Genomic DNA, 229,860 nt, shown 5'->3' with positions numbered 1-229,860 from the left:
CACGAAGGTGATCTGAGTAAAGCTTCACAGATTTGGTTTGCCAACTATTGGAAGCCCATTACCCCCGAAGGCTATCGTGATTTCCCTAAAACCAATACTGAAAAGAAAAGAAAAGTATTGGTTCTGGGCGATTCATTTGCCGCCGGGCATGGTCTGAACAATACAGAAGATCGCTTTTCGGATCAATTGGAAAAGAAGCTTGGTGCCGATAAGTATGCAGTATATAATTTGGGGGTTTCAGGTTCCGACACACGCGACGAATTTCAACGACTACAGAAATTTCCCGTAAAACCCGATGTACTTGTTTTGGAATATTTTCCCAACGACATTGAAAAATCCGCCCGCGACGCCAAGCTGACCTTGGCCGAATTTAAGCCTTACGACGACATTAAACTGCCGGGTGTTGGGTCGTTGGTGATGCGTTTTTATTTGCCCAATTACATTTATTGGCAGTTTCCGCACATGCCTCCCGCCTCAATCACTGATTTTGTGCAGAAATCGTATACTGATACCACTATTCTGAATCCTCATTTGCGCGATCTGCAAAAGATCGTCGATTACGCTCGCGCCAACAACGCGCCGATGTACGTGGTGATGGTGCCTTTCTTACAAAATGTGGAAAAAAGCAACGGGTATACAAAACCCATCGAAGACTTTTTTATCAATCAGAAGATCCCGGTCGTTCGACTGAGTGAGTATCTTGCTCCTATTCCACCCAAAGAGCGGATTGTGGGCAAAAATGATGGACACGCGAGTGCTAAAGTAAATACCGTAATTGCCGATCAACTGTATGAAAGAATGAAGGTTCCATTAAATAAATCCAATTAATGTTCCCTTTGTCTTACTATGAAAATGTGTAGATTTGTGTTTAATTACATTCTTTAACCGTTATTAACCATCCGTTTTGACTGATTTATAACCAAAAACGTATCTAAATAACAACAAACTTACTAAAGATGGATTTTCTAAAAGATTTATTTGCTTTCATGAGCGAGCGGAAGAAGTGGTGGTTGGCTCCTATGATTATTCTATTGCTACTTATTGGCGTCATTATCGTCATTGGCGGTGGCTCTGCCGTTGCACCGTTTATTTATACATTATTTTAAGTATTCAGGAGTCAGCAGTGAGCGCGTTTTTGTTCTTCACTACTGACTCCTCACTTCTCATTCCTCGAAAAAAATGTCTGAAGCTGAAAAAAGTAAAGCCCAGTTGGTAATCGTTACCGGGCTGGTTGTTCTGTCTTTTGTTTTCAAATCCGCCACTACTTATTTATTATACGCCGCCGGGATTGTGGGCTTATTAAGTATTTTCATTCCCGTAGTAGGCGATTTCATTGTCAAAATCTGGTTTAAAATTGCCGAAGGATTGGGTTGGTTCAACTCTCGCGTTATCCTTACCGTATTATTTTACGTGTTTTTGTGGCCAATTGCCATGCTCTACCGCCTTTCCGCAAAGAATCCTATGGGCATCAAACGGCCTACGGGCAAGAGTGTATACGTTGAGCGCAATCACACCTACATCAAGAAAGACCTGGATAATATTTGGTAAAAGGGAGAAACGAAATTATCCTTTTTCAAAAAGCCACCAAATAGGCCGACGACGTTTTTGGATGTGGAAATTGGTCGTCAGATACAGGCGTATGTGTTCGATGGCTTCGTCCATGTCGTCGGTAAATTTAAGCAAGTCCATGTCTTGCGGTGAGATGGTTCCCTGATCTGCCATTTTTTGCAGCATTGAGATCATCGGTGTATAATATTCCTTTCCAATGACCACCATCGGGAAGTTTTGGATAGTGCCTGTTTGAATGAGCGTCAGTGTTTCAAACAGTTCGTCCAGTGTTCCCACTCCTCCCGGCATAATTACAAATGCGTATGAGTACTTGATCAACAGTACTTTGCGCACAAAGAAATATTTAATTTTTACCCATTTCTGCATGTACGGGTTTTCTTTTTGTTCGTGCGGCAATCTGATATTACAGCCTACCGAGCGCCCTCCGTTTTCAAAAGCGCCACGGTTGGCGGCCTCCATAATACCCGGTCCCCCGCCGGTCATGATCGTAAGGCCCAGCTCCTGCGAGATACGTTTCCCCAATTCACGTGCCTGTTCGTAGTAAATACTTCCTTCTTTAAATCGGGCCGAGCCAAACACCGTAATGCATGGCCCCACAAAATGCAATGCCCGAATCCCTTTCAAGAACTCCCACATCACATCGAGCAAAAACAAAAACTCAAAGCGGCGGCTTTTGGGGCCTTCCAAATAAAAATCACCGACACTCTGGTCAATAAAAAGGCTTTTGGGTTGCTTATCGGTCATCGCTGATAGTGTTTACAGAATAGTTTAGTAATTTTACGCTTGAATATGACTAAAGAAGTATGATTCAAATCCAATCTTTTGTTTTTTCCCCTTTTGACGAAAATACCTACGTACTTTACGACGAAACCAACGAAGCGGTCATCATCGACCCGGGTTGTCTGATGCAATCGGAAAAAGAAACGTTATCTCAGTTTATTGATCAAAAAGGGTTAAAAGTAACAATGCTTCTTCAAACGCACGCACACTTAGACCACGTATTTGGCAGTGCTTACGTAAAGCGCAAATATGGCGTAAAAATGTACATGCACAAAAATGAACTTCCAATTTTAGCTGCCGTAGAAAGTCGTTGTAAATTGTGGGGGATCAGAGGCTATGAGCCGGTAGAAGCCGATGCTTTTTTGGAAGAAGGCGATGTAATAAAATTTGGTCGTTCCACGCTTGAGGTTTTGTTCGTGCCGGGCCACGCGCCGGGGCATTTGGCGTTTGTCAACCACGATCAACGATTTATTATCGGGGGCGATGTGTTGTTTAAAGGGAGTGTCGGCCGTACTGATTTTCCACTTTGCGACCATGCGGCACTGATGAGAAGTATCAAGACGAAATTCATGACGTTGGAAGATGATTATCAGGTATTTGCAGGTCATATGGATTCTACAACCATTGGGCGTGAACGGCGGATGAATCCTTTTCTTAACTGATTGATTTCCGATTAGCTTTCAGAATATCCATTTTACAACTATTTACGGACAGGCTGTCCGTACCACAGATATGCGTCTTTTTACCATTCCTAACCTAATGACCTGCGGCAATCTGCTTTGCGGCTGCCTCGGAATTGTTTTTAGCTTTCGGGGGGATCTGTTACTTTCCGGGTCTTTGATCTTAGTGGCCGGCGTACTTGATTTTTTGGATGGTTTTGCAGCCCGGTTACTGAATCAATCCTCTCCCATCGGTAAAGAACTTGACTCATTGGCCGATATGGTTACGTTTGGCGTGTTGCCTTCCATGATCATTTTTCAGTTGCTCGAACGCACTACTACTTCGATTGACATTCAAGCTATGCTGATCTCATTCAGTGCCTTCATATTGTCGGTCTTTTCAGGGTTGCGGCTGGCCAAATTCAACATCGATACCCGCCAAACAGATTCGTTTATCGGCGTTCCCACGCCTGCCAATGCGCTTTTGGTATCATCTTTACCGTTTATTTTACGTAACAATCCCGAATACGAATCCTGGATCGTTAATCAATACGTTCTGGTAAGTTATACGCTGCTGATGTCTTATTTATTGATATGCGAACTTCCGCTTTTAGCGTTTAAATTCAAGACATTTGGGTGGAAAGAAAATCAGATCAAATATATTTTTATCCTTTTGTCGGTGCTTTTGCTGTTTTTGCTGAAATTTGCAGCCATTCCACTGATCGTAGCACTCTATATACTACTGTCAGTATTTCAACGAATTTTTAGATTTCAATAACGAGGATTCTGCTTTTGACTCATTTATTCCAATGATTTAACCTCAAAACAGTTTCCTCACAATCCATTTAAAATCACTCATTTCCTCATGAAATTCATCGCCGAAATTAACGTCATGCCGCAAAAAGAAATTTTGGATCCGCAGGGCAAAGCCGTCAAATTGGGTCTTCAAAATTTAGGCATTGACGCCGTGTCAGATGTACGCATTGGCAAACACATCACAATGGCCTTAGACGCTGATTCAGAAGCAGATGCCCAACAACGGGTCGAAACTGCCTGCAGCAAATTATTGGCCAATATGATCATGGAAGATTATACCTATTCATTGAAAGAAGGATAGAAAAAGTCAGGAGTTAAGGGGTTAAGCACTCCTATTCATTCTAACTCTTACCTTTATACCCTTTAACTTCATAAAAAAATGCCTTATTCCAAAATCACAGGCTTGGGTTATTACGTTCCTGAAAAAGTAGTCACCAACGATGATTTGACCCAATTGATGGAAACCTCCGACCAATGGATCCGGGAACGGACCGGAATCAGGGAGCGTCGCTATTTTACCTACGGCAAAGAGACCAATTCCAGCATGGCCACGGCAGCGTCACGCCAAGCACTCGAACGGGCAGGTTTACAACCCACTGACGTTGAAATGATCGTCTACGCCACCATCACGCCCGATTATTTCTTTCCCGGTTCGGCTTTTTTGATGCAGCGAGAGTTAGACCTCATTGGCATTCCGGTAGTTGATATTCGGGAGCAATGTTCAGGCTTCGTTTATGCCCTTTCCATTGCCGACCAATTTATTAAGACCGGCATGTACAAAACCATCTTGGTGGTAGGGGCTGAAATCCAATCTACCTGGACCGATAAAAGTACCAAAGGTCGTAACGTAGCGGTTATTTTCGGTGACGGTGCCGGCGCGGCTGTTTTGCAGGCCACCGAAGACCCTACGCATCGTGTACTCTCTACGCATCTTCATGCCGACGGTCGTTTTGCCGAAGACTTATACGTCAAAGACCCGGGCAGCAGTCGTCCCGTACGATCAGCGACGAAAGAAATGATCGACGAAGGCGGTTTCGAAGTAATTATGAACGGCAATGCTGTTTTTAAACACGCCGTGGTTCGTTTTGCCGAAGCCATTCGGGAAGCGCTCGAAGCCAATGGCTACCAACCGGAAGACATTTCGCTGTTGGTGCCGCACCAAGCCAACATTCGCATCAGTGAATACGTACGCGATCAAATGAAGTTGCGCGAAGACCAAGTCATCAGTAATATTCACAAATACGGCAACACCACCGCCGCTTCTATTCCGATCGCTTTGACAGAAGCTTGGGAAGAAGGCCGCGTCAAAGAAGGCGATCTTATTTGCCTCGCCGCTTTTGGCAGCGGCTTTACGTGGGCATCTGCTTTAATAAAGTGGTAATAAATGGTAAAACAAGGCGTTAAGCCCTTGCCGGTTTAAACGATTTTTCACAACTTGTCACGACTTAACGCCTTATTCCATGAAATCATACCATATCCGCCTTTTGCAATATGAACATTGGGCCAATTCACGCATCATCGAAGCGCTCGAAAAACTCGAAACTCCTCCCGAACGAGCGGTTCTTCTCACAAGTCATATTCTAAATGCCCAAATGGTTTGGTTTACCAGAATCGTCAACGACCATTTGGTTGTGGGTATTTGGGATTTGCTGCCCGTTTCGTGGCTCAAAGAAACCTCTGATCTCAGTTATCAGAAGTGGGACAGTTACCTCAAGGATTTGGGAGAAACCGATTTTGATAAAATCATTAAGTACCAAACCAGCAAAGGAGATCATTATGAAACATCCATCAGCGACATTCTGACGCATTTGAGTCATCATGCCGCCTATCATCGCGGACAGATCATTACTGCACTCAAACCCGTTTTGCCTTCTCCTCCTTCGACGGATTATGTGCTGTGGTTGAGAGAGTAAGAAATTGATTTTCATTTTACATCAATTCTATTGGTCGCAGAAATATCGTGTGAACGTGCAAGGGCAACAGGTCACAGCCTATTCAAACGCTTTCAAGGTGCAAAGTTGCGTTAACCATTTATTCTATTCTCTCCTATTTAAAACTTCTGTGGTAAATTCACGGTTTGATATGAATTACAAATAGGTGGAGGAAATTACTGAGTAATGGAGCAATCGGTCAACGAGTCCCAACTTTGGGAGGCTTTTCAGGCGGGTGATGAAGAAGCTTATACACGTTTGTATCGGCTGCACGTCAGAGCCATGTATCGCTATGGTCTGAGCCTCGTGCCCGTCTCGGAAGCCTTTGTGTTGGATTGTATCCACGATGTTTTTACCGAAATATGGGCCAAGCGTCAACGGTTGACGGTTCCCGATAATGTTCGGTATTATCTTCTCAAATCGCTCAAGACCCGAATTTTACATCTGCTCAAACGACAGGAACGACCTCATCAATTTGTATCCCAAAATGATTTCGACGACCTGTGGGCCGAACCTTCTGCCGAAGAGCTACAGGCTCAGGAAGAAGAATCTACACATCGACAGGCATTGGTCAAACGACTCATTGATCAGCTCCCCCCTCGTCAGCAGGAAGCCATACGATTGCGGTTTGTCGAAAATTTAGAATATACTCAGATTGCCGAAATGCTTTCCATGAATCGACAATCTGCTCAGAATCTGGTCTTTAGAGCCATCGAAAAACTCCGCAACTGGCTTACCCCTTCTTTTTTATTCTTTTTTCACGATTTTTTTTAACGTTAGTGAGTATATAATCAGGCCCAATGTCATCTACGGACAAATTACGGCTACCTGTGCAAAACCTTTACCTAACTTTTACCGCATCTGACTTTGTTGTTGACGATGCATTTCTGCGACACCAATTACATCCCAATCAGGAATCATCGCGTTTCTGGAACGATTGGCTTGCACAGCATCCTGAAAAACAGGAAAGCTGGCAACAGGCCGTTCAACTCTTGGAAGCGGTCCAAATGGGTTTGGACGAATATATTCGTACCTATTTAAGCCCCGAGGCTGAAGCTAACCTATTGTCGCGTATTCAAGCTACTAATGCTGCATTTGAAGAAACTCCGGAAGTAGTGCCGCTATGGAATCGTCCATGGAGCCGTTATGCTGCTATTGCTTGTTTTATTGTTTTGGCAGGCGCACTGTTCCGGTTATACCAACACCAAAGTTCTTCTGTTTCTCCTTACCAACGTTATGTGGCGACACTCAGTGAATCAAGGATTGAAAAAATCAATGAGAACGCGCAACCTATTCTTGTTCGTTTGCCCGACGGTTCTCAGGTTACGTTATTTCCTAAAAGCCGACTGAGCTATGACGACCGTTTCGGCCAAGAGAACCGAAGTGTTTACCTCTCCGGGAAGGCGTTTTTTGACGTGGTCAAACAACCTCAAAAACCTTTTTTTGTATACGCCAATGAACTGGTTACGAAGGTATTGGGAACAAGTTTTACGGTACAGGCGTATCCCGAAGACAAACGGGTGGAAGTGCAGGTAAGAACGGGTAAAGTATCGGTGTTTACCCAAAACGACCCACAAAAACAGAAGATGTTGGACAACAGCACCTTAGAAGGTATAGTACTGACTCCCAACCAACAAATTACGCTTCATCGCCAAGAGCTTCGGTTTTCAAAAGCCCTTGTTCCAAAACCCGAACTTCTGATCCCATCAACCCAAGCTCCTTTGTTTGAATTTGACGAAACTTCGGTTCCGGAGGTTTTCGCACTTATCGAAAAAGCCTACGGCGTCAATATTGTGTACGATGAGGAGCTGTTGTCTTCCTGCACCATCACCGCCTCATTGACCGAAGAGTCCCTTGCCGAAAAGATACAATTGATTTGTCAGGGCATCGGCGCAAAATCAGAAATCATTGATGCACAAATAATTATCTACTCAAAAGGTTGTAAATAACCCTTATTCTATATCCAATCACATCAACCAAATAAACCAATTTAACTTCATGAGAAACCATGTACGTATTCGCAGGTTGGCTTTTCACACGGTCTGCCTCACTTGCACCCAATTATTGCTTTCGGTCATGCTTATCGGTGTCACGTACGCCTACGAAGGCAATGCCCAGGAATTGCTCAAACAACGGATCAGTTTGCGCGCCGACGAACAATCCGTCAAATCGGTTTTGTCAAAAATCGAAAAATTGACTTCTGTGAAGTTTCTGTACAGCCCCAAGCTTATCAAATCTGACCGAAAAGTAAGCATCAATGTTGTTAATGAATCATTGGAGACCGTTCTGGAAACATTGCTTAAGCCCCTTCAGGTCACGTATGAGATAACAGGGCGTCAAGTGGTACTGAGTCAGCAGTCTTCTTCGGGTTTACTCGAAAAAAAGGAGAGCGTCCCAAACGTACTCGTGCCCATTGAGCAAGTCGTTACGGGAACAGTTACCGATGCCAAAGGAGAAGTACTGGCGGGCGTAAGTGTATTGGTCAAAGGCACCAATCGCGGTACAGCTACCAACGGTGAAGGTAAATACAGCATCACAGCTGAGGCTTCGGAAACGTTGGTCTTTTCTTTCGTCGGTTACCTCAAAAAAGAAATTCAGGTAGGAAATCAAACGGAAATCAGTCTGGCGCTCAGCGAAGATACCCAAATCCTCGGAGAGGTTGTGGTAACAGCATTAGGAATTAAGCGTGACAAAAGAGCACTCGGGTACTCCATTCAGGAATTGAGCGGCGAAAACTTGGTACAGGCCAAAGAAGCCAACGTGGCTACTACCTTGGCCGGAAAGATAGCCGGTGTTCAGGTCACTCGGTCTGCCAATGGAGCAGGCGGCTCGTCGCGAGTGGTAATCCGTGGTGCTAACTCATTGGTTGGAAACAGTCAGCCTTTGTACGTAATTGACGGAATCCCGATGGACAACGGAAATCCGAATGCGCCCAGCCGCACGGGAGGAATTGACTACGGCGACGGAATTTCGAACATCAATCCCGAAGACATTGAAAGCATGTCGGTACTGAAAGGCCCTAACGCCGCTGCTTTGTACGGACAACGCGGGAGCAACGGGGTAATCCTGATCACGACAAAATCCGGCAAATCCCGCAAAGGCATCGGCGTCAAATACGGCATTGATTATTCCGTCGGCGATGCGCTTGTGCTACCCGATTTTCAGGATGAATACGCCCAAGGTTTGGACGGTACATTTACCCATTTCAGAGGAAATGATGGGAAAATATACACTTGGGCTGCCGCTCAGGCTGCCAATATTCAAGGTTTGCCTAAAATGAGCGGAGGTCGCGACCGCTTTACCCGTTCCAGCTGGGGGCCAAAAATGGAAGGTCAGCAATACGAAGACCAATGGGGAAATGTGCTGAGCCTTACGCCGCAGCCCAACACGTTTCAAACGTTTTTTAATCAGGAAAAACAGATGGTTAACAACATTAGTCTGGAGGGCGGTAATGACAATATTAATTACCGTTTGTCGTATGGCAAGACCAAAATTGACGGTTATACGCCGGGAAATACCCTTGATCGGAATAACGTCAACCTGCGCACGGTAGCTAAACTTACCTCTAAATTGGAATTGGACGCTAAAGCCAACTACATTGGTCAAAAAGGCAAAAATCGCCCAACGGTTTCTGATGCAGCCGACAACCCTGCCTATTTGTGGATAAGCCAACCCCGTTCCATGCCGATGAATATTTTGGAGCAATCGGCCTGGACAGATGCCGACGTTAGTAAGCAATTAGGCTATGGTACAACGGTTTATACAGGTTTGGAAAAAACCTACGCCACCAACTCTTCTACCGCCAACCCTTACTGGACCCGCGATCATACGCGCAATTCTGACGACCGTCAGCGGTTGATCGGTCTGATCAAATTGAGCTATCAATTCAATAATTGGATACGTCTCACGGCGAAGACCGGTACCGATTTTTACACTGACCAACGCCTGCGTTACCGTGAAAAAGGAACGTACCAAAGCCAAAACCGCAATGGTGACATCGTCGAAGAAGTAACCCGCGTGCGGGAAGACAACAGCGATGTGTTGCTCTCACTAACGCCTCAGCTTTCCAAAGATTTTTCGCTGGCGTTAAACCTCGGTGCCAATCATCAGAAATTTTCTTCGCGTACAACCGGAAATACCGGGACGGAATTTATTGCGCCTAATTTATATTCTATCAACAATACGTTAATCAATTCTTACATTTTCGGCTTAACGGAATCTTCTATCAATTCAGTATACGCGGCCGGTTCGGTTGGATTCAGGGATTATTTGTTTGTTGACTTCTCGGCGCGTAACGACTGGTCTTCCACACTTTCTCCTGCTAATAATTCGTTTTTCTACCCTGCCGTCAGCGGTAGTTTAGTACTTACCGATGCGCTCAATTTGCAAAACAATACGTTGAGCTTTCTTAAAGTACGGGCCTCATGGGCGCAGGCGGGAAGTTCGGGAAGTCCTTATCAGTTGACAGGCAATTACTCCTTAGATCAAAATCCGCACGGCGGCCAACCTTTGGGTTCGTTTACGTCGGTCATTCCTGACCCTAACCTCAAGAACGAATTAACCACTTCATTGGAATTGGGATTGGAAGCACGTTTCTTCAAAAATCGCCTCGGACTTACCTTTGCCTATTACGATGCCAGCACCAAGAATCAGATTTTGAACGTTCCGTTGCCTCCCTCAAGTACGTTCAGCTCTCGTCGCATCAATGCCGGTGAAATTCGTAACCACGGTATTGAATTATCGCTTACCGGAACTCCGGTTCGTACTGAGTCAGGCTTTTCGTGGGATGCCACCTTTAACTTTTCCCGCAACCGCAATCAAGTGGTCGCGTTGGCCGAAGGTGTCTCAACTTTCCTTTTGGGTGACGACCGCAACGTACAGGTCATTGCTACGCCCGGTAAGCCTTTTGGAACCATCATCGGAAACGGTTTTCAATGGTTACGGGACGCCAACGGTAATCGCCTGATCGATCCTGCAACGGGCTTACCGCTCAAATCAAACGCCAAGTTATTGTACGAGATCGGCAATGCATTGCCCAACTGGATCGGCGGTTTCAATAACACTTTCCGTTACAAAGGTTTTGCCTTGTCCGGGTTGATCGATATCAGTCAGGGCGGCAAAATATTCTCTCAAAGCCTGCGCGAAGAATTGGTGTACGGAACCATCAAAAAGACGCTTCCCGGCCGTGACGGCACCTATGTTGCGGAAGGTATGGTGGCGCAGAAAAATGCCGACGGTACTTGGACAAGTACGGGCCAAGCCAATACCAAACAGGTAAGAGCGCAGGATTACTGGAACGTTATCGCCCCCGACAAAGACAACGTCGTCTCGGAGGAAATGCTCAACGATGCCAGCTACGTGATGTTTCGTGAGTTGACGTTCAACTACCAACTTCCCACCAAACTCATCAGCAAGACGCCATTCCGCACTATCAAAGCAGGTGTTTATGGCCGTAACCTGTTTTATTTTCAACGTAAAACCGAAGGGTTTGCTCCCGAGGCATCGTCTTTTAACGTCAACAACTCCTCGTTGGGGCTTGAATCGACGGCGTTACCTATGTTGCGTTACTTCGGCGTAAGCTTGAATTTGGAGTTATAATGACCCTTTTTGACCACTATTTAGACATTCTGACAATGAAAAATATAAAGATTAAGTCGTTGTTGCTCGTGGGCACGTTGCTTGCCTCACAAGCCTGTACCGATGATTTTGAAAAAATAAACACTCCGCCCACTACGCTTTCCACCATCGACCCGGGGCTTATTTTGTCAAAAGCTCAAAAAGATGCTGCTTTTGCCGAAGGCTACGAATACCCCAACAACCAATTTGGTTCTTGGATTCAACATTGGGGCGGCGGCGTATTGATCTCAAGTTCGAGGTACGTTCAACAAAGCGACGATAACCTTTGGAACGATCATTACAGCTTAATTCGAAACCTGTCACAAATTCGGAATCAATTGTTAAAAGGGCGTGAATCAGACCCAAAAGCCCGTACCAAGTTGGCCATTGCCCGTATCGTAGAGATTTCCGTTTGGCAACGACTTACGGATCTGTTTGGTGATGTTCCTTTCTCAGAAACGGCGCTGGGCGTAGAAGCGGTCAACAATCAACCTAAATTTGACACGCAGGAGTCCATTTATAAAACGCTTATCAAAGATTTGGATGCGGCCATAACGCAATTAACCCCTACCGACGAAAGCTACGGCGCGGCTGATTTTTATTACAAAGGCAACGTTACGCAATGGAAAAAATACGGCAATTCACTCAAACTTCGCCTCGGAATGCGTATCCGCTACGCTGATGCCACCTTGGCACAGAAAACCGTCACGGAAGCAATGGGGCAACCGTTATTGGAAAGCAATACCGATAACGCCGCTATCCCAACCTTCAACGATGCCACCAACAGCAATGTCCATCCCGTGTTGAATCATTGGCTGGCGGGAAGTCCTGACCTAAAGTATTTGGCAGATGCTTTTGTAACTCAATTGGTTACCACCAACGACCCGCGCTTGCCGCGTTTGGTACAACCAACCGTCAACTCCGTAAAAGCCGGTAAGCCCGCTTACAAAGGCATCGGCGTGGCGCTTACTGACGCGCTTTTGAAAACCATTATTAAAGATGATTATTCAACGGCTTCGCAAACTACGTTTTTCAACAAAGCCTACAGTCCGGCGATTGCCTGTTTGGCAATGTCGTTTTCGGATGTAAGTTTTTACAAAGCCGAGGCGGCCCTCGAAGGATGGGGTTCGACAACCGACCAAGCAGAGAAGTTTTATCAGGATGGAGTCAAAGCAGCTTTGGCCCAAAACCCGTACAATGTCACAACCGTTCCGGCTGATTTCCAAAAAGAATTATCGTTTACGGGATTGAGCAAAGAGCAAAAATTGGAAAAGATCGGCACCCAGAAGTGGATTCAGTTGTTCGGCCGCTCGTACGAGGCTTTTATTGAATGGCGACGGATGGGGTATCCGGTGTTGAAAGCAGGCCCGAATCTTGGCTCAACCAACGGTACTATTCCCCGCCGTACGATCTACTCTTCGCGTGAAGCATTGCTCAACAAACCAAATTACGATGTAGTGGTGGGTCGTATGACCAACGGAGATTCTTATACAACCAAAATCTGGTGGGATAAGCATTGATTTGTTGAGAAGTAATTGAAAAATAGGCGTCTGACAGTTACAACCGTCGGACGCCTAATTTATTTATAAGCTCAACATATCTTTAAAACGAATGGCCTGGCGGCGCGAGATTTCGATCTTTTCGCCGCTTCCTCTCAGCGTCACCAATAATCCGCCCGAAAACCAAGGCTCGATCTTGTCGATCCACTGCAAATTGATAATGTGCTTGCGGTTGGCCCGAAAAAATGAAATGGGGTCGAGGCGTTCTTCCAACGCATTCAATGATTTGAGTACCAATGGTTTTTGGTCGTCAAAATGCAGACGAACATAGTTACCCATCGATTCGAAAAGACGTACTTTTCCGAGTTTGACAAACCAGCATTTTTCACCGTCCTTGATGAATACCTGGTCATTTTCGCCCAACATTTTGCGCTCGCCAATCGAATCATGCTCGTGTTTACGGTCAAATTCTTCAAACACCCGATGTACCGCTTCACTCAACCTGGGCAAATCAATGGGCTTCAGGATATAATCCAAGGCATTGTATTCAAAGGCTTTAAGCGCGTATTCGTCGTAAGCGGTTGTAAAAATCACTTCCGGGATAGTATCGTCTTCCAACGCTTCCAGTAGTTCAAAGCCGTTCTTACCGGGCATTTGAATATCCAAAAATAAAAGATCCGGGCGGAGGTCTTCCACCATTTTTATGGCTTCGTCGGCATTGGCTGCTTCGCCGACGATTTCAATTTTGGGGAAATTTTCAAGCAAACGGCGCAGCTCATTGCGAGCAAGCCTTTCATCGTCAATAATAAGGGCTTTCATTAGCGAATGTTTTTGTGATTAAGATGGTAGGTGATATTTTCACCGCTGATAAAACTATTGGCTTTTAATGGTTGATTGCGTATTATTTCTAAAAACACCTTCGGTTTGAATAGGCACTATGATTTCAGCCCGTACAACATCTTCTGACTCCTGAAATATCCTGAATTTTGCCGAATCTTCGCCATAGATCAATTGCAGGCGGCGCTCGGTATTTTCCAATCCAAAACCGCTCGCTTCCTTGTGTTTCTCCAGGTCGTTCTCTTTTTTGACCAACGTTCCCGTGTTGCGTATATGAATATGAACGTAATTATTCTCCAAAAAGGAGGTCACTTGCACAAACCCACCGGCAACTGCTTTTTGCACACCGTGTTTGATGGCATTTTCGACCAACGTCTGAAGCATCATAGGAGGGATTTGCAGGTAGAGCGTTTTGGGATCAATGTGAAAATCTGCCATCAGGCGATCTTCGTAGCGGACTTTTTCAAGGGCTAAATAATCTTCTACGGTCTTTAGTTCTTCGCGCAATTCAACCGTTTTGCGGCGGTCGGCCAGTAAAGAATTGCGTAAAATATTGGAAAGTTGGGTTACGCTCTGTTGCGCTTTAGAAGGATCTTCCGACACCAACGCCCGAATAGAATTCAGCGCATTGAACACAAAATGGGGATTCAATTGCGAGCGAAGTATTTTGGCTTCTGTTTCTTTTACCGACGTTTTGAGCAGTATCTTCTCAATCTCAGTATCATGCATACTTTCTACATAATGGTAAATTGTATAACTTAGCACCCACATGAACATGCTTTTACTCCATGACAGCCAATAGGAAAAGAAAAGAAACGGTTTGCTGTATACCACTTCTTTTAAGGTATGCATATCAATTGGAAAATTCATGAGCGTCATAAGCAAGCCCAAAAGCAGCCCTGACAATATCACTCGCGGAACCAACCGATAAAGGGGCTGCGAAACCCAGCTACGTTCGCGTACGACCAGACGATAAAAATGCGTGAGTAAAATACATACCATAATATTGGCAATGGCAAAGTAGAACATCTCCCACTCAAAACCATCCTCAAGGCTATAAACCAACAGTTCATAGAACATGAGTGCGGTCCAACCGCCTACCTGACAGGCCCAGTATATTCTTTTTTTCGACATTCGGCCAAATTAGCTAAATTTGCAACAGATATTCAACAAATACTCACCTATGCAAGTTATTAAAAAAACCATCGAAGGGTTGCTGGAAATTGTACCAACGGTTTATAAAGATGAAAGAGGGTCTTTTTTAGAGAGTTATAATCAGCAACTTTTTGAGGCTAATAACCTGCCTACGCATTTTGTGCAAGACAATCAGTCATTTTCTATCAAGGGAGTAGTTCGTGGCCTGCATTTTCAACGTTCTCCACACGCGCAGGGAAAACTGGTACGGGTCATTTCGGGTAGAGTGTTGGATATTGCCGTTGATATTCGTCCGGATTCTCCTACATTCGGGCAGTACGAAGCCGTAGAACTGGATAGCAAACGAAATAATATGTTCTATATTCCGGAAGGGTTCGCGCATGGCTTTGCGGCGCTGGAAGATTCCATCTTTAGCTATAAATGTACTAATCTATATCATAAAGCGTCGGAAGGTGGTATCATTTGGAATGATCCTGAACTCAACATTGATTGGCAGGTCTCCAATCCTATTGTATCCGAAAAAGATGTCTTGTTGCCTACGTTCAAGACTTATTTTTCAACCATTCTTCCTTAGCAATTTATGTACCAATCAATATATTTTGCGGTGACGTATATACCAATATAATATACTAAAAGGATAAAGAATGGTATAATTAGCCCATAGCCAACGTATTATGATTTATTTTTTTTGCCTTCCTACTTTGGCACAATTCGTGACAATATACTCTTCAAATGCAAGTTCTATCTTGTCACGAATTGTAAAATCCCATGCCTTTTTCTTTCCTAAAACGAAATCGAACCGTCGCAGGATTTACCCGCTCATCGCCTTTTGCGGTAGACATGCACGCTCATATCTTACCGGCACTGGACAATGGTCCGGAGTCCGTTGAAGAGAGTATCTTACTCTTGCAGGAGATGGCGGCCAACGGCGTTCGCAAAATAATTGCCACCCCACACATTATGGGGGATTATTATCGAAATACCATTGAGGCTATTCAATTCAGCCTTCAACGGATACGCTCCGAACTCAAGCGAAGATGTATTCCTTTGGAGCTTGAAGCTGCCGCCGAATACTACCTGGATGTGTCCCTGATCTCAATGCTCGAAAATAATCAACCCTTACTCACTATCGCAGAAACATATCTACTTATTGAAACCAATATTGTCGGAATGCCGTCTTTCTTACCGGAAGCCATCAAATTGGCGCGCCAACGAAATCTCGTTCTTGTGTTGGCACACCCCGAACGGTACCATTACTTACAGCAAAATTTTAATTTGGTCGTTGATCTTCACAAGCAGGGAGTTCTGTTTCAGGTAAATCTGGGCTCTTGGACAAGCAACCACCAAGGTACTCGCGCGCTTGCGGAGCGTCTGGCTTCCGAAGGATTCGTTTCTTTTGTGGGAAGTAATGTGCATAATCTCCGCGATTGGAATCAGGTAAACGAAGCCCTGCGCGGCAAAACTTTCGCCAAATTGATTGAAAAAGGCTTCCTTAATCAACATTTGCTTTAGCACTTTTTCGCTCTTTCTATTGAACGATTGTTGTACCTTTGGCAAAATCTCGGGAAGTCATGCTAAAAGGAACCAAAGTTTACAGTATTCTCAACAATAAATGTCCTCGTTGTCATCAAGGTTCATTTTTCGTATATAACAATCCGTTCAATCTAAAGAAATTTGACAAGATGCATTCCGAATGTGAAGTGTGCGGCGAGTCGTTCGAACGGGAGCCCGGATTTTATTTTGGCGGAATGTACGGGAGTTATGCCCTTTACACGCTGCTGATAGCCTCTGTATTTGTGAGTTGTGTCGTGATCTTGGAAATCAATATTTTCTACGTACTGGCTTTTCTGATCCCTGTTCTTATTATCTCGCAGCCTGTTTTTTTCCGTTTGGGAAGATTGTTATGGATCAATATTTTTGTCAGTTACGACCCGGGAGCTGCCAAAGGAGAAAAGAAAATTACGCCGAAATGGTAAGTTCCGACAATTTGTAAGGCAGAAATTCATCTACGTTATGCCCATACTTATGAAGTTCCCGAATGATCGTTGAGCTAATGGGTGCCAAATGCGGCGAAGTAATCAGAAAGACCGTTTCTACATCACTGTATACGTGGCGGTTTACCTGCGAAATACTGTTCTCGTATTCAAAATCGGTGGTATTTCGTAAACCTCTCAACAAAAATCGCGCTCCCAACTGGCGCGCCATATTGGCCGTCAGGTCGTCGTATGTTACCGTATGAATCTGTGGATATTTCTCAAATGTTTCCTCGATCAGTCGTTGCATCACTTCCACCGGAAAATAGCGCTTTTTAGCTGTGTTATGCCCAATTCCGACGATAATTTCATCAAAAAGGTGTAGACCTCTCAGAACGATATCTTCGTGGCCTTTGGTAAAAGGGTCAAATGATCCGGGAAAAAGAGCGATACGTTTCATAAAGTGAGTAGGTGGGTTAACAATTTCAGGAGGCAAAAGTTATAGTATACAGGCTATAATAACGGTGCTCAGGAACATCTTCAAAGGCTTCACCAACAACCAACGTTTCGGGGGCTTTACCAAAAGAAAGATAAGGCAGAAATTTTTGAAGAAGCTGATAATCTTCCGAATACGGCGTGGTCTCACCATAAAAACGACACTTCACATCGCCGGGTTTGAGTTGAAGTGAATCCAACACAAACATGATGAAATAAGCCATATCCTGAGCGGTTTTGTAGGCAAATTTGTTGCACATCAGCAACGAATCATTTTTCACAATGACCAGTGTTACGAAGTCATCTTCAAAGTGCAAATCCATCAAAACCGACTCTTTGTCTTTTACCGAAAGGGCCAATGCCCCTTCGATCAAGGCATTGGTTTGGTGAATAAAAGAAGGTTGTTGTAAGGTATAGGTGTTCAAAACCCACTCCCACAATTCTTTATTGACCGTAAACACGTTTCGTGCGTCGATGCGCTTTACTTCATGGTGCAGGATCTGGTCTGTCTCAAAAAGATCTCCCTGTACCAGATTCAAATAACTGTTGACGTATTCTTTTCTAAAATAGGCTTCAGGAATCAGGGTGAAATAGGGTGTATTGAAGGAAACTGTTACACTTTTCCAGAGATTACTGCCCCAAAAAGGATGCTGTTCCGACAGCTTTGCCAGCCAATTCGACCATTTTTTCTCGCTTGGCAAACCGCCGATCAAATAGTCTTCCAGATACAAAATTCGTTTTTTTCTACTATCCAACACCAAAAAGCGCAGTCGTTCAGCGCCCAACTCCATCAACAACTCATACTCAGCGCATCTCTTTGGATCGAAGCGTTCATCCTTTATCTCCAACAAAGGAGCAATCACGGTTTGTGTATCAACCATTCGTTTTTCTAATCCGGGTTAATGATTATTCGCCAATTGTTTCAACATCCAACAATTGTGCCGACTCGTTCAGATAGCCGTGTAATTGGTATATATCTGACAAGCTTTCGCAGTGCTTAAACAACGTATGAACTTCATGGGCAGGATATGCTTTGATCTCTTCAAAACTCATCCAACGTACTTCCTGAATGATCTGATTATCTGTTTCCATCTCAGGATCGAAGCCAAGCAGCACATCACCGCTTTTTCGTTTTACCTCAAAAAACAATTCCAATGCATGTAGAGGAGGTTGCATGAATTCATTGACAAACAACAGATCACCAATATCTATCGTAAGACCCGTCTCTTCTTTAAATTCTCGTTTAAGGGCATCGTGCGTTGCCTCTCCAAACTGAATACCTCCCCCCGGAGGGCACCAAAAAATGTCGGTATGACCAATGCCACGGTGACTCAGCATCAAAATTTTATTATCTTCGATACAAATCCCGCACACCCTGAGCCGCAAGCGATTGCCATACAATCGCGCTACTTCCTGTCTTGCCTTTTCCAATTGCCGTTATTGGTTAATGTTTCCGGTAAAACGTTGGCAACAGTCAGTGCATTGAAAATCAAGCTACTGTCTTTTTTGCAAATAACGTTTTACTTTATCAAGACTGCAAAGATAGTGATTATGCGTAAGGATTGCCCGAAATGTAGCTTTCCAGCGATTCGATCCGTGCTTTTTGGTCTTTGATGATACTGGTTACCACGTCATTGATGGAGATAATTCCGATCAGTTCGCCCTCATCGACCACGGGCAAGTGGCGAATGTGCTTCTCTGACATGATGACCATGGCTTCCTCCAGTTTTTGTTCGGAAGTAACGGTAATGAGCTTCGCGGTCATTACTTCTTTGATGAGCGTTTGGTTGGACGCACGTCCTTGCAGAATCCCTTTGCGGGCATAATCACGTTCGGAAAAAATCCCTGCCAATTGTCCATTTTCCAGGACCAACACCGCTCCGATGTTCTTTTCCGCCATTTGTTTCAGGGCTTCCAGCACCGTGGTTTCAGGCGTGACTGAAAAGATAGCATTGCGGGTCTTATCGCGTAATACGTTCTTAATTTTCATGTTTCAGTAGTTAATTATTGAGAGTTAGGTGAAAAAGGTGATGAAAATACAATTTAATCCTAAAAAAGGGAAACTTTATCAAAGGAATAATTTTTTGGGGTTGCGAAATTTGCGTTCCTGCCGTAGTTTTGGATACATGAAAGAGACACAGCCCCCTACCGCATCGGAGTTATTGCAGAAAAGTTTTCCGCACGAGCCCACCGCAGGTCAGCAGCATTTTTTTATAAAAATAGCCGAATTTCTGGAAGATGATAATCTGCGCGACTGTTTTTTGTTAAAAGGCTATGCCGGAACGGGCAAAACCACTCTGATCAGTACCGTTATTAAGGTGGTAGGTAAGTTTGGCTTCAAAACCGTGCTGCTCGCACCTACGGGCCGGGCTGCCAAGGTGATGAGCAATTATTCCAAAAAGAAGTCATTTACTATTCACAAAAAAATATACCGTCAGGTAGCCGATGCTTATACGGGTTCGCTGCATTTTGAACGACAATCCAACAAACACCGCGATACGCTTTTTATCGTAGATGAAGCCTCCATGATCTCAGACGAAGCCGAATTCGGCTCTCGCGGTTTACTATACGATTTGATCGAATACGTTTTTGAGGGCATTGGCAACAAACTCCTCATCGTGGGCGATGTAGCGCAATTGCCTCCCATCAACAAAGAACTCAGCCCTGCGCTTGACAAAGGTATTTTGGAAAGCACATATTATATGAGTGTTTACGAACAGGAATTGACCGAAGTAACGCGTCAGGGGCAAAACTCAGGTATTCTCCAAAATGCCACGCGCCTGCGCGACGCCCTGCCCCTCGAAAAACTTTCGATTCAACTCCGCACACGCGGCCTGCGCGATTTTTATAAAATGCCCGGCGACCGCCTCGAAGACGGCCTCCGCTACGCCTACGAAAAGCACGGGCGCGAAAACGTCACCATTATTACGCGCTCCAACCGCGAAGCTGTGCAGCTCAATCAATTTGTACGCCGCCAGATCAACGGCTCAGAAGAGGAAATTGAAGCGGGTGATCTGTTGATGATCGTTCGCAATAACTATACAGTACTGGACGAAGAATCGCCGGCGGGATTTTTGGCCAACGGCGATTTTGTGGAAGTAAAGCGCATTCGAAAAGAAGAAGAAATTCACGGGTTTCGCTTCGCCACTGTTGAACTCCAACTACTTGATTATGAAGAGCAACCGCCCTTTGAGGCCAAGATCTTTTTGGACACGTTGCACTCCCCTGCTCCATCGTTGAGTCAGGATGAAAATAAACGCCTGTACGAGGCGGTGTTGCAGGATTACATCTATCTGAAATCCAAAAAAGCCCGCAATGAGGCCATCCGACAGGATGTATACCTGAATGCCCTCCAAGTTAAATTTGCCTACGCCCTTACCTGCCACAAATCACAGGGCGGACAATGGAAATCCGTATTTGTCAATCAAGGTTATTTGCCCGAAGAGCAGGTCAATCGGGAGTTTGTGCGGTGGCTGTACACCGCCATGACCCGCGCCACCGATGAGGTTTTTATGATGAACTTTCATGCGCAGTTTTTTGAGTGAGAAATCCTTTATCAGATACTATTTTCCAAAACTTCCTTAGAAATGAACATTTTGTTTTTTATATAACTCAACGAAGAGTATTTATCCGCTTGATCATAAAACATTGCTATTAACAATTCTATGGCAAATACAGCACAACTTTTAGAAGACAGCTTACTGGTCATTTGGAACGACCGAAATGCTGACAGACGTTTGGAAGCGATGAAAACACTATATACCCCGGACATTCATTTTTATGAAAGTAACACGGGAGAAGCCATCATTGGATACCAAGCAATAAATGAACTTATCTCAAAATTACAGGCAGAATGGCCGATTGAATTTCAATTTGAATTGAATAAGCCGTCACAGGTAAATCATCAGGTACAGATCATTTCCTGGAACCTTGGCCCCCATGGCATTCCGCCGGTTGCAACAGGTATGGATGTAGCTGTTATTGAAAATGATTTGATCAAATCATTATATTTATTTTTAGACACTGCTGAATGAGGTAATTAAAAATGCAGACAAAAGCATTGTTGCCAACAACATTGTGTGTTATCTTGCCGAGCAACAATTGTATCACGCCGGACGAAGCATTTCGTCCGGCGCTTTTTGTATCTTTAAATCGGTGTAAAAAATCTTAAAAAACAGCGGATGCTTAAAAAATATACAGTGCTCGCGGGTATTCTTACTTCTCTGTTCCTGATGCTGGTCGCAACGATGGTTTACCCGGGCGGCTCACTGTCAGATAAAAATTCCGTTGGCTTCGACTGGTCGAAAAATTTTATAAGCAATCTGTTCGCCGCAAAGGCGGTGAACGGTTCCGACAATCCATCCGTCCTTTGGGCAGATGCCGGAATGATTTTTCTTTCAGTGAGTTTTGCCCTGTTCTTCATTGAATTTTCAAAGAAAATACCGGTGAAGAGTGCCGCCAACGTCATCAAATATTTGGGAGTTGCAGGCATGGTGTGTACTTTTTTAATAGTGACTCCTTTGCATGACCTGATGGTCACCATAGCAAGCACCCTGTTTCTTGTAAGCATATTTTACATTACCGTTTTTGTATTAAAGTCAAGGCTGCACGTGTTCAAATTCCTGTGCATTATCTGCCTTCTTATTTTTTACTTCACCCTATATCTATACGGTTCAGGCAGTTATGATTTCCTGCCGATCATGCAAAAAGTTACCTTTTTCACTACCATCATTTTAATCGTTGCATTGGAATATTTTACCAAAAAAGAAGATTTTCAGCCCATCAAAGCGGGAAAATAAACTAATCTCTCCCCTTTCTTTAGCAAACCTGTTTTCGTCAATTTACAGGAAAGTCAAAAAAATTTGCGTAGTCAAATAACTACACATATATTTGTAGTCAAATGACTACACAATGAACCTGAGAAGAGACGTTTTTCAAGCAATAGCAGATCCGACACGAAGGGCTATACTTCTGTTGGTAGCCTCACAATCAATGACCGCCGGAGCAATTGCGGCAAACTTTGACACGGCAAGACCGACGGTTTCAAAACACCTGCAAATACTTACCGAGTGTGAATTGCTCGCACAAAATCAGACCGGCAGGGAGATTTACTATCACATCAACGCAAAAAAAATGAAAGAAGTAGCCGATTTTATCGAGCCTTTCCGCCAAATGTGGGATGACCGATTTAATAAATTGGAATCCATTATGAAAAACTACAAATCGGAAAAATAGCCCTTCGGCCGCTGTACTCAGGGCGAAAAAATAAGATAGAATGGAACGAAAAACAAAGATCAATGCCGAAGACGGCAAACAGGAATTACTGATCACCCGGGAATTTGATCTACCGGTGGAATTACTTTTCAAGGCCTATGTAGAGCCCGAAATTGTTGAGCAATGGATGGGGACAAAAGTGCTGAAACTCGAAAGTAAAAAGCACGGCAGTTGGCAATTTGAAACATCGGATGCGAAAGGGAATGTGGTATTTCAGTCAAGTGGAGTGATCCATGAATTTGTTCCGAACCGGAAAATAACCCGGACGTTTGAAATGGAAAATCCCTCCGCTTCGGCGTTCCGATTTGCTGCCCAACTTGAGTTTCTGGAATTTGAAAAGCTTACTGATGACACCAGCAAACTCACCATGCAGATCGTATACAAATCGGTCGCACTCAGAGACCAAATGCTGCAATTACCTTTTGCTCAAGGCATTAATATGGCACATAATCGATTGCAGGACGTCGTAAATAAATTAAAATAACATAATGACAAAGAGAAATAAGATCATCTATTGGATTGCTACCGGCTGGCTTTCATTAGGAATGGTATCGACCGGAATAGTGCAGCTGTTAAAAGTGAAAGAAGAAGCAGATATGATGACTCATTTGGGTTACCCTCTTTATTTTCTCACTATACTGGGAATTTGGAAAATGTTGGGCGTGGCAGCAGTGCTTATTCCTAAATTTTCTTTACTGAAGGAATGGGCTTACGCCGGCTTTTTCTTCGCGATGTCGGGTGCGGTGTTTTCCCACTTAGTGGTTGGAGATGATGCCAAAGCGCTTTTTGGCCCCTTATTATTACTGACCTTGACAGTGATATCGTGGTATTTCAGGCCTGCGGACAGAAAAGCCGTTTCCGTTAATCAACAGTTAGTCAACAGCTTAATTTAAACACTATGAACAGCACTAAAAAGGAGTTATCATCGCAACAACGCGAAGAACTACTAAGCGTATTGAAAGCGCGCTTTGAGAAAAACAAAAACCGCCATAAAGAACTGGAATGGGCCAACGTACAGGCAAAGTTGGAAACAAATCCTGAAAAACTATGGTCGCTCGATGACATGGAAATCACCGGGGGTGAACCGGATGTGGTGGGTTACGATAAAAATACAGGCGAATATATTTTTTACGATTGCTCCGCAGAAAGTCCTAAAGGCCGCAGAAGTGTTTGTTACGACCACGAAGCACTGGAATCACGAAAAGAGCATAAGCCCGAAAACAGCGCTATTGGTATGGCGGCTGATATGGGCATTGAGCTATTGACCGAAGAACAATACCGGGAGTTACAGCAGTTGGGAAATTTCGATCTGAAAACCTCAAGCTGGGTAAAAACCCCCTCTGATATCAGAAAGCGTGGCGGTGCGCTCTTCTGTGACCGTCGCTATGACACTGTCTTTTTGTACCACAATGGCGCAGAATCATATTATGCTGCCAGAGGTTTCCGTGGCTCGCTAAGGGTTTAAATTTTAACCCCTTAGCAAAATTGAATCTGAAAGGAATTACCTGAAAAAAGAACCTATGAACCCTACCGTTGATTTTTATTTTAACAAATCCGAAAAGTGGCAGGAAGAACTGGAGCAATTGAGAATGATCGTTCTTGACTGTGGGCTGACCGAAGAATTGAAGTGGGGTGTTCCCTGTTACACGTTTCAGACAAGCAACGTCGTTTTGATACATGTATTCAAAGAGTACTGTGCGCTTTTGTTTTTTAAAGGTGCCCTGTTACATGATTCCAACGGTATTCTGGTCCAACAAACCGAGAATGTGCAGGCAGGGCGCCAGATCCGATTCACCAATGCGCGGGAAATTGTGGAGATGAAGCCCATTTTGAAAGCCTATATTTACGAAGCCATCGAAGTAGAAAGGGCGGGTTTGAAAGTAGAATTAAAAAAGACGACTGAATTCACAATTCCTGAAGAATTTCAAAAGAAATTAGATGAAACCCCTGCTTTGAAAACCGCATTTGAAGCATTGACGCCCGGGCGTCAAAGAGCCTATATACTGCACTTTTCTCAACCCAAACAATCCAAAACCCGGGAAGCAAGGATTGACAAATATATACCGCAAATCCTTCATGGAAAGGGATTAAATGATTAAAAGAAGGGGTTTATAACGGTGCTATGTCGGGAAGCCCATGCTACCAAAAGTACTTGGCATAGTATTATTAACCATAAGCTGTTTTACGTTAAATAAATTAGGGGGGCGTGTGTATCAAATTTTCGAATTACGATACTAACTGATTTTCAATTTGTTGTATTTTTGATGCTGCAACTGTACAGTATGGCTAGTACACCAATGACGGAAAAGCGTTGAACAACAACTATTACATACCAAAAGAATCAATTGTCAGGAATGTGATCCATTCTATTTGGCAGGTTGACCATTTTACGTCTTTTGGTACCGAGTATATTCTCCCGAAAGGCATCGTAGAGATCATTTTCAATTTCAGTGACTGTCCTCCAATAAATGCTCAGTTAAACGGCAACAAGTATTCCCTTCCGAATTGTTTTATTAACGGTTATAATACAAATCCAATCCAACTCCAGCTTCCTCAAAAACAGATTTTCTTTGGTGTACTGTTTCAGCCAATGGCCATAAAAAAGGTTTTTGGAAGCCCCGCTTATGAGTTTTCAGATAAAACCGTTGATCTAACACTTCTTGATCCGATGTTTCGGTCACTTTGGCACCAACTTGCCGAACAGGATAGTTTTGAGGCAAGAGTATCGCTTTTTCTCGACCGATTTAAACAAAACTTCATTGAATGGCAACCACAGGAAAAAGTGATCAATCATTTTTTATACGCCATTGACCGGCATGATGTATCCGTAAAAAAACTTGCAGACACGGTATGCTATTCTCCCCGGCATTTATCAAGGAAGATCTTTGAAGCTACAGGAATGAATACCGAAGAAATTTTACTGTACAAAAAATACCTTCATGCAGTCCACCTGATTCATCATACAGACCTGCCCCTTACCTCAATTGCTTACCAAAGTCAATTTGCCGACCAATCGCATTTCATCAAATCGTTTAAGGCTTTTACGAAAATGACACCGGGAGAATACCGCCGGAATAAAAGTTACGTAAAGGGACATCTGTATAAAGATGTCCGTTAAATACAATTCTGCCGGCTTACCCACCGCTAGTTTTGCAGAAAAAAAAGCTATGAAAACAATCATTTTATTTGCATCGATCACCGTTGCCGGTGGGTTATTACTCGTAAATACGTACACGTCATTGGTTGACGCGAGATCATGGGGAAGCAACTTTCCCAACTCCATTGCTACCGCAAGAGACTATTTTAAAACAGTAAACCCGGGGGATTTTTTCAGGATATTCTCACCGGTAAATCAAGTACTGGGGCTTTTGGCACTGATTTTCTTTTGGAAAACGTCACCTTCCATCCGACTGTATTTAGGAATAACTCTCTTCATGTACCTTTCGGCAGAGGCTTTAACGTTCATGTATTTTTATCCCCGAAATGCGATCATGTTTAAGACAGCGCAGCTTACCGACATTGACTTGCTTAGAAAAACATGGTCAGAATGGAGTTCTATGAATTGGATAAGGACTTTCCTTCTTCTGGTGGGATTAATTTTTTCTTTTTTGGCATTACACAAATTTTATTCCCCTGCTTTAAAATAGCAAAAATCTCTTCCCCTGTTTCTTTCACCACGGCCTGTGTCTCCACAGGCCGTGGTGAAAGAAACTACGCTATTTCGGCTGTTCTGTTACTCCTTTTGAAGTATTATTGCAGTATAATAATCGACTTTGGGTTGTTGAAGACCTTGTCGGTCAAATTGTGGGTTGGGTAAGCTTTCAATCTTTTTATGGCAGACCCGCCTATGACGCAACTGTTGAAATAGGTATATACCTGAACCCGGAACAACGAGGAAAAGGGTTGGGCAAAGTAATTTTACAGTACTGCATTGAAAATGCGACAAAATTCAACATAAAAACATTACTCGGTTTTATTTTTGCACATAACGAACCCCAACCTAAACCTTTTCAGGCACTTTGGTTTTGAAGATTGGGCAACCCTTCCAAACGTCGCCATGCTTGACGGACAGGAAAGAGGATTAAAAATACTGGGTAAACGAATTGCATAAAACAACCACTCCACGGCACTGACAAGCCAACAATCCATCTATAAAAATGCAGACCGACGATCTACTAAAACAGGTAAATTTCATCAAGGAGATTGATAAACTTAAATACATTCAGCGCAAAACGAAATTATTCAACAGCGACCGACCCGAAAACGACGCAGAACACAGTTGGCATTTAGCGATGATGACAATCGTATTGGCAGAACATTCGGATACTCCTATTGACGTTCTTAAAGTCCTGAAAATGGTGTTGATCCATGACATTGTTGAAATTGATGCCGGCGATACCTTTATTTATGATGCTTTGAAAAACCATACCAATACAGATGAAGAACTCATGGCCGCAAAACGCATCTTCGGGCTTTTGCCGGCAGAACAGGCTGAGGAGTTTATTGCGGTTTGGGAAGAGTTTGAGGAAGGCGTGACCAATGAAGCAAAATTTGCAAGAGCAATGGATCGATTTGAGCCTCTTTTGCAAAATACGTCTAATAACGGCGGCACTTGGAAGGAATTTAACGTAGATTACCAAAAAGTGTATGACAAGAAAAAGGCCATCAAAAATGGCTCTGCCTCTATTTGGCAATATGCCGAAAACCTGATCAACGAAAGCGTAGAAAAAGGAATTCTTGCAAAAAAAGCAGAATGAGCGAAAAACAGCCAATGAAAATTTTTATAGAAACCGAGAGGCTTATTCTAAGGGAAATTATACCTGCTGACGAAGCAGGTTTTTTTGAATTGGACAGCAATCCGAACGTGCATACCTATTTGGGAAACAATCCTGTAAAAACGATTGAACAGGTCCGGGAAGCCATTCAATACATACGACAGCAGTACATTGACCATGGAATCGGGCGTTGGGCGATCATTGACAAAGTAACCAATGATTTCATTGGCTGGACAGGACTGAAACTTGTCAAAGAAACCCGAAACAATCATACCGATTACTACGATCTGGGTTATCGACTTATTGAAAGATATTGGGACAAAGGAATTGCCACAGAAACCGCAAAAGCGACGTTAACATATGCTTTTGAGGTTCTGAATTTGACGGAAGTATACGGCATTTGCGACGTTGCGAACAAAGGCTCCAAAAATGTATTGGAAAAAACAGGTTTAAAATTTATCGAAACCTTCGACCTTGACGGCGTTGAACATAATTGGTTTAAAATCACCAAAGAAGAGTGGCTGAATACATAAAACTAAGCGCAGACAAGTCTATGTTACAGACCTTTGACTATGAAATATATAAACCGGACCCTTCTCTTTCCGATTTTGTGGAGAGTTTCTGGATGCTTGCCAATCATTCAGACACCGACAAAGAAATTGTGATTTTACCCGACGGGCGCATTGATCTTTTCTTCTCTTACTCAGCCGCAGAGTCTTTTCATATAGTCCTTTTAGGATTGGAAAGCACACCGACTCAGACTTCTTTCCCGCCGGGAACGGTCATTTTTGCAATAAGTCTTAAGTTGCTTGCTATTGAGTACCTGCTTGATAGAGATATTTCCGATCTAGTGAATGAAGGGCAGCTTTTACCCTCCGGATTTTGGGGGATAACGCTCGAAGACCTGAATGATTTCGACCATTTTTGCCGTAAAGCTTCCGACAAGATAAGAACACTTATCAAACAGAACGTAGACGACAGAAAACAAAAACTCTTTCAGCTCATTTACTCATCCAATGGTGCTTTGACGGTTCAGGAACTGTCGGAAAGAGTGCATTGGAGCAGTCGACAAATAAATCGTTATTTCAATCAGCAGTTTGGTCTGCCCTTAAAAGCTTATTGTACTATTTTACGGTTCAGGGCTTCTTTTCAGCACATTAAAGAGGGCAAATTGTTCCCGGAACTGAATTTTACCGATCAGGCGCATTTCATCAAAGAAATAAAGCGGCTTTCGGGCGTTGTGCCAAAAGAGTTATCTAAGAACAAAAACGACCGATTTATACAATTTTCAACCTTGCCGAAGAAGTAGTTTTGCCCCATTAATAAACTACATTTTCAGCTATGTTAATTCAAAACAAAAAAATTGCCATCATCGGCGGCGGCCCGGGCGGCCTGACACTCGCAAGACTCCTGCAACATAAAGGAGCCGAAGTAAAAGTATACGAAAGAGACGTAAACAGAGACGTACGAGTACAGGGAGCAACCCTCGATCTCCACGAAGAATCAGGCCTTGAAGCACTCAGACAGGCAGGATTGATGGACGCTTTTAAAGCAAATTATCGACCCGGTGCCGATAAAATCCGCATCACCGATCAAAAAGCAGCCATCGTTTACGATCAACATGAAGAAGAAAGTGCCCAAGATTTTGGGGGTGAACATTTTCGACCTGAGATCGACCGAGGGCCATTGCGAAATATCCTACTGGATTCTCTCAAGCCCGACACCGTTGTCTGGGACAGCCATATCTCATCGCTTGAGCGCATTGGTGATTCTTGGAAACTTTACTTCAATAACGGCTCATCGGCAATGGCTGATATTGTCATTGGAGCAGACGGTGCCAACTCAAAAATTCGTCCTTTCGTTACGCCCATCAAAGCCTTTTATTCAGGCATTACCGTAGTAGAAGGTACGGTGTATGATTCAGAAAAAAATGCGCCCATCATTCACGAACTGCTCAAAGGCGGAAAAATCTTCGCGATGGGCGACGAAAAAACATTGATCGTCAGCTCAAAAGGCGATGGCAGCTTGGCTTTTTACACCGGTTGCAAGACCGATGAATTTTGGGTCCGAGAAAGCGGAATTGATTTCAAAGACAGATCAAGCGTATTGGCTTGGTTCAACCGAGAGTTTTCAGATTGGAGCAATGTTTGGCAGGAATTGTTTGAAAATGATCAAACGTATTTTATTCCACGACCGCAATATTGTATGCCGTTGGATCAAACATGGGAAGCTCAGCCTAACATCACACTTTTGGGCGATGCGGCCCATTTGATGCCTCCCTACGCCGGCGAAGGCGTAAATATGGCCATGCTGGATGCATTGGAGTTGAGCGAATGCCTAACAAACGACGCATTTCCTGATTTGAAATCCGCAATAGGCCATTACGAAGCACAAATGCGAAAAAGAGCTTCGGAAACGGCCGAAACGACGTTGGAACAGACCGAATCACTGCACTCAACGAATGCCATTCAAAACTTACTTGAGTTGTTTGCGCAATAATTGAATCAACGGAAGGTACGTTAAAATGTATCACATCTTCCCACTTTTGTATAACTCCCGGGCGGTGCCTGTGCTCTACTTTTGCATCATTATTAACAACAACAAATAATGAAAAAGACAATCTTAATTACAGGCGCTTCTCGCGGGTTCGGGAAAATTTGGGCAGAAGCATTTCTTAAACGCGGCGATAACGTCATTGCTACCGCACGCACTATTGACACCCTGAAGGATTTGGTAAACGAATACGGTAACGCCGTTCTTCCGCTTCAATTGGACGTAACAAACAGAGAGCAATGTTTTGCGGTGGTAAACAAAGCCCACGAACATTTCGGAAAACTGGATGTTGTGATCAACAATGCAGGCTATGGGTTGTTTGGCACCATCGAAGAAACCAGCGAACAGGAAGCTCGCGACCAGATCGAAACCAACGTTTTCGGAACTTTATGGGTCACTCAAGCTGTAATACCCATCATGAGGAATCAGGGAAAAGGTCATATCATTCAGGTATCAAGCCTTTTGGGAGTGGTGGCTTTGCCGGTATTGGGACTTTACAATGCCTCAAAATGGGCCGTTGAAGCGATCAGTGAGTCGATGGCACCCGAAATAAAAAGTTTCGGAATTGCTACTACGATCATAGAACCTAACGGATTTTCGACCGATTGGGGCGGCGTTTCGGCGATTCACAGCAAATCCATTCCTTTATACGATGATGTTAAATCGGCTTTATTTTCACAATTTACCGAAGACACCATTGGCAAACCGGAGGCAACAACCGACGCCATTCTGAAGGTAGTGGATGCCGAGAACCCACCGCTTCGACTGTTTCTCGGGAAAGTAGGTTTCCCAACGGTAAGCCAAGTATATGCCGACCGTTTGGCCAATTGGGAAGCATGGAAGGACGTGGCAGAAGCCGCTCACGGATAAACAAATTAACTGTCAGGCAAAAATCTACGTTTCAAAAACGTAGATTTTTGCCGTTTTCTAACTTTCAAAGGTATGAAACATTTCAAAAGCCTAAGCGATTTACACCAAACAAACGGGTATCCGCCACCGGAAAACCCTTTGCTCAGTTTGCTGACCTGCACCGAATTAAAAGCCTGTTCCATAGGCCATTCCAAATTTACGAGCGACTTTTACATGATCGCTCTCAAGAAAATAAAGTCGGGCACATTTTTATATGGCAAAACCAAATACGATCACGACAACGGTTCCATGTCGTTTATAAAACCCCGTCAGATCATTGAATTCAGCAATTTGGAATTGACGGAAAAAGGGTTCATTATTTTCATTCATGAGGATTTTTTCATTAAACACAATCTTCATTCGGAAATTAAGAACTACGGTTATTTTGACTACGAAGTCAATGAAGCCCTGCACTTGTCGGCCAAAGAAGAAGAGATCATTTGGGAACTCTACCACAAGATCGGGCTGGAATATCATAATAATCAGGATGAATTCAGTAAAGATATTATGATCACCCACATTGATTCCATTTTGAAATATTCCCAACGATTTTATAAACGCCAATTTTTAAACCGAACCGTGTTTTCAGGAACCATCATTTCAAAATTTACGGATACGTTGAAAGCTTATTTTGAAAACGGAAAACTGCAAAAAGACGGCCTGCCGACGGTAAAATACATGGCCTCCCAACTAACTGTATCGGCACGGTACCTAAGCGATCTACTCAAACAGGAAACCGGCAAAACGGCTTTAGAGCACATTCATATCTTTCTGATAGATGAGGCTAAAAATCTGTTGATGAGCACCGATAATACCATTGCCGAAACAGCCTATCAACTTGGTTTTGAGAATCCTCCTTATTTTTCGCGACTGTTTAAAAAAGAAGTGGGCCTAACGCCCAACGAATACAAAGACCGATTCCTGAATTTGAATTAAAGGCACTCTTGTGCAATAGTTGAAAACTAAATAATAGAGTCGCATGTCAATGCAATCTCTGCGTTGGCATGAAAAAATGTTTTAAGAAAATGTGATTTTCGAAACCCTCGTGCGAATAATTAGGAAAAGAAGGTTTTACTTTTACTAATTATTCAAATGGGACACACAAACACACATTCAACAATTCTTGCTTTGGGAGTCACAAAAGGCTTCCATAACTTCTTCGACGGTAAAGATGAACGCATATTTACTGTCCTCTCATGAATCGGGAAGATAATTCAGAGGCTTTTCTTTCGGTGCTTGAAACGCACAAAGGCATTCTCTACAAAATTGCCAATTCCTACTGCAAAGACAGCGAAGACCGGAAAGACCTTATTCAGGAAATAAGTATTCGATTGTGGAATTCCTTTGAGCGCTACAACGATCAATACCACTACTCCACCTGGATATATCGGATCGCCCTGAATACGGCTATTTCATTTTACCGAAAAGAAAATCGCCGGAAAGACATCGCGCACCCGATCACCGATGGTATCCTCAATTTTGCCGAAGCCGACACCGTCAGCGATACTGAGAAAAACCTCAGCCTTTTACAGCAATTCATCGCGGCGCTTAAAGAACTGGATAAAGCGTTGATGCTGCTCTATCTTGAAGAAAAAAGTTATGGTGAAATAGCCGAGATCATGGGAATGACCGAAACCAACGTCGCCACCAAAATCGGCAGAATCAAAACAAGTTTAAAACAAAAATTCACAACCTTAAAAACATAACACAATGGAAGACATTGAAATGATAAACCTTTGGAAATCATACGATAAGAAATTGGAAGAAAGCTTGAATCTGAACCGAAAAAATGCCGAAGATATTACTAAAATGAAAGTCAGTTCGCTTTTGGGTTCTATGAAACCGTTGAAAATCTTTACCCTTCTGACAGGCATACTTTGGGTTGGTTTTGGCAGTGTGATCATTGCCAATTTATTCCTGTTTGCCTTTGATAAAGTCAGTTTGTTTTTTCTGATCTCAGCGGCGATGCAATTGGTATTGACTGCCATCGCCATTGGTATTTATATTTATCAATTAGTTCTGATTCACCAAGTTGACATCAACAAACCTGTTGTAACAACACAGCACACATTAGCCGGTTTGAAATCATCAACGCTGTGGGTGGCACGTATTCTTTTTCTTCAGCTACCCTTATGGACCACTTTTTATTTATCGGAAAGTATGTTCAAAAATGGCAACATTTTGTTTTATTTCATTCAGGGCGGCGTTACGCTTTCATTTATTTTTCTTGCATTTTGGCTTTATTTCAACATAAAAATGGAGAACAAACATAAAAAATGGTTTCGCCTGCTGTTTGAGGGAAAAGAATGGAACCCGGTAATGAAGGCAATGGATCTTTTGAGTCAGGCAGAAGAATATAAAACGGCGTTATAATCACCGTCAAATGAACAATTATTGCCAAAAACAAGGGCTGGTGCTGTTCTGCGTCAGCCCCTAATTTTGTATATTTGTAATAATGGTAAAGTCGGGGTATTTCATTTTCACATCTTGGAAATACCCAATTATTTTAAACAAAATCGTGCTTTTGAAACTATACAGACAGGGAGCCGTTGGGGCATTGCTTGACATTTACGAACAGGCCATTGAGGATTTCATCAACCTCATTGAAGAGATTCCCGATGAAGCATTGCCACTTATCATTGACCCCGATACAACAGACGAAAATTGTAGCTCCATTCAATCTATCTTAACGCACGTAGTTCATGCGGGTTATGGTTATGCCACTAATGTGTATCATCAAAAAGGCTATGCACTTGAACGCCTTGACAAAACAGATCATTTGAGCATAACGGAATATGTCGAAGATCTAACAAAGGTTTTCGCGTACACTGAAACCATCTTGAAAGAACTCAATGACAGCGAACTGGCTCAATATAACGAAGCATTAAAGATCAAAACAGGTTGGGGAAAATTGTATGATATTGAGCAAATGATGGAACACGCCATCGTCCACATTCTGAGGCACAAACGCCAAATTGAAAAGATCAAACGTACCAAATTGACGTAAAAATCTCCAATTGATGATCAATCGACTGTTTTTTGTCTTCACTTTTCTGCTTGGTCTTGACCAAACTTTCAACCTGTGCGCTCAACAATCGGTAGAGATGCGCCTCAATCATGCGCCGGACGTTGTGATGATTTCCGGGAAACCGACCGTTTATTATGAACTTCACCTCACCAACACCTCCCGCGATACCATTGCCTTACTAAAGCTGGATGTACTAACTACCGCTGACTCTGCTGTGTTGATCTCTATACGCAAAGATGATCTGAAGAAAAGATACAGCAGTTTTGGAATCCCGCAGAAAATTCGGGAAATGGTACTTTCCCCCGGCAGCTCAGGTGTAGTTTATATAGAGTTTACTTTGTCAAATGATAAAGCAGCACAAATAGCGCATCGTATTGATTTTGAGGCGATTCATAAGAACACATTTTCCATTCAGGGAGCATTTACGGATTTGTCAAAAAAGCCGCCTTTGGTTTTGGGGCCGCCTTTGGGCGACGGAATTTGGGCTGCCATTTATGAACCCTCTTGGGAAAGAGGCCACCGCAGGGTATTCTATACGGTAGATAAAAAAGCCCGCATTCCCGGACGTTTTGCGATTGATTTCATCAAGTTGGATGCGCAGGGACGGTATGCCGCCGGCGACAACGACAGTATAAAAAATTGGTATGGCTACGGCGTGGATGTTGTGGCAGTAGCAGATGGGGTAATAGCTTCAGTCAGAGATGATTTCCCGGAAAGCCCAACAGTTTCCGAGCATCCCAAATACCCCGCTGACAAAGCCACCGGAAATTACATTTCCATTGAGATCGCGCCGAATCGCTTTGCATTTTACGAACATCTTAAACCCGGAAGCTGTAGAGTAAAGCCCGGGCAGCGTGTCAGGAAAGGCGATGTCATTGCGTCGGTTGGTTTTACCGGCCAAACCACCGGCCCTCATCTTCACTTCCACGTTGCTGATGCCAACTCACCGTTAGGGGCAGAAGGCATTCCTTTTGCTTTTGAGCAATTTACGCTCTTGGGTGCCTATGCTGACCTTGAAAATTTTGGGAAAGCTGCTTGGATACCTGTAACACAATCAACCATTATTAAAGAACGGCCTGTGCCGAATTCGGTTATCAATTTTCAATAGTAATGCATTGAACCATATAAGGCAGATAAGTACATATACGTTTTTTCAGTTATTTTTAATAACAAAACCGCAATAACTATGTCATTCCAAGCTTACATTGATAACATCAAAACCAAGACCGGTAAAACAGTTGAAGATTTTAAGGCACTTGCCGAACAAAAAGGGTTTCTGAAAAACGGCGAACTTACGCCGACAACAAAAGCCGGCGACGTTGTGAAATGGCTTAAAGAAGATTTTGATCCGGGCCACGGTCACTCAATGGCCATTTATGCTAATTTTAAGGGAAAAGAGCAGTAATGATCATCAAAGAACTAACTTTATTGACCGACGATCTCATAGAGACCGAACGTTTCTACACAGAAGTGTTGGGGTTAACAATGGTTGATAAAACGGAATCCGGCGTATCTTTTTCGGCGGGAGCTACCCTCTTGCGTTTTGAAAAATCAACCGGCCAAAAACCACGGTACCACTTTGCCTTTAATATTCCGACCAATACCGTTGATGATGCGTTTAGACAGATGAGTGCTAAGCTTGAGCTTCTTCCCATCTCGGATATTTCAAAAATCGCCGATTTTGTCAACTGGAATGCAAAATCCTTTTATTTTTACGATAACAATTCCAATATTCTCGAATTCATCGGTCGGTTTGACCTCGGGAAGCAAGAAACCTCTTCGTTTACAGCGGCATCTGTGTTATGCGTGAGTGAGATCGGGCTGCCCGTTAAAAACGTAAAAAAAGAATGCGAAGCGTTAATTTCCCGGTACGGTTTTGCGTATTTTGCCAAACAACCTCCGAGTGATACGTTCAGCGTAATTGGTGAAGACACAGGTTTGTTAATTGTCGTACCTATCGGGCGAAATTGGTACCCAACCAATGATATGGCCTCTGAGGCTCATTATGTAAGACTAATTATCATGCATTCAGGAAAAGAAATGACACTTTCCTACCATGAATCAACTATACCGAAAACAACTGAAAAACAACCCAAATGATACCGGTAATTCACGAATTAACTTCCCCTTTTTCAATCCGTATTGAATCAGCAAATCAAAGACTTCGCTTGGTTGTGCTGAAAGACGACTGCGAATTTGTATGTCGCAAAGAAAGCCTGAAAAATCTGAAGGGTTTTCTATCCGGAGATACTGACAGTCTTTTCAAAGGAAGACTTCAGTTGCATAGATCCGCTGACGAGATTCTCGTAGAAGCAAAAAAAGAAGTTATCGGCAAAATCAATACAGAATACTTTCAACGTCTGTTGTTGGTAAATCCGGAATGATCGTTCAAGACTCAAATTAGTAGAAGAAACAGCGACTTTGCCCCTCTAAAAGATGTACAAAATAATCTTTTCATAACGTTGAGCAAGTGAAAATCAACTTAGGTGAAGTTGATAACCGCCGCTAATTTAAGCATAACATTGTTCGTTAACAAAAAATATACTAAAAAAGCTATCAAATGGTAGCTTATAGTCTTAATGTAGTTGTTTAACCGGAGAAAGTACTGCCTGCAAACTATCTTTTCCTAATTTCCCGGAGAGAGAAACAGTGTTCTGTTTACCCATCAAAGAAAGTTTTACCAACAGTGTATCTTTTTTGTTTGAAGGGTATCGCCGGAGTGCTTTCATTGTTCCGCCCTTATCTAATTCATAACTTCCTATCATTCTTGTTTCTTGGGTGTTAAATTCGAGTACGATATCGTTGCCTTGGTCAAAATAAATAATAGTTAACAGACGGCAGCGTATTGCCCCCATGAGGCGCGGAAAACGTAATGCTCCTAAGTAAGCCATAATAATTAGTATGCATTATTTTGTTTGACCCCATCCGGGGTCAGATGTTTGTAGAAATCAGCTATTATCTACAAACATGTGACCCCGGATGGGGTCAAACAACCCGCCAATAATTTAAACTAATTTTGAATAGGTACTTATTTTGAATAATTAAACGCATCAAAAGACAAGTTAACTTGTCTTTTAAATAAATAAACTTTACATTTAGGGGCTAAATACATTTAACATGTTCACCTCAATCCTTACCTCGCATTTTATAAAATACCTCGGTATTTTCCTTACAATCATAGGTACACCTATCTTATTTCTTGACAGGTCTCATGGTTCCGAACTACCGCTTTTGTTAGGCTTATTTTTTATTTTTATATCCCGGGAAAAAGTGGAAGATGAACGATCATATACTATTCGGGTCAGTTCACTGACAATTGCTTTTTTAGTAGGCTATGTCATTGAGCAGCTAACTTCTTATTTTTTTGACAAAGGTTTTATCAGTTGGCATCTTACTGAAATTAAACATTTCATCATTATCGTTTTTGGCTTGGCGATCATTCTATTTTATGCACGATTGTACGCTGATAAAGAGTAAGGCTAATCTATGAAAAATACATTAAAGGTAGAACGAGCCAAAAATAACCTGACTCAAGCTGAATTGGCAGAAAAGGTAAACGTGTCCAGACAAACCATCAATTCCATTGAAATTAATAAGTTTGTCCCCTCTACACTGTTAGCCTTAAAAATAGCTTTTGTATTTAATACTACTTTAGACAGTATTTTCAGTCTGGAAGAAAAAGATTGGGAACAGAAATTTTAAACCGATTCTTCATTAACAATCACAAGGAACGAGTGTCGGATCGGACGGAAATTGTACTTCCATCAATCTCCGTCGGTTAAGGGTTATCGAATCTTCTACTGCCGCTTTTTCTTTATGCATAGACTTGCCTTTATTTTCAATTCTTGATCAACTACTTAGGAACGCGTTTATATAATTGGGTTGGACCAGTGTGGAAACGGGTCAGACTATGATCAGACCGCACGTTGTTACGATTCGCCGCACAGTGATACATTTTCAGTTTATCATTTCTCGGTTCCTTCACCCCTTCTTATCAGAACTTATAAATCACCGCATTGGCAATAATTCTGGTATAGATCGGATTGGCAAAATCCGTTGAGGAGTGCCCGGGTTGGCTGTAAAAGACCCATCCTTTTTCTACCGGCATACACCACGCCGAGCGGTCCTGCATCCATACTTTTCCTGTGGCATCTTTCATTTTAAAACCGAGCAAGATCGTCCGTGATTTTTGCAGGTCATGGTTTAGAAATGCTTCCGTGTTTGGCAAAACAAAACCGGGCAGGTTCTTTTCCTCGCTTTGCCCCTCACGGGTATACGCAATGGAGGCATCATAAGTGATTTTATTTGAGGTAATAAAATGATCGGGAGCCAGATTGACCACTTCCATAGTTATATCTCCCACATATTTGTACCCCCCTTCGCTCACATCTTTTTTTGATAAATCTATTCCCAGAAAAGGAAACCATTCGGCATTTTTTCGCTTGGCCGAACTGATGGAGTGGTGCAAAACAAGGAGTTTCCCGCCATTTTTTGCATATTGAATAAACGCTTTTTCAGACCCGGAATCAATATCTTTATGAATGTAGACAATGACTGCGCGATACCCGGTCAATGAATTCGGTAAATCATTCTGAAAAACGACTCTTGTACTGATTCCCTCCTGCGCTTTCAGAGCTTGGGTAAGTACCTGCATGGCCGGAATCTCGTCAGCAACGATCAGCACATCCTGCGCAATTGCCTCTGCCGTTACAACAAAACACCACAAAAGTATCGTAATTAATTGTCTCATAGTGTTTTAAAGTTTACGATTTGACAAACTTACTTTATCATGGTTTCATCAGCCATGCGTTGTAACGTTTCTGCCTGTGCTTCCGAAAGTCCTGCGCGGGGTTGACCGTCTTTGCGTAATTGGCGAGGCAATTCCAAGGCACTTTTTCCCGTGAGGGTCTGATACATAACGCAACCGGCCAAGTAGCTTCCGAGTAAATTGGGGTGCCTTCCGTCAGAGACGTACAGATCCATTCCAACCAAAACGGCTTGTTTCCAAGCTTCGCCAACGGGTGCTACCAAGCTGCCCGTTTCTTTGGCAATAGCGCGATACGCTTCCGCCAATTTAGGCTGTTCTTCGGGGGTTGCTTTGGCGGCCCATGTCATGTAGAACAGCGGCTTGGCTTTGGTCGTTTTAATTTCGTCCGAGAATACTTTGGCGTATTTAAAAAAGGCCTCACGATCCATAAACGGCCGAGTACTTTGCTCCTGAAGCACCACATAATCCCACGGCTGTTTATGGATCGCCTCTTTGGCTTTACCGTCCAACCAATGTTTTTCCAGCGTAGCACCGCCAACTGTTACGGATTCGTACTGCACTTTCATTCCCTTTCCGGTCAGAAGTTGGGCCAGCAATTCGGGCAGGTCGTTGCCATAGGTGTAGCTATTACCAATGAAGAGAATCTTCAGTTCAGGGGGTAAAGGCTGAGAACGGGTTGCCGTTGCAATAAAAACAAAATAAAGTAGGCCAATATAAAAGACACTTTTCTTTGCGGAGTTCATGGGAATCATGCATTTATGATTATTACTTATCTACGAATTTACGTTGGCTTATCGAAGATTCCGTCGGAAAATCGGCAGGAATTGGAATATCTACTTTGCCCGTAGCGGCCCATTGTGCTCCTCTTTGCAAACAGGTAATAAACCCAACGCATTCGACCGAATAATCTACGTGCCCCAAAGGGGTGTGAAAAACTCTACCCTTCCCGTACTTAATGGTCATCAGCATGGGTTCGTGGCGGTCAGTGCCTCTATTATCTTTGGGTGAAAAAGCCGTGGCCAACACTTCCATTTTTTCGGCAGGCCCGCGCAGACGGTCGTACATTTCATCTTTGGTGTGCATCCATTTGAGCGGCATTCCTTTGGTGATAGGATGCTTGGAATCTCTTACCGTGATCAAAAATTCTTTCTGTGCTCCATGAGAACCTGCTTTTCCCGGCTGCATATCTTTTACCAGTTTTCCGGTTTCGTCATAATAGACAAAAGGGCCGTCTTTTTCGGTACGGTCGCCCCAACCTCCCAAACCGATCATTTTGTTATACGCCGGCCACATCGGGAATGAATTATCAGCCGCATGAACAACGACCAATCCGCCGCCGTTATTCATAAATTTCTCAAAATCAGCCTGTGTTGCGTCAGACCAAGGAGCGGCATTCCACCCAAAATTACAGACCACCAAGTCGTATTTTGAAAAATCGGGGTGAAAGCTTGAATCCATTCTGGCTTTGGGCAATGCTTTGGTTTCGGGAACGCCCTCAATCTTATATTGAGCAATGAGGTCTGCCCCTTCCCACGTATAATAGGTGCGTTTTACATCTACCTTAAATTTACCTGTTTCTTCCAGGTATTGCTTCATCATGTACGTGATCTTGGGCCATTGAACGTGGTTGTTTTGCCCATCTACGATCAGTGTTTTGATGATCTTGGCGTTTGATTGTGCCGTAACTTCCCCCCCAACAAGGGCAGTAAGCAGTACGATTAACCGGAATGTTGATTTCACGAGAATTGAGGTTTTGCTGAAAAGATTATATAAAATAAGTACCAACATGCTATAAAATACTATATACCTAATTAATACATCCACCAATTTCAGCTTTAAAGCTTGTGCCTTTGGTCTCGAATCCCGGCTTTAGTTCGATCTTCTGTCCGGCCTTGAAAAACAGGCTTTTATTCTCCGGTGTTTTGGAATTTGCCTCAATGAAGTATAATGCCTTCTTTAAGATCGGATTATCCGGCTCCAATTCCAACCCCTGAACAATTTTGTATTCATCACAGGGATAAACATTCGAGTAGAACCGTGCATTTTCCGCCAAATCCGCCGTTTGTACCTCAATGATAAAAATACCGCTTGGTTTGGTGGGTATATCGGCAATGTTGATTCGGAACACATTGGAATTGTTGATCCGTTGGATCGGCATGATTTTCCCGTTGGCAATAAACTGTGTTTTTTTCCAATCAATGCCTGACTGCAAATCTGTTAAGTTTACTTCAATATAATTGGGTGATACAAAAGAACCGGGATTGGTCACCTGAATGGTGGGAGCAACCCGATCATTTGAAATTTTAACCCCGATGCCATAATCCCCCAATTGATTGAAATTGATGGTCGAATTAACCGCTCCGATGGATTGCCATACCGACCCTCCCCGGGGTAAAAACAACACTACCGGAGTTAAATTTATAGGCAATGACGCGAAGGTCAGGTCATACGTACTGAAATCGGTTTGGAGAGTGAAGTTGCCGTTGGGGGCTTGGGTTAAAAACTGCTCATTCAACGAAGCCGTAAGGGTAAACACATCCGATACGATGCGAAAAGTATCCGCACTTGTGATGGCACTTACTTCATTGGAGGGATAAAAATACTTGAAATCAATGGCGGTATTTTGAGCAAAAGCAGTCCCGGGAATGGTGAAGGTAAAAACACTCGGAGTATTGACCGCACTTACACTCTTATTTTTGGGATCATACAGCTTTTCTCCTGCTGTGTTAATTCTGGGTTGATTCAAATTTGATAACACCAGCATAAGGGACTGATTGATAATATAATGCCGTACGGATGTAATGACCTGATTGGCATAATCAATAACTGCCTGACTTACGCTTTCTAAGGCATTTCCAATGGAGATTAACAGGTCTTCTACCACATTGGTAGCCGGAATTTCCAGGTTATTGAAAATGTCCGGGTAATCTGTCGTCAGTAACACCCTGTCCAGTGACTTTACATATTTACTCTGTGTTTTGTTATGGCTATAGGTCTTCCATGAGTTCAGGTTGACTTGAAAGCTCACGGTTTTAAACTTGGGAATTTGAATCGTTATCCCCGCTCGGTTGATGAGCGAAACATCTTGGGTCGTGGTTAATTCGATCTCATTCTGCGGCAGGTTGTATTGCTTTACAGTCTTGGTCATGAATTCATTCAGGTCATGCGACTGCCTCATAAGACTTCTTGCCAATCCTTCGTCGGTAAACAGATTGCCGATCAGGCTATTGCTTTTCCCGGTGATGATCGACGCAATGGTGTTATTCTGCAACAGACTGTTATCATTTGCACTGTAAGCGGCAGAAAAGAGATTCTTTGCTACATTCGGCCCGTATTTATGACTGTTTTGGTAATCTACGGTATAGGTTTTAATGGAATTCGGGTCTAATTGCATTGATGCCGACTTGGTAGAGATGGTGGCCGAGCCGGCAATAAGATTGCCGGCAAAGTCCATTTCTCTTTTGACCGTAAAACCGGTCTCCTGCGACTCAGGGAAAATACTGAACGGTTGGGATTTGATCGTGGGGATATTCTTTGCATTTCCTTTGGTCAGCGCGGCAATGGCCTGAACGGTCACATTGTAATCTTTGCTCATCGTTATGGTATTGGCAAAGCTGACTCCCTGACCCTTAATGCTTTCGACGATGTTGTTATCATTAAACCTGTACCCTCCGGAAATTTCGGAATTAAAGGACAGTTCGGGAATATTTCCGTAGCCCGGCAGATTTAGTTGATAGATTTTCCCTCTGCCCGTCAAACTGCCGGCGGCATTTACCCCTATTCCATAGGCCATTTCGGTCTTGGCACTCAGGTCGGTAATGACGGAACTGACTTGTGAGGCCAGTCGATCAAAAATAGCCGCCAATTCCTGAGAAGAAGGCAGTTGCTTATTCATTGAGAACATCAATGACGCCAGTTTGAAAACATCAAATTTTTTGGACAGATCAAACACAAAACCTCTTTCCCAACGAACGGCGTCATCAAACTGCCCTCCGAGCGCAAAGTTGCCCCCAAATCCGAGCGCTTTGTTTCCGATGGAAATTCCGCCCCCCAATTCCAATCCCACAAATGGGTTGAGGCCATTGTTAAAATACACATTCCAGACCGAATTTGAGACGGGTTTTATTTTGATGTAACTGTCTAAGGTTATGCCCAGTTTCAGGCCGGCTGACATCCCCAGTTTGATTTTAAAGCCTCCTCCGACATCTACCTTTTTTTTATCATTGCCATTATCATTGAATGTATTATCCCCAAATTGAAAGCCCGCTCCGACCCCCATTTCTTTGTCAATGGGTGGGGCTTTATTGATCACAGTAATAGTAAAAGGAGCATCGGCAAAGGCATTGGTACCTGAAACGGTTCCATTCTGTACGCTGTGGAAGGTAACGGTATTGTTCCCCAAACCAACCCAGTCATCACTGCTTAAATTGGGGTTGTTTCCGCCCACAGTAATATTCAGATCAATTAAGCCGGTGGAATCACTTGGCAAGGATTGATGTTTTGTTGTGCCTACTGTATAATAGAGTATAACATCTTTTAAAGGAAGATTCGTAATATTATCCTTCACCAGAAAATAGTGATGTACCGTTGCTTCACGAGGAACAGTATATTCGGTTTGATTGATAGATTCTTCAAGATTTGAAATTTTAACATTTTCGATCGGAGGAACGAATGCTCCTATTTTCCATAATTCAATACCATGAATACCATCATCTGCGCTGAAAAACACCTCTCCATTCACATTAGGAAAATTGGGTGCAACTCTTATTGAACTTGCCATTCCGGGATTAATATCCTGTACCATTTTTGTACCTGAACGAGTCCCGTTACTTGTCCAAAGCTCAGCGCCAAAATCCTGATTGCTTCTAACGAAGAACAACGTATTATCAATTTTGAATAAAAAGTTTACTGAACCATAGAAATATCCGATTCCGATCTTGTCATCATGGACAAAATCAGCAAAAAGTGCTACCCCTGTGCCGTTACTTTTCCATATTTCATTTCTGCTGTTATTGGTAGCTCTTACAAAATATAAACTCCCGTTACAATCATAAAATGTAATACTACGAGTGTCTTCTATTGTTTGAATTAGTGTTGGATTAGTCATTGAGAGATCACTTTTCCAAACTTGCATACTATAAATGCCATCAACATAAGAAGAATAAGTAGACCAATATAAATTAGTACCTACTTTTATAAGATCGACAAGGTTATTGAAGACAAAATTTGTACCTGCCGGTGTTCCGTCACTTTTCCAATAACCACTTGTAATACCGTCATAGGCCTGAAAATAGATTAGATTTCCGGCATTAATGATACAACAGAGACCGCCGGATTGCGAACCCGGATAGATATCTTTTACTAAAGTTGTCCCTGCCGAGGTTCCGTCACTTATCCAAAGTTCTGTGCCGTGGGTAGGTTCATAGGCAGTAAATACAAGCTTATTATTAAACTTAATTAAATTCTGTGGAGTAGCACTGTTAAGTCCCGGGTTAATGTCCTTAACCAGCTCAGTAGTTGCTTCTGTTCCATTGGTTTTCCAAAGTTCTGTTCCATACGTTAAGTTTGTTGCATTAAAGTATACCGTGCCGTTAACTTCCGTAATATTTGGCGGATAAGACCCATTAGCCCCGGGCCAAATATCTTTTATCATCATTGTTCCGGCTTGAGTACCATCACTTTTCCAAAGTTCTCTTCCATAAACACCATCATCAGCGGTGAAATATAAAGTGCCGTTACAATTTGTGAGTGTTTCAGGAGCTGACCCAATTGATCCCGCGCGAATGTCTTTAACGAGAGCCGTACCTTCAGAAGTGCCATCACTGCGCCATAATTCTACTCCATTTACGGGGTCATTTGCCACAAAGAATAGTACACCATTGACATTAATAAGACTTCGAGGGTATGATTCATTGATGCCGCTCCAGATATCTTTAACTAATTCAGGAGTTTGGGCATTAGAAAAGGAGGTCCAAAAAAGGAATACTATTTTGAGATACCATGTTGAGTATTTTTTTTTCATCTTAAATTTTAACTGAATTTTTGAAAAATTACTTTAAAGTGAAGCGTAGCAGGCAATCGATAACGCCTGATTCAACCCGAGCGAATGATTAAGAGAGTATTAGAAGTAGCGTTTTGCATTTACCGTATCGCAGTGCTGTTTGAAGCTCTCTTACGTTGAGATGCCGGCACAAAAGCTTACTGAAGATTAAGTGTGGATAGTCAAAAACAAAACTATTTGTTTTTTCCGGCAATAACGAGACATTTCCAACAAAAAGACCCTCATTCGTGAACTACCGTGTGGACACAAGTTGAACTATAATTCACCTTTGCATTGTGGCGGAAAATCTTTGTAAACTGATGCAAAACATCTTGAATTTCAGCTTACCCCGGTTTAAACAACTTCAATCAATGAAATTGACCGTAAAACAAAAGGAGAATCTAATTAGGTCCTTCTTTTGTTTTACGGTACAGCATGAGCATGTGAATTGTCTCACCAAATCCGCATTGATTTCTCATAAACGATTGATATATAAGCGTTTATAAATTAATACTTATAATACTAATTGCAACCACCTGTTTGAGCTTTGAAAATCGTCCCCTGTGTTGTTTCAAAACCGGGATTCAACATGATTTTTTGCCCTTCATACACTACATTTGAGGTACCCGTGATTTTGTTGGTGGCGCTCAAACTACCGGTGGATGCTTTTGCCTTTAATGTAGTCGGAGCATTATTGTAATCATCATTGGGACTTGTCAGCGTATAAGCAGTAGGACATGGATCAACGGTAATAATAAGAGTTGAACTGTTACCGCTGGTACATCCATATAGGCAGGTTGCAGTATAATTTGTATTTACTGTCGGTTTTACAACTATGTGATTGCCTGTTTGTCCGTTGCTCCAAGTAACGGTACCCGAACAATTTGTTGCTGATAGAAAAGCTTTCTGACCGATGTTGACCGTGGTTGAGGCAGAAGTTTGACAATCATTAAATTTTACAACCCAAAAGTCAGTCAGCCCTTTGGATACATCTCCATTGGCTTTATCACCCGACGCATTGGAATCAGTAAAACCACCTATTAAATAATTCCCATCTGAAGTACGAGCCAGTGTCATTCCAAAATCATCACCACCGCCGCCAAAACGTTTGTTCCATTTATGCTCAAGGTTCCCATCTACTTTCATGATCCAATAATCGTAGGTATCAAACCAAGACAGTTCTGATTTATTTCCCGTTATGTTGGAATTCGAGCCGCCGGCCAAAAGAAAACCACCATCGGGAGTGGGTAATAAAGCATTATTACCGTCTTCGCCTCCCCCGCCAAAGCGGTGTTGTTTGATAATATTTCTGTTCTGACTGTTTATTTTCAGTACCCAAAAATCCGGTGTATTGAACCAGGAAGGTTCATTTTTGTCTCCGGTTACATTCGAGTCAGATCTGCCTGCAATGACATAATTACCATCGGATGCCACAGCAATTCCATTGGATGCCATCAAGTCCTCTCCACCACCGCCGTACCTTTTGTCCCATAGTTGATTAAAGTTGGCATCTACTTTAACAATCCAGAAATCATTATTTCCGCGAGATGATTCTGAACGTTCACCTTCCGATCCGGATTTTGAATGACCTCCTAAAAGGTAGCCTCCGTCAGAAGTTTGAATAAAGCCGGTCAAAGTTTCATCATCATTTCCTCCAAAAACCCAATCAGTTACGGTTGCTCCGTCAGAGGATATCTTAATAACCCAGTAATCATATGATCCATTATGATTAGGTTTAGTTTTATTGCCATTCGCAATTGAATTGGAACGACCCGCTAATAAAAACCCTCCATCTGCCGTTTGAATAATTTTACTTAATTCATCGTTGAGTGAGCCCCCAAATCTTTTATCCCAGATTTTGTAACCGTTAGAACTGATTTTTACGACCCAAAAATCACTTTCTCCAACATGATCCTGACTTTTATCGCCGTCGGCAGGAGAATAAGAGTTTCCGCCAATCAGGTATCCACCATCTAACGTGGGAATAATGGCAGTGCCTCTGTCTGAATCCGTTCCACCGTAAGCTCTGTCCCACATTTTATTTTTATTAGCATCGATCTTAACCAACCAATAATCATAATTACCTCTATTGGCATCGCTTTTGTCGGTGGAAGGATTGCCCTCTGATTTGGATGAGCCGAAAAGCAACATACCTTCATCATTTGCCGGAATAATTTGCCGGAGTTCATCTTCTTTATTACCCCCATAAGCCTTTTCCCAGATTTTTGAAATCTCTGTATAGGATTCCGGACACGCAGTGACTGCCTGAACTATGGGTGCCTCTGTACCAATTTCCACATCATAAGCACTGTTTTTAGTGATTTCCGGGGAAGTCATCACAATTCTCATTCGGTATTTTGTGCCCAATGGCGTATCAGCCGGAATAGTAACACTGATATCTCCGCCGCTATAACCAAAATTTACAGTTCCGATAATAACCGGAGAATCGAAACTGCCCGAAGTATTCGATAATTGAACCGTAGTAAAATTATAGTAAGAGATGTATTCTCCCCCCTCAATCGGTAAACTGATAGAAGTGGTTTGACCCGGGCAAAACAAAAATTTAGGAAAGGATATATCGCCTAATGTGGGGTACGTTTTAAAGGTGGAAATACCGGAAAAGCCGGAACATCTGGTTTTTACTCTCCATTCATAATTTGTATTCATGGATAAGGAATATATCCAGGTCGCATTTTCTTCTGTGATCGTTGACTGCCATGTAGATTCCCCTGCTTTTCGATATTCAATGGTATAAGGAGTTATATATCCCCCTGTCCATTCAAGTCGCACATAAGTACCGGCGATCAATGAAGATTGCAAACCTGTCACAGCGATATTTGGACATTCGTTGCCTGCCATAAGGCCAACACCGGAGGTTATAGGGTCGATATGGTCTTTTAAACGTGTAGTAGATGTTCCGCCGCCATTCCATGAATGTGCCAAACGACCATAAACTTGTGTGATATTGAAAATATCACATGCATTGAAAGGATCACCGGGATACTCCACCCCTAACAGTTGACCAATTATTAATTGATTAGCTTCGCTTATCAATGCCGAACCACTTGAACCCGGCTCAGTACTTGCTCCATAATTAAGTACAGACCTCCATGCTGTAGTTACTCCGTCAAATCCGGCTCCTTTTTCGGCTTGGTCATAATCTTTGGAAAATTTTTTAACACCTCCCCTGGGGTGATGAATTACAACTGTTGAACCTTCGAAGGTATCACGCCTATCCCATCCGGCAAAAAACGGCTCTGCAGCTGCAGGTATATTGCGATTGAATTCTAAAAGAGCAAAATCGCTATTTGCCCATCTGGAAAGAAGTGTTGCTCCCCCGCTCAGGGTAACAATGTTGCCTGTATTAACTTCATTTGTTTGACAAACTGTACCATTGGCTTCATATTTAAAATAGCCTGTAATGGACGAAAAGATTAGATTGGGATCTTCAACACAGTGATTTGCACTTAAAAATAAAGGTCTACCATCCTGTTTGGTATTGTTTATTAGAGTACCTGTACAAATATTGTATAAATTGTTTCCAGAACCCTGGTATTTACCTGCATATTTGAATACTGCATTTTTAAGTATGCTGAAATTTCCATTCTGTGGACAACTGATATTAAGTTGGCAGGAAGCAGGGTCTACACTAATGGTTTTCACCAATGCATTGTTTGTAAAATCATACCCGATATTATTAATGTGAAAATCGGGCAATTTTGTATTTCCAATATGATAATATTCAATGATTATGCTTTCCCCATAAATGAAAGGTGAAACAAAGGTATTTGTCACATTATTATATGTATGGTTAATTTCTTCACTTATATTTCGTTTTTTTAAATCATAAATGAATAATTTCCCTCCCGGAGGCAGTTTGAATTTATCAAAGCTGACATTTAATTGCATTGCCCCTTTGGAGTTGATTTGAATCCTCCAGATTTTATTACCATCACTAAGTGTATCCCATTTTCCGTTTTGCAAACCTATATTGACATTTAAATCAATAGCAAATGTGTTAGGGCGTAATAGAGCAGAGGAATCGTTTAAGACCTTAGCTTTTGAGAAAGCCACATTTGTTTCAGGTATGTTATCGCTCAAATTTTGTGAGAATGAAACGGGCTTTACACGCATATCAATTTGGCCTAATAACTTATAAGGAAACCAAAGCGTTACTGCCAAAACCGGCAGGATAAGTCTTTTTAAGTAAATCATGTACATGTCAGTTAAATTAACTTTTCAAAATAGGTTATACAAAGCGTAAGAATTGGCAAACATGCACATACAACATTGTGCCCTTTAGAGATACGACCCACTTGTATTTGATGCCATTATTACCGACAGCAGTAGTTCCGTCTGCCGTATTTTTATAAAGAGCCCTGAAACCAAGACCGGTCATAGTAGGATAGGTAATTTTTTTTTCATAGAGGTTAATTTCAGTGAGTTACGACATGAGTCTGATATAATGGGAGGGATTACGAAGATATAAAAAACCAAATGGATAACTATAAAAAGTTATCGGATGGTAGTTAAGAGCCATAAGTATCACCTTTGCCGGGACTTAGAGGATTTATCCGACAAATAAGCTAAACGATTCTCTTTGGTTGACGTGGTCATTTTGCAAAAAACGATACATCGCCTTTGCTTCCGAAGCGCTGTCAGATAATTACCTGACAGTTTGGATACTGTTAGTGAACAGGCGATTAAGAACAGCATTTTCTCTATTCAATAATCGCCTGTCCGATAGGCTTGTTAAATGGCGAGTTTGCCATTTTTAGCCCAAAGGTATGATGTAATTATTTGTGTTCACACGGTAGTTCATTTGTGAAGGGTCTTTTTGTTGGCGGTCAAACTGAATACGGGCGGTGGTGGGCAACTTTTTGCACTACTCCTTTCCATCAGTACGAAGGGGCACATCGGCTTTTACCTTTAGTCGACTGACTTCCACGATTTGTTGTTATCTCCCGCCTGAAATCCATTCGCGGTATTGTTATAAACGGTGGTGTTGTAATACAGAGACACATTTCCGGTAGCAGTATTTTGAAAACCCGTCGTATTAAAACGAAGAGATAACCCTCCGCCGGCAGTATTTCCAAAACCGGTGCTGTTATCACGCAGAGCCTGATACCCAATAGCAGCATTAACGCCCCCTGTGGTATTTGCATACAGCGAACCTGACCCAAAAGCCGTGTTTTCTAAGCCTGTTGTGTTGGAAAAAAGTGTTTCATATCCACGCCATCCACTGAGCTTTGAGCAGATATCTGGCCATGAGCTGTGACGCCGCTCAGAAGCAATAGGAAAAGCATTGAATTTTTCATGTGCGTTCCCTTCTTTCGCAGAAGGATTGGTTTTAGAGGTGATAGATTGTGAAGAAACAGTCACTATGATCAGGACGGTCTGGACCTGTACAATGAAATGACCGCGATTAAAATGGATGATGCGGTAATTCTTCATTTTGCTGACTTTACAAAACTCAAATACCTGGAGTTTGAGTTGCTCAAAAAAATCGCGAAACCGGAAACCTCCAATCAAAATCTTGAGGCTTTCGCTCACGCCGCATCACATGATCTTAAAGAGCCTGTTCGAAAGATCCGGATCTTTACAGATCGCCTCCAAATGCAACTCCTTGATCGGTTAACTGAACAGGATCTGACCGTTTTCAACAAGATCACCAATGCTTCACACCGGATGAGTGGCTTGATTGAAGATCTGCTTTTATATTCAAAATTCAGTTTAGTTCCGCTTGATAAAGAGCCGGTTGATCTTAATGAGAATATTAATCAGGTAATAGAGGATTTGGAAGTAACTATTCAGGAAACGAATGCAACGATAACAGTAGGTGATCTGCCTGTAGTAAGTGGCTATAAACGACAACTCCACCAGATGTTTCAGAACCTGATCAGTAATTCCTTAAAATATTATAATCCTGAGGTGCCTCTTCGGATTCATATTTCATCCCGACCAAGTAATGAGAATGGGAAAAAATATCATCTCATTGAAGTTCGTGATAACGGAATGGGATTTGAACAACAGTTTGCCGAAAAAATATTTCAACTTTTCACCCGCCTTCATGGAAGCAGTACGCACACAGGAAGCGGCGTAGGCCTATCCACGGTTAAGAAAGTAATAGACAACCATAAAGGCAGTATAAAAGCCGAAAGCAAGCCCGGAAACGGGGCATCCTTTAAGGTATTTTTACCCTTTGAGTAAAACGATTCCTATCATAAGTTAGAGTATCCACCGATCGGTCAATTGCTTTTAATCTATTAGAAGGACCTGTTCAAAATCAGTTTATATTATTTGTCGGCTGTTTGACCCCGGATGGGGTCAGACGTTTGTAGAGAAATCTTCATTTCTACAAATATGTGACGGCAGCGGCCGTCCGCCCCATCCGGGGTCAAACAGCCGACAAACCAATTCTTATTAGCTATAAAGCATTTTATAACCGAATGTTCCTAACGATTACGCTGATTGGTATTTTGGCGCTGATTGCGCTCATCTCCATCGTTCGATTGAACACCTTTCTATCATTTCTGGCTGTTTCGGCAGGCGTTGGCTTGGCACTTGGACTTACCCCTTTGGCACTTGTTGACTCTATTCAAAAAGGGATCGGCGGAACGTTAGCTTCCATTACAGCCATTATTGCGTTGGGCTCTATGTTGGGCAAATTGGTGGCCCAAAGCGGTGCTGCCGAACGCATTGCGATCAATTTAATAGGACTGGTAGGAACACCGTATGCAAGGTGGGCATTCATGCTGACCGGCTTTATTGTGGGTTTGCCGCTATTCTATTCCGTCGGATTTATGCTGCTGGCTCCATTGGTCATCACGGTAGCGTATCGTTATAAATTACCGGCCCTGTACATTGGCTTACCGATGCTGGCATCGTTGTCTGTTACCCAGGGCTATTTACCACCTCATCCGGCTCCTTTAGCCATTTTGAAACAGTTCAATGCCAATATGGGCTTAACGCTGTTTTACGGAATCATTATTTCCATTCCTGCCATATTGGTGTCGGGGGCTTTATTTGGGTCTACCCTAAAAAAATACACCAACTTAGCCAACCCGGCGTTTATTGCCCCGGACCTGAAATTGGACCAAACACCCTCTGCTTTTATAAGTTTCTTTACTGTTTTATTCCCTATTTTATTGATTGGAATAAGTACGCTGCTCAGTCCTTTTTTGCCCGCCGGCTCTTGGGCGCAACACACCTTACTTTTTGTAGGAGAACCGATCATAAGTATGTTTCTTGCGGTCATGCTGGCCTCTTTTACCTTAGGGTTACAGCGTGGCAAGTCCATGCAGGAAGTGACCGCGCTATTGACGGATGCCGTTAAGGATGTCGCCATGCTTTTTCTGATCTTTGGAGGAGCAGGCGCTTTCAAGCAGGTGCTGACGGATGGCGGAGTCAATCAATCCATTGCCGATATGATGAAACACTCCACCCTGCATCCTTATGTGTTGGGTTGGGGCATGGCGGCGCTTATTCGTGTATGTGTGGGGTCTTCTACTGTATCGGGTATAACAACCGCAGGGTTTATGGCTCCGTTACTTTTAACGACGGGTGTTGACCCCAATCTGATGGTACTCAGTATTGGGGCCGGCAGTATGATGTTCTCGCACGTAAACGATACCGGTTTTTGGCTCTTTCGGGAGTATTTTCAATTATCCATGACGGAGACCCTAAAAACATGGTCAATCATGGAAACATTGGTTTCGATAACAGGATTGGCAGGTGTAATGGCACTGCACTGGTTTTTGAATATACTTTGACCTTCCCTAATGTAGGTTTGTGCAATATCACTTGCAGCAACCTGTTTTCCATTCTTCAGATGTAGGTTCTCCCTACTTTCCTGTGTACGTCTGTGGTTATATTCCCAAAATGCATCTATACCCGCTTCTGCCGGTAAATGAGTTGTTTTGTAAAGCTTGGTAAAGTGAAGATCCGAAGAATGGAGTTATTCCATTTACAATAAATGGTTAAATTGCATTAAACTAAACGGCTAAATCATGAAAACAATCCTCTTATCTTTCATCTGCTTACTTGGAATAAGTATTCCAATGTTTAGCCAAAACAGATCGACAAAGATTTACCTCTTTTCCCTGCCCTCCAGCCGGCTAACAACTATGTCCAATCCGGATACCCCCATTAAAATTAACAAATGCACATTACTTGAGACAAATTTAGACAGCTTAGGGCTTGACTTACTGCAAGACAAGAAGGTATATCTCCACTTTGAAGCCGGCCGTACTTACTATTATACAAAAATAATAACGAATGGTTCGGCCAACGGTGGCTCACCAATCTTAAGTGAATGCACAGAACAGGAATTTTGGTTGAATGTATACTTTGTAGGAATGGGTACTTATCGGCATTACTTTCTTGACAAAGAATCAGGGTTGAAGCTTTTGGAAGAAAAGCATAAATAAGGGGCAATCTTGCGGTGAAGGAGTTGATAGATAAGAATCTAAAATAACCGGCAATTAGTCGTCTCTCCGATACTGATAGGCCCACTTCTCCCGGCTGGTGGTTTCCCGACATATTTTCTTAATCATATCCTTACTTATTTTATGTCGATTCCTTTTTAAAAGAGCAGAAGGGACCGATACAACAGTCAACAGAAAAATCACAGATGCCAGATACCACATTTTATTAGTTTGTTATAGTGATACAAAAACGCAAAAAAGTCATAAAATATTATGACAAAATCTGTATAATTTCCTGTTATCTTATTTAGCTCATTATCAATAAGTTATAGACTTATCAGTCAACTTTTGTCCTTCGTCTGATTTGTAAGTGTCCCAACTTTTCAAGCGTTTCTCCAAAGGTCTTCCCCAACTGTCTCAAAATAAAAGAAAAACCCCTTAACTGTGAGATAGTTAAGGGGTTAATTTGATTAATTGTGGAGCCGGTGGGATTTGGCAAAAACTAATAATAAATGATTGATAATCAATATATATAATGTGATTATCGTTTTGCTGACATGAATTACTGACAAAATCACTGACATTATTTAGCTGCTTTCATCATTTCAATGATCTGCTTTAGGTATTCTATTTCTTTGTTGGCGCTTTCCAATTGAACTTTCAGAAGCGCAACCTCTATTCCTTCGCTTTCGGTCGTAGTTGTTCGATATGTCACCTTATTTTCTCCTATTGAGTTCACGTTGCCATTCTGATTAATTGTAGGGTAACTGCCTGATTCAAAGAAATACGCAGCCGTGATACCCGTCTTAGCCATAACTTTTTTAATTATATCGGTTGTGGTGTCTTCTCGACGGTATACACTAAATAGGTTGTTTTCCGTCATGCCTAATAGACGTGCAAATTCCGCATTGGTCATACCCCTTGCTTCCCTAATTTTTTTGATCTGTTCCCCTATGTGCATAGATATTGGAAATTATTTTATAATAAACTTGACAATTATTAAAGTATTAATTTACATTTGCAGTATCAATATACGATACTCTTGTATTTAATACTAATACAGTTGTACTAAATATTGAGAATTGTCAATAAGTTTTATTAAACGGTATAAACCAAAACCAATAACTATGACACTAAGACAGTACTACGATGACCTTTCCAAGGTCAAACAGGCCGATTTTAAAGCCAAATGGCAGGAAGCAACGAAAAAAAGCAGAAACACATTTTACCAGATGCTTAAAAACGCAACGGAGTATGATATACGCCTATTTGCCAAAGCAACAGGTATCGAGCCTACGGAAATCCACAAAGGCGCACCCGCACAGCTTGATATATTTTCAAGTACTAAATCCAAATATCGTAAAGCTATATGACAACTTACTTGATCATTGAAGAAGAGCAAAAAAAAGCGCCGGAATGGGCAAATCTTAGCTTTGCTCATGTAGCCGAAAAAATCAAAGAGGGCTTGATAAGTTGCCCGGAACTGGAAAAACATTATGCCAAACAGTTCGATGAAGCGGCGAAAGCCTACGAAATCCAATGCTTTACCAGTCACTAAACATTAACTCTATGAAAAATCATTGGACAAAAAAATTACAGGATGGGCGGCACTTTTTCAGGCATGAAGCCTCCCAACAGGAACTTTTATTTTTAAGCATCAAGGAAATGGAATTAAAACTTAAACGGCTTAAAAAAGAGTACCAAATCAACGAAGAATCCATTTTAACCACTTGTGCAAAACATTGGACTCAGGAAGAAATAGCCAACGCTCTAAACAAAAAATGATATGTCTACTACAAAAATTTTCGACACTCAGTTATTAAAAAAGTCCGTTGCCATTGCTGATTATTTGGCGACAAAAGGCATTAACCCGTCTAAAACATTGGGCAACCAATTAGTATATCTTTCACCGATCACCGAAGAAAGAACCCAGTCGTTTTTTGTTGATCCGCGCCAAAATGTGTTTACCTGTTTTGCTTCCAACGAAAAAGGAGACATTATAAAACTCGTGAGAGTGCTTGAAAACAAATCATTTCAGGATGCTTGTAAAGTACTCGAAAACTTTCAGGGCATTGACATTAAGCCCATAACTATCACCCCTGAAGCAATACAAAAAACAACTGTCAGACGTGTTTGTGAATTGAATACCCCCGCTTTGATCCGATACGTTGAGAGCCGACACATTCCTATTGCCTTAGCTAGAAAGTACCTGAGTGAAGTACATTACACCGTCAAAAGCGAGTTGAAAGAAAACCACTTTTACGCGTTGGGCTTTAGAAACAATTCCAACGGCTATGAACTCCGAACCGCAAAATTCAAGGGTTGTACCGGTTGCAAAGATATACGTTTTATAGAGGGCAAAGAGTCACTTTCCAACGGTTGCACCGTACTCATTCTTTTTGAAGGCTTCTTTGATTTCTTATCCTTCCTGACGCATAAACGGCTCATTCATACCCCGTATGATACGATCATATTAAACAGCACCGGCCAATTAAACAGAGCCTTACCGATCATTGAAAACTACTCTTCTATCGTAGCCTACCTTGACAATGATCTTGCCGGTGAACGGGCGTTGGTTACGCTGATCGAATTGACCCGTATACCCGTGCTTAACGCCTCTAAAAAATACCTTCCAAACTCGAAAGATTACAATGACTACTTATGCCAATCAAAAGCGTAAAGACCTCAGAAGCCACCAAAGAGGCTGTCAAAGAACCCGAAAAGACAAAAGAGTTCAAAGCACGGACGGATCGACAACGACTGATGTACGAACTAAAGCAGCGTTACCACTTCCACCTTAACGAGATCAAAGGACGCCCTGAATACTGCTTAAAAGGCGAAGACGATCCATTTAACATTACCGGTTACAAGCCCGTTGACGAATACGCGGTAAACTCCATTATCAATGAATTAGACGCTGAAACGGATTTAAGAAAAGTATCAGCCGACGTCATTTTCAGCATTTTAAACTCTGATTTTGTTAAAATGTACCATCCCGTCAAAGCCTATTTCAACTCCTTTGAGAGGTCCGATTTTTGGGAGAAAACCGAAGGCACTACCCACATTGAAAAATTGGCAAACACGCTCAAAACGCCCAACCCGAAAACCTTTGCTTTAGCCCTGCAACGGTGGATGTCTTCGAGCATTGCGCAGGTGTTTGAAGGTGATTCCGTACTTGGTAAAAACCAAACGGCCATTGTGCTTTGCAGCGATGCCCACGGCGTAGGGAAAACGAGTTGGATCAGTATGTTGTGCCCTACCTGCTTTAAAGTGGATTATTACTTTCAGGGAAAGATCAGGGATTTGGATTCAAATGAGGTGCCGATTCTGTTGGCCGAAAAATTCATTTTGAACATCGACGATCAATTCCACAATCTGGTCAGGAAGGATAATAATACGATGAAGACGTATATATCACACGGTAAGATCACAACGCGGCGCACTTACGGCCGCTATAACGTTGAATTGCCACGGCTCGGAAACTTCATTGGCTCCATCAACGGCAATGCTTTCTTAGACGACGAAGCCAACCGCCGTTATTATCCGTTTGTGGCTTTATCGGTGGATTGGCCTACGCTGAACCTGATTGACGTTGATTTTGCGTGGATGGAAGCCTACAAAATCTACAAGCTGTACAAGCAAACCCGCCACGAACAATACCGCTACTGGTGGACACCCGAAGACATTGAAAAGCACTTTGGTGATCTGTCCGACTTTAAGCAAAATTCACAGGAATTTGAGTTGTTCTTGCAATATTTTGAGCCGTGCAAATTTGAGTCAGACAACGGCCTTTATATGACTAACTCTTCTATCTTGACGGAATTAAAGTATTTGTCAAAAGCCTCAAATCTAAGCGATAAGAAACTTGGTTCAGCCCTTAAACGTCTAAACTGCTTTCAAACCCGGAAGAAAATTTCAGGGGTAAGTACGCAGGTTTACAAAGTTCAGAAGCGGGATATAGAAGATTTTGAAAACCGCATTAATGGAGTAGGAAAATACGCCCCAAAACAAGGAGATATTTTTAATTAAAATCAATTTCAAACTATGCAACAAATTACGATCATCGGTCATTTAGGTAAAGATGCCATTATTAAGAAAAACAATGGAAGTGAATTTTTGGTCTTTAATGTTTGTGTCACGGAAATTTACAAAAAAGAGAGCGGGGAAAAAGTCGAGTCTTCGACGTGGTATAGCTGTATCAATAAAAAGACAAACTTAGCCCAACATCTAAATAAAGGAGATAAAGTCTTAGTGCAAGGTGAACTACGCGCCAAAACCTACCAAAACGACCGTCGCGAAACGCAGATAGATTTATCTGTTCAAATCTCACGTATTCAACTACTTAGCAGCAAATCAAATTCAGGAAACGAATGAAAATAATGAGCCATACGGAAGAATTAGTCCTGCAAGAATTGCTTGATGGTTCTTTAGATGCAATATCAGGAACCAATTCAAAAAAGGGATACACAACAAATCTAAAATGGTTTAGCCCAAGATTCAAATCTCCCGAACCAAGTCTAATTCTGCTGATTTTGTATTGGAAAAAGGGAGTGAATCAAGTTTGTATTGGTACTTATGACGATGAACACAACCTGTATTTTGAAGATTCTGCAACAAAGCAGAAAAGTTTTAAACCAAAGCGTGTAAAGGCTTGGGCTTATATGGAACGACATTTAAATTTAATCTGTGACCCTGAATATTTTGAAACGTACTAAACAAAAAGCCCTGTTACAGGGCTTTTTTGTTTACTCACTTAACTGTAAACTTCTGCAAGCGCCATTTACTATCTGGAACGCTCCTGACCAATTATAAGGAATTAACCCTTATGATTGGGCGGTATAGCTGTAAGCTCCTTCCGGTAATGCAACCGTTACAAAACCTTTAGTACCACAATCAGGTGCAGTTGATGCAATTTGAGAAACGGTAATCTTCCCTACTTCGGAACCAACCACCGACACAGTAATATTTCCTTTATTACTGATACGCGACCAAAATATCAACCGTCCCGTAGTTGGTATACCTGTTACTTTTACAGTCTGATTAAAATAGTCCTTACCTCCTTCACCTTTGGCCTCTAAAGTGACGTTATACATTCCGTTCTTTCTGAAAACATAAATAGGGTGTTGTTCGCTACTACTGCCGCCGTCGCCAAATGCCCAATTATAGGTTTGAGCGTTGGTAGTTAGATTAACGAAAGCATATACCGCACCATTTCGGTCAGAGGAGTTTTCCTGTACATTGAAACGAGCCGTCGGTGCGGGTGCAACGTCTTTTGGTAACTGAAGAAGAGTGCCGAAACAGCTAAAAAGCGTAGAATCTGGTTCATAGTAAAGTCATTTTAAATGTCATATTCTAAACGACTTAGAAAGTGCCCCAAAGTAACTTAATCAGAACATGAACCATTTGATAACTTTTTTATGACAAATGCGTAGAATGGTACAAAATTAACTTATAGTATCGTGCTATGTTGTGCAATAAATAATTACTGCATGATTCGAATCAGTGGCAAGTAGTGATTGGCAAGAAATTTCCATATTTTAGTGTTAGCTGCGTAATAAGACAATTTATAAAATGATACCACAAAACGAACAAAAGACTTACCCCGGAATAAATCCGTCAGTTAAATTGGCGCATTTCTCAGCAGAGGAACAGACAATAATTAAAAAAATATCCAATGATTGGTACATAACAAATGGAGGTGGGCAGTTTAACATAGGAGCGACTTCACAGTATAAGTATTTTTTAATCAAACCAACAGATAACTACAAGGAACTTTTCAATATTGAAATTGAAATTATAGTAATTTTCAGTAATTATACAACATTTGAACCAAGGTCATTAGATGCTGTAGGTTATATTGAAAAAAAATATCAAACACTTAGAATTGAAAAGCTTTGTTGTGTACTTATTAGTAAAGACAATAATATCGTTCAAAGGATAAATGACTTAGTTAAAAGTGACCAAGAATCGCAGTTAGTTGTTCCATTTTCTTATAATGAATTATTAGAAAATTATGACTCTTACTTTTTGCGAAATAGATTTAAATCTCATTTTTACACTAGAGATTTATTTGCTTTTGAATCTCCACTTAAAAAAGATTTATATTTTTTTGGAAGAAATGATTTGGTACTAAAACTAGTAAATAGACATAGATCTAACGAAAATACCGCTCTGTTTGGCCTTAGAAAAACAGGAAAAACATCTGTAATATTTGGCATTAAAAGAATTTTAGAGTCATTAGGTGAATATATTGTTTTTATTGACTGCCAAAACCCTTCATTACATAAAAGACACTGGAATGGTGTTTTATGGTACATTGTTGAAGAAATAATAATTCAAATTTGTCCAGACTTAACAAATGAACAAGAAAATGAGTATACCGAGTTAAATGCAACAATTTTATTTGAAAAAAACCTAAAACTACTTCAGAGAAAAATAAACAACAAAAGTGTTTTGTTGGTTTTCGACGAAATAGAGAACATTACCTTTAATACTTCACCTAGCCTACACTGGACTGCCGATTTAGATTTTGTATTATTATGGCAATCCATAAGAACAGTATTTCAAAAAAATACAAACTTGTTTTCTTTTTTTATAGTGGGGACAAACCCAAACGCTATTGAAACTGCGCAGATTCGGGGGAAAGACAATCCAATATTTAATCAAATTTACTTTGAATATATACCAAATTTCGATGTTCCACAAATAAGAGAAATGGTTAGAAAATTAGGAAGAATAATGGGTCTTAAATTCGAAGAAACAATTTATTCAAAACTTACAGAAGATTTTGGAGGGCATCCTTTTTTGGTGAGACATGTTTGTAGCATCATTAATAAAATTTCTGACTCCGAAAGACCAATTAGAGTAGATAAGTATTTATATGAAAAAGCAAAAGCTAAATTTTATGAGGAATATAGTAGCTATGTTGAAATGATACTTGGAGTTTTAAAGCACTTCTACCCTTCAGAATTTGATATGTTAAAATATATTGCCCTTGATGATATGAAGACATTTAGGGAATTGGCATCAATGTCACCAGAATTTACAAATCACTTACTTGGCTATAGAATTATTGATAAAAATAACAATCATTACTCGTTTAAAATAGATGCAATTAAAGATTACTTACTTACTAAACATCAATATGAAAAATCTCTGGAAACGCCAAAAGAAAGGTACAGAGAAATTTCCGAAAGGCGGAATACAATTGAGCCTAAACTAAGAAAGATTGTCAGAAATCAGCTTTTAGGACAGTATGGAAAAGCCGATGCAACCAGTAAATATCTTGGAATCTTAGGAGAGCCCAGAAAATCGAAATATTCTGGTCTAAGCTATAGTCAACTTTTTGACGCAAAAGAAAGCGAAATATACTTTGAAGACATTCGTAAAACTATAATTAAATATTATGAAGTTTTTAAGTATATTTTTGGAAGCAATAAAGATGATTTTGATTATAAAATGCAAATTATAAACAAGTATCGTTCAGACGCTCACGCAAAGGATGTAACAAAAGAAGAAATGGATGTCTTCAGACTCTCGATCTCTTATATTGAGAGCAAGATTGAAGAGTTCAATGAATAATTCAAATTGGGCTATTGGTTTCTTGTAAAAATTTTACAATTTCAGTTTTTTCAAAATACTTTCAGAATCATTCAGTACAAATCTTCCAAATTATACTAATCTTTAAAATATTAGTATAATTTGGAAGATTTTTTAGGCAAGATAGATGCAGTTAGCAATCAGGAAAATTAATTTAAATTTCAAATTAGCAGTAATGAAAAAAAGAGACAAAAATACCCTTTTTAACTTGATAAGTGAATTAGGATTTAATCAAAGAGATTTTGAGTTAGTAGATGAATATGTGGACAATTTGCCTGCAACTATTATAAAGTATAAAAATACGCAGTTTATCTTTGTAATAAGAAACTCTAAAGAAAGTTTTGACGATTTCGACTTTAAATTTATACAGTTTGGCCCAAGCTATGAATTTACTGAATATTACCCTGATGTTGAATTTGTAAATTTTGAAAGTGTGTATAAGAGTTTTAGGAGTTGGATATTAAATCATATTGTACCTTATATAGAAGAAATCACTGAACAAGACTTATGGGAGTTGTATAAAAGTAGTGACAAATCATTGAATTTATCATTAATAGATTTTAATGATAAATCTTATTTTTTGCCAGATGAGATAAGGCAAATTTCTACATCTATAAATGAATTAAAATTTTTAATTCATAAAAATTTATCCACTAATATAACAGAGCAAAATTTAGTCATTGAAAGACTTGATTATCTAATAGAATCTTCTCAACGATTGAACAAATTCGATTGGAAAAGTTTAGTTTTGTCAACCTTAATTGGAATTTCTACCACTTTGACACTAGATACCCAAACTGGAAAAATTTTGTTTGATTTGTTTAAAAAAGCATTTAGTACATTGCCGACGCTTTTTATTAGCCATTAAACTTTACTGTAAATAAAAGCACAACAGAATTAACCTAAAAAAACTCCACAAGTGTTCAGTAAAAAAATTACAATATTAATTTTCTCAACTGATAATTAAAGATTTAGATAAGGTTGAAGAATTACAAAAAAGAGAGCGCTACCTTTTGTCTTCTTATACAATAATCCTTGTATCGCATTGGCAAACTTTTATCTATGATTTTTTAGAGTTTGCGTGTAGTGGAATAATAAAAAACAATAAGAATCCGCTCATAGAGGTTGAACTCAGAAGTTATTTTGATAAAAAATACATAGGTTCAATCTGATTTTTTTTCTTATTATATTACTAAGTTACATTAAAAAAATGAAGGTGACAGGGAAGCGCTCAAATTTACCTGTCACTTTTATTATACATAGTCCGCTAAAGAAAAAGGACAGATTTTCAGATACTTACGCTCAATATCCATTTTTCGCTTCTATTTTTCCCTTTTTACTTATCACTTCTTATCACCTAAAAAAAACAAAGAATAGAATAGCGTCAGGGCTGTTTTTGGGTGACAGGTAAGGTGACAAGTAGTTGTAGCTAGTGATAAGTAAAAAAAGCATGGTGGCAGGTTGCAGGTAAAAAAAACAACTTTCATTGTATTCTCAATGGATTTTCATTGTATTCTCAGTGTATTTTCATAAAAAAAGGCACCGTATGAGTGCCTGTATAGAGTAATTATCCTTCAAAACCTGTCCTTTTTCTTTAGCGGACTACCCACTTTTTACCACTTCATGCACTGATCTTGGCTTTCCAAGCACTTCTATGATACTGTCCACTTCTTTAGGGCTGTACTTCTGCTTTGCACTCTTCAAGGCAATACCCCTCTTTATACACTCTTTTCTAAAATCGGGAGCTTTTAGGCCGTATAAACCTGCGATGTCGGTCAGTATCCAAAAGTGCGAATAAGATGCAGTAAGAGCCATTAGATCAGGATAGGTTTGGTTTGGTTCGTAAAGATATAACGCACTTGACTACTGTACAAGTATTGTAGTACGTTTGAGGCATGGCAAGCGTTTTAAACATCCTCACGTCACAGATCACAACCCTTACAAACGGCAAACCGTTTGATCAATGGGACTTGTCTTCCTTTGATCCTGTCAAGGAGACATTATATGATTATTTGGCGGCGTTATCCACCACAGGAGGCACTCAGGAGGTCAGAGGCATAGGTTATGCAATCAAAAAGATACCCGCCAACAAGTACACCACGGAAGAGATTTGTTTGATCCTGCTACTGATTAATAACCCCGCCCACTTTGGGATCAATGAAGCACAGGCCGAATACATCATCACGTCGATACGCCTTGCTATACTTGACAATGTTTCCATTACCCAACGCGAAACACAGATTACGAATCTGATCGGTCAGGAAGTGATCATAAAAAAACAGATCGAAGCAGGAACCTACAATGTACCCGAAACACCCTTAAAGGAAAACGAAGGCGCAGCCACCCCGCAAGGCAGCAAATTTGACCTTTGGGCAAGCATTCAAGCGGCCTTGAAGAGTCCCGTTGTTTGGCTGTTGCTTGCCTTCGTGCTGTTTAAACTCTACAAAAACAGAAAATCAAAATGAACAAAAAAATTCTTTACGGCCTGTTGGTCTTTATCATCTTTTGGGTAATCAGGCTTTGGATCAAAATAGGAGCAGTCAAACGCTTTAGTTTTCGCTCACTCCTACCGCGCAACATTCGCTTTGAAAAAGGCGCATTAAAGTTTGAATTGGAAATGGTGATCGTAAACCCCACCGTAGAGCGCGTTACCATTGACGGCCTTGATTTAGACGTGTACGTGGGTAAAAACCTCTTAGGGAAGGCCATCATTTTTCAACCCGTTGTCATTGAACCCTATACCGAAACGACTTTGCAAACATCGGTCATTATGGGTATTGACACCCTACTTGCCGCCGTGCCTGATCTCCGCGCTACGGCTAAAAGTGTCACCGTGGCGTTCGACGGCGTAATCCGCGCCTATGGCCTAACCGCCCCCGTCAATATCAGTTATACGCTTTCTATCCCTAAATTCCTATGATCAACTATCAGGTAAAATACAACGCCCAAAACGAAGCGATAGGAATTACTATTGACGGCGTATACTACAAAATCGTAGGCGTTAATAAAACGGCCAACGGGCAAACCACTACGGTAAGCACGCCAAACGCTAAAGTGTCAACTACTGATCCTGACATTTATACGTGGGAGTGGTATCTGGAGAATGAGTACGATATGTACACGCTGAAAAATGCTCCCGCAACCGAAACCGTCAAGACACAGGAAAAATCAAGTTTTTGGACGGGCTTAACGGCCGACAAGCTGTTTACAGGGGTACTGAATGCCGTCACGTCCATCTTTGGTAACAAAACCAATACCGCCACCGTAGCCCCTGCTACCTATGGCACGAACCCCTATTTAGTGCCGCAAACCTCCAACAATAACAATACCCTTATTCTGATCGGATTGGCGGTCGTTGCTTTTTTCCTATTCTCCCGAAGCGACAAAAAGAAATCGTAGTCCTAAAAATTTTCACTTCATCAATAAACTCAATTTTTCAAAATGGCAAAGTTAATTAGAAACGTAGGTAAGTATCCGGGCCTCAACGGCGTGGCGGTTATCTACTTAGCCGAAGACGACGCATACCGCAAGTTTTTGGTCAATTTTGAGTCTTCCAGTTCTGACCCTACCGTATTGGGATCAGCTAAATTCATGCCGCGTTCGGGCATGGAATCGGCTATCGTGTCGGGCAACGGAGCATTTATATCCAAGTCGGTAGCCTACACCGATCTGTTGGAAACCGCCTCCACAGGTTTGATCAACTCAGACGGAACGGTGACGATCTCCAATGCCCGTCAGGGTGGCGGCGCGTTCAAACGCGTTTGGGATTCTTCCATTGCGCTCTTCTCCATTAAGGGGGAAGGGTACGACACTGTACCCACCGATACCTCCGTTGTAGCGAGTGCTGCTGACGTAACGGCATGGAAAAACGCCGCCGCGAAAACAGGCACCGAAACAGGCAACGGCACGGGTACAGGAAGCGGCACCGGCAGCAGTCTGTTATCAGGTGCCAAAGATGCTTGGACAGCCATTACGGATTATGTCAATGCCAACCCCATCATCGGCGGTTTGCTGATCGCCATCGTGGTGTACCTGATCGCCAAGTTTGTCTTTGGGATAGACCTCTTGGAAGAACTTGGATTGAAGAAAAAAAGCAAAAAACGCAAACGCTAAACGCGCTTTTCTCCTACGGCATCAATTAAACAATTCATCAACGGGCTAAAGTTACGAACGTGCTTTAGCCCACTTTAACCAACTATCAATCATGGCAAAAATGAAGAAATTTCCCAAACAGCCAAAAATGACTGCAAGTCAAAAGACATGGGATAATTATGAAAAAAAATGTGCTGATGTCACCAAGCACAATGACGGAGTAAAAGCCGTAAAAAAGAAAAAAGAGGCGACAAAAGCCAAAGTCCAAAAAATGAAGGACAAGAAAAAATAGTCCGCTTTTATACTTCATCAATGCGTAGGGGTAAGGTCAACTTTACCCCTACCCTTTCCCCTTAAAAAAGGCAATGGAAGAATTAATCACTTTTCTGACCCGCAACAAATCAACGCACTTTAACATAAAGGACTCCGGTAAGCGGCGGGTTGCCTACCACGAAGGAAACAGCGTAGAAGAAACATTGGAAGCCCTACGCACCGAATACCCCGAATTGCCCGAAGGTGCCTACACGCTTCACGCTTGGAAAGGGAGCAAAAGCGCCGTGATCGACCGCCCGTTCAAGATCGGCCAATTTGAAAATTTTAACGCCTCAAAACCTACTTCTATGTCTCAAACGTCAGGAAACAGTTTGCAAGTACTATTAGCCGAAGAACGCGAAAAAGGCCGTCAGGAGGCATTGAAAGAAATGCGCATCCAACGTGTAGAGGACTTTATAACCGAAGAAATAAAGCCGATCCTTTCCGCCCTTAAAGAGTTGGCAACGCTTGACATTAAGACACTCAGAGAAGGAATTGAAGCACTTAAAAACGACGATCCCGACGACGATGAAGATGCCATTGACAAACTCGAAAAGTTTCAGCGCGGCACGCAGATTGTCAAGTCCCTAATGTCAAAAACCGCTTAATTATTTCCTGATCACTCATTTAAATTACTGCTTATCATGGCACTTTTTGGAACCAAAAAAACCGCAAAGAAGACATCAAAATTGACCGTTGTAAAAGACGAGACACCCATAGTATACGACCTGAACGAAGAAGTCGAAGGTTGCCGCCAAGCCCTGACCCAATTGGTAGGAGAGCAAGCCACCGCCGAAGGATTCAACTTCATCAAAAAACAATGTGAAACCGATCCGCAGTTTGTGCAAATGATCTTTGACCGTCAGCGCCGCGAGCAGCTTTTAGGCTTAATGTCAGGGTTCAACCCCGCGCAATTGCTGGGCGGCATTGCGGAAAAGTTTGTCGGGATTCTTTAAACTCCAACCACCATGTCACTATTCCAAACCATTTCCGATGGAGCCGTCAAAGCCTCAAAAAGCCGTAAAGTCATTACGATTCTTTTGATTTTGCTCATTGTTTGGCTTATCCGTAAAGAAATCAGAAAGGTCGTACAAAAGAGTGAATATGACGCTTTAGGGACAAGTGCCAACGCGCAGATCGCCTACAAAATTCGTCAGGCCTGTAACCCCTACGGAAGTGTTTTGGGCGTAAGTGTCATTGACGGAGACGGCACCGACGAAACCACCTTGTTTGCCCTTGCTCCGTTGATCTATGATTGGAAGGGAGTACAGGATTCATATTTCAGGCTGTACAATGAGCAATTGGTGGCACGGCTCGAAAATGAATTAGGGACTGACCTTTCACGCTTTTTGGAGTTAATGCCCAAAGCGGGAACCGTACCCACTACGCCCACCGATCCCATTTATTACTTAGGTTACAATGTCAGAAGCAAAGTTGCTTTGAGTACCTACAAACTCGACAATCCCGCGCAGGTTTCTAAAACAGTATCGGCCAACGTCAGCTTGGGGCAATGGGCGGGCGAAAAAACAATCAATAACATCGTGTACGTGATCATTCGCCGCGACGTGTTTTGGTGGACGGATTTTGAATTGGTCAAAAAGACTGACGTAACCATCACAAAACCCTAGATGTAAAATGAAAAAGATCATCGCCGCCAAGTCCACTAAAATTTATGATTCTCTTACAAATAAGGTCGTACTAACCGTAAAACAGGGTGATCCGTTGGGCTATCCTGCCGAAGCTCAGTTAAAGCGAAAAGTGGGAGCTGTCACGCGTACCGTGACCGAAGTATGGGAATGGGAGTTGGTGAAAGGCCAACATCAACAACATTTTTATTGGTTCATTCCAAACGACAAGTAACCATGACGGGTAAAACGTATACCAACACCACGTTAGAACTGATCAAAGATTTTGAAGGACGCAGTTTAACGGCTTATGAAGACCCCAAAGGCAGCGGCAAATACTCCATTGGGTACGGGTGTCAATTTTACGAAAATTGGCAACGTGTAAAGCAAAACGACGAAATCAGCGCCGCCCGCGCCAACACGTTGTTGGAGTTTCATGTCAAGGCCAATGCCGATTATGTGAACCGTTACGTAACCGTAATCCTGAATCAAAATCAATTTGACGCCTTAACATCGCTGATGTACAACGTAGGACCGGGCAACTTTACCGACACCTACGACCAAGTATTAAAGGCGGTCAATGAAGACCCCAACGACATTGACGCCGTAACGAAGGCGTTTACGTCGATCAATTTCAATAAGAACCGACGTTTGCAGGAAGCCACCATTTACGCACAGGGAACGTTTGCCAAAACCGTCTATAACCTATTGTATCTCGTATTGTTTTTCCTTCTGATCTACCTTTTAAGACGCAAACAATGAGAAATTTTGAAGACCTCAGCCCAAGTACCCAACGGGCATTATTAACGGATTTTGTCAACGGCAAAGTGACATTTTCCCAACTTGAAGAAGTCAACAACGTACAGGCCGAAAGTTTCAAATTTGCCTTGACTGATTACATTTTCGAGAAGTGGGAAGAGTTTAAACCCGCTGCGCCTCAACCCGTAAAAATCACGCCAACGCTCAAAGATCAGGCATTAAAAGTATGGCAACATTTCCGTGCATCCTTTGCGTATGATCTGATCAAAACGGTGGCTTTGTGCGGTCTTTTGATGTTCTTCTTTGTCAATATTCCGCGTTGGATCAGTCAATATTTGGGGATTGATCCCCTATCCAATATTTATATCTCAAACGGTTTTACGGCCTTGTATTATGTAGTATTTGCCCTGCTTGGAATCAGTCTGATCCTGTTGTTTTTAGATCGAAAATCCTACCTCTATCTAAACCCCTCAGAACGAACGACGCCCGATTATTTGAGTGAATTGTTTCAAGCTAAACCCCTGTTACGATGCGTCTTAATTCCACTAAAATACTATTTCTATTTGTTGCTGTTTGTGCTTTTACTCATGTATACGGGCAAGGGACTCGTACCCGAATAGACAGCGTTTTCAGCGTTGCCGAGCGCTACGTCAACACCTACGAAACCACCAACCGCAACGACGGCGCATTGTTCGACTATTGGCGCGCCTATGCCGGTGACTACGCCAATAAAATGAAAGTAGGCGGCAAACAGTTAGCCCATTGCGGTTTTGCCGTGTACGCGATCTTCTACGAAGCGGGTTATAAAATTCCCATCAAAGAATGGGGCAGAGCGTACAATTATACGCAATGTGTACCCGTCACCAACATTGGCAAACAGGCCTACGCCCTTGCGATAGGGAAAGTAAAGCCCACTAACGTAATTATTTACGCGCCTTTGAAGGGTTGGTTTTCGGGCTACCATGTGGGCATTTTACGCGAAAAATTTCCCACCTACGCCACCGTTTACGAATCCAATACAAGCACCAAAGGCAGCGTATACCCGGTCGTCAAAAAGTACGATGGCTATTACCTCAAAATACGCCCTTACTGGATCATGTGGAAGGCCGTAGACTGCCTTTGCAATTCCGTACCGTCCGACCTTACCAAAGTCAAAAATCTAAAAACCAATTATTTACAAAATTTTAAACCTGCAAAGCGATGAAAAACAGTACCGAACTTTTACGATTTATCGCACGGTTGGCAAGTGCGATCATAAAGAGTCTGGAAGACCGCAAATTGACTTTTCGTGATCTGCCCAACTTCTTACACCTGTTGCCGTTGATCCGTCCCGCGTTTGAAGACATTCCCGACGCATGGGATGAGTTCAGGCGAATGAGTGATCAGGAACGCGAAGACCTGCAATATGTGATGGCTGACGAAACGGGGTTAGACATGGCAGACCCACGCGCAAAAGCCCTTTTGGACAATGCCATTGACGCGGCGTTGAGCCTGATCAAATTTGTTGTTTCCCTGCGGCGGGTAGTCGTTTAATGTGTGATCAATCCCGAAAAGGTTTACCCATCGGTAAGCCTTTTTTTAAATCTTCCATTTTTATGAAACTGAAAAAATTCATCAAAGGCCTTTCCAAAAAGCAGAAAATAATCTGGCTTGGTGTGATCGCTTTTTTGATCATTGTTTTGTTGAGACGTTCTGCCGGCAGTAATTCCAACGCCCGAAAAGCGGCCTTTGGGTATCAGGTAAGAACCTTTGACCCTGCCAAAGTTTACAAAATGATCATGCTGACCGATGTAACCAATTGGGAAGTACGATGTCGCGCCATTGCGGCGGCGGGATTTGATACGGTGCAATTGGTAGTACCCATGTCCAATACATTTGTAGGTGGTCTTAACTATTATACAGACTTAGCCGATTACGCCGTCAGTCAGGGATTGAATATTGTGCTGAAACCGTGGATTCGCGTTTCTCCTGAAATGCTCGGCACATTCCCGCTAAACGACTTAATGAAAGGACCGGGCGGCGAAATGATCTTAGATCTGAATTATATTCTATCCTTTGGCTCAACCCGTTGGAACTTTGTTTATAACTGGTTTGGTCAGGTCAAAGAAGCCTTTCAGCCCTTACAGGATGCCGGCTATATTGTTGCCAATTTTCCCGCGATCAGTGAGACGCAGGAATGGGTCTATCCGCTTCCGTTTCAGGGAGATTGGTCAAACGCTGAAACCACGGCCTCAAACGGGCTGAATCAAACTCGCGATTTCAGTTACAGCGTTTATCAGGCCAATCAATTAAAAGAAAAATTACACGCCATCGCGGCTATTTTCAACGGTTGGAATAACGGTTTAGACGTAGGCAGCTTTTACTATGATTTTCATAAATGGGGCGGTACGTATCATCTTGAATTGATCGCTGATCATCCGCAAATCAGGTTTATTAAAAACAACCCGATGAACGATGACACCTTCCAATTCAATGCGGCATTGTGCTACGACTGGAAGCGACGGACAGGTAAATACTTTGCGGCTGAATACACCAACAGCCCAAGCAATACCGCCAAAGAAACATTAGCAGAGCGTCACGGCGCAATGATTCAAAACGGTTGTAATCTTTTATCGTTTGCCTTCCATTCTCCCGATGGAACGGGCGCGGGTGAAAGCTTCCAAAAGGCCAAAGACACCAAAGCACTTTTGGAAGCAAACGGACTTTGGAACAGCCCCGTCATTACGCCAAACCGTCAGGGAGATTTTACATACACCGTACTGAACCTGTTTCAAAACGGGCATAGTGGAATCATTGGCTCATTTAACTCCAACCCTGCACGAAATGTGCGCATAACCGCTTAACGAAATGGCAAGGGCAAGCGATTACTATAACAGTATCGGGCGATCTGACGGCATAGCTTACAACCCCAACGCGGTAAATATCCTTTACCGTTCGGAAGAATTGGAAGCGATTCAATACGATCAGGCCGTTTTCGGCACAAAGGAAAATTACCTTCTTTGGCTCAAAGCCCAAGCCGAAAACAACATTTTGGAGTTGGCAAAAACCTTGCAGCAACTCAACGAACAGGCAGGAAGAAGCGACGGCAATATTGGTGCGTTGATCGTGGCGGGAAGTGCCGCTTTGAGTTCGTCAGGGATTGGCGTTTTTGCGACCGCCATTACTGCCGGGGCAGGTGCTTTGATTTCTTTTCTGGAAGGAAAAGTAAAATCGGATGAACAGGAAAGAATCAAGGCACAGGCTAATCAGGTCTTAACCGAATTGGCAAAGCAAAAAACAATCTATGATCAGGCCGTTGCCGAATTGGCGAGCATTCGCAATCAACGCATTTTGTTTGGTCTGTTGATCGCTTTGGGATTGTATCTGTTTACCAAAAACCGTTCCTGATATGGCCTATATAGCAGACCCGCGCGGCGGCGCAACACGCGATTATAAAAGCGTTCCGAAAACGTCCGTTGATGATCCTACCACGTTTGATCCGCTAAACTCGGAACTGACCAACGATACCACCGTCAACGAAAATAAAGCCTATACTGACACGCTGCTTTATGCCGTGCTTTTTTTCGTGGGCTATAAATTCTTAACTAAAATTTCAAACACTATCAACAAATGAGTGCAACCACCAAAATACACCACGGAGCCGAAACACCCACCAATGAAGAATCCATGCAGGTAGATTTCGGCAGTTATTGGATTGATCGCAGCAACGGGATCATGTGGCAAAAGACTTTCTTAACTGATCCACCCGAATACCTGCCCTTTATGATACGTCCGGAAGCTATTTGGGTGAAGGTATTGGATTTTAAAGAATTGCTTTCCCGTATCAAAACCCCTCAAAACTATTACTTTCCTGAACTGTTGGTCGTAGGCGGTGAAGAACCGGCCTTTGGCATGAAATGGATTGATCAGGCCGATCAAATCGAAAAGAGTATCTTTTATATAGATGGCTCATTGCACAACAATATCCCTGAATTGTTCTTTAACGTCATGGTTAACAATGAGCGTAAAAAGATCATTCAGTATTTGGGAGCCAATAAATTACTGAGTTTTGAGGCCAACGCCGTAGGGATGCCCGCAAGAACCACGGCGCAAATCAACGCCGATTTAGCCACATTACCGCCCGGCTCAATGGCCTATTGTTCAACGACGGGCAAGATAGTCTATAAATCGGCCAACGGCTTGGAAGAGTTGACCGCGAAAGATGCCCCTAAATTTCTAAACGGTGCAGGTGATCCAAGCAATGCCTTAACTGCCAGTACGATCATCAATGATTATTATTTAGATACGACAAGCGGAAACCTATGGCAGCGTGAAACCTACACCGGCACAATTACCGCTACGACGATTGTTTTAGCAGGGAATGTACAATGGAAGAAATTGGCTTCTTTAAAAGGCGCGACGGGCGCAAGTGCAGGTAAAACGTACTATATTCAGGGTGTACCGACCAATACCGATAATGTGACACAAGTAGGGGACTATTGGTTAAATACCTTAACGGGAAAGCTATACGTAAAACAAGACCCTAACAGCCCGTTTGATCCCGATGCCGGAGAATTTATTTTCCTGACCAATGCCCGATGGTTTAAGGTTTTACGGTATTCTTTATTGGCAACATAACAGAATAATATTTGGCGTATTTCTCAAAAATTCGTCTGAAGTAAGCCTGATCTGGCGCGAAGTGTGGCCGAACCTGCCTTCCTGAAGCAGAAACTTGAGCACACGCACAAAATATTATTCTGTTTAGCCCTTCACGAGTGAAGGGCTATTTTGTTATTCCATATGCTTATTTTAGCAGATGCCGTTCTCATTCGAAATTTATTTTTCCATTATCCAGATTATTTAGAAAAACTTCCGGGTCTTGCAGGAATCTAAATGCATTTGAAATTTCAACCAGATGTCCAACTTCACTAAAATTTGGTTTTGCTAAATTTCCTTTCCTGTCCATAAGTAGCAAATCGTATTCTTTTGCTAAGTCAATCATATTCCTTAAAAATTTCAGACTATCTTCTCGCAAATCAGCTCTAAATGATAACTCTTTAATATTACCTGAATCATCATTTATCGCCATCCAAGCATCATTATCTATTTCCTCTGTATAAGTTTTCCATTGCTTAGACTTACCACTTCCCCAATCTGAACGATTGACCACCTTGTCAATTTCCTGCATTATTTTTTCAGGGGAGATTTCAGCTAACTGCCAATACTCTTCTGTATTAGATTCGAAATACCCGGTTTCAGTGCTTACATTTATTCTAATAGGCATTTGATTGTGTTTTCTAACCAATCCAATTCTTGGAATCAGAGCTAAATAAAATTGATAAACTGCCATTCATTCTTGTTTTTAGCTTGCCATTAATATTGGGGCATTGCATTCAGGTGGGCTTCTAGGATCATTAACTGTCTGCCAACACCATAGTCTAGTAATTGCTCAAAATATAGGTAGTATATTCACAGTTTACTAAGTTCTCTTACCAAATAGGCAGGTAATTATATTGTTCTTCAATTTGCAAGCCTTTGACTAAATCTTCTTTCGTAATGTCTTGCGATGGAAAAAAAACAGGGCCGTTCCAAAGGGTAGGTTCATTAGGGTTTTCTCCTATCCCAATTTTACAATAGGCAGGAATATTTTGGATCAGGAAAAGTAATATTCTTAATACCATTATATCTTCACCTCCAATACTGAACTGACCTAAAGATTTATTATCATAGCTTACTTCGTAGGTTTCGAATTTTATATCAGTCCTACGATCTCTGGCAAGTCTCGTCATTAAGTGTCCAAATTCGGCATAGAATAATTTCAGAAATGCAATTTTATCATCTGGAGTCATAGGTTCTCCAAATGCCCAAGTCTCAAAGCCAAGCTGTCTATATATATTCATTTAAGGATGTTAAATAATAATTACTAAATTTCTTTCAATTCTTCATTTTGAAGCCGGATACCCTCATTTTGAGTACACGCAGCCTTAGATACCATTTTAAAATTTTGATAGGTCTAGCCCCGCAGCCTCTACATAAATTTCGTCTGAGTCTTCGGAATCTACAACTCCAATCCCACCTTCCGATTTTAATTCGGTGCTATCTTCAAGTAAAATCCTAAATTTAAAGTTGCCAACGTTAGAAACTCCTTGCTTCACAAAATGCTGCCGGATAGACGATTGATACTTTTGATAATTGTCATTAGGAACTAATCTACCGCCAATTCCACCCATACTTTCGTCCATGATTGAAAAAATCACTTCTCCAATTTTTTCATCATCTATATATAAGTAGCCTTGCCTTAGTTTTGACTGCATTAGTTATTATGATAAAATGTTTTCAAATAAGTTTCCTCTCATCAATGAAGGCATTTTACTACCAAGTATTTTCTAAAGGCTGATTATCTATCCTGACTTTTAGCGTTTTAAGATAGATTTGGGTTTCCTTCACGTCTGAATGTCCAAATTGTCTTTGAAGTTCAAATACGCTCAATCCTCCAATAGTAATGGCATTGACCGCGCCCGTATGCCGCCAACTGTAGAGCGTGTAATTATGTTCCATCAATTCAAGTGCTTCCAATGCTTTCCTGTTCTTATTATAGGCTTCGTTGTCGGGCTGTCTAAACTTGGTAGTAAGAAGCTTTTTACCAAACACAAATAAGTCAGGGTTTAACCCTTCAAAATCCATTTCTTTGATTGTCTGCCAAAGGGTAGGGTTTATTCGAATGATCCTGATTTTGCTGTTTTTGGCATCCTGACCAAAGACGGAAATAGTTCTACGCTTTAGATCAACGTGTTTGATCTTGACCTGTCTCAGTTCTGCCGGTCGAATGAAACCATAATACATGAAGCGTGTAAAGTAATACAGTCTCAGATCATTGTCTTTTAAATACGCTTCCATTGCCTGTTGATGCTCGATGGTGTAGGCCGTATTGCTTTCTGTTTCTACCTCCTTCAACGACTTAAAGCCGGCAAAAGGATTCGTTTTTAAATGCCCCCGGTCCACTCCCATTTTAAACAAATGCCCTATCGTAAAGATCGTTTTATTGATGGTAGGGTTGGCGTTTTGAAGCACCTTCATAAGGTAGTCTTTGAAGAGGAAGAAGTGTTTTGGCAGGAAGTCATGACTATTTATGTTCCCTAAATTCTCATAGGCCAAGAAATCTTTGAACTTACCCAAAATGCTTTTATACCCGCTCCTACTTTTCTTTTTGAGTTCAAAGTTTTTTACTAACAGCATTTCATTCAATACCTCCATCAATTTACGATTGGCGGGCGCTTGTTCGGTCACGGTAGTCCCCTCCCCTACTTCATCAATGACGTATCCATCTAAAAGTGCTTTATTAATTTCAGCTATAAATTCTTTAGCCCATTTTTCACGCTCTCGTATCGTTTTCAGTTTTCCCGGTACGCGCTTCTGCTCATAAACGAGTTTGTTTTTTTGGACATCCCAGATTGCCCATTGAACAAGCCAACGAGCTTTTAAATTACGGTTCTTAGGATATAGTTCGGCTAGTATATATGGGTGCATAGAAGTGAAGTTTTACTGACAAAACTACTGACAAAAAGCAAAAACCCCGCTCCTGATAACAGGAACGGGGTTGGGTGGAGCCGGTGGGAGTCGAACCCACGTCCAGAACAAGGAAACCGTACGCCTTCTACACGCTTAGTTTTGATTAGATTTTCGAGTGTGGATAAGGTTCAAAACAGACCTACCTCCACGCCTTAGGTGTTGTGTCTCGCCGAGTATTCACACCAACTACCCGGCCAGCCTTACAGTTCGACACCTCTTGATCCAACCGGCAAGGCGGCAGTTGGAGAGATGATGGCTAAAGTCTAATCACTCCGGATTAGGCAGCCATAGCGTAGCTATATTCGCCAGCTATTGTTTATGCGTGTTTTTAACAGGACTCGCGCACACGTCCCGACGTGCTTATACGTATTGCTTCAACTCGCTGTCAAAACCATGGCGGCCCCGATAAAATTGATGCCTTACGACCTTATAGCTGTTCTTTGCAAAGCGTTTACTCTGAACAGGATTTAAAATCAGGTTCTCGGAGAACATCCACAAGACTCAAAAAAGTTCGCCCTATGTCAAAATTAATGCGATCAGGGTTGGGCACCACTCACTGAGGAACTGTAAATCTCTCCTTTCGAATTGAGAATCACGGGGGAGGAATAAATACTGCCTCCCGTCTGAAATTCCCATTTTTTTGTCCCTTTTTGAATATCTATGGCGTACAACTTTTTATCCAAACTTCCGATATAGACCAAACTGTCAGAAGCGACCGGCGAGGATTGAATGTGGCTGGTGGTCCAAAACTCCCATTTCTTTGCTCCCGTTTTGGCATCTACTGCGTAGAGTTTATAGTCGTTGCTGCCCGTATACACAATTCCGTTGGAAACCACAGGAGATGAAAGTATAGGGCCGTCTGTTTTGAATTCCCATTGTTTTGTGCCCGTTTTGGCGTCCAGCGCATAGAGTTTACGGTCAACGCTTCCCACAAAGACTGTTCCGTTGGCCACTGTAGGCGAGGAACTCACTTCGCCGCCCGTCGAGAATTGCCATTTTTTGGCACCTGTCAACGCATCTACCGCATAGAGATTGTAATCATTGCTTCCAACATACGCCACACCATCCACAACCGTAGGCGAAGAATCAACGCCCGCACCGGTGACAAATTCCCACGCCTTTTCGCCCGATTTGGCATCGAGCGCATAGAGATTCGTAAAGCCCCCTATATACACTTTCCCATTGGCTACCGTGCAGGAAGAAACACTCAGACCATCGGCCGAAAACTCCCATTTTTTGGTTCCATTGACAACATTTAAGGCGAATAATTTGCTTGTGAAATTAGAAGCACTGCCCATACCGGCATATACAGTACCATCGGTGTAAAAGGGGGCCGAAGAAATGCGCGTACCCGACGCAAATTCCCATACTTTAGCTCCGGTCTGAATATCTAAAGTATATACGTTTTCGTCCGAACTCCCCACAATCACCAAGCCGTTACCCAACGTCGGAGAAGAATGAACCGTATTTTTAGCCGCAAACTCCCACATTTTTACGCCTGTTTTGGAGTTGATGGCGTAGAGTTTGTTGTCGCTGCTCCCTACAAAGATCGCATCTATGCCTTTGGGGGTTGGATCTTTTGTTTTGGAACAACCTGCCAATACCAAAAGGCTAAAGAGAGGCAAAATGATTTTTTTCATGAAATGATTCGTCTGTTTTTTAGAATTCAGCAAAACTTCGTTAAAAACGGCAAATGATTGTTAATAGTACTTTTCAATACTTAATGAAAAAGACACGTTTTTGTTGGTATTGTTTGAAAAGTTTGATAGTCTGAATGATTGGCCGTTAATTTGTTTGCAAATACAACTCATTTACTCAAACTTTCCAAGTCCGGTTGCACAAACATGGGAAGTTTTTCAAACCCCTATTTATAGAGAAATGCAGGTACATTTCATTGCCATCGGCGGAAGCGTGATGCACAATTTAGCCATTGCTTTACATCATAAAGGATACAGCGTTAGCGGCTCGGACGACGAAATATACGATCCCGCCTATACCAGACTCCAAAAATTGGGCTTATTGCCCGCCGAAATGGGATGGTTTCCCGAAAAAATCCACGCCGACCTTGATGCCGTCATTGTGGGAATGCACGCCCGCAAAGACAATCCCGAGCTTGCCCGCGCGCAGGAGTTAGGCTTACCGCTTTATTCGTACCCCGAATACATTTATCGACAAAGCCTTAATAAACAGCGTGTTGTAATTGCCGGAAGCCACGGCAAAACCACCATCACGTCGATGATCCTGCACGTCCTTCGTTCTAACAACCGTGTCTTTGATTATCTGGTAGGCGCGCAATTGGAAGGTTTTGATACGATGGTAAAGTTGACCGACAATGCCCCCGTGATCATCATTGAGGGCGACGAATATCCCGCCTCTCCTACCGATACCAATCCTAAATTTTTGCATTATCATCCGCACATGGCGCTCATCAGCGGCATTGCATGGGATCACTATAACGTTTTTCCAACGTGGGAAATTTACGTAAAACAATTTGAAAAACTGGCCGATTCACTCCCGAAATCGGGCGTTTTGATCTTTGACGAAACCGACGATATGCTCGACGTGATCGGCAAAAACGAACGATTGGATGTACGCCCCGTTCCGTATGAAACCCATGCCCACAAAATTGTCAACGGCCAAACATTCCTCATTACAACTGATTACGGCGATGTGCCGTTACTGGTCTTTGGGGAACATAACATGAAAAATATCAGCGGAGCATTGGCGGTCTGCGAAGAGCTTGGCCTTACGCACACACAATTTTACCGGGCCATTCAAACATTCAAAGGCGCGGCGAATCGGATGGAAACGTTGGCCAAAAACGAAAAAACGGCCGCCTTTAAAGACTTTGCCCATGCGCCTTCCAAAGTGGAAGCCACCACTAAAGCCGCCAAATCGCAGTTTCCCAAGCGTACCTTGGTGGCCTGTGTTGAATTGCATACATTCAGTAGCTTAAACAAGGATTTTATTGGTCAATACGCTCATAAACTCGACGCTGCCGACGTAGCAGCGGTCTATTATAATCCGCACACATTGGCTCATAAACGCCTTGATGCCATTGAGCCTTCAGAAGTACAAGCGGCTTTTAAGCGCAAAGACCTACATGTCTTTACAGACAATGGGGACTTAAAACAATTTTTGCTCACTCAAAAATGGGATAAGGCCAATCTATTGATGATGAGTTCGGGCACATTCGGCGGACTGAATTTAAAAGAAATCGCCGGAGAAATTACCTCATAAAGGCTCAGAAATCACAGAAATAAGATCGTAGTTCTTTCTACTGATCAATGCCTTACCAAAACCCCGCAGCGCCGAAACGTTGCGGGGTTTTGCTTTTCAAGGATTCAGAAAAAACTAACGCTATCTTTGCAAAAATTTTTACTATGCGTTTTTTAGATTATCCTTCCATCATCAGATTTGCGTGGGCCGATTTTGATTCCAGTCGCCCAATCGACCACATTGAAGACATTAGTGCCCGCGTTTCTACCAATCACGTATTTAGAGTTACCCTCGAAGGAGGCGACCGCGTGATTGCCAAACTCTCGTATTTTGGTAAGTTTGCTCACTTCAAAGAAGACCATCGTCTGATTCATACGTTGGCAAACAATCTGCTGTATCCGTTTGAAAATGTACTGGCGAAATCGTTGGTTAAAAATAACCAAGTCTACGTGTATCGCCACCAACAGGAAGACATTGACGTGTGGGTCGTTTTCTACAACCCCATTCGGGTGGCGGAAAAACTTCCCCGCCGTTTGGAAGAGCATCACATCCGAAAGATGGGCTCGGAGATCGCACGTTTTCATTTGGCCTGTTCCCGCGTGAGTACCGTCATGCCCAAATCCTCCAAAACCCTGCGGTCTGATATTCAGGACTTGCTTGATCTTTTGGACACTGAAACCGGTCAATACGAGCACCGCATGAACATTGAAGCCCTTCGGGTGCAATGCAATCTTTTTTTGGAAAACCGAAAAACGATTGTTGCCGGCGCTATCGAAACCATTCCCGTATTTTTGGACTGGAACATCGGCAATTTTTCGGTAACCAACGATTTAGAGCTGTTCTCCCGCTGGGATTATGATTGGTTCAGAATCAGTTATCGGGTATTGGATTTTTACTTTTTCAGTCGGGTTTGCTCCGACGCCGGAGACCGGACCGTGTTTTCGTATTTGATCAATCCATTGGCTGAAGAACGTTTTGGCTGGTTTTTGGAAGAATACCATAAGGTATTTCCCCTCACCAGACGCGACATACTGTTTCTGCCCGAAGCCTATCGCTTTTTTATTTTGAACTATGTTATTAAATACGGTCGCTATTTTTTCCACCGTACCTACGCGATCAAATTACAGAGCGAAGCATACAATACATATTTTCCATCAATTGAGCATTTTTCCGTAGAACCTATTTTAGAACGATTAAAGCTTTAATTCCTAACTTACACTTCATCTCTGACCTTTTCTGTACATGTTAAATCTGGATAATTTTAAAGAGATTGCCGACCGTTACCAAGTTTTTTTCTTTGATGCCTTTGGCGTGTTAAAAAACGCCAATGGCCTCATTCCCAACATTGTTGATACGTTTTCTTACTTACGACAACAGCAAAAACAGTTTTATATACTCACCAACGACGCCTCCCGGAGTCCGCAACAATTGGCCGAATCTTATTGGCGATTGGGATTGCATGACATTACGGCAGACAGCATCATTTCTTCGGGTATGTTGGCGCGGGAATATTTGCAATTAAAGGTAAAACAAGGGACGGCGGTGTATTTGGGCACCGAAGATTCAGCACATTACATCGAAACCGCCGATTTAAAAACCCTTTCTATCTCAGACGTTGATCTGGAAAATACCACCGATATTAATGCTTTGGTGCTGCTCGACGATGAAGGTTTTGACTGGAACAATGACCTCAACAAAGCTGTCAATCTGCTGCGTCGACGGACTATTCCCGTCATTGTTGCCAACACCGACAATACGTACCCTACGTCAAAAACGCAGGTAGCCATTGCCATCGGCGGCGTAGCCGATATGCTTGAGACTATTGTTGGCAAGCAGTTTATTCGATTTGGAAAACCTGATGCTCAGCTGTTTATGTTTGCTTACGAACGGGTTGTAGCGCAAAATCCCACCATTGGCAAAAAAGACATTGTCATGGTCGGCGATACGCTTCGTACCGATATTTCGGGAGGGAATAAGTTTGGACTGGATACAGTTTTGGTCTTAACGGGCAATATTCCCGCCGAAGATGCCGAGATTCGCATTCAAAGTACGGGCATTATTCCTACGTATGTATGCGAGTCAGCGGTTGTAATGTAAGAGTTAGTTACTCAAACCATTCTTAATTGCTACACCCTCCCCCTACCACTGCCGTAAACAGACTGTTTTGTTCGGCCAAAAAGCCCGGTTGAAGAATAACTGCATTTTTGGCGTCGTATATAATGGTTGCACCTGCCCGAACAGCATTAAGCCCGGTGATTGAATTGGAGGCTTTTACAGTAACATTTTGGCCCGAAACATACTGTGCCGTTATGGTAATATCCGACTGGCACGTGCTGACCTGTACGGAAGCAGGAACAGAGACACAGCTCCCAATACTGCACGTAGCGGTGTAAGTGGTGGTTTGTGAAGGCGTTTGCGAAACGCTATACCCTCCTTGTCCGGTCGACCATGCAACGCCTCCTGAGCATCCCTGCGCATAGAGCGTAACAGATTGCCCTGCCGTTATATTTGACGGTACGGCTGACAACGAAGGAGGTTGCGGAGTAGTGGCCGGCACCGTAACCGCCTGAGAGAGAATTATGTTGCCTGAGGAATCCTTCAAATACACCCGGTATGTTCCCGAACCGGGGGGTACGGATAAAATCTGACCGGTTGGTGATACTGAAGAAATATCATTATTGCCGTTAACCCAATAATAAGAAGCATACCCGCTTGGTGCCGTAATGGTATAGGTATTTCCTGAACAGCCTAAAGACAATGAAGGGAGATCGGCTGCGGCATACGGCGTGGCATTGACAAAGAAATTATCACTAAGGGATGTATTCCACGCCGTAGCCATTTCAGAAATCCCTTGTATGCCATTTGTTACATTTTCAAGGTGAACTCCATCTACGCGGGGGATTTGAATATTGTCAGTGTTTGGTCCATCAAAAATCTTGTTTCCTGTATTAATGGTTGCATTTTGTCCCGCTATCACTTCCGAATCCATTCCGGAGCCACCGCCGGCATCTAACCAATAAGACACTTTGGCCACCACCCAAGGCAGCAGAATCTTATTGGAATGATTACGGGATTTATTGATCACATAATTCAAACTATCGCGGTATTCGGTTGCAGAAGTATTGTCGTTTGGGTCATTATTTCGATTTTTAACTGTATCAGATTCTCCCTGATGCCAGAGAACCGCCCTAACCCCAAACAAAGAGGCATAGTAATTTAATGCCTTACGTAAATAGTGATAAGGGAAGTTCGGGTTACCTCCATATTGTATTCCAATGTGTGGATGGGCAGAAGGCAGACCATCGGCGCTACGGCTCCAATTGCCTACTGATGAGCCGCTTGCCGCCGCATTAAAAAATAATACAGGAACATTAAAACGAGCTAACAGCTTATCGCCCAACTCTCCCCAAGCCCAGGAAGTATTTCCGTTAGGAGCAATATGCAGCCCCTGATCAGTACTGTTCAACGTAGATATCTGCGGAAATGGCGGATCAATATTCTGACAGGTACCGTCGGGACAAGGCAGCAGCCAGTTGACATATTTTATACGCTCCTGACCATCCGATGAAGCTTTATTTCCATGATTCTCAATTCCCTGTACATTGGATTGCCCCGCTATGATAAAAACTTCCCCTACACCTACCCGACCCAGAGATGTGGTGGAAACCACATTGTTAAATACTATTGAACGAACTTCCAATGTATACCAACCTCCCGTTACACTACTCAGGCTGCCTTTATATATTCCTCCGGCAGGGTGATAATCAATACTTGTCCAGTCAATACTTGTCCCTCCGGCCGCCGCAATCAGGCGCGCTTCAACGCGCTCAACGGCGCCCGTATAACTTCCTGCGATGAAAAGCGTTGCATTATTGAACGCAGTTCGTTGAAAAACCGCGCCATCAAACGGAAATGAGATTGCAAGTTGCGCCTGAGCCAATTGACTCGTAATTATTCCCAAATATAGAATCAGCACACTTATTTTGGGACCGGAAAAACGATTAATAAACATTTATTTCAAAATGGTTTAAGTAGAGTAAAGGATATAAATTTATCGAACAATAAAATTGCTGAAGAGAGACCTAAAATGACTTTACTCAGACCCTCGCGGTAAAAAAATGAAAAGTTAGGAGAAGATTCCGGACATGAATCCCTTTTGTAACAGGAAATATCCCGGAGGAAAAGGCATATTTATCCTTGATAGGTAATATCATAATTTTAAGGCTATATAGGCAATTTATCAAAGGTTAAATATAGGCATTTTACCAAAAAAGGACATTCATTGCCAAAAGATTTCATAATTAGTTATCAAACGGTTTGTCTATTAGCCAGGTCGGTGTTATTTAAAATCATTATTTATTTTCTTCTTAAAATCTATGCGATTATTAATCATAATTATCGTCTTTCTCGGGGCATTAAACGGTTTCGCCCAAGGCCCCAAGGTGCTTATTGTTACTGCCCATCCCGATGACGAGACGATGTTTCCGGTTACTGTTTTTAAGATCACCCGTGAGCTCAAAGGAAGTGCTGACCTTGCGTTAATTACCGATGCCTCAGGGGGCTTTAACGGAATGGTGGCGTCGATGTATTACGGCATGAACATGCTCGACTCAGTTGTGGGACGTAAGAACTTACCCCTTATACGTAAGAAGGAAATGATGGCTGCAGGAGAAATTTTGGGGATAGGTAATTATTTCTTTTTTGATCAGATCGACGATTATTATAACCGCAACGAAAAGCCGTATCTACAGGGTAAGAACTGGGACATCAACTACATCGAACGACGATTGGATGGGATTTTGGCTAAGGGACAATATGATTATATTTTTTGTCTGGTTCCGCACGAAGGCCAACATGCCCACCATAAAGCCGCTTCGTTGTCTGCGTTGCGCGCAGTTCAACGTTATAAAGGTTCTAAGCCGCCAATCGTGTTGGGAGGTCAATCAGCAAACAAAGGGTATACTTTTACCTTTTCATCGCTCGAAGGGTATCCCGAAACCAACGTTAGCCCCAACGCACCCGTTTTTGAATTTGACCGTTCATTTGGATTTGGTGAAGACAACAAACACAGCTATATGATCGTAGCCGACTGGGTTAAGGCCTCCCATAAATCGCAGAGCGGCGATATGAATCAGGCCATGCACCGTGGCGAACTGGAAACATTTTGGTACTTTGCCCTCAACGGCGACAAACGAATCCCCGAAGTAAAACAGCTTTTTGAAACGCTGAAAAAGAGCGGATTTCCGACAAAATAGTCTTCTTTCCAAATTTACTGCCCCAAGATGATTAGAAGTAGGACCATCCGGCGTATTTTTGCGCCTCACCAAACCTACGCTCTTCAGACATGGCCGAGCCAAAAGCATTTTTGTTTGACCTCGACGGGGTCATTGTAGATACTGCCCACTTTCACTATCAGGCATGGCGGCGACTGGCCAACGAAAAATTAGGATTTGACATTTCGGAAGCGTTTAACGAAAGTCTTAAAGGAGTAAGTCGCACCGAATCGCTTGATCGTATTCTTGCCCACGGAAACGTAACGCTCGATGCCGCTACCAAAGATGCCTACGCCACGCTTAAGAATGACTGGTACGTAGAGTTGATCAACAAAATGATTCCCGACGACATCTTACCGGGCGTCACTGAGTTTTTAGAAAAAACACGTTCGGCAGGAATAAAAATAGGGTTGGGATCGGTGAGCAAAAATGCCAAACCGATTCTGGAACGCATCGGTATTCTCAATGCCTTCGACGCCATCATTGACGGTACTAAAATAACCAAAGGCAAACCCGATCCCGAAGTTTTTTTGAAAGGAGCGCAGGAATTAGGCGTTTCTCCCGAGGAATGCGTTGTGTTTGAAGACGCCGTCGCAGGGATCGAAGCCGGTCAAAGGGCAGGCATGAAAACCGTTGGAATCGGTCAACCGGAGATTTTAACAAAAGCAGACATAGTTTTAGCTAATCTAAACAATCTGCAACCCGCTGACTTACAAAAAGCCTTGTTTCAGCCATAAAATCCGGACCGGATACCCTCTAAAAAAACACAGGATTTTTTTTGGAATAAATTGTTTTCTAACTATATTTGCACAACTAATAATGGTGTGGATATAGTCGGAAAGCTGTTCGAGAATTTCGGGCAGCTTTTTTTATTTCTTCTTTTCCCGGTTAAAGTCTTAAAATGACAAAAGCGGGAAAAATCCCCGCTTTTCACTAATCTGTCATTATCTTAAATTCTGAAGTCGTATGAAACTGAATATCAGGATTATTATCGCGGTTCATGCGTAACATCCATTCAGAATCGGCCAGAAAAACAGGATTATCATCTTTATCATACCCGATCTGAGTTCCTTTCAAACGGATAAATTCCTGAAGTTTCTTGGGGTCTTCGCTCGTGATCCAACACGCCCGCGTCGTATTCATCTGCACCCAACGGCATTTGGCACCGTATTCATGTTCCAAACGGTATTGAATGACCTCAAATTGCAGTTCGCCTACCGTTCCCACAACCTTTCTGTTTCCCGGTTGCACCGTAAACAACTGCGCTACACCTTCATCGGTCAACTGCTGTACTCCTTTCTCCAACTGCTTGGATTTCATGGGGTCAAGGTTGATCAACTCTTTGAATATCTCAGGTGAAAAACTCGGAATCCCGGCATATTGCAATTCTTCTCCTTCGGTCAACGTATCACCGATCTTGAACGTACCCGTGTCGTACAGGCCGATCACATCGCCCGGAAAACCTTCGTCAATAACTTCTTTGGCCGAGGCCATAAAACTGTAAGGATTGGAAAAGCGAACATTCTTTTCCAAACGTGTATTAAGGTAGAACTTACCACGTTCAAAGGTGCCCGAACATACCCGTAAAAAAGCGATACGGTCGCGGTGGCGCGGGTCGATGTTAGCGTGTATCTTGAAAATAAATCCCGTAAAGTTTTTCTCCGTTGGTTCCACTACCCGCACATTCGTCTGACGTGCAATGGGAAGCGGTGATATTTGGCAAAACGCCTCCAACAATTCACGCACTCCGAAGTTATTGACCGCACTGCCAAAAAACACAGGAGCTACTTTTCCCGAAAGATAATCTTCACGGTCAAATTGATCGTAAACACCATCAATCAGCTCGACATCTTCCCGCAATTGGTCGGCATCGCGTGTGCCAACTTTTTCATCCAGTTCGTCAGATTCCAACTCCAACAACGCTACATCATCTTCTACTTTGGTTTTGTTCACTTTGAAAAAATACATTTGTTTTTCCAACAAGTGATACACTCCTTTGAACGTTGCACCACCGTTGACGGGCCACGTCAGCGGGCGCACTTTCAGGTTTAATTTTTGTTCCAGCTCATCCAACAGATCAAACGGATTTTGCCCTTCCCGATCCATTTTATTGATAAAAACGATCACCGGAGTATCCCGCATACGGCATACTTCCATGAGGCGTTCGGTCTGCTCTTCTACGCCTTTTACGCAGTCGATCACCAAGATCACTGAGTCAACCGCCGTCAGCGTACGGTAAGTATCTTCCGCAAAGTCTTTGTGACCGGGTGTGTCTAAAATATTGATAAGCAAATGATTATACTCAAACGTCATTACTGACGTAGCCACCGAGATACCGCGTTGTTTCTCTATTTCCATAAAGTCAGACGTAGCGGTCTTTTTGATCTTATTTGATTTTACAGCGCCGGCAGTTTGAATGGCTCCTCCAAAAAGCAGCAGCTTTTCGGTCAATGTTGTTTTTCCCGCATCGGGGTGACTGATAATGGCAAATGTGCGCCGTTTGGCTATTTCCTGTTGGATAGTACTCATTGTAATTTTATTGGATGGCAAACTCCCGAAAAAGTTTGCAAAGTTAGCAGCTTATTTCTGAAAATCCTGAATTATAAGGTGTTGAGGAGTATAAACAACGCGTGGTTTTTCGCCCTCATTAAAAAGGAAGCCTACCTGATAGTCGCCTTCAGGCACATTATCCTGAAAAACCCACGCTTCAAATCCTTCTTTAAAGTAATTTCCTGTGCGCAGAAATGAATTACGCTCTCGATTGGGACGCTGTTTTACAGCCGTTGCATAGACAACTGAATCTTTTTTCAATAACATGAACAAAGCATCACTTTGTTTGGTATGATTTACTCCTAAGCGTTCACTGCTCACTTTGTTGATCAAAATACCTCCATAGGCCGGTAACGTATCTAAATAGACCTTTAATGACACTTTGAGCGGCGCCGATGAGTCGACCGTCACTAAATCGGCTTCGTTCAGAACAGTAGTTGGCAATACATAAATTCCTTTTTTTAGGGCTTCGTCAAAGTATTTTTTGACCACAGAGTTGGTCATCGTCTCCAGTTTGCCCGTCACCCGGCGATGTTGCCCAAGCGAAAAAGCATCGGATATCAACGAATTCCGAAAATTGATAACATCCGGCGACGCAAACATATACGTACTCAACACAAAAAAACCACCGATCGGTATCATGCCGGCGGCTATTATTTTTTGCATTCGTTGAGGAAGCAGCAACAGGAAAGCCACATACAGGGAAACGACGGCCATAACGGAATAAATCATGTACCGGGCCGGTGTTTCCAACGCATTGCCGGCCCGAGCGGTAGCTACTCCCAAACCGGTCACAAGCAGCCAGGCAAGCAACGACAGCAATGATAAATTGACCGAATGTTTTGTAAAAACCGGCAAAATTTTACCTTGCGAACGACTGTTAATTATTTTTTTGATGTATTCTACCGCCAGCCAAAGCGCCAAACCTATCAATAAAAATGTAATCAGCCCTCCCAAAACAGCCACTTCCGGCAAACGCCCTCTAAAATAAGATGCACAGGAACCAAAAAAAGAAACAATGGTCAAGAGAGAATTTTTGAGACTTTTTTCCTGCCCCAGCGACCCAAAACCAAAGGGATAATACCAATAAAAAATAATGGTAGTAATGATACAGGCAATCAACCAAACAGCTACTCTTTTGTAGCGGGTTTGCAGCAACGGAATGATCACTCCAACGTACATCCCAAAAAGTCCGTTTCCGTTGGTATAAGTCAACAAAAATCCGCCTGCAACAGCCATTGCAAAAGCCCAACGATTCTCTTTTGTCAGTACATAATAGGTCCATAATCCAATGGCAAACGAAGCAGTGTATTGCCACAAAGCCGCCGCCCAGAAGATATTCTCGTGGTAAGCCGGTGTAAATAGAAATAAGGCAATGGGCAGGCTATACCAAAAAGGCATTCGGTTTGCTGCCAAAAGGTTCCAAAAATACCAAAACAGCAAAATAACCAAGCCGCTGCCTGCCAGGATCAACGTCCGATAATTCGCTTCGCCCGTTAAAAGATAATCCAGCCAAAACACCGATTTGGCCGTAATGACGCCGTGTCCGTTGTGCTTAAATTCCAATTCCTGCAAAAAATGCAGTACATCAGGCGCATTGATAAATTTAATGATGTATTCTAAATAGGCGTAATCATCAAAAAACGGGACATTTACAGCATTTTGATCAACAAAACGATAAAATAAGAACGCAATAATGAGTACTATAACAGCAGCAAAGACGTTTAAAATTTTCATGCGGGCGACACTTGGCGAGCCGACAAAGATAGCTTATTTTTGCAAAAATGACTTCTATGAAACGTTATCTGTACATAGTCCGCCATGCGAAAGCGGAAGAGAGTTCTTCGTTTTTCGGGGATTTCGACCGCGAACTTACCTCCTCAGGTACCATTGATGCCGCCCGGATGGGAAAGTTTCTGGCTGACAAAGGCTTAAAGCCTGATCTGTTGGTCAGCAGTTCGGCAGCGAGAGCTTTTCAGACGGCACGTATCATAGCCGAGCAGCTCCACTACGAATACGAAGCCATCAAAACCACCCGCGATCTGTACGATAACGGCCCGAAAGCCTACCTCGCCGCTGTCACATCGGCCCCGGACAATTGCCACCATCTGATGATCTTCGGGCATAATCCGGACATCAGCTATTTTGCCGAATACCTCACCAATTACGACATTGGCTCCATGTCAAAAGGGGCAGTGGTCATTGTCGAATTTGACAATATTGACTGGGAAGAGGTTTCCTCCCGAACGGGTAAATTTATCAGCTACGACGCTCCAAAACAACTTAGAAATCAGTAATGCCCCCCACCTGCCTTTCACAACTATCGAATGAATAAAAATCGTAAAATATTTATCATCGCCAGCATCGTTTTTATAGCCATTGTGGTATTTTTTGCCGTCGACATGGCAAGGCGCACAACCGCTCCCTGGAACAAGAAGAAACAGATCGTGCGCGCTTTTGACGTGGCAGCGCCAAGTGATTCCATTGCTATTGATACCACCCGTCGTTAAGATAACACCTCTGTTAATGCTTCTACCAAAGCATTCATGTCGTCCGGAGTGTTGTACAAATGAGGCGACACCCGAATTCCCTGTCCACGAGCCGCCACAATTACGTTTCGCATTGCCAACGCCTGTTGGGTTTTCATCACATCCGTTGTTTCCGGTAGTCTTATACCCACTAAATGATGCGCCCGCTCTGACTCGGGTTCAAATTGTACGCCAAGTTTGGCTAATTTTTGAATAGGTTCCTGCCAAAGCGATTGGCAATGAGCCTGAATCAAATCGCATCCCCATTCCAGTTTTTCACGCAAAGCCACTTCCAGCATCGGCATTTGAATAAAATGCGAGTGTTCGCCTACGTTATAACGGTATGCTTTGGGTCGGTAGATTTTCTGATAGTCCGTCAGTTTATAAAACAAATTGCTTTCTTCCCGCGCCATCCATGATTCTTCCAAAGGAATTCCTCCGTCAAAAAATTCGCCATAGTACGTCAGTCCCATACCATAAGGTCCCATCATCCATTTGTATGCGGCACATACCAACATATCCGGTTTCACTTTTTGGATGTCAAAACTAAGCGCACTCACCGATTGTGTCCCATCAATGGCAACAAGCGCTTCAAACTGTCTTGCACGCGCGGTTATTTTTTCTATGTCAAATTTAATTCCGTATTGCCAATGCACATGCGGCATTACCACCAACGCCGTATCGGTATTGATGGCCTCCAAAATGCGCGCATTCCACTCCTGCCCTATGGTTTCCGTGTTGGGCATTGGCACGGTCACTATTTTCAGCGCCAATTCTTCACAGACCCTCGACCAGGCATATACATCGCTCGGAAATTCATCTCCTAACAGCAGAATATGTTGGCCGGCTCGTAATCCCGGTTTGCGATGAAGATTGCGCGCCATGACTGCCATAGCATACGAAACAGATGGCACGATCGCTATTCGCTCTTTGTCTTGGCTATTGATGAGTTGATCAAACAACTCGCGAACTACCCAGGCTCTTTCAAAAAAATCATCCGGACGTATTTGATGAATGCTTGGACTAAAATGCTGAATGGCTTCAATTCCGGCCTTTTCGACGGCTCTTGAAAAAGGCCCGCGAGTAGCACAATTAATGAAATGTATTCCTTCTGTAAGGTTAAAATGGGTATATTTATCTTTTACGGACATGTCGATTATCTTTTTCCTAAAAACGTCTTTGTATAAAAAATAAAATATTAAATATTGATAATCAATTATTTAGTAACTTTATCAAGCCATTTTATCAAAGTAAATATTTCCGGCACGCAATTTGATAATATGTTTAATATAACTCATTAGTATAATTAAAGCATGAATAGTCTATTAGGCATTGGTTCACGAGTCCGCCATGCTGAATTTGGAGAGGGAGTAGTCATTAATGTCAAGTCCAATGGCTATACGATCACGTTCCTGCAGCATGGTGCCAAAGTTATTAAAATAAATGAGCCGCTGGAAATAATTGAGGCTATTGAATTAGACACCGATTTGGTAAGTCTGTTTGATGTGGAGCAGACATTAAATAAAGTACTCCAAAAATGGATGGATGCCACAGAAATCGTACCTCTCGGCGACAAATGGAAAGGCGGCAAACTCATTTTAAAACCGGGGCGCTACGACTTGGCAGCAAAAGAAATGACAATTGACAGTTTTTTTCATAAGATAGTGATGGTGCGCGATCGGCTCAGGGTAATGGAACAACGCGTGAATGCCAGCAACTTAAGCGATGAAGAAAAAGTAAATATACAGCAATACATCACCAAAATATACGGCTCTCTAACCTCTTTCAATCTGCTCTTTAAGCAACCCGAGCACTATTTTGTAGGGGAGAAAAACGGCGGTGAAAATGCGTAAAAGAAACTGAATCACATTGCTTCAAGTGTGATTTGAATAAGGGGTAAAATAAAGGCAAAGTCGCGGAGGTCATTGACCTCCGCGACTTTTTTTTAGGCACGGGGATGATATTTTGTTACGACTTCCCGCAGGTATTCACGGTCTAAATGGGTATAAATCTCCGTTGTAGTAATGGATTCGTGTCCCAACATTTCCTGAACGGCCCGCAGATCAGCGCCTCCTTCGATCAGGTGAGTGGCAAAAGAATGACGGAACGTGTGCGGACTCACGATTTTATTCAATCCTATCTGTTCAACCAAATTTTTTATGATAATGAAGATCATTACCCGGGTCAGTTGCTTGCCTCTGCGGTTCAGAAATACATAGTCTTCATGCCCTTTTTGCACTTCTATCAAACTTCGGACGTGTTCGATGTATAATATCGTGTATTTAATGGCATCGCTACCGATGGGTACGAGGCGGGTTTTGTTGCCTTTTCCGATAACGCGCATGAAACCGGCGTCAAAATAACAGTTGGTAATTTGCAAATTGACCAACTCTGACACCCGCAATCCTGAACTGTACAAGACCTCAAGCATCGCACGATTGCGAGCGCCTTCTGCCGTAGAAACATCATTGGCCTCTAAAAGTTGTACCATTTCGGGATAGGTGAGTACATCAGGCAAACTTCTCGACAAATGCGGCGATTCGATCAACAGGGTCGGATCTGTGATCAATATATTTTCCAGCACCAAATAATTGAAGAAGGCTTTGATTCCGGATAGCATTCTTGCCTGAGAATAGGCAACCAAACCTAAATCATGGAGGTATCCTAAAAAGCCCAAAATATCCAATTCGGTCATTTCGGTTAACTCTTTTCCCCCCAACAAGTCTATGTACTCAGACAACTTGGTAGCGTCACGAACGTAGGCTTCCACCGAGTTGTCGGCCAAACCCCGTTCCAGCATCAAATAATCTTTAAAGTGTTTGAGGTAAGAATCCCACATGTAGATTACGGAAGAATTCAGTAACTGTTTAGATTGTAGATTGCTATAAAAAACACCCAAATCTAACATCAATTGGGTTCAAATAATGATTTTGTAAAAAAACAAAAAGCTGCCCGAGAGTTCGAACAGCTTTCCGACGTTATCCACACCATTTCTATAAATCCAACTCCGTTTGAGCTAGAATTGAATTCGAATGCAATAATACCTAAATATCTATTAAGTGAATATTAAAATTAAATTAAAATTTAAAAAAAATAAAATCAATTTTAACTCTTCAAAGTAATAGTATGATTATTTTAAGTTGGCCTGATAGAAAGCGAAAAATTATCCGGTTTCGTGCGTATTTTTTCAGTTATTCAAAGATACATTTTGGCATTTCATCTCACTTAAAAGTCAATTCATCGTTTTATATGCAATCATCATATTCCGACTTCGGACATTTATTTTAAAAGCGACGCCTAGTGAATCCTGAAAACATTATTAAAAATACACTTATGTACCCAAAAAGTGCATTTGCTTTTTTCAGTATTTTTTCGTATGGCATTTTCAATCGAAAAATATACTGTCCGGGATGATTGCTTCTATTCCTTTTCCCTGTTGGAGAACTTATAAAGGACAAATGCCAAGACCAATGCTCCTACATAATAACCGGTAAGCAGAGGATTAGAGACCGCTACCGCAACCAATGCCACGCTCGAAAGCGTAAGTGCACAAAGCGGTACAAAAGGATAAGCCGGCGATAGGAAAGGGCGCTTTAAACCGGGCGCTTTCCGACGCAGTTGCAATACACTTATAGAGCCAAAGCAGTACAATGTCAAGGCACCCAAAACTGATAGGATAATAATTTCAGCCGCGGTGTTTGACAACAATATCAGAACTCCCACCAACATATTGCCCACCAAAGCGTTGGTAGGTGTTTTAAATTTAGCGTGAACCTGTCCGAGTATTTTGGGGAAATGCCCGATGCGCCCCATTTCAAAAGTGGCTCTTCCGGCTGCCATCAATAGCCCATGAAAAGAGGCAACCAAACCAAAAAGGCCGAACACAATGACTGCAAAATACAAAGGCGTATCATCTCCAACCAGTCGAGCCAGGGCCAAAGGCAAGGGTGAATCGGAAGTAGTACCGTCGGCTTTATACACCACCGCTTCCCACCCTCCTACTCCAACGGAACAGATAAACGTGAACGCACAAAGCACTACCAAGGTAGTCATGGCAGAGGCAAATCCGCGAATAAGATCCCGTTGGGGATTCTGACTTTCTTCGGCCGCATTGGCCAAGCCCTCAATTCCCAGAAAAAACCAAATAGAGAAAGGAATAGCAGCCCAAACACCCGCCCAACCATTGGGCAATGCATTGGACGTAAGATGACTGATCGAAATTTGGTTGTAAGTAGCGCCCGCAAATATTATTAACCCTGCTACGGCCAAAAAAGTAATCAACAGCTCGAACGTAGCAGCCAACTTCACCCCTATGACATTGAGCATAGTGAAAAGTACATACGCGCTGAAGGCCGCATAGGTAGGCGGCAGTTCCGGAAAGAACAAATTGACGTGTGCCCCAATGCCAACGGCAATGGCAGGAGGTGCCAATACAAATTCAAAGACTTGGGCAATGCCCGCCATAAAGCCCCAATCACGCCCCAAAGCCCTCGTTGCGTAGTCAAAGACACCACCTGCTTTGGGGATAGCGCACGCTAATTCTGCATAACCAAGCGTAAAGCAAACGTACATTACGACCGCCAATCCGGTAGCTACGGCCATCCCTAATGTACCGCCTTTTTCCAAGCCGAAATTCCAGCCGAAATACATTCCGGAAATAACATATCCTACGCCTAATCCCCAAAGCAAGGTAGGGGTAAGCGATTGTTGCAGGTTCTCATTTTGGGACATAAGCGTTTGTTAGAGTAAAAGTGTGTGGGTTAATTATGAATTAAACGTGAGTACTTAAAAACCGGCAAAAAGATACACTTACACCTGGAATGTAGTAACCGTCACCAACACATCCAACGCGATCAACACCAACGCCGCCAACAAAAAGTACCTGTACTTATTACTGACCACTGCCACCTTTCGGCTATCAATCAACCTACTTTCCACCGAATTAATGGCGTTCACCACATCCGGGATCGAGTTGGTGCGATTGTTTATTTCAAAATACTTTCCATTGGTTGCCATAGCCAACTCTCTCAGGTAAGTACTGTTCAATTTGGTCGTAACCACTTGTCCATCTTCATCTTTAATCCAATCTCCCCTTTGGCGAATATGTCCTCCTGCGTTTGTACCGATTCCGACAATGAATAAATTCAGACCAAATTGCCGAATGGAAGCCAACGTTTTACGTTCACAATTCCCAAAATCTTCGCCATCGGTCATCAGTAAAATAATCTTTGATGTATTTGCCGCCGGATTTTGAAGTAACTTTTGAATACACAGATCAAGAGAACCGCAAATATCTGTACCTGTGCTGCTTACCTGCGAAGTACTCAGCGATTGCGCAAACAATTCAAAAGCATTCAGGTCAAACGTCAAAGGAACCTGTAGAAAGGGAGTTGCGGAAAACACGATCAGGCCAAACCGGTTTTCGCCCAAGGAAGAAATAAGTCGCTGTAGTTCAAACTTTACTTTCTCAAGACGGGATGGCTGTATATCGGTGGCATCCATGGATTTGGAAACGTCTACAACTACCATTACGTCTTTTCCTTCCGCAATAATATCTCGTTCGGGTTCGCCGAAAAAGGGTCCTAACAACGCCACGATCAAGAGTGCAAAATAGGTAGTACGCAGAAAAAACTTGATCACTACCGCACGGGCCGTTGCTCCCAATGCCCTCGCAACCAAAAATGTACGGCCAATATATAATATATAAAGTACGAGAAACGCACCCATAAAAATGTATTCAACCGCGGTGAGTTCGTAGTTAAAATTCATACAAAAAGGGGAAATAATGCCCAAATTAGTAAAAACCCTCGACTATCGACGGCGAAAAGTGCACTATGGGCTAATTTTGGGGCATAACAATCTTTCGGGTTGATAATTTATTGGTTGAAAAATACTTCCGTGCCGGAAAAGCGGCAGATATTTCAACGACTAAACACCATATTACCTAACCGGCGATAGGTTTGAAGACAATAGCTAAATTACAAAAAGATTAGGTCTACTGTAAAAGAGGCTTTACTTTTGCGCCATAGTAGTGAAGGTATGCTAAAAAATACCCTTTTGTCCGCTTAATGACAGTGTAAATGAATCAATTCAGCATTATTTCCAAAAACGAAGAAGAAACCGGCACCATAGCCCAACTCATTGCTCCGAATGTTGACTTAGGAGATGTCATCATTCTTGACGGTAATTTAGGAACGGGAAAAACACATTTTGTAAAAGCATTTGCCGGCAAACTGGGATCGCCTAATCCCGTTACCAGTCCCACGTTCACCATTGCTAATTTTTATACCCTTAACCAAGGGAATTTATTGCATATTGATACCTATAGACTATCGGGTATTTCTGAGTTCAGGGACTTGGGGTTAGAGGATTATTTTTCTCAATCCATTATGCTGATCGAATGGGGCACAAAAGTCATAACCGAATTCGACGATTATTTACTCATCTCTTTTGAATTCGTTGATCTGAACACAAGAAAGATCACGCTTTCGTACGTCGGAGAGCAATGGGCGGCAAAATTTAACTCACTGGTTCAAAAATTAATTACGCTTTAAAAATGGATTTAACACTCGGCATTTCAACCTCAAATCTTCAGTTTGAGATAATTTTAGGCGAGAATTCCACCATATTATTCAATTCCAAAAGTGATGCATCCTTAAACGATAACAGAGATATTTACGTATTGGTCACAAGGAGTTTAGAATCTGTTAACAGGAGTGCCAATGAAATAAAAAAAATAATTGTCGACATCGGGCCAGGTGGTACAAGTGTGGTCAGAACAGGAGTTGCCTTTGCCAATGGCTTAGCTTACAGCCTCGAAGTACCGGTATACCCGGTTCCGTCAATGGAACTGATCGGAATTGAGTGTTGGGAAAAGTATCAAAAGCCGGTCATTTGCACAATAAGATCGATCAAAAATACGGCTTATGTGGGTCTCTATAACGATAAATTGGTCACGATAAAATATGGCCCCCTTGAAGAGGTGGTGAAGGAAGTTGCTTCCGGAATAGACGATTTTATTGTTGCAGGTCATCACAGAGACAGAATAATAGAACTGTTTCCGGACAAGATCATTACTGACAGTAAAATCCAATCCTGCGATGCCTCATTATTGATAGAAAAGAGTGATCTGTTTCTTGACAGAGCCGTTTACACGCCCAACTATGTCACACCAATAACTGAGCAAACAATTAATTTATATGAATAAGTCTAACGATGTAAGTACAACCGTAGAATGCCTTTTGGAAGGAGGCGTTGTATTACTCCCGACAGATACTGTATATGGTTTAGCCGCACTGCCAACCAAGCCAAAGGCTGTCGAAGGTATATTCGAACTTAAATCTCGTCCCAAACATCAGACGCTGCCCATCATGGTAGCGTCAGTCAACGATTTAAATCGAATGGGGCTGGATCTGAATACTAATGCAAAAAAACTTTTGGCTTCATCCTATATCCCGGGCGCCGTTACGTTGGTACTTGGATTCGAAAATGGCCCGTTATTACCGTGGCTGCAAGGCAGAGAAGAGGTGGCCATCCGAATTCCGAATGATCAATGGCTTTTGGACGTTTTGGAAAAGACAGGGCCTTTATTGGTAACAAGTGCCAATAAACACGGCCAACCGATTACGCCGGTTACTGTTGATGAAATTTTGGCAGAGTTGAACGGAACACCTGATTTGGTGGTAGATGGCGGTATCCGTAACGATAATTCTTCCACGATCATAAACTGTCGTGTTGATCCTCCATCCGTACAACGGAATGGAAAAATATCTCCTGATGAACTATTTAATATCTTACAATAATGTCTGACCTTATTTTAGGCATAGAGACATCCTGCGACGATACCTCAGTAGCTATCGTTGATTCTAAAGGCAATGTGTTGTCATCTGTAACGGCTTCTCAAACAACGATCCATTCACAGTTTGGAGGGGTATTCCCGGAATTTGCCAGTCGGGCCCACGTTGTAACGATCCTGCCAACGATAAAGGAAACGTTTTTAAAGGCCAATCTAACGCCCAAAGATATCAGAGCCATTGGGGTGACGCGCGGTCCGGGCCTGATCGGATCACTGTTGGTTGGGCTAAATACCGCTGCCGGCTTAGGCATGGGTTGGAATAAACAGGTAATTGGCATAAATCACCTGCGAGGCCATTTACGAAGCGCCGATCTTGAAGAACAACGAGTTAAGTACCCGGCCATTATTCTACTTGTATCAGGAGGACACACTTTTTTGGCTTACATGAAAGATCCGGTCAACATAGAATTATTGGGTTCTACCCGTGATGACTCCGTTGGCGAAGCGTATGACAAAGTGGGAAGAATGTTGGGGCTGAGTTATCCGGCCGGCCCCGCCCTTGATAAAATGGCATTTAAAGGCACTCCTTCCATTCCTTTTCCGAGGCCAATGATAAATGAAGGCTTAGAATTTTCGCTTTCAGGACTTAAATCCGCCGTTACCAGATACTTGGCTTCTGTCGATTCATTTGTAGCAGAAGATGTTGCCGCCTCTTTTGTTGAAGCGGTAATGGACATATTAATTACAAAATGCAAACGTGCTATTGCAAAGCGGGACTGTGCATCATTAGTTGTTGTCGGTGGCGTAGCCGCAAGTCCTCAATTGAGATCAGAAGCATCGAAACTCTGCCAAAACCTTGGAATTGAGCTTTGTCTCCCACCACTTCGTTGGTCAACCGACAATGGCGCAATGATCGCACTGGCCACTTGGGACTACATAAATATGGGAATATTGCCAAGCCCGGCCCCTCAATTGCAACTCCCGATCACTGATTTTTAATGAATAATACCTAAAACGGGCAAAAAGCAGTTAAAAACGCATGGAAGGCATTGATTTTACGCAACCCGACATTTTTGCTCAAACTGCTTTTTACCTGTTTTTAGGGATCTTTGGGCGCTATGTATTTATTGCCGCTTTATTCCATTATCTGTTCAAAGTAAAATACCGGGATTATTTTCAATCCCGTGAGGTAAATCAACGCCCCCGCCGGGAAAAACAACATTGGCGGGAAATCGGTTTTTCGTTCATTACAGCACTTATTTTTGCGCTTATCGGTACAGGAATGGTGGTTGCTTGGCAAAAAGGATACACACAGATCTATACCGATTTTCATGAGCATTCTACGCTATGGTTCGTCATCAGCATCCTGATCATTCTCTTTTGCCACGAAACGTATTACTATTGGCTGCACCGATGGATGCATCGTCCCCGAGTCTATAAATGGGTACACAAAGCCCACCATGACAGCATCACCACATCGGCCTGGACTTCGTTTTCATTTCATCCGGCAGAAAGTATCTTACAGGCAATTGTGCTGCCGATCCTGCTGTTTATTATTCCGCTCCATTATATTGCTATCGGCATTATTTTATTGATCATGACCGCCACAAGTGTCATCAATCACCTCAACACGGAGCTTTATCCCCGCGATTTTCATCGTCATTGGTTTGGCAAATGGTGGATCGGAGCCACGCACCACAGCCTACATCATTCCCAATTCAAATACAACTACGGGCTGTATTTTACTTTTTGGGACAAATGGATCGGTACCGAAAGCCCTGATTTTAAGCAATTATTTGAGAAAAAAACAGGGAAAGAGGAGAAAGCGTAGAGTTGAAAGTGTAAGATGTAAAGTAATAAGTGCGACTTTTAAGTAAACAGTAAGCCTTCTCCGGTAACGGTTGGAGGGCGTGCCGGTCGGGTTGTGAGCAACCCTCTGCACAGGGATATACTTGCCGTGCGGAGGGTTGCTCACAACCCGACCGGCACGCCCTCCCAGCAATACTTTTCCTTTAAACCCCAAACCTTCTGCTTGACTACTTAACTCCCCACTCTCTACTTTACACTTTCAACTCTACGCTTTTTTCAGTCTTCCCAGCCAAAAGAGCGTTCGACGGCTTTATGCCAGCCCTTGTATAATTTATCCCGTTGTGCGCTTTCCATTGTAGGATTCCACGTTTGGGCAATTCCCCAATTTTGGCGCAAATCATCGAAATTTTCCCAATATCCTACGGCCAAACCCGCTGCGTAAGCCGCGCCTAATGCCGTCGTTTCCGTTACGGCAGGGCACACTACCGGCACATCAAGCATATCGGCCTGAAACTGCATAAGTGTCTCATTGGCAACCATTCCACCGTCCACGCGAAGTGATTTAAGCTCAATATCGGCGTCTTTTTCCATCGCATTCATTACGTCCAACGTTTGATACGCCGTTGCTTCCAATACGGCTCGCGCAATATGCGCCTTGGTTACGTAGCGCGTCAAACCGGCGATCACTCCGCGGGCATCGGCTTTCCAATAAGGTGCGTACAAACCCGAAAACGCCGGTACAAAATACGCTCCCCCGTTATCTTCCACCGACTTCGCCAAGGTTTCAACATCGCTGCTTTTTTCGATCATACCTAAATTATCGCGCAACCACTGAACCAACGCTCCCGCAATGGCAACGCTCCCTTCCAGCGCATAATTAACGGGCTGATTTCCAAACTTATAGGCAATCGTTGTAAGCAATCCCTGCGTAGATATTTTTAATTCAGTGCCTGTATTCAAAAGCATAAAACAACCCGTTCCATAGGTGTTTTTAGCCTGCCCCGGCTCAAAGCACGTTTGGCCCACCAATGCGGCGTGTTGATCACCCAGATCGCCCGCAATCGGCACATTCGGCAATACATCCAACACAACATTTCCATATACTTCACTGCTGCTTTTGATTTCCGGCAGCATCACCGATGGAATTTCAAAAGCGGCTAACATATCCGGATCCCAAGCCAACGTTTCAAGGTTCATCAATTGTGTACGGCTTGCATTGGTTACATCCGTTACGTGCTTTCCGCCATGAATCCCGCCGGTCAGGTTCCAGATCAGAAAAGTGTCCATATTGCCGAAAATAGCTTCGCCTTTTTCGGCGTCTTCACGCAAGCCGGGCACATTATCCAACAACCATCTCAATTTTAACCCGCTGAAATACGTGGCCAAGGGCAAACCTGTTTTGGCCCGAAAACGATCCTGACCGCCGTCTTGGGCAAAGTGATTGACCAAGTCACCCGTGCGGGTATCCTGCCACACCAAGGCATTATAGTAAGGTTTTCCGCTACGACGATTCCAAACGGCGGTTGTTTCGCGTTGGTTAGTGATGCCCACGGCCGCAATATCGGTGGCCGCAATCGACGATTTGATACGGGCTTTGGCGATAACTTCCAGGGTGTTTTTCCAAATTTCTTCGGGATTGTGCTCTACCCAACCGGGTTGAGGATAAATCTGTTGGTGTTCTTTCTGACCCACTGAAATGATATTCCCCTGACGGTCAAAAATAATGCAACGGGTACTGGTGGTACCCTGGTCAATGGCGGCTACGTATTTAGACATTATTTGGTGAAAGGTTTATTAGGCAATAAACTTATATAAACATTCAACCCCAAAATAAATACTGTATAAAAATGCCAAACCTATCATACCATACATGCCGACCTTAAACAAAAGCGTACTCCGGGATTGCAGATACGTGAGTCCGAAGTATAACATTGCCAACAAACTGAAGAAGGATTGCAGAAATAAGCGCCCCTGAAAACACGACCATGCATCGTATTTGAAACCCGCAACGAGCATCAACGCTACACTTACCACGAACAGGCCCAGCCAAGTGCTTTTTTCAATGTTTTCTGTAAATTCTGCCGCCGTAAGGGCGCGCATTCGCAGGAAAAATCGAAATGTTTGCTTTATCATTAACCCCAACCCAAGCAATATAAGCAACGTTGGAATCATGGCAACCAAATAGATCAGGCTTCCTATGTATCTGAAACGGGTTTTTACGCCCAAATTAAAATCGTTTTCGAGATCGGCGAATTTATACCAAAAGGTACTGTACAACACGATTGGATAAACATGCAATAATTTGGGGTCGCCGTTATAAATGACGGGAGATTTCATCAGACGCAGCAAATGAAAACCGTAAAAACTTTTCAAACCAATATAGGTCTTTTGGTCGTCCAACGGCAACACATCCATATTATGAACCACAGGACGGCCCTCATAGTAAATGTTTTCGGCAAACTTATACCCTCCCACTGCCGCTGTAATGACTACCGGCAACAGTAGACGTAAAATGATTTGTTTCCAACTGAGTTTAAGATACCACAACGTCAGCGCTACCGCCCCAAAAATGACCGGCACAAAGGCTAAAAAAGTCCCTTTGGTCAAAAGCCCTATCCCGAGCGCCAACGCCAACCAACGTTCTGATTTGGCGGAAGGAGCTTGAAAATAACGCGCTAACAGCCAAAAGCACCACGTTCCTACGAGATACGACAGGCTGTCGTTGGTAACATATAAAGAAAAGGTAATATACGAATGAAGAAAAGTAGCCAACAAAAAACTTACATTGCGGGTCAGCGTATTTTTAAAATAATGTTTTACCAACAAATACACGACGTACAAATTAAGACACGATAAAATGACCGATAACAATTGCGTCACTTTCAGATCATAAAGTGTATCAAACGCATAAAAAGGCTGCGCAAGTAAATAATACAGCGGCGGATGCATGGCACAAAACGTTTCGCGTGTGTGTGGAAGACGGTGGTGAACAGCAATAAAATTGATCACTTCGCCGTGGGCATCTGCCCCAAAAGGAGAGATAAAAAAATAAAGAAAAACCCTGAAAGCGACCCCAAACCAAAGCAGTGAAGTAAGTGCTCGTTCACTTCTAAAAAAAGAAAATAACATCGGAGAAAATATAAATTACACAAACCGGAAACCGCAGCGGCCGTGGTATGTCCCACTTATCCGTCAACAAAAGTAAAGAATAATGGGACGTTTTTTGCACTTTTTTCTTGCAAAACCCGTTATTTTCGCAGAATTTCGCAAGCTTTTTTTGTTTCACCAAACACACTTTTTATGCTTCCAAGGCAAAATGAAAAGTTCCTACACAAATCTAATTGAGCAGACGTTTGAATTCCCCACGCTGGAGTTTAACGTCCAAAACGACGAGCTGTCGTTTAACAATGTACCCCTTATGGACATTATCCGCCAGTATGGTACACCCCTAAAAATCACTTATTTACCCAAGATCGGTGAGCACATTGGCAACGCTAAGCAGTTTTTCAAAAATGCGTTTAAGCGTTTCAATTACAAGGGTTCTTATACCTATTGTTATTGCACCAAATCTTCTCATTTTAGTTTTGTCTTAGAAGAGGCATTAAAGCATAACATCCACATCGAAACCTCGTCTGCGTTTGATATTCCCATCATCAGGAATCTCTACAAGGCAGGAAAAATCAGCAAAAGTACGTACATCATCTGCAACGGTTATAAGTTGCCGCGCTATCAAAAAGCCATTACAGAGCTTATCAATGAAGGATACAATGTAATGCCTGTGTTGGATAACCTGCGCGAAATTGAGTATTACGAACAAAATGTCACGGCTGAATCTGTCAATTTCGCCATTCGGATCGCGACCGACGAAGAACCGAATTTTGCGTTTTATACTTCCCGTTTGGGCGTACGGTACAGCGACATCAATGACCTGTACAAAGATAAGATCCAAAATAACCCGAAGTTTAAGCTTAAAATGCTTCATTTCTTCATCAATACGGGCATGAAAGATACGGCCTACTATTGGAGTGAATTGACGCGTTTTATGTTCAAATACTGCGAACTGAAAAAGATCTGTCCTGATCTTGACTCTATTGACATAGGCGGCGGGCTTCCAATTCAGACATCATTGCAGTTTAACTACGACTATCAGCAAATGATCGATGAGATCGTAGAAAACATTCAGTGGATCTGTAACAAAAATAATGTTCCGGTTCCGCATCTTTTTACGGAATTCGGAAGTTATACCGTTGGCGAGAGCGGCGCTGTTATTTATCAGATCATTGACCAAAAACTCCAAAATGACAAGGAAATGTGGTACATGATCGACGGTTCGTTCATCACTCATTTGCCGGACTCTTGGGGGATGAATCAAAAGTACATCATGCTGGCGGTCAATAACTGGGATAATCCATACCAAAAAGTAAACATCGGTGGCTTAACCTGTGATTCTCAGGATTTTTATAACACAGAAGCGCACAGTGCCGATTTATATTTGCCGGTCTTTGACCTTGACAACGAAGTTCAATACGTAGGGTTTTTCCATACCGGAGCATATCAGGAATCATTGGGTGGCTACGGCGGCATTCAGCATTGCCTGATACCGGCCGCACAACACGTTTTGGTAGACCGCGATGAAGATGGCAATATCGTCACCAAATTGTTTGCGGCTCAACAGGACAGCGACAGTATGATGACTATCTTGGGTTATACCGGCGGCAATCCTTCACCTGAGAGTGAACTCGAAGAGCAAAAGGCTACAGCACTTGATATGGAAGCCCAAACAGAATTAGCGCATAGCTAACAATAAAATCGGCACGGTTTTCGTAATAAATACTTGTATAGACACGCAGGCAGTTTTTAAAAACTGCCTGCGCAAATACTCAAACCATACTATGAAAAAATTACTTTCTCTTGCTCTGCTAATGGTAGTACTGACAGCCACAAGCTGTAACCGTAAAGGATATTGCCCCGCTTATGACAGCTCGGCAAAAACGGTCAAAAAAGCTTAGTAAGACTCAATAACCAGTTGAGTGGCATCTAAGAAATTAGAGGCATAATTGTCTCCCGCTGACTTATCAGGCGTGGAGGTAAGGTGTATTGTGCGTACTCCAACGCGTTTCCCGGCCTGCATATCGCGCGAACGGTCTCCTACCATCCAAGACGACATTACGTCAATATCGTATTTGGCAATCGCTTTTTCCAGCATAAGCGATTCGGGTTTTCGCATCAGCGAGCGGGTATCAAAATCAGGATGATGCGAACAAAAATATAAATCATCCAATAAATGGCCGCATTGGTCCTGAAAATACCGATGGCATTTCCATACCTCTTCTTTTGAATACAACCCTTTGGCAATACCCGCCTGATTGGTAATAACAATCAATAAATATCCCGCTTCTTTCATCTTCCTAAGTCCTTCCACTACTCCATCCGGAATAATCATTTCTTCTGTTTGATACAGATATCCGTCCGTATCTTGATTTAGAACACCGTCACGGTCTAGAAATACACACTTTTTCTTCATTGGTTTAAGCAAATCTGTCAAATTCAAATATAAAAATATTAGATGATTTTCTTGTAATTATTCGTGCCAATTTTAAAATAAATTTTATTTTTGATGTTCCTAATTATTTTTTAAAAGTTATTTTTTCTTTGGTTTTATTGAATAAAATTAGCATTTCATTGTAAAATAATTCCACAAAGTCCTTACATTTGCAGTATAATATTTGTTTACGGCCTTTTTTATAAAAATTAAGCTTTTCACATGAAATTAGACCAAATAGACCGCAAGGTTTTGGACATTTTGCAAGCTAACGCAAAAATTACCAATGCACAACTTTCGAAAGAAATTGGTCTTTCTCCCGCACCTACACTTGAGCGGGTAAAGAAACTTGAGCAACATGGTATTATTCAAAGTTATCACGCACAATTAGATCGCGAAAAAGTAGGGTTAGGCGTGACGACTTTTATCCAAGTCTCTTTGACCGGTCACAAAAAAGATGTTACAGATTCGTTTGTCAGAAGAGTAAACGAAATTCCCGAAATCATAGAATGCCACCATATTACAGGTTCAGGAGATTTTTTACTGAAAGTCATTTCGAAAGATATCGCGTCGTATCAGAAGTTGTTGTTGGAATGTATCAACGAAATCGAAGAAGTAGCTAACACACAAACGATGGTTATACTCTCTACGTTTAAAGAAAGCAAGGTTTTACCTATTCCTTATTAGTTACCCTAAAACCTTTTGCAAAGGCGCGGCTTCATGCTGCGCCTTTTGTATTTATCAACAGCGGCTTTGTGCCGTTTATCACGTTTTGATTGGGATTTTTTAAAAGACCGACTAATTTGTCCGACAAAAAGCGATGACTTTCAAAGACTTCAACGCGCTTCTTATTCGCCTTTTTTTAGGCTACGTATTCACCTCTTCAGGATTATGCAAACTCACGGAAGGCCATTTCGGGCAATTGATCGGTCCACCTTTGCTTATTGAACAATTAACGCCGCATGGGTTGCGGATGTTTGGCTTCTTTATTGCAATTTCACAGGTAATGAGCGGTGCATTGGTCTTATCACAACGCTATTCGGTCATTGGCCTGATCATGCTCATCCCCATGAATTTGGGAATATTGGTGGTGACCATTTCTCAAAATTGGAGAGGAACTCCTTACGTAGATGCCGTTTTTACAGCTTTAAATGTACTGGCACTTTTGTACGAATGGCATACGCTCAAATTCTTACTTCTTCCTGAACAAACGTCAATTCAGTTGCCGCTTAAAGTAAACCAATTGTTTCCTGACACAAAGCTTCCTTTCATTATCATAGCCCTTTTCGGTATTTGCTGTGTGACAAGCAGGTATGAGATCATCACAACGAGTATAATAGCTACTTTAGGTTATGGCCTGGTTTTTTATAACGTTTTCAAAAGCCAACGATTTGCCGTCCTTTATCGCATAGTTGCGCTTATGTCTCTGCTCTCCATTGTAGGAGTTACGTGGGTAGGATTATTGCATAAGTCGATGCCCTTCAACCCAATGCTGCTGATTTCTATTCCTATTTTAGGAACCGCATCGGCCTACCTGATAACTTTAGGATGGGTGTTCTTTTTTAAGAAGAAAACACTTAAAAGCATATAAGATCCTATAACTGATAGGACCTCATATGCCTTATATGTTAGCGAAATTACGCTTCTAAACGAACCAAAGCTTCACGAATCGTTACGATTTTCGCCTCAGCATCCGCAAGCTTCTGCCGTTCTTTCTCAACGACATCCGCTTTGGCATTTTGCACAAATCGCTCGTTCGACAACTTGCTTTCTACCGATTTCTTGAAACCAAGCGTATATTCCAATTCTTTCTGAAGGTTTTCGATCTCAGCAGCAACATCAAGTTCGCCCGCCAAATTCACAAAGAATTCATCGGCCTTCACTAAAAACGACATTCCTTCTGCTTGGTCGGTCGTGTAAATGATCTCTGAAATATTGGCCAGCTTCACCAACAACCCTTCAAAAGGCCGGTACAAACCTTTATTTTCAGTTTTGATCGTCAAAGGCAATGCAGTTTTAGGACTGATATTTTTGGTACTGCGTAGGTTACGAATGTTGGTTACAATATCAAAGAATATGTCAACATCGGCCAAAAGGCTCGTATTTACCGCCCTCGCCGTTGGAAATTCGGCCACACAAAGGCTTTCTTTCTCTCTTCTCGGACGAATATCCTGCCAGATCTCTTCGGTAATAAACGGCATAAAAGGATGTGTAAGCGCCATAATACGTTCAAAGAAATCAATGGTAGCATCAAACGTTGCTTTATCAATGGGTTGACCGTATTCGGGCTTGATCATTTCCAAATACTGCGAGCAGAAATCATCCCAAATCAATTTGTAAGTCACATTCAGCGCATCCGACAGGCGGTATTTTGCAAACAGATCATGCACTTCGGCCACGGTCTGATTGAGTTTTGACTCAAACCATTCAATAGATAGAGTATTGGAGTTCTGCGTCTCTACTACAGTCCAGCCTTTAACCAATCGGAACGCATTCCAAATCTTATTACAGAAATTACGGCCTTGCTCGCAAAGCTTTTCGTCAAACAATAGGTCATTTCCTGCAGGTGAACTGAATAACATTCCGGTCCGAACACCATCCGCGCCGTATTGGTCGATGAGTACCAACGGGTCGGGCGAATTCCCTAAGGATTTCGACATTTTACGGCCTTTGGCATCCCGCACAATTCCCGTCAGGTATACATTGCGGAAAGGCAATTCACCCCTGAATTCATACCCCGCAATGATCATACGCATGACCCAGAAAAACAGGATTTCGGGAGCCGTTACAAGGTCATTGGTAGGATAATAGTAATTGATGTCTTCGTTGTTGGGATCTTTGATTCCGTCAAATACCGAAATGGGCCACAACCAAGAGCTGAACCATGTATCTACCACGTCAGGGTCTTGCGTAAGGTCTGCTTCGGTCAATGCAAAAAGCTGCATTTCGTGTTGCGCTTTGCGAAGGGCTTCCCGCTTGCTTTTGGCTACAATGACGGTTCCGTCCGACAAATAATACGCAGGAATTTGCTGTCCCCACCACAACTGACGACTGATGTTCCAATCACGAATATTTTCGATCCAGATCCGATAGGTATTTTTAAACTTAGGAGGATGCAATTGAATGTTGTCATTCATTACGTTTTCGAGGGCGGGTTTGCAAAGCTCTTTCATGCTTACAAACCACTGCAACGACAGGCGCGGTTCTATTACGGCATTGGTCCGTTCCGAATGCCCGACATTGCTTTTGTAATCCTCTATTTTCTCCAAATTGCCCGATTCTTCAAGCAGTTTGATGATCTTTTTACGGGCTACAAAACGGTCTTCGCCAACCAAAATCTGCGCTTTTTCGTTGAGTTTTCCGTCTTCGGTTAAAATGTCAATGATCTCTAACTTGTGTTTTACGCCCAAATCGTAGTCATTTTGGTCGTGCGCAGGTGTTACTTTTAAGGCTCCCGTACCAAAATCCATCGTTACGTATTCGTCGGTAATAATTGGAATTTCGCGGTTAATAAGCGGAATCAATGCTTTTTTACCGTGCAGGTGCTTATAGCGCTCATCGTCCGGGTGAACACAGATCGCGGAGTCGGCCATAATGGTTTCGGGGCGAACGGTGGCAATTATGATAAAATCATCGTTATCCGTTAGTAGTTGTCCGTTATCCGATGCCTCGCCACTATTAACGGTTAACGGATAACTATTAACTATCTCATAACGCAAATAGCACAGTTTTGTCATTACCTCTTTGGTATTGACCTCCTCGTCTGATACCGTCGTTTTGGCTTGAGGGTCCCAATTGACCATGCGGTGGCCGCGGTAAATGTATCCTTTATTATAGAGATCAATAAAGGTATCAATAACAGCATCATAGAGAGACGGCTCCATCGTAAAACGCGTACGATCCCAATCGCAGGAAGCACCCAGTTTACGCAATTGCTTTAATATGATGCCGCCGTATTTATCGGTCCATTCCCAAGCATATTTATAAAACTCGTCACGAGTTAGGTCGCTCTTCTGAATTCCCTGTTCTTTAAGCATGGCCACAACTTTAGCTTCGGTGGCAATCGAAGCGTGATCTGTGCCGGGCACCCAACATGCTTCTTTTCCTTCCATGCGCGCCTTGCGGACGAGTACATCCTGAATGGTATTGTTGAGCATGTGCCCCATGTGCAGCACCCCCGTCACATTGGGCGGCGGAATGACCACGGTATAAGGCTCTTTATCAGGGTTTGGCTTGGAATTGAAATAGCGATTTTCAATCCAATAACTGTACCATTTGTCTTCGATGTCACGCGGATTATAGGTCTTCGAAATCATGTTTTAAGTGTATTGACTTTGGATAGTGGACGTCAGATATTACAAAGAATGTCCGCTATTCGGTTAAAAAAATGTGTGCAAAGATAGGGAATTAAACGCTAACCCTGTCAGCGTTTGAAGGTGATAGTAGGTATAAGCAGCTTCGTTATTTACCATTAAAGCGATATAACAAAACGATGTTTAAGTATTTCAATCCAAATTTTATTCAAAAACATTAGATTTGCTCCATTTTTTGATTTTTTTACTTACAACTTCAATTACCGATACGGGTTATACAGCTGCTAAGTTGTACACCAGGTACACAACTTCATCTAATAAAATAATACACACTTTTGAAATGCAAACACTATTGACAACATTGCAGGAAGCGGGGGTATAAGCTATGGCAAAATTCGCACTGGATAAAACCTATATTGATTGGCTCAAAGCCCTGAAATTAAAAATTGCCACTACACAGCTTAAAGCCGCAGTAGCAGTGCATCATGAGCTTGTTTTACTCTATTTTGACATTGGCAGAATGATTGTGGAACGACAGTCAGGCAGTAATTGGGGCGATGCGTTGATACAGCAGATAGCAATCGATTTAAAAGCAGAGTTTCCGGATGTAGCGGGTTTTTCTCGCAGCAATTTATATTCAATGAAACAGTTCTTTCTGTTTTATAGAGACACGCCCGAATTTATCCACCGGCTTGGTGGACAAATTCCGTGGCGGCATCACGTCTTGATTTTGCAAAAAACAAAAAACTTCAAGGAAGCGCTTTTTTATGTACAGGCTTCGCACGAAAACAATTGGTCCCGTAATATTTTAGGTATACAAATAGAAACCAATTTGTATGCAAGACAGGGTGCTGCCATCCATAATTTTGAAAAAAAGTAGAAAAAAGGGTTTTGAATTTTTCAATTTTCAGTTGAATTTATTTTTGCACGATATTCATAACTATCTAATTTATACCAAACTACTTACCGAAGATAGTAGTATTGCCTTCGCCGGCGGCGCATACTACACCATTAATAATCGCCAAATTCCACAGAAAAGAAACAATACCAATGCTACAGGTGTAAGCACTTTCCAACATAAGAACATTAATTGGTCAACGCGTAAACGTGGGAATGTCCAACGCACCCACATTTGAATGAGAATGGCAATTCCTGCTTTAAAAATGAGCCAAAAAGCGCCCGTCACGTTTCCCCAAATGGTGCCTGGCGCGCCACTTGTCCAGTCGGCAAGGCGAATTGGGCCGATGTTTGGCAAAGGAGTATTCCAACTTCCCAAAAACAAAACAGCGCCCAACAACGACACTAACAGCATCATGGCGTATTCGGATAAAAACAGCAATGCCCAACGCATCCCGGAATACTCGGTATGAAAACCTCCCACCAGTTCAGATTCACCTTCTGGAATATCAAACGGAGCGCGATTGCATTCGGCTAACGTAGTGATAAAGAAGACAATATATGCTATAATTAGGAACGGGCTTTTGATGATATTCCAACTTAAAAAACCACCTACATGAGTAATATCGATCCCTAATGATTTGAGGCCAAAGAGATACACAACTTCGTCGGAATAAAGGCCCTGCTGATAGCTAATAGTCTGTAAATCGAGCGTTTGTGCGGTCATGACAACACACAATATCACCAACCCCAACGGAATTTCGTAAGAAATAATTTGAGCAACGGAACGAACGGCCCCGAAAAGGGCGAATTTATTGTTGGAACCCCAACCGGCCATCAAAATCCCAATCACATCTACGGAAATAATGGTCATCAAATAAAAAATCCCGACGGATGTAGTAGAGCCTTGTAAGTCAGGACTTAACGGCAACACGGCATAGCCCGCGAAAATAGCTGTAAAAATCACCAAAGGGGCCAACAGAAATAACTTACGGTCTGCCGCGGCGGGCACAATATCTTCTTTTTGAAGAAGTTTAAGCAAATCAGCGATGAGTTGCAGCAATCCCCATTTTCCCACTTCCATCGGCCCCAAGCGGTCCTGAATGAAGGCCGACACTTTACGTTCCAAATACACCCCTACCACCACGGAGGAAAGGGCCATAATCAAGAAAATGGGTAGCGTTAAGGGCATGGATCAACTAACTGATTGATTTAAAAATGATTGTACCTGAGAATGAAAATGGCGAAAACTATAAGAACGGCTCTCCAACCACTCTATATCAAAATGAGTGGTGAGGCTATTTACAATTGGGTTGGAAATAGCATTTACAACTTCCGGTATTCCGTAAACAGCTCGCTTTGCATCAGTCCGAGGTTTAGTTTCCAACGATTCATTTTTAGTCAGTTTGGGATTATCCCGTTTAATTTTCAAATACCAAAGCCAATGTTCTATACATTGCACGGGTATCATAAAAAGTGTTTTGTTAACATCATGAGCATAGTTCTGAAACCAACTAAACTTAGAAGTATGATCGCTTTGCAGATGGCTGTCTAAATCTCTCCCGACAAAAAAAATATCATGCTGATACCATAAGAAGCCTTCTTGGCTTACCATCCGAAACTTTTCATCTACCTGTTTTTTATTTCCGGCACGGAAACGATTACAAAAATCTTCGTCCAATTCAAAATTTGCCTCAGGAAAGCGTTGCAGATAATTTCTAAGGAATATCTTTTGGGCATCATCTTCGCCGTAAAAACCATATCTGATTGTTCTCATTTTGGTACTCCTCCCAAAAATCCGATAGTCCAATTTTCACCTAAAGCGTCCGTATAATTTACCGGCTCCATGTTCTTCTTGGTACGTTCGGCATTTTCAGGTTCAATTACATCTTTTTGCAGGTTTTTGATTGAAGTAGCTCCTTCTGCATCTTTGTCAAAGATAAATACACTTTCAGGTGTTTCTGAGAATTCATCCAGTACAAGCGGACTATGTGTAGTCATAATCACTTGTATGTCTTTTTCATAGGCCAATTGCTTAATAAATCCGATCACTTCTTTGATTCTACGAGGATGAATACCTCGCTCCGGCTCTTCCAACAACAATAATTTGGGTGGATTGGGCTGATGAATAATGCAGAGTAAAGCAAGAAAGTATAGTACTCCCTCGGAGAGCTCATCAGCCCAGTAAATAACATTATGATTGAAATGGTAAAGGCCCAGCTTTTTAGAAACCATCTCTTTAGATGCAAAATCTTTTGCTACTATTTTACCAAATCGTAAACCTGAAAATTCAGGAATACATATATTTAAACTTTTTTCAATTCTTATATAATTTTCCAGAAACTGGTCCCTTAAAACATCCAAAAATGAAATAATATTTGATAAATCAGATTCCAATGTTGCGGTATTGCCTTCAAGAGATCCTGGTAAAGTAAAAAACTTTAGTTGAGGTTCATAAATCATTGCTGTCCTTAAAAAGGATTCCAATATAGAACTTGCTTTAATTTTATCCGTCTTTTCTTTATATGTAGAAAAAGTTGTTTTACCAGATAAAACATTATTACTCAAAACATATTGAACACTAATAATATCATCTACTTTTTGAGTGTCTACTAGGTGTGCTTCTAAGATTAACTCACCCTCTAATTTTTTAAAAAAGAAGGAATTATCAATAGGTACTTGAAATGGAGTTCCTGCACTCATTTTCAGTAACTCCAACGCCTTCAATAAATTCGTCTTTCCTGAATTATTAGGCCCAATCAAAACATTCACTCTTTGCAAATCAAGAGTGACATTTTTCAGGCTTTTGAAGTTTTCTATATGGATACGTTGTAGCATCTTCTTTCTATTATAATAGCCCAAAACTAAGCAAAAATACCGTTTGAGCTATCAATTTACTCGGTAGAGAAGTTATCTATTCAAAAAATACGTTCGAAAAACATTCATTTCCTCCAACTCTATCGCCACGTATTTCTCAAAAATTTTCTCTCCCACCTGCGAGCGTAGCGCGGAGGTACCTACGTCGATAAGGCGCAATCCCTGCTCAGTCAACAGAATATTATCAAAAGCCAGGCCGCCAATATCGGAAGGTCGTTTTAAATCGTGGTGTACAAAGCCGGCTTTATGCAAAGCATGAAGTTCATCTTCAAAAACATCCAACCAAAGCTCCCGTACCTCTACTTCATACGCACGATAATCAATGGGTAGAATACGCTCCATGACAAGCATTTCAGCCTGTAAGCCCTCGTTATAATCCAGCCTGACAAAGTGTACCACTAAGTTATTTACCGCATTTGCAAACTTCATCTTTTCGGCTTCTGAGCCAATATCTGAGCGTGTATCCCCGGTATAGAGCTTTAAAGCACTATTACCGTGTTATTTGCTCCTGATGAAAGTTTGCGGGGATATTTCATAAGTAGTTGATAAAGTTTAGGGCACCGGATCATATCCATGACCTCCCCACGGGTGGCAGCTTGCGATACGTTTCAGACCCAGCCAACCGCCTTTAAGCGCACCATGCTTCTGAACAGCCTGAATCATGTAGTGCGAGCAAGTTGGCGTATAACGACAGGAATTAGGCAAATACGGCGAAAGCGCCACTTGATACGCCCGAACAAGGAAAATGAGAATGGTTTTCATTTAATAATTATTTACCAAAGACTTACCGGATACTTCTCGTCATCGTGCAGTTTTTTCAACGCAGCCTGTACGGTGGGCTTGTCTTCGGGATACGTCACGCCAAACCATTCGGAGGCGTTGGGAATCACCTTGAGTTTGCCGAGACCGCTTTTTATCAAATGCGTAGCCACCACGGGAATGTAGAATTCCGCTTTGGGCGCATTATAATTGGTATGAGCGTAATCAATAAACAACTCTTGCGTAATCGGAAAAACGGAAGGTTTAAAACCCCAGAAGTTCATCGAAACGGGCGTTTCAGGGCTTAATTCAGTGAGTTCTCCGCTTTCATCAAAATAGATCTTACCATCTTGTGGGAAAATTTTGGTCCGCTCAGTCACTACATCCAGATAGCCTTCACTGTTGACTTCACACACACCTCGCGATACGGTACCATTTTCGGACAATGTCTTTTTAACTTGGTAGGCGATCAGCGTATGTTCGGTATCATCAGCACTGGTATTCAGAAAATCTGCCACCAATTGAAATGCTTCCAATCCATAGAAATCGTCGGCATTGATAATCGCGAAAGGCGTTTCAGTCTGTTCCCAACCGCACAGCATGGCATGGCCCGTTCCCCAGGGCTTCGCCCGTTCAATTTCTCCTAACTCTACCGGCACATAACTTTGAAAACCCTGAATAGCGTAATCATATTCGATCTTTCCTTTGAGTTTAGGACCAAAGACTTCTTCAAAATCATTGCGAAGTTCTTCGCGGATGATAAATACAATTTTACCAAAACCTGCCCGAATGGCATCGTATAAAGAATAATCTATAATGGTTTCGCCATTGGGGCCAAATTGATCCAGTTGTTTGATTCCGCCGTAACGGCTGCCCATTCCGGCGGCAAGTATTAAGAGGGTGGGTTTCATTGAGTTGAATTATGGTTACTGAAATTTACTTCTTTTGAACATTAGCTGTCGAATCAGTTTATCGCTTTATTTTTTCCGCCTCAAGTTCTTCAGGTATATGATGATACGCTCTTAGCAAAGCCTTCTCAATCTTTTCAAAGGATCTCTTTTAAGAATTTTCATTTATTTGTGTTTACAGATTCTTGCTCATCTCCAGCATTCGATCTACTGATTCATATGCTTTCAGGCGTATATTTTCGGGAACGGTGATTTCGGGTTGTTCGTACAAAAGTGCGTTATAGAGTTTCTCGACCGTATTCATTTTCATGTACGGGCATTCGCTGCAGGCGCAGGTATTGTTCTCAGTGGCCGGCGCAGGAATGATCTTCTTGCCGGTGCCTGCTGCTGCCTGTTTCATTTTGTGCAAAATGCCCGCTTCGGTGGCTACGATAAACTCGTCATGTGGCGTTTCGCTGACAAACTTCAAAATGGCAGTTGTCGAACCTACAAAATCGGCTTGGAGCAGGATATTATCTTTGCACTCAGGGTGTGCCACGAGCAGCGCATTCGGGTATTTTTCGCGCAAAGTACGCAATTTGGCTTCCGAAATATCTACGTGAACAATACAGGCGCCATCCCACAATACCATGTCACGGCCCGTCTTTTTAGCCACATAACGTCCTAAATTGGCATCCGGCGCGAAAATGATCTTCTGATCTTTGGGCAACTGCTCCACGATCTTCACCGCATTGGAAGACGTCACAATGATGTCCGATAAGGCTTTGATCTCGGCGGAGCAATTAATATAGGACAATACTAAATGGTCGGGATATTGGGCTTTGAAAGCCGCAAACTTATCGGCAGGGGCTGAGTCAGCCAACGAACAACCCGCATTCAGATCAGGAATAACCACTTTTTTCTCGGGGCTGAGGATTTTGGCTGTTTCTCCCATGAAGTGAACCCCACAAAATACGATCATGTCGGCGGGAGTATTGGCGGCCTGTTGCGAAAGTCCGAGGCTGTCACCAATGTAATCGGCTAAGTCCTGAATGGCTGCGTCTACGTAATAATGCGCCAGAATAACAGCATTTTTTTCTTTACGAAGACGATTGATCTCCGCAATCAGATCTACCCCCGGCGCAACGGTTTCGCGCACATAGCCATATTTTTGTACTTGTTCAAGAATTTCCATGTTCATGCATATTTGGCCCAAACTTACACAAATTGTTTTTTGATTTTAAGCAGATTTTTGGGATTTTGGGTTGTTTGTCATAAGTTAATGAGTACTTTGCTGATTGTTCAACAAAATACATCGCATAAAAATGCCTTGGGGAGAATACATTTCGGTCGTATTGGCGAGTATGTTAAAGTTCGTAGCCGGTCCGTTAGCAGGTCTTGCATTAAGTCTGCCTTGGTGGGAAACAGCGATCTGCACAGTCGTGGGGATGATGCTCAGTGTGGTTATCTTCGTATTTTTAGGCAGTGCCATTCAGCAATTGATAAACCGCTATCGGAAGAAAAAACCGCGTCTTTTCAGCAAACGTACACGCATGGCGGTGCGGGTGTGGAAGCGTTCAGGCATGACGGGCATTGCACTGCTTACTCCTCTTTTATTTACTCCCATTGGCGGCACATTGATCGCTGTTTCTTTCAAAGTACCGCGCACCACGATCATCCTTCAGATGTTGCTTTGGGGAGTAATTTGGGGAGTAATTCTAACATTTGCCCTGTATCAGTTTCGCAGTCTGATTTAACTAATAATCATTGAAATAAAGGGCTGACGGTTTCGAACCGTCAGATACCCCGTAGGGGCAGGCCTTGCGTCTGCCCCTACCACGCAAGATTGGGCAGACGCAAGGCCTGCCCCTACGATTTTTTATTTATCCCCTAAAATCACGGGCACATTTCCTTTTGCACCCATGATAATGATTTTGGCATTGGGAGATGCTGCCAATTCTTTTTGAGCTTTGATCTGCTCGTACTGCAACTGACGGTCGGTCAAACTTTCTGAAATGATACGTTGATAATCAGAAATACCCTGCGCTTCAACGCGCTTACGTTCAGCCTCCTGTTTTTCTTTGCTCAATACAAACTGCATTTTTTGCGAATCCTGCTCAGCATTGATCTTTGACTCAATGGTCTTTTTGACCGATTCCGGTAAGTTGATGTTACGAATCAGCACGTTTTCCAGAAATATCCCGCGAGCTTTAAATTCCTGCTCTATTTGCTTGGAAATACGGTTCTGGAATTCATCCCGCTTTGTTGAATACAACGCTACGGCATCGTAATTAACGGCGTTGTCACGAATACGCGTTCGGGTGATGGGCCGAACAATTTTCTCTACGTAGGTTGGGCCGATTTCCCGGTAAATTTTAGGAGCTTCCGATGGAATGACCCGGTACAAAATTGTTAAATCAATTTCCACCTGAAGCCCGTCAGCGGTCAGGATACGAATGGCATCATCACCTTCTTTATCGCCTTCATCGTGAACAGCCGACATGGTGTAATTCTGGGTCTTGGTATCAAGCATTGTAACGTCAACGAATGGATTAACAAAGTTTAATCCGCTGTTCAGCACAGTGTTACTAACTTTTCCAAACAAAGATTGAATTCCAACCGACCCTGCATCTATTTGCTTAATACAGGAGGTAAGAACCCCAATAACGACCAAAACAAAACCCGCCACCTTGACGGGTCGAGAAAATTTGGCAAAGGTCAACGAAGGTGTGTTGATGGCAAACCCTGCTATCACTATAATCACACCAATAACGATCAGAAACATACGAGTTTGTGTTTAAAATTTACGCCACAAACGTACACGTTTTTTGATAGGATTATCCACTATTTTGAAGATAGGCAGCGGGCCGCCGGAACCGGCAAAAAAAGGGGGAAGAGCGGCAAAACGGTATGCCGTTTACCCTACTTCTACAGGCTCTTTCTCCTTTAAAATCTTAGGTTTGATAATTAACCGTAACGATTGGTCGTAGGTGGCATAATTCCAAAGCCAGTTGATAAAAATCAGCAAACGGTTTTTGACTCCGACAATGGAAATAAGGTGTACAAACATCCATGTAAGCCACGCAAAAAATCCCTGAAATTTCCAGAAAGGCAAATCCACCACGGCAAGGTTGCGCCCTACGGTTGCCATTGAACCAAGGTCTTTATACACAAAAGGTTTCATTTCTTCTCCTTTGATCATTCGCACCAAATTCTTGGCTAACAATTCGCCCTGTTGCATAGCGGGTTGCGCCAGTTGAGGATGGCCGTTGGGGAATTTTTCTTCGGACATAGAAGCTAAATCGCCCAGAGCAAATATATTTTGTGTGCCTTCCACCAAGCTGAACCGATTCACTTTGACCCTTCCTCCCCGTACCAATGAAGCCACCGGAATTCCTTCAATGGCATTGGCTTTGACTCCTGCCGCCCAGATCAGGTTATTGGTCCGAATACGGTCGCCGGTGTTGGTGGTGGCGTATTTTCCGTCAAAGTCAATGATACGAACCCCTAAACGAAGATTTACGCCCAAATCCGTCAAATACTGTTTTGCTTTTTTGGAAGATTGATCTGACATCACTTCCAACACTTCGGGAGAGGATTCATACAGGTAAATCTGCATGGAATCGAAATTGAGTTCCGGATAGTCTTTGGGCAAAATATGGCGTTTCATTTCGGCCAATGTTCCTGCTATTTCAACTCCCGTTGGACCACCTCCTACAATCACGATGTTCATCAAACCATGTTTTTCTTCAATGGTTTCCACACTCAGGGCATCTTCAAAATTTTGGAGCATTCGGTTGCGCAGCGCCAATGCTTCCGACACAGATTTCATCGGCAGAGCATTCTCGATCATGTTTTTCATGCCAAAAAAATTGGTATCTGCGCCCGTAGCCAAGACCAAATAATCGTATTCAATAGGTCCCAATTTGGTCTCAATTACATTGGCTTCCGGCTCGATCTTCACGACTTCGGTTACCCGAATCTGAACGTTGTGTTTGGATTGAAAAACTTTACGAAGCGGAAACGAGATCGAACTGGGTTCAAGTCCCGCCATTGCGACCTGATAAAATAAAGGCTGGAACTGGTGGTAGTTATTTTTATCAATCAGAACAATCTGTAGATCAGAACGATGCGAAAGCTTACGCGCCAGCATAAGCCCACCAAACCCTGCGCCAACGATCACGACGCGTTTGAGTTCGGTTTTTGGGAGATTGGGTGTCATTTTTAAATTGGCAGTTTATTGTTCGCAGTTTGCAGTGAATCTGCTTCCCGCTATTTTGAGAACACCTCCTATCAGACGTTGGTTCGTCATTTTGTCACTACTTTCAAGGCATTTTTCACCCATTCGGCCTTTTCTTTCAATTTCTCCAAATCGCTGTCTGTTACCGTAATATGGCCCATTTTGCGAAAGGGTTTGGTGATTTTTTTACCGTATAAAAAGGGAAATATTCCATACACTCCCAACACTTCCTCCATGCCTTCGTAATGCGCGGGGCCGGTGTGACCTTCTTCACCCAACAAATTGACCATGGCGGCAGGGGTGTAGGCAGTGGTATCGCCCAAAGGCAGGTTAAGAATGGCCCGCCAATGCTGCTCAAACTGCGACGTAAAATTAGCTCGAATGGTATGATGACCGCTATTGTGCGGACGCGGAGCTACTTCGTTAATGAGTACGTGTCCGTCTTTTGTCAAGAACATTTCCACCGCCAAAAGCCCCACAATGCCAATGGCTTGGGCTGTTTTTTTGGCCAGCTCTTCGGCTTGCTTTTCAATCTCTTTGGAAATATCGGCAGGGGCAAAAAGGTATTCAACCAAATTAGCTTCGGGGTGAAACACCATTTCGACCGTGGGAAACGTAGCTACTTCTCCGCGCTCATTACGAGCCACGATTACGGCCAGTTCTTTCTCAAAATCAACGGCCTTTTCCAACAACCCCGGCGCCTCAAATGCTTTGTCAAAATCGGCAGTTGACGCAATGCGCTGCACGCCTTTGCCGTCATACCCATCGCGGCCCAATTTATGAAAAGCGGGTAAAAAATCGGCGTGATTGCGGACATCTTCGCGGTTTTCGGTCAATACGAAATCGGCCGTTGGAAGTCCGTGGTCGCGGTAAAATTGCTTTTGCGTACGTTTGTCCTGAATCAATCGAATGACGTGGGGTTGAGGAAAGACTTTTTTCCCTTCGCGTTCGAGTGCTTCCAATGCTTCCACGTTTACTTTTTCGATCTCAATGGTCAGCACTTCCACGTCTTGCCCGAATTGATACACGGCATCGTAGTCCTGCAATGAGCCTTCAACAAATTCAGGAGCGATGGCCGCGCAGGGAGCATCGGCAGCGTCTAAAATCTTGACGTGCAAATTCCAGTCAATGGCGGCTTGCAACAGCATCAGGCCTAATTGGCCTCCACCTAATACACCTACTTTTTGTTTAATGTCAAACACGTTTTCTGTTATTTGTTATTCGTTGTCCGTTTATCCGTTATCCATTGTCTGTTATTCGAAAGTGGATAGGTTAATCATCCAATTCGTCGGGGTCGTTCACTTCAAACCACTCATAAATCACCTCTTCGGCCATTTTCAACGCAGCATCCAAGTCTTTTACTTTCTTGGGTGATTCAAATACTTTACCTGTTTCGTCAATGCATCTGACCAGCCCCTCTGCGTCTTCCAATTGTCCAAATTCAACTTTTCCGTAGGTCTCCGCCCACCGGTAGAGATACGGATACGCTTTTTGCAAACTCATTTTTTCTGATTTTTGGTTTTGGGGCAAAGATAAGCAGATATGCGTTTTTGTCAGTAAGTTCGGTAAAAAAGGGGCAACCGGAAACGGAGGTAATACCACTTAAATTCAATCTGTCTAAATATCTTTCAGGAATTGTCGTTAATCTTGCGTTGTTTCAGCTATAAAAACATCATGTCTTCTTTTCAACCTTCAAGACATGAATCACTTCAAACAATTACCCTCTGAAGGTGAGGGACTCTCTAACACTATGAAAATTGTAAGCTATTTTTCGTTTGCACTGCTCCTGATCGTTTCCGCTTGTGCCGGGCCTCAAGGCGATACCGGGCCCGTTGGTCCGCAAGGTCCTACCGGTGCCAAAGGAGATCCCGGCAGTTCAGGTACGGCTTTTTACTCGACCAACTGGGTAGCTGTAACCAAACAATCCTTCATTACCAATTACAACAAGACGGAATTTTATTCGACCATTGGGCTGCAGGGAGGAGTTATTCAAACCTATCTTACCCAAAAAACCCTCGACGGAGGCATGGTGTTTCTGTACAATCGCGTAGCCAGCAATAAGGCTTTTGTTAACGCTGTACCTTGGGATACATACTTCAATGGGGCTCACGTTACGTACTCTTTTGCGTTGGAGCCGGGCCGTATTTCTGCCTTCGTTTCATTTTCCAAGGACATCGACGTCAGCCAATTCTTTGCCGATGAAGAATTCCGGGCAGTGATCATTCCACCGGCCTCGGGCGCAAGATTCGCGAATGTCAATTGGAAAGATTATAACGAAGTAAAAAAGGTATTAAATCTCGAAGATTAATCAGTAGCAGGCAAGTTCATTTGGTTGCTCACCGACAACTTGGACTTGCCTGTACAAAATACTTTTTACCGTTCAATAAAACACTCGTTCCGTTTGGAGCAGCGGCCAATGAGAAACGTGACGTGCTTCCATTGCGAAAATTGAACACCAAAACCATTTGATTTCCCTCTGCATTTACCTGCCAAGTACCCGAGCCGCCACCCTGCGTTACGGCCGAAAAATCCCCGCCAAATCCTCCCGAACTGCTCGCCGACGTATCGCCGCCTGAAATGAGCACGCCGTTGGGGCACAGATCGAACGTCTTTTTTTCGGAATAACCATTTCCCGTATACAGATACAACAACTGTTTGCCATTGAGCCGATTGCGCCATTGCTCCGCTGCCGGTGAGGCTTGCGGTTTATTGAACATCGTACTTGCTGCCAATGCTTTCAGTGTCTGCGATAACTCATTTGTATGCTCGGCACGAGGCGCAATGCTCGTAAACGTAACGCCTCCACCATGCGGCGACAATAACGTAAGCGTAGTCAATACCACCGGCGTTCCTTTCATGGTTCCCTCAAAAGAAGCCAACACGCCATTGGAGCCGTAGCGTTCTTTTCGCACCTTCAAATAGGTGTTGGAAGCCGCGTCATTTTGGTCATAAATATCATTCAAAATAGCATCAATGGTGGTATAAGCATGGGGCGTGACCGACAAAACGGTTTGTTGCCCGGCACGCATGAACGCAAAGCCGCCATCCTGTTGCCCTTGTAAGTTCCACCCAACAGGTGCATTAAAACTGTATCCTGAAACACTTGTGTACATTTTTCCTGATGATTTTGCGACCGAAGGCATCGTTTGAGATGACATTACCGTTGTTGGTGAAGAGGCTGAATTAGAAAAAGGAGCCGTAACCGATGTTCGTTTCATTGGAATATTCACGCCCTGTGTGCTGATAAAATAGTCATTGGCCGATCTGCCTAATGAAAATTCAATGGACTGCCCGTTGTCCGAATAGGTCCCCGAAACACCGGCTCCCGCTCGAACGGCAACGCAATCGAAACGTTTGCCTTCTACCGTAAAAACTCCTTCGTAACGGTTATTTCGTTGCGTGATATTGAGTACAATATCAGCCTGCTCGGCCTTGAACGTTCCGACGTATGGGTCTTGCGCAAAACTCCAAAAATGAATAAATCCTAAAACACTTAAAAGGAATAAGCGATGAAAAATACAGGAAGATTTGGTCGAAATGAAACAAGGCAAAGAATTAGTGCTCATGAAGTGATCAGTTGAAAATAAGAAGTGCAGTTTTTGAGTTTTCATTGCCGAAATTGTAACGACTCAAAAGTAAGGCTTTGGAAAATCCGTGTAAACTACTAAATCAAGTAGGCGAGAGTTGTGCAGGTCTGAAAATGGGCAGAGAATGAAGGGCAGACCCAACTGTATGGGCAGAGAATGGGGCAGAGGCAAGCCCTGCCCCTACAGGTTGGATCATTTGGTCATTTGCTGACGGAGCGCTTTGGAGATGGCTTCGGTGGCCGAATTGACATGAAGTTTGCGGTAAATATTTTTGAGGTGAAAATTGACCGTCGAGGGGCTTATTTTACATTCGTCCGCAATCAATTTATAGCTTAGCCCTCTCACCAAACAACCCAGAATCTTTTGCTCCGTGAGGCTGAGTTCGTGGTATTCTTCTTTGGGAGAAGGTGGATTTTGGCCCTGAAACATAGTTAACACTTTACGGGCAATGACGGGCGACATAGGTGCGCCTCCCGCAGCCACTTCCATGATCGCTTCCAGGTAACGCTCCGGCGAAGCATCTTTCAGAATATAGCCCGAAGCACCCGCGCAGATCGCCGCAAAAATGCGGGCATTGTCTTCAAACACGGTTTGCATCAATACCTGAATATTCGGAAAGTTCAGTTTTATGGTTCGCACCGCTTCAATGCCTGATACGCCCGGCATCTGAATATCCATCAGTACCACATCGGGGCGGTCGCGTTTCATGATCTTCAGGGCATCGTTGGCATTGGCGTACGCGCCCGCCATGAATAGCCCTTCGCTGTTTTGAATGGTTTCGGTCAGCAGTTCACGAATTTCGTTTATATCCTCAAATAAAGCGATACGAATCATAGTGGGTAGGTTTACGGAGGGTAAATTTCAGGAATAAAAATATGCCTGTCAACTGTTAATTTGAGTAGGTAGGAGCCCGAAAATTTAACTCAATAGAAGTGCCGAATTCAGGCGTTGAATCCAGTTTTAATTGCGCGCCAAGCGCTTCTGCCCGCTTTTTAAAATTTCGAAGCCCGTTGCCTTCTGCCGTTTGAGCAATATCAAAACCATGTCCGTTATCACTGATAGATAACCACACAACACCGTTCTTTTGGTGGAAATGCACCCGCGCATGGGTAGCTTTTGAATGCTTGGCAATGTTGTTTACCGCTTCTTTAAAAAACAAAAATAAACTCCGCCGTCGGTCAATGGGAAACCGATAATCCCGCAGGGTATCATCAATGATAAGTTCAAACTCGATCTGTCGGGCGCCAAAAGTATCTTGCGCAAATGTAACCATTCTGTCCAACCATTCTTCCGAAAAATCATTGTGCGGATTGATCTCCCAAACGGCTTCGCGTACCAATCGCATGGCTTCGCGGGAGCGCTCGCTGATGCGCCCGAAGGTCTCGGAAAGTTCAGGAGATTGCTTCTGCATTTTGCGCCTGTTCAGTTCCGAAAACATGGTCAAACTGCTCAGCGAAGCCGCCAAGTCATCATGAAGATTGGTCGAAATTTCATCCCGCAGTTGTTGTTGGCGGAGCTTTTCGAGTTGCATCGAACGCAGTCGATACCCTAACGCCAACGAAAACAACACAATTTCTAACATGGAGCCCGCCATAAGATAATAATCCTGATTTTCGGCCGGCAACCAACCCAAATTTTTCATCCCGACGACCAGAATAGCGCCCGAAAGCGCCGCCGAAGCCACCAAATACAATTGGGCCGCCCGAGAACCGGACAACGCCAGACGAATGGCGCAATAACATTGCACTCCCACCATCACCGATCCGGCCGCGATAATGGCCACATTTATATAATAATCATACCAAAGTAAGCCTACAATAAAACCCACGCCAAAAACATAGCCCGCAATCCTAATAAATGTTTTCAGCCAGGGAAACATCCGGTAAGGCTCCAAAAAAGCCAATGAAAATGAAGCCAGAAAAATACAGGCTAGCCCCAGGAAGAAGATGTGAGACAGATCGTTGAAGGCTGCATTGGCCCAAATATACTGATACCCAAACCCGTACAAACTAAATTGAAAGGTACCAAAAAACAGCACATACAGGCAATAATGTCCATAAATTGCTTCGCGGGTCATGAACCACAGGAAGAAATTGTACAACGTAATGAGCAGAATAAACCCAAAATAGATACCCCAAATGATGTTGCGCCCCGCCAGATGAGCATATAATTGATGTTCTTCCCAAAACAACAACGGGAATTTCAGGTCTTCTGTAGAGACAGCTCTCAGGTACAAAGTGTACGGCTGATTGTGAAGGAAAGGAAGCGTAAAAATAGGGTTGTGGTCAGGAATAGGGTAAGCCTCAAACGGAAGATTATCACCCAACTTTTGAGTAGACACCAAGCGATTACCGGAAAATATAAAAAGCGTAATATCATTTAGGCGCGGATTGTCCACTTCCAAGAACCAACGTTTATTGCTGACATTTATCACATTGATTTTCAGCCATATTACCGATTTTTTATACCCCAGACTGGGAATGGTCGACGAAGCATTTACAAAAGGCGTTTTCTGTATCGTTTGAAAAGACATCCTCCCCTGTTTATCTTCCAAAATACCACACCGTAAACCGGTCGAAACGAAGGCTTTTGTGTTTCCCAAAACAATAGGAACTTGGGCTTGAATCGCCAATTTTACGAGAAACAACGAAAATAAAATAACAACGCGAGTGCTCTTCATTTGCGTCAATTCATGGGTAACTTTTCAAAACTTTCCAAAAGTTACTAATTTTGTCCATATACCAATCAACTGCGTTGGCTTTCCTACCTATTCACTTCGAATAAAGGCAGGGGTATCAGCACAACGATTTTTACACATCTCATGCAACTTTTTTTTCGTCAGGTAGGGACGGGACGTCCCATGATCATTTTGCACGGCCTCTTTGGCTCCTGCGACAATTGGCTCACCATCAGCAAAGTAATCGCCGATAAAGGCTTTTCCGTTTATGCCGTTGACCAACGTAACCACGGCCGCTCACCGCACGCCGCCACCCATACCTATCCTGAATTGGCAACCGATCTGCACGAATTTATTCAACAACAGGATCTGGAAAAACCCATCTTGGTGGGCCACTCGATGGGCGGTAAAACGGTCATGCAATATGCTATGCAGTACCCGGGAGAATTCAGTCAGTTGGTAGTGGTTGATATTGCGCCGCGTCCTTATCCCGTACATCATGCAGAGATCATTGCGGGGCTGAAAGCCATTCCACTGGCTACGCTGGAGAGTCGCAATGAAGCCGATAAAATTTTGAGCGAATATGAGCCAAGTCCATCGGTTCGGCAATTTTTGCTTAAAAACCTTTATCGCAACGACGACGGTGCTTTTGCCTGGCGACTCAACCTGCCCGTGATCGAACAAAACATCGAAATCATTGGTCATGATGTTGCTAATCCACGGATCGTTACGGAACCTACGCTTTTTATGCGCGGCGAAAAATCGGGTTACGTTCGCGACAAAGACCTTCCTACCATTCAACATATTTTTCCCAACTCCATCGTTGACACCATCGAAGGCGCAAGCCATTGGGTGCAGGCCGAAAAGCCCGAAGCCTTTGTACAATCGCTGGTTAACTTTCTGAAATGAAATTATTTCTGATTCCCACTCCCCTCGCCGACGATACCTCTGCCGATGTACTCTCCGCCCAAGTCCCCCAAGTCGTCAATGAATTGAATGTATTTTTTGCCGAAAACCTGCGAACCGCCCGGCGCTTTATCGGTGGCTTGAAACTGGGAAAAGTCATTGACGATCTGACCTTTTACGACCTCAACAAAGAAACGCCCGAAGCTGAAACCTTGGCCCAATTGAAAGCCCTGCTCAAAGAAGGCAAAAATGCAGGCATCTTATCCGAAGCGGGTTGTCCGGGCATCGCTGACCCGGGCGCAGTAGCGGTTAAAATAGCGCACCAACTCAACATCGAAGTAGTACCGTTGGTAGGTCCTTCTTCCCTCCTGCTTGCCCTGATGGCGTCGGGGTTGAATGGTCAATCGTTTGTATTTCATGGTTATTTACCGATTGAGCGTACCCAACGGGTCAAGACGATCAAGCATTTGGAGAAGGAATCTGTAGCGCGCAAACAAACCCAACTGTTTATCGAAACTCCGTATCGCAACCATCAGGTCATGGAAGACTTACTGCTTCACTGTGAACCCACTACTCGACTTTGCGTAGCCTGTAATCTGACCGCTCCCGACGGGTTTATCAAAACGTTGTCTATCAAAGACTGGAAAAATAAATCCTATGATTTGCACCGAAAACCTACGGTGTTTTTGATCGGGTAAGATTTGTAAAAGTGTGAATAGTTTGATTACCGGTGGTTGACGCCGTCAATGTAAAGTTGTGAAAATCAACCCATAATCAAACATTCAACGTTGTGTTCTTAAGTAGCCGAGCAAAAGTTTTCGGGTTTTTTCAAGGTAATATTACGGACGGGTCGGGTTGTGAGCAACCCTCCGCACGAAGAGTATTCCCCTGTGCGGAGGGTTGCTCACAACCCGACCCGTCCGCTCGAAGAAAGGCCTACTGTTTCAAATACTCTAAAATTTATGCTCAAGTACTTACTAAACGGTCACGACGATTTCAGATTTATCAGCTTCTATTTTGAGCAATAAAAAAATCCCTAAACCATTTTCAGGTTCAGGGATTTGAATAAAATGCTTTATAAAGAAAAACGAAAATTCAGGAATGTTATCGATTCATGGAAACCAAAAACTCTTCGTTGCTGCGCGTCCCTTTCATGCGGTCGAGCAGGAAGTCCATCGCTTCGTTGGGGTTCATGTCTGATAAGTGCTTGCGCAAAATCCACATCCGTTGGAGGGTTTCTTTATCAAGCAACAGATCTTCACGACGCGTTCCGGAAGCCATAACGTCAACCGCAGGGTAAATACGTTTGTTGGCCAATCGACGGTCGAGCTGAAGTTCCATGTTACCCGTTCCTTTAAATTCTTCGAAGATCACTTCGTCCATTTTAGAACCGGTATCGATCAACGCCGTAGCAATAATGGTCAATGAACCACCGTGCTCTACGTTACGTGCCGCTCCGAAGAAACGTTTGGGTTTGTGCAATGCGTTGGCATCCACCCCACCCGACAGGATCTTACCCGAAGCCGGTGTAACGGTATTGTAAGCCCGCGCCAGACGTGTAATCGAATCCAAAAGGATAACCACATCATGCCCGCATTCTACCATCCGTTTGGCTTTTTCGAGCACCATACCCGATACTTTTACGTGACGGTCGGCTTGCTCATCAAAGGTAGACGAGATCACTTCGGCCCGCACACTGCGCTGCATATCGGTTACCTCTTCCGGACGCTCGTCGATTAGCAGGATGATCAAATATATTTCGGGGTGATTGCGCGTAATGGCATTGGCAATTTCTTTCAACAACACCGTTTTACCCGTTTTGGGCTGCGCCACGATCATGCCGCGTTGGCCTTTACCGATAGGTGCAAATAAGTCCAAAACCCGCGCTGAATAATTGTCGGCTTTACCACTCAGTTTAATGTGCTCTTCGGGAAACAACGGAGTAAGGTATTCGAAGGGAATACGGTCACGAATCTCTTCGGTCGTTTTGCCGTTTACTGTTTCGACCCGAAGCAATGCAAAATATTTTTCACCTTCTTTGGGCGGTCGCACGGAGCCTCGGATACTATCGCCCGTTTTCAAGCCAAAGAGCTTGATTTGTGACGGTGATACATAAATGTCATCAGGGCTGGCAAGATAATTATAATCCGCCGAGCGCAGGAATCCGTATCCGCCATCCGACATGATCTCCAATACTCCTTCGTTAACGATAAGCCCGTCAAACTCTTTTACGTAGTTATTATACTGACGTTTGATTTTGTTGTGGACATCGTCGCCCCGGTATTCGCGCGGGCGCTCTTCTGGCTTGGGAGGTCCCACTTCGGCGACCGGTTCTGCTTCTATGCTTTCCGTAATAAAAGAAGTATCTAAAAATTCTTCTTCCGGCAAGTCGATTTTGAGGTCGCTGAAATCTTCTCCTTCTTCCATCAATGAGGACGGTACCATTTCTTCCGAAATGGGTGCCGGCTCCTGAGAAACAGCTATTTCCTGAGGAGGATCAAACCGGGGAGTGGGTGTATTAAATAATGGAAGTTCAGTATCGTCTGATTTTTCTTTGTGAATTCGCTGACGTTTTGAACGATTGTCTGATTTATCTGACACAAAAGAATTTGGTTGTGGGCGTTTAGGCGCAATAGGCGTCTGCTTTACCGCTTCTTCTACTTTTGGTTCTGCTTTCACTTCCACTACAGGAGCGGGAGGAGCAGGTGTTTCTTCTTTTACAGGTGTTGGGTCTGCTATAGGAGTAGAAGGTGTGGGAGCAGGCGTACTGCTGCTTGGTTTACGAACTCGCTTAGGCGGTACATTAGCTTCAGTAGCCGCTGACGCCGTCTGCTGTTCGAAAATTCGGTTAATGAGGTCTTTTTTAGAATACTTGTTATGGTCTTTGATACCGATTTGTTCGGCAAGTACCCGTAGCTCGGACAGGAGCTTGAGGTTAAGATCGTCAATGCTGAGCATAAAATAGAGGAGAGTAAAGAGAATCTTTACGCAAGAAAATCGTTGACTATTAAGTGTTTAACAATTAGAGAGCAAACCAAGAAATTATCTGAATGTAAGCTGAAACTGAACAAGAGAGGCGGTGTTTGGGTGAACTGGTGTCAGATTGTGACCGCGGTACTGCCAGAAAGTTTCGCAATGATAACTCTAAAACGTGATTGTGTCAAGAAAATTTTTATTAAATATTAAATTTTTAATGTGCCGGGTTAAATTTCAGTAAAATATTACCGCTTATCCTTCCTTCAACTACTATTTCTTGAAAACTCACTAACTTTGCAGCCGTTTTTAAAAAGAAAGTTAAACGTTACCGGTTAATGGTCGAGCGGGTGAAGATAACAAACTGATTTACCGACTAACCGACAACGTGTAACATATAACGTCAAAACCAAACAAATGGAGAGAAATCAAATCATTGGATTAGCGCTAATCATGACGATGCTGATTGGGTATCAGCTGTTAGCCCCGAGTCCTGAGCCAACCAAGCCTAATCCAACGGAGCAAGCAAAAAACAAACCAAACCCAACGGCCACTGCCCCGGTACAAAAACAATTGGATTCAATCACTGCCAAAGCAGTCTATGGTGATTTTGCAAGTGCGGCACAGGGAACAGCCCAAGACATCATTGTCGAAAACGACGATGTACGTGTTACATTCAGCACCAAGGGCGGAAATGTTAAAGAAGTATTACTCAAAAAATACAAAACGTATCAGCAACAGCCGTTGTATTTGATCGATGCCCAAAGCAGTAAATTCAGCCTTGAGTTGCCTACCAACAAAGGAACGGTCAATCTTTCGGAATTATACTTCACTACCGATTCACAAAGTCAGACCATCACCGCCGGCAAATCAGCCAAAGTGGCGTTTCGTCTGGCGATGGGAAACAATCAATACGTTGAACAAACCTATACAGTACAGGGAAGCGGTTATCTGATCGATTATGATGTGCAACTGGTTGGACTGGATGGATTGGTTAAAAATGAGCCAACGCGCCTCGTGTGGCAGGACAAGTTGAAACAACTTGAAAACGACATGGCCGAAAACCGCAAGGTCGTAACTACTAATTATTACTCAGACGGCTCCCTTTCGGACATTGGCCGCGGACAAAGCGACAACGTTGAAGACAAAATTGAGAAACCTGTCTCGTGGTTTTCGCACAAAAACAAGTATTTCTTAACCGCTTTTATCGCCAAAAATTCACCATTGAGCAATGTAACGCTCAAGTCGCTCGTAGATGCTACGGATACGACCTATATCAAAACCATGCAGACCGAAGGCTCTCTTGCCACGGCTGATCTGAAATCGGGAAAAGGGAACTTTCAGTTTTTCTTTGGTCCCAATGATTATCAAGTGGTAAAAGAAGTACAGGCGGCTCCTGATTTTGGCAATAACGTGGATTTGGGCTACGCTATTTTGAGGCCGCTCAATAAGTATTTCTTCGTGCCGATGTTTAACTTTCTGGAGAAATTCTTCAGCAATTACGGAATATTGATCATCGTTTTGGTACTGATCGTTAAGGCTTTAATGACACCGCTCGTCTATAAGTCGTACGTGAGTATGGCTAAAATGCGGATGCTTGCCCCCGAGCTTGCGGTGATTCGCGAAAAAGTAGGCGACGATGCCGCTAAGATGCAGCAGGAGCAAATGAAACTGTATCAACAAGTAGGTGTCAGTCCATTGAGCGGTTGTATTCCGGTATTGGCAACCATGCCTATTTTGATGTCATTGTTCTTCCTGTTCCCTAACCTGATCGAACTTCGGCAGGAAGCTTTTTTGTGGGCAAAAGACCTTTCAACCTACGATGCACCGATCAAATTGCCTTTCTCAATTCCGTTTTACGGAGCGCACGTGAGTATTTTCACGTTGGCCATGACGGTTTCACAATTGGTGTACGCGTGGTACAATAACCAAATCACGCCGACTCAGGTGCAGCAGCCCGGTATGCCGGATATGCGTATGCTAACCTACTTTATGCCGGTGATGTTCATGTTCATCATGAACTCATTCCCCGCAGGGTTGAGCTTCTATTATTTGGTTTCCAACGTAGTAACGATTCTTCAACAACAGATCATTCGTCGTTTTGTCAATGATGATAAGATTCGGTCGATTTTGGAAGAGAACCGCAAGAAGATCGCTTCAGGGGTGAAAAAGAAATCGAAGTTCTCCGACATTCTGGAGCGCTCGATGAAAGCCGCTGAAGAAGCTAAAAAACAATCGGAAGAAGCCAAAAAGCAAACCGAGGCCAAACGCCAACAGATAAAGAAAAAGAATCCATAAGAAGTCAGAGATAAATATAGAAAAGGCTGCGAAGTTGTACTTCGCAGCCTTTTCTATATTTATCGTTTAAGGTTTTCGGGTTTTACAGGAAAAGTATTGCTTTAACGAATGGTCGGACGTTTCGCCGGTCGGGTTGTGAGCAACCCTCCACACACTTCTCGTTTCCGTGCGGAGGACGGTCGGCCGCTGCCGTTGCTCACAACCCGACCGGCGAAACGATCAATTATTTTAAATCCCCTAAATTGTATGCTTAATCAGTCCAAAGGCAAATCATCCGTATTCAAATACACATCTTCCATCGGCAGCGTAATATCCACCGATTCTAAGTAAATATTTCCCTGTATATCAATTGCTTCTGATGCTAAAAACCAAATTCCGGCTTCATTTTTACGATACACTTCTGCATGAATTTTTTTTGAGTCAATCAAGACAAATTCTCTTAGACTTTCCAACTGTCGATAAAATAAAAACTTATCGCCCCGATCATAGCCTTCCGTGCTTTTTGAAAGTACTTCCACAATGATCAACGGATTCATAACTGTATCTTTGTATAAATCCGAGAATTGAGGTTTGCCACATACCACTACAATATCGGGATAGCTATAAAGCCCGTCGGTATGCCGCGTCAATATTCGCTGGTCACTTGACATGGTGCGGCAGGGTTTTCCTCTCAAATTAAGCTTGATGTTAAAAACCAGATTATCCTTTACTACATTGTGCCTTGTAGTAGCGCCCGCCATCGCAAAAATCTCACCCCGATAATATTCACTTTTATAGGTGGCGTTTCGCTCTATTTCCAAGTATTGCTCAGGTGTATAATATGTTTGAGGTTGCGCACTCATGCTTAATGTTTTTTTAAACAAAGTTATTCAAAATCTCTGCCAAAGCCAATTTCTGCTGCTCACCCGACTGCATGTTTTTAAGCGATAAAATACCCGTTTGCATTTCTTCTGAACCGATAATTAACACATACGGAATACGCTTGCGGTCGGCATAATCGAATTGTTTTTTGAGTTTAGAAGCATCGGGATATAACTCGGCATTGATACCCGCTTCGCGTAATTGACGCAATACACCCAAGCCGTATGCTTCTGCATCGGCGTCAAAATTGGTGATCATGACTTGGGTAGAAACCGACTGATTTTCAGGAAAAAGCTTTAATTCTTCCATTACATCATAGATACGGTCTACGCCAAACGAAATGCCCACACCCGAAAGCCCCGGCATCCCGAATGTTCCCGTCAGGTTATCGTACCGCCCACCGCCGGAAATACTTCCCATTTGCACGCCGTTGGCTTTTACTTCAAAGATCGCTCCCGTGTAATAACTTAAACCGCGTGCCAACGTCACATCCAATTGAAGTTGAGGGTTTAGCAAACCGAACTTCTCCACTTTCGCCCATACTTCTTCCAACTCCGCCACGCCTTTGGTCCCGATCTCGGAGCCGGCCAACCACTGACGAAGATTTGTGAAAATACCGGATTGATTATCCGCTAATTCGTAGATCGGCTGCAGTTTCTCAATGGCTTCGGCCGAAAAGCCGCGCTCGGCCAATTCTTCTTCCACTTTTTCCTTGCCGATCTTATCCAATTTATCGATTGCCACACACATCGGCCCTTCCTGTCCCGGCGCACCGATCACTTCGGCAATACCGCTTAGTATCTTACGGTTATTGATCTTTACGGTAAAATCCATCACGCCCAATCCGCGCAACACTTCATGGATCATCAGCACAATTTCGGCTTCGCAAAGCAGTGAATTCGTTCCAACGACATCGGCATCGCATTGATAAAATTCACGGTACCGTCCACGTTGTGGTTTATCAGCACGCCATACAGGTTGGATCTGATATCGTTTGAAAGGCATCACCAGATCGTTGCGATTCATGACCACGAACCGGGCAAACGGCACAGTCAAGTCATAGCGAAGTCCCTTTTCAGAAACCTTGAGCGTAAGCTTTTTATATCCTTCCTGAAGTTGCGCTTCGGTCAGTTCTTTGGCAAAATCACCCGAATTAAGGATTTTAAAGAGAAGTTGATCTCCTTCATCACCGTATTTGCCCATCAAAACCGAAAGATTTTCGATGGCGGGTGTTTCTATGGGTTGAAAACCATAGCGTTGAAAAATACGGCGAATTGTATCAAAGATATAGTTACGCTTGGCCATCTGCGCGGGCCCAAAATCGCGCGTTCCACGGGCTAAAGAAGGTTTACTCATTGGAAAGTCTACAGTTGAAATGCGAGAGTCCACCGCCTGTTTTCTCAAAACCGTGGTCTACCGACCATCGACTGTGGACTTTTCAAAGCACAAAAGTAGCAGCCTCATTGAAAAAAATAGGCGCGTGGTTTATTTTTTTCGGAAAGAAGTCCGTATTTTTGCGGCTCAATTTTAGAATCATCATTAAAAGATAATACTACAATGGGCGTGACCAAACTTTTGCGCAAAGCAAAGCGCAACGTAATGATTCCACAAAACAAGGAAGCTCTTATTAAGCACCGCACGTGGAAACCTGAAATTAAGAAAATTGATATTGAGGCAATCAAGGCAGAGTTTGCCGCCAAAGCCTAAACATTTTTGCCGCCTTGAGCGGCATTTTTCTTTTTAAGGGCCGTTTCAAACTCTTTTTGCATTTTCTTCAACTTCCGACGAACTTCCCGACGGTATTGGTATTGAACACGGAAAATAATGGCTTGACCAAACAATGAAATTCCTGCATTGATGACGATCAAACTATACGTTCCCATCAAAAACCATTGCCGAAAAGGAGCATTGGTATGTTTTAAATGTCCTGCCTCGCTGAACACACACAGACCATAGCCAATCAATACCAAACTTGCCGGTGCCAATAGAAGCCACTTCGTTCGGGAGCTCATGCGTTTTACCAATTTTTGTCCGGGTGGTTTCGACGTTTTTGGAATCATCTTTGTTGTAGGTGTCTTTAAGTTTTGCTTTTAATTCGAAAAGTAAAAACTTTGCAGGACTTGTTGAATAAAAATCTCATAAAATTCACGAATGAAAGACATCATCAGTTGGGTGTTGCGGCATGTACCGCGTAAGTATTTACAGTTGGTCAGTCATTTTGGAGCCAAAGCGTTGTCGGTTTTCTATCTTGGCAAAGGCGTAGAGTGCAGCGTATGCGGCAGCGAATACAAAAAATTTCTGCCTTACGGACGTTCCGGAAGAGACAATGCCCTTTGTCCCAACTGCTTATCGCTCGAACGCCACCGATTGATGTATTTATACCTGCAGCGAAAAACGCCGTTTTTTAAAGACAATCTAAAGTTGCTTCATGTAGCGCCTGAGTATTGTTTTATTGACCGCTTTGAGAAGATGAAAAATCTGGACTATATCACGGCAGATATAGAGTCGCCGCTGGCCAAGGTCAAGATGGACATTCACGAAATTCCTTTTGAAGCCAATACGTTTGACGTAGCCTTCTGTAATCACGTAATGGAACACGTTGATGATGATATAAAAGCCATGTCAGAACTTCATCGCGTACTGAAGCCCGGCGGTTGGGCTATCATTCAATCGCCGCAGGATTGGTCGAGAGCTACCACCTTTGAAGACCCAACCATCACCGATCCAAAGGAGCGCGAAAAACATTACTGGCAAGACGACCACCTTCGCCTTTTTGGCCGTGATTATGGCCAACGCCTCGAAAAAGGCGGTTTTAAAGTAACCGAAGACCATTTTGTCATGAACGAACTCACTCCCGAAGAAGTAAAACGCTTTGCACTTCCTGCCAACGAAGTCATTTATTTTTGCCGAAAATAAGCATCGTTTATATCAGAGCAAAAAAAATTCCCCCAAGAAAATCTCGGGGGAATTCTGCACTCTACTATTCTTAATCTAAACGAAATGGTGCTTCTCGTCATATCGGATTTTCATAAGTCTTCCTTATGATGTCTGTTTTTATTTGCTTAATGTATCGGCCTTCGACTTTTCATTTTTACGGGCAATTTGCATCTCTACCGGCGCAGGTTTAGCGTGGCTTTTGTAATGATTGGGCAGTACAAATGGGTTTTGAGGTTCAATCCCAATGGTTGGAACACTCACTGCCACCGTTGCTTCCTGCGCAAAATTCATTGCTCCCTGACGTTTATAATTATGGACCGACATCGCATTATTTTGCAATTTCAAAGGTACCGGACGCTCACTTGACGCAACCACCAATGCCGCTTGGCTTTGCGGTGCCCGTTGCGAAACAGGGCGCTTATAGTTGTGTGGCGAGTTGACAGATGCGCTTTGCGCCAACACCGACGACGAACTTAACAAAATAACGGCTATACACGACTGAACGAATGATTTCATGATGATTTACTGATTTATGATTTGGAATACGTAACTGTTGTTGTCTTTCGACTTTACAAAGGTAAGGCAGGCGTCTTAGAGCGGGATTAGCACAACATTAGAATAGCCTTAGAAATCAGTTATGTTTATGGTCAGACTGTGAGTATGTCATGTCTGAATCGACGAATAAATGCTATTTCTTTGCCCGATACCCGTTCATCCGCTTGCGCGATATTTTGCATTATCTTGATGAAATGCTCACGGGTAGCTATATCCAATTCATTGCTGTGTGAGGAAAAGCAACGCATAGCGAAATGGTAAGCTTCCTCCACAGGCGTCTGATAATGCTCCCGCAATTGAAAAGACTGCATAGCCAGCTCACCATGAGGCACTTCTATCAGCACATTACGGGCTTTCAACGACTCGAGTTCATGCAACTGTCCATCCATTTTGATGAGCGCATAAACGGCACTTCCTAAGCCAACGTATACATTAGGGATGAAATTTTTCATATTTTTCAATCGGTTAAAAGACTCAAAATCAATTAATTATTTCGTATTCTACTAAAGAAAAAACAGGATAAATCAATCATTCATCCTGTCTGACATCACTACAGCCAATACACTCTACTTTAACTCATGTAATCATTTTTCAAATTCTTGGTTTTCCTGTTGAGGCAGTCCGTTTTTTGCCTTAACCAATTCTTTTTCGACCTGCAATTTAGCCGCGTAGAGTGAGTCGTAACGCAACCGAAGTGCATCATGCTGTTGGCGCAGGAGTTGATGTTGCTCCCGATAGCGAAAAGCCGTACCTATTCCTCCAAAAAAAAGCAGAATAAAAACCAGAAAAAGAGCGCCCGCCACAAATGATGCGGCCCATTGTCGGTTTCGTTTATTGATAACCGCCTTATCAGGTGTGGAGAAATAATCTAATTTATAGTGTGCCATGTGAATGTCTTATTCAGATAAGCAAAACTAACATCACACTATTAGAAGGAACTTAGAAGTAAATTAGAATAGTATTAGATTTTTTTGGGAAGAATTATCACAAAAGTAGTTCCAAGCTCCGGTGTAGACTCTACCGACAGCAGCCCTTGGTGCAGTTTGATGATCCGTTCGGTCAGGGAAAGACCAATACCGTGTCCGGCAACAGCGCGCGCATTGGAACCACGACGAAACGGTTTGAAAATCAAGGGTAATTCCTCTGCCGGAATGGCCGGGCCTCGGTTATGAAAATGGATTTCAACGACATTCGATACATGTTGAAAGCGAACCTCGACCGTATTGTCCGGCGAAAATTTAGCCCCATTTTCCAATAAATTGGTCAGCGCGATTTGAAGCAATGGCTCATTGCCCAACACACTGAAATAGGTAGACTCATTGGAAAAACTTTCCAGATCCACTTTGATAATGTATTCCGGGTGCGCCTTCAACAATTCACTCCGAACCTGCCAAAAAACTTCATCTAAATAGATTTCAGACATTTTAACGGCCGATTCTTCCATACTGACCTTCGCCAATGATAATAAGCCGTTTGACAACCGATTAAGTTGGCGGGCATCATCGAGTACAGAGCGAAGCGTGTCCTGCCATTCCTGCGGATTATTGTCCATCAAAGCTACCTCAATTTGACCCGTAATGGCCGTCAGCGGTGTTCGCAGTTCGTGGGAGGCATTGGAGACAAAGGCCCGTTGCAGTTGAAACGCTTCTTCCAAACGGTCAAGCATCCGATTGAAACGCTCGGCCAATTGCCCGATTTCGTCGCGGGAATCAGTCACATCCACCCGCAGGTTCAGGCGCGAAGCCGTAATGGTATCTACCCGTCCGATCAGTTTTTTAAGCGGTAACAACGCCCGATAGGCATAAAACCATCCTACCAAAAAAACGATACAACTCCCAAACAACCAACCGATTCCAAGCACCCAAAGCAGACTGTTGACGTCGCTGTAACCGTACTTATCTACGGCCGAAGCAAAGACGACAAAGCGGTTGTATTGATCGGCAAACAGCACCCCTACCACTTCCCTTGGACCTTCATTCCAGCGAACTTCGGTTTCGAGACGTACACGATTCAGGATGCTTTTATCTACTTTTAAATAGTCCGTACCGCTCTCGTATTGCAGCGAATCCCGATAGTTGTAAATAATAATCTCCTCTTCATTAAGCACCGTCAAGTGATTCTTATCGAGCAACTTAAAAAGTTCAGGAGTAACCGTTTCTTTTCCGAAAAGCAACTCCGCCGAAGTGGTTGCTTCGGCCTTGAGTCGTTCATAGAATTGGGCTTTACGATGCTGCTCGGCGAGGACATAAATAACGATGCAAAACAGTAGCAACAGGATCGAAACTACCGCCGTAAAAAGCACAGTCAAACGGGTACGAATCGTCATTTTTCTTTGAGCGTATAACCCATCCCCACTACGGTATGAATGAGCTTATTGGCAGTGTCTGTCTCTATTTTTTTTCGTAAATAATTGATATACACCTCAATAAAATTGGTACCGGTATCAAAGTCAATGTCCCACACTTTTTCGGCAATATCTACTTTTGATACGACCCGTCCGCGATTACGCATAAGGTATTCCAACAACGCAAACTCTTTGGCCGTCAGCTCAATGGTTTGTCCGCCGCGCCGTGCCAGTTTTTGGTCCAGATCCAATTCCAAGTCAGCTACCCGTAAAATGTTGGTAGGCCCGGCAGTTTTGGTGGCACGTTTCAACAATGCCTTCAAACGAGCTACCAACTCCATAAAATCAAACGGTTTGACCAAATAATCATCCACTCCTGCATCAAAGCCCGCGAGTTTGTCAGCGGTAGTATCCAGTGCCGTAAGCATTAGAATGGGGATTTGGGTATTTTGGGTACGAATATGCGTTGCCAATGTTACTCCATCCATGTAAGGAAGGTTGACGTCCAACATAATGAGGTCATATGTATGTTCTTCAAAAGATTGCTTTCCTTCTTTTCCATCTACAGCTATCTTTACCGTAAAACCTTGACGTTCAAGCCCTTTTTTGATAAACGCAGCTACTTTAGCTTCATCTTCGACTAAAAGTATATGAGGAACAAACTCCATAAATAACTTGCTTCTATTCTTTGATTTTTGGAATCATTGCCATTTTTAAACAGGCATTTTACTTTTCAATTCTTCTACTTGATTGAGGTGCCGATCAATGTGAAAACGCAGAAATTCAAAGCGCTGGCGAATGTCGATCGGCCCCGAGATCGGATGTGGATGAATGAGTGTTTCCAATTCTTCATCGTTCAGTTCATTGCCCAAGGCATTTAACTCCACCTGAAGGCTTTCCAACGAAGCCGCCCAAAAACCAATGGGCCCGCCCAATCGCGGTGCTGCTACTGCCGGAACAATTTCTTTGGGTTGCCACGTCTTTGCTACAATTTCTTCAATTGATAGGCCTTTATGGATCAATTCGCCTTCCCACATTTTTTTTCCTTCACGTGAGGCCTGCATTACCTTCCACATTCCCAAGATTCCACCGTGTTCGGCCCAGTATAAGTGTTCCGTTAGATCCACCACGTTCCAAACATCCGGCGCCGGTTTCCATTGCGCCTGCGCATCAGACAGTTGTCTGACGGTATCCAGGTAGCGATTACGTGCTGCCAACACTTCGCTGATGAGCTTTTTTACCTGATTCATGTTAGAGGTTTTTTGGTATGCATTAAAGGTAAAAAAAAGGGGCGAGAAATTGCTTCCGACCCTTTTTTGATTTCTAATAAGGTTATTTTTCGTTCTGCTTTTTGAACGTCGGCAAGGTTTGGAACCTTGCCGACGTTGGGATTAATTGTTTTTCAACAACTTAATCCCAAACCCCGGCGCAGTAGGCGGAATAAACTTCCCATCCACTATTTTATAACTGCTGAAATCCACTTCTTCACTCGTGCAGGGGACTCCTTCGATGGTCACGGTATTTCCTAAACCACCCGTCAATTGTGCGGTATAATACGACTTAAACATTTCGCCAAAGGCATGGGGCGATGCCCAAATTCCCAGTTTTTTCAATTCAGGCATTAGTTGCCGCCAAGGGGTGAAGCCATAGCTCATGAGATCGGTCAGGTGTACGTCAATGAGTTTTTGTTCTTCCAACTCACGCAGCAACTTCTGATCCGGATTCGCTTCCCCATCAGCCAGCAACGTTTTGACATTATTTGCCTTTATCCAACCCCTCAGTTTTTGATAATCAGCGATGGTTTCAGCAAACGGTTCTTCTATCCAAAACAACGGAATATCGCCGATGCCTTTCAGGTAGGCAATCGTGGTGTCGGCGGTATATCCGTCATTGGCATCTACCAGAATTTCACAATCCGGAAAGGTTTTACGAACCAGTTGGGTTACTTCAATGTCTCGCTTCAATCCTTCTTCTTTCGGCATCCAAATATTGCCGCGGCCTATTTTAAGTTTAAACTGACGATAGCCCAATTTGTAGTCGCCGGCGCAGTTTTCAACGATGTTGTCCATCCCTTTTACCAAGGTCTTCACAGGCCCCTCTTTCGGCTCCAATTCGTCAAAATAGATCATGCCGCTGTAGCACTTGGTCATGATTGGCTTTTTTCGCCCCAGCAGTTCATAAACAGGTTTATTGAGAATAACACCTGCCAGATCATGCAAAGGCACATCGAAAGGCAAGGCTTTGGGGTCTGTGACGCCAATCGAAGGTTGAAATACTTCCGACACCCGTTTTCCTTTCAGGTAAGCAATGGTTTCGTCGTTACGCCTTCCGTGCATCCCCCACCCTTTTGCTCCTTGATCAGTAGTAAGGGTACAAACACTGACTTTCGGACCGTAGCCATGAATATCACGGCGGGCATTTTTACCGACAAATCGCGGCCATTTCAATTGCACCTGTGTATAACTTATTTCCGCAATTTTATGGTCGGCCAAGTCGCCGGCTCCTGCGCTGTGCAGCAACATTTCGGCAGTTTGCGCCGTCAAGGGAGTGCCCAAAGCGATAGTTGCCGCGCTTCCTTCGGCCAATTGTCGGATAAAATGTCTTCTTTTCATGAGGTTTAGAATAAGAGAGGCTTACATTCAGTTAAGGATTTCACAACCGGAGAGGTCATTCTTCGCAGTTTGACACATCTGAAAAATGAACATCTTTATAAGGCAGAAATCTGCTGAATTACCCTGTCTATCTGCCGGGAAAATAGGGATTTCCATAAGCTACTTATTCAAAGGGATTTTGTAAAAATCGAGTAACGAAATTAAAAATTGCAAATTTGAGCTTAAAAGAAGGAAAAGCTAAATGCAATAGTGTATTCATTTTCGACGGTTTTTGTAGTTTTGTCAAATCACCTGCAAAATGACCCAACCATGAGAGAATTCAAGTTTTACTCCTTTTCACTTTCCACTTTATTCTTTTTCACTTTTTTTGCCCACGCCCAAGTAAAACCTTTAAGCTCCAGCGAAATCCTCTTAAATCTTAAAAAGTTAAATGTGTTGGGCAGCGCTATGCACATCGCCGCTCACCCCGACGATGAGAATACTCTGTTGCTGACGTATTTATCGAAAGAACGACTCGTTAAAACGCAATACCTGGCCCTGACCCGCGGCGACGGCGGTCAAAACCTCATCGGCCCTGAGCAGGGCGAATACATCGGTATCATCAGAACGCAGGAACTACTGGCGGCTCGTCGCATTGACGGGGCCGAGCAACTTTTTTCACGCGCCTATGATTTCGGATTCTCCAAAACCCGTGAGGAGACGCTCAAATTTTGGGGTGAAAATAATATCCTTTCGGACGTCGTTTACCACATTCGTAAAAACCAACCCGACGTGCTCATTACACGCTTCCCACCCGATGCGCGAGCGGGCCACGGGCACCATAATTCATCGGCATTCTTAGCTGAGTTGGCCTTCAAAATGGCGGGCGATCCTACCAAGTTTCCGGAACAACTTAAAGAAGTGCAAACATGGCAACCCAAGCGCGTGGTTTGGAATACATTCTCACCGGGTTTTTCGAATCAACAGCCGGCCGACAAAGGCAGTTTCATCACGGTCGATATTGGCGGATACAGCCCTTACATCGGAAAATCATTTGCGGAAATTGCCGCCGAAAGCCGCAGTTCCCATAAAAGTCAGGGCTTTGGCTCGGGCGCTAATCGCAGCGCGCGCATTGATTTTATGATGCACAAAGACGGTGTGGCTGCCGGTAAAGACCTTTTTGACGGCGTAGACATGTCGTGGAGTCGTGTGAAAGGCAGCGAGCAGGTAGCACAGTTGGTGGATCAGGCCATTCGCAATTACAACGTCAATTATCCTGCTTCATCGGTGCCTGTGTTGGTAAAAATATACCAGGAATTAGGTAAACTGGATGCGAAAAATAAGTACGTTCAGCAAAAGAAATCGGAAGTGGAAACACTGCTTCAAAACTGTTTAGGCATTTGGTTTGAAACCAATCCCGTCGATTATGCCGTGGCTCAGGGAGATCGTGCTACAGTACGCATCAGTGTGGTGAAGCGGGCCAATTATCCGCTCAAGCTTACACGTTTGCAATTTTGGGGTGCCGAAAAGGATTCTACGCTGGCTCTTGAACTCAAAAACAATGAGTTATCTACGTTCACTTATAACGTAGTTGTTCCAAAAACCACCAAGATCAGCCAACCATATTGGTTGGAAAAGCCCATCAAAAACGGGGCTTTCCAGATTGACGACCAATCCAAACTCAGCACACCCGAAAATATCCCTACGCTGCAAACATCGTTTACATTTCTGATTGATGATCAACCGTTTACGTTCACCAAACCGTGGGTCTATAAATCAACCGATCCCGTAGATGGTGAGGTGTATCGGCCGTACGAAATTCGGCCGGAAGTGACCGCCAATGTCACCGAAAAAGTATACGTTTTTGCCGACAATCAACCCAAAATGGTGGATGTTTTGGTAAAAGCCCACCGCGCCAATGTCAAAGGAACGGTGATGTTTGAAGTGCCCGCAGGATGGCGCGTGGAGCCGGCACAAATCCCGTTTGAATTGCTCGAAAAATACCAGGAACAAACCGTCAGTGTGAAAGTGTTTCCGTCGGCACAACAAAGTGAAGTAAAACTGAAAGTGATTACAAAAACCGAAAACGGCGAAAATTCATACAGCCTCAAATCGGTTGAATATAAGCACATTCCTACGCAAACCATTTTCCCGATCGCTACTACGGCGTTGGTAAAACTCGATATTAAAAACAAAGCAAAAACCATCGGCTACATTGCCGGCGCCGGCGATGAGGTCCCTGCTGCATTGCGCCAAATGGGCTGCCAAGTAACGCTGCTTGACGAAAACGCATTGAGCAAGAGTCTATCCATATACGATGCTATTGTAGTGGGTGTTCGGGCGTATAATACCGAAGAACGCATCAAATATTTTCAGGACAAACTGATGGAATACGTCAAAAACGGCGGGACAATGGTGGTACAATACGTAACGGCGGGAGGTTTCGGAAGTACCCTTAAAGTAAAAGAAATGGGGCCGTATCCTTTCAAAGTAGGCCGTGACCGCGTAACGGAAGAAGACGCCGAAATGCGTATCTTACAACCTAACCATCCGATTTTGAATACGCCCAACAAAATTACGCCTGACGATTTTAAAGGATGGATTCAGGAGCGCGGCATCTATTTTGCCGTAGAATGGGATAAAAACTACACGCCCATTTTCTCCGCCAACGACACCGAAGAAGCCGCAAAAGAAGGTAGCCTTATCTATGCTCCTTACGGAAAAGGCCATTTTGTGTATACAGGGCTGGTATTTTTCCGCGAATTGCCGGGAGGGGTTCCGGGTGCGTATCGGTTGTTTGCCAACTTGATCTCGTTGGGCAAAAAATAGTTCATTGATCTTTAAATTGGGTTTGACAAGAAAATATTGATCTACCGGTCGGGTTGTGAGCAACCCTCTGCACAGAAAATACACTTCCCGTGTGGAGGGTTGCTCACAACCCGACCGGCGACTCGACCGACCGTTAACCGAAGAATGATATTTCTATGCTAAAGCGCTTAAGATCAGAATAATTCACAAAAAGATAGGCCGATCAATGTCGGCCTATCTTTTTTAACTTCTTCAAGCCTTTTCGCTTCAATACACATTTGGCAATGGCTTGCCGGAGACTGCGCCAGAGCGTAGCAAAATACGATTTTTTAGGATCTCGGGTGTATTCAATTTCGCCTATTCTGGTGGGTTCGTTCGGCCATGGATTATGGTCCTGAATAAAAATGGCATCGGCCAAACCCGTTATTAATTTCCGTTTTTTAACGTTTCCGTCATCGTCCTGTTTCAGAAAAACGGTTTTTAGGTCATGGTAGATCAAGGTGCCTCTTCCCCGTACTCCGTATTCATCTCCTTTCATTATAAATTTAAAACTTTTCACTTTTCCCGATTCGATCTTGGTCAACGCCAAAGGTTCTGTAACCTCATTAATGCGCTTTAGATCAATAGCTCCCAAACTTCCTTCACAGGTAAAATCGCCTTTTTTAGACGCAATATTGAACGTAAAATGTGTACTGAGTGGAGCCACGCCCATAAACAAACTTTCGATGCGGGCCTCACAAATTGGATTTTTTGCCAACGGCAGCGTGTCATTGGTTACATTGAAAAGATCACCTTTAACCAACTTGAAATTAACGCCTCCTCTTCCTTCTGTATCAGGGTTATATTCTGAGTACGAAATCAGGAAATTTTCGACGCGGACCGTGTCCAACTTCATTTTAAAATTCAAGTTCCGAAACAATTGTTGGGGATATTTTCCCACTTTGGAAGCAACGGCAGGATACGTACCATCTCCAAAAATATCAATGCCTCCGCGTTGAATGTGCGCTCGGTGCGCCACTAATTTCTTGTCAAAAACCAAGGCATTCAGATCCACTTCGTTTACCGTAATATCACCAAACGTAAAAGCGATACGGTCGTCGCCATCAGCGCGCGTAGTAAACTGAAGTCCTTTGAATTTAGGCATATAATGAATTCCTTTGACTTGTATTTGTCGCTGTTCTGATGAAAACGAAATCGTATCCAACCGAAAATCGTGCAGCGGGCTGACCGAAGGAAAATCCAGATTCAGCAATTCAAATGCGGTATTTTTAGAATAATAAAAGCGGGTGGTATCCCGCGCTGAAAGTGAATCGATCAGAAAATCTGTGATATTGATATTCAATTTATTGAGCACGATCCGTTCAGGGCGTTTTTTGGTTTCATCCGCAAAGGCGAACTTCATTTGATCAAACTCAATTTTTCTTACTCTAAATGACTTCACAAATTTTGAGATCATTGTATAAGGAGAAGCCGATGATTTCTTGGGTTTTTCGTCCTGTTTACGTTGCGTGATCTCAACAGTAGGTTTGTTGATTCTGATAAGGCCAATGTCCAGTTTTCGTTGTACAACCAACTTAAACAATTGAATGTCTGTGAGTCGAATTTCTTCAATATAGGTTCCGTAAATAAAATTTGAGGTAGAAATATTGTCCATCCGTTGCCGGTACAGCAGTGTATCAGGAATCAATTTGATGTGCGTAAGTTGTGCATTGCCCGCAAACGGCTCATACATAAGTTTTTCAAACTCAATTCGGTACATTCCGTCGGATGTTTCCGAAACTGATTTTTTGAGCGTTTTTGCCAATAGGGGCTGTAAGTAATACCGTTCGGCCACTACAACTCCAATGAAAAGCAGCGCTGGTATTGCTGCAAAAATTATGCCCCATTTAATCCATTTCTGCCTCATGTTTATGTTAAAGTTATTATCGGTGTGGTACTTGGTAATGACTAAAAAACCATGCCGGCAACGCTAAAAAAATAAGCGCCTACATTGCTGTGGGCGCTTATTTTTATTCGTCAAATATGATTCTTTCTCTACTGAGAAGTAACCGTTTCCTGTTTCCACTCAAAGTGCGGAAGTTGAATAGAAGCAAGAAGCTGTTCTTCCAGCAAATTGGCCCATTCATTAATATACAGCACCACATCTTCACGGAAATTATGGCGTAAATAGCGTTTTTCAGGCGGCAAACGATGCAGAATACGTACGTCTGACAATCGCTCCAACTGCTTCAGATCGTCAGAATCAAGCCCGGCTTCCATCATTTCGCCAATGAGCAAGTCCATCGGCAAGCCGCTTGTGGGGCAATAATCGTTGAGTTGTTCGTTCCAATCACCGCGCCCGTTGGCCAAGGCATGGGCGTGAATTTCGGCTTTGGTCAATCGGGTGATTTCCTGCGCCAGATTTCCGCAATTACAACTTCCCATGTGGCCCCATTGATAAGGAGAGCCTTTTTCGATTTTCCGGGCCGTACGACGAAGCGCCGCAATAAGATCAAGATTCGGGCGTGCCATAATGGTATATATAAATTAAGTGGATGGAATCGTTTCGTTTACTATACTATTAAAAAAACAGCTTATCATTCGTTTTTGTTTTAAAGCAATTTATGTATTTTTTTGTGAAAATTAAGCTTTTGTCGCGCTCAAGTTCGTTTCTTTCAGCCGGTCAAAACGAAATATACCGCCCAATGAGATTCTCTTTTCCTATAATTTGCATCTGCCTTTGTCTTTTAACCGCCTGTAGTTCTACGTTTGACCCAAAACAAACCTACTCTGTGCAACAAATCAAGGATGATTTTACGCTCATGCGACAGGCACTGCTCGAATCGCACCCGGGAATTTATCGGTATACTTCTCCTGATACCATTCAGTGGATTTTTAATAAGACCGAGCAACAACTTACGCACGCCATGACCGAACGTGAATTTCGTCGGACGGTCAACCCTCTGTTTTCTTACATTCGCTGCGGACATACGGATGTATATCCTTCCAAACAGTACACTAAATACATTAAGAAAAACAAACCCAAAGAGTTTCCGCTTTCAGTTTTTTGGGTTGAAAATAAACTTCGCATTATTCAAAATCGGACGAAAGATTCAACCCTTCTCGTGGGCAACGAAATTACACGCATTGATGGTCGCCCCATTGCGCAGGTAATGCAGGAAATGTGGGAGCTGATCCCTTCGGATGGCTATAACCAAACATTCAAGAGCTCAGTAGCCGGCACCAATTTCGGCTCGTTTTATCGGTATTTGTACGGCAACGACAGCACGTTTACGGTAACGGTCAAAGACAGTTTAGGCAAATCAAGCAGTCTGAAACTTTCGTTTAGCGCCCCCCCCAAAGTGTCCAAAAAGAATGCACCAAAACCCGTCAGCGCGCCCAAACCCAATACCGTACCGACCACCACTCCCCTACCGCGCCTCAAAGCCCCAAAAGTGGACAAACGGCGTAGCCTGACCCTTTCGGCAAAAGACAGCACCGTGGCTATTTTGGACATCAACACATTCAGCGACCGCGGATATCGGAAGTTTTACCGAAAATCGTTTCGAACCATTAAAGAAAAAAATATTCAACATTTGGTTGTTGACCTGCGTGCTAACGGTGGCGGTCGCTCCGACGCCAGCGTCAATCTGATGTCGTACTTATTAGATTCGAATTATGTAGTTTACGATACTATCGACGCCGTTCGGGGAAGACCTTCGTTCAATCGTTATTATGGCGGAAAAATACTGCGTTTTGCGGCGCGTAAATTCTGGTCAAAAAAAATATCACCGGACAGGATTCGCAATAGATCAGCGGCTAAAGTATTGAAACCCGCTAAAAAATACGGTTTTAAAGGAAAAGTTTATTTACTGACCAACGGTGGTTCGTTTTCGGCAGCGGCTATTTTTCCATCCATTATTCAGCAGTACAATCCACGGGCTATCACCATAGGCCGCGAGACCGGCGGCGGGCAACACGGTTGCAATGCGTTTATTTCGCCGTATGTTACCTTGCCCAATACAAAAGCCAAGGTTCGAATTCCAATGTTCAAGATCGTGTTGCATGTACCCGGTCACGACAAAGGGCGCGGCGTAATGCCCGACATTCCCGTAGCCTATACTTTTCAGGATGTAGTTAATACAAAAGACCTGGATATTGAAAAGGTGTATGAATTGGTTAAAAACGGGCAATAATTCAACATCAAGCCTGCGTTGATCTAACCAAGGAAGAAAATGAGAACAAAAGATGAAACAAAAGTTCAACTGATCTTACAAACCGCTCTCAAAATGATTGCGAGAATAGGATTGGCGGGGCTCAAAATGTCTGATCTGGCCAAGGAAGCAGGTGTAGCTACAGGAACGGTTTATATTTACTTTGAAGATAAAAATCACCTCATTCGTGAATTATATTTCTACCTTACGCACGTCGGTACGAATAATTCGACGCAGCAAATAGCAGAAAATGATCCGCTTAAAATCAAGATCAAGAAACTGGCTCGTAACTATTTGGACGACAACATAAACAATCCGGAACACAGCGCTTTTTTGGAGCAATATTTTCGTTCTCCTTATTTTCAGGAGAATGGTTCAAACCGTCCGGAAGAAGTACAACTACAACCCATTTATCATTTGATCGTTGAAGGACAGCGCCAAAGCCTCATCAAAGAAGCTGATCCCGAGTGGTTGGTTATGTTGGTCTGCGGTATGCTCAATGAAGTGGCAAAAGTTTCCGTTTATACTAAAAAATCGGTTACCCCTGCCGAATGGGAACTCACCTTCAGCGTGCTTTGGGACGGAATTAAAAGTTAAAGGTTTAAATTATCGTGCAGATAAATCAATACCCCGATAAATGTTCGAGAGTTTCAATTTTACATCAATTGACTGTAAATGAACTGTTTCCGTTAGATCAGCTACATCATCTGTACGCCAATCTTTTTCATTCAATCGAAAAAAGGCAGACACCAAGGCATGTTTTTGATGCACCACTACGTATTCTTTAAAAGAGGCCAGTGAGCGATATAAATAAAACTTTTCGCCACGGTCATATTCTTCTGTAGAAGGTGAAAGAACTTCAACAACCAACAAAGGATTAAGAATCGTATCTACCCTATTTTGGTAAAACAAGGGTTTTTCACAAATCACTACCGCATCGGGATATACAAAGCTTTCAATGGATGGAATATGAATCTTAGTATCGCTGTTGCTGACTTCAAACATGGTTTCTATCAAGGCAATATTCAATGCAGTCAATACATTGGTAGCGATGCGATTATGTACGTAAGAGACGCCGGATATTTTAGTGATTTTACCGTCGTAATATTCCAGTTTTTCCAATGATTGCGCCTCCAGTTCGAAGTATTCTTCGATGCTGTATGTAGTGTTTCGGGCGAAAGTAATGCAACCATAAAATAAGGAGTTTTTACAAAGTAAAACGAAAATTCCCAATTGGTAAGCCTCTCGAAAGCTGCGAACCGCCGGGCGGCCTCGTTTCGGAAAGTTCGTTACACCATTTTTCAGTCAGGAAACAACCTAAAAATAAGCGAGTTTGGTAAACTTCCTGAAAGTTGTGAACTTTCGGGAAGTTCGTTATAGCTATGCTCCTCTACTCTTTTCTCAAATTTATTTTGAAGGTTAGCCTTCGCATTTTTTTTCGACGCTTTCAGGTCCACGGCCTTGAAAAACTGCGCAAGGCCAAAGGCCCGCTGATTCTGGCGGTGAACCATCCCAATACGTTCATGGACCCGCTCATTGTGGCTACGCTCGTACGGCAACGCGTGGCTTTTATTGCCAACGGCAGTATTTTCAGTCGTTTTACACGCCCTATTTTTAAGTACCTGCACGTTATTCCCGTTTACCGAAAAAAAGATACTTCCGACGTGCCGCTTTCCCCGGCCGAGCTTAATAAAATGACGTTTCAGCGGTGTTATGATTACCTGGAATCCAAGGGAACTATCCTTATTTTCCCGGAAGGAACGAGCGAAATTGAACGCCGTTTGCGCGAACTGAAAACGGGGACGGCGCGCATTGCATTGGGCGCAGAGTATGAAAATAACTTTCATTTAGGTCTCCAAATTTTACCAATTGGTCTCAATTATAGTGATCCAACGCGTTTTAGAAGTGACGTCTTTGTCAATATAGGCGAGCCGATTGCAGTAGCTGATTTCAAGGAAAAGTACCATTCAGCTTCGTTCGAAACGGCCGAAGAACTAACCGATCTGATTCAACAGCGTTTGGCCGAAACCGTTATCATCACCGAAGACGAAGAAGAAGATACGTTGGTAAAACAAATAGAGTTACTGTATAAAAACCAACTCTTTGAAGAACTGGTTTTGGACAATAAAGCCCAAAAAGACGAGTTTGAATTGATCAAGCAAATTGTTGCGGCGGTCAGGTATTTTGAGCAGCACCGCCCGGCATTGTTTCGGTCGTTGCAGGTGCAGATGTCCAACTACTTAGAGAATCTACAGAAACTTAGCCTTTCCGACGAGATCCTTGCTCAAACGCAGCGCCTGAACCGTCATCTATGGTCTACTTTAGCACGACTGATCCTAGGGTTGCCTATTTATGCATTTGGATTGATTATCAATTATATACCTTATATTTTACCTTCTAAAATTGCGCGACTGATCTCGTCTGACATTACCTACCGGGCACCGCTTATGATGACGGTCGGCGTTATTACTTTTCCTCTCTTTTATGGGCTTCATATTTGGGGCTTTCAGCAATTATTTCAACAGCCTTGGTTAACCGTTGGCTATGCGATTACGCTTCCTTTTAGCGGTTTTTTTGTATTGTGGTACTGGAGCCTTGCCACTCGCCTTGCGCATGTATGGCAAGCTTTGCAACTCTTTCGTCGAAAACCTTCGTTGATGGACACTCTCACCAACCAACGAGATAAGATTTTCAGTGAATTGAAAGAAGCCAAGCAACTGTACTTGAACCGGATTTTATATAATTAATACATTTTTTCATTATTTCGAATCATTGAGGCATAATTGACATACTCAACCGACTTTATCAAGAATCAATAAAGAAGAGGTGTTAGGATTTTAAAAAAGGGGTTGTTATATTTGCTTACGTATGAAAAATGAAAAAGTAAATATTTTTTATGTTGATGACGATGCTGATGATCGACTCCTTTTCGAAGAAGCGTTATCAGAGGTAAGCAACAATACAGAGTTAATGACTTTGGAAGACAGTGATGAATTACTCCATATTCTGGAGAATCCACCTCCAACGCCCAATCTTATTTTTGTTGACTTGAACATGCCGCGCAAAAACGGCTATCAGGTTCTGAAAGAGATCAAATCGAACCTCTCGTTTAAACAACTTCCTGTTTTAATTTTAACCACTTCGGCAGAAAAGGCAGTTATTGAAAATGCACGTTCTCTGGGAGCCGATGCATTTATTACCAAGCCAAGTAATTTCAATTCCCTGAAAGCTATCCTAAAACAATGCTTAAGCCTGAATTGGGGAATGAATGCGACACATAACTTCGTCATTAAAGCCAATTAAAATTTTGTATTGAATGCAAGAAATGCCCATTAAGGACTTTCAGAGTGAAAAAAATGATTTTCTAAAAAGGCTCCGTACCCATACTCAACCACTGCATACCGGCCTTGAACAGCACCCTATCTCAACATCACTCCTCCATCCGCAGGTAAGTCAGGGTGATTACATACGCTATCTTCAGATCATGCATGAAGTTGTTTCTCATTTTGAGAAAAGCGTTTTTCCGCAATTGGCGTCTTTTGTTGATGATATCGATCAACGCCGCAAGACGGGTTGGTTGGAGCAGGACCTTCGGGATTTGGGAAATTCGCCGGGAGAAATTCCTCAACAGTCTGTCGATCCATCCCCATCTGACACTACTATTGGGTATTTGATGGGTAAAATGTACGTATTGGAAGGATCAACGCTGGGTGGCACGGTAATTTATAAACAATTACAACCTATTTTGGGTTTTACGCCCGAGAAAGGCGGGAAGTATTTCTTTGGTTACGGCCCCAAAACAGGTTCAATGTGGAAAAGTTTTATCGATAAACTTTCTGCGTTGGCCATCGACGGAAACGAATCAGAAAATATACTAAAAGGTGCCTCAGGTCAGTTTTTAGCTATGCAAGCATTTTTTGACACCCGTTTATAAGCTATTAAGTGTCCTATAATGATTATTAATACCATCGTAAATCGCGACGTTGCTAACCTGCAGGATTGCGAAAGTGAGCCTATCCATGTTCCGGGCAGCATTCAGCCCCACGGATTTTTATTAGCACTTGATGATACGCTTCGTGTGGTCTATTGCAGTGAAAACTGTGCAGCATTTATCGGTATTCCGGTAGAAAAAATTCTTACCAATCGTTTTGGAGCCATTTTTTCGAATGAACGGGAAGAGAGTTTAAAAATTCATCTTCGTGATTTTTCGCCGCAAAATCCACTTCCTTTTATTCTGGATTTTCAGAACGTAAAATATAATTGTACGCTCCAACCAACGGGTAATCTCTTCCTGTTTGAAGCAGAACCTTTCCCGGACGGTCAAATGTTATTGCCCGATCTGTACGTACAAACTCGAAATTTTGTAAACTATTTGCAGGAAGCCGCTTCGCTTCAGGCACTTTCACAGTTGATCGCCACCGAAACCCGCGCCATTACGGGCTACGACCGAGTGATGATCTATAAGTTTGATGAACATTATAACGGAGAGGTCATTGCCGAAAGTAAGCGCGATGATCTGGAGCCGTTTTTGGGGCTTCATTATCCCCATACGGATATTCCGGCGCAGGCCAGAGAGTTATACCTGCGGAATCTCATGCGGATGATCGCCGATGTGTATTATACGCCCGTTCCGATTTGTACGGTTGAAAATCGCACGCACCGCGATCTGGACCTTAGTTTGTCGGTTTTGAGAAGTGTGTCCCCTATTCATATCGAGTACCTGAAAAACATGGGTGTGGGCGCTACATTGACCATATCGCTCATCAACAACGGACGATTGTGGGGACTTATTTCCTGCCATCATTACAGCCCAAAAAACCTTCCTCATTATACACGGTTTTCGGCATTGATGCAGGGACATTTTCTGACGTCTCAGATCAACGTCCGGCAGCAAGCGGAAGAGTATGCGTTGGCAAAAAGCATTGAACACATTTTAGAAGTTATTCTTTCATTAACCAATTCTGAACAACACAATTTTCTGCAAAATCTTCTTTCTGAAGAGCACATCCTGAAAGTGGTCAATGCCACAGGATTTGCCATTCTGCACGCAGATGTGCTTTATTTGGCGGGGGTTACTCCTACCGACGGTGAAATAAGAGGATTGATCGAGGCATTGAGTGCCGATAACTTACAGGTTCCCCTGCACACAAACCGGCTCATTGACCTCTATCCTGCTTCCGAGCATTTTACGGATAAAGCGGCAGGAATCATTTATCATCCTTTCGGGCAGCATACCCAAGACTGTATTTTATGGTTTCGCCCCGAATCGCCTCTGGAAGTGAATTGGGCGGGCGAACCTGAAAAATCTATTGAACACAATCCCAATGGATTGTCGCCGCGTAAATCGTTTGCTTTGTGGCAACAGATCAAAAAATTTGAGAGCCGACCTTGGGAAAAGCCCGAAGTAACGGCGGCCTCTACGGTTTCGTACGCATTGCAAAAACAGATCCATTTTGGGCAATTGGCGGAAGAAAAACAAAAGTTGGTCCAATTGAGCGAAAAATTGCGCAGTGTAGTTGCAGAACTCGAAAATATCAACTGGATAAGCACGCACGATCTGAAAGAACCGTTGCGCAAGATACAGACGTTTGCTTCACGCATTTTGGAAGATGAAAATCATACGCATACTCCGATGGTCATTCAGTCCGTGCAACGCATGAACGACGCGGCAGTTCGAATGCAAACCCTTATTCATGATCTGGTTTCCTATACCCACGTCAACAAGCTTGAAAATAACCTTGTTCCAACCGACCTTAACGCCGTTCTTGACGAAGTTTCGACGGAATTACATGTGGAATTGGAGGAGAAAAAAGCCGTTATTGATTCCGACTTGCTTCCTCAGGTATTGGGGGTTGCTTTTTTATTGCAGCAATTATTTCTCAACTTGGTTCGCAATTCAATCAAATTCAGCAAGAAAGATCTTGCACCTCATATTCAGATCCGAACAACAACCATCGAAAAAGTTATCACCGAAGATAACCAACTTCTCAACCGCCCGTTTCATAAGATCTCGTTCATTGATAATGGCGTAGGCTTCGATAATCAATATGCCTCTCAGATATTTGATGTTTTTAAACGGGTACACAACGCAAGTCAGTACCAAGGCACAGGGATCGGGCTCGCTATTTGCAAGAAAATCATGCAAAACCACAACGGTTTTATTGATGCAACGAGCGAAAAGAACATTGGAACGACGATCAATCTTTATTTTCCGCAGGCTCTTTAAGCCACTGTTGTACTATCTCCATCACGCCATTCTCATCGTTGGACTTTGTCCTAAATCGCGCCGTTTTCTTAATCTCAACGTGGGCGTTTTCCATTGCGTATGAATAGTACGACTGTTGCAGCATTTCCAGGTCATTGAGATAATCGCCAAAGGCCATCGTTTGCTCCGGCGAGATTCCAAACCGTTGTTGAATCACATTCAGGGCTTGCCCTTTGTTGGCTAATCTGTGCGACATATCCAACCAAATACCGCCCGAGACTTTGACTTGAATCGATGTTTCCCACGCTTTAAAATGCGGATAACTGTTTGCAGCCGAGCCGCCCAGATCACAAATAGAGACTTTCAGACATGGATCATCGGTTACCTCCAATAGATCTTCCACCAATTCGTAGCGTTCAAAATACTTGGTAAACTGCTCCCAAAATTTAGGCTCAGTGCTTTCAACATAGGCTTTCTTCTTACCGCAATAGATCGCATACGCATTCGGAATATTCCGGGCAATTTTTATCAATTCTCCCGCAATGTTGCTTTCGAGCGCCTGCAAGTACCATTCCTGATCTTGATACACGACATAACTCCCGTTTTCAGCCACAAAGATCACATCGTCTTTTACTGCCTCAAACCGTTTTACAAGGTTGAAATATTGGCGTCCGCTTGCAGCGGCAAAGTGAACACCACGGGTTTTTAATGTTTCCAGAACGGGATAAAATGCTTCGCTCAGTTCGCCTTTTGAATTCAACAGTGTGCCGTCCATATCCGTGGCCACTAACTTAATATCTTTCATGTTTTTATAATGGTGCAAACAAAAGTAAGGTTCCCGCGTCGGTGGCTTTATTCGGCAGGAACCCATTTTTCAAGTACATGTGAGATTTTTTGTCGATTTTCAACCAACAGCTAGGCGGTCGAGTAAAACGTTTCGGGTTTAATAAGAAACCTTTTACTTGGCCGGTCGGGTTGTGAGCAACCCTCTGCACATCGTGTGTGTCGGGTTGCTCGCAACCCGACCGGTAACGAGAATCAACCTACTGTTCAAGCCCTTAAAACGTGTACGAACTGAATTTTTTGGACTTTTACCAAGTCCAAACTTTGAAGCTTTTTACATGGCCAATAACGCTTTTGTTCCAATTTCCGCTGTTGCTCACGGCAGCGTAAATTCCCATCTTCCCCTTCGAATTCGAATATTTTTCAATTTTCTTATCAAACTTTACTTGCCCATTTACGCTCACTTTCAAGTGTTTACCTTTTTTCTCTAAGCGTACTTTTTGCTTTTGAATGCTTTTGAAAGTAAGTTCCTCTTTCAGCGTTGTCAGGCGCTCGCGGTCTTCTTCATCATTGACCGACAATCGTACCCCTTGTAAGCTGCTGCTCAAACGGTCGGCTTTCCACGTATCTATTTTACCAAATATGGTCTTTTCCTGTCCTTCTGCGTAATTGAACACAACTCCTACACTGAGTTCATCACCCCATAATTCCATGTCCAATTCTGCCACAAAATTGTCGTAATCGTTTTTGGTCAAAGCCAAAATGTAATCAACGGAGTTTTTTTTGTAAGCGGTTGCCGCAAAAACCAGCCTATTATCTTTCGTTGTTGCCAGTGAATTCTCAGCAGGTTGAAGGTAATCAAGTCGGTTGTTTTTGAAGGTTTCGTCAATCACTAATTTCAGATCGGCGGCGGTTTTGTGTTGTATTTCGGCTTCTTTTTGAGCGGCAATTACCTCCTCCAAATGATGTTGTTTTTTATCGGCTTCTGCTTTTATACTGTCCTTAACGGCCTGTTTTTTTTCTTCTTCCCGAGCTTTTAAAAGGGCATCAACATTTTCGGGTTTGTTGGCCCATTGCACAAAAAAATAGCCCAAAAAGACAAAAACCACTAGGGCAACACCGATAGTTTTAAGCATTTTATTTAACTCAATTTTTAATTTAATCAACTGACTGATATTACATTGTTTTCACCGGCAATCATCCGGAAGCTTTGGTTGTGCAGTTTATTCAACCCTATAAGAAATATAAGGCCATCTAAGTCTTAAATGACGGATAAACGACATCTTACTATTTACCTATATGCGTTATATGGTTGAATAAATCCACAAAAATCGTCAAAGAGCATCATTTTTTTACTTCGATTTTATCAGCCGCAAAAGGCATCAGGCTGCTGATAGATTCGCTGTGAAAATCGGAATGCCAAAGCGCTTCCTGTGTTTGTAAATCGTAGTTTACCCAATAATCGTATTCGTTGGTGCCGGGCAATTCAAAACTTTGTTTTCTGAAATGAAGTAAAAGTTGACCATCCTTGGCAACATACCCTGCCTCCAAACGTGTTCCGTCCAAATCGGGCAGAATACATTGATGAAGTAAAGTGCCGGCAGTTAAATTTATGAGTCGGGCAGTTCGTTTTTTGTCAGGCGAGGGTGTAGCAATGCTCAGTTGATTGCCGATACTTGAAACATGTGCATTGGTAAAATCACCGTCCATGCGCCAAACTTCTTTTTGGGTAAAAGGATCAATCCGTCGGACAAAAGTTTGCGTGCGTTCGATAAAACAGGCATTGTCCAACCAATAATAAGTCCCGTCGGTCGTGCCGCGATACAGTTCTTTGCCCGTTAAAAGCGACACGATCTGATACGAATGCCCTTCGCTGATCCTTACTTCCGGATTAATGATCAGCACTTTATCTCCAACTATTACGGGTTGATATTCAATACTTACGATCTGTTTGACGGGTGGCAAAAACCATTTTTGCTCATTATTCTCCCATGTTTTTGCCGTGATACCGATGTTGAATGATTCGTCTGTTTTATCATTTTCAGTCACTTGAGAATACAGCGCTTTTGTTGTCAGATACAGCTCATCGGTAAAAGCCATCCCAAACGCCATGCCGTTTTTGCTCGTCAAAGGACTTGGAGCAGGAGAAACAGTACGGGTGATCTGCCCATTTGAAGGAGTAATAAAATGCACCGTTGATGTTTTTTCCTCATACACTAAAACGTGGGTGTCGGTTTGGCCAACAACTTCTCCAATAAAAGGCAATTGCCAGCGTTTTTGTGCGGTTGCCATCGCATATCCACTGATCTCAAACAGCGCAGGGGATACCTTTTTGGTACCGATAATTACGCTTGTATCAGGCGTAGATTGATAAACCAAATCGTTCGGAAAAGGCAATGCACAAACCATTTTTTTAAGCGGAGTATCATCGGCAAAATGTTCTTTATTTTCCGAAAAACATCCGATCATAAAATGAGATAAAGACATCATAACAACAAATTGTAAAAGGGTTTTCATGGCTGTCTACGGTATTTTGGTCACCGTATTTTCAGTATACTGCGTAGGTCAAAAGGCCCACGCCGGCTGTTTTTCGATTATTTTCTGTAGTTCACTTACTTGCCGCAATCGCCGCTCAAATTGGGATTTTGAAGGAATGCCGTTGGTCGTTACCAATTGAAAAAAACGACTGTCGGTATTGAATAAGGCTACTGCCTTTTCTGCAATTTCAATATGAGCAATATCCTGATTTTGAAGCAAATACTTTTGCAATTCGGGCGTCACTAGCCTATCAAAATCGGCTTTGGAAGCGGCCGTTATTCTAAAAGCTTTATCAAGTTCCGCATTTTTAGTTTCAAAAACCTGCTGCCCTGAGGGAGTGATCGGGCCAAAAATAGTGCTGCGGGTATAGATGCCCAATTGCGGTACAGGCTGAGGCAGAGCTGCGATCAACACAAGAATGGGGTGAGTGGTTTTGCTTCGTTTTTCATCGTAGATAAACGTCACAATATCGGTATCGTTTATACGTCCCTTGGCCACACATCGCGTTTGTTTGATGTCTTCCGGTTGTTTGAAATTCGGCAAAAACTGAAACGATTCATGCATTTTTTGGTTGGCAAATAATTGCAAACCGGCCGCCTGCATCACCGAAGGCAGTTCCTTCATTTGCCGCAATTTGACGCGGCTTTGCCACATTCCATAGCCACTGACCGCTAAAGCCGCCGGTACAAGGATGTATAATGCTAATTTGAATACCTCGTCGTCCATAGGGCTCTTTGTGGGGTAAAGGTTACGTTTTGTTTTAGCCAATGAAGGCGTTTGGTATAATGTTCTATATCCTGATGGGTATTCCAGGCAATTACAAAACTGCCATCGGCAGCCTCGGTTGCTAAGTAAGGCGTATCGGTATCTAAAACAAAAAAGCGTTTGAATCGCTGTTTGAAGGTAAAATGTGACGTATCCATCGCTGCTTTTGCCAATTTTTTAAACTCCTCGGTCACATCACTCGGTCCGAACGAAACCGCCAAATAATGATTGGATGAAGTAACTGTGCTTTTGCCCGTGTGAACGGTAGAGGTAGTCCATCCCTGCCACCAATAATAATTCAGGGATTCGCCGGTTTGGAGCGTCAGCGTTCCCTGAGCGCACGACCAATTTCGTTCCCCCAAAAGTTTTAAAACACTTTCGGGTATGTGGTTGCTTTTGTAAATCCTATTTTCCTGAAAAAACGGCTGAAATTGTTCGTCGATCCGTTTTCTGAATACAAACAGCAAAATAATCATGACGGGTATAAGCAATGCAAAGGAGTTTGTGCCACTGAGGGTGAGCATGATAAGCATTAATCCTGCCCAACAGGCGACGGGCAGCCAGATTGCCAACTTAGGCGCAGCCTTCCGGCCAAATAAATAGATCAGAAAAAACACAACGCCATAGAAGCCTCCAAAGAATAGATTTTTATAAAAGAAGTCCTGATTCATTTGGTCTTGAGATAATTAATTGTGAGCGACAGACCAAAAGTAAGGACAGAAATCAACCTGCAAAAGTGAGAATGTACGGGTGGCGGCTTTGATAAAAAGGCGGGGGGGATGGCTGTATTTTCGGCGTTTCAACTACCAAACGCACTTGGCGCTACCTGCGGGTCATACGGTACGAAAAGGATAAAATGGAATAATCAACCAAAGGATTATTTTTACGGAAATATATCATAAAAAGGGAATGGCGGGAAAAGGTTATTTACTGCTTTTGAGTATCCTGCTTGCGGGCTGCTCGCATATTCGTCAACGGTCAAGTATTCTGAGCCTTGATCGCACGTATATTATCAGAAAAAATCAACCTGTCTATTCAACAAATGCAAGCAACCAATTGCAGACCAAACAGTTGACTGCCAATGTACCGGGCGTATTATACGAACGCAATGATACTTTATTTGTAGAATTTTCCGGCAGTAAGCTCCCTCCGGCCGATGGCCGCAAAAATACCCTCGACCGATCTGATTCAAGTACTGTATTTTTTACGTATCCGGACAATTCCTCCAAATCCGCCTTTGAGAGGATTACTCCCTGGTTCACGTACCAATTTACATCGTTTGATATTGATCTGTTTACTATTCCTTTCAAATATCGTTTTTCGCAACAATCTGTTCCCGGACAGTTGGTTACCAATACTAATTTGGGCATTTATTTTGGGGTTCGTCACGACATCGGTCAATACCGCAAAACGTATTTTCATAACTACCGCCGAACCGAGTTACGTTCATTCAGTTTTGGCGGCGGAGGTTTTCTGAGTTTTAACCCTACGGTATTAAATGATTTTTATACCAACGGAAAAATCACCTACGAATACGAAGCATTAGGGTACAATTACGGGCTGGCGGGCATTGTAGGTTATAAAGCCCTGACGGTAGGTTTGGCGTTGGGTTTTGAGAATCTTGCCGACCGTAACAACCTTATTTGGATTTACCGGCAAAAACCGTGGTTGGGGCTGACGGTAGGTTTAAATTTGAACTAGAATTTACGCCGTTTTATACCGTTGTGAGAGTTATCTCCCACAACACTGTCTGTACTTACAGCCACTGTCGCCGCCGAAAATAGATCAGCAGTCCTATCGTCAACACAGCCATGCCGCCCAAGGTATAAAAATAGCCATTGGGTTGGCGCAGTTCGGGCATATTATCGAAATTCATGCCGTAAATTCCCGCAATGAACGTCAAAGGCATAAAGACGGCGGAGTAAATGGTAAGGGTTTTCATGACACTGTTCATGCGTGAACTAAGCGTAGAATAGTGAATATCAATTAATCCCGTTAACAGTTCTCGGTTGGAATCAATGGAATCAATCACATTCGTGACGTGGTCGTGAACGTCGCGGAAGTAGGGGAAAGTACTTTTACTGATGAGTTTGGAATTCTCGCGCAGGCCTTGACTCAACATATCGCGCAACGGCCAGACGTATTTTCGCATGAGCGTAAGTTGACGTTTAAAACTGTACAACTGCGTAATCGGATCTTTGTGTTTTCCGGCCAAAATAAGCCCTTCCAACTCTTCCAATCGTTCGCTCATTTTTTCAAGAATATCCAGATAATTATCCACGATCAGATCAATCAGCGAAAACAGCAAATAATCGGCGCCATTTCGACGGGTTTTACCTACCGATGCTTTAATACGGTCAAGCACAGGGCCGAAAATATCGCCGGTACGTTTTTCCTGAAAAGAAATTACATAATTGCTACCCAAGAAAAAGCTCACGTGCTCGGCATCTATTTCTCCGTCTTTATCCTGCCAATACAGCATTTTGAGCGACACAAACACGTAGTTATCATTGTAAAACTCAATCTTGGGTTTTTGCTTCGTGTTCATTACGTCTTCCAGCAGCAACGGATGAATGTTGTGCAACTGCCCTACTGCTTCCACCACCGCCGGCTCGTGAATGCCGTCTACATCCAACCAACTGATATAAGGTTTATCACCCGAAATGCGACAGTCACGAAGGCTCTTTATAATGCGTTCTTCGTGATAATCTTCATTGTACTCAACGAGTTTGAGCGTGGTATCTTTTGCCACTTCAGGCCCCACGTACACCAGTGTACCGGGTGAAAGACCCAATTTAGAATTCGCAGGAGGTGGTGTCATAGGATGCTCAATTTTTGCCTTTCGGTGGCCGAACTTGTGTCTTGACATGGGCTACATTTTCATCAGTCGCAGTACTTTTTCCACATCTTCGGGCGTATCAATACAGTGACTTTCGTAAGAAGTCAGCGCCATTTTGATTTTGTAACCGTTTTGTAACCAACGTAATTGCTCCAACGACTCCGCTTTTTCCAAGTCAGAAACGGGCAATTGCGTGATTTTCTCTAAAATATCGGACCGGTACGCATACATCCCCACCTGACGGTAATACGTATGATGTTTGTGCCATTCTTTGGGGTCAACCCCTTTCAAAAACGGCAACACTTGACGGCTGAAATAAATGGCCTCAAACGCTTGATTCACAATCACTTTTGCCTCACCCATATCAAACAGCACTTCATGGTCACTGACAGGAATCATCTGCGAGGCCAATTCCACATTTCCATCCAAAACTGCTCCCAATTCATCGATTTGCTCCGAAGCCACAAAAGGCTCATCGCCTTGGATGTTGATGATGTAGTCAGGGGGCATGGTGACATGGGATAGAGAAGAATTGCCTTTTGCCTTTTGTCCTTTGCCCCTTACACTCAAATAAGCTTCCCAACACCTGTCCGTTCCACTGGGATGATCGGGATGGGTCATTACGGCCTTTCCGCCGAAGGAGTGTACGTGTTCCAGAATGCGCTCATCGTCGGTAGCGACAATGACTTCTGAAAGGCATTTGGCCTTTGATGCCTGTTCATACACGCGTTGGATCATGCTTTTGCCTTCAATATCAATGAGAGGTTTGCCCGGAAAACGCGTGGAAGCGTAGCGAGCGGGAATAATGCCGATAATCATGTTTAACAGTTATGCCTATAATAAGGTAATTAGGACCTTTACAATTAGAAATTTGCGTAAGAGAAAAGGTGAAGAAATCGTATTTTAAAAGGATTGGATGACTGAATTTTTCATATTCTATTTTTCAACTTCATTGTTCAAAAACACTCAAATCCAATTCAAAACCGGGCAAAACCTCTTCTCCCACTACTTTTCCAACTGAAAAAGCAACGCGTTCAATCGTTCCGTTTTGGCGATATACCCATACTTCTTTTCCGTGCAGATCGATCAGCCATCCCAATCGTACGCCGTTTTGGATATAGGAGTTCATTTTGAGTTGCAACTTTTGTAAACTGTCGGTTTTGGAACGAAGTTCCGCTACAAAATCCGGGGCAATGTGCGCAAATTGGTTCTTTTCACTTTCGGGCAAGGCGTCAAAACGGGATTTCAAAATAAACGAAGCATCGGGCGCACGCATAGAGCCGTCGGCAAAGGTAAATCCTGCGGAGGAACTGAAGGTGTAACCTAATTTGGAAGTATGATTCCACAATTCCAGAATAAATAACAGTTTATTCTCGTAAAAACCTGAAAGTGTATTCGTTGGTGACATAATGATAATATTCCCTTCGGCATCCCGTTCGATGGTCAGTTCGTCGTTCATACGGCAAAAGGCCAAAAATGCGGCATCGTCCCACCGAATTTCGTCGGGAAGTTTGAGTACATATTCATCCAATGCGACCATGATTCCTGTAACGTTTTTTTCTCAAAAATAACAATTTCACCCCCAAAACCCAAAAGTCATTGAAAAGCCGTAATTTTGCGGGCTATTTTGTAACCGTTATCTGTTGAATTGTTAATAGTTATCCGTTGAAGCTATCATCAATCCTCTAATAACGGATAACCGATATACTGATAACAGAAAAAAAATGGAATACAATCACCGCGAAATTGAGAAAAAATGGCAGCAGTTTTGGGAAGAAAACCAAACTTACAAAACTGATATTGACCACAATAAGCCCAAGTATTATGTCCTCGACATGTTTCCTTACCCTTCGGGTGCAGGATTGCACGTAGGACACCCGCTGGGCTACATTGCTTCTGACATTATTTCGCGGTATAAAAGACTCAAAGGGTTTAATGTGTTACACCCTATGGGCTTCGACAGTTTTGGCTTGCCGGCCGAGCAATACGCCATACAAACGGGTCAACATCCTGCCATTACGACAGAAGATAACATCAATACTTTTATTGGGCAATTGAAAAACGTCGGTTTCAGCTACGACTGGAGCCGCGAAGTCCGCACGTCCGATCCCGCCTATTACAAATGGACACAGTGGATCTTTATGCAGTTGTTCAATCATTATTATGATAAAGACGCCGATAAAGCATTGCCGATAAGTCATTTAACAGCACAGTTCGAAAAAGGAGGCTCTGCCGCCGTCAACGCCGTTCGCGATGAAGACACTTCTGAATTTTCTGCCGAAGACTGGAATGCCATGAGCGAAAAAGAGCAACAGTTGGTGTTACTGAAATACCGCTTTACTTTCCCCGAAGAGTCGTACGTCAACTGGTGTCCGGGTTTGGGAACGGTTTTGTCGAACGATGAAGTAAAAGACGGGGTTTCGGAGCGCGGCGGTTTTCCTGTGGAGCGTAAATTAATGAAACAGTGGGCCATGCGCATCACAGCCTACGCCGACCGTTTACTGGCAGGATTGGACACCATCGACTGGCCCGAACCGTTGAAAGAGCAACAGCGTAACTGGATCGGCCGCTCGCAGGGAGCTTCTGTCAAGTTTGGGGTTAACCCCACGGCAGCGGCCGACCGTCCTAATCCCTCCCCTACAGGGGGAGGCAAGGTGGGGGTTATCGAGGTTTTCACTACCCGCGTAGATACCATTTACGGCGTGAGTTTTATGGTTTTGGCTCCTGAGCATGAATGGGCGTTGGAGTTGACCACACCTGAGCAAAAAGAAGCCGTTGAAACCTACATCAAATGGGCCGGCAGCCGCAGTGAAGTAGACCGCATGGCCGAAAAGAAAGTGACCGGCGTATTTACAGGCAGCTACTGCATCAATCCGTTGAGTGAAGAAAAAGTACCCATTTTCTTAGCCGATTACGTATTGGCAGGGTACGGAACGGGCGCGGTGATGGGTGTACCTTCGGGTGACCAACGCGACTGGAATTTTGCCACTCATTTTGAGCTGCCGATACTTCCGATCTTAGACAGCCAAAAAGACATTGACCAACAAGCCGACAATACCAAAGAAGGCCGTTATATCAACTCAGATATTATCAACGGCATGACCTACCAAGAGGCTACCGATACGTTGATCAATTGGCTGGAAGAACGTAAGCTGGGCAAAGGCAAAGTGCAGTACCGCCTGCGCAATGCCGTTTTCAGTCGCCAACGGTACTGGGGCGAACCCGTACCTGCGTACTTTAAAGATGGGGTTCCTTACTTAATTGAAGAGGCTGATCTACCGTTGGAATTACCCAAAATTGATAAATATCTGCCCACCGAAACGGGCGAACCGCCCTTGGGCCGCGCCGAAGGATGGAAATACAAAGGGGAATACGACTATGAGCTCAGTACCATGCCCGGTTGGGCAGGTTCATCGTGGTATTGGTACCGCTACATGGACCCTAAAAACAACGAAGTCTTTGCCTCCAAAGAAGCCATTGACTATTGGCAGCGCGTTGACTTTTATTTGGGTGGCTCTGAGCACGCCACGGGTCACTTGCTGTACAGCCGTTTTTGGAACAAATTCTTAAAAGACCTGGGATTGGTTCCACAAGAGGAATTTGCCGCTAAGTTGGTGAATCAGGGAATGATTCAGGGGCGCAGCAATTTTGTGTATCGCTTAAAATCATCAGAAGGTGAAGGCAAAACACCTGTGTTTGTTTCCTTTGGCTTAAAAGACCAATACGAAGTAACCCAGCTTCACGTGGATGTCAATATAGTCGAAAATGACATACTGGATATTGAGGCATTTAAACAATGGCGTTCCTATTTTAATGATTCTGAGTTTATTTTAGAAGAAAGTGGCCCGGCCAAGGGCAAATATGTGTGCGGATTTGCGGTTGAAAAAATGTCCAAAAGGCTTTATAACGTCGTCAATCCTGACGATGTGGTTACTAAATACGGTGCCGATACATTACGTCTGTACGAAATGTTCTTAGGGCCATTGACCGATGCCAAACCTTGGAATACTAATGGTATCAGTGGCACGTCAAACTTCCTGCGTAAATTCTGGCGATTGTTTTTCGAAGACCAAACAGGCAAACAAAAATGGAACGAAGCCGAACCAACAGCTGACGAATTGAAGGTTTTGCACCGCACCATCAAACGTGTAGAGGAAGACATTGATCGTTATTCGTTTAACACGGTTGTGTCTACTTTTATGATTGGGGTCAACGATCTGAGCGATTTGAAATGTTATAAAAAGGCCATTTTGCAGGAAATGGTGATTTTGTTATCACCGTATGCACCGCACATTTGCGAAGAATTGTGGAAAGCATTGGGCAATGAAGCAGGCACGATATCGACGGCAACGTTCCCTGTTTTCAACGCTAAGTATTTGGAAGAAAGCGCGTTTGAATACCCTATCCAGATCAACGGTAAAGTGCGCGCCAACATCCCATTCCCCGTAGACATGTCTAAAGAAGAGATCGAACAGGGAGTTTTGGCCAACGAAACTGTTCAAAAATGGCTCGAAGGCAAGGCTCCTAAAAAAGTGGTGGTAGTGCCGAAACGCATTGTGAACGTTGTGATGTAAAAGAAAACAGCCCGAAAGTTCGAGCTTTCGGGTTGTTTTTTAAGTTATTTTAATTGTCATAAACAGCCATCAATGAATTTAGAAGTTTACGACCTTAAAGACACTTCCCAAGAACATACTCATTTTGCATTCATTAGCGAAGGAAAACACGGTCAGATCATAAAAATTATAGCCTATCAAAATACAGGAGAAGATAGTAATGAAAATCCCATTTTTAATTTAGGCTTTGGTGACTATAATATTACAACAGGACAAGTAGACGATAGAATTGTAACAGATAATGGTGATATGGAGAAAGTTTTAGCTACAATTGCCCAAACTGTCCCACTCTTTTTGTTACATCATCCTACTGCAATTATTGAGGTCTCCGGAAGTACAAAAGGGCGTACACGTTTGTATCAAATCCTGATTAATAAATACATTGAAGAATTTACCGACTTTGTTACTATTTATGGGCTTAATGATGAGACCGGTGAATTAGAATATTTTAGTTCTCACAAAAAGTATTCTCGCTTCTTTGCAATTAAGAAATAGTTCTCTAAATTTAGATTATCTTATTTACCGGCAAAATGCTGAAGATTAAAAAGACACAAACAGAAACGCACTTCGATACTCTTGATCTGAATCGATTTAAAGATAAGGCAATTTTTCCTGAAAAAGTAGCCGATAGTCAACATGCAATCCAAGAATTAAAAGGAAAACTAAAATTTCCGCGCAAACCCTAGTATCGGCTTATTGCTCTGTTAATCCTACCCTAAAGGTTTCAGGTCTATTTTCATGACAACCTTTCCTTCCATCTCAGTTATTGTCATCTGTCGAAATGCCGCAGCTTTTATTGAAGGCTGTCTGACAAGCATTCGTCGGCAGACGCACTCTCTTCATGAGATCATTGTTGTAGACGGCCATTCAACTGATGGTACGCGACAATGGCTTGAATTTCAATCGGATATACATTTACTACAGCAACAGGGCACGGGAATCGCGAACGCCCGCAACAGGGGCATTGAAGCTGCGACGGGTGATATCATTGCCTTTTTAGATGCTGATGATACCTGGACTTCCAATAAAACAGCCCTTCAAGTGGATTATCTCGTGCAAAATCCTGCGGCAAATGTTGTGACAGGATTGCTTCAAAAATCGACTGAAGAGCGGTTGTATACGGCTCTTACGCCGGGTGGATGTTGTTTTCGGAGAGAGGTGTTTAATACCATCGGTCATTTTAACGAAACATTGGTGGTAGCTGCTGATCATGAGTGGTTTATCAGAGCCAAGCGAAAAGGAGAAGAAGTAAGAAAAATGGACGAATTGGTACTGCACAAAACCATGCACGACCGTAATATGTCCATTGTGCGGCAAGATATTTACAGAAGAGAGTTGCTTGAATTATTTGTTTCTTCTCAAAATCCGACCCCATGAATTTGCCTTTACTCAGCGTCATAATTCCCGTTTTCAATGCTGAAAAATTCATCAGCGACGCTCTTCAAAATGTGCTTGCACAGGGAATCAATAACCTCGAAGTCATATGCGTTGACGACGGCTCTACTGACCGTTCCGCCCAAATCATTCAATCCGTTGAAGATGCAGGAATTCGTTATTTTTACCAAGCCAATGCAGGCGCTGCGTCGGCTCGTAATTACGGACTGCGGCAAGCTAAAGGACAATTTATCACCTTTTTAGACGCTGATGATCTTTATCCACCGGGCAAACTTCGGCGTCAGATTGACTTCCTGCTCAATAATCCCACCATTGAAGGTATCTGGGGGCATTCCAAATTTGAATATGCTACCGACTTGAATGAACGAATGTTCCGCGTTAATGAAGATGAAGCTGTGTGGAGTATATTGCTGGGGGCTTCTATGTTTAGAAAAGAAATATTTGAGAAAATAGGACCTTTTAATGAACAAATGATCCTTGGGGAAGATACTGAATGGTATTTACGATTACGCGATTTTGGCTTGAATGTCTTCATTGATCCTCATCTCTCCTTAGTTTACCGACCTCATGCCGATGGCCTTGTCCATCGCGAACAACCGCGTTTAAACAGTGCATTACTGAAAGCGCTTCACCAATCCATTCAACGCCGAAAAGACACCCAAAAGTGAACAAAATAACTACCATCAAAGCTACTCAAACGCTTTGGCTTTCTCAGGCACAGGCATTTTTTGACGGCGGCTGGGTGTCTCCGCGTTATCATTGGATGGCCTGGACATTGAGCTGCCTACTGCTGAAAAAGCATTTTAAACGGGTGCAACTAATAACTGATGAAGCAGGAAAACGCATCCTGATCGATCAACTTCAACTCCCTTATGATAGCGTTGAGTTAGCAATGGAACAGCATAAAGAACTGATCTCCAAATCATGGGTATTGGTTAAATTGGCGGGAGTAGCTTCCCATTCAGAACCCTTTTTGCACGTTGACGGAGATCTGTTTTTGTGGGAATGTCCATCGGAAGAATTTCTTAACTCGCCGCTCACTGCCCAGCATTTAGAGATAGGCTACCCTGCTTATACTCTCATTCTCAAATCATTAAAAGAAAACAATTTTATACTGCCCGCATGTATGGATTCCATAAATCATGTGATCGGGATAAATACAGGTCTACTTGGTGGACAGGAATATGGTTTCTTTAAACGTTTTTTTGAATTGGTAAATCAGTTTTACGATCAAAACAGCGAATTACTCCAAAACGCGCCCAATGATAGTTCCATTGCTACCTTTACCGAACAGGTATTATTTCAGTATCAGGCGCAGTTTGAAGAGCTAAAAATCAAAACACTCATTAAACCTTCCTTCAAAGGAGAGCACAGTCATTTCAATGATCTACTGAATGTAGGGGTCGATGAAAATCCAGCGCTCCTTACTCATTTATTGGGAGTTCTCAGACAGTATTTGTTTTCGTGCAAATTAATGGAATTCCACCTTCGCTATCTTTTTCCGGAATACCATCAACGTACCAATAACTGGTTCGACACGTTGGGTTTTAATTCACAAGAAGCGCACTTTGAGGTACCCTTCAGCATTGAAAAGCACCGAACTCCTGAGCAGTGGACACATACCCACGTTGAAGCCGCCTTGCAACATTCTTACCAACGAACCATAGATTTATTGAAATATTGGGGAATAAGTACAAACGATCCGGCCGCTATTGAACTTTCGGATTTTAGCCACTATCATCAATTATCAGAACTTCAACACCGGCAATTGGAAGACTGTCGGCACTATGAACATGCCCGAAAGCAGCGATTGGAAAAAGCTGTAATTGAAAAAACGTTGCTTGGAAATGAAGAATTTCAACGCTTTGTCGATTATAAGGCGCTCTTTAAAAGCCATGATGCCATTCAAAATCTTACCATTGCTCCGGCCAATGAACCGCTCCTGACCAGTCGATGGAATTGGCATCAACTTCCATCACAGCAGGATTCAACACCCGTTACTTCTATCTATGATCTTGTCATTGATCATCATTCACTGCACTTGCAGGAATTTGTGCTTGAACCGTCAAAAACAGGATTGTTATTGACGTTAACAGAGCCTATAACAGTAGAAGCTTTTGTTCAAAAAACCATAACGAATCATTCCGATTATTGGGAAAAACGAGGAAATAAAGCTATTTTTGACACTCTTAAAGAGCTGTACCTTAAAGGCTTTATTACTTTCTATAAAACCCGATCTTTACCGTGAGTCTCTCCTATTTTAAAGCAAATCCCCATGGCATTGCCGGTGAGCAATTTGGAAATGAAATTGTGTTGATCAATTTAATTAAAGGAAATTACTACAATATTACCGAAAGCAGCGCCGTCTTTATTTGGAATATTTTACAGCAATACCCTATTAGTCTTCCCCAACTTTCTCAGGCGCTGACTATTCAATTTGATGTTGACCTGACCACCGCTACGCAAACAGCAGAGGTGTTTCTCCGGCAACTTTTGTCCGAAGATCTGATTGTAGAAACAGCAGAAAATATCGAAGAATTTACTCCAATGATACCCGATAAAAAGCAACCTTTCAACGCACCGAAACTTGTGGTATTCGACGATATGCAGGACTTAATTGTTCTGGATCCTGTCCACGATGTTGATGCCCAAAAAGGTTGGCCTTTCAAAAAATAGCACCCACATTCCCATCATTATTTCATGCCTACGACCGAATCTGTTACCAATAATACAATCCTCGACCAACTATTTACAAAAAGCCCTCAAAGTATCCGCCATTTTGAATTAGCGCCATTGTCATTTGAAATGCATTTTTACGGTCAATTTGAAGAAGCGTTCTTTTGCGATGCCATTGCGCATTTAGAAACCGAAAAACCTGCTGCCGGAGCCTTAAAAATCGCCATTATTGATCAAAAAACCACGAATCAAAATATTCCTGATGCATTACGGCACTGGCCCTCAGTGGATGCCTACAGTGGCGATATGCTGGAAATGCCGGCACCTTTTTTCGGCAATTGCAACACGAATTCTTATACCATCACTTTCATAAACCGCGAAACATCACAAGCCGCCATTTGGCTGTCTGACGCAGCTGAATTGCCTACTTATGAGCGCAGTTTTCCATTACGCCAGTTTTTCTATTTTTGGTTCAGAAACACGTCACACGTCATGGTTCATGCGGGCGCTTTGGGGTTTGATTTAGGCGGAGTGTTGTTGGCCGGCAAAGGCGGCTCGGGAAAATCAACGTCCACAATGGCGTGTCTTGACAGTACTCTGCAATACGCCGGCGATGATTTTATCTTAATTGAAACCCAACAACCCTTTGTACACAGTCTGTATAATGTTGCAAAACTGGAAGAGCATAACCTTGCAAATTTCCCCCACCTTCGGCAATATGTGTATAATTGGGAGTCGGTACCGGTCGATAAAGCACAGTTGTTTTTACGTCAATTCATGCCGGAGAAAGTGATTCACGGATTTCCGCTCAAAGCGATTCTTTTACCCAAGTTTACGGGGCAAGTCAACACAGCGCATCGCCCGGCAAGTAAAGCCGAAGCCATGAAAGCGTTGGTTCCTTCTTCGGTATGGCTCTTGCGGTCAGACACCTATCAGGTAGAGAAAATCAGCTGCTTAGTGCGCAATTTACCCTGTTTTTGGTTGGAAACGGGCACTGATCTGGCGCAAATTCCCGCGAAGATCATCAAGATTTTGGAAACAATGAAGGCTGAAACGATTGTCGACTAAACCATAACATAAATAAAGTCTCCCCAAAAATGGAGAGACCTTATCAGTTCATCTATCTCATTTCATTACTAATCTAATTCTCCTTTTACTTCATTTTTTCGAAATTATACCCTAAGCGGTAGCGTTTATCGGCTAACGTTTCCGAGCGGTATTTTTCATAATAAGCGGTGGTCATTAAGTCCAGTTGGTATTTGTATTTATACCCAATGGTTGCCTGCGCATTTTTATACAATTTGCTGACAAATACCTGTGAAAAATCAGAGGCTTTGTATTTATTCAATACCGAGTTGGGCACTTTCTTTTCGTCGATCCACACCCCATACGTTTTCGCATCTTTATAGGCTTCAAATTCTTTTTCGGTTGGCAAAACTCGAGGCAAAGGCCCGATGGGTGGGTGCATGTTGATTTCCTGCGCTGCTTGCTGTTCTTTGCTCATCGCTTTAAATATTGTTTCTAATCGTGCCCTGTCTGCCTCACTTGGCCGATCCAATCTCCTCCATTCTTTGCCATTTTTAACTCCTTTTTTTAAATACCGCGCAACTATTTGCCCGTACTCATCCAATAATGCCTGTGAAACACCGTCTTTACTAAACTCTGCCTCATTGGTGGATTTGGCAACTACTGAAGGCGCACTTTGGGCAAAACTTACGTTGCCAAAGGCAAATACCAATACTGAGAAAAGGATTGCTGTCGCCGTTTGCAGTGCATAAACGCGAGACATCGAAGTGATCTTGTTCATCATTTTGAAACGTTTTTTAGTGAGTAGATAGTTGAAAGAACTGGTCAAAGTCATACCCCTTGATTGGCTTATTTTATGCAGCAATAAATACTGGTAAGCCGTTGAATTTTGGTAGGTTTTAATGACCCAATCATCGGCCAAAAATTCATGATTGAGTTGTACCGCTTTTCGGTACAGCCATACCGCCGGATTCCACCAACAAAAAGCCAATAGGAGTTCCATGAAAACCACGTCTAATGTGTGGCGTTGCTGCACATGTGCCTGCTCATGCCTCAGAATTTCAGGTTCAATTTCACCTTGTTCAAACGTTTCTTGGTTGACAAATACGTAGCGAAAAAAACTGTAAGGCGAATCTGCTTGAGAAGTCAAAACCAGCTTCATCGTTCCATACTCAACAATGGGGCTCGTTCGAATCGTTTTCCAAAAAGAAGACAGGTTTTTCCCAAAACGGAACAAAAACATGAAAGTAATTGCACCATATATACTCCACAAATAAGTCTGCCAATTGGGTGTGTTGACTGTTTTCGAAACAGAAACAGGCTCATTGGAAACTAATGCGCGAGAAAGACCGACAGATGGTAAATCACTTGCTTTCTCTATGACAAATGAAGCTGTTTCAACGGGTAACTCAAATGTAAAAAGTGGCACCAAGCCTGAAAAAACAATGCTAAACAGCAAATAGTAGCGGTTAAAAACCGGCATTTTTTCTTTTTCCAATACCGGATGATACAGAATCAGCAGCAATGCCGAGCAGGCGGCAAATTTGAAAAGGTAAATGATCATGGCTTTTTGTGTTTAAGTTGTTCGTCAATCATTCGTTTCAAGTCTTCCAATTCATTGGTAGTCAGGTCGGTGGCATTTGTAAAAAAGGAAGCAAACTGCGCGACCGAATTGCCAAAGAAGTTTTTAATGATCCCTTTTACGTGTTTAGAGAAATACTCTTCTTTAGATACCAAAGCATAATATTGGCGCGAATTGCCAAAAACGGTATAGCCAACAAATCCTTTTTCCTGCATTCGTTTGAGCAACGTAGCCAACGTGGTTGGAGCAGGTTTTGGGTCAGGTGAGGCATCGATCAGGTCTTTCATAAAGACCGTTCCCTGTTGCCAAATGAGTTCCATTAATTGTTCTTCAGATTTAGAAAGCTGCATATATTCTACATTTTGATACTTTATTCTACAAATGTAGAATACAAAAATTAAAAGGCAAGTTTTTTGGAGAAGTTTTATTCGTAACTTGTAGTTCTGATTGCAGAAAGTAATAGCGCCGGACTCATTTTTAAAACGAGCAGACCATGAAAGCACCTTTCATTTTCTTTTTGATAATTTTTATTTTCTTAGGTTGCAAAGAAGAAGTTGAACCTCGGGAGATGTATGAAATGTTGAATAATCGCTCCATCAAAGTAATTAATTATTCAAATTCCGGCTGGAATAAATTCAGCATTGAGGAAGGTACCAACAAGCATGTAGCTTTCTATACATATGATAGGATAGATTTGAGCCAATGCAATGACTGCGGCAACCCATTCATTGCCTTCGAAGTAGACCCTTCTCTTTCTGAATTCAACTACTCTTCCTCTCAAGAGTTCGAAAATATCCATGCCATCAGTGGAATAACGAGCAGTATTGCCGGACCGATTGCTTATCCTATTCATTCGGGCAGTATTTCAGGAAAAAAAATCAATAATTATTCATGGATCATTACCATTGATTTACCTGCCGACAGTACTACCCACAGTGAACCCCGTAAAAAGACAGGCGTATTTACTCTAAAATAATAATTGCCTGCGGGAGTCTTACAAAAATAGGCAATAAGTGCCTTAATCTTCTGATTTTTTCAGTGTAGTGGGGCACACAAAATCAGTTGTTTTGAAGCGCCCGGATTTTTGAATCGCGGAGAATCCACCGTCAATGTCTACTAAATTATCGTAGCCGCGCGATTTAAGAATAGAAGCCGCCATCATGGAACGATAGCCTCCCGCGCAGTGAATATACATGGTTTGTTTTTTCGGAAACTCGGCCATCAGATCGCTGATGTTATCCAATGGCAAATTTTTGGCTCCATCAATGTGTTCAGCTTCAAATTCACTTGGCTTCCGAACATCGATCACTACCGAATCTTTCTCATTTTCAAGGCGATCAGCCAGCTCATTGGCAGAAATAGAGCTGATCTCGTCAATTTCATTACCACTTTCCTGCCACGCTTCAAATCCTCCTTCCAAATAACCAATGACATTATCATAGCCTACTCTAGCCAGCCGCAGAATAGATTCCTGTTCATTTCCTTTTTCAGTAACTAATAACAATTCCTGTTTTACGTCAGGAATCAACGCGCCAACCCACGGCGCAAATTGGCCACCTAAACCGATGTTGATGGAATTGGGAATAAACCCTTTGTTAAATACCTGCGCATCGCGCGTATCCAATACTACCGCTCCGGTTTCATTGGCTGCGGCTTCAAAAGCTGCCGGCGGTAAGGCCTGAGCAGAGCGCTCCATCACTACCTCCATACTCTCATACCCTTCTTTGTTCATTTGAACATTTTGAGGAAAGTATTGCGGTGGCTTCGCCAGTCCGTCGGTTACTTCTTTTATGAACTCTTCTTTGGGCATGTCGGCGCGCAGGGCGTAGTTGAACAGTTTCTGATTCCCGAGCGTATCGGTCGTCTCTTTGCTCATGTTTTTACCGCAGGCCGAACCCGCGCCGTGGGCCGGATAAACGATGACCTCATTGGGTAAGGTCATGATCTTGTTTCGAAGTGAATCGTATAGAAAACCCGCCAGATCGTTCATCGTCAGATCAGATTTTTGAGCCAGATCGGGTCGGCCAACATCACCGATAAAGAGCGTATCGCCGCTGAAAAGGGCTTTTTCTTTTCCGGTCTCATCGAATAATAAATAACAGGTAGATTCGAGCGTATGTCCCGGCGTATGAAGGGCTTTTATTTTTATTTTTCCCAGCGAAAATACTTCTCCATCGGTCGCAATGTAAGCCTCAAAACCCGTTTTGGCGTTTGGCCCATAGACAATTGACGCACCTGTTTTCTTCGAAAGATCTAAATGCCCCGATACAAAATCGGCGTGAAAATGGGTTTCAAATACGTACTTGATCTTGGCACCGTCTCTGGTCGCTCGCTCAATATAGGGCGTTACTTCTCTAAGCGGATCAATGACCGCAACTTCTCCTTCACTTTCAATGTAGTACGTACCTTGCGCGAGGCAGCCCGTATAAATTTGCTCGATTTTCATAAATGAAATAAATTCAGGTTAGAAATCTTTCCTGATTCCCACTACTCAAAGAATCAAATTTAAAAGAGCTTAGTTCCGAATCAAGTTGAGAATTACATCGAAGCGGCCTTTACATTGGCGTCGAATATTCCCGTCAGCACCTGCCCGTTTCGTTTGATCTGTAGAAAAATTCGGTATTGTCCCGCTTTTGGAAACGCATACGGAAACACGATCCGATGCTCGTGTTTCATGCCTTCCATGTGCTTGGCATCCATGCCGTTCATGCTCGCCATCAGCAATTGGTCACGTTCGGCCGGCGCAAGCAATTTCAGGCTTGTCAGGTAGCGATCAATGCTGTCCCGAAACGCTTTGGAATCGGTAGAATAACGATAGATCTTGGTCGTATCGGCAAGGCGCTTCTGCATGATCTGCTGCGCCGCCATCGAATACGTCCCTACGGGGTGAAGGTGAATATAGACCGAGCCATCAGAGCGCACAATGGCTGCGTGACCATTCATGCCCAAATAAGGCTCCAACACCGCAGGTTTGCCATCAGGACTAACTACTTCAAAGGCCAGTTGGTAGGGTTTTCCGGCTTCAAAAGAAACCTCCGGCTTTCCTTCCCACACGATGGAACTTCCATCTTTCAACTTGGTTCGGGTACCGGGTTTGCCGCAAATGACCACATTTTCGTCTATGGGTATTTGTTTGGGATTGTTCAGCGGATCGGTGACCACGTACGTATCTTCAGGGTCGGTTTTCAACTCCGCTTTTCCATACAACGCCGGAATATCAATGGTATCTGTAATGGTTTCGGCGAAGCCCGAACGCTGCACAACATCTGCATAGACCAAATATTTTCCGGGCGGAAGTTTGGGTAAATAAGCCTCGAAGGCAGTTGTATCCCGACGCTCAGGGTGCAAGTGCGCAAAGGCATCAAGGGAATTTTGACGAACTAAAAACAAGTGCATCAACTTTCCGTGATCAGGAATGAGAAAACTCATTACCGTACGTCGCTGCGAGCTTTTGTTAATGGAATTGGAATCAATTTGTAACTGAAAAACGCGCTCATTATTTTGGTTAACGATCTTAGCATTGCCCAATATCGGCTTATACATATATCGGTTATAATTAGCTGCCCAACTATTCCACCAACTGCTTCCACCGTATAAAATAATAGTGCAAACAACGGCCGCAACGCCCATGTTGATCCAACGGGCGCGGCGTTGTTTGGGCGTCAAATTGGCGCCTGTTTTAAGTAATCCATCGCTGGCGCTGGCGCCAATGGCCGTAATTAAAATAACGACCAATAACAATCCTAAAATACTCAATAACACTCCCAAGCCGGCGGGCATTTCGCGTTGAGCGGTAGAAATGGCAACAATGGGTACGATCAATTCTTTTTTTCCATCGTCACCATCCAGCGTGATCTGTACACTGGAAGCACCGCCCGCCATTAACCATACAATTCCCTGAAATTGACCTGCTTGGTTAGGTACGGCGCTGAGAGGGTCAGAAGTAGGGGCTCCTTTATCGCCGGTACGAAAATAAATGGGTCGCGCCTGTACATTGCGTACGTTTCCGCTTTCAACATAGACGGTTACCATTGCAGTGCCGGGAATAACATCAGGCGGTTGCAGGTTGACCATTACTCGGTAAGCACCCGCCTGTCCCTGAAACAAAACACCCGAACTACCCACGTGAGCCGACGCAAAAACAACGCATAGGCAAGAGAAGACGATAGAAAGAAAAAAAGATTTTGATTTTAAAGGATACATAGGTAGAGAATTAATTGGTAGGGGCAGGCTTTACGTCTGCCCGGTTGCAGAGTCCAGCTTTACTTCTACTTCGAACAAAACAGGTGATTGGACAGAGATTGGATTGGGCAGACGTAAGCGGTACGCCGCCGCGGGCCTGCTCCTACGTTATTATTATCATCATTATTTGATAGCCAACATCAGCGTTGAATTTTGCGCATCCATTTGCCCCATGCCAATCCAAGACGAGAAGAAATGTAGCCAAAACCAAGTGCATAGGCAATTCCGATGCTAAATTCAGAAATGGTTTGAAGCATCCCGGGAGCATATTTATAGCGATATTCCCACGTAGGGTCATTACCATAATAGAGGTAATGGCTGCCAAAGAACCAGTTACGAGTATAAGGTGACTCCAACAAAAACTCTCCGAAAGGCCATTGCACAATGAGCATAATTACAACAAAAACGACACTCATAATAGCCGCCATTACCCAATCATTGATGTAGGTATAACGATTCAGAATCCAATCCATCGCAAAAGCGGGGACAATCAATAACAACGGAAAGGCAAATCCCTGATAATGATCGATGTGATTCCAGATAGGGCCTAATTTGGGCTCGGCAGGAAACAATGGAATGATCCACAACGTGAGACACATCAATGCCGTATAAACTGCCGTCACCGATGTGATACTCCAACGCCCGCCGGCACCGCGTCCAAATGCCAACAGAAACAATGGAAATGCGGCCGCCGAAACTTTATAAAAACTTGAATTGTGCATTTCCCATTTTCCCAATTCTTCGGAAAGTAAGGTAAACCACATTGTCATCAAAAATCCACCTGATAAGGCAAAAAGCAGATTGAGACGACGAAGCCGTTGTTTGGTATACGCCGTTGAAATACCTTGGCTAACCAATTGGTTTTTGGTCGAAAGAACGCTTACAATTGCCCCAAACTGCACTCCGATAATCCCCAATGCCAAAACGGTATGTGGTGGCGAAAGAATCTGAACATCAAGCCCGTAAGTATTATGCCACCAATCGTCAAAGGGCGCCGATGTAAGCATCATTAAAGCGCCCCAAATACAAAACAATGCCCCCAATGAACTATAAAAGAAACCCCACACTTTCACACTTTGGGCTTTTTGAATAGCCGAACCTTTGAACGTAGTATAAAGTACCTGATACCCCGAAAAAAGACCTGAAACTATTGCGCCTACATAAATAATAAGGTGAGGCGGCGAAAAAAGGCCATCGCGCCCAATGCTGGTGTGCCAACAAATATCCCAAATAAGTCCTACGATCACGCACAAAGACGAAAACACCACTGCATACAAATACGGCGGAATGCCTAATAAGAAATCAGTGGATGAAACGCGTTGATAGTCAGAAGAATCTTTAATAGCGGGCGAAAGCGAACTTGCCATAAGTAATCCGGATTGAGGTTGAGTGGTTTATTGACGAGGAACGGACATTGCACAAACACAGAAATCTCCTGTCTTTTCAATAAAATACAAAGTGATGATTTTCTACTACGCTTAGAATGTCCGAATGGGCTATTAAAAGTACTAAAAACCCAAAGACAATCCAAAACCATTATTCCCCCATCCAATCTCTGAATTCGCCGGCTTTGTCGCGACTTATAAACACTTCTTCGTCCGTGCCCGGACGAAGGTCCAATTTAAGGCGGCTGTTGAAGTGTAAATGAATCTTGTCAACGGATTTAGGACACAGAATGATCTGCCGATTGGCCCGGAAAAACTGTTTCGGATTCAGCAGACATTCAAGCTCATCCAGCGTATAATCCAGAACGTACGAACGCTCGTCCCACGTTTTTACAAAACTCAGCCGTTCCTGACTATAAAAATAGGCAATATCATCTACCGAAACGGGCACAAGGCGAGAGCCCTGTTTCAATAAAAAACGCTCCCGATATTCAGAAGGAGATACTTTTGTTTGCTTGATAAGGTGTACCAATTCGTTAACGTCCAAGTGGTTTTCGGCCGTTGTTCCGTACATTTTTTTCAGTTCCTGAAACTTAGATAAACTTCGCTTTAAGGCGTCTTCGTCAATGGGTTTGAGCAGATAATCAATGCTGTTTACGCGGAAAGCCTGAATGGCATATTCGTTGTAAGCGGTCGTGAAAATGACGGGACTTTTGACTTCTACCCGGTTGAATATCTCAAAACTTTGCCCATCACACAATTCAATATCCATCAACAACAGATCGGGGCGTTCGTTGTCGCGCAGCCATTGAATGGATGACTCCACGCTGTCGAGCATGGTCACGACCTCAATGGCTTCGCCGCATTCCTGCACCATCGTTTTCAATTGCCGGGCCGCCAGCGCTTCATCTTCGATAATGACCACTTTCATACACTGTTCGCTTAAATTTCTACCTTAATTCCTTCTGACCACTGTATTATGCTTTCGCCGTTTTTTCTTTCTGCCCCCATTGCCCAATTCCAATGAGCGGTACGCGGACTTCAAATGTATCCTCATTTTGGTATATCTGCACGTGCGGTTGGCGAAGCAACGCATATTTGGAAGCAATGTTCATTAAGCCTTTTTGGCTCGACGGCATGGCATTGTTGGGTTTACATTGAAGGTTATTTTGTACCACAAGTTCCCCTACCTTATTTGTAAATATCTTGATATTCAATGGCTTTGAGATCGAAACCATGTTATGCTTGACCGCATTTTCTACCAACAACTGTAACGTCAGCGGTGGGATTTGGGCGTGGCGATACACCGGGTCAACGTTTACTTCCAACGTAATGCCTTCTTCAAATCGGGTTTTGAGCAAGCTGAAATACGCGTGCGTAAATTCAAGTTCTTTTTCAATTGAGATCAACTGTTGCTCATTGCTTTGCAACAAATACCGATACACCTGCGATAAATCACCAATGAACCGGACCGCTGTTTTGTTTTCGTTTGATTTGACCAACGCCTGAAGCGTATTAAGGCTGTTGAATAAGAAATGTGGCTGTACCTGATTTTTCAACGAATCCAACTGCATTTCCAGGTTAGCGCGGCTGAGCTCTTCGGTCTGACGTTTGCTGAGCAACCATTGACGGAAGAAATAACGGCTTTCGTAAACGGCAAAAATGATGGCTAAGTAAAACAAATTAAGCCCCACCATAAACAGCGTCTCGGGGTGTATCCAGTCGAATTTGGGGCTATCGCTGTACACAAAATAATCGAAGAGCATCAACCGTTGAACCACCAACAAAACAACCACGGGAATACTTAGCAAACCCAATGCAATGAGCCGCTGGCGCACATTCTCCAAGCCGGGATTACGACGGCGCACTTCAACGATCATCCAACGCCCCACGATCCACGAAAAATAGACCGAAATGAGTCCCGCGATCAGGAATTTGGCCGCAGTAAAATTATCATCACAGAGCGTGGGCAAATTAAAAAAAACGGTCGCTACTGCCCAAAGCACAATCGGGCCGAAAATAAGCAATCGTTTATCGTTGAGGGTAACTTTCATCGCGGGGGCAAAATACAGTTAGGTACAAACATATAGGTATAACTGCCAAACATAGACCGTCTGCGATTGAAAGCACTAAATTAGCCCCTGAAACGTCGTAAATTAAAAATCAAAGGTTAAATAACGGGACGCGTTCTCGGGCATTTTTTGCAGCAAAGCAGCTCTGCTTCTTTGCATTTGGTCGCTGACGACTTTACCGAAGTAGAATTAATGCTTGCTTTGAGCGAAAGAGATTCCGAACTCAGGCTGCAACCGCCGATAGCAACCAAGATACTGAAAAACAGAAGGTTTTTGAAGAAAGGTTTATTTTTTAGCATGGCTATATCGTTTTGAGTTCGAGAATGTTATGTATCAACGCACATAAAACCCTCAAAATTACATTATTACCCTGATTAATCAATAAATTACTTGCTTCCGACCCGATTTTCCTGCCTCTTTTATCGCGTCAACTCCAACATTTTCAGGAAATCGAATTCGTCAGGATAAGCGTTGTATTTTTTCAGAAGACTGATAATATCTTTTTCAATTTCGTGATTATCAGCACTGTTGGAGAAATACACAAAAAGATAATCCTGAGCGGGAATAAGCAGCACACCGTTGCTGAATCCACAGGTACTTCCTGTATGATATAATCCAAGCTGCCCTTTTGTATTATACGCATGAAACCACCCCAAACCATACTTTCCGGGGGCATTTTTGGGAAGGGCTATAGTTACTTTTTTCAATTCGGCTTCCGGATCAATCAATCGGTTAGTTCGGAGGGCTTTATACCATTTCGTATAATCCACCAATGATGTATACACGCACCCATCGCCTTTGGTAGCACTCGTAATGCTCTGGTCTGAATCTTTCCAACCGCCCTGTTCGGTGCGGGCATAGCCCATGGCACGGTGCGGAATGTTGCCGGCGGGTGCTTCATAGATACGCGTTGAGGTCATTCCCAACGGTTTAAAAATCGCCCGTTCCATAAAATCCGCAAAACGTTGTCCCGATGCTTTTTCGATGATCTGTTCCAACAAACAAAACCCGGAATTGCTGTATTGAAATTGACTGCCGGGTTCAAAGTATGTTTTGGATTGAGTACGCAACAGCCCCAAGACATCTTCGTCCAGCAACTGTGTTTTTTGTGTTTCAGGGATCAGTTCTTCATAATCCCAAATGCCCGAAGAATGCGTCAACAAATGCCTTACTTTTATTTTACTTCCAACAGCAACATTAAATTCAGGGAAAAATTTCAGGAGATTATCGTCGTAAGAAAGCTTGCCCTGTTTAACCAACAGCATAATGCCCATGGCCGTAAATTGCTTCGAAACCGATGCCATTCGGAAAGTGGTTTGTGGCGTGATTCCCTCTTTGGTCGCTACATTGGCAAGGCCAAAACCCTGTTGGTAAATCGTTTTACCTTCTTTTATTACCAAAACCGCAATGCCTGATCGTTGGGCAGGATAACGCGTACTTAATAAGGCTGTCAGTTCTTTTTCCAACGACATGGGAGGCAACGTAAAAAGGGTACAATAAAGCAATGACCAAACAGAAAGGGAAGCATAACGGTCAGGTTTTTTATCAAAAATGCAGCTAAAAAAGGAAGTCTCCAACAGGCAATCATTGTCTTTTTATACCTAAACGAAAAAATAGAAAAATTTTCAGATAAAATTGAACAATAGAATAGTACATCAGGCTTCCTTTTAACTATACTCATAAAACCTTTTTCTTCATGACTGCCAATCCCCACTCTCCTTCTCTTCGTTATGCTTGGTACGTAGTAGCGGTGCTGATGCTCGCCTATATTTCTTCGTTCATCGACCGCCAAGTGCTCACCTTGTTGGTGAAGCCCCTCAAACGCGATTTCGGCGTGACCGATACGCAGGTTGGGCTTTTGATCGGATTCAGTTTTGCCATTTTTTATACTTTTCTGGGCATTCCGATTGGCCGTTTGGCTGACCGACGCAGTCGCAAAAGCATCATCATGTGGGGCATTCTTCTCTGGAGTTTCATGACCGCTATCTGTGGCGTCACGGATACCTACAATCAGCTTTTTCTGGCGCGTATAGGTGTAGGAATTGGGGAAGCTGCTTTATCGCCGGCGGCTTATTCGATGATTTCCGATTTGTTTCCGCGTCATAAGTTGGGTACCGCCATGGGTATTTATAATTTGGGGGTCTACGTTGGCTCCGGGCTTTCGATTTTGTTGGTTGCCCTGATCCTTAAACTCATCAGCGTAGAAGGTATGTGGCAGATTCCTGTTTTTGGTGAAATATATCCTTGGCAAACTGTCTTTTTGGTGGTTGGAGCCCCGGGATTACTGATCGTTGCGTTGATTGCTTTTACCATCAAAGAGCCTGAGCGTCAACAAACTGCCAAAGCCAAGATTGAAATGTCAGAAATCAGGGCATATTTCAGCGCGAATCGTTTTTCATTGTTATCCCTGTTTTTCGGAATTGCTTTTATGGCCTTCAGTTCTTATGCCACTACTTCATGGACTCCTACGCTGTTGGTACGAAAATATGGTCTGGCCGAAGCACAAGCCGGTTTGTTATTGGGAGCCATCATTACCATTTTCTCTACCGCCGGCGTTTATCTGGGTGGACGCTATGCCGACAAATTGACCAAAGACGGCTATGCTGACGCTAAAATGCGCGTTGGCTACCAAGGTATGCTTATCGGCACATTTATTTCATTAGCCATCCTGCTAATGATGTTGTTCACTCCTGCCCCATTGCAACTATTTGTGGTATTATTGGCTTTGAACTGCTTCTTTACGTCAATTCCATATGGTGCTGCCACGGCTGCACTTCAGGAAATGGTGCCTGCACCGATGCGGGCCACTTTCTCTGCTTTTTTCCTCTTTGTAGTCAACATCATCGGACTCGGCGGCGGGCCTTTAGCGGTAGGTTTTATCAATGACAAAGTCTTTGGCGACCCCAACATGGTGCATATATCGTTGCCCTCTACGGTATTATTGGGATGCAGTCTTTCGTGTGTACTTCTATACCGTGGTCTAAAACCGTTCATTCGCAGTGCCGAAAACGCGCGATTAGCGGTATAAATAAAGTTACGTTCAGGGGTTTCGCTGTCGGTAAAATAAACGATACTATCCACTCATGAAGAGGTCGGTCGCAGAGCCGGCCTTTTTAATTTAAAACAAACCGGTCTTTTAAAGATACAAATAGGATTTCGGTAAACTTATCTTTTAATTTTGCGGTTCTAATGGAATGTAACAACGCGTTACGACGTTTTTTAGACAATCAACGTTTACGTTATACATTCTCAGAATTCTACGATTAATCAATAAAAGGATATTACTCCCCCATGGGCGACCTAACCATCAATAAAGAAAAGATACTTCAGGCACTCAGTACGGTTCAGGAACCTGATCTAAAAAAAGACCTCGTGACGCTTGGAATGATCCGCGATGTTGAAACAGGCATTGATCTGATCAGTTTTACCGTAGTGCTTACCACACCTGCGTGTCCACTCAAAGAACTCATTCGCAAAAACTGTACAGACGCCATTCACAAATTTTTCGGCAAGCATATTACAGTAGATATTAAACTTATTGCCGACGTTACCACTTCCCGCAACGGCGGGCCGGTGGTTCCTCAGGTTAAAAATATCATTGCGGTAGCGTCAGGGAAAGGCGGTGTTGGAAAATCTACCGTTACGGCCAATTTAGCCATGGCTTTGTCTCGTTCGGGAGCCAAAGTCGGTATTCTTGATGCCGATATTTATGGACCTTCGATGCCGGTCATGTTTGGGGCCGAAGATATGCAGCCCCGCATTGTACAACGCGACGGCCGTAATATGATGGTGCCTATTCAACAATGGGGCATTAAGTTGATCTCAATGGGCTTTTTGGTTCCTGCCGATAGTCCTACCGTTTGGCGCGGCCCCATGGCCAGTACGGCATTACGTCAATTGATCGGTGACGTTGAGTGGGGCGAATTGGATTATCTGCTTATTGATCTGCCGCCGGGTACCAGTGATATCCACCTTACACTCGTTCAGGCTCTTCCCGTGACGGGAGCGGTGATCGTGACCACTCCGCAAAAAGTAGCGTTGGCCGATGCCATCAAAGGATTGGCAATGTTTCGTCAACCGCAGATCAATGTTCCGGTATTGGGGATTGTAGAAAACATGGCCTATTTCACTCCTGCCGAACTCCCCAACAACAAATATTATCTTTTTGGAAAAAACGGAGGCCAACAATTGGCAGATAAATTTGACGTCCCGGTATTAGGGCAAATCCCACTCGTACAAAGCATCCGTGAAGGAGGCGACGAAGGCCGTCCGGCATTTTTGAGTGATGATATCATTACCAAAGAAGCCTTTCAGGAAGCAGCCGAAAATTTGGCCCAACAAGTAGCGATTCGCAATGCTACCTTGGCTAAAACCCGACAAGTGGAGATCAGAGTATAACGTAAAATGTTGGTTCTTGGTTATCGACTAAAAAAATAGCATCTTAGCGTATTATTCTATAAAAATGGAAACAATTCAAGCTGATTCACTAAAAACCCGCATCGAAACGGCGCTCAACGGCATCCGCCCGTACCTGGAAGCCGACGGTGGCAACGTTGCAGTAAAAGAAATTACCGACGACATGACCGTACGCCTTGAACTTATAGGTTCATGCAGCTCATGTCCTATGTCTACCATGACGTTCAAGGCAGGATTGGAAGAAGCGATTTTGAGATCAGTTCCTGAGATCAAAAGAGTAGAAGCCATCAATCTCACGCCTGCGTATTAATAGTTTTACGATGTCAAAAGAAGGCTCTTTTGACATTGTAATTTCTCAGTAAATCCACCATTCTTTGGTGGGATAGTCACTTCCTCCTATCTCTACTTTTTCACCGATCATTGGCGTTGTGATGGGTTGGTGTAACTCTTTCGCCTTTTTTGTTACGCGTTGGATGGATTCATTCCAAGGATGTAAAGCCAGCGTAAATTTACTCCAATGGACAGGCAGCAATAACTTGGCACGTAATTCAACCGCAGCCTGCGCGGTCTCTTCGGGCATCATGTGGATGTATTTCCAATAGTTGTTGTACTGACCGCATTCCAAAACAGCCAGATCAAACGGGCCGTATTTTTCTCCAATTTCTTTAAAGTGCGTATCATAACCTGAATCTCCGCCTACGTAAATACTGCTGTAAGGCGTTTTTAGGATAAAGGAAGACCAGAAAGTTTGCATGCGCTTAAAGCCGCGTCCGGAGAAGTGGCGAGCCGGCGCAGCCGTGATTTCAAACGTGCTGTCGAGCGATGTTTTTTCCCACCAATCCAACTCCGTGATTTGGGCTTCTTCGTATCCCCAAAGCGATAAGTGAGAGCCTACACCCAAAGATGTAACTACTCTTTTTACCTTAGGTTGCAGTTTTTTGACTGTTTCATAATCCAAATGATCGTAATGGTCGTGGGTAATGATCAGCAAATCCAACTCGGGAAAATCATCAATGGAGTAAACATTGCTCCCGTTATAATTAGCCCCAAAAAAGGTAACCGGCGATGCATGTCCGCTGAAAACGGGATCAACCAAAATATTTTTCCCGTCAACATGCATGAAATAAGACGAGTGCCCGAACCAAACCACGACGGGCTTATCGGAAGTAATATTTTTCAGATCGGTCTTGATCGAAGGCAAAATTTTTGTAGGCTCCTTATTTTCAACCTTGGGAATATACGACTTTAAAATATCAAAATATGTCACTCCTTCCGCTAAGTCAGGTGTAAGGTGTTCATTTTGAAAAGCACCGTTTTTATAATGCGGCGAGGTCAGAATACGTTCAAGTCGTTTTTCTGCCGGATTTTTGCCAAACTGTGGTTGTTGCATGTATACATACACGGCCGCCGGAATGATCAAAATAATAATCAATAGAATAATCATCGTTTTCTTAAATTTGCTGAACATGGGTTGATTGATTTCTTTTTTATAAGTGAGTGCTTACTTACATTTTTAGTACACTATGCATTTATTAATTAACTTTTCTCTTTTAAGCTTTAGAGTTCGGGTACTTAGATTTCAGGAATAAAAGTATCTCCTGAATGAATTCGTCCGAAGGTTGTTGCATAAGTTGGTTGCTTACCCCGTCAAGTAGCATGACCAAAAACACTACTTCTTTTTCAGGTTCAGTATAATTCAATTGACGAAAAGATTCCGTAATCGCATTCGACAATTCAAGATAATGCCCGCCGGGATGGGCCGATTGGCCTTTGTATTTTTTCTGCCATTTCAGCGAAAATTGTAACTTCCAAAATTCTCGTTCTTCACTGAACAGCTTAAATGGCAGCTCAATCGTAGCATGAATTTTAGCTAATGGTTCCGCGAGTGTTACGATGGCTTTAACGTGTCCGCCCATACGTTCATCACTCATCGCCAAAATAGCGTCCATCAAGCCTTCTTTATTGGTAAAATGGCGAAAAATAAGCCCCTCCGACACGCCCGCTTCCTTAGCGATCAGGCTTGTGGGAGTTGTATCAAAGCCATGTTCTGCAAAAAGCTTCAGTGCGGTTTCGAGAATAAGTTCCTGTTTTTCGGTCATATAAAAAGTGAGTAATCACTTACAAAACCGCAGAATGCTAAATCAAGTTCACTGTTTTGAAAATTTATTGGAGATATGCCGTAGGGGCAGGCCTTGCGTCTGCCCCCTTCCACGCAAAATTGGGCAGACGCAAGGCCTGCCCCTACGAAAAAAAATATTGAATTTATAAAACCCAGCCTTTCAGTAGGCCTTGTTGGTCATTTTGAAGAAGCAATTCAAACAGAAGCGTAGTAGCAGCGGCATCGCCCATCGCGCGGTGGTGGTTGGTGTGCTGAATTTGCAGATCACGGCAAATATTTCCCAAACTATACGACTTATAACCCGGAAAAATTTTGCGGCTCAGCCGTACAGTACACAGTGTATCGCGGTCAAAATATTCATCCAACCGTTCGAATTCACGGCGTACAAACCCATAATCAAACGTAACATTGTGTGCCACAAAAGCCGCATTTTGGGTCATCTGCCGCACCTCATCGGCGATTTCTTCAAACGTAGGCGCATCTTTGACCATATGATTATCAATCCCTGTCAGTTGGGTAATAAATCCCGGAATCCAACACTGCGGATTAATAAGAGTTTGATATGAATCTATGACTTTCCGGCCATCGTGACGCAAAATGGCGATCTCAGTAATTCGGCTTGTAGCATAAGTGCCGCCGGTGGTTTCAATATCTACTATGGCAAACATAAGTACAAAGATACCACTTGATAAGTTTTGTTGCCATACAATTTTGCTAATTTTCGACCTTTCAATAGGTAATATTCAGCTTTGGAATAATTAGAAAGCCTCACATAATCCGTTCCGATCAAATTCAATAGTTTCAATTTTATATCAGGTATATTCCGTGCGTAATTAAGGGCTTTAAGGTGAAACTCCAACCCTTTCACAGCATTACCCATGACTTGATAGAAATTTCCCAAATTCAGAAGAATTTTACTTGACATCTGAACATCCTGCAATCGTTCGGATACTGACAACGCCTTAAAAAGCGATTGACTCGCTCTGTAATAACTACCTAATGCCCCATAATGCCTTCCGTGGTGAAAATAGGCTACCATTATTCCTTTGGGCCACCCAATTGTATTAGCCTCTAAAATAGCCTGCTCGATACAAGGAGTTATTTTTTTTCCGATAGATTCTTTTCCCAATTCACATAGTACCAACATCCTTATCGTATCATTCCTGTACGAGCGGCCTTCGGGCGGTAATGAAGCCAATACTTTTTTGAGACTGTCGATTTTCGGCGTTTGGCTGCTGCTCGCAAACGATATCAAAAAACCAACCAATAGGAATAGCGGATAACGATAAGCCAGGTGCATGCGAGAATGTAGGGTTCAGCCACGAAAAATACAAAAAAAACAGACCTTACAAAGAGAGGCTTTGTGAGGAAATACGGGAAAAATACGGGCGCAATACGGGGAAATCTCCCATTTTTTCACCACTCCTAAAGGTGCACTTTTGTATACACATTAAACCCTCTCTGTTATGACTGTTTTACAACTCTTACGTACTCCAAATGGCTTGGAAGGTATTCGTTTACCCCTCAATTCTTACAAAATCTTTGTCCCCCTGCGCGATATTATGCGGCTTGAAGGACAACGAAACTATACACTGTTTGTGCTGAAAACAGGACAACAGATATTGGTTTCAAAAACACTCGGAATTTATGAGGAGTTGTTGCCGTCTGAATTTATTCGCGTAAACCGCGGTTGCATCATTAACACCTCCTATTTAGATTTCGCTCCTAAAGGCAATTTTCGACTCAAAGACGGATATGAGATACCGGTCTCCCGAAGAAAAGTAAAATACCTCGAAGCGTTACTGCAAGCAGCCTGACTATTATACCATTAAAAACATAAAAGAGCCAATTTTGTCTGAATACAAAATTGGCTCTTTTACATTGAAATATACAGGAAAAACAGGTTTACTCCTTATTGTTGCTTTCTGTTCAGGCGCTGAATGAGCATCTGTGTAAACATCTGCTCAGCTTTATAAAGCTCTGCTAATTGCCTTACATTGACCACTTTGAGAAATTTATTCATATACTCACGTTCCAGATCCACTTCTTTTTGTTGAAGATTGAGTGTTTCCTTAATATTTGCCAGAATTTTTTCGTCGGGTGTCGTCAGCGTGTTTGTTTCAACAACAAGTTTTCTCATTTGCTTACGAATCTCTTTTTTTCTGTCATCAAACTCGTTGTAGACAGGCCAAAATTGCTGTGACTGCTCAGGCGTGAGATTGAGTCGATTGGTGATCAACCCTATTTTGGCATTTTCAATTTTCTGATGTCCGCCGTCCTGCGCAAAAGAAACTGTAGCAAATAAGGTGCAAACTAAAACAACTATTATCTTTTTCATTACCGGATTAATTTATAAATAACGGATGGATTCACTAAATGGCTTCCTCTAAGTCTTCTTCCTGAATGGCTTTTCGAAGGTCCTCATCATTTACATTGAGTTGTTGCAATAACACATCTTCATCAGTATACGATTCTTTCACCTGAGGTTGCTCAGTCATTTCCTGCTGCGTGATATGATTATCTTTTAAATAGGTAATAATCTCATCATCTGTGACTTGACTAAGTGTTTCTTCTCCCAAAGAATGTTGTCTCTGTGGATAGGTCAGCCAAAGTAGAATCCCTACAACACTCGCCGCCGCTCCCAACAAAGCAGTACGTTTCCATGACCAACTCACCGAAAAAGAATTCTCTTTTTCCGAAACACGTTCATAAATGCGAGACTGTACTACCGATGGCAGTTTTTCAAAATAACCTTCGGGCTCCCGATAGGGAAGTTTGTTTTCGAGGTCTTCTAATTTTATCCGTTTCATTTTCTCAAGGTTATGCTGTGGACGAAGTGTAATGGTGTTCTCTACGAACGAAAAAACGTAAGGTGTGGATAACGTATTTATCTTTTGACAAACTACTTACAATAAAGTTTAATCTTCACCGTTCAAAAACTTTTCGATTTTTGTCACCGCATGGTGATAGCTTGCCTTTAATGCTCCCACCGAGGTACCCGTAATCTCCGCAATATCTTCGTACTTAAGATCATCAAAATACTTCATGTTGAAGACTAACCGTTGTTTATCCGGCAATGTCAGCAGTGCTTTTTGAAGTTTCAACTGAATTTCGTCACCCGAAATCGGTGAGTCAGACTGTCCGGCAGCTTCCTCAATTTTCTCCAGTAATTCGCCTTCTACGTCGTGAATAGGAACAAAAAAACGGCGACGTTTCTTGTTTAAAAAATTCAGGCATTCGTTGGTTGCAATACGGTACAACCACGTAAACAATTGCGCATCACCCCGAAACGTTTCCAATGCCTGCCACGCTTTGATAAATGTTTCCTGCGTCAGATCATCGGTATCATCGTGATCGATCACCATCTTGCGAATGTGCCAATAAATTTTTTGCTGGTACTTTCGCACCAACTGATTGAAAGCAAAATTTCGGCTCTCAGGATTGGCAAATTTTTCAAGTATGGCTTGATCTGTCATTTTTAAGTAGTGAGCATTGTGCAGTGGGTATTGTGCAATATAACTTAATACCCACTACTCAATACTTATTTCACTTATTTTCTTGCAATCGCCCGTTTTGCGGCGGCTACGATGTCTTTGGCGGTGAGGCCGTATTTTTCCATGAGTTGGGCCGGTGTACCGCTTTCTCCGAAACTATCTTTCACGGCGATGAATTCCTGCGGATAAGGCGTGCCCTGAATCAATACTTCAGCAATGGCGCTTCCTAACCCCCCCGCTACCTGATGTTCTTCGGCAGATACCAAACAACCCGTTTTCTTTACTGATTTTAAGATAGCTTTTTCATCCAATGGTTTAATGGTATGGATGTTGATAATCTCGGCGTTGATGCCTTCGGCTTCCAAGATTTCTCCCGCCTGAATGGCTTCCCATACCAAATGCCCTGTGGCGAAGATACTTACATCCGTGCCTTCGTTGACCATCCACGCTTTGCCGATCTCAAATTTTTGATCAGGATCGGTAAATACCGGAATGACCGGACGCCCGAAACGCAAATAAACGGGGCCTTCATATTCACCGACGGCAATGGTCGCTGCCTTGGTTTGGTTATAATCACATGGATTGATGACGGTCATGCCGGGCAATGCACGCATCATGGCAAGGTCTTCCAAAATCTGGTGAGTAGCACCATCTTCTCCCAATGTCAAACCCGCGTGCGATACGGCGATTTTAACGTTTTTATCGGAATACGCTACGCTTTGGCGGATTTGGTCATAGACACGGCCTGAACCAAAGTTAGCAAAGGTGGTGGCAAAAGGAATTTTACCGCCAATGGTCAAACCTGCCGCCATACCGATCATGTTGGCTTCCGAAATACCACATTGGATAAAACGGTCAGGGTTTTCTTTGATGAATGCATCAAGTTTTAACGAACCCACCAAGTCGGCGCAAAGGGCTACTACGTTGGGATTGGTCTGACCTAATACCTGCATACCCACGCCAAAACCGCTGCGGGTATCTTTCTTTTCGGTGAACGTATATTTTTTCATATAAAAAATTGTGAATTGCAAATTATGCGGGGTCTACCGCGCGGTTTAATGAATGTAATTTGTTTAAAAAATAAGCTGCACTTGGGCTGTTTTGAGCGGAATGCTCTATCGAAAAGCCATTCATGATCAATCTTTTAGCAAAAAGTAATTTATCTCCGATCCCCCTCCCATTTCTGGTTGCGACGGAAATTTCCTTCAACTTTTCTTCCGGCTTAGGAATACCTTCGGGAACTGCCGTTTCCGGGAACATTATGCGAAAGCTTCCACCGAAACAGTGTTCCATGAGTAGGGTATCGGCCAAAAACCAAGTTTCTATCTGCCTGACCACGATTACTTTTTTAATGTTGTCGTCGGTCGAGTTTATTTCTTCTTTGGCCGAAGTGATACAAGGCAAATCCTCTAAGTCTCTCATGCAAAAAACACAATCTGCTCCCCTGTCGTAAAGCAGAGCGGCGAACGAGGCCAATTTTTCTGCATTTTTGAAGACATCCTTTCCACGTTCTTTTTTATTGGCCGGTAAAACACCACTAATCACTTCGATTCCTTTGCTACGACATAGTGTATTGAATGACTCAGAGGATATAATCTGTTTTTCAGTATCACCTTCTACGATGAACCCCACTTTTACCATGGTGTCCCTCCTCCCAATGCTCCCGAAAGCCATACTTCGGCCATGTTGAGGCCATGCAAATCCATCCCTTTTATTTGTTTGATGGTGGTTTCACCGCCTATTTTATCAACCACGATCACTTCCTCAGGGGTCAAACATTCCACCAGAGCGTTTGAGTGCGTATTGAGCCAAATATAATGCCCTTTTTCTTCACAGGCTGCTCTAAAGAAATCAACTAACTTTCTGATGACATACGGATTTAACCCATTCTCCGGTTCTTCAATGCACAAAAATTGCGGTTTATCAGATTGGTAAACAGCTGTTAAAAGCGCTAAGATATTGTAGGTTCCGTCGGAGATAAAAGATGTTTCAAAAGGCTGTTCTGAATTTTTTTCAAAAATTTGTATTTCATACTTTCGACTTATTGGATTTTTAAGATACTCAATCTTTTCAAATTCAGGCACAAATAGACTTAACCATTCTATTATCTCCTCTTTCCTAATATTATCTTTAAAAATTCTTCCTAAAACTTTTGCAAGATTTGAGGCATCAGAACGTAAATAATTAGAATATTTTGTTCGATCTCCAATTCTACTACCTACAAATATTCTACCAAAAAAATCAACAAATTGCTCGAATTCAGGAAGTTGTACAGCCTGACCAAACTCCTTAACTATACTTGAAAGATTAATAGTATTGGAATTTTCTTCAAACGATGCTATTACTTTTTGATTAACCGGAACCAAGAAACTTAAGCTATCGTATTTAGATGATAAGAGCTTATTAACTCTTTGCAATCTAGTAGAGTGAAGCCATTCATCTGAAAATTTCTTTCCTTTTTCTTCTGCTAAACTTTTCAGTAATTCATTTATAGTTTTTTGCTCTTGTTCTGTTTGCTTTATAGAGTTTTTAATGATTTCTATTATTTGCTCATCTTTGGGAGTACACATAAACATAATCCCTTTATCCTTATCAAATTGATGTAATACTATAGTAGGGGCATTAGCATGTTTTCTGTTTAAAAATTTATCTAACCCTCCAAATTGATTTACTGTTTTTAATTGGGCATCAAAATCATCTTCTAAACTCATTAAGCTTGCAAACTCCAATGCCTCAAAAATATTCGACTTGCCCGACCCGTTGGGGCCGACAAAGACCGTAAACGGGTTGGGTTCGACGATTTCCAAATCCACAATGGATTTGAAATTTTTGATATGGAGTTTTTGGAGTTTCATTGGCAACGGAGCCTCGTCAATCTTTAAAAACTTCTAACAAATTGATTTTCAATTCAGGAAAAATAAACGAGTGCATGATTTCGTCCTCAATGAAAGGCCGATGTCCAATAAAAACGCCTTGTTCGTTGAGCGTATAAACCAGTACATTTTTATCGGTCGATTGTACTATCCAATACTCACGCACCCCGGCTTCTTCATACACCTCAAACTTATCTTTCATTTCCTTTCTACTATTGCCGGGCGAGAGAATTTCAATGATCAAATCAGGCGCACCAACACAGCCTCGCATATCCAACTTAGATTTATCACAAACCACACAAAGGTCAGGCTGCACCACTGTATATACCTGTTTGTCGGTATTTTCAGATTTACGCGCCAAGCGCACATCAAACGGCGCATGATACCATTCGCAAGGGTGTTCATCAAAATATCTTACCATTTGTGAGATAAAATACCGTGAAATAGACTGATGTTTACGCGCAGGAGCAGGCGGCATTTTAAAAATGCGCCCTTTTATTAACTCTACACGCTCATCAAACTTCCATTTAAAGTAGTCTGCGTAGCTATATTGCTTTGATAAATCCAGTTGGTCAAGACTTGTTACCATCATCCTGATTGTTTAATAATCCCCCAGCGTCTCCGGCAATTGCGCCAGGGCTTGCTCTAATTGAGCATCATTAGGTGCTACACCGTGCCATTTGTGCGAGTGCATCATGAAGTCAACACCTTGGCCCATTTCGGTTTTCATCATTACGGCGATGGGCTGACCTTTGCCAACGAGGCGTTTGATCTTGCGCAGCAAGGTTGTCAACTCATCCATGTTATTGCCATCAACGGTCAATACACGCCAGCCAAACGCTTTGTATTTTGCGCCAAGGTCGCGGTTGTTGTTTACTTTGTTGGTTGAACCGTCAATTTGCTGACCGTTCACGTCCACGAAAGCGACGAGGTTATCGACGTTATTGTTTGGTGCAAATTGTACGGCTTCCCACACTTGCCCTTCCTGTTGCTCGCCGTCGCCCATGAGGCAATAAACAATATTTTTTTCGCCGTTGAGTTTTTTAGCCAAAGCCGCACCAATCGAGACCGAAAGGCCCTGACCCAATGAGCCGGACGCAATGCGAATGCCCGGAAGGCCTTCGTGCGTGGTCGGGTGTCCCTGCAAACGCGAGTTTATCTTGCGGAAGGTTGCCATTTCCTTGACATCAAAGTACCCGCGACGCGCCAAAACGCTGTAAAAAACGGGGGAAATATGACCGTTTGAAAGGAAAAACAAGTCCTCTCCTTTGCCATCAATATTGAATGACAAATAACCGCCTTTGCCTTTACGGTTGTTGATTTTCATTTGTTGGAAGTACAATGCCACCAACAAATCGGTGCAGCCCAGCGACCCGCCCGGGTGTCCTGATTGGCAACCATGTACCATGCGTAAAATATCGCGTCTTACCTGCGAAGCAATGCTTTGAAGTTCAGTCATTTGAATAATTGAAATATGCGTAGGTTTGAAAATGTTACAAATATAATTGTCACGATGACACTTTTATCAAACTCTGCTAAAAAGTTCATCTAAGAAAATACTTGTGCTGCGTGATTCTTGGTGTCTACTTTAGAAATAACTTCCTGAATTACACCGGTTTCGTCGATAATAAAAGTAGTTCGAACAATGCCCATATACGTTTTGCCATACATGGATTTTTCACCCCATACGCCATAAGATTCTATGATAGCGCGGTCGGTATCGGCCAGAATAGGAAAAGGCAGGTGATATTTTTCGGCAAATTTTTTATGGGATTTTTCATCATCAGCGCTTACACCCAAAACAACATATCCTCTGGCGAGCATAGCATCATAGCTATCGCGAAGGCTACACGCCTGCGCCGTACAGCCAGGCGTATCGTCTTTGGGGTAAAAATAGAGGACAATTTTTTTGCCTTGAAAATCAGACAGTTTAACGGCGTTTCCGTTTTGATCCTTTGCCTCGAACGGCGGAGCTTTTTCTCCTGCTTGCAGTGCCATGTTTTTTTCGGGTAGCGGGTTTGACAACCGGTTCTTTGATTTCGGTCTGCAAGATAGCGATATTTCCCGCGCGGTCGGTCACTTCAAGTCGTAATTCGCCCTCAAAATCAAGGGTGTCTACCAACTTATCCGACCAAATGTAGTTGCGCTTGTAATCATAATTCATCAACACCCACTCTCCGTTCACAAAGGCGTTGAAAGAACCGATTCCCGACATTCCGTCGGAAATACGCGCCGATATGCTTTTTTTAGAGGATTGAATTAATCGCACAGAAGGAGGTGTTTCGTCGGTGGCAATGGCAAAATTCCCTAATTCGCGGGTGGTAAAATCAAGAATATCGCCTTGCCATTTTCCTCCCGCAAAACGCATACGTTCGCCGTCAAAGCGATAAGCGTGCGTTTTGTCAGGGTTTGCCGGCATTACATCCGGGCGAAAGTTGACGCCAATGGCATCCCGCAGCGGAATGTTTTCATCGTTGATGGTAAGGCCATTGGGTCTTGACTGTACTGCCAGATACAATGTATCAAAAATACTTTGATTGCCAAAACGCAGGATATAGCGATCCCCTTTGTACGTTTCGATGATATTGGGTTTGATACGCCCTTTAAACTCTGTCTTCAGCAATTTATTTCCAATTTGAATGGAATCCGGCAAGTATTCGCGTAAATCAAGCAGGTACACCGTTTCGCCGCTGTTGCGATAAGAAGGGGCGAGTTTTAAGCTTCTGTTTTTAACATAAATATCCGCTTGTGTCAACTGAGAAAGACCAAATGCCGAGATCTTGAGCACATTTTCAACCGCATCAGATTTAAGATAAGCTACTGTCGGCATTGCCTCTGACTCTTCCAAAGGCGGTTGCAATTCCTGAGGAGGCTCCCCTTTGATTTTCAGGCGTAATACGGCTGAGTTTTCGTACGAATCAAAAAGTGTCACTTCTACATCGTGCATGAGGGTATCACGAATTTGCAGCTTGCCCCGATAACCATCGGTTCGATGTACATTGTATTGGTTTCCGTCGGGGTTATAGCAACGCAAATACCGAGCGCCTGTCTTCTGTTCGGTGGCATAGTCGATCAGGTTGTTATAATCGCGGGTAGACCACCCGGGAAAGGAGGTCATGTTATAGGCAAACACCTCTTCGCCATCCAGTTTTATTTCTACACAATTGACGCCATTTCTAAAATTAACACCGTTCATGGCGTCAAAAGCAATGAGTTCAAGTCCGATTTCGCCCCATGCTCTGATGGGTTGAGCTACGGTATAAAGACCCTCTTTTTGACGTACCGGCCGAAATGTTATTCTTTCAAACTCCCCATTGACCCGACTTTGCAGCGACATAGGCCTGATGGCCATGGATGTAAAATAAGGAGGAATTCGATCTTCAATTTCGGCAAAATCAAAGAATAACGGATTGAGGTAATTGTCTTTAGAGTCCCGAATTTCAAAATGCAAATGCGGTCCCGCCGACCCGCCCGTATTTCCCGAAAGCGCGATCAACTGCCCTTTGGTTACGGGAAATTGGTCGGGTGAGGGGTTCAATTCTATTTCAAACGATTGGCGTTCGTATTGTTTTTCACGCAAATAACTGCCCATAGGCTCCGCATACGAAAGCAAATGCCCATAAACGGTTGTCAAGCCATTGGGATGTTTGATAAAAATGACGTTGCCATAGCCCGTCGTTTGAACTTTGATGCGCGAAATGTAGCCATCGGCAGCGGCCAATACGGGCAATCCTTCCCGTTGTTGAGTACGGATATCAATACCTGCGTGGAAGTGATTGGTGCGGAGATCACCCAACACACCTGCCAACGTATTTTTTTGACCGGGATAAATCGGAAACTGAAAATACCCTTTAGGAAACGACTCTTTTTGGGCAAAAACTCCCTGAAAAACTCCGAAACAAAAGCAAAGAATGAATAAAGATCGTCTTTTTGTCATGCTGCAAGCATCTATTTTTTAACCGGAAAAATGCACAAAAGCCTCACAGAGATGCACAAAAATCGGTCCATTTTATTTACTCTCGCCTTTTATTTTCTACCTTATTTTACCTCAAACTCAAGCATTTTTTTACCTTCAATGTAAGCCGTCAGGGTGTCACCTACCTTTACGGCACTTACTCCTTTGGGAGTTCCGGTAAAAAGTAGATCACCGGTTTTGAGCGTAAAAAAGCGTGAAATAAACGATATGATGTAATCAATTTTAAACAACATCAACGACGTATTGCCTTGTTGGCGCGTCTCACCATTGACTTCCAAATGAAAATTCAAGTCCTGTAAATCCGCAAATTGTGCCTTGGGAATGAATTCTGAAACCGGCGCTGAGCCATCAAATGCCTTGGCCAATTCCCACGGTAATCCTTTTGACTTAAGTTTTGATTGTAAGTCACGGGCGGTAAAATCAATACCGATTCCAACCTCTTCGTAGTATTTGTGGGCAAACTTCTCGTCAATATTTTTACCCATTTTACTGATCTTTACCACTACTTCTACTTCATGGTGAAGGTCTTGCGTAAAATCGGGATAATAAAATGCCGCACCGTCTTTGAGCAGTGCCGTATCGGGCTTTTGAAAAATGACGGGGTCTTCGGGAACGGCGTTTTGAAGTTCGTGAATATGATCAACGTAATTGCGGCCAATGCAAATGATTTTCATGATAAGGCGTTTTTTATGCTCGCAAAGGTACAGAATTTCTCAAAAATGCGGCCTCTCAGGGGTCTATCATGGCAGGATAAAACTTTAAGTTTTCCTGATGCAGACGATTGTTCAGGCTTTGAACCACTTTTTCAAAAATTTCAGCGCTTCGTTGGGTAGGTGTTTGATAGGAAATCGTTATTTCGAGCCGTTCTCCGTTCCAGTCCGTGATTTTTACATCGGGGGTAAGGTGTATATCCGGTACGTCCAAGGTTTCCATTTGCTCGGTAATAATTGTTTTGAGGTGCGTAGAATCTGCCTCAGCGGTCGTATAGATTTTAATAACCCGTTTTTCATAACCCGCACGGGTATGGTTGATGATGGTATTGTTGAGCAAAGGACCGTTGGGGATCATGACGCGCCGCCCATCGCCCGTATCCAATACTGTGTTAAACATCAAAATATCACGAACGACGCCCGTATAACTTTGAGCCGTGATCTTCTCTCCTACTTTAAATTGCTTCATTAACAGAATGATAAAACCACCTGCAAAATTGGACAGGCTCCCCTGCAATGCAAAGCCGATAGCCAACGTAGCCGCACTGAATAAAGCCACAAAACCGGTCACTTTCAGGCCCAAAAAGGCACCGGCCACCATGATGATACTGATGCGTAAAACGATAAAAATAAGGCTCTTAATAAAGCTTTTAACGGACGCATCAATGCGAAGTCGATTGTCTATAAAAGATTTTAAGGGTCGTTCAAACCAGTTGATCAATCCAAATCCAATCAATAACAGCACAAATGCTATTCCCAGTTTTATTCCCCATTCAACCAGCGTTTCGGAATATTCAATAAATTGGGTTTTCATCCGTACCAGAAATGTTTTGGTCTGTGAGGGGCACACTTGAATATTTTGGTACAAAACAATTTTTTGAGCAATTACCTGGTCTTTCGTTTTATCGGCATAATAGCCCTCTACTTCTACATAGACCCGGCTTAATTTTTCCCGCCGCGCTTTTTTGTAAATGTCTTTGAGTTCTGCATAAACTCCTTTTGGTAATATTCGGACAATCTTTCCCGTTCTGCAATCGCTCAATGTAGGTGTACGACCCAGTTGAGAATACATTCCCCGAAACGACTCAGCAGTAAGCGTATCGCCAAATAATTCTGCGGCAGGAAATGCCGGCATCGTTTGACTATATCCCTGAAAATCAATAGTAAATGCAAAAATTAATCCTAAAAAGAGTGAGGCAGTAAAACGAAATATACGCATGAACACTGACGTTGGTTATCCTATACTAACGTATTTATAACCCGTTTGACATAAAAAAATTCACAAAGGTGGCGTTTCCGCACGGCGAACCATTCCGAATTCCACAAAGGTTGCGCTTCTCCGAAGCTTTTTTGATTGGTCATCCATTGGTAGTGTTTCCACCATCAATCTACAAAGGTTGCGCTTCTCCGAAGCTTTTGTGTTTTTTACTATTCTTTATTTTGATTTGTTTTCCAAGTACCCTGCATCCAACATCCATTCGGTCATGCGTTGAGGCCACACCTGCAATGTTTTGAGTGGGGTACGTTTGCCCATATTAAATCCGTGATTGCCTTTGGCATAAATGTGTACTTCAATGGGCACTTTTGCTTCACGGTATTTACGGAGTAAATCTACAACGGGTCCTGCACAGCAGGGGTCTTCGTTGGCTACCAAGGCAAACGCAGGAGGTGCATCATTCGGTATCGTGCCGGGAATGTATAATGGCCCCGGATAGACCAACATCTGAAAATTGGGCTTGCCATTCAATCGGTCAATGGCATCGGGCGCATTGGCGTCTCCTTTTCCACTAACATAAGCGACCAGCGCCACCGTTTCTCCCCCTGCCGAAAAACCCAACATTCCAACGCGGCTCGTATCTATTCCCCATTCAGCCGCGCGACTTCTCACCAAACGAATGGCGCGATGTGCGTCTTGGCGCACATGGGTTTCAAATTTATAAGGAGAATTAGGCTCACGTGCCAAACGGTATTTTAACACAAAAGCAGTTACACCGATACTGTTCAGGTATTCGGCGGCCTCTTTTCCTTCAGACGTGATAACCAACTGATTATGCCCCCCGCCCGGACAAACAATTACGGCTGTCCCATTGGCTTTTTCTTTAGGCGGCAAATACACGGTTACCGATGGATTATGAATATTTTTTACCCACCAATCTTTAGCTTCTTCGGGTTCATTCCGGCGGTTTTCAAAACCGGGAGCGCCTTTTTCCCACAACGGAATCACCGTTGGAGTTTGCTGTGCCAACGTCACAAAAGGAGCGAAAAGAAGGGTAAGCAGTAGTTTTTTCATGGGATCAGAAGATTTCAAAGATCGTTTTTTTACATTTTTGTAAATAGGGAATTTTCAAATATTGCAATCCCGTAGGGGCAGGCCTTGCGTCTGCCCAAAACCGCGTAACCAAAATCGTATACAACGTAATCGGGCAGGCGCGAGGCCTGCCTCTACAGTAGGATTTCTTCAATTTTCGTTAATTCCTCAGTACTGAATTGTAGGTTGTCCAAGCATTTTAACGAATCCTGCAACTGCGATACGCGGCTCGCACCGATCAAAACCGACGTAACGCGTTCGTCTTTCAACAGCCACGCCAATGCCATTTGCGCCAACGTTTGACCTCGTTCGATTGCCAATGCATTGAGTTTTTCTATTTTTTGAAGCGTTTCCGGCGTAATTTGGCTTGTTTGCAAAAATCCGTGCGACTTGGCCGCCCTTGAGTCCGTGGGAATTCCTTTCAAATATTTATCTGTCAAAAGGCCTTGAGCCAACGGTGAAAAAGGGATACAACCAACGCCCGTTTCGCCCAAAACATCCATCAAACCACCTTCTACCCAACGCTCAAACATGGAGTATTTGGGTTGGTGAATAAGGCACGGCGTCCCCAAATCTTTCAAAATCTTTATAGCTTTGGCAGAATCTTCGGCAGAATAGTTTGAAATTCCCACATAAAGCGCCTTACCCTGACGAACGATGCTATCCAAAGCGCCCATCGTTTCTTCCAGCGGTGTATTGGGGTCGGGACGGTGGGAATAGAAAATATCGACATATTCCAAGCCCATCCGTTTTAGACTTTGGTCACAACTTGAAATCACATATTTCCGCGACCCCCATTCGCCATACGGCCCGGGCCACATTAAATATCCGGCTTTTGATGAAATAATTAACTCATCACGGTAGGCCGCAAAATCTTTTTTGAGCAATACACCAAAATTTTCTTCGGCAGAGCCGGGTGGCGGTCCATAATTATTAGCCAAATCAAAATGAGTGATTCCTGCGTCAAAAGCAGTTCGGAGAATGGCACGATAATTCTCAAAAATATCCACACCGCCGAAATTATGCCATAATCCTAAAGAAATAGCCGGCAGTTTGAGTCCGCTTTTTCCGCATCGACGGTAAGTCATTTGCTCATAGCGAGCGGGAGTGGGTACGTAAGTCATTAATTATGATCCGTTAAAAATCTTTCGTCTGTACAACCTAATTAAACTTTTGCCCCACGGTTTTTCCTTGCCAGTCGTCAGTGCGGAAAGGGCTTGCGGGCAAGCCATCACTGTTAAACAAATTGGCGTCTTCGGGGGCATCAGCCCAGCCATAACGCACTGCAACGGGTTTTTGGCCTTTGGGGTGATAGACTTCCACTTTATCGCCGATAAGCTCCGCTTTGGCGTAATAGAACACTTTATCTTCTCCCGCAATTTCGAAACCTTTTACATAACCGAATTTATCCTTAACCATCAGGCCTGCGCCCGTATAATCAAACGTAATCAACGCCCTATCTTCCTCAAAATGAACAGATTCGTACATTGGCCCTGAATGCAGCACATCAAAACCATAATTAGCTTTAAGGGCATTCAACGCCAAACGATGACCCACATCCTGCTTGTTGGTCGGGTGAATATCCTTGGGATTGCCAATATCGGTCGTAACGGCCATGCCGGTTTTCGGAAGGCTCAATGTCATGGTTTGCGCTTCGCGAAGTTCGGCCCAATTGCTGCCTTCGTTGCTGTTTTGATAACCGCCATAATCGGCCAATTGGACAAAATAAAAAGAGAATTCATCGGCCCAACGCTGCCTCCAATCGTTGATCATCAACGGAAATGTTTGGCGGTACTGATACGCTCGTCCCGCATTGGATTCTCCCTGATACCATAAAGCACCGCGAATGGCAAAGGGAACCAGGGGAGCGATCATGCCGTTATAAATGGTCGTCGCTACATTGTTACAGCTGTGATTATACGTATGTTTTTCGGCAAAAGACGGCATCAAATACCAGTCCGTTGCCAAACTCACTTTGCCGGCTTTTGAACTTACAAACAGATCATCAGGTATACCATTGATGCCCAAGCCATACCAGGGAAATTGTACCATATTTCCAAATTTTACCACCAGTTGATTATTTCCGTTCTTCCAAGCATTGGCAGGTAACGTAATTTTGCGCACTCCTTCTACAACTCCTTCCGAAACCAATTGCCCATTGATGTAAATTTCATTGAAACTATCCTGAATACCCAAGCCAAGCGTGGTTGGTTGATTGGTCATTTCTTCCGAAATTTCTACTGTACGTGCCATAAAACCTTTGCCCCGAAACATCCAAATCCCCTTCCAATCCCATTGACCAATCGGGCTGCCGGCCTTGAGCCATTTTGAAAAATCATAGCCTGCTTCGGTATATTTTTTTTCGTCGGCCAAGGTTGGCGTTACCTCCGTTTTTAATAATTGCTTCTGCACTTTACGGTCAAGGATAGCGTCGGCTTCTTCCCATGTTTTTGGTAAATTTTCGGCATAAGGTTTTAACTCTTCATTGGTTGACATAGCTTCTTTACTGATCCAACCTTCTACCTGCGAGCCGCCCCACGACGAATGTAAAAGACCAATAGGAATCTTCAATTTTTGGTACAGCTCACGGGCAAAGAAAAAACCAACGGCAGTAAAATTGCCCACATTCTCCTCGTTACAGATCTTCCATTCACCCGAAGTAAGTTCAGCTTGTGGTTCTATGGTGACTTCATGTGCCACAAAAAAATGGCGTATTTGCGAAAAATCGGCATTTTTCTTCTCTGCTTTAAAATTATCCGATTGCCTGACAGGCCATTCCATGTTTGATTGACCTGAGCATAGCCATACTTCGCCCATCAGAATATCGTTCACCTCCAATTTGCCCGATTTTGCCGTAACAAGCATTTGGTGGGGCCCACCTGCTTCCATTGGCGTAAACTTTACCATCCATTTTCCGGAAGCATTCGCAGTGGCAATTTGTTTTTGTCCTGCTAAGGTTACCGTTACCTTTTCCTTAGGCTTGGCCCAGCCCCACACAGGAATGGGTTTTTGACGTTGCAACACTACATGATCAGAAAATAAACGCGCCAATTTAAGTTGGGCAAAACTTTGAGTTTGAACAATTAAAAAGCAAAAGAGTAGAAATCGTTTCATCATAGATATGGATTATGTTACAAAACAGTACGGGGTTAAGGTTTACTTCCGGAGTTAAATTCTAAAAGCGCTTTTTTGAAGAATTTTCCTTGTCTTGTGGGGGTAAAATCCCAATCGGAAAACATGCGCGGCGCCCAACGGTCATCAAAAACCCATCCCACCCAGCTGATACCACGCTCGGCGGTGTATTTGGTAATGGCCTCGCCGTACGATTCATCACTAATAACCGGAACGTGTGCACCCACTTCTTCCGCCCCGGAAAAACCGATCTCGGTTAGGATCATGGGATATTTTTTAGCAACAAAGCCCCAATCAGCCGTCCATTTATCTTCCCAGGGCTTAGGTCTTTTCATTGGATACGGGTGACTGACATAGGCTATTCCCGGCGCACTGATGGGATTTTTTTTGACGGGTGTGAGGTCATACGCCCAATTGAATCCTGCCACTAAGGGGATGGCATCGTTTCCGTGAGCGCGAATAATGCCGATCATTTCCTCGTTAAACTCTTTCCACTGCGCCCAAGTGCAAGTCCCAAGCTGACCGTTATAAACAGTGGGTTCGTTGAACAATTCAAAGAAGGCAACGGTAGTGTTTCCTTTGAAATGTTTGGCCATCGTACGCCAAAACTCAAAGGTTTCTTTTTGGGTGGTTTCGTACATATCAGCCTGGTACATTTCAGTGCGCAAATTGCCAATCGAATGCCAGTCAATAATGACGTACAAACCTAATTCTGTGGCCCATTTTACCCCATCATCAAGCAACTTTAGGTAATTGTCTTTCCCCTGTTTTCGCCACGTTGTTGGGTGGACGGGAAAACGCACAATTGTTGCGCCCCAATTCTTAACTTCCTGAAAAAAAGCTTTACTCCAATGTCCTTTATTGAGCAGATTGTCAGGATCAGCTACATTTAAGCCTCTAAAAACGACCGGTTTCCCTTCTTCCGTCACAAATTGATTGCCTTCTACCTTGATTTTTTTTAGGGTGGCTTGGGCAAGAACATTGGTTGAAAGGGCGAGGAGGAGCAAATAAGTCAAAATGTATTTCATATTTTTCAGAACGCTGATCCCGAACGCGTTCGGGATGATTTTTTAAGATAAAATTATGGTTGTGTTTTATAGTCCGAATTGATTTAAATGCAGACTTGGAAAGGTTTAAAAACTTTCCAAGTCTCAAAACTCTCACTCTGTTAGCTTTTTTCTTAATTCCGCTACTTGTGCTTCGTTGCATTTTTTGCAAAGAACAGGCGCAGTCGTAATGGCAGATTTGTACCGATTGCCTTTGAATTGAGCCAAATTATCTGTTAAAAGGCTATCGCAACGGACCAACGTTGTGCCTTTGGACAGTTCAAAATAGTTATTTTCAAATTTAATATTCCTGAAATAAACATTGTTGAAAAACACCGCAGCCGGTGTTCCATTCACGGTATTTCTCGCGGTAACATACACTTTATTATTTTGAATGAGACAACCGTCTACCTGATATTCATGGCTTGCGCCGCTGATGCTTATTCCTCCGTAACTGTTTTTCAAGCCGTCGTTACGACTTACGTTGTTAACCACTTGGTTATTAGTGCATTTATTGGGTGAACCAAACTCACAAATCAAGTACCCTGCTCCTTCGTTATCGTGCGAATTACAGTTTCGAATGATGCAATCTGACGCGCCACCGTCGATGTCAAATCCTCCTCCGTCGTGGTATAGACCCGCATGATTGTGGTGAGAAACGGAATGTTGAATGATTGCTTTGCGACAATTCCAAACCCAAATTCCCACCGGGCCGCCGTTCAAACTTCGGGAATAAGCCCCGTTCTCATAGGCTTCGCACCACTCGATCAATACATCTTCAGCGCCACTGAGTACAATCCCATTTCCCGTATGACTTTTAGTATTTGTTGTATCTCCCTTATTCTGAAAAGCTTTGCAATAACTTACGTGAATATTTCGGTGCGACATACTCGGATAATACGCCAAAGAACCAATCCCTGCATCACCGTTTTGGGAAGCAATGCAACGGGTTATTTTGACATTTTCAAAACCGGTTTTGTCGCTTTTGTCTCCATTGATCAATATACCGTAGCGATGAAAACCGTAGGCTTCGCAATCAACAATTTCAATATTGGAAAGCTTTGTATTTGGCTTATCCACCAAAAATTCAATGCCGCTTTTTCGGTTCTTACTTACCCCATTGCCTTTTACGATCAATTTCCGCAAACTGATCCATTGGGTATTATGCACAAAAATCCCGCCTTCATCGCCGGCATCTATCATTGCTTTTTCTTTTCCGAAAGAACTGATCCGCAACGGCTTATCGGGAGTTCCACCATCATTTTCATCCAGTAAAAGTGTTCCTGAAAATATTTTCCCTCCTTCAAATAACAACGCATCGCCCGCCTTCAAGTTCATTTGATTTACCTTGCCGATGGTTCTCCAAGCCTTAGCAACGCTTTTGCCATCATTGGCGTCGTTCCCTTGAGGACTCACATAATAGGTTTGGCCCGTTTCACCAACTACCGGAAATGACCAAATCAGGAACAGAATTGGGAAAATCATAATTAAGGCTACGGATTTTGGTTGAGCGTTGCAAAATCTATACACACAAACAGACATTGTCAAAATTACCCCTAAGCTAAAAAGCACTAAAGTACGTGGCCATACCTACCGCCATGACCCCATGCATTAAAAAGCGTCAATATGTACCAAAATGAACAATTTACAAATTAAGGATTCTGGCTGACAATTTTAAAAACAGCACTTTTCAACTCTTTTTTGAAGATTAGTTCCGGATTTAACCAATTAAATTTGGCCTGAATTTGTATCTTGCCTTACCATTCTTTTTCATCCCCTTTATGACCTCAGCGATTTGCAAGAACTGTAAAAATTCTCTGGAAGCGAAAGACGATTTCTGTCCTAAGTGCGGTCAATCCGCCCATACTCACCGCATTGATATGCATCATATTTGGCACGATGTAGTGCATGCCTTTGTCCACGCAGATAAAGGCGTCATTCATTTGACCAAAGAATTAGCGTTACAACCCGGCATTGTAGTAAAAGAGTATGTGGAAGGTAAGAGGAAGAAATATTATAATCCCTTCAGTTATTTGGTACTCACCGTTGCCATTTCGGCATTTTTGACCCATTATTTTCATTTAATGGAATATAATCCCCAAAAGGTCAATCCTGTCACAGAGCTGACTTCAAAATATTTCAACCTGATTTTGTTTGTGGCAGCTCCTGTTTCGGCACTTTACAGTTGGTTACTTTTTCGTCGCAGAGGCTATAATTTTGCCGAAAATCTTGTGCTACAAGCCTTCTTAGGAGGATTTCGTGTCGTATTCTTTATCCTTATTTTTACCCCGCTGGTTATATTATTTCGGTCTTATTATTACTACATGCTCAGTATTTACTTTTCGGCGTGGAGTGTTTTTTCGGCATGGGCCGGTATTCAGTTTTTTGGAGGGCCTAAATGGCTCACTATTCTCAAAACGTTTCTGGTACTGTTCTTCACACAAATGACGATTTCCGTTATTATCTCTATCATCATTTATTGTATGTATTGGTTTGGCCGCATCTCCATTTAAAAGTCAGGGTTAGAGACAAAATTCAGAAAAGAGTTGCCGAAGGTATTGTATTTTTCCTTGTTGACAGCATAAAGGTAAGCACCTTTTTTAGAGGACTTTTGCTTCTCTTTCAGCTTCACGAGCAAGTGCGTTGAGAGGATTTTTCGGCTGAAATTGCGTTTGTCGAACGTCGTTTGAAAAATAGCTTCGTAGAGTTTTTGCAGTTGAGGAATCGTGAATTTTTCGGGCAAAAGTTCAAAGCCCAGTGGATGCAACGCTGCTTTGTAGCGAAGCTTCTGAATGGCGGAATCGATCATTTGGCGATGGTCAAAAAGCAATTCATTGGGCATTTCACTGACAGGAAACCAATGCGCATGGTGCGCCTGTGAAATGTTGGAATCGTAATGTTCAATGTTAATTAAGGCAAAATAAGCTACCGAGACGGTGCGATCTATGGGGTCACGATCAATATCGCCAAACGTATAAAGCTGCTCTAAGTATACGCCTTTCAGTCCGGTAAGTTCAAACAATATTCGTTCGGCAGATTGCTCCAGGTTTTCGTTGGGATTCAACCATCCTCCCATCAACGACCACGTATCAATGTGCTGATCGGGGCTGCGTTTTACCAACAGTATTTTCAAAAGATCACCGTCAAAACCAAAGATGATGGAATCCAGCGCCACAAGGCATTTCGGTTGGGTAGAATAGGATGCTTTATCCAGCATACAGAAAATGGATTAATCTTAGGTTAGGTGTCAAAATAGGGGTACGAGCCAACAATGGCTTTTCAACACGATACAGCCCGTTGTTCGCTCGTACACTAAAGGTAGCAAGTATTGATTTTTACCCTAAACCCCAATGGTATCGTTTTCGTCTGCCGGGATTTTTTCTTCAATGAAGGCGACAATCAAATCAGCGACGTTCACTCCCGTAATTTTTTCGATACCTTCCAGTCCCGGCGAAGAATTCACTTCCATGATCATTGGCCCGCGATTGGACTGAATCATATCAACCCCTGCCACGCGTACTCCCAACGCTCTTGCGGCCTGAAGAGCCGCTTTTTCTTCCTGATGGGTAAGCGTAATGGCCGTTGCACGTCCGCCACGATGAAGATTGGAGCGAAAATCACCCGATTTTCCCTGGCGTTTCATGGCAGCTACCACTTTATTGCCAACGATAAACGCCCGAATATCCGCTCCGTTAGATTCTGCGATGTATTCCTGAATCAAGACGTTGGTTTTCAACCCGTAAAAAGCCTCAATCGTTGATTTGGCTGCTGACTCCGATTCGGCTAAAACAACCCCAACGCCCTGTGTGCCTTCCAATAATTTAATGATAACGGGCGGACCACCTACCAACTCTATAAGCTTATCAATGTCTTTGGTCTGATTGGCAAAAACAGTTTTCGGAATTTGTACGCCTGCTTTTGAGAGGATCTGCAAGCTTCTCAGCTTATTTCGGGAACGCATGATGGCCTGTGATTTGACGGTAGAAAATACCTTCATCATTTCAAACTGCCGCACCACAGCACATCCATAATCAGTGACCGATGCTCCAATGCGCGGAATAATGGCATCGATCCCTTCCACGACGTTGTTTTTGTACAGAATAACAGGTTTTTCTTCTTCGATCATTACGTGGCACAGCGCGTGATTTATCACAACCGCTTCGTGCCCGTGGGCCCGAATGGCCTCTACTAAACGTTTGGTAGAGTATAATTTCGAGTTAGTGGAAAGAACTGCAATTTTCATTATAATAGTTCATAATCAGCCGCTTACCATTGCTATCTTTATTATAACAGCGCCAAAACGGAGGGATAAAATTAATGGGAAGTTGATTGAATCAAGGTTATCTTTTTGTTAATCCGATAAAGTTCGTTTCTGTCGGTAAGAAAGATTCTCTAAAGCAACATCTACTAAAAATCGGTTTCGGAGGAGTTTGCGTCCTAACAGCACCGGATAACGCATTTTTTCGCGGTCAGCCAACGAAAATTCGGCCTGAAAAGCTTTGCCGAAAATCACAATTCGCGTTCGAATCACATAACGCATTTCGGTTTGTCCAAAGGAGTTTTTGATGGATTTTAACTCGAATGTTTTGGCGACAAATCGTTTACGCTTTTCACCTTTATGTGCCGGGAGATAAAAAACAAGTCGTTCTTTGGTGACTTTTACGTTATAACAATGAATAGAGGAAGTATAGGCTCCGGTATCTACTTTGGCGCGAACATCCGCCAGTCCCAAATCAGGAAAATCCACGACATCAGTACGTCCTATGACGGGTTTGGTCAGTTGTTGTTCGTTCTTTTTGATTTTCGGCAGCATTTTGGATTACTTTGCAAAGATACGTTTTACGTCTGTATAGGCACTTATTCCAAAAAACATTCTTTGGTAAAGCTAATATTTCATTAGTTTTAGCCAATATATCACTGATAAAATAGTAGTAATTTAGGTTAAAGTGTAACTTTATGTACTGAAAGCTACAAAGCCATATTTTAATGAACACGATTTTAGACCTTGATTCTTATCCTCTTTCGGAGGTTCATCTGCGCATAGCAGATGACGAGGCGCATGATAACAGTGGAGAAGACCGAACAGATGTAGAATTTTTCATTCGCCAAGCTTTTCAAGACAACCCCCAACTTGGTTGTGAACTGTTGTATCGCTCTTATTATCAACCCCTGTGTAGTCATGCGGTGCGTTTTCTTTATTCAAAAACCATCGCAGAAGACTTAGTTTCTGACATTTTTTATCAATTTTATCTAAAAGAAACGCACCGCGAAATCACGACATCTTTCCGGGCTTATTTGTATAAAACGGTACGCCATCGCGCGTACAATTACCTGCAGAGAGAATCAAAACGCATGACGGGTCTGGATAGTGTAGAGGATTTTTCCGGCGAAACTTCTATGCAACCCGATTCCGTCACTCAATACGAAGAGTTATACCAAGACATTGAAAAAGCTATTTCCAATTTGCCGGCTCAACAACGAAAAATTTACCTGCTATATCGTTTTGAAGGAAAGAAATACGCCGAAATTGCCGACCAACTTCATCTTTCCTTACGAACCATCGAAGTTCAGATACGGAAAGCAAATAATACCGTTCGGGATGTTCTTAAATTGAAAGGGGTATTGTTTCTGCATGGTTTTATCCAGCTCGGCCTTTCTATTTTTTAAATTTTTATAAAAAAAATAAAATATCAGATAAGGGTTTTAGAGTCTCTCTTGTGTCTATCCTATGAAAGTAATACAAAAGGACTCTAAAATACCATTTTGTGAAGCAAACCTTTATCACAAAGTCCCTTCTTTTCGATTATTTTGCCGGCCAACTTACGGCTCTGCAACGATCATTGATTGAGAATTGGGCCAAGGAGGCTGAAAATGAAGAGTTCTTTTTTGAATGCCTTCATGAATGGGAAACGACAAAACCCATGTACCAAGCGGATATTTTGCATGGTATTGAGCAATTTAAAACGAAGCCCGGTCTTGCTGAAACCACCACTGCCGATGAATTCGACAATGCTCCGAAACAGCCAAAAACCTTTAATTGGCGCAACTGGGCTTGGGGATTGAGTGCTGCAAGTTTTCTATTGATCTCATTTTTTACAGTCCTATATTATCAGGAACATATTTTTGTAAAAACCTTTACTACCGGATTTGGGCAAACCCAATCACTTGTTTTAGAAGATGGCAGTAACGTGACACTAAATGCCAATTCTTCCCTTACCGTTCCTCATTTTGGATTTGGCAGTTCTACCCGTACCGTTTTCTTAAAAGGTGAAGCCAATTTTTCAGTCATCCACACTCAAGATAATAAGCGATTCATTGTACGTACCGGTTCTTCATTTGATGTAGAAGTACTGGGTACCGAATTTACGGTAATGGCACGAGGAGATCATTCAAAAGTAATATTGACGCGCGGAAAAGTAAACATCCAGTATAAAAGCCAACACCAACGCCCCAAACTGCTGACCATGCATCCGGGCGAGTTGGTTTCTGTCAATTCAGGCGGCCGGATCAGGGTTAAGAAAATAACACACCCGGAAAATTATTCAGCCTGGAAACAAAATCGATTTGTATTTGACAACACAAGCCTTAACGAAATCGTCACTCTGTTACACGATAATTATGGATTAGACGCCAAGATCGCTGACAAAGAATTGAGTGAATATACACTTTCAGGTTCATTTCAGGCACACAATGCTGACGAACTTTTACAGGCATTATCCGAAATTTTATCCATTTCTATCTCTCATCATAATAAACAAGTTGTATTTAAAATTAATCATTAACTAATCTCATTTATTAATCTAATTAATCTACTTATGACAAAAATGAGCTACAAACTACGGCTACTTGGCTTTCCATTGGCGGCGCTGATGGTTGGAGAGCCAATGAGCCATGCCCAGATGATGGCGCGTGTGCCCATTGAGCACAACGCCCCCACTCCCGAGCGTAGAAGTAACAAGAGTCTCAAAAAAGTATTGAATGATTTACGCCATCAGTACAAAGTAGACATCCTTTTCTCAGACCAAATGGTTGAGCCTTATGTAGTGGCTGCCGGTAACGTTAATTACAAAAACGGTTTGGAAGCAAACATCGAATCTGTGCTTAAACCTCTAGGATTAGGATACCGTAAAACAGGAGATGGCTCATACGTAATCACGCGTTCGGGAAACGCCGAAAAGCAGTCCGCAGGCAACATTAATATGGGTCAATTGACTGCTTCACTCAATACTAATTTAACGCCTGAATCAGCAGCATCGCAAGCAAAGGCAGCTATTGCTCAGGTAAAAGGGAAAGTATCAGACGAGCAAGGTCAGGGACTTCCGGGTGTGAGTGTTCTTGTTAAAGGAACTGCCGTTGGTTCAGTGACCGACAATCAGGGTAATTTCTCTGTAAATACCCCAACCGATAATGCTACGTTAGTGTTCTCGTTCATCGGCTACCTGCCCGAAGAAGTCGTCCTCAACGGTCGTACCACTGTCAATATTACCTTGAAAGTGGATGTAAAAGCACTGAATGAAGTCGTTGTCGTGGGTTATGGTGTTCAGAAAAAAGAAACCGTAACGGGTTCTGTAGTAAGCGTAAAAGGAACTGACTTGGTAAAATCACCGGCGGTGAACCTTTCGCAATCACTGGCGGGACGTCTGCCGGGGGTTGTAGCTACCAACCGCAGCGGGGAACCGGGCTACGACGGTGCCGGTATCCGTATTCGCGGTTCGAACACATTGGGTAACAACGACGCCCTGATCGTAATCGACGGTATTCCGGGTCGTGCGGGTGGTTTGGATCGTATCAATCCCAACGATATCGAAACCATTTCAGTGTTGAAAGATGCCTCGGCCGCCATCTACGGAGCGCGTGCTGCTAACGGGGTTATCCTGATCACGACCAAACGCGGAAAATCCGGCAAACCCGAATTGTCTTACACGTTCAACCAAGGATTTTCGCAAGCCACCGTATTGCCCAAGCTGGCCAACGCTTCTCAATACACCGAGATGCTCAATGACCTGGACATTTACGGATTGCCGGCCAACGAATGGGCAGCCGCCACAGCCGCTTACAAATCTACAGGTCTATACACCGGTCCAACGGGCGTAGTTCGCAAAGCTCCTTTTCAGCCCGATGATTTCAAAAAATACGCTGACGGCTCTGATCCCTGGGGACACCCGGACACCGACTGGTATGGTGCCACTTTGAAAAAATGGTCACCTCAGGTTCGTCACAATGTTCAGTTGAACGGCGGTAGCGAGAACGTTAAATACCTAGCCTCGTTGGGTTACCAAAATCAGGACGGTAACTACATCAACTCGGCCACCGGCTACAAACAATATGACTTCCGCATCAACCTCGATGCCAAAGTTAATAAGTTCATCAACGTCACAATGGGCGTAACAGGACGGCAGGAAAACCGGTTCTTTCCTACCAAAGGTGCCGGTGCTATCTTCCGGATGCTGATGCGCGGCAAGCCGCAACAACCGGCCTATTGGCCCGACGGTCGCCCCGGTCCTGACATCGAAAACGGCGAAAATCCCGTCGTAATCACTACCAACGCTACAGGTTACGACAAAGACAAACGCAATTACCTGCAAACCAATGGCCAGTTGGAGATCAAGATCCCGGGAGTAGAAGGCTTGAAATTTACCGGAACGGCTTCCCTTGACCTTTTGTCACAAAACACCCGTCGCTGGGAAACACCGTGGACGCTGTATGAGCGCGGTACAGGCTTCGAAGCTGACGGCGTGACGCCTAAACTCGTTGCCAGCCAACGCGGACCGGCCGAACCTCGTCTGACATTGGGCAACACCAATCAGCTTAACGTATTATTGGGAGCCATCGGAACCTACGAACGTACTTTCGGAGCGCACGGGCTGACGATTCTGGCAGGAACCAACAAAGAGACCATTAGTGGGGATAACTTCAACGCCTATCGTCGTTACTTCCTGTCTCCGGCGCTGGATCAGATCTTTGCCGGTGGTGACCTGGAGAAAAACAACGGTGGTGGTGCCTTCGAACGTGCACGTTTGAACTACTTCGGTCGGGTGGCCTACAACTACAAAGAAAAGTACCTGGCCGAGTTCCTATGGCGTTATGACGGTTCAGACATGTTCCCCGAAGCCACCCGTTACGGTTTCTTCCCGGGTGTGATGGTGGGATGGGTGCTGTCAGAAGAGGCCTTCATTAAGAAAGCCCTGCCAATCGTGAACTATCTGAAACTGCGCGGTTCGTACGGACAGATGGGGAATGATCAGGTATACCTGCCTAACACCACCACGTTGGCGACTTACCAGTACCTGTCTACCTACGGTTTCCGCAGTTACATTATCAACAATACGGAAACCAAAACGTTGTACGAAACACGCGTCCCCAACAATACCATTACCTGGGAAGTGGCCAACAACGCCGACATCGGCTTGGAAGGACAACTGCTTAACGGTAAGATCAACTTTGAATTTGACGTATTCTCCAACAAGCGGACCAACATTTTGTGGTACAAAAACGCATCTGTGCCGCAGTCGACCGGTCTGACCTTACCTGCACAAAACATCGGAGAAGTAGCCAACAAAGGCTGGGAATTCAATGTGGGTTACCGCAATCAGGCCGGTGCCTTCAAATACAGCGCCAGTGTCAACGGTGGGTATGCCAAAAACAAGATCCTGTTCTGGGATGAAGCACCCGGCGCCCCTGACTGGCAACGTACTACCGGCAAACCGATGAACACAGTTCAGGCGTATATTTACGATGGCGTCTTTAAAGACCAGAATGAGATCAATGAGAATAAGATCAACTATTCGGCCATTGTTAACACGCTGCGTCCCGGTGACATGAAGTACAAGGATTACAACGGCGACGGTAAAATTACCCCCGATGATCAGGTTCGTACCGATTTCAACAACATTCCTACTTTCCAGGGTGGTATCAGCCTGATCGGAAGCTACAAAGGTTTTGACGTGAACATCCTGTTCCAAGGATCGACCGGAGCAAAACAATATGTAAGCCCGGGCGAAATGGGTAACATCGGTAACTACCTGTACAGCATGTACACCGATCGTTGGACTGTTGAAAATCCGAGCAGTGTACACCCACGTATCGCTAACCGCAGTGACCAATATTTCTCAGGCGGAAACACGTATTGGTTCCAAAACAGAGATTATCTCCGTTTGAAAAACTTTGAGATCGGTTATTCGCTGCCTGTAGCGTTGACAAGCAAGCTGGGCATGAACAACCTGCGCCTTTACGTAAATGGATTGAACTTGTTTACAATCACCAAATTCAAATCATTTGACCCTGAAGCAGACTCGCAAACCGGCCAATACTACCCGCAGCAACGAGTTATCAATGGTGGTTTATCGGTTACTTTTTAATCAAACCAATTGAAACATTCATCATGAAAGTATCTAAATTAATGACTATCAGCGCCGTTTCTGCCACGCTCCTGTTTGCGGGCTGTAACGGAGACTTTGTAAATACAAAGCCGTTGGATCAGTTGTCTGAATCCACGGTTTGGACCGACGCGGCACTGTCGGAAGCATTTGTTACGGAAATTTATGCCGGTCTGGGCATGGGAGGTTTTAATGAACAAATGCTCGCCTCGTTGACCGATGAGACCATGTTCACCCACCCCGGTCGCGACATCACGACCATCACCGAATCACGCTCTAACCCTGCCAGCCCGGGTTGGATCAACGGGACACTTAGCTGGCAGCAGATGTACCTGCGTATTCGGGCATGTAACCTTGCATTGGCCAAATTGGAAAAGCCTCAATTTACCAATGCCACGTTGGTTGATCGCTTAAAAGGAGAAAGCAAATTCCTGAGAGCGTATTATAACCAACAGTTACTTCGCTATTACGGAGGTTTCCCTATCATCGAACGTCCTTTCGAATTAGGTGAAGCTGACTACCTGAGCGAGCGTAATACGTTTGAGCAATGCGTTAATGCTATCGTAAAAGACTGTGACGAAGCCGCTGCTCTCCTGGCAGGCAAATCGTTGGCAGCCGGTCGTGCCAATCAGGCAGCCGCTCTGGCCCTGAAAGCACGAGTGTTGCTCTATGCCGCCAGTGATTTACACGATGCTACTGTAGCAAAAGCAAAATCCAGCGTGATAGCTGCTTTCACTAAGCCTGAACTGGTGCTCTATACCACCGGAACTCAGAAAGATCGTTGGCAGAAAGCCAAGGATGCGGCCAAAGTAGTATTGGACATGACCGCTTACGGTTATCAACTCAATTTGACCGCTCCTGCCTCTGCAGCTGATGGTACCACCAATTACAATAACATCGCAATGGCGCGGAACGGCGGTGAGAAAGAGTTGCTGATGGCACGTTATTTCATCAATGCCAAACAGGAAGACGGCGGTCGTCAAGGGCTTTTTAACGGTCCTAACGGCTACCACAACTGGGCAGGAAACACGCCTATTCAATTGATGGTAGATGATTATGAAATGATGGACGGTACCAAGTTTGACTGGAGTAAACCGGAACATGCCAGCCAACCTTACGTCAACCGTGACCCTCGTTTCTATGCTTCTATTCTTTACGACGGAGCCCCTTGGAAACCTCGTACGGCTGATGTAGCGGCAAAAGATCCAGTCAACCAGATTCAAACGGGGCAATACGAGATCGTCAGCGGTGGGGCAAAAGCACCTATCTTCGGCTTGGATACACGTAAATCATCGGTGGAAGACTGGAACGGTAGCTATACCGGCTATTACGCTCGGAAATTTATCGACGCCAATCCGGCCATTGTAGACCAAAACACGTGGCAACAAGTGCCTTGGCCGATATTACGCTATACTGAAATGGTATTCCAATACGCTGAAGCCTGTATCGAATTGGGACAGGATGCTGAAGCAAAAACCTGGTTAAACAAAATTCGTTTCCGCTCAGGAATGCCGGCATTGACCGAATCGGGCGATGCATTGCGTCAACGTATGAGAAATGAGAAACGTATTGAGATGTACCTGGAAGAACAACGTTACCACGATACCCGTCGTTGGATGATCGCTCCGACAACCCTCGGACGCAAAGCCAACGGTATCACCGTGACCGGTACGCTTAAAGCCGGCAAGTCAGTAACGCTTTACAAGTACGACCCAACCAGTTACGATTATACGTATAAAGTGTTCGAAATTGACCCCGGAAAAGAAAACCGCGCGTGGTTGGATAAGCAATATTATCTGCCGATCCATCGCGACGAGATGAACCGTAACAATAAATTGGTTCAAAACCCGGGTTATTAATCATTCATTTCCGCACCATTATTCAGTTTATTTGCTCTATGCCTGTGTTTATCGCAGGCATAGAGTTTTTTAGAGTAAACTTTATTCTGTAAGGATATGAAAAAGTGCGGGTATTTAATGAGTTTTTTTGTCGTGGCGATCAGTCATGTACAGGCACAGGAAAACAAACTGTTCAAGATAAAAGCAGGTGAGGATATTCAACGATCACTGCCTTTTACTGACAAATACCGTTATCCGCAGTTTAAAATCGGAGGAGTTGCATTTCTTAACGGCGGAACCACTCCCGCCAAACTTAATTACAGTTTGCTATTGGGAGAAATGCACTTTATCAGCCCTGCCGGCGATACGCTTTCGCTGGCGAATGAAACGACGATCAAATGGATCCAATTGGGAAACGACTACTTTTATTACAGTCCCGATTACGGATATTTGGAGATCATCCATGATTCCCCAACCATCAAACTGGCAATCAAACAAATCTTTCGCGTAGCAAGCGTCGAAAAAATAGGGGCTTATCAGCAGTCATCCGGGGTTTCTTCCATCAAAAATTACAGTATTCTATCAACGGGAAACAGTTCTGTTAAAAGACTGGAAGCAAAAGGCGATGTTATATTATCTAAAGAAAAATTTTATTTTTTTATCGATCAAAACAATCGGTTTTACAAAGCAACAAAATCCAATCTTTTAAAGATATTCGTAAAGAATAAAAGAATTATAGAAAATTACCTTAAAGAAGAATCCATTGATTTTACCAATGAAGAAAATCTGAAAAAATTGCTCCAATATTGCAGTCAGTTTTCCTGAATCGTTCTATACGTTACGCTTAGTTTTGACCTATTTACCTACCTATCAGATTTCCCGTTCCATGAAGTTTTACTTGCTTATTTATCTGCTGTTTATTGGTTTAGTGATATCGAGCTGCCAAAACGCCTCAACTGAAACGACAACAGCGCCCGATGAAAAAGAACCTACGCTCTTTACCCTGTTGGCTCCTGAAAAAACCCACGTTGATTTTCAAAATATCGTTAATGAAGGACTCAACACGAACGTTTTGATGTATGAGTATTTCTATAACGGCGGCGGAGTTGCAGTAGGTGATTTGAACGGAGATAAACTGGATGACCTTTATTTTACCGCCAACCTAAGTGCCAACAAACTCTACCTCAACAAAGGGCAGATGCAGTTTGAAGACATCTCTAATGCCTCAGGCGCGGCAGGTCGTGAAGGGCCCTGGAAAACGGGTGTAACAATGGCCGACGTGAACGGCGATGGCAAAACGGATATTTTTGTGTGTCATTCGGGCAATCTGCCTCCTGAAAAGAAAGCGAACGAGCTGTTTATCAATCAGGGAAACAACGCGCAGGGAATTCCCACTTTTATAGACCAGGCTGCTGAGTACGGTTTAAACAGTCCTTCTTCCAGTACGAATGCCTACTTTTTTGATTATGATCGTGATGGTGATCTGGACTTGTTTTTACTGAATCACAATATAAAATCGTTGCCCGTTCTCAACGAAGCCAACAGTGCCGAATGGAATAAAATGGACGACCCCGTAAGCGGCTCACGTCTTTTTCGTAACGACGGGAAACGCTTCATTGACGTCACTGCTAAAGCGGGTATCAACAGCTCTCCCCTCTCCTATGGATTGGGGGCAGGAATTGCCGATTTTAACCAAGACGGTTGGCCGGACATTTACGTCAGCAATGACTATACCATCCCTGATCGCCTGTATATCAACAACAAAAAAAGTGGTTTCATCGACCAATTGACGGCTTCGATGGAGCATACTTCTCATTTCTCCATGGGCAATGACGTGGCTGATATTAACAATGATGCTACGCCTGATATTTTTACACTTGATATGTTGCCCGAGGAAAACCGTCGCCAAAAACTGCTCATGGCTCCCGACAATTATGAGAAGTTTGACATGGTAGTTCGCTCAGGATTTCATAAACAGTATATGCGTAATATGCTGCAATTGAATAACCCCAGCCCCTCCCCTGTTAGGGAGGGAACCGGACAGTCAGCAGCGGCCGTGGGGTTCACCGAAATCGGCCAACTTGCGGGAGTATCCAATACTGATTGGAGTTGGGCGGCACTTTTTGCTGACTATGACAACGATGGTTGGAAAGACTTATACATCACCAATGGCTACCTCCGCGACTATACCAACCTTGATTTTCTGAAATACATGAATGATTTTCAGCAAAATCAACCCAATATAGGCCGGCAGGATGTACTGAATTTGGTGCAGCAAATGCCTGCATCTAACGTGGTTAATTACTTATACAAAAACAATAAAGACCTGACATTCAAGAGTGTAGGCAATCAGTGGGGATTGGGGCAAAATTCCAACAGCAACGGCGCCGTTTATGCGGATTTAGATAACGACGGCGATTTGGACTTGGTAGTCAACAACGTCAATCAACCTGCGTTTATTTACCAAAATGAAGCCCAACAAATCCTCAAAAATCATTATTTAAAAATTACGTTGGAAGGCAGTCCGCTCAATCGTTCGGGAATTGGAGCGAAAGTAATCCTGTATCAAAAAGGGCAGACCCAATACCTTGAACAGATGCCTATGCGCGGCTATCAATCAAGCGTATCGGGAGTTTTACATTTTGGACTCGGCAGCGCTTCTACCATAGATTCTTTAAAAGTGCTGTGGCCCAATGGAAAACAACAACGTCTTACTAACATCAAAGGTGATCAATGGCTTACGTTAAATGAAAAAGAGGCGAATGAGTCCGTTAATTCACCGGTTCAGGATGCGCCTTTGTTTAGAGAAACTCCTTCTCCGATAAATTACACACAACCTACTTTAGCGGTCAATGACTTTAAGCGCCAGATTTTGATGGTCAATCCGCAATCATACGTTGGCCCTGCGTTGGCAAAGGCAGATGTGAATGCAGACGGATTGGAAGATGTATTTGTAGGCAGCGGCAACGGGCAGGCCGGTGCGTTGTTTTTACAGCAAAAAGCAGGCGCACAATTCGTCAAAAAATCACAACCTGCTTTTGAGGCGGATTCCAAAAGCGACGCAGCCGACGCGGTATTTTTTGACGCCAACGGTGACGGTTCACCTGATCTGTATGTGTCTCATGGAGGTTATGCTAATTTTGAAGCCAATGATCCTTTGCTGCAGGATGCGCTTTACATCAATGACGGCAAAGGGAATTTTACAAAAAACAATACCGCACTTCCGCAAATGCACGTCAGCACAAGTTGTGTGCGCGTAGCTGACATCAACGGTGACAAAAAGCCTGACCTGTTTGTCGGTGGACGAGTAGTGCCCGGCAGTTATCCCGAAATTCCGCCCAGTTTTATTTTGCTCAACGATGGAAAAGGAAATTTCAAAGACGCTACGGCTGCAATAGCGCCCGAATTACAAAAAATCGGTATGGTAACCGACGCTGCCTGGCTTGATCTTAACGGTGATCAAAAGCCGGAATTAATAGTGGTTGGAGAGTGGATGCCTGTAACGGTTTTTGAAAATAATAACGGTAAACTGGCAAATAAAACCGATGGGTATTTTGACCGTACGTACAGTGGTTGGTGGAACAAACTTTTGGTCGATGACTTCAACGGCGACGGAAAGATGGACTTAGTTGTAGGAAATCTGGGCCTCAACAGCCAATGCAAAGCCACGCCTGAGCAACCGGCAGAGTTGTATTTCAAGGATTTTGATCAAAATGGCCGCATCGACCCTATTCTGTGTACGTATGTGCAGGGAAAAAGTTATCCTTATATTACCCGCGACGAATTGATCGGTCAACTGCCTATTATGGGAAAACGTTATTCTGATTATAAGACCTATTCAGACGCCACCCTCAAAGATGTATTTACTGAGTCAGAACTTAGCGGAGCTGCTCACCTTGAAGCCAATCATTTAGCAACAACACTTTTTGAACGGAGCGCGAATGGGAAATTCGTCGTCAAAAAACTGCCGATTGAAGTACAAACCTCTCCTGTACACGCCTTAATTTCATTGGATTACGACAAAGATGGCAAAAAAGACTTGCTCCTTTGCGGAAATCAGCTTCGCACACGTCTGCGTTTTGGGCAATACGATGCCAATTTCGGTACGTTGCTTCACAATGAAGGCAACGGCACATTCCGCTACCTGCCTCAGCAAAAATCAGGTTTTCAGCTCAAGGGAGAGATACGGAGTATTTTATTCGTAAACGACCTGTTGATTTTTGGGAGAAACCAAAAAAGCCTTATCACTTACAGTAAGACTGGAAAATAAAAAACCTTGGTCGAAATTTTATCGACCAAGGTTTACAATTATTGACTGTTAGTAGGTATTTCGAAAATGGAGACTTAGCTTTTATCGGTCAAACGTCGGTATAAAATGATCAGACCCAGTATGACAGCAGCGCCGATAAACGCTTCAATAACACGGCCGATAAAAACGGGAAGACCCAATAAAGAATGAAATTCGCCTTCAAACAGAAAACTTCCGACAAAAGCACCTGCAATACCTAATCCGATTTGGTAAAGCGTAGAAAAAGAAAAACGTTTGAAGGCCAAATCTGCCAACCAACCGGCAATAGCTCCTACGATGATGGTGATAATGATGTTCATTGAGTGCAGTTTTAAATTGGCCCTGTTTTTTTGACTGCCTTTTTACTCAAAAGTCACTTTAAAATCACCATAAAATAATTTTAGAAGAGGCAAAGTTGGGTAGATCAATTTTTATGATAAGCGCATTGTTCGCGCTGCCGTCAATGAAATATCCAGAAACAGCACTTTGGCGCGGGCATTTCGTTCGAGGTGATAGTAGCCGTCAGTGATTTCCTGAATCAACAACTCAATGGCATTGGGATTGACTGCTTTGCCAAATTTTTGTACGAAACTAAGTTCTTCCTCCTGCAAACGCAGCAACTCTGACACACCATTTTGCCACAAAAACAAGTCCCGAAACAGATTGAGTGTATAATCAAAAATGCCTTTTTGCTTTTCTTTTCCCAACGTATCAAACTCATCGGCCAATTTGACCAATGACACAAAATCGCGGGAATAACACTTGCGCATCCATTGCGCAAACCACGCATGGCGGTCGTCTTCTGTTTCATTGGTCAGACGCATTGCTTCCGACAGGTTTCCTTCACTCAAATAAGCGATTTGCCGCGCCCGACGTTCATCGAATCCTTTTTGGGTTAGGAACAAAACCACTTCTTCGTCGGTAAATGCGCGGATGGCTACGCGCTGCGTACGCGAAATGATGGTGGTCAACAACTTATCCGATTGGCTGGAAACGATCAAAAACAGGGTTTTTTCGGGTGGCTCTTCCAAAATTTTCAACAATGCATTTGCCGCCTGAACATTAAGCAGTTCAGGTTGCCAAAACAGCATGATTTTAAACTCACCCTCAAAAGCCTTGAGTGACAATTTATTAACAATACTCCTTGATTCTCTGATCGGAATAATTCCCTGCTGATTACCCGTAGCATTAATATAGGACAGCCATTCGGGGAGCGTTCGGTAAGGATGTTCATCCAGAAATGCGCGCCATTTAGGGGTCAACTCTCCCAATAAATCCTCTCCATCTTTCGGGGTGCGAGGCAACGGAAAAATATGATAGACATCCGGATGAACCAGCTTACGCATTTTGGAGCAGGATGCACAGCGTCCGCAGGCATCGTCGGGTTGGCGGTCTTCACAATTAACAAACGTGGCAAAAGCCCAGGCCAACGCAATACCCGCTCCTCCTACAGGCCCATCAAAAAGTTGGGCGTGCGCAACATGGTTATTTTGGACGGAGCGTATGAGCGCTCGCTTGGTATCGTCGTGACCGAGTATATCTTTGAAAAGCAAAATGGAAGCTATTGGAAGTTAGACATTGATCTTTGAATCGCAGAACTTTCAGGTTCTTTACAATTCAAATCTACGGGGCAAAATTAAAGAATGTCTGCCGGCTTTGGTCTAATCAACGGAATTTATAATTCAGAAAATTATCAACAACGCGCAGGGGCAGGCCTTGCGTCTGCCCTTTTTTTCGTTGGTGGTTTCGCGGTTATTGGGCAGACGCGAGGCCTGCCCCTACGTAATTTATGGTATGATCGGCACATAGCCCTTTGACTGAAGCGTAGTCATCAACAACATCGCCGAAGGGGTAACTTTAATGTTGGGATTACGAGGCTCGCTCTCCATTTTACGCATATAGAGTGATTGTCCACAGATGTATAATTTTACACCATTGGCAGTCAATTCATTGATAAGGGCCGTGTTAGGATTGGCAACACCATACTTCTTTTTATAGGCTTCGTCGCTCAATATCAACGGAGTTCCCAGAAAATGAACCACTGCCACCACATCCAGATTTTGTCTGGGAATACCTGCCGATAAATGAAGATTGACCAAACGGGCCAATTTATCTAACGTACTGTTGACCGAATCAGGTTTATCAGCGCCTTTGGAAATTTCATACAATATCTTGTATTTCATTTGCTTATCGGCAATTGGCTCCGCTTCCGGCACATCATACATGCTGCCGCCGCTTTTGATGAAAGGAGTTTTTTTCTGCGCCTGACCGACAAAGCTAATCAGGAAAAAGACCGTTATAAGTGAGAAAAAGCCTGTACGCATGAGTCAGAAGGTTTGTAAATGAATGTAATTTTTCACTAAATATAAGAGGATTTCGGGAAAGGGGAAGATAACTTTCAGATAAAAAATCTACTTTTTCGGCTATTTTTGCAGCCTCAAAAACATGCATCAGCGTTTAGACTATGTCAAATCAATCAACGCCCAAACAACGTGGCTTTTTCTTTCCTGCCGAATGGCATCCTCACCGCGCCACTTGGCTGAGTTTTCCGCATACCGAAGCATCTTGGACGTATGAACGGCAGCCTAAAATGCTTCCCGCATACATTGAATTTATCAAGACGATCAGTGAAGGCGAGAAGGTTTGTATCAATGCCCACAATGAACTCGTCAGGCAAACCATCCAACTCCACTTACTCGGTGCAGGCGTGGATATGAATCAAATTGAGTTGCCGGTACACGCTACCAATGATTCGTGGTGTCGCGATCACGGCCCGGGTATTTTGATCAATTCCGATACAAATGAGCGTTTGGTGGTTAATTGGGGCTATAACGCATGGGGCGGCAAATACCCCCCTTTCAACAATGATGATCTGATTCCGGTCGCCATTGCACATTATTTAGGTTTGGAATATGTCACACCGGGCATTATCATGGAAGGTGGCTCAGTAGAATTTAATGGCAAAGGAACGGTCATGACGAGTCGTGCGTGTTTGCTGAACGAAAACAGGAATCCGCACCTCAATCAAGGGCAGATCGAACAATACCTGTGTGATTATTACGGCATGGAGCAGGTACTATGGGTAGGTGATGGCATCGTTGGCGACGACACCGACGGACACATTGATGATACCGTTCGATTTGTGAATGAAGACACCGTAGTGACTGTTGTTGAAGAAAATAGATCGGACGATAATTACGAATTATTGCAGGAAAACCTGCACGAATTGAAACAAATGCGTTTACTCAACGGCAAACAACTCAACATTGTGGAGCTGCCAATGCCTACTCCGGTATACAGTGACGACTTGCGATTGCCGGCATCTTATGCCAATTTTTACATCAGCAATGCAGCCGTGATCGTACCTACATTTCGCTGCGCAAATGATCAACGGGCCTTGGATATTCTAAGCCAATGTTTTACCGACCGCAAAGTGGTGGGAATTGACTCGACAGAGATCGTGTGGGGTCTGGGAAGTTTTCACTGCCTGAGTCAGCAGGAACCTATTGTTTAAGGAAAGAGTGTAAAGTTGAAAGTGTAAAGTAAGAATGATTTATTTCTCTACTTTAACCTTTCCATTTTACACTCTTTTACCTATAGAAAGTTGAAAGTGCGAATAACTTATTTTCCACTTTAACCTTTCCACTTCTCCACTTTACACTTTTCTAATGGTGTACTCCACCGTCGCCGTGAACGTGGCCGTGCTCAAGCTCTTCGGCCGTTGCAGCACGCACTTTGCCAACTTTGCCAACAAAATGCATTTCACGTCCTGCCAAGGGATGGTTAAAATCCATTACTACAATTTCTTCATCAACTTCAACTACTTGGCCCATCAAACGATGTCCTTCTTCGTTGGTCATCGGAACCATATTACCCACTTGAAGAATATCTTCCTGTAGCTTTCCATCTACTTTAAATACTTCCAAAGGAATCTCCGCAACCGCTTCGGGATCATAATCTCCGTAGCCTTGTTCAGGATCTAATTTAAAGTCAAAAGTATCGCCTTCCGAAAGGCCGTTCAATTGATCTTCAAATGCTTCGGGAAGGCCGCTCATTCCTTGAATAAAATACATAGGTTGGTCATCACCAACGGTTTCGACCATTTGCCATTCGTCGCCGTCGTTCAAAAGACTCAGTTCGTAGGTCACTGCTACGACTTGATTAGGTGCTATTTTCATTGATACAATTTTTTAGCAAACCTACGGTTTTTCGGGAGTGATACCTAATTTGAGTTTAATTTTCGCCACAAAATCAGCCCTTCGCTTTCGCGAATTTGCTTAAATCCTGCTTTTTGTAAAACGCGCTGCGAGTTAACCAAGGCCACGGGCGTATGTGCTATCAATGCCTCGGAAGCGGGATGTTTAAAAACCCATTTGGCCATACATTCGAGTGCTTCGGCCGCAATCCCCCGACCTCGGTATCCCTGATCGATTCCATAACCGATCTCGGTTTCTCCCCGGTCATTGGGCAATCCGGTAACGCCGATTCCACCGGCGACACAATTGTCTGCCTTATAAATAATGAGCCAATTGGTAAACCATTCATAGCGAGATGCATTGGCGGCGGTTTCGGGAAGCCAAAAATTGGCTAATGCATCGTCAAATTCATTCTGAAAATATTCTTCCATCTGCATTTGACGCGGCACAAGCCCCAACGAACGCTGAAGTGCCTCATAATCAGCGGCGTGAAGTTGTAATTGAGTTGTATTAAGCGGGATTAACCGCAGACGAGTTGATTCTAACTGAAACATGGAAACTGGATTGGTTGGGACGTAAATAATAGAGGTACAGGCTGTGAAGATATTCACAAACCATAGAAGCCCGGCTCAGCGCCGTTACGCCACCCTATCAGGCAATTGAATATATATAATGAGTTGCAGAGGCAATAATGTTAGATTGCGTAACAAAGGTAAAAAAATGTCTACTTTTGACAAGTAAAAGAGTTAACATTTAATTGTTGAGAGTCATTTGTTGGAAGACAACTTGGTTATCAATACAAACTATGGAATTGTTTGATAATCTAATGGATAGCATTGCGGAGCAAAGCTATGGAGTTGTTGATTTCTTTCTGACTTCTGAAGAAATAAGTGCTTTGGTCGTTACCCTCAGAGAACGACATTCGGCAGGAAGTTTTAAAAAGGCGGGCATTGGACAAGGCAATGACCAACATGTACAGGCGCAAATTAGGGGCGATCAGATCTTGTGGCTGGACGAGCATTCAACTGTTGTTGTTGAGCAAGTATATTTTCAGAAAATAAATACCTTGATTCAATGCCTTAATCGCAGTTGTTATTTAGGATTGAAAGACTTTGAACTTCATTATGCATTGTACCCCATCGGTACATTTTACAAACGCCACCTTGATCGTTTTAAAACCGATTCCCACCGCAAAATATCAATCATTTGTTATTTAAATGAAGATTGGCAGGCAGCGGATGGCGGTGAACTTGTCATTTATTTACCCGGCAACCAACCCATTAAAATAGCCCCGTTTGGTGGGAGATTGGTATGTTTTGAGGCCGACTTATTGGAGCATGAAGTACTTCCTGCCACACACGAACGCCTTAGTCTGACAGGTTGGCTCAGAACATATTAATATAGCGCTGTTCATAAAAACTTGGTTAGTTTTTGTGAATTGGGCGCTTTTATCATTTATAAAGATATTTGGTTTAATTTTATCCAACCTCCAAACCGTTATGTCGCGTTATCATCGTTTATTTTTCTTTTTACCGTTTATACTTATTAGCCTGCATTCCACCATGTCGCGTTCCCAAACCGTCATTTCTCTTTGGTCAGCCGACCAAATGCCCAATGATTTAAAAAATCGTACGATACGGGAAAAAATTGAAGTGGGAAACGACAGCATTCTGCGCATCAGTAATATTGTTTTCCCCACACTCTCAGCCTATTTGCCTACCAATCCCAACGGCTCGGCCATCATGATCTGCCCCGGAGGTGGCTATGGTATTGAAGCTTCCGGTCATGAAGGGGTTGATGTAGCCAAGTGGTTCAACAGCATTGGTGTTACCGCTTTTGTGCTGAAATACCGTCTGCCTGATGATCGGCTTTGGTCCAATAAACACGAAGTAGGGCTGCAGGATGCACTTCAAGGTATAAAATTGATTCGCGAAGGTGCCGACAAATATAAAATTGATCCTAATCGGATTGGCATAATGGGGTTCTCTGCCGGCGGCCATTTAGCGGCTACCGTAAGTACGCTTTGGCCCAAAGTGAAAGAATTGAAAGGTTTTGAAAACCTATCAAGTGCCGATCTTTGCAAGCCCAACTTTTCTATTTTAATGTATCCTGTGATTACTTCCGGGCCATTTAAGCATTCCGGTTCATTTCAAAATTTGTTGGGTAAAACCCCTTCTCAGGAGCAATTGGAGCGTTTTTCTGCCGAAAAACAAATTTCTGAACAAACACCTCCTACCCTCCTCATTCACGCAACCGACGATAAAGGAGTCCCCGTCGAAAACAGTATGATGTACTATGATGCTCTTCGTAAGCTTCGCATTCCCACTTCTATGCTTCTTTACGAAAACGGTGGACACGGTTTTGGGTTGGCAAAAAAACTTAAAGGTTCTGTGCATAGTTGGCCGCAAAGCTGCCATCAATGGCTCATTGGAATGGGCTATATTCAATAAGAATTCATAAATAAAAAGCGCTCTTTGATAATTGAACTTTTATCAAAGAGCGCGTTGCTTTTGAGGGTATTGTATCCCAATTACCAAAAGAGTAAGCGAATTCGGTCAGAAAGTAATTTTAATTTAAAACGAAACGAGTCTGAGCTCGCAGTAAAAGAATTGGACCGGGCAAAATTTGCGCTGTTCTTACTGTAAAAATTCAGGTAAAAATCGTAGAAAGTCCGCGCTGTCACGCCCCACTTTCTTAAGAACTGCTTCCTGCCGGGGTTATGGGCTATTCGACTCACTGATTTTGAACCAAAGTGATAGACCAAACTATTGCCGATGCCCTTGAAGTTTCGAATACCTGCTTCCCACATTTTACGGCTGATGTCCGGATCAGAATACATACCGGGACTGAATTCAATGCTAAATCCGCCGATCAGATTCCACGTGTGGCGGTGCATTACACTGGGCGGAAAAGAAGCTCCCTGCCAATCAGGAACGGCCAGTTCTTTGTACTCCTGTAACAATTTAGTCTCCTGAAAATTCTGAACAGTATCTCCGTAATTATGGCCACCTATTACGTAACCATACGGATTGGGATAACGCTCTATCTGGGTACCTGAAAAATAAAAATCTTCTTTCCCATACTCCTTAATGGCCTGATACAGATACATATCCCAATCAGGACAGGCATACATATCATCGTTCATGTAGACGATATATTCTGCTTCCGTTAACGAAAAAGCAGCGTTACATCCTAAACATATACCTACATTTTCAGGCGAGTAACTATAATCCAGCCCTTCTGTTTGGGCCCATTCGGACGTCCCGTCTTTTCCTTCATTGATATGTAAAACGATTTGGTGGGCATAGGCAGAATTTTGGCGGATACTGCGTATGCATGTTTGCAGGTAGGGCAAATTATTCCATGTAGGAATAATAATTGAAAACAAGGGTACTGAGCTTGCCTTCGAACTTTTTACATATTCGATCATAGCTTTACTTATAACGGTGTGGATAACATACTATTTGTCAACCCATACGCGTGAAAGCCTGACTTTGTTGCGTACTAAAAACGATTATTACTAAAAAAGCCGATGAGGGTGTTTCTCATCGGCTTAAAAGAAGGTTTTTCCTTTACTGCTTTTCCACTGTTTTTACCTCGTTTGCGTCCAGTTCAATGATTGTTTTATCGACCATGAACGAAACAGATGCGTTCGATAAATTTTCTACCTCAATGGACTGAGCGCCAACCGCAATACGAATCACTTGACCTTTGAAGGTAACGCGGAAGGAATAACCCTGCCATTGGTCGGGTAAAAAAGGGGTAAATGAAAGTTGATCGTTTTGAATCCTCATTCCCGCAAAGCCTTTGATGACCGACATCCACGTACCTGCCATGCTCGTAATGTGCAATCCGTCTTCGGTATCATTGTTATAATCGTCGAGGTCGAGGCGCGAGGTGCGCAGGTACATTTCGTAGGCTTTTTCTTTGTAGCCCAGCATTGCTGCCAGGATCACGTGTACACACGGCGATAACGACGACTCATGCACAGTCATGGGTTCGTAGAAATCAAAATTGCGGCGGATGGTTTCAAGATCAAAATCTTCTTCAAAGAAATATAACCCCTGAAGCACATCGGCCTGCTTGATAAAACAACTGCGCAAAATCCTGTCCCATGACCACTTTTGGTTGATGGGTCGGTGTTCGGCAATATCGTGTACCGTGAGCAATTCTTTGTCCAGAAAACCATCCTGTTGCAAATAGACCTGCCGTTGCTCATCGTACGGGTAATGCATATTATCGGTAATGTGCTGCCATTTGGCCGTTTCGGTGGCAGCATCAAAATGGTTTTTGGCAAAAATCTCCTGTAGAGACGATAAATCTTGTTTATCTACGATTTTGATAGCCTCCAACGTAAATCGCAAACACCAAGCCGCCAGGTAGTTGGTATAAAAGTTATTGTTGACGTTGTTTTCATACTCGTTAGGGCCGGTGACGCCAAGCATGACATATTTCTGCTTATCGGTCGACCAGTTGACGCGTTGTGCCCAGAAACGCGCAATACCAATCAGTACGTCCAAACCGTATTCAGCCAAATAGCCCTCATCACCCGTGTGACGAATGTAATCATGAATGGCGTAGGCAATGGCGCCGTTGCGGTGGATTTCTTCAAAAGTAATTTCCCATTCATTATGGCATTCTTCGCCCGTCATGGTCACCATTGGGTACAATGCCGCACCATCTTTAAATCCAAGATTGACAGCATTTTCAATGGCTTTTTGAAGGTGTTTGTGGCGATAGATCAAAAGATTACGCGCTACTTTTTGGTCAGCAGTTGCCAAGTAAAAAGGCAGGCAATAGGCTTCGGTATCCCAATAAGTACTGCCACCGTATTTTTCACCGGTAAAGCCTTTTGGCCCGATATTCAGACGGTCGTCTTCGCCGGTATAAGTTTGCTCCAATTGAAAAATATTGAACCGAATGCCCTGCTGTGCAGCATCGTCTCCTTCGATGATAATGTCATTTTTAGCCCAACGGTCAGCCCACGCCTGCACCTGTTCGGCTTTCATTTGCTCAAAACCTTTCTCAAAAATGCGTTGAATATAGGCTTTGGCGTTAGGCAGCAGTTTATCTACAGGGTAGTTGAGCGACGCCAGATTGACCGCATATTTATACAATACGACTTCTTCATTGGCGGCGGCATTAATTTCCACTTGACAAGCCGCACATTTCTCTCCTTTGACAGGTTTGCTCTGAAAATCAACCGTTTCGCCGTTTAAGGTGAGGTCTATTTTCATACCCGTACACACGGTAAAAAGCTCTGTTTTGAAGGGTGTATCTTTGGTACGCATTTCAAGGTATGCTTCACCAAAAGCCGTTTCCTTGCGGATTTCATCCCAGAATTTTTCGCCGTAATTGGAATCTTTATTGCTTACGTCTCCGTCCAAACAAGGAGTCAGCGTGATTTTTCCGTCAAAATTCAGCGGTGTAATTGCGTACCGAATTGCTCCCGCTTCATCGTCTACAATGCTGCAAAAACGCTGAGAATGAACGCGTATCTGTTTTCCGCCCGATAAAGTTGCCACAAATTTACGCTCCAAAATCCCCTCTTTCATGTTCAACACCCGTGAGTATTCCGAAACGGGGCATACACCTAAGTCAAGGGTTTCGCCGTCGATCTGCACGTTGATCTCGATCCAATTGCAGGCGTTCAGCACTTTGGCAAAATAGCGCGGGTAGCCGTTCTTCCACCAACCAACGCGGGTTTTATCGGGATAAAACACACCTGCTACGTAATTTCCAAGAAGGGTTTTTCCCGTAAATTTTTCTTCAAAATTACCGCGTTGCCCCATTCGTCCATTGCCCAGACTGGTAAGACTTTCGGTAATTTCGTTGTATTCGGCATAAAAGCCTTCTTCGACCACGCACCAAGGGTCATGTTTAATATAATTCTTCATTAGGACAAGGTCAGTTCAAGCCCCAAAAGTAGAAATTTAGTACGAAGGTTTTTGTACTTCTTTTGCCAACTATTAACAACTAGTTAACTTTTTTCTCTAAATACCCCCGAATATTGTCCGCTACCTTATCCATCAACCGCGTGCGGGCTTCGATGCTTGACCACGCAATGTGCGGTGCCAACAGCAGTTTTTCTTTTTTCTGCACCTGCAAATAGGGATGCGAAGCGGGAATAGGCTCCTGCGTAAAAACATCAATAGCTGCGCCTGCGATCACCTCATTATCTAAAGCTTTTGCCAAATCGGGCTCATTTACAATACCCCCGCGACTGGTATTGAGCAGCAACGCCGTAGGTTTCATTTGAGAAATACGCTCATAATTGATCAGATTTTCAGTAGCCGGACTCAACGGTGCGTGGATGGAAATCACATCGCAGGTTTGAAGAAATTCATTCAATTCCAAACGTTCATAAATAACATTATAATCCTGGCCTGAAGCCGAGAAATACACTACTTCTGCGCCAAATGCCATTGCGATGCGTGCTACCTGTCGGCCAATTTCGCCCAATCCCAAAATACCGAAACGCTTTCCGTTCAATTCCCAATACGGGCGGCC

234 protein-coding genes, 1 other RNA gene and 1 pseudogene (2 of these 236 cut by a window edge) are annotated in these 229,860 nt (G+C 43.2%); 124 read left to right on the top strand and 112 right to left on the bottom strand.

Annotated features, from left to right (window positions below; all coding sequences use genetic code 11):
- From ACQY73_RS31900 to ACQY73_RS31890, 3 genes are all read left to right on the top strand, one after another.
- A protein-coding gene (locus tag ACQY73_RS31900) for an SGNH/GDSL hydrolase family protein (RefSeq protein ID WP_428658229.1) crosses the window boundary here: on the top strand, positions 1-828 show its 3' portion. 315 nt of this gene lie to the left of the window's left edge; 828 of the gene's 1,143 nt are visible here — the last part of the coding sequence; the start codon falls outside the window, past its left edge; the stop codon is at positions 826-828.
- Between the two features lie 128 nt (positions 829-956).
- Positions 957-1,106 (top strand): DUF5989 family protein, encoded by a 150-nt coding sequence (locus ACQY73_RS31895; protein WP_013929453.1) that lies wholly within the window; start codon positions 957-959, stop codon positions 1,104-1,106.
- Between the two features lie 73 nt (positions 1,107-1,179).
- A complete protein-coding gene (locus ACQY73_RS31890; protein ID WP_428658227.1) occupies positions 1,180-1,548 on the top strand; it encodes an SxtJ family membrane protein in 369 nt (122 codons plus the stop codon).
- A 15-nt stretch (positions 1,549-1,563) separates the two neighbouring features.
- Here the strand turns inward: ACQY73_RS31890 and ACQY73_RS31885 are convergent, their stop codons facing one another.
- Entirely contained in the window at positions 1,564-2,313 is a 750-nt protein-coding gene (locus ACQY73_RS31885) for a TIGR00730 family Rossman fold protein (protein WP_428658225.1), read from the bottom strand.
- 59 nt (positions 2,314-2,372) lie between these two features.
- On the opposite strand from ACQY73_RS31885, the gene ACQY73_RS31880 reads away from it, so the two are divergent.
- The 9 genes from ACQY73_RS31880 to ACQY73_RS31840 all read left to right on the top strand — a co-directional run bounded on the left by ACQY73_RS31880 (position 2,373) and on the right by ACQY73_RS31840 (position 12,891).
- A complete protein-coding gene (locus ACQY73_RS31880) occupies positions 2,373-3,011 on the top strand; it encodes an MBL fold metallo-hydrolase (RefSeq protein ID WP_428658223.1) in 639 nt (212 codons plus the stop codon).
- A gap of 70 nt (positions 3,012-3,081) precedes the next feature.
- Positions 3,082-3,786 carry a CDP-diacylglycerol--serine O-phosphatidyltransferase gene (gene pssA, locus ACQY73_RS31875; RefSeq protein WP_428658221.1) on the top strand — a complete coding sequence of 235 codons (705 nt, stop codon included), beginning with the start codon at positions 3,082-3,084 and terminating at the stop codon, positions 3,784-3,786.
- A gap of 87 nt (positions 3,787-3,873) precedes the next feature.
- The gene (purS, locus tag ACQY73_RS31870; RefSeq protein WP_428658220.1) at positions 3,874-4,125 is read left to right on the top strand and encodes a phosphoribosylformylglycinamidine synthase subunit PurS; all 252 of its coding nucleotides are present in this window, start codon (positions 3,874-3,876) and stop codon (positions 4,123-4,125) included.
- Positions 4,126-4,203: 78 nt separating this feature from the next.
- On the top strand, positions 4,204-5,205 hold the full coding sequence (locus ACQY73_RS31865) for a 3-oxoacyl-ACP synthase III family protein (RefSeq protein ID WP_428658219.1): 1,002 nt from the start codon (positions 4,204-4,206) through the stop codon (positions 5,203-5,205).
- A 79-nt stretch (positions 5,206-5,284) separates the two neighbouring features.
- Positions 5,285-5,737: a DinB family protein gene (locus tag ACQY73_RS31860; RefSeq protein ID WP_428658218.1), complete on the top strand. Its 453-nt coding sequence runs from the start codon at positions 5,285-5,287 to the stop codon at positions 5,735-5,737.
- Positions 5,738-5,941: 204 nt separating this feature from the next.
- Positions 5,942-6,529, top strand: coding sequence for an RNA polymerase sigma factor (locus tag ACQY73_RS31855; protein WP_428658217.1), 588 nt, complete (start codon positions 5,942-5,944; stop codon positions 6,527-6,529).
- 26 nt (positions 6,530-6,555) lie between these two features.
- Positions 6,556-7,704, top strand: coding sequence for a FecR family protein (locus tag ACQY73_RS31850; RefSeq protein WP_428658216.1), 1,149 nt, complete (start codon positions 6,556-6,558; stop codon positions 7,702-7,704).
- Between the two features lie 49 nt (positions 7,705-7,753).
- Positions 7,754-11,353: a SusC/RagA family TonB-linked outer membrane protein gene (locus ACQY73_RS31845; RefSeq protein WP_428658215.1), complete on the top strand. Its 3,600-nt coding sequence runs from the start codon at positions 7,754-7,756 to the stop codon at positions 11,351-11,353.
- A 35-nt stretch (positions 11,354-11,388) separates the two neighbouring features.
- Complete coding sequence (locus ACQY73_RS31840; RefSeq protein ID WP_428658214.1) at positions 11,389-12,891, top strand: SusD/RagB family nutrient-binding outer membrane lipoprotein; 1,503 nt, start codon at positions 11,389-11,391, stop codon at positions 12,889-12,891.
- Positions 12,892-12,954: 63 nt separating this feature from the next.
- Here the strand turns inward: ACQY73_RS31840 and ACQY73_RS31835 are convergent, their stop codons facing one another.
- Together ACQY73_RS31835 and ACQY73_RS31830 are read right to left on the bottom strand one after the other, a co-directional pair.
- Positions 12,955-13,689: a LytR/AlgR family response regulator transcription factor gene (locus ACQY73_RS31835; protein WP_428658213.1), complete on the bottom strand. Its 735-nt coding sequence runs from the start codon at positions 13,687-13,689 to the stop codon at positions 12,955-12,957.
- A 54-nt stretch (positions 13,690-13,743) separates the two neighbouring features.
- Positions 13,744-14,841, bottom strand: coding sequence for a sensor histidine kinase (locus tag ACQY73_RS31830; protein ID WP_428658212.1), 1,098 nt, complete (start codon positions 14,839-14,841; stop codon positions 13,744-13,746).
- A 49-nt stretch (positions 14,842-14,890) separates the two neighbouring features.
- On the opposite strand from ACQY73_RS31830, the gene rfbC reads away from it, so the two are divergent.
- The 3 genes from rfbC (at position 14,891) to ACQY73_RS31815 (ending at position 16,838) form a co-directional block, all read left to right on the top strand.
- On the top strand, positions 14,891-15,436 hold the full coding sequence (gene rfbC / locus ACQY73_RS31825; RefSeq protein WP_428658211.1) for a dTDP-4-dehydrorhamnose 3,5-epimerase: 546 nt from the start codon (positions 14,891-14,893) through the stop codon (positions 15,434-15,436).
- Between the two features lie 194 nt (positions 15,437-15,630).
- The gene (locus ACQY73_RS31820; protein WP_428658210.1) at positions 15,631-16,374 is read left to right on the top strand and encodes a tyrosine-protein phosphatase; all 744 of its coding nucleotides are present in this window, start codon (positions 15,631-15,633) and stop codon (positions 16,372-16,374) included.
- A 59-nt stretch (positions 16,375-16,433) separates the two neighbouring features.
- A complete protein-coding gene (locus ACQY73_RS31815; RefSeq protein WP_428658209.1) occupies positions 16,434-16,838 on the top strand; it encodes a DUF983 domain-containing protein in 405 nt (134 codons plus the stop codon).
- Here ACQY73_RS31815 and coaD read toward each other — a convergent pair.
- The 4 genes from coaD to ACQY73_RS31795 form a co-directional block, all read right to left on the bottom strand.
- The gene (gene coaD, locus ACQY73_RS31810) at positions 16,822-17,295 is read right to left on the bottom strand and encodes a pantetheine-phosphate adenylyltransferase (protein ID WP_428658208.1); all 474 of its coding nucleotides are present in this window, start codon (positions 17,293-17,295) and stop codon (positions 16,822-16,824) included. The genes ACQY73_RS31815 and coaD overlap by 17 nt on opposite strands.
- A 25-nt stretch (positions 17,296-17,320) precedes the next feature.
- Positions 17,321-18,211 carry a DUF3822 family protein gene (locus ACQY73_RS31805; RefSeq protein WP_428658207.1) on the bottom strand — a complete coding sequence of 297 codons (891 nt, stop codon included), beginning with the start codon at positions 18,209-18,211 and terminating at the stop codon, positions 17,321-17,323.
- Positions 18,212-18,236: 25 nt separating this feature from the next.
- Entirely contained in the window at positions 18,237-18,761 is a 525-nt protein-coding gene (locus tag ACQY73_RS31800; protein ID WP_428658206.1) for an NUDIX domain-containing protein, read from the bottom strand.
- A 118-nt stretch (positions 18,762-18,879) separates the two neighbouring features.
- Positions 18,880-19,320, bottom strand: coding sequence for a CBS domain-containing protein (locus tag ACQY73_RS31795; protein ID WP_428658205.1), 441 nt, complete (start codon positions 19,318-19,320; stop codon positions 18,880-18,882).
- A 136-nt stretch (positions 19,321-19,456) separates the two neighbouring features.
- Here ACQY73_RS31795 and ACQY73_RS31790 point away from each other — a divergent pair, with 136 nt between their 5' ends.
- The 24 genes from ACQY73_RS31790 to ACQY73_RS31675 all read left to right on the top strand — a co-directional run bounded on the left by ACQY73_RS31790 (position 19,457) and on the right by ACQY73_RS31675 (position 36,253).
- The gene (locus tag ACQY73_RS31790; RefSeq protein WP_428658204.1) at positions 19,457-20,875 is read left to right on the top strand and encodes an ATP-dependent DNA helicase; all 1,419 of its coding nucleotides are present in this window, start codon (positions 19,457-19,459) and stop codon (positions 20,873-20,875) included.
- A gap of 120 nt (positions 20,876-20,995) precedes the next feature.
- A complete protein-coding gene (locus ACQY73_RS31785; RefSeq protein ID WP_428658203.1) occupies positions 20,996-21,364 on the top strand; it encodes a nuclear transport factor 2 family protein in 369 nt (122 codons plus the stop codon).
- Between the two features lie 147 nt (positions 21,365-21,511).
- The gene (locus ACQY73_RS31780) at positions 21,512-22,129 is read left to right on the top strand and encodes a hypothetical protein (protein ID WP_428658202.1); all 618 of its coding nucleotides are present in this window, start codon (positions 21,512-21,514) and stop codon (positions 22,127-22,129) included.
- Between the two features lie 112 nt (positions 22,130-22,241).
- Complete coding sequence (locus ACQY73_RS31775; RefSeq protein WP_428658201.1) at positions 22,242-22,565, top strand: ArsR/SmtB family transcription factor; 324 nt, start codon at positions 22,242-22,244, stop codon at positions 22,563-22,565.
- A 40-nt stretch (positions 22,566-22,605) separates the two neighbouring features.
- Positions 22,606-23,088: an SRPBCC family protein gene (locus ACQY73_RS31770; RefSeq protein WP_428658200.1), complete on the top strand. Its 483-nt coding sequence runs from the start codon at positions 22,606-22,608 to the stop codon at positions 23,086-23,088.
- A gap of 4 nt (positions 23,089-23,092) precedes the next feature.
- A complete protein-coding gene (locus ACQY73_RS31765; protein ID WP_428658199.1) occupies positions 23,093-23,497 on the top strand; it encodes a DoxX family protein in 405 nt (134 codons plus the stop codon).
- Positions 23,498-23,502: 5 nt separating this feature from the next.
- The gene (locus ACQY73_RS31760; protein WP_428658198.1) at positions 23,503-24,069 is read left to right on the top strand and encodes a DUF4256 domain-containing protein; all 567 of its coding nucleotides are present in this window, start codon (positions 23,503-23,505) and stop codon (positions 24,067-24,069) included.
- Positions 24,070-24,124: 55 nt separating this feature from the next.
- Positions 24,125-24,703 carry a YdeI/OmpD-associated family protein gene (locus ACQY73_RS31755; RefSeq protein ID WP_428658197.1) on the top strand — a complete coding sequence of 193 codons (579 nt, stop codon included), beginning with the start codon at positions 24,125-24,127 and terminating at the stop codon, positions 24,701-24,703.
- A 212-nt stretch (positions 24,704-24,915) separates the two neighbouring features.
- Positions 24,916-25,722 carry a helix-turn-helix domain-containing protein gene (locus ACQY73_RS31750; RefSeq protein WP_428658196.1) on the top strand — a complete coding sequence of 269 codons (807 nt, stop codon included), beginning with the start codon at positions 24,916-24,918 and terminating at the stop codon, positions 25,720-25,722.
- Positions 25,723-25,771: 49 nt separating this feature from the next.
- Positions 25,772-26,251 (top strand): hypothetical protein, encoded by a 480-nt coding sequence (locus ACQY73_RS31745; RefSeq protein ID WP_428658195.1) that lies wholly within the window; start codon positions 25,772-25,774, stop codon positions 26,249-26,251.
- A 106-nt stretch (positions 26,252-26,357) separates the two neighbouring features.
- Positions 26,358-26,633, top strand: a complete 276-nt coding sequence (locus tag ACQY73_RS31740) for an N-acetyltransferase family protein (protein WP_428658194.1) — start codon at positions 26,358-26,360, stop codon at positions 26,631-26,633.
- 128 nt (positions 26,634-26,761) lie between these two features.
- Complete coding sequence (locus ACQY73_RS31735; protein ID WP_428658193.1) at positions 26,762-27,361, top strand: HD domain-containing protein; 600 nt, start codon at positions 26,762-26,764, stop codon at positions 27,359-27,361.
- Between the two features lie 14 nt (positions 27,362-27,375).
- Complete coding sequence (locus ACQY73_RS31730; RefSeq protein WP_428658192.1) at positions 27,376-27,912, top strand: GNAT family N-acetyltransferase; 537 nt, start codon at positions 27,376-27,378, stop codon at positions 27,910-27,912.
- A gap of 20 nt (positions 27,913-27,932) precedes the next feature.
- The gene (locus tag ACQY73_RS31725) at positions 27,933-28,688 is read left to right on the top strand and encodes a helix-turn-helix domain-containing protein (protein WP_428658191.1); all 756 of its coding nucleotides are present in this window, start codon (positions 27,933-27,935) and stop codon (positions 28,686-28,688) included.
- 32 nt (positions 28,689-28,720) lie between these two features.
- On the top strand, positions 28,721-29,878 hold the full coding sequence (locus tag ACQY73_RS31720; RefSeq protein ID WP_428658190.1) for an FAD-dependent oxidoreductase: 1,158 nt from the start codon (positions 28,721-28,723) through the stop codon (positions 29,876-29,878).
- Between the two features lie 108 nt (positions 29,879-29,986).
- Entirely contained in the window at positions 29,987-30,802 is an 816-nt protein-coding gene (locus ACQY73_RS31715; protein ID WP_428658189.1) for an SDR family NAD(P)-dependent oxidoreductase, read from the top strand.
- Positions 30,803-30,874: 72 nt separating this feature from the next.
- Positions 30,875-31,777 (top strand): helix-turn-helix domain-containing protein, encoded by a 903-nt coding sequence (locus tag ACQY73_RS31710; protein ID WP_428658188.1) that lies wholly within the window; start codon positions 30,875-30,877, stop codon positions 31,775-31,777.
- A gap of 260 nt (positions 31,778-32,037) precedes the next feature.
- Positions 32,038-32,547: an RNA polymerase sigma factor gene (locus ACQY73_RS31705; RefSeq protein WP_428658187.1), complete on the top strand. Its 510-nt coding sequence runs from the start codon at positions 32,038-32,040 to the stop codon at positions 32,545-32,547.
- Positions 32,548-32,551: 4 nt separating this feature from the next.
- The gene (locus ACQY73_RS31700; RefSeq protein ID WP_428658186.1) at positions 32,552-33,214 is read left to right on the top strand and encodes a hypothetical protein; all 663 of its coding nucleotides are present in this window, start codon (positions 32,552-32,554) and stop codon (positions 33,212-33,214) included.
- A 151-nt stretch (positions 33,215-33,365) separates the two neighbouring features.
- Positions 33,366-33,848: a DinB family protein gene (locus tag ACQY73_RS31695; protein ID WP_428658185.1), complete on the top strand. Its 483-nt coding sequence runs from the start codon at positions 33,366-33,368 to the stop codon at positions 33,846-33,848.
- 13 nt (positions 33,849-33,861) lie between these two features.
- Positions 33,862-34,977: a M23 family metallopeptidase gene (locus ACQY73_RS31690; RefSeq protein ID WP_428658184.1), complete on the top strand. Its 1,116-nt coding sequence runs from the start codon at positions 33,862-33,864 to the stop codon at positions 34,975-34,977.
- A gap of 78 nt (positions 34,978-35,055) precedes the next feature.
- Positions 35,056-35,274: a DUF4287 domain-containing protein gene (locus ACQY73_RS31685; RefSeq protein ID WP_428658183.1), complete on the top strand. Its 219-nt coding sequence runs from the start codon at positions 35,056-35,058 to the stop codon at positions 35,272-35,274.
- The gene (locus tag ACQY73_RS31680) at positions 35,274-35,969 is read left to right on the top strand and encodes a VOC family protein (RefSeq protein WP_428658182.1); all 696 of its coding nucleotides are present in this window, start codon (positions 35,274-35,276) and stop codon (positions 35,967-35,969) included. Before ACQY73_RS31685 ends, ACQY73_RS31680 begins: the two co-directional genes overlap by 1 nt.
- Positions 35,966-36,253: a hypothetical protein gene (locus ACQY73_RS31675; protein ID WP_428658181.1), complete on the top strand. Its 288-nt coding sequence runs from the start codon at positions 35,966-35,968 to the stop codon at positions 36,251-36,253. The genes ACQY73_RS31680 and ACQY73_RS31675 overlap by 4 nt, the downstream gene beginning before the upstream one ends.
- A 192-nt stretch (positions 36,254-36,445) precedes the next feature.
- Here ACQY73_RS31675 and ACQY73_RS31670 read toward each other — a convergent pair whose 3' ends face one another.
- The gene (locus ACQY73_RS31670; RefSeq protein WP_428658180.1) at positions 36,446-36,760 is read right to left on the bottom strand and encodes a hypothetical protein; all 315 of its coding nucleotides are present in this window, start codon (positions 36,758-36,760) and stop codon (positions 36,446-36,448) included.
- Positions 36,761-36,986: 226 nt separating this feature from the next.
- Here ACQY73_RS31670 and ACQY73_RS31665 point away from each other — a divergent pair, with 226 nt between their 5' ends.
- On the top strand, positions 36,987-37,346 hold the full coding sequence (locus tag ACQY73_RS31665) for a hypothetical protein (RefSeq protein WP_428658179.1): 360 nt from the start codon (positions 36,987-36,989) through the stop codon (positions 37,344-37,346).
- Between the two features lie 9 nt (positions 37,347-37,355).
- Positions 37,356-37,571 carry a helix-turn-helix transcriptional regulator gene (locus tag ACQY73_RS31660; RefSeq protein ID WP_428658178.1) on the top strand — a complete coding sequence of 72 codons (216 nt, stop codon included), beginning with the start codon at positions 37,356-37,358 and terminating at the stop codon, positions 37,569-37,571.
- 292 nt (positions 37,572-37,863) lie between these two features.
- On the opposite strand, the gene ACQY73_RS31655 is transcribed toward ACQY73_RS31660, so the two are convergent.
- The 6 genes from ACQY73_RS31655 to ACQY73_RS31630 form a co-directional block, all read right to left on the bottom strand.
- On the bottom strand, positions 37,864-38,619 hold the full coding sequence (locus ACQY73_RS31655; RefSeq protein ID WP_428658177.1) for a ThuA domain-containing protein: 756 nt from the start codon (positions 38,617-38,619) through the stop codon (positions 37,864-37,866).
- Between the two features lie 29 nt (positions 38,620-38,648).
- Positions 38,649-39,380 carry a DUF4886 domain-containing protein gene (locus ACQY73_RS31650; protein ID WP_428658176.1) on the bottom strand — a complete coding sequence of 244 codons (732 nt, stop codon included), beginning with the start codon at positions 39,378-39,380 and terminating at the stop codon, positions 38,649-38,651.
- Between the two features lie 22 nt (positions 39,381-39,402).
- Positions 39,403-40,383 (bottom strand): ThuA domain-containing protein, encoded by a 981-nt coding sequence (locus ACQY73_RS31645; protein WP_428668574.1) that lies wholly within the window; start codon positions 40,381-40,383, stop codon positions 39,403-39,405.
- Between the two features lie 61 nt (positions 40,384-40,444).
- Entirely contained in the window at positions 40,445-44,659 is a 4,215-nt protein-coding gene (locus tag ACQY73_RS31640) for an ELWxxDGT repeat protein (RefSeq protein WP_428658175.1), read from the bottom strand.
- 540 nt (positions 44,660-45,199) lie between these two features.
- Positions 45,200-48,892, bottom strand: a complete 3,693-nt coding sequence (locus ACQY73_RS31635) for a 3-coathanger stack domain-containing protein (protein WP_428658174.1) — start codon at positions 48,890-48,892, stop codon at positions 45,200-45,202.
- Positions 48,893-49,606: 714 nt separating this feature from the next.
- Positions 49,607-50,131 (bottom strand): hypothetical protein, encoded by a 525-nt coding sequence (locus ACQY73_RS31630; RefSeq protein WP_428658173.1) that lies wholly within the window; start codon positions 50,129-50,131, stop codon positions 49,607-49,609.
- Here ACQY73_RS31630 and ACQY73_RS31625 point away from each other — a divergent pair.
- From ACQY73_RS31625 to ACQY73_RS31615, 3 genes are all read left to right on the top strand, one after another.
- Positions 50,093-50,887: a sensor histidine kinase gene (locus ACQY73_RS31625; RefSeq protein ID WP_428658172.1), complete on the top strand. Its 795-nt coding sequence runs from the start codon at positions 50,093-50,095 to the stop codon at positions 50,885-50,887. The two genes, ACQY73_RS31630 and ACQY73_RS31625, sit on opposite strands and share 39 nt — an antisense overlap.
- Before the next feature lie 239 nt (positions 50,888-51,126).
- Positions 51,127-52,449, top strand: a complete 1,323-nt coding sequence (locus ACQY73_RS31620) for a gluconate:H+ symporter (RefSeq protein ID WP_428658171.1) — start codon at positions 51,127-51,129, stop codon at positions 52,447-52,449.
- Between the two features lie 237 nt (positions 52,450-52,686).
- Positions 52,687-53,106: a hypothetical protein gene (locus tag ACQY73_RS31615; RefSeq protein WP_428658170.1), complete on the top strand. Its 420-nt coding sequence runs from the start codon at positions 52,687-52,689 to the stop codon at positions 53,104-53,106.
- A gap of 580 nt (positions 53,107-53,686) precedes the next feature.
- Here the strand turns inward: ACQY73_RS31615 and ACQY73_RS31610 are convergent.
- Positions 53,687-54,064: a helix-turn-helix domain-containing protein gene (locus ACQY73_RS31610; protein ID WP_428658169.1), complete on the bottom strand. Its 378-nt coding sequence runs from the start codon at positions 54,062-54,064 to the stop codon at positions 53,687-53,689.
- A 166-nt stretch (positions 54,065-54,230) separates the two neighbouring features.
- Between ACQY73_RS31610 and ACQY73_RS31605 the strand changes: the two genes are divergently transcribed.
- From ACQY73_RS31605 to ACQY73_RS31575, 7 genes are read left to right on the top strand one after another with little or no spacing between them, the layout of a single operon-like run.
- On the top strand, positions 54,231-54,476 hold the full coding sequence (locus ACQY73_RS31605) for a hypothetical protein (protein WP_428658168.1): 246 nt from the start codon (positions 54,231-54,233) through the stop codon (positions 54,474-54,476).
- Positions 54,473-54,661, top strand: coding sequence for a hypothetical protein (locus ACQY73_RS31600; RefSeq protein ID WP_428658167.1), 189 nt, complete (start codon positions 54,473-54,475; stop codon positions 54,659-54,661). Before ACQY73_RS31605 ends, ACQY73_RS31600 begins: the two co-directional genes overlap by 4 nt.
- A gap of 11 nt (positions 54,662-54,672) precedes the next feature.
- Positions 54,673-54,888: a hypothetical protein gene (locus ACQY73_RS31595; RefSeq protein ID WP_428658166.1), complete on the top strand. Its 216-nt coding sequence runs from the start codon at positions 54,673-54,675 to the stop codon at positions 54,886-54,888.
- Position 54,889: 1 nt separating this feature from the next.
- A complete protein-coding gene (locus ACQY73_RS31590; protein ID WP_428658165.1) occupies positions 54,890-55,783 on the top strand; it encodes a toprim domain-containing protein in 894 nt (297 codons plus the stop codon).
- Entirely contained in the window at positions 55,765-57,132 is a 1,368-nt protein-coding gene (locus ACQY73_RS31585; protein WP_428658164.1) for a VapE domain-containing protein, read from the top strand. The genes ACQY73_RS31590 and ACQY73_RS31585 overlap by 19 nt, the downstream gene beginning before the upstream one ends.
- 15 nt (positions 57,133-57,147) lie before the next feature.
- Positions 57,148-57,477, top strand: a complete 330-nt coding sequence (locus ACQY73_RS31580) for a single-stranded DNA-binding protein (protein ID WP_428658163.1) — start codon at positions 57,148-57,150, stop codon at positions 57,475-57,477.
- Positions 57,474-57,818 (top strand): hypothetical protein, encoded by a 345-nt coding sequence (locus ACQY73_RS31575; protein ID WP_428658162.1) that lies wholly within the window; start codon positions 57,474-57,476, stop codon positions 57,816-57,818. Before ACQY73_RS31580 ends, ACQY73_RS31575 begins: the two co-directional genes overlap by 4 nt.
- A gap of 108 nt (positions 57,819-57,926) precedes the next feature.
- Here ACQY73_RS31575 and ACQY73_RS31570 read toward each other — a convergent pair.
- Both ACQY73_RS31570 and ACQY73_RS31565 read right to left on the bottom strand, forming a co-directional pair.
- Positions 57,927-58,274, bottom strand: a pseudogene (locus ACQY73_RS31570) (PKD domain-containing protein); the annotation flags it as partial.
- A gap of 11 nt (positions 58,275-58,285) precedes the next feature.
- On the bottom strand, positions 58,286-58,429 hold the full coding sequence (locus ACQY73_RS31565; protein WP_428658161.1) for a hypothetical protein: 144 nt from the start codon (positions 58,427-58,429) through the stop codon (positions 58,286-58,288).
- A gap of 245 nt (positions 58,430-58,674) precedes the next feature.
- On the opposite strand from ACQY73_RS31565, the gene ACQY73_RS31560 reads away from it, so the two are divergent.
- Positions 58,675-60,684, top strand: coding sequence for a hypothetical protein (locus ACQY73_RS31560; protein WP_428658160.1), 2,010 nt, complete (start codon positions 58,675-58,677; stop codon positions 60,682-60,684).
- A gap of 193 nt (positions 60,685-60,877) precedes the next feature.
- Positions 60,878-61,570, top strand: a complete 693-nt coding sequence (locus tag ACQY73_RS31555; protein ID WP_428658159.1) for a hypothetical protein — start codon at positions 60,878-60,880, stop codon at positions 61,568-61,570.
- A 734-nt stretch (positions 61,571-62,304) separates the two neighbouring features.
- On the opposite strand, the gene ACQY73_RS31550 is transcribed toward ACQY73_RS31555, so the two are convergent.
- Positions 62,305-62,517 (bottom strand): hypothetical protein, encoded by a 213-nt coding sequence (locus ACQY73_RS31550; RefSeq protein WP_428658158.1) that lies wholly within the window; start codon positions 62,515-62,517, stop codon positions 62,305-62,307.
- Between the two features lie 80 nt (positions 62,518-62,597).
- On the opposite strand from ACQY73_RS31550, the gene ACQY73_RS31545 reads away from it, so the two are divergent.
- From ACQY73_RS31545 to ACQY73_RS31465, 17 genes are all read left to right on the top strand, one after another.
- Entirely contained in the window at positions 62,598-63,167 is a 570-nt protein-coding gene (locus ACQY73_RS31545) for a hypothetical protein (RefSeq protein WP_428658157.1), read from the top strand.
- On the top strand, positions 63,164-63,622 hold the full coding sequence (locus ACQY73_RS31540; RefSeq protein WP_428658156.1) for a hypothetical protein: 459 nt from the start codon (positions 63,164-63,166) through the stop codon (positions 63,620-63,622). Before ACQY73_RS31545 ends, ACQY73_RS31540 begins: the two co-directional genes overlap by 4 nt.
- Entirely contained in the window at positions 63,619-64,101 is a 483-nt protein-coding gene (locus ACQY73_RS31535) for an LPXTG cell wall anchor domain-containing protein (protein WP_428658155.1), read from the top strand. Before ACQY73_RS31540 ends, ACQY73_RS31535 begins: the two co-directional genes overlap by 4 nt.
- 42 nt (positions 64,102-64,143) lie before the next feature.
- On the top strand, positions 64,144-64,815 hold the full coding sequence (locus ACQY73_RS31530; protein ID WP_428658154.1) for a hypothetical protein: 672 nt from the start codon (positions 64,144-64,146) through the stop codon (positions 64,813-64,815).
- A gap of 91 nt (positions 64,816-64,906) precedes the next feature.
- Positions 64,907-65,086, top strand: a complete 180-nt coding sequence (locus tag ACQY73_RS31525; RefSeq protein WP_428658153.1) for a hypothetical protein — start codon at positions 64,907-64,909, stop codon at positions 65,084-65,086.
- Between the two features lie 73 nt (positions 65,087-65,159).
- Complete coding sequence (locus tag ACQY73_RS31520) at positions 65,160-65,714, top strand: hypothetical protein (protein ID WP_428658152.1); 555 nt, start codon at positions 65,160-65,162, stop codon at positions 65,712-65,714.
- Between the two features lie 36 nt (positions 65,715-65,750).
- Positions 65,751-66,062: a hypothetical protein gene (locus ACQY73_RS31515; RefSeq protein ID WP_428658151.1), complete on the top strand. Its 312-nt coding sequence runs from the start codon at positions 65,751-65,753 to the stop codon at positions 66,060-66,062.
- 12 nt (positions 66,063-66,074) lie between these two features.
- Positions 66,075-66,734 carry a hypothetical protein gene (locus ACQY73_RS31510; RefSeq protein ID WP_428658150.1) on the top strand — a complete coding sequence of 220 codons (660 nt, stop codon included), beginning with the start codon at positions 66,075-66,077 and terminating at the stop codon, positions 66,732-66,734.
- Between the two features lie 7 nt (positions 66,735-66,741).
- Positions 66,742-66,966 carry a hypothetical protein gene (locus ACQY73_RS31505; protein WP_428658149.1) on the top strand — a complete coding sequence of 75 codons (225 nt, stop codon included), beginning with the start codon at positions 66,742-66,744 and terminating at the stop codon, positions 66,964-66,966.
- Between the two features lie 2 nt (positions 66,967-66,968).
- Complete coding sequence (locus ACQY73_RS31500) at positions 66,969-67,493, top strand: lysozyme (protein ID WP_428658148.1); 525 nt, start codon at positions 66,969-66,971, stop codon at positions 67,491-67,493.
- A complete protein-coding gene (locus tag ACQY73_RS31495) occupies positions 67,490-68,110 on the top strand; it encodes a hypothetical protein (RefSeq protein ID WP_428658147.1) in 621 nt (206 codons plus the stop codon). The genes ACQY73_RS31500 and ACQY73_RS31495 overlap by 4 nt, the downstream gene beginning before the upstream one ends.
- Positions 68,020-68,694 (top strand): hypothetical protein, encoded by a 675-nt coding sequence (locus ACQY73_RS31490; protein ID WP_428658146.1) that lies wholly within the window; start codon positions 68,020-68,022, stop codon positions 68,692-68,694. Before ACQY73_RS31495 ends, ACQY73_RS31490 begins: the two co-directional genes overlap by 91 nt.
- The gene (locus ACQY73_RS31485) at positions 68,691-69,023 is read left to right on the top strand and encodes a hypothetical protein (protein WP_428658145.1); all 333 of its coding nucleotides are present in this window, start codon (positions 68,691-68,693) and stop codon (positions 69,021-69,023) included. The genes ACQY73_RS31490 and ACQY73_RS31485 overlap by 4 nt, the downstream gene beginning before the upstream one ends.
- A 62-nt stretch (positions 69,024-69,085) precedes the next feature.
- Positions 69,086-70,333: a hypothetical protein gene (locus tag ACQY73_RS31480; protein ID WP_428658144.1), complete on the top strand. Its 1,248-nt coding sequence runs from the start codon at positions 69,086-69,088 to the stop codon at positions 70,331-70,333.
- A gap of 4 nt (positions 70,334-70,337) precedes the next feature.
- Entirely contained in the window at positions 70,338-70,877 is a 540-nt protein-coding gene (locus tag ACQY73_RS31475; protein ID WP_428658143.1) for a hypothetical protein, read from the top strand.
- A gap of 1 nt (position 70,878) precedes the next feature.
- Positions 70,879-71,103: a hypothetical protein gene (locus ACQY73_RS31470; RefSeq protein WP_428658142.1), complete on the top strand. Its 225-nt coding sequence runs from the start codon at positions 70,879-70,881 to the stop codon at positions 71,101-71,103.
- Positions 71,100-72,107: a hypothetical protein gene (locus ACQY73_RS31465; protein ID WP_428658141.1), complete on the top strand. Its 1,008-nt coding sequence runs from the start codon at positions 71,100-71,102 to the stop codon at positions 72,105-72,107. The genes ACQY73_RS31470 and ACQY73_RS31465 overlap by 4 nt, the downstream gene beginning before the upstream one ends.
- Before the next feature lie 187 nt (positions 72,108-72,294).
- Here the strand turns inward: ACQY73_RS31465 and ACQY73_RS31460 are convergent, their stop codons facing one another.
- The 6 genes from ACQY73_RS31460 to ACQY73_RS31435 form a co-directional block, all read right to left on the bottom strand.
- The gene (locus ACQY73_RS31460; RefSeq protein ID WP_428658140.1) at positions 72,295-72,819 is read right to left on the bottom strand and encodes a hypothetical protein; all 525 of its coding nucleotides are present in this window, start codon (positions 72,817-72,819) and stop codon (positions 72,295-72,297) included.
- A gap of 139 nt (positions 72,820-72,958) precedes the next feature.
- Entirely contained in the window at positions 72,959-73,369 is a 411-nt protein-coding gene (locus tag ACQY73_RS31455; RefSeq protein ID WP_428658139.1) for a hypothetical protein, read from the bottom strand.
- 96 nt (positions 73,370-73,465) lie between these two features.
- A complete protein-coding gene (locus ACQY73_RS31450; protein ID WP_428658138.1) occupies positions 73,466-73,783 on the bottom strand; it encodes a hypothetical protein in 318 nt (105 codons plus the stop codon).
- Positions 73,784-73,841: 58 nt separating this feature from the next.
- Positions 73,842-74,996: a tyrosine-type recombinase/integrase gene (locus ACQY73_RS31445; protein ID WP_428658137.1), complete on the bottom strand. Its 1,155-nt coding sequence runs from the start codon at positions 74,994-74,996 to the stop codon at positions 73,842-73,844.
- Between the two features lie 72 nt (positions 74,997-75,068).
- Positions 75,069-75,442: a transfer-messenger RNA gene (ssrA, locus tag ACQY73_RS31440) on the bottom strand.
- Between the two features lie 132 nt (positions 75,443-75,574).
- A complete protein-coding gene (locus ACQY73_RS31435) occupies positions 75,575-76,678 on the bottom strand; it encodes a PQQ-binding-like beta-propeller repeat protein (RefSeq protein ID WP_428658136.1) in 1,104 nt (367 codons plus the stop codon).
- Between the two features lie 238 nt (positions 76,679-76,916).
- On the opposite strand from ACQY73_RS31435, the gene ACQY73_RS31430 reads away from it, so the two are divergent.
- From ACQY73_RS31430 to ACQY73_RS31420, 3 genes are all read left to right on the top strand, one after another.
- A complete protein-coding gene (locus ACQY73_RS31430; protein ID WP_428658135.1) occupies positions 76,917-78,278 on the top strand; it encodes a UDP-N-acetylmuramate--L-alanine ligase in 1,362 nt (453 codons plus the stop codon).
- Positions 78,279-78,421: 143 nt separating this feature from the next.
- Complete coding sequence (locus tag ACQY73_RS31425) at positions 78,422-79,462, top strand: hypothetical protein (RefSeq protein WP_428658134.1); 1,041 nt, start codon at positions 78,422-78,424, stop codon at positions 79,460-79,462.
- Between the two features lie 37 nt (positions 79,463-79,499).
- Positions 79,500-80,354: a TIGR01459 family HAD-type hydrolase gene (locus tag ACQY73_RS31420; RefSeq protein ID WP_428658133.1), complete on the top strand. Its 855-nt coding sequence runs from the start codon at positions 79,500-79,502 to the stop codon at positions 80,352-80,354.
- Positions 80,355-80,376: 22 nt separating this feature from the next.
- Here the strand turns inward: ACQY73_RS31420 and ACQY73_RS31415 are convergent, their stop codons facing one another.
- On the bottom strand, positions 80,377-82,269 hold the full coding sequence (locus ACQY73_RS31415; protein ID WP_428658132.1) for a 3-coathanger stack domain-containing protein: 1,893 nt from the start codon (positions 82,267-82,269) through the stop codon (positions 80,377-80,379).
- A 364-nt stretch (positions 82,270-82,633) separates the two neighbouring features.
- Between ACQY73_RS31415 and ACQY73_RS31410 the strand changes: the two genes are divergently transcribed.
- A complete protein-coding gene (locus ACQY73_RS31410; protein ID WP_428658131.1) occupies positions 82,634-83,512 on the top strand; it encodes a PIG-L family deacetylase in 879 nt (292 codons plus the stop codon).
- An 89-nt stretch (positions 83,513-83,601) separates the two neighbouring features.
- A complete protein-coding gene (gene pgmB / locus ACQY73_RS31405) occupies positions 83,602-84,267 on the top strand; it encodes a beta-phosphoglucomutase (protein WP_428658130.1) in 666 nt (221 codons plus the stop codon).
- 196 nt (positions 84,268-84,463) lie between these two features.
- Here the strand turns inward: pgmB and ACQY73_RS31400 are convergent, their stop codons facing one another.
- Both ACQY73_RS31400 and ACQY73_RS31395 read right to left on the bottom strand, forming a co-directional pair.
- Positions 84,464-86,059: a peptide chain release factor 3 gene (locus ACQY73_RS31400; protein ID WP_428658129.1), complete on the bottom strand. Its 1,596-nt coding sequence runs from the start codon at positions 86,057-86,059 to the stop codon at positions 84,464-84,466.
- A 51-nt stretch (positions 86,060-86,110) separates the two neighbouring features.
- The gene (locus ACQY73_RS31395) at positions 86,111-87,817 is read right to left on the bottom strand and encodes a hypothetical protein (RefSeq protein ID WP_428658128.1); all 1,707 of its coding nucleotides are present in this window, start codon (positions 87,815-87,817) and stop codon (positions 86,111-86,113) included.
- 56 nt (positions 87,818-87,873) lie between these two features.
- On the opposite strand from ACQY73_RS31395, the gene ACQY73_RS31390 reads away from it, so the two are divergent.
- Together ACQY73_RS31390 and ACQY73_RS31385 are read left to right on the top strand one after the other, a co-directional pair.
- Positions 87,874-88,377: a SixA phosphatase family protein gene (locus ACQY73_RS31390; RefSeq protein ID WP_428658127.1), complete on the top strand. Its 504-nt coding sequence runs from the start codon at positions 87,874-87,876 to the stop codon at positions 88,375-88,377.
- A 30-nt stretch (positions 88,378-88,407) separates the two neighbouring features.
- Complete coding sequence (locus ACQY73_RS31385; RefSeq protein WP_428658126.1) at positions 88,408-88,590, top strand: hypothetical protein; 183 nt, start codon at positions 88,408-88,410, stop codon at positions 88,588-88,590.
- Here the strand turns inward: ACQY73_RS31385 and ACQY73_RS31380 are convergent.
- Positions 88,587-89,759 carry an aminotransferase class V-fold PLP-dependent enzyme gene (locus tag ACQY73_RS31380; protein ID WP_428658125.1) on the bottom strand — a complete coding sequence of 391 codons (1,173 nt, stop codon included), beginning with the start codon at positions 89,757-89,759 and terminating at the stop codon, positions 88,587-88,589. The two genes, ACQY73_RS31385 and ACQY73_RS31380, sit on opposite strands and share 4 nt — an antisense overlap.
- A gap of 162 nt (positions 89,760-89,921) precedes the next feature.
- On the opposite strand from ACQY73_RS31380, the gene ACQY73_RS31375 reads away from it, so the two are divergent.
- Positions 89,922-90,461, top strand: coding sequence for a hypothetical protein (locus ACQY73_RS31375; RefSeq protein WP_428658124.1), 540 nt, complete (start codon positions 89,922-89,924; stop codon positions 90,459-90,461).
- 92 nt (positions 90,462-90,553) lie between these two features.
- Here the strand turns inward: ACQY73_RS31375 and xerD are convergent, their stop codons facing one another.
- From xerD to ACQY73_RS31360, 3 genes are all read right to left on the bottom strand, one after another.
- Positions 90,554-91,447: a site-specific tyrosine recombinase XerD gene (gene xerD / locus ACQY73_RS31370; RefSeq protein ID WP_428658123.1), complete on the bottom strand. Its 894-nt coding sequence runs from the start codon at positions 91,445-91,447 to the stop codon at positions 90,554-90,556.
- A gap of 581 nt (positions 91,448-92,028) precedes the next feature.
- A complete protein-coding gene (eat, locus tag ACQY73_RS31365) occupies positions 92,029-93,339 on the bottom strand; it encodes an ethanolamine permease (protein ID WP_428658122.1) in 1,311 nt (436 codons plus the stop codon).
- Positions 93,340-93,417: 78 nt separating this feature from the next.
- Positions 93,418-94,377, bottom strand: a complete 960-nt coding sequence (locus tag ACQY73_RS31360; RefSeq protein WP_428658121.1) for a vWA domain-containing protein — start codon at positions 94,375-94,377, stop codon at positions 93,418-93,420.
- A gap of 311 nt (positions 94,378-94,688) precedes the next feature.
- On the opposite strand from ACQY73_RS31360, the gene tsaE reads away from it, so the two are divergent.
- The 5 genes from tsaE to ACQY73_RS31335 are packed head-to-tail and all read left to right on the top strand — an operon-like array spanning position 94,689 to position 98,234.
- Positions 94,689-95,162, top strand: a complete 474-nt coding sequence (gene tsaE, locus ACQY73_RS31355) for a tRNA (adenosine(37)-N6)-threonylcarbamoyltransferase complex ATPase subunit type 1 TsaE (protein ID WP_428658120.1) — start codon at positions 94,689-94,691, stop codon at positions 95,160-95,162.
- 2 nt (positions 95,163-95,164) lie between these two features.
- Positions 95,165-95,815 (top strand): hypothetical protein, encoded by a 651-nt coding sequence (locus ACQY73_RS31350; protein ID WP_428658119.1) that lies wholly within the window; start codon positions 95,165-95,167, stop codon positions 95,813-95,815.
- Complete coding sequence (locus ACQY73_RS31345; RefSeq protein WP_428658118.1) at positions 95,808-96,410, top strand: L-threonylcarbamoyladenylate synthase; 603 nt, start codon at positions 95,808-95,810, stop codon at positions 96,408-96,410. Before ACQY73_RS31350 ends, ACQY73_RS31345 begins: the two co-directional genes overlap by 8 nt.
- Complete coding sequence (gene tsaD / locus ACQY73_RS31340) at positions 96,410-97,402, top strand: tRNA (adenosine(37)-N6)-threonylcarbamoyltransferase complex transferase subunit TsaD (RefSeq protein ID WP_428658117.1); 993 nt, start codon at positions 96,410-96,412, stop codon at positions 97,400-97,402. The genes ACQY73_RS31345 and tsaD overlap by 1 nt, the downstream gene beginning before the upstream one ends.
- Before the next feature lie 40 nt (positions 97,403-97,442).
- Entirely contained in the window at positions 97,443-98,234 is a 792-nt protein-coding gene (locus ACQY73_RS31335) for a sterol desaturase family protein (protein ID WP_428658116.1), read from the top strand.
- Positions 98,235-98,488: 254 nt separating this feature from the next.
- Here the strand turns inward: ACQY73_RS31335 and glpK are convergent, their stop codons facing one another.
- Positions 98,489-99,988: a glycerol kinase GlpK gene (gene glpK / locus ACQY73_RS31330; protein WP_428658115.1), complete on the bottom strand. Its 1,500-nt coding sequence runs from the start codon at positions 99,986-99,988 to the stop codon at positions 98,489-98,491.
- A gap of 18 nt (positions 99,989-100,006) precedes the next feature.
- Positions 100,007-101,341 carry a glycosyltransferase family 39 protein gene (locus tag ACQY73_RS31325; protein WP_428658114.1) on the bottom strand — a complete coding sequence of 445 codons (1,335 nt, stop codon included), beginning with the start codon at positions 101,339-101,341 and terminating at the stop codon, positions 100,007-100,009.
- 187 nt (positions 101,342-101,528) lie between these two features.
- On the opposite strand from ACQY73_RS31325, the gene ACQY73_RS31320 reads away from it, so the two are divergent.
- Positions 101,529-103,013 carry an arginine decarboxylase gene (locus tag ACQY73_RS31320; protein ID WP_428658113.1) on the top strand — a complete coding sequence of 495 codons (1,485 nt, stop codon included), beginning with the start codon at positions 101,529-101,531 and terminating at the stop codon, positions 103,011-103,013.
- Positions 103,014-103,217: 204 nt separating this feature from the next.
- Here the strand turns inward: ACQY73_RS31320 and ACQY73_RS31315 are convergent, their stop codons facing one another.
- Positions 103,218-103,736 carry a D-glycero-alpha-D-manno-heptose-1,7-bisphosphate 7-phosphatase gene (locus ACQY73_RS31315; RefSeq protein WP_428658112.1) on the bottom strand — a complete coding sequence of 173 codons (519 nt, stop codon included), beginning with the start codon at positions 103,734-103,736 and terminating at the stop codon, positions 103,218-103,220.
- Positions 103,737-103,976: 240 nt separating this feature from the next.
- On the opposite strand from ACQY73_RS31315, the gene ACQY73_RS31310 reads away from it, so the two are divergent.
- Both ACQY73_RS31310 and ACQY73_RS31305 read left to right on the top strand, forming a co-directional pair.
- The gene (locus ACQY73_RS31310; protein ID WP_013929398.1) at positions 103,977-104,441 is read left to right on the top strand and encodes an Lrp/AsnC family transcriptional regulator; all 465 of its coding nucleotides are present in this window, start codon (positions 103,977-103,979) and stop codon (positions 104,439-104,441) included.
- Between the two features lie 133 nt (positions 104,442-104,574).
- Positions 104,575-105,345 (top strand): hypothetical protein, encoded by a 771-nt coding sequence (locus ACQY73_RS31305; RefSeq protein WP_428658111.1) that lies wholly within the window; start codon positions 104,575-104,577, stop codon positions 105,343-105,345.
- A 46-nt stretch (positions 105,346-105,391) separates the two neighbouring features.
- Here the strand turns inward: ACQY73_RS31305 and ACQY73_RS31300 are convergent, their stop codons facing one another.
- Positions 105,392-108,070: a valine--tRNA ligase gene (locus ACQY73_RS31300; protein WP_428658110.1), complete on the bottom strand. Its 2,679-nt coding sequence runs from the start codon at positions 108,068-108,070 to the stop codon at positions 105,392-105,394.
- Between the two features lie 382 nt (positions 108,071-108,452).
- On the opposite strand from ACQY73_RS31300, the gene ACQY73_RS31295 reads away from it, so the two are divergent.
- Positions 108,453-108,947: a DUF1016 N-terminal domain-containing protein gene (locus ACQY73_RS31295; RefSeq protein ID WP_428658109.1), complete on the top strand. Its 495-nt coding sequence runs from the start codon at positions 108,453-108,455 to the stop codon at positions 108,945-108,947.
- Between the two features lie 123 nt (positions 108,948-109,070).
- Here the strand turns inward: ACQY73_RS31295 and ACQY73_RS31290 are convergent, their stop codons facing one another.
- From ACQY73_RS31290 to nadA, 7 genes are all read right to left on the bottom strand, one after another.
- Entirely contained in the window at positions 109,071-110,156 is a 1,086-nt protein-coding gene (locus tag ACQY73_RS31290; protein WP_428658108.1) for a complex I subunit 1/NuoH family protein, read from the bottom strand.
- A 3-nt stretch (positions 110,157-110,159) separates the two neighbouring features.
- Positions 110,160-110,741: a hypothetical protein gene (locus tag ACQY73_RS31285; RefSeq protein ID WP_428658107.1), complete on the bottom strand. Its 582-nt coding sequence runs from the start codon at positions 110,739-110,741 to the stop codon at positions 110,160-110,162.
- Positions 110,738-111,802 (bottom strand): AAA family ATPase, encoded by a 1,065-nt coding sequence (locus ACQY73_RS31280; RefSeq protein ID WP_428658106.1) that lies wholly within the window; start codon positions 111,800-111,802, stop codon positions 110,738-110,740. Before ACQY73_RS31280 ends, ACQY73_RS31285 begins: the two co-directional genes overlap by 4 nt.
- A gap of 72 nt (positions 111,803-111,874) precedes the next feature.
- Positions 111,875-112,270 carry a hypothetical protein gene (locus ACQY73_RS31275; protein ID WP_428658105.1) on the bottom strand — a complete coding sequence of 132 codons (396 nt, stop codon included), beginning with the start codon at positions 112,268-112,270 and terminating at the stop codon, positions 111,875-111,877.
- Positions 112,271-112,393: 123 nt separating this feature from the next.
- Complete coding sequence (gene yidD / locus ACQY73_RS31270; protein ID WP_428658104.1) at positions 112,394-112,603, bottom strand: membrane protein insertion efficiency factor YidD; 210 nt, start codon at positions 112,601-112,603, stop codon at positions 112,394-112,396.
- A gap of 11 nt (positions 112,604-112,614) precedes the next feature.
- Positions 112,615-113,511: a nucleotidyltransferase family protein gene (locus ACQY73_RS31265; RefSeq protein WP_428658103.1), complete on the bottom strand. Its 897-nt coding sequence runs from the start codon at positions 113,509-113,511 to the stop codon at positions 112,615-112,617.
- A 172-nt stretch (positions 113,512-113,683) separates the two neighbouring features.
- On the bottom strand, positions 113,684-114,682 hold the full coding sequence (gene nadA, locus ACQY73_RS31260; protein WP_428658102.1) for a quinolinate synthase NadA: 999 nt from the start codon (positions 114,680-114,682) through the stop codon (positions 113,684-113,686).
- A gap of 130 nt (positions 114,683-114,812) precedes the next feature.
- Between nadA and ACQY73_RS31255 the strand changes: the two genes are divergently transcribed.
- Positions 114,813-115,244, top strand: a complete 432-nt coding sequence (locus ACQY73_RS31255) for a hypothetical protein (RefSeq protein WP_428658101.1) — start codon at positions 114,813-114,815, stop codon at positions 115,242-115,244.
- Positions 115,245-115,366: 122 nt separating this feature from the next.
- Here ACQY73_RS31255 and ACQY73_RS31250 read toward each other — a convergent pair whose 3' ends face one another.
- From ACQY73_RS31250 to ACQY73_RS31235, 4 genes are all read right to left on the bottom strand, one after another.
- Positions 115,367-116,272 (bottom strand): prohibitin family protein, encoded by a 906-nt coding sequence (locus tag ACQY73_RS31250; RefSeq protein ID WP_428658100.1) that lies wholly within the window; start codon positions 116,270-116,272, stop codon positions 115,367-115,369.
- A 132-nt stretch (positions 116,273-116,404) separates the two neighbouring features.
- On the bottom strand, positions 116,405-117,709 hold the full coding sequence (locus ACQY73_RS31245; protein ID WP_428658099.1) for an NAD(P)/FAD-dependent oxidoreductase: 1,305 nt from the start codon (positions 117,707-117,709) through the stop codon (positions 116,405-116,407).
- Between the two features lie 86 nt (positions 117,710-117,795).
- Positions 117,796-118,929 carry a 5-(carboxyamino)imidazole ribonucleotide synthase gene (locus tag ACQY73_RS31240; RefSeq protein WP_428658098.1) on the bottom strand — a complete coding sequence of 378 codons (1,134 nt, stop codon included), beginning with the start codon at positions 118,927-118,929 and terminating at the stop codon, positions 117,796-117,798.
- A gap of 70 nt (positions 118,930-118,999) precedes the next feature.
- On the bottom strand, positions 119,000-119,230 hold the full coding sequence (locus tag ACQY73_RS31235) for a hypothetical protein (RefSeq protein ID WP_428658097.1): 231 nt from the start codon (positions 119,228-119,230) through the stop codon (positions 119,000-119,002).
- Positions 119,231-119,477: 247 nt separating this feature from the next.
- Between ACQY73_RS31235 and ACQY73_RS31230 the strand changes: the two genes are divergently transcribed.
- Positions 119,478-120,035 carry a collagen-like triple helix repeat-containing protein gene (locus ACQY73_RS31230; protein WP_428658096.1) on the top strand — a complete coding sequence of 186 codons (558 nt, stop codon included), beginning with the start codon at positions 119,478-119,480 and terminating at the stop codon, positions 120,033-120,035.
- A gap of 28 nt (positions 120,036-120,063) precedes the next feature.
- Here ACQY73_RS31230 and ACQY73_RS31225 read toward each other — a convergent pair whose 3' ends face one another.
- From ACQY73_RS31225 to ACQY73_RS31215, 3 genes are all read right to left on the bottom strand, one after another.
- Positions 120,064-121,293, bottom strand: coding sequence for a hypothetical protein (locus ACQY73_RS31225; RefSeq protein ID WP_428658095.1), 1,230 nt, complete (start codon positions 121,291-121,293; stop codon positions 120,064-120,066).
- Between the two features lie 213 nt (positions 121,294-121,506).
- Positions 121,507-122,148 carry a response regulator gene (locus ACQY73_RS31220; protein ID WP_428658094.1) on the bottom strand — a complete coding sequence of 214 codons (642 nt, stop codon included), beginning with the start codon at positions 122,146-122,148 and terminating at the stop codon, positions 121,507-121,509.
- Between the two features lie 55 nt (positions 122,149-122,203).
- Complete coding sequence (locus ACQY73_RS31215; protein WP_428658093.1) at positions 122,204-123,994, bottom strand: sensor histidine kinase; 1,791 nt, start codon at positions 123,992-123,994, stop codon at positions 122,204-122,206.
- A 141-nt stretch (positions 123,995-124,135) separates the two neighbouring features.
- Between ACQY73_RS31215 and ACQY73_RS31210 the strand changes: the two genes are divergently transcribed.
- Positions 124,136-124,900, top strand: coding sequence for an alpha/beta fold hydrolase (locus ACQY73_RS31210; RefSeq protein WP_428658092.1), 765 nt, complete (start codon positions 124,136-124,138; stop codon positions 124,898-124,900).
- Positions 124,897-125,595, top strand: a complete 699-nt coding sequence (locus ACQY73_RS31205; protein ID WP_428658091.1) for an SAM-dependent methyltransferase — start codon at positions 124,897-124,899, stop codon at positions 125,593-125,595. Before ACQY73_RS31210 ends, ACQY73_RS31205 begins: the two co-directional genes overlap by 4 nt.
- 406 nt (positions 125,596-126,001) lie before the next feature.
- Here ACQY73_RS31205 and rho read toward each other — a convergent pair whose 3' ends face one another.
- Entirely contained in the window at positions 126,002-127,855 is a 1,854-nt protein-coding gene (gene rho, locus ACQY73_RS31200) for a transcription termination factor Rho (protein ID WP_428658090.1), read from the bottom strand.
- A 432-nt stretch (positions 127,856-128,287) separates the two neighbouring features.
- On the opposite strand from rho, the gene yidC reads away from it, so the two are divergent.
- A complete protein-coding gene (yidC, locus tag ACQY73_RS31195) occupies positions 128,288-130,168 on the top strand; it encodes a membrane protein insertase YidC (RefSeq protein WP_428658089.1) in 1,881 nt (626 codons plus the stop codon).
- A gap of 254 nt (positions 130,169-130,422) precedes the next feature.
- Here yidC and ACQY73_RS31190 read toward each other — a convergent pair whose 3' ends face one another.
- Positions 130,423-131,010, bottom strand: coding sequence for a Uma2 family endonuclease (locus ACQY73_RS31190; protein ID WP_428658088.1), 588 nt, complete (start codon positions 131,008-131,010; stop codon positions 130,423-130,425).
- A gap of 13 nt (positions 131,011-131,023) precedes the next feature.
- A complete protein-coding gene (hisS, locus tag ACQY73_RS31185) occupies positions 131,024-132,385 on the bottom strand; it encodes a histidine--tRNA ligase (RefSeq protein ID WP_428658087.1) in 1,362 nt (453 codons plus the stop codon).
- A gap of 201 nt (positions 132,386-132,586) precedes the next feature.
- On the opposite strand from hisS, the gene ACQY73_RS31180 reads away from it, so the two are divergent.
- Positions 132,587-132,736, top strand: coding sequence for a hypothetical protein (locus tag ACQY73_RS31180; protein ID WP_013929369.1), 150 nt, complete (start codon positions 132,587-132,589; stop codon positions 132,734-132,736).
- Here ACQY73_RS31180 and ACQY73_RS31175 read toward each other — a convergent pair.
- A complete protein-coding gene (locus ACQY73_RS31175; protein WP_428658086.1) occupies positions 132,733-133,041 on the bottom strand; it encodes a hypothetical protein in 309 nt (102 codons plus the stop codon). The two genes, ACQY73_RS31180 and ACQY73_RS31175, sit on opposite strands and share 4 nt — an antisense overlap.
- 139 nt (positions 133,042-133,180) lie before the next feature.
- Here ACQY73_RS31175 and ACQY73_RS31170 point away from each other — a divergent pair, with 139 nt between their 5' ends.
- On the top strand, positions 133,181-133,945 hold the full coding sequence (locus ACQY73_RS31170; protein WP_428658085.1) for a class I SAM-dependent methyltransferase: 765 nt from the start codon (positions 133,181-133,183) through the stop codon (positions 133,943-133,945).
- Between the two features lie 138 nt (positions 133,946-134,083).
- On the opposite strand, the gene ACQY73_RS31165 is transcribed toward ACQY73_RS31170, so the two are convergent.
- The 7 genes from ACQY73_RS31165 to ACQY73_RS31135 form a co-directional block, all read right to left on the bottom strand.
- Entirely contained in the window at positions 134,084-134,482 is a 399-nt protein-coding gene (locus tag ACQY73_RS31165) for a hypothetical protein (protein WP_428658084.1), read from the bottom strand.
- A 131-nt stretch (positions 134,483-134,613) separates the two neighbouring features.
- Entirely contained in the window at positions 134,614-134,973 is a 360-nt protein-coding gene (locus ACQY73_RS31160) for a TerB family tellurite resistance protein (RefSeq protein ID WP_428658083.1), read from the bottom strand.
- Positions 134,974-135,105: 132 nt separating this feature from the next.
- On the bottom strand, positions 135,106-135,408 hold the full coding sequence (locus ACQY73_RS31155) for a hypothetical protein (RefSeq protein ID WP_428658082.1): 303 nt from the start codon (positions 135,406-135,408) through the stop codon (positions 135,106-135,108).
- A 74-nt stretch (positions 135,409-135,482) separates the two neighbouring features.
- On the bottom strand, positions 135,483-136,847 hold the full coding sequence (locus tag ACQY73_RS31150) for an ATP-binding protein (protein ID WP_428658081.1): 1,365 nt from the start codon (positions 136,845-136,847) through the stop codon (positions 135,483-135,485).
- Positions 136,844-137,533 (bottom strand): response regulator transcription factor, encoded by a 690-nt coding sequence (locus ACQY73_RS31145; RefSeq protein WP_428658080.1) that lies wholly within the window; start codon positions 137,531-137,533, stop codon positions 136,844-136,846. Before ACQY73_RS31145 ends, ACQY73_RS31150 begins: the two co-directional genes overlap by 4 nt.
- A 45-nt stretch (positions 137,534-137,578) precedes the next feature.
- A complete protein-coding gene (locus ACQY73_RS31140; protein WP_428658079.1) occupies positions 137,579-138,115 on the bottom strand; it encodes a DinB family protein in 537 nt (178 codons plus the stop codon).
- Positions 138,116-138,256: 141 nt separating this feature from the next.
- Entirely contained in the window at positions 138,257-139,477 is a 1,221-nt protein-coding gene (locus ACQY73_RS31135) for an enolase C-terminal domain-like protein (RefSeq protein WP_428658078.1), read from the bottom strand.
- Positions 139,478-139,786: 309 nt separating this feature from the next.
- Between ACQY73_RS31135 and ACQY73_RS31130 the strand changes: the two genes are divergently transcribed.
- Entirely contained in the window at positions 139,787-142,285 is a 2,499-nt protein-coding gene (locus ACQY73_RS31130; RefSeq protein WP_428658077.1) for a PIG-L family deacetylase, read from the top strand.
- Positions 142,286-142,487: 202 nt separating this feature from the next.
- Here the strand turns inward: ACQY73_RS31130 and ACQY73_RS31125 are convergent, their stop codons facing one another.
- Complete coding sequence (locus tag ACQY73_RS31125; RefSeq protein WP_428658076.1) at positions 142,488-144,170, bottom strand: hypothetical protein; 1,683 nt, start codon at positions 144,168-144,170, stop codon at positions 142,488-142,490.
- A 128-nt stretch (positions 144,171-144,298) separates the two neighbouring features.
- A complete protein-coding gene (locus tag ACQY73_RS31120; RefSeq protein WP_428658075.1) occupies positions 144,299-144,775 on the bottom strand; it encodes a hypothetical protein in 477 nt (158 codons plus the stop codon).
- Positions 144,776-145,035: 260 nt separating this feature from the next.
- On the opposite strand from ACQY73_RS31120, the gene ACQY73_RS31115 reads away from it, so the two are divergent.
- Together ACQY73_RS31115 and ACQY73_RS31110 are read left to right on the top strand one after the other, a co-directional pair.
- Positions 145,036-146,439 carry a S41 family peptidase gene (locus ACQY73_RS31115; RefSeq protein WP_428658074.1) on the top strand — a complete coding sequence of 468 codons (1,404 nt, stop codon included), beginning with the start codon at positions 145,036-145,038 and terminating at the stop codon, positions 146,437-146,439.
- A 39-nt stretch (positions 146,440-146,478) separates the two neighbouring features.
- A complete protein-coding gene (locus ACQY73_RS31110; protein WP_428658073.1) occupies positions 146,479-147,054 on the top strand; it encodes a TetR/AcrR family transcriptional regulator in 576 nt (191 codons plus the stop codon).
- 9 nt (positions 147,055-147,063) lie between these two features.
- On the opposite strand, the gene ACQY73_RS31105 is transcribed toward ACQY73_RS31110, so the two are convergent.
- Positions 147,064-147,690: a Uma2 family endonuclease gene (locus tag ACQY73_RS31105; protein WP_428658072.1), complete on the bottom strand. Its 627-nt coding sequence runs from the start codon at positions 147,688-147,690 to the stop codon at positions 147,064-147,066.
- 149 nt (positions 147,691-147,839) lie between these two features.
- On the opposite strand from ACQY73_RS31105, the gene ACQY73_RS31100 reads away from it, so the two are divergent.
- The 4 genes from ACQY73_RS31100 to ACQY73_RS31085 all read left to right on the top strand — a co-directional run bounded on the left by ACQY73_RS31100 (position 147,840) and on the right by ACQY73_RS31085 (position 152,683).
- Positions 147,840-149,204, top strand: a complete 1,365-nt coding sequence (locus ACQY73_RS31100; protein WP_428658071.1) for a lysophospholipid acyltransferase family protein — start codon at positions 147,840-147,842, stop codon at positions 149,202-149,204.
- Between the two features lie 121 nt (positions 149,205-149,325).
- The gene (locus ACQY73_RS31095; protein WP_428658070.1) at positions 149,326-149,760 is read left to right on the top strand and encodes a response regulator; all 435 of its coding nucleotides are present in this window, start codon (positions 149,326-149,328) and stop codon (positions 149,758-149,760) included.
- A gap of 13 nt (positions 149,761-149,773) precedes the next feature.
- Complete coding sequence (locus ACQY73_RS31090) at positions 149,774-150,391, top strand: biliverdin-producing heme oxygenase (protein WP_428658069.1); 618 nt, start codon at positions 149,774-149,776, stop codon at positions 150,389-150,391.
- An 18-nt stretch (positions 150,392-150,409) separates the two neighbouring features.
- Positions 150,410-152,683 (top strand): ATP-binding protein, encoded by a 2,274-nt coding sequence (locus ACQY73_RS31085; RefSeq protein WP_428658068.1) that lies wholly within the window; start codon positions 150,410-150,412, stop codon positions 152,681-152,683.
- On the opposite strand, the gene ACQY73_RS31080 is transcribed toward ACQY73_RS31085, so the two are convergent.
- The 5 genes from ACQY73_RS31080 to ACQY73_RS31060 form a co-directional block, all read right to left on the bottom strand.
- Positions 152,655-153,467 (bottom strand): Cof-type HAD-IIB family hydrolase, encoded by an 813-nt coding sequence (locus ACQY73_RS31080; protein ID WP_428658067.1) that lies wholly within the window; start codon positions 153,465-153,467, stop codon positions 152,655-152,657. The two genes, ACQY73_RS31085 and ACQY73_RS31080, sit on opposite strands and share 29 nt — an antisense overlap.
- Positions 153,468-153,753: 286 nt before the next feature.
- Complete coding sequence (locus ACQY73_RS31075) at positions 153,754-154,581, bottom strand: hypothetical protein (RefSeq protein WP_428658066.1); 828 nt, start codon at positions 154,579-154,581, stop codon at positions 153,754-153,756.
- Positions 154,582-154,789: 208 nt separating this feature from the next.
- Positions 154,790-155,962, bottom strand: coding sequence for a hypothetical protein (locus ACQY73_RS31070; RefSeq protein WP_428658065.1), 1,173 nt, complete (start codon positions 155,960-155,962; stop codon positions 154,790-154,792).
- A 48-nt stretch (positions 155,963-156,010) separates the two neighbouring features.
- Positions 156,011-156,709 carry a hypothetical protein gene (locus ACQY73_RS31065; protein WP_428658064.1) on the bottom strand — a complete coding sequence of 233 codons (699 nt, stop codon included), beginning with the start codon at positions 156,707-156,709 and terminating at the stop codon, positions 156,011-156,013.
- Positions 156,685-157,419: a hypothetical protein gene (locus tag ACQY73_RS31060; protein ID WP_428658063.1), complete on the bottom strand. Its 735-nt coding sequence runs from the start codon at positions 157,417-157,419 to the stop codon at positions 156,685-156,687. The genes ACQY73_RS31065 and ACQY73_RS31060 overlap by 25 nt, the downstream gene beginning before the upstream one ends.
- Before the next feature lie 238 nt (positions 157,420-157,657).
- Between ACQY73_RS31060 and ACQY73_RS31055 the strand changes: the two genes are divergently transcribed.
- Positions 157,658-158,449 carry a hypothetical protein gene (locus ACQY73_RS31055; RefSeq protein ID WP_428658062.1) on the top strand — a complete coding sequence of 264 codons (792 nt, stop codon included), beginning with the start codon at positions 157,658-157,660 and terminating at the stop codon, positions 158,447-158,449.
- Between the two features lie 55 nt (positions 158,450-158,504).
- Here the strand turns inward: ACQY73_RS31055 and corA are convergent, their stop codons facing one another.
- From corA to ACQY73_RS31040, 3 genes are all read right to left on the bottom strand, one after another.
- Positions 158,505-159,569: a magnesium/cobalt transporter CorA gene (gene corA, locus ACQY73_RS31050; protein ID WP_428658061.1), complete on the bottom strand. Its 1,065-nt coding sequence runs from the start codon at positions 159,567-159,569 to the stop codon at positions 158,505-158,507.
- Between the two features lie 51 nt (positions 159,570-159,620).
- Positions 159,621-160,406, bottom strand: coding sequence for a 3-deoxy-manno-octulosonate cytidylyltransferase (gene kdsB, locus ACQY73_RS31045; protein ID WP_428658060.1), 786 nt, complete (start codon positions 160,404-160,406; stop codon positions 159,621-159,623).
- 130 nt (positions 160,407-160,536) lie between these two features.
- The gene (locus ACQY73_RS31040) at positions 160,537-161,127 is read right to left on the bottom strand and encodes a Uma2 family endonuclease (protein WP_428658059.1); all 591 of its coding nucleotides are present in this window, start codon (positions 161,125-161,127) and stop codon (positions 160,537-160,539) included.
- A gap of 184 nt (positions 161,128-161,311) precedes the next feature.
- On the opposite strand from ACQY73_RS31040, the gene leuS reads away from it, so the two are divergent.
- The 7 genes from leuS to ACQY73_RS31005 all read left to right on the top strand — a co-directional run bounded on the left by leuS (position 161,312) and on the right by ACQY73_RS31005 (position 169,339).
- A complete protein-coding gene (gene leuS, locus ACQY73_RS31035) occupies positions 161,312-164,161 on the top strand; it encodes a leucine--tRNA ligase (protein WP_428658058.1) in 2,850 nt (949 codons plus the stop codon).
- A 72-nt stretch (positions 164,162-164,233) separates the two neighbouring features.
- On the top strand, positions 164,234-164,695 hold the full coding sequence (locus tag ACQY73_RS31030) for a DUF6934 family protein (RefSeq protein WP_428658057.1): 462 nt from the start codon (positions 164,234-164,236) through the stop codon (positions 164,693-164,695).
- Between the two features lie 243 nt (positions 164,696-164,938).
- Complete coding sequence (locus ACQY73_RS31025) at positions 164,939-165,577, top strand: glycosyltransferase (RefSeq protein ID WP_428658056.1); 639 nt, start codon at positions 164,939-164,941, stop codon at positions 165,575-165,577.
- A complete protein-coding gene (locus ACQY73_RS31020) occupies positions 165,574-166,263 on the top strand; it encodes a glycosyltransferase family 2 protein (RefSeq protein ID WP_428658055.1) in 690 nt (229 codons plus the stop codon). The genes ACQY73_RS31025 and ACQY73_RS31020 overlap by 4 nt, the downstream gene beginning before the upstream one ends.
- A complete protein-coding gene (locus ACQY73_RS31015; RefSeq protein WP_428658054.1) occupies positions 166,260-167,843 on the top strand; it encodes a DUF6734 family protein in 1,584 nt (527 codons plus the stop codon). The genes ACQY73_RS31020 and ACQY73_RS31015 overlap by 4 nt, the downstream gene beginning before the upstream one ends.
- On the top strand, positions 167,840-168,271 hold the full coding sequence (locus ACQY73_RS31010) for a PqqD family protein (protein WP_428658053.1): 432 nt from the start codon (positions 167,840-167,842) through the stop codon (positions 168,269-168,271). Before ACQY73_RS31015 ends, ACQY73_RS31010 begins: the two co-directional genes overlap by 4 nt.
- 24 nt (positions 168,272-168,295) lie before the next feature.
- Positions 168,296-169,339, top strand: coding sequence for a hypothetical protein (locus tag ACQY73_RS31005; protein ID WP_428658052.1), 1,044 nt, complete (start codon positions 168,296-168,298; stop codon positions 169,337-169,339).
- Between the two features lie 85 nt (positions 169,340-169,424).
- On the opposite strand, the gene ACQY73_RS31000 is transcribed toward ACQY73_RS31005, so the two are convergent.
- Both ACQY73_RS31000 and ACQY73_RS30995 read right to left on the bottom strand, forming a co-directional pair.
- Positions 169,425-170,861 carry a M56 family metallopeptidase gene (locus ACQY73_RS31000; protein WP_428658051.1) on the bottom strand — a complete coding sequence of 479 codons (1,437 nt, stop codon included), beginning with the start codon at positions 170,859-170,861 and terminating at the stop codon, positions 169,425-169,427.
- Positions 170,858-171,229 (bottom strand): BlaI/MecI/CopY family transcriptional regulator, encoded by a 372-nt coding sequence (locus ACQY73_RS30995; protein WP_428658050.1) that lies wholly within the window; start codon positions 171,227-171,229, stop codon positions 170,858-170,860. The genes ACQY73_RS31000 and ACQY73_RS30995 overlap by 4 nt, the downstream gene beginning before the upstream one ends.
- Positions 171,230-171,372: 143 nt before the next feature.
- On the opposite strand from ACQY73_RS30995, the gene ACQY73_RS30990 reads away from it, so the two are divergent.
- Positions 171,373-171,855 carry a hypothetical protein gene (locus ACQY73_RS30990; RefSeq protein WP_428658049.1) on the top strand — a complete coding sequence of 161 codons (483 nt, stop codon included), beginning with the start codon at positions 171,373-171,375 and terminating at the stop codon, positions 171,853-171,855.
- Positions 171,856-171,897: 42 nt separating this feature from the next.
- On the opposite strand, the gene ACQY73_RS30985 is transcribed toward ACQY73_RS30990, so the two are convergent.
- From ACQY73_RS30985 to ACQY73_RS30955, 7 genes are all read right to left on the bottom strand, one after another.
- Entirely contained in the window at positions 171,898-173,325 is a 1,428-nt protein-coding gene (locus ACQY73_RS30985; protein ID WP_428658048.1) for an MBL fold metallo-hydrolase, read from the bottom strand.
- A gap of 92 nt (positions 173,326-173,417) precedes the next feature.
- Positions 173,418-175,082: a hypothetical protein gene (locus ACQY73_RS30980; RefSeq protein ID WP_428658047.1), complete on the bottom strand. Its 1,665-nt coding sequence runs from the start codon at positions 175,080-175,082 to the stop codon at positions 173,418-173,420.
- 179 nt (positions 175,083-175,261) lie between these two features.
- Positions 175,262-176,488: a hypothetical protein gene (locus ACQY73_RS30975; protein WP_428658046.1), complete on the bottom strand. Its 1,227-nt coding sequence runs from the start codon at positions 176,486-176,488 to the stop codon at positions 175,262-175,264.
- A 169-nt stretch (positions 176,489-176,657) separates the two neighbouring features.
- Positions 176,658-177,437 carry a LytR/AlgR family response regulator transcription factor gene (locus ACQY73_RS30970; protein ID WP_428658045.1) on the bottom strand — a complete coding sequence of 260 codons (780 nt, stop codon included), beginning with the start codon at positions 177,435-177,437 and terminating at the stop codon, positions 176,658-176,660.
- A 46-nt stretch (positions 177,438-177,483) separates the two neighbouring features.
- Entirely contained in the window at positions 177,484-178,560 is a 1,077-nt protein-coding gene (locus ACQY73_RS30965; RefSeq protein ID WP_428658044.1) for a sensor histidine kinase, read from the bottom strand.
- Positions 178,561-178,676: 116 nt separating this feature from the next.
- The gene (locus ACQY73_RS30960; protein WP_428658043.1) at positions 178,677-178,877 is read right to left on the bottom strand and encodes a hypothetical protein; all 201 of its coding nucleotides are present in this window, start codon (positions 178,875-178,877) and stop codon (positions 178,677-178,679) included.
- 120 nt (positions 178,878-178,997) lie between these two features.
- On the bottom strand, positions 178,998-180,155 hold the full coding sequence (locus tag ACQY73_RS30955; RefSeq protein WP_428658042.1) for a serine hydrolase domain-containing protein: 1,158 nt from the start codon (positions 180,153-180,155) through the stop codon (positions 178,998-179,000).
- Positions 180,156-180,274: 119 nt separating this feature from the next.
- Here ACQY73_RS30955 and ACQY73_RS30950 point away from each other — a divergent pair, with 119 nt between their 5' ends.
- From ACQY73_RS30950 to ACQY73_RS30940, 3 genes are all read left to right on the top strand, one after another.
- Positions 180,275-181,606, top strand: a complete 1,332-nt coding sequence (locus ACQY73_RS30950; RefSeq protein WP_428658041.1) for a spinster family MFS transporter — start codon at positions 180,275-180,277, stop codon at positions 181,604-181,606.
- A gap of 263 nt (positions 181,607-181,869) precedes the next feature.
- Entirely contained in the window at positions 181,870-182,976 is a 1,107-nt protein-coding gene (locus tag ACQY73_RS30945; protein ID WP_428658040.1) for an Mrp/NBP35 family ATP-binding protein, read from the top strand.
- A gap of 64 nt (positions 182,977-183,040) precedes the next feature.
- On the top strand, positions 183,041-183,304 hold the full coding sequence (locus tag ACQY73_RS30940; protein WP_428658039.1) for a NifU family protein: 264 nt from the start codon (positions 183,041-183,043) through the stop codon (positions 183,302-183,304).
- Between the two features lie 45 nt (positions 183,305-183,349).
- Here the strand turns inward: ACQY73_RS30940 and ACQY73_RS30935 are convergent, their stop codons facing one another.
- The 4 genes from ACQY73_RS30935 to ACQY73_RS30920 all read right to left on the bottom strand — a co-directional run bounded on the left by ACQY73_RS30935 (position 183,350) and on the right by ACQY73_RS30920 (position 186,413).
- Positions 183,350-184,438, bottom strand: coding sequence for an MBL fold metallo-hydrolase (locus ACQY73_RS30935; protein ID WP_428658038.1), 1,089 nt, complete (start codon positions 184,436-184,438; stop codon positions 183,350-183,352).
- A 106-nt stretch (positions 184,439-184,544) separates the two neighbouring features.
- Positions 184,545-185,093: a TetR/AcrR family transcriptional regulator gene (locus tag ACQY73_RS30930; RefSeq protein ID WP_428658037.1), complete on the bottom strand. Its 549-nt coding sequence runs from the start codon at positions 185,091-185,093 to the stop codon at positions 184,545-184,547.
- A gap of 163 nt (positions 185,094-185,256) precedes the next feature.
- On the bottom strand, positions 185,257-185,781 hold the full coding sequence (locus ACQY73_RS30925; protein WP_428658036.1) for a 3'-5' exonuclease: 525 nt from the start codon (positions 185,779-185,781) through the stop codon (positions 185,257-185,259).
- Entirely contained in the window at positions 185,769-186,413 is a 645-nt protein-coding gene (locus ACQY73_RS30920; RefSeq protein WP_428658035.1) for a tetratricopeptide repeat protein, read from the bottom strand. The genes ACQY73_RS30925 and ACQY73_RS30920 overlap by 13 nt, the downstream gene beginning before the upstream one ends.
- Before the next feature lie 166 nt (positions 186,414-186,579).
- Between ACQY73_RS30920 and ACQY73_RS30915 the strand changes: the two genes are divergently transcribed.
- Complete coding sequence (locus ACQY73_RS30915) at positions 186,580-186,930, top strand: LytR/AlgR family response regulator transcription factor (protein WP_428658034.1); 351 nt, start codon at positions 186,580-186,582, stop codon at positions 186,928-186,930.
- 95 nt (positions 186,931-187,025) lie between these two features.
- Here ACQY73_RS30915 and ACQY73_RS30910 read toward each other — a convergent pair whose 3' ends face one another.
- From ACQY73_RS30910 to ACQY73_RS30830, 17 genes are all read right to left on the bottom strand, one after another.
- A complete protein-coding gene (locus tag ACQY73_RS30910) occupies positions 187,026-187,451 on the bottom strand; it encodes a Spy/CpxP family protein refolding chaperone (RefSeq protein WP_428658033.1) in 426 nt (141 codons plus the stop codon).
- Between the two features lie 34 nt (positions 187,452-187,485).
- On the bottom strand, positions 187,486-187,923 hold the full coding sequence (locus ACQY73_RS30905; protein ID WP_428658032.1) for a hypothetical protein: 438 nt from the start codon (positions 187,921-187,923) through the stop codon (positions 187,486-187,488).
- A gap of 108 nt (positions 187,924-188,031) precedes the next feature.
- Positions 188,032-188,589 carry an RNA polymerase sigma factor gene (locus ACQY73_RS30900; RefSeq protein ID WP_428658031.1) on the bottom strand — a complete coding sequence of 186 codons (558 nt, stop codon included), beginning with the start codon at positions 188,587-188,589 and terminating at the stop codon, positions 188,032-188,034.
- Between the two features lie 74 nt (positions 188,590-188,663).
- On the bottom strand, positions 188,664-189,617 hold the full coding sequence (locus ACQY73_RS30895; protein WP_428658030.1) for a transketolase family protein: 954 nt from the start codon (positions 189,615-189,617) through the stop codon (positions 188,664-188,666).
- 22 nt (positions 189,618-189,639) lie between these two features.
- Positions 189,640-190,281, bottom strand: coding sequence for a hypothetical protein (locus ACQY73_RS30890; RefSeq protein WP_428658029.1), 642 nt, complete (start codon positions 190,279-190,281; stop codon positions 189,640-189,642).
- Entirely contained in the window at positions 190,242-191,462 is a 1,221-nt protein-coding gene (locus ACQY73_RS30885; RefSeq protein ID WP_428658028.1) for an AAA family ATPase, read from the bottom strand. Before ACQY73_RS30885 ends, ACQY73_RS30890 begins: the two co-directional genes overlap by 40 nt.
- 16 nt (positions 191,463-191,478) lie before the next feature.
- A complete protein-coding gene (locus tag ACQY73_RS30880) occupies positions 191,479-192,072 on the bottom strand; it encodes a Uma2 family endonuclease (protein ID WP_428658027.1) in 594 nt (197 codons plus the stop codon).
- A 9-nt stretch (positions 192,073-192,081) separates the two neighbouring features.
- Positions 192,082-192,939 carry a transketolase gene (locus ACQY73_RS30875; protein WP_428658026.1) on the bottom strand — a complete coding sequence of 286 codons (858 nt, stop codon included), beginning with the start codon at positions 192,937-192,939 and terminating at the stop codon, positions 192,082-192,084.
- Between the two features lie 89 nt (positions 192,940-193,028).
- On the bottom strand, positions 193,029-193,478 hold the full coding sequence (gene bcp, locus ACQY73_RS30870) for a thioredoxin-dependent thiol peroxidase (protein WP_428658025.1): 450 nt from the start codon (positions 193,476-193,478) through the stop codon (positions 193,029-193,031).
- Entirely contained in the window at positions 193,411-195,417 is a 2,007-nt protein-coding gene (locus ACQY73_RS30865; protein ID WP_428658024.1) for a M23 family metallopeptidase, read from the bottom strand. Before ACQY73_RS30865 ends, bcp begins: the two co-directional genes overlap by 68 nt.
- Positions 195,418-195,518: 101 nt before the next feature.
- A complete protein-coding gene (locus ACQY73_RS30860) occupies positions 195,519-196,130 on the bottom strand; it encodes a fumarylacetoacetate hydrolase family protein (protein ID WP_428658023.1) in 612 nt (203 codons plus the stop codon).
- Between the two features lie 55 nt (positions 196,131-196,185).
- A complete protein-coding gene (locus tag ACQY73_RS30855) occupies positions 196,186-197,385 on the bottom strand; it encodes a mechanosensitive ion channel domain-containing protein (RefSeq protein WP_428658022.1) in 1,200 nt (399 codons plus the stop codon).
- 216 nt (positions 197,386-197,601) lie between these two features.
- On the bottom strand, positions 197,602-198,456 hold the full coding sequence (locus tag ACQY73_RS30850) for an alpha/beta hydrolase (RefSeq protein WP_428658021.1): 855 nt from the start codon (positions 198,454-198,456) through the stop codon (positions 197,602-197,604).
- A 152-nt stretch (positions 198,457-198,608) separates the two neighbouring features.
- Complete coding sequence (mgrA, locus tag ACQY73_RS30845; protein WP_428658020.1) at positions 198,609-199,598, bottom strand: L-glyceraldehyde 3-phosphate reductase; 990 nt, start codon at positions 199,596-199,598, stop codon at positions 198,609-198,611.
- A 37-nt stretch (positions 199,599-199,635) separates the two neighbouring features.
- Entirely contained in the window at positions 199,636-201,591 is a 1,956-nt protein-coding gene (locus tag ACQY73_RS30840) for a sialate O-acetylesterase (RefSeq protein ID WP_428658019.1), read from the bottom strand.
- 32 nt (positions 201,592-201,623) lie between these two features.
- A complete protein-coding gene (locus ACQY73_RS30835; RefSeq protein WP_428658018.1) occupies positions 201,624-202,634 on the bottom strand; it encodes a glycoside hydrolase family 5 protein in 1,011 nt (336 codons plus the stop codon).
- Between the two features lie 132 nt (positions 202,635-202,766).
- Complete coding sequence (locus ACQY73_RS30830; RefSeq protein WP_428658017.1) at positions 202,767-204,137, bottom strand: right-handed parallel beta-helix repeat-containing protein; 1,371 nt, start codon at positions 204,135-204,137, stop codon at positions 202,767-202,769.
- A gap of 296 nt (positions 204,138-204,433) precedes the next feature.
- Here ACQY73_RS30830 and ACQY73_RS30825 point away from each other — a divergent pair, with 296 nt between their 5' ends.
- A complete protein-coding gene (locus tag ACQY73_RS30825; protein WP_428658016.1) occupies positions 204,434-205,165 on the top strand; it encodes a DUF3667 domain-containing protein in 732 nt (243 codons plus the stop codon).
- Here ACQY73_RS30825 and ACQY73_RS30820 read toward each other — a convergent pair.
- The 3 genes from ACQY73_RS30820 to ACQY73_RS30810 form a co-directional block, all read right to left on the bottom strand.
- Positions 205,162-205,869, bottom strand: a complete 708-nt coding sequence (locus ACQY73_RS30820; protein ID WP_428658015.1) for an NUDIX hydrolase — start codon at positions 205,867-205,869, stop codon at positions 205,162-205,164. The two genes, ACQY73_RS30825 and ACQY73_RS30820, sit on opposite strands and share 4 nt — an antisense overlap.
- A 123-nt stretch (positions 205,870-205,992) precedes the next feature.
- Complete coding sequence (gene rimK, locus ACQY73_RS30815; RefSeq protein ID WP_428658014.1) at positions 205,993-206,895, bottom strand: 30S ribosomal protein S6--L-glutamate ligase; 903 nt, start codon at positions 206,893-206,895, stop codon at positions 205,993-205,995.
- A gap of 108 nt (positions 206,896-207,003) precedes the next feature.
- Positions 207,004-207,465 carry an ATP-dependent zinc protease family protein gene (locus ACQY73_RS30810; RefSeq protein WP_428658013.1) on the bottom strand — a complete coding sequence of 154 codons (462 nt, stop codon included), beginning with the start codon at positions 207,463-207,465 and terminating at the stop codon, positions 207,004-207,006.
- A 173-nt stretch (positions 207,466-207,638) separates the two neighbouring features.
- On the opposite strand from ACQY73_RS30810, the gene ACQY73_RS30805 reads away from it, so the two are divergent.
- From ACQY73_RS30805 to ACQY73_RS30780, 6 genes are all read left to right on the top strand, one after another.
- The gene (locus ACQY73_RS30805; RefSeq protein ID WP_428658012.1) at positions 207,639-208,319 is read left to right on the top strand and encodes an RNA polymerase sigma-70 factor; all 681 of its coding nucleotides are present in this window, start codon (positions 207,639-207,641) and stop codon (positions 208,317-208,319) included.
- Positions 208,320-208,417: 98 nt separating this feature from the next.
- Entirely contained in the window at positions 208,418-209,434 is a 1,017-nt protein-coding gene (locus ACQY73_RS30800) for a FecR family protein (RefSeq protein WP_428658011.1), read from the top strand.
- Between the two features lie 42 nt (positions 209,435-209,476).
- The gene (locus ACQY73_RS30795) at positions 209,477-213,010 is read left to right on the top strand and encodes a SusC/RagA family TonB-linked outer membrane protein (protein WP_428658010.1); all 3,534 of its coding nucleotides are present in this window, start codon (positions 209,477-209,479) and stop codon (positions 213,008-213,010) included.
- Between the two features lie 23 nt (positions 213,011-213,033).
- Positions 213,034-214,887 carry a RagB/SusD family nutrient uptake outer membrane protein gene (locus tag ACQY73_RS30790; protein ID WP_428658009.1) on the top strand — a complete coding sequence of 618 codons (1,854 nt, stop codon included), beginning with the start codon at positions 213,034-213,036 and terminating at the stop codon, positions 214,885-214,887.
- Between the two features lie 117 nt (positions 214,888-215,004).
- Positions 215,005-215,691, top strand: coding sequence for a hypothetical protein (locus ACQY73_RS30785; protein WP_428658008.1), 687 nt, complete (start codon positions 215,005-215,007; stop codon positions 215,689-215,691).
- 61 nt (positions 215,692-215,752) lie between these two features.
- Entirely contained in the window at positions 215,753-219,136 is a 3,384-nt protein-coding gene (locus ACQY73_RS30780) for a VCBS repeat-containing protein (protein WP_428658007.1), read from the top strand.
- A 74-nt stretch (positions 219,137-219,210) separates the two neighbouring features.
- On the opposite strand, the gene ACQY73_RS30775 is transcribed toward ACQY73_RS30780, so the two are convergent.
- The 3 genes from ACQY73_RS30775 to ACQY73_RS30765 all read right to left on the bottom strand — a co-directional run bounded on the left by ACQY73_RS30775 (position 219,211) and on the right by ACQY73_RS30765 (position 221,478).
- The gene (locus ACQY73_RS30775) at positions 219,211-219,474 is read right to left on the bottom strand and encodes a GlsB/YeaQ/YmgE family stress response membrane protein (protein ID WP_428658006.1); all 264 of its coding nucleotides are present in this window, start codon (positions 219,472-219,474) and stop codon (positions 219,211-219,213) included.
- Between the two features lie 111 nt (positions 219,475-219,585).
- Positions 219,586-220,707: an ATP-binding protein gene (locus ACQY73_RS30770; RefSeq protein WP_428658005.1), complete on the bottom strand. Its 1,122-nt coding sequence runs from the start codon at positions 220,705-220,707 to the stop codon at positions 219,586-219,588.
- A 234-nt stretch (positions 220,708-220,941) separates the two neighbouring features.
- A complete protein-coding gene (locus ACQY73_RS30765) occupies positions 220,942-221,478 on the bottom strand; it encodes a DsrE family protein (protein ID WP_428658004.1) in 537 nt (178 codons plus the stop codon).
- A 140-nt stretch (positions 221,479-221,618) separates the two neighbouring features.
- Between ACQY73_RS30765 and ACQY73_RS30760 the strand changes: the two genes are divergently transcribed.
- Positions 221,619-222,668: an agmatine deiminase family protein gene (locus tag ACQY73_RS30760; RefSeq protein WP_428658003.1), complete on the top strand. Its 1,050-nt coding sequence runs from the start codon at positions 221,619-221,621 to the stop codon at positions 222,666-222,668.
- A 151-nt stretch (positions 222,669-222,819) separates the two neighbouring features.
- Here the strand turns inward: ACQY73_RS30760 and ACQY73_RS30755 are convergent, their stop codons facing one another.
- Entirely contained in the window at positions 222,820-223,332 is a 513-nt protein-coding gene (locus ACQY73_RS30755; protein ID WP_428658002.1) for an FKBP-type peptidyl-prolyl cis-trans isomerase, read from the bottom strand.
- Positions 223,333-223,376: 44 nt separating this feature from the next.
- Positions 223,377-223,904, bottom strand: coding sequence for a GNAT family N-acetyltransferase (locus ACQY73_RS30750; RefSeq protein WP_428658001.1), 528 nt, complete (start codon positions 223,902-223,904; stop codon positions 223,377-223,379).
- Positions 223,905-224,155: 251 nt separating this feature from the next.
- Between ACQY73_RS30750 and ACQY73_RS30745 the strand changes: the two genes are divergently transcribed.
- Both ACQY73_RS30745 and ACQY73_RS30740 read left to right on the top strand, forming a co-directional pair.
- Entirely contained in the window at positions 224,156-224,749 is a 594-nt protein-coding gene (locus tag ACQY73_RS30745) for a 2OG-Fe(II) oxygenase (protein WP_428658000.1), read from the top strand.
- 100 nt (positions 224,750-224,849) lie between these two features.
- Complete coding sequence (locus ACQY73_RS30740; protein ID WP_428657999.1) at positions 224,850-225,800, top strand: alpha/beta hydrolase; 951 nt, start codon at positions 224,850-224,852, stop codon at positions 225,798-225,800.
- Positions 225,801-225,880: 80 nt separating this feature from the next.
- On the opposite strand, the gene ACQY73_RS30735 is transcribed toward ACQY73_RS30740, so the two are convergent.
- The 3 genes from ACQY73_RS30735 to ACQY73_RS30725 form a co-directional block, all read right to left on the bottom strand.
- Positions 225,881-226,780 (bottom strand): glycosyltransferase family 2 protein, encoded by a 900-nt coding sequence (locus ACQY73_RS30735; RefSeq protein WP_428657998.1) that lies wholly within the window; start codon positions 226,778-226,780, stop codon positions 225,881-225,883.
- Between the two features lie 142 nt (positions 226,781-226,922).
- Positions 226,923-229,247 carry a glycoside hydrolase family 65 protein gene (locus tag ACQY73_RS30730; RefSeq protein ID WP_428657997.1) on the bottom strand — a complete coding sequence of 775 codons (2,325 nt, stop codon included), beginning with the start codon at positions 229,245-229,247 and terminating at the stop codon, positions 226,923-226,925.
- A gap of 79 nt (positions 229,248-229,326) precedes the next feature.
- Positions 229,327-229,860, bottom strand: partial view of a D-2-hydroxyacid dehydrogenase gene (locus ACQY73_RS30725; protein WP_428657996.1) — the 3' portion only. It continues 411 nt past the right edge of the window; 534 of the gene's 945 nt are visible here — the last part of the coding sequence; its start codon lies off the right edge, out of view; the stop codon is at positions 229,327-229,329.

Source organism: Runella sp. (genome assembly GCF_965279615.1).
Lineage (GTDB): Bacteria > Bacteroidota > Bacteroidia > Cytophagales > Spirosomataceae > Runella.
Note: the sequence above shows the minus strand (reverse complement) of the source record. Positions and strands in the feature narration are given on the sequence as shown.

What these genes read in the sequence shown, in the direction of transcription:
- pssA (WP_428658221.1), top strand. Translation starts at nt 3,082, where the DNA reads ATGCGTCTTTTTACCATTCCTAACCTAATGACCTGCGGCAATCTGCTT.
- kdsB (WP_428658060.1), bottom strand. Translation starts at nt 160,406, where the DNA reads ATGATTATCGGCATTATTCCCGCTCGCTACGCTTCCACGCGTTTTCCG.
- ACQY73_RS31785 (WP_428658203.1), top strand. Translation starts at nt 20,996, where the DNA reads ATGGCAAATACAGCACAACTTTTAGAAGACAGCTTACTGGTCATTTGG.
- ACQY73_RS31655 (WP_428658177.1), bottom strand. Translation starts at nt 38,619, where the DNA reads ATGAGACAATTAATTACGATACTTTTGTGGTGTTTTGTTGTAACGGCA.
- ACQY73_RS31490 (WP_428658146.1), top strand. Translation starts at nt 68,020, where the DNA reads ATGCGTCTTAATTCCACTAAAATACTATTTCTATTTGTTGCTGTTTGT.
- ACQY73_RS31040 (WP_428658059.1), bottom strand. Translation starts at nt 161,127, where the DNA reads ATGGTCGCATTGGATGAATATGTACTCAAACTTCCCGACGAAATTCGG.
- ACQY73_RS31180 (WP_013929369.1), top strand. Translation starts at nt 132,587, where the DNA reads ATGGGCGTGACCAAACTTTTGCGCAAAGCAAAGCGCAACGTAATGATT.
- ACQY73_RS31070 (WP_428658065.1), bottom strand. Translation starts at nt 155,962, where the DNA reads ATGAAAACCCTTTTACAATTTGTTGTTATGATGTCTTTATCTCATTTT.
- ACQY73_RS30820 (WP_428658015.1), bottom strand. Translation starts at nt 205,869, where the DNA reads ATGCTGGATAAAGCATCCTATTCTACCCAACCGAAATGCCTTGTGGCG.
- ACQY73_RS31865 (WP_428658219.1), top strand. Translation starts at nt 4,204, where the DNA reads ATGCCTTATTCCAAAATCACAGGCTTGGGTTATTACGTTCCTGAAAAA.
- ACQY73_RS31415 (WP_428658132.1), bottom strand. Translation starts at nt 82,269, where the DNA reads ATGTTTATTAATCGTTTTTCCGGTCCCAAAATAAGTGTGCTGATTCTA.
- ACQY73_RS31375 (WP_428658124.1), top strand. Translation starts at nt 89,922, where the DNA reads ATGAATAGTCTATTAGGCATTGGTTCACGAGTCCGCCATGCTGAATTT.
- ACQY73_RS31225 (WP_428658095.1), bottom strand. Translation starts at nt 121,293, where the DNA reads ATGAGCACTAATTCTTTGCCTTGTTTCATTTCGACCAAATCTTCCTGT.
- ACQY73_RS31735 (WP_428658193.1), top strand. Translation starts at nt 26,762, where the DNA reads ATGCAGACCGACGATCTACTAAAACAGGTAAATTTCATCAAGGAGATT.
- ACQY73_RS31580 (WP_428658163.1), top strand. Translation starts at nt 57,148, where the DNA reads ATGCAACAAATTACGATCATCGGTCATTTAGGTAAAGATGCCATTATT.
- ACQY73_RS31120 (WP_428658075.1), bottom strand. Translation starts at nt 144,775, where the DNA reads ATGGCACGCCCGAATCTTGATCTTATTGCGGCGCTTCGTCGTACGGCC.
- ACQY73_RS31700 (WP_428658186.1), top strand. Translation starts at nt 32,552, where the DNA reads ATGGAAGACATTGAAATGATAAACCTTTGGAAATCATACGATAAGAAA.
- ACQY73_RS30960 (WP_428658043.1), bottom strand. Translation starts at nt 178,877, where the DNA reads ATGCTAAAAAATAAACCTTTCTTCAAAAACCTTCTGTTTTTCAGTATC.
- ACQY73_RS31390 (WP_428658127.1), top strand. Translation starts at nt 87,874, where the DNA reads ATGAAACGTTATCTGTACATAGTCCGCCATGCGAAAGCGGAAGAGAGT.
- ACQY73_RS31835 (WP_428658213.1), bottom strand. Translation starts at nt 13,689, where the DNA reads ATGAAAGCCCTTATTATTGACGATGAAAGGCTTGCTCGCAATGAGCTG.
- ACQY73_RS31610 (WP_428658169.1), bottom strand. Translation starts at nt 54,064, where the DNA reads ATGCACATAGGGGAACAGATCAAAAAAATTAGGGAAGCAAGGGGTATG.
- ACQY73_RS31265 (WP_428658103.1), bottom strand. Translation starts at nt 113,511, where the DNA reads ATGAAACCCACCCTCTTAATACTTGCCGCCGGAATGGGCAGCCGTTAC.
- ACQY73_RS31450 (WP_428658138.1), bottom strand. Translation starts at nt 73,783, where the DNA reads ATGCAGTCAAAACTAAGGCAAGGCTACTTATATATAGATGATGAAAAA.
- ACQY73_RS31285 (WP_428658107.1), bottom strand. Translation starts at nt 110,741, where the DNA reads ATGAGAACAATCAGATATGGTTTTTACGGCGAAGATGATGCCCAAAAG.
- ACQY73_RS30775 (WP_428658006.1), bottom strand. Translation starts at nt 219,474, where the DNA reads ATGAACATCATTATCACCATCATCGTAGGAGCTATTGCCGGTTGGTTG.
- yidC (WP_428658089.1), top strand. Translation starts at nt 128,288, where the DNA reads ATGGAGAGAAATCAAATCATTGGATTAGCGCTAATCATGACGATGCTG.
- ACQY73_RS31685 (WP_428658183.1), top strand. Translation starts at nt 35,056, where the DNA reads ATGTCATTCCAAGCTTACATTGATAACATCAAAACCAAGACCGGTAAA.
- ACQY73_RS30755 (WP_428658002.1), bottom strand. Translation starts at nt 223,332, where the DNA reads ATGAAAATAGCACCTAATCAAGTCGTAGCAGTGACCTACGAACTGAGT.
- ACQY73_RS31595 (WP_428658166.1), top strand. Translation starts at nt 54,673, where the DNA reads ATGAAAAATCATTGGACAAAAAAATTACAGGATGGGCGGCACTTTTTC.
- ACQY73_RS30885 (WP_428658028.1), bottom strand. Translation starts at nt 191,462, where the DNA reads ATGAAACTCCAAAAACTCCATATCAAAAATTTCAAATCCATTGTGGAT.
- ACQY73_RS30745 (WP_428658000.1), top strand. Translation starts at nt 224,156, where the DNA reads ATGGAATTGTTTGATAATCTAATGGATAGCATTGCGGAGCAAAGCTAT.
- ACQY73_RS31250 (WP_428658100.1), bottom strand. Translation starts at nt 116,272, where the DNA reads ATGTTTCTGATCGTTATTGGTGTGATTATAGTGATAGCAGGGTTTGCC.
- ACQY73_RS30855 (WP_428658022.1), bottom strand. Translation starts at nt 197,385, where the DNA reads ATGCGTATATTTCGTTTTACTGCCTCACTCTTTTTAGGATTAATTTTT.
- ACQY73_RS30865 (WP_428658024.1), bottom strand. Translation starts at nt 195,417, where the DNA reads ATGACAAAAAGACGATCTTTATTCATTCTTTGCTTTTGTTTCGGAGTT.
- ACQY73_RS31805 (WP_428658207.1), bottom strand. Translation starts at nt 18,211, where the DNA reads ATGGTTGATACACAAACCGTGATTGCTCCTTTGTTGGAGATAAAGGAT.
- ACQY73_RS31660 (WP_428658178.1), top strand. Translation starts at nt 37,356, where the DNA reads ATGAAAAATACATTAAAGGTAGAACGAGCCAAAAATAACCTGACTCAA.
- ACQY73_RS31780 (WP_428658202.1), top strand. Translation starts at nt 21,512, where the DNA reads ATGCTTAAAAAATATACAGTGCTCGCGGGTATTCTTACTTCTCTGTTC.
- ACQY73_RS31380 (WP_428658125.1), bottom strand. Translation starts at nt 89,759, where the DNA reads ATGTCCGTAAAAGATAAATATACCCATTTTAACCTTACAGAAGGAATA.
- ACQY73_RS31130 (WP_428658077.1), top strand. Translation starts at nt 139,787, where the DNA reads ATGAGAGAATTCAAGTTTTACTCCTTTTCACTTTCCACTTTATTCTTT.
- rho (WP_428658090.1), bottom strand. Translation starts at nt 127,855, where the DNA reads ATGCTCAGCATTGACGATCTTAACCTCAAGCTCCTGTCCGAGCTACGG.
- ACQY73_RS31745 (WP_428658195.1), top strand. Translation starts at nt 25,772, where the DNA reads ATGAAAACAATCATTTTATTTGCATCGATCACCGTTGCCGGTGGGTTA.
- xerD (WP_428658123.1), bottom strand. Translation starts at nt 91,447, where the DNA reads ATGTGGGATTCTTACCTCAAACACTTTAAAGATTATTTGATGCTGGAA.
- ACQY73_RS31100 (WP_428658071.1), top strand. Translation starts at nt 147,840, where the DNA reads ATGCTCCTCTACTCTTTTCTCAAATTTATTTTGAAGGTTAGCCTTCGC.
- ACQY73_RS31140 (WP_428658079.1), bottom strand. Translation starts at nt 138,115, where the DNA reads ATGAATCAGGTAAAAAAGCTCATCAGCGAAGTGTTGGCAGCACGTAAT.
- ACQY73_RS30935 (WP_428658038.1), bottom strand. Translation starts at nt 184,438, where the DNA reads ATGATTATTCTATTGATTATTATTTTGATCATTCCGGCGGCCGTGTAT.
- ACQY73_RS31525 (WP_428658153.1), top strand. Translation starts at nt 64,907, where the DNA reads ATGGCAAAAATGAAGAAATTTCCCAAACAGCCAAAAATGACTGCAAGT.
- ACQY73_RS31480 (WP_428658144.1), top strand. Translation starts at nt 69,086, where the DNA reads ATGAAACTGAAAAAATTCATCAAAGGCCTTTCCAAAAAGCAGAAAATA.
- ACQY73_RS31290 (WP_428658108.1), bottom strand. Translation starts at nt 110,156, where the DNA reads ATGCCCTTAACGCTACCCATTTTCTTGATTATGGCCCTTTCCTCCGTG.
- ACQY73_RS31845 (WP_428658215.1), top strand. Translation starts at nt 7,754, where the DNA reads ATGAGAAACCATGTACGTATTCGCAGGTTGGCTTTTCACACGGTCTGC.
- ACQY73_RS30925 (WP_428658036.1), bottom strand. Translation starts at nt 185,781, where the DNA reads ATGTTTGCCATAGTAGATATTGAAACCACCGGCGGCACTTATGCTACA.
- ACQY73_RS31605 (WP_428658168.1), top strand. Translation starts at nt 54,231, where the DNA reads ATGACACTAAGACAGTACTACGATGACCTTTCCAAGGTCAAACAGGCC.
- bcp (WP_428658025.1), bottom strand. Translation starts at nt 193,478, where the DNA reads ATGGCACTGCAAGCAGGAGAAAAAGCTCCGCCGTTCGAGGCAAAGGAT.
- ACQY73_RS30945 (WP_428658040.1), top strand. Translation starts at nt 181,870, where the DNA reads ATGGGCGACCTAACCATCAATAAAGAAAAGATACTTCAGGCACTCAGT.
- ACQY73_RS31215 (WP_428658093.1), bottom strand. Translation starts at nt 123,994, where the DNA reads ATGAAGAGCACTCGCGTTGTTATTTTATTTTCGTTGTTTCTCGTAAAA.
- coaD (WP_428658208.1), bottom strand. Translation starts at nt 17,295, where the DNA reads ATGAAACGTATCGCTCTTTTTCCCGGATCATTTGACCCTTTTACCAAA.
- ACQY73_RS30900 (WP_428658031.1), bottom strand. Translation starts at nt 188,589, where the DNA reads ATGACAGATCAAGCCATACTTGAAAAATTTGCCAATCCTGAGAGCCGA.
- ACQY73_RS31310 (WP_013929398.1), top strand. Translation starts at nt 103,977, where the DNA reads ATGAAATTAGACCAAATAGACCGCAAGGTTTTGGACATTTTGCAAGCT.
- ACQY73_RS31760 (WP_428658198.1), top strand. Translation starts at nt 23,503, where the DNA reads ATGAACAGCACTAAAAAGGAGTTATCATCGCAACAACGCGAAGAACTA.
- ACQY73_RS31410 (WP_428658131.1), top strand. Translation starts at nt 82,634, where the DNA reads ATGCGATTATTAATCATAATTATCGTCTTTCTCGGGGCATTAAACGGT.
- ACQY73_RS30920 (WP_428658035.1), bottom strand. Translation starts at nt 186,413, where the DNA reads ATGCACCTGGCTTATCGTTATCCGCTATTCCTATTGGTTGGTTTTTTG.
- ACQY73_RS31585 (WP_428658164.1), top strand. Translation starts at nt 55,765, where the DNA reads ATGCCAATCAAAAGCGTAAAGACCTCAGAAGCCACCAAAGAGGCTGTC.
- leuS (WP_428658058.1), top strand. Translation starts at nt 161,312, where the DNA reads ATGGAATACAATCACCGCGAAATTGAGAAAAAATGGCAGCAGTTTTGG.
- ACQY73_RS31515 (WP_428658151.1), top strand. Translation starts at nt 65,751, where the DNA reads ATGGCACTTTTTGGAACCAAAAAAACCGCAAAGAAGACATCAAAATTG.
- ACQY73_RS31080 (WP_428658067.1), bottom strand. Translation starts at nt 153,467, where the DNA reads ATGAAAGATATTAAGTTAGTGGCCACGGATATGGACGGCACACTGTTG.
- ACQY73_RS31255 (WP_428658101.1), top strand. Translation starts at nt 114,813, where the DNA reads ATGCCTTGGGGAGAATACATTTCGGTCGTATTGGCGAGTATGTTAAAG.
- rfbC (WP_428658211.1), top strand. Translation starts at nt 14,891, where the DNA reads ATGCAAGTTATTAAAAAAACCATCGAAGGGTTGCTGGAAATTGTACCA.
- ACQY73_RS31545 (WP_428658157.1), top strand. Translation starts at nt 62,598, where the DNA reads ATGGCAAGCGTTTTAAACATCCTCACGTCACAGATCACAACCCTTACA.
- ACQY73_RS31775 (WP_428658201.1), top strand. Translation starts at nt 22,242, where the DNA reads ATGAACCTGAGAAGAGACGTTTTTCAAGCAATAGCAGATCCGACACGA.
- ACQY73_RS31625 (WP_428658172.1), top strand. Translation starts at nt 50,093, where the DNA reads ATGACCGCGATTAAAATGGATGATGCGGTAATTCTTCATTTTGCTGAC.
- ACQY73_RS30780 (WP_428658007.1), top strand. Translation starts at nt 215,753, where the DNA reads ATGAAGTTTTACTTGCTTATTTATCTGCTGTTTATTGGTTTAGTGATA.
- ACQY73_RS31065 (WP_428658064.1), bottom strand. Translation starts at nt 156,709, where the DNA reads ATGGACGACGAGGTATTCAAATTAGCATTATACATCCTTGTACCGGCG.
- ACQY73_RS31205 (WP_428658091.1), top strand. Translation starts at nt 124,897, where the DNA reads ATGAAATTATTTCTGATTCCCACTCCCCTCGCCGACGATACCTCTGCC.
- ACQY73_RS31540 (WP_428658156.1), top strand. Translation starts at nt 63,164, where the DNA reads ATGAACAAAAAAATTCTTTACGGCCTGTTGGTCTTTATCATCTTTTGG.
- glpK (WP_428658115.1), bottom strand. Translation starts at nt 99,988, where the DNA reads ATGTCTAAATACGTAGCCGCCATTGACCAGGGTACCACCAGTACCCGT.
- ACQY73_RS30890 (WP_428658029.1), bottom strand. Translation starts at nt 190,281, where the DNA reads ATGGCTTTCGGGAGCATTGGGAGGAGGGACACCATGGTAAAAGTGGGG.
- ACQY73_RS31425 (WP_428658134.1), top strand. Translation starts at nt 78,422, where the DNA reads ATGCGTTTTTTAGATTATCCTTCCATCATCAGATTTGCGTGGGCCGAT.
- ACQY73_RS31435 (WP_428658136.1), bottom strand. Translation starts at nt 76,678, where the DNA reads ATGAAAAAAATCATTTTGCCTCTCTTTAGCCTTTTGGTATTGGCAGGT.
- ACQY73_RS31295 (WP_428658109.1), top strand. Translation starts at nt 108,453, where the DNA reads ATGGCAAAATTCGCACTGGATAAAACCTATATTGATTGGCTCAAAGCC.
- ACQY73_RS31395 (WP_428658128.1), bottom strand. Translation starts at nt 87,817, where the DNA reads ATGAAAATTTTAAACGTCTTTGCTGCTGTTATAGTACTCATTATTGCG.
- ACQY73_RS31895 (WP_013929453.1), top strand. Translation starts at nt 957, where the DNA reads ATGGATTTTCTAAAAGATTTATTTGCTTTCATGAGCGAGCGGAAGAAG.
- ACQY73_RS31535 (WP_428658155.1), top strand. Translation starts at nt 63,619, where the DNA reads ATGATCAACTATCAGGTAAAATACAACGCCCAAAACGAAGCGATAGGA.
- ACQY73_RS31860 (WP_428658218.1), top strand. Translation starts at nt 5,285, where the DNA reads ATGAAATCATACCATATCCGCCTTTTGCAATATGAACATTGGGCCAAT.
- ACQY73_RS31790 (WP_428658204.1), top strand. Translation starts at nt 19,457, where the DNA reads ATGAAAGAGACACAGCCCCCTACCGCATCGGAGTTATTGCAGAAAAGT.
- ACQY73_RS31500 (WP_428658148.1), top strand. Translation starts at nt 66,969, where the DNA reads ATGACGGGTAAAACGTATACCAACACCACGTTAGAACTGATCAAAGAT.
- ACQY73_RS30995 (WP_428658050.1), bottom strand. Translation starts at nt 171,229, where the DNA reads ATGCAGCTTTCTAAATCTGAAGAACAATTAATGGAACTCATTTGGCAA.
- ACQY73_RS31485 (WP_428658145.1), top strand. Translation starts at nt 68,691, where the DNA reads ATGAAAAACAGTACCGAACTTTTACGATTTATCGCACGGTTGGCAAGT.
- ACQY73_RS31025 (WP_428658056.1), top strand. Translation starts at nt 164,939, where the DNA reads ATGACAACCTTTCCTTCCATCTCAGTTATTGTCATCTGTCGAAATGCC.
- ACQY73_RS30930 (WP_428658037.1), bottom strand. Translation starts at nt 185,093, where the DNA reads ATGACCGAAAAACAGGAACTTATTCTCGAAACCGCACTGAAGCTTTTT.
- ACQY73_RS31565 (WP_428658161.1), bottom strand. Translation starts at nt 58,429, where the DNA reads ATGAACCAGATTCTACGCTTTTTAGCTGTTTCGGCACTCTTCTTCAGT.
- ACQY73_RS31755 (WP_428658197.1), top strand. Translation starts at nt 24,125, where the DNA reads ATGAACCCTACCGTTGATTTTTATTTTAACAAATCCGAAAAGTGGCAG.
- ACQY73_RS31170 (WP_428658085.1), top strand. Translation starts at nt 133,181, where the DNA reads ATGAAAGACATCATCAGTTGGGTGTTGCGGCATGTACCGCGTAAGTAT.
- ACQY73_RS30915 (WP_428658034.1), top strand. Translation starts at nt 186,580, where the DNA reads ATGACTGTTTTACAACTCTTACGTACTCCAAATGGCTTGGAAGGTATT.
- ACQY73_RS31385 (WP_428658126.1), top strand. Translation starts at nt 88,408, where the DNA reads ATGAATAAAAATCGTAAAATATTTATCATCGCCAGCATCGTTTTTATA.
- yidD (WP_428658104.1), bottom strand. Translation starts at nt 112,603, where the DNA reads ATGAAAACCATTCTCATTTTCCTTGTTCGGGCGTATCAAGTGGCGCTT.
- ACQY73_RS30785 (WP_428658008.1), top strand. Translation starts at nt 215,005, where the DNA reads ATGAGTTTTTTTGTCGTGGCGATCAGTCATGTACAGGCACAGGAAAAC.
- ACQY73_RS31430 (WP_428658135.1), top strand. Translation starts at nt 76,917, where the DNA reads ATGCAGGTACATTTCATTGCCATCGGCGGAAGCGTGATGCACAATTTA.
- ACQY73_RS31615 (WP_428658170.1), top strand. Translation starts at nt 52,687, where the DNA reads ATGAAAACAATCCTCTTATCTTTCATCTGCTTACTTGGAATAAGTATT.
- ACQY73_RS31220 (WP_428658094.1), bottom strand. Translation starts at nt 122,148, where the DNA reads ATGATTCGTATCGCTTTATTTGAGGATATAAACGAAATTCGTGAACTG.
- ACQY73_RS31420 (WP_428658133.1), top strand. Translation starts at nt 79,500, where the DNA reads ATGTTAAATCTGGATAATTTTAAAGAGATTGCCGACCGTTACCAAGTT.
- ACQY73_RS31060 (WP_428658063.1), bottom strand. Translation starts at nt 157,419, where the DNA reads ATGAATCAGGACTTCTTTTATAAAAATCTATTCTTTGGAGGCTTCTAT.
- ACQY73_RS31640 (WP_428658175.1), bottom strand. Translation starts at nt 44,659, where the DNA reads ATGAAAAAAAAATACTCAACATGGTATCTCAAAATAGTATTCCTTTTT.
- ACQY73_RS31505 (WP_428658149.1), top strand. Translation starts at nt 66,742, where the DNA reads ATGAAAAAGATCATCGCCGCCAAGTCCACTAAAATTTATGATTCTCTT.
- ACQY73_RS31850 (WP_428658216.1), top strand. Translation starts at nt 6,556, where the DNA reads ATGTCATCTACGGACAAATTACGGCTACCTGTGCAAAACCTTTACCTA.
- ACQY73_RS31275 (WP_428658105.1), bottom strand. Translation starts at nt 112,270, where the DNA reads ATGAAGTTTGCAAATGCGGTAAATAACTTAGTGGTACACTTTGTCAGG.
- ACQY73_RS31710 (WP_428658188.1), top strand. Translation starts at nt 30,875, where the DNA reads ATGAAACATTTCAAAAGCCTAAGCGATTTACACCAAACAAACGGGTAT.
- pgmB (WP_428658130.1), top strand. Translation starts at nt 83,602, where the DNA reads ATGGCCGAGCCAAAAGCATTTTTGTTTGACCTCGACGGGGTCATTGTA.
- ACQY73_RS31670 (WP_428658180.1), bottom strand. Translation starts at nt 36,760, where the DNA reads ATGGCTTACTTAGGAGCATTACGTTTTCCGCGCCTCATGGGGGCAATA.
- ACQY73_RS31815 (WP_428658209.1), top strand. Translation starts at nt 16,434, where the DNA reads ATGCTAAAAGGAACCAAAGTTTACAGTATTCTCAACAATAAATGTCCT.
- ACQY73_RS31110 (WP_428658073.1), top strand. Translation starts at nt 146,479, where the DNA reads ATGAGAACAAAAGATGAAACAAAAGTTCAACTGATCTTACAAACCGCT.
- nadA (WP_428658102.1), bottom strand. Translation starts at nt 114,682, where the DNA reads ATGGAAATTCTTGAACAAGTACAAAAATATGGCTATGTGCGCGAAACC.
- ACQY73_RS31160 (WP_428658083.1), bottom strand. Translation starts at nt 134,973, where the DNA reads ATGAAAAATTTCATCCCTAATGTATACGTTGGCTTAGGAAGTGCCGTT.
- ACQY73_RS31715 (WP_428658189.1), top strand. Translation starts at nt 29,987, where the DNA reads ATGAAAAAGACAATCTTAATTACAGGCGCTTCTCGCGGGTTCGGGAAA.
- ACQY73_RS31235 (WP_428658097.1), bottom strand. Translation starts at nt 119,230, where the DNA reads ATGAGTTTGCAAAAAGCGTATCCGTATCTCTACCGGTGGGCGGAGACC.
- ACQY73_RS31095 (WP_428658070.1), top strand. Translation starts at nt 149,326, where the DNA reads ATGAAAAATGAAAAAGTAAATATTTTTTATGTTGATGACGATGCTGAT.
- ACQY73_RS31245 (WP_428658099.1), bottom strand. Translation starts at nt 117,709, where the DNA reads ATGACACCCAATCTCCCAAAAACCGAACTCAAACGCGTCGTGATCGTT.
- ACQY73_RS31795 (WP_428658205.1), bottom strand. Translation starts at nt 19,320, where the DNA reads ATGAAAATTAAGAACGTATTACGCGATAAGACCCGCAATGCTATCTTT.
- ACQY73_RS31765 (WP_428658199.1), top strand. Translation starts at nt 23,093, where the DNA reads ATGACAAAGAGAAATAAGATCATCTATTGGATTGCTACCGGCTGGCTT.
- ACQY73_RS31445 (WP_428658137.1), bottom strand. Translation starts at nt 74,996, where the DNA reads ATGCACCCATATATACTAGCCGAACTATATCCTAAGAACCGTAATTTA.
- ACQY73_RS31145 (WP_428658080.1), bottom strand. Translation starts at nt 137,533, where the DNA reads ATGGAGTTTGTTCCTCATATACTTTTAGTCGAAGATGAAGCTAAAGTA.
- ACQY73_RS31555 (WP_428658159.1), top strand. Translation starts at nt 60,878, where the DNA reads ATGAAAAAAAGAGACAAAAATACCCTTTTTAACTTGATAAGTGAATTA.
- eat (WP_428658122.1), bottom strand. Translation starts at nt 93,339, where the DNA reads ATGTCCCAAAATGAGAACCTGCAACAATCGCTTACCCCTACCTTGCTT.
- ACQY73_RS30830 (WP_428658017.1), bottom strand. Translation starts at nt 204,137, where the DNA reads ATGATTTTCCCAATTCTGTTCCTGATTTGGTCATTTCCGGTAGTTGGT.
- ACQY73_RS31305 (WP_428658111.1), top strand. Translation starts at nt 104,575, where the DNA reads ATGACTTTCAAAGACTTCAACGCGCTTCTTATTCGCCTTTTTTTAGGC.
- ACQY73_RS30940 (WP_428658039.1), top strand. Translation starts at nt 183,041, where the DNA reads ATGGAAACAATTCAAGCTGATTCACTAAAAACCCGCATCGAAACGGCG.
- ACQY73_RS30965 (WP_428658044.1), bottom strand. Translation starts at nt 178,560, where the DNA reads ATGAAAGTTACCCTCAACGATAAACGATTGCTTATTTTCGGCCCGATT.
- ACQY73_RS31840 (WP_428658214.1), top strand. Translation starts at nt 11,389, where the DNA reads ATGAAAAATATAAAGATTAAGTCGTTGTTGCTCGTGGGCACGTTGCTT.
- ACQY73_RS31880 (WP_428658223.1), top strand. Translation starts at nt 2,373, where the DNA reads ATGATTCAAATCCAATCTTTTGTTTTTTCCCCTTTTGACGAAAATACC.
- ACQY73_RS31055 (WP_428658062.1), top strand. Translation starts at nt 157,658, where the DNA reads ATGGCGGGAAAAGGTTATTTACTGCTTTTGAGTATCCTGCTTGCGGGC.
- ACQY73_RS31475 (WP_428658143.1), top strand. Translation starts at nt 70,338, where the DNA reads ATGGCAAGGGCAAGCGATTACTATAACAGTATCGGGCGATCTGACGGC.
- ACQY73_RS30825 (WP_428658016.1), top strand. Translation starts at nt 204,434, where the DNA reads ATGACCTCAGCGATTTGCAAGAACTGTAAAAATTCTCTGGAAGCGAAA.
- ACQY73_RS31230 (WP_428658096.1), top strand. Translation starts at nt 119,478, where the DNA reads ATGAAAATTGTAAGCTATTTTTCGTTTGCACTGCTCCTGATCGTTTCC.
- ACQY73_RS31455 (WP_428658139.1), bottom strand. Translation starts at nt 73,369, where the DNA reads ATGAATATATATAGACAGCTTGGCTTTGAGACTTGGGCATTTGGAGAA.
- ACQY73_RS30860 (WP_428658023.1), bottom strand. Translation starts at nt 196,130, where the DNA reads ATGAAAATCATTTGCATTGGCCGCAATTACGTTGATCATATTCACGAA.
- ACQY73_RS30740 (WP_428657999.1), top strand. Translation starts at nt 224,850, where the DNA reads ATGTCGCGTTATCATCGTTTATTTTTCTTTTTACCGTTTATACTTATT.
- ACQY73_RS31770 (WP_428658200.1), top strand. Translation starts at nt 22,606, where the DNA reads ATGGAACGAAAAACAAAGATCAATGCCGAAGACGGCAAACAGGAATTA.
- ACQY73_RS31680 (WP_428658182.1), top strand. Translation starts at nt 35,274, where the DNA reads ATGATCATCAAAGAACTAACTTTATTGACCGACGATCTCATAGAGACC.
- ACQY73_RS31855 (WP_428658217.1), top strand. Translation starts at nt 5,942, where the DNA reads ATGGAGCAATCGGTCAACGAGTCCCAACTTTGGGAGGCTTTTCAGGCG.
- ACQY73_RS31315 (WP_428658112.1), bottom strand. Translation starts at nt 103,736, where the DNA reads ATGAAGAAAAAGTGTGTATTTCTAGACCGTGACGGTGTTCTAAATCAA.
- ACQY73_RS30905 (WP_428658032.1), bottom strand. Translation starts at nt 187,923, where the DNA reads ATGAAACGGATAAAATTAGAAGACCTCGAAAACAAACTTCCCTATCGG.
- corA (WP_428658061.1), bottom strand. Translation starts at nt 159,569, where the DNA reads ATGACACCACCTCCTGCGAATTCTAAATTGGGTCTTTCACCCGGTACA.
- ACQY73_RS31075 (WP_428658066.1), bottom strand. Translation starts at nt 154,581, where the DNA reads ATGCTTAAAACTATCGGTGTTGCCCTAGTGGTTTTTGTCTTTTTGGGC.
- ACQY73_RS30795 (WP_428658010.1), top strand. Translation starts at nt 209,477, where the DNA reads ATGAGCTACAAACTACGGCTACTTGGCTTTCCATTGGCGGCGCTGATG.
- tsaE (WP_428658120.1), top strand. Translation starts at nt 94,689, where the DNA reads ATGAATCAATTCAGCATTATTTCCAAAAACGAAGAAGAAACCGGCACC.
- ACQY73_RS31320 (WP_428658113.1), top strand. Translation starts at nt 101,529, where the DNA reads ATGAAAAGTTCCTACACAAATCTAATTGAGCAGACGTTTGAATTCCCC.
- ACQY73_RS31350 (WP_428658119.1), top strand. Translation starts at nt 95,165, where the DNA reads ATGGATTTAACACTCGGCATTTCAACCTCAAATCTTCAGTTTGAGATA.
- ACQY73_RS31510 (WP_428658150.1), top strand. Translation starts at nt 66,075, where the DNA reads ATGTCACTATTCCAAACCATTTCCGATGGAGCCGTCAAAGCCTCAAAA.
- ACQY73_RS31590 (WP_428658165.1), top strand. Translation starts at nt 54,890, where the DNA reads ATGTCTACTACAAAAATTTTCGACACTCAGTTATTAAAAAAGTCCGTT.
- ACQY73_RS30790 (WP_428658009.1), top strand. Translation starts at nt 213,034, where the DNA reads ATGAAAGTATCTAAATTAATGACTATCAGCGCCGTTTCTGCCACGCTC.
- ACQY73_RS30980 (WP_428658047.1), bottom strand. Translation starts at nt 175,082, where the DNA reads ATGTATCCTTTAAAATCAAAATCTTTTTTTCTTTCTATCGTCTTCTCT.
- ACQY73_RS31300 (WP_428658110.1), bottom strand. Translation starts at nt 108,070, where the DNA reads ATGATTTCGAAGACCTATAATCCGCGTGACATCGAAGACAAATGGTAC.
- ACQY73_RS31560 (WP_428658160.1), top strand. Translation starts at nt 58,675, where the DNA reads ATGATACCACAAAACGAACAAAAGACTTACCCCGGAATAAATCCGTCA.
- ACQY73_RS31575 (WP_428658162.1), top strand. Translation starts at nt 57,474, where the DNA reads ATGAAAATAATGAGCCATACGGAAGAATTAGTCCTGCAAGAATTGCTT.
- ACQY73_RS31400 (WP_428658129.1), bottom strand. Translation starts at nt 86,059, where the DNA reads ATGAGTACTATCCAACAGGAAATAGCCAAACGGCGCACATTTGCCATT.
- ACQY73_RS31630 (WP_428658173.1), bottom strand. Translation starts at nt 50,131, where the DNA reads ATGAAGAATTACCGCATCATCCATTTTAATCGCGGTCATTTCATTGTA.
- ACQY73_RS31360 (WP_428658121.1), bottom strand. Translation starts at nt 94,377, where the DNA reads ATGAATTTTAACTACGAACTCACCGCGGTTGAATACATTTTTATGGGT.
- ACQY73_RS31090 (WP_428658069.1), top strand. Translation starts at nt 149,774, where the DNA reads ATGCAAGAAATGCCCATTAAGGACTTTCAGAGTGAAAAAAATGATTTT.
- ACQY73_RS30810 (WP_428658013.1), bottom strand. Translation starts at nt 207,465, where the DNA reads ATGCTGCCGAAAATCAAAAAGAACGAACAACAACTGACCAAACCCGTC.
- ACQY73_RS31495 (WP_428658147.1), top strand. Translation starts at nt 67,490, where the DNA reads ATGAGAAATTTTGAAGACCTCAGCCCAAGTACCCAACGGGCATTATTA.
- ACQY73_RS30805 (WP_428658012.1), top strand. Translation starts at nt 207,639, where the DNA reads ATGAACACGATTTTAGACCTTGATTCTTATCCTCTTTCGGAGGTTCAT.
- ACQY73_RS31620 (WP_428658171.1), top strand. Translation starts at nt 51,127, where the DNA reads ATGTTCCTAACGATTACGCTGATTGGTATTTTGGCGCTGATTGCGCTC.
- ACQY73_RS31665 (WP_428658179.1), top strand. Translation starts at nt 36,987, where the DNA reads ATGTTCACCTCAATCCTTACCTCGCATTTTATAAAATACCTCGGTATT.
- ACQY73_RS31335 (WP_428658116.1), top strand. Translation starts at nt 97,443, where the DNA reads ATGGAAGGCATTGATTTTACGCAACCCGACATTTTTGCTCAAACTGCT.
- ACQY73_RS30730 (WP_428657997.1), bottom strand. Translation starts at nt 229,247, where the DNA reads ATGAAGAATTATATTAAACATGACCCTTGGTGCGTGGTCGAAGAAGGC.
- ACQY73_RS30880 (WP_428658027.1), bottom strand. Translation starts at nt 192,072, where the DNA reads ATGATGGTAACAAGTCTTGACCAACTGGATTTATCAAAGCAATATAGC.
- ACQY73_RS31550 (WP_428658158.1), bottom strand. Translation starts at nt 62,517, where the DNA reads ATGGCTCTTACTGCATCTTATTCGCACTTTTGGATACTGACCGACATC.
- ACQY73_RS30985 (WP_428658048.1), bottom strand. Translation starts at nt 173,325, where the DNA reads ATGAAAATCGAGCAAATTTATACGGGCTGCCTCGCGCAAGGTACGTAC.
- ACQY73_RS31150 (WP_428658081.1), bottom strand. Translation starts at nt 136,847, where the DNA reads ATGACGATTCGTACCCGTTTGACTGTGCTTTTTACGGCGGTAGTTTCG.
- ACQY73_RS31635 (WP_428658174.1), bottom strand. Translation starts at nt 48,892, where the DNA reads ATGATTTACTTAAAAAGACTTATCCTGCCGGTTTTGGCAGTAACGCTT.
- ACQY73_RS30990 (WP_428658049.1), top strand. Translation starts at nt 171,373, where the DNA reads ATGAAAGCACCTTTCATTTTCTTTTTGATAATTTTTATTTTCTTAGGT.
- ACQY73_RS30735 (WP_428657998.1), bottom strand. Translation starts at nt 226,780, where the DNA reads ATGATCGAATATGTAAAAAGTTCGAAGGCAAGCTCAGTACCCTTGTTT.
- ACQY73_RS31830 (WP_428658212.1), bottom strand. Translation starts at nt 14,841, where the DNA reads ATGTCGAAAAAAAGAATATACTGGGCCTGTCAGGTAGGCGGTTGGACC.
- ACQY73_RS30910 (WP_428658033.1), bottom strand. Translation starts at nt 187,451, where the DNA reads ATGAAAAAGATAATAGTTGTTTTAGTTTGCACCTTATTTGCTACAGTT.
- ACQY73_RS31470 (WP_428658142.1), top strand. Translation starts at nt 70,879, where the DNA reads ATGGCCTATATAGCAGACCCGCGCGGCGGCGCAACACGCGATTATAAA.
- ACQY73_RS30975 (WP_428658046.1), bottom strand. Translation starts at nt 176,488, where the DNA reads ATGGCAAGTTCGCTTTCGCCCGCTATTAAAGATTCTTCTGACTATCAA.
- ACQY73_RS31460 (WP_428658140.1), bottom strand. Translation starts at nt 72,819, where the DNA reads ATGGCAGTTTATCAATTTTATTTAGCTCTGATTCCAAGAATTGGATTG.
- ACQY73_RS30950 (WP_428658041.1), top strand. Translation starts at nt 180,275, where the DNA reads ATGACTGCCAATCCCCACTCTCCTTCTCTTCGTTATGCTTGGTACGTA.
- ACQY73_RS31280 (WP_428658106.1), bottom strand. Translation starts at nt 111,802, where the DNA reads ATGCTACAACGTATCCATATAGAAAACTTCAAAAGCCTGAAAAATGTC.
- ACQY73_RS31085 (WP_428658068.1), top strand. Translation starts at nt 150,410, where the DNA reads ATGATTATTAATACCATCGTAAATCGCGACGTTGCTAACCTGCAGGAT.
- ACQY73_RS31520 (WP_428658152.1), top strand. Translation starts at nt 65,160, where the DNA reads ATGGAAGAATTAATCACTTTTCTGACCCGCAACAAATCAACGCACTTT.
- ACQY73_RS30850 (WP_428658021.1), bottom strand. Translation starts at nt 198,456, where the DNA reads ATGAAAAAACTACTGCTTACCCTTCTTTTCGCTCCTTTTGTGACGTTG.
- ACQY73_RS30835 (WP_428658018.1), bottom strand. Translation starts at nt 202,634, where the DNA reads ATGAAATACATTTTGACTTATTTGCTCCTCCTCGCCCTTTCAACCAAT.
- ACQY73_RS31005 (WP_428658052.1), top strand. Translation starts at nt 168,296, where the DNA reads ATGCCTACGACCGAATCTGTTACCAATAATACAATCCTCGACCAACTA.
- ACQY73_RS31155 (WP_428658082.1), bottom strand. Translation starts at nt 135,408, where the DNA reads ATGGCACACTATAAATTAGATTATTTCTCCACACCTGATAAGGCGGTT.
- ACQY73_RS31705 (WP_428658187.1), top strand. Translation starts at nt 32,038, where the DNA reads ATGAATCGGGAAGATAATTCAGAGGCTTTTCTTTCGGTGCTTGAAACG.
- rimK (WP_428658014.1), bottom strand. Translation starts at nt 206,895, where the DNA reads ATGAAAATTGCAGTTCTTTCCACTAACTCGAAATTATACTCTACCAAA.
- purS (WP_428658220.1), top strand. Translation starts at nt 3,874, where the DNA reads ATGAAATTCATCGCCGAAATTAACGTCATGCCGCAAAAAGAAATTTTG.
- ACQY73_RS31885 (WP_428658225.1), bottom strand. Translation starts at nt 2,313, where the DNA reads ATGACCGATAAGCAACCCAAAAGCCTTTTTATTGACCAGAGTGTCGGT.
- ACQY73_RS31725 (WP_428658191.1), top strand. Translation starts at nt 27,933, where the DNA reads ATGTTACAGACCTTTGACTATGAAATATATAAACCGGACCCTTCTCTT.
- tsaD (WP_428658117.1), top strand. Translation starts at nt 96,410, where the DNA reads ATGTCTGACCTTATTTTAGGCATAGAGACATCCTGCGACGATACCTCA.
- ACQY73_RS30895 (WP_428658030.1), bottom strand. Translation starts at nt 189,617, where the DNA reads ATGAAAAAATATACGTTCACCGAAAAGAAAGATACCCGCAGCGGTTTT.
- ACQY73_RS30765 (WP_428658004.1), bottom strand. Translation starts at nt 221,478, where the DNA reads ATGCGTACAGGCTTTTTCTCACTTATAACGGTCTTTTTCCTGATTAGC.
- ACQY73_RS31890 (WP_428658227.1), top strand. Translation starts at nt 1,180, where the DNA reads ATGTCTGAAGCTGAAAAAAGTAAAGCCCAGTTGGTAATCGTTACCGGG.
- ACQY73_RS31020 (WP_428658055.1), top strand. Translation starts at nt 165,574, where the DNA reads ATGAATTTGCCTTTACTCAGCGTCATAATTCCCGTTTTCAATGCTGAA.
- ACQY73_RS31720 (WP_428658190.1), top strand. Translation starts at nt 28,721, where the DNA reads ATGTTAATTCAAAACAAAAAAATTGCCATCATCGGCGGCGGCCCGGGC.
- ACQY73_RS31135 (WP_428658078.1), bottom strand. Translation starts at nt 139,477, where the DNA reads ATGAAAAGAAGACATTTTATCCGACAATTGGCCGAAGGAAGCGCGGCA.
- ACQY73_RS31345 (WP_428658118.1), top strand. Translation starts at nt 95,808, where the DNA reads ATGAATAAGTCTAACGATGTAAGTACAACCGTAGAATGCCTTTTGGAA.
- ACQY73_RS31175 (WP_428658086.1), bottom strand. Translation starts at nt 133,041, where the DNA reads ATGAGCTCCCGAACGAAGTGGCTTCTATTGGCACCGGCAAGTTTGGTA.
- ACQY73_RS31600 (WP_428658167.1), top strand. Translation starts at nt 54,473, where the DNA reads ATGACAACTTACTTGATCATTGAAGAAGAGCAAAAAAAAGCGCCGGAA.
- ACQY73_RS31030 (WP_428658057.1), top strand. Translation starts at nt 164,234, where the DNA reads ATGAATTTAGAAGTTTACGACCTTAAAGACACTTCCCAAGAACATACT.
- ACQY73_RS30760 (WP_428658003.1), top strand. Translation starts at nt 221,619, where the DNA reads ATGTCAAATCAATCAACGCCCAAACAACGTGGCTTTTTCTTTCCTGCC.
- mgrA (WP_428658020.1), bottom strand. Translation starts at nt 199,598, where the DNA reads ATGACTTACGTACCCACTCCCGCTCGCTATGAGCAAATGACTTACCGT.
- hisS (WP_428658087.1), bottom strand. Translation starts at nt 132,385, where the DNA reads ATGAGTAAACCTTCTTTAGCCCGTGGAACGCGCGATTTTGGGCCCGCG.
- ACQY73_RS31650 (WP_428658176.1), bottom strand. Translation starts at nt 39,380, where the DNA reads ATGAACTCCGCAAAGAAAAGTGTCTTTTATATTGGCCTACTTTATTTT.
- ACQY73_RS31675 (WP_428658181.1), top strand. Translation starts at nt 35,966, where the DNA reads ATGATACCGGTAATTCACGAATTAACTTCCCCTTTTTCAATCCGTATT.
- ACQY73_RS31690 (WP_428658184.1), top strand. Translation starts at nt 33,862, where the DNA reads ATGATCAATCGACTGTTTTTTGTCTTCACTTTTCTGCTTGGTCTTGAC.
- ACQY73_RS31125 (WP_428658076.1), bottom strand. Translation starts at nt 144,170, where the DNA reads ATGAGGCAGAAATGGATTAAATGGGGCATAATTTTTGCAGCAATACCA.
- ACQY73_RS30750 (WP_428658001.1), bottom strand. Translation starts at nt 223,904, where the DNA reads ATGTTTCAGTTAGAATCAACTCGTCTGCGGTTAATCCCGCTTAATACA.
- ACQY73_RS31210 (WP_428658092.1), top strand. Translation starts at nt 124,136, where the DNA reads ATGCAACTTTTTTTTCGTCAGGTAGGGACGGGACGTCCCATGATCATT.
- ACQY73_RS31325 (WP_428658114.1), bottom strand. Translation starts at nt 101,341, where the DNA reads ATGTTATTTTCTTTTTTTAGAAGTGAACGAGCACTTACTTCACTGCTT.
- ACQY73_RS31190 (WP_428658088.1), bottom strand. Translation starts at nt 131,010, where the DNA reads ATGAGTGCGCAACCTCAAACATATTATACACCTGAGCAATACTTGGAA.
- ACQY73_RS31000 (WP_428658051.1), bottom strand. Translation starts at nt 170,861, where the DNA reads ATGATCATTTACCTTTTCAAATTTGCCGCCTGCTCGGCATTGCTGCTG.
- ACQY73_RS31530 (WP_428658154.1), top strand. Translation starts at nt 64,144, where the DNA reads ATGGCAAAGTTAATTAGAAACGTAGGTAAGTATCCGGGCCTCAACGGC.
- ACQY73_RS31465 (WP_428658141.1), top strand. Translation starts at nt 71,100, where the DNA reads ATGAGTGCAACCACCAAAATACACCACGGAGCCGAAACACCCACCAAT.
- ACQY73_RS31730 (WP_428658192.1), top strand. Translation starts at nt 27,376, where the DNA reads ATGAAAATTTTTATAGAAACCGAGAGGCTTATTCTAAGGGAAATTATA.
- ACQY73_RS30840 (WP_428658019.1), bottom strand. Translation starts at nt 201,591, where the DNA reads ATGATGAAACGATTTCTACTCTTTTGCTTTTTAATTGTTCAAACTCAA.
- ACQY73_RS31165 (WP_428658084.1), bottom strand. Translation starts at nt 134,482, where the DNA reads ATGAAATCATTCGTTCAGTCGTGTATAGCCGTTATTTTGTTAAGTTCG.
- ACQY73_RS30970 (WP_428658045.1), bottom strand. Translation starts at nt 177,437, where the DNA reads ATGAAAGTGGTCATTATCGAAGATGAAGCGCTGGCGGCCCGGCAATTG.
- ACQY73_RS30875 (WP_428658026.1), bottom strand. Translation starts at nt 192,939, where the DNA reads ATGACTGAACTTCAAAGCATTGCTTCGCAGGTAAGACGCGATATTTTA.
- ACQY73_RS31820 (WP_428658210.1), top strand. Translation starts at nt 15,631, where the DNA reads ATGCCTTTTTCTTTCCTAAAACGAAATCGAACCGTCGCAGGATTTACC.